The 228,942-nt window shown below is 66.5% G+C and carries 200 protein-coding genes and 4 tRNA genes (2 of these 204 cut by a window edge); 113 read left to right on the top strand and 91 right to left on the bottom strand.

The features are described from left to right. Window positions 1–698: the 3' portion of a type IV pilus twitching motility protein PilT gene (locus GV068_RS01270; RefSeq protein WP_159695630.1), read on the top strand. The gene continues 424 nt to the left of window position 1, outside the view; the window shows 698 of its 1,122 coding nt (coding positions 425–1,122); its start codon lies beyond the left edge, outside the window; the stop codon is at window positions 696–698. Between the two features lie 18 nt (window positions 699–716). On the opposite strand, the gene GV068_RS01265 is transcribed toward GV068_RS01270, so the two are convergent. Further along, the gene (locus tag GV068_RS01265) at window positions 717–1,106 is read right to left on the bottom strand and encodes a 4-oxalocrotonate tautomerase family protein (RefSeq protein WP_159695629.1); all 390 of its coding nucleotides are present in this window, start codon (window positions 1,104–1,106) and stop codon (window positions 717–719) included. Between the two features lie 166 nt (window positions 1,107–1,272). On the opposite strand from GV068_RS01265, the gene GV068_RS01260 reads away from it, so the two are divergent. Further along, window positions 1,273–2,142, top strand: a complete 870-nt coding sequence (locus GV068_RS01260) for a PhzF family phenazine biosynthesis protein (protein ID WP_159695628.1) — start codon at window positions 1,273–1,275, stop codon at window positions 2,140–2,142. An 18-nt stretch (window positions 2,143–2,160) separates the two neighbouring features. Here the strand turns inward: GV068_RS01260 and GV068_RS01255 are convergent, their stop codons facing one another. After that, a complete protein-coding gene (locus tag GV068_RS01255) occupies window positions 2,161–3,042 on the bottom strand; it encodes a LysR family transcriptional regulator (protein ID WP_159695627.1) in 882 nt (293 codons plus the stop codon). A gap of 246 nt (window positions 3,043–3,288) precedes the next feature. On the opposite strand from GV068_RS01255, the gene GV068_RS01250 reads away from it, so the two are divergent. Continuing rightward, complete coding sequence (locus GV068_RS01250) at window positions 3,289–4,185, top strand: EamA family transporter (RefSeq protein WP_159695626.1); 897 nt, start codon at window positions 3,289–3,291, stop codon at window positions 4,183–4,185. A 16-nt stretch (window positions 4,186–4,201) separates the two neighbouring features. On the opposite strand, the gene GV068_RS01245 is transcribed toward GV068_RS01250, so the two are convergent. Next, the gene (locus GV068_RS01245) at window positions 4,202–5,581 is read right to left on the bottom strand and encodes a serine hydrolase (protein ID WP_159695625.1); all 1,380 of its coding nucleotides are present in this window, start codon (window positions 5,579–5,581) and stop codon (window positions 4,202–4,204) included. 158 nt (window positions 5,582–5,739) lie between these two features. Between GV068_RS01245 and GV068_RS01240 the strand changes: the two genes are divergently transcribed. After that, a complete protein-coding gene (locus GV068_RS01240; RefSeq protein ID WP_159695624.1) occupies window positions 5,740–6,504 on the top strand; it encodes a hypothetical protein in 765 nt (254 codons plus the stop codon). A gap of 242 nt (window positions 6,505–6,746) precedes the next feature. After that, window positions 6,747–7,151: a hypothetical protein gene (locus tag GV068_RS01235; RefSeq protein WP_159695623.1), complete on the top strand. Its 405-nt coding sequence runs from the start codon at window positions 6,747–6,749 to the stop codon at window positions 7,149–7,151. Between the two features lie 2 nt (window positions 7,152–7,153). Here the strand turns inward: GV068_RS01235 and GV068_RS01230 are convergent, their stop codons facing one another. Together GV068_RS01230 and GV068_RS01225 are read right to left on the bottom strand one after the other, a co-directional pair. Further along, window positions 7,154–8,413 carry a cytochrome c gene (locus GV068_RS01230; protein ID WP_159695622.1) on the bottom strand — a complete coding sequence of 420 codons (1,260 nt, stop codon included), beginning with the start codon at window positions 8,411–8,413 and terminating at the stop codon, window positions 7,154–7,156. Beyond that, window positions 8,410–9,132: a c-type cytochrome gene (locus tag GV068_RS01225; protein ID WP_159695621.1), complete on the bottom strand. Its 723-nt coding sequence runs from the start codon at window positions 9,130–9,132 to the stop codon at window positions 8,410–8,412. Before GV068_RS01225 ends, GV068_RS01230 begins: the two co-directional genes overlap by 4 nt. A 102-nt stretch (window positions 9,133–9,234) precedes the next feature. Here GV068_RS01225 and GV068_RS01220 point away from each other — a divergent pair, with 102 nt between their 5' ends. Further along, window positions 9,235–9,975, top strand: a complete 741-nt coding sequence (locus GV068_RS01220; RefSeq protein WP_159695620.1) for a class I SAM-dependent methyltransferase — start codon at window positions 9,235–9,237, stop codon at window positions 9,973–9,975. Here GV068_RS01220 and GV068_RS01215 read toward each other — a convergent pair. Then, window positions 9,947–10,588 (bottom strand): 3'-5' exonuclease, encoded by a 642-nt coding sequence (locus GV068_RS01215; protein WP_159695619.1) that lies wholly within the window; start codon window positions 10,586–10,588, stop codon window positions 9,947–9,949. The two genes, GV068_RS01220 and GV068_RS01215, sit on opposite strands and share 29 nt — an antisense overlap. Window positions 10,589–10,592: 4 nt before the next feature. Further along, complete coding sequence (locus GV068_RS01210) at window positions 10,593–11,114, bottom strand: ProQ/FINO family protein (RefSeq protein WP_159695618.1); 522 nt, start codon at window positions 11,112–11,114, stop codon at window positions 10,593–10,595. Window positions 11,115–11,715: 601 nt separating this feature from the next. Between GV068_RS01210 and rpoD the strand changes: the two genes are divergently transcribed. The 5 genes from rpoD (at window position 11,716) to GV068_RS01185 (ending at window position 20,202) form a co-directional block, all read left to right on the top strand. Beyond that, a complete protein-coding gene (gene rpoD, locus GV068_RS01205) occupies window positions 11,716–14,376 on the top strand; it encodes an RNA polymerase sigma factor RpoD (RefSeq protein WP_159695617.1) in 2,661 nt (886 codons plus the stop codon). A gap of 183 nt (window positions 14,377–14,559) precedes the next feature. Next, on the top strand, window positions 14,560–15,336 hold the full coding sequence (locus GV068_RS01200) for a transporter (protein ID WP_159695616.1): 777 nt from the start codon (window positions 14,560–14,562) through the stop codon (window positions 15,334–15,336). A 12-nt stretch (window positions 15,337–15,348) separates the two neighbouring features. Then, complete coding sequence (locus GV068_RS25375; protein WP_159695615.1) at window positions 15,349–16,941, top strand: methyl-accepting chemotaxis protein; 1,593 nt, start codon at window positions 15,349–15,351, stop codon at window positions 16,939–16,941. A gap of 67 nt (window positions 16,942–17,008) precedes the next feature. Beyond that, a complete protein-coding gene (locus GV068_RS01190) occupies window positions 17,009–17,797 on the top strand; it encodes a transporter (RefSeq protein ID WP_159695614.1) in 789 nt (262 codons plus the stop codon). 194 nt (window positions 17,798–17,991) lie between these two features. Further along, window positions 17,992–20,202, top strand: coding sequence for a glycoside hydrolase family 10 protein (locus GV068_RS01185; protein WP_159695613.1), 2,211 nt, complete (start codon window positions 17,992–17,994; stop codon window positions 20,200–20,202). A 55-nt stretch (window positions 20,203–20,257) separates the two neighbouring features. On the opposite strand, the gene ppc is transcribed toward GV068_RS01185, so the two are convergent. Further along, complete coding sequence (gene ppc, locus GV068_RS01180) at window positions 20,258–23,065, bottom strand: phosphoenolpyruvate carboxylase (RefSeq protein ID WP_159695612.1); 2,808 nt, start codon at window positions 23,063–23,065, stop codon at window positions 20,258–20,260. Window positions 23,066–23,183: 118 nt separating this feature from the next. Between ppc and hemC the strand changes: the two genes are divergently transcribed. The 5 genes from hemC to ppa all read left to right on the top strand — a co-directional run bounded on the left by hemC (window position 23,184) and on the right by ppa (window position 27,981). Then, window positions 23,184–24,224, top strand: coding sequence for a hydroxymethylbilane synthase (gene hemC, locus GV068_RS01175; RefSeq protein WP_159704418.1), 1,041 nt, complete (start codon window positions 23,184–23,186; stop codon window positions 24,222–24,224). Then, window positions 24,217–24,984, top strand: coding sequence for a uroporphyrinogen-III synthase (locus GV068_RS01170; RefSeq protein WP_159695611.1), 768 nt, complete (start codon window positions 24,217–24,219; stop codon window positions 24,982–24,984). The genes hemC and GV068_RS01170 overlap by 8 nt, the downstream gene beginning before the upstream one ends. Before the next feature lie 2 nt (window positions 24,985–24,986). Continuing rightward, complete coding sequence (locus GV068_RS01165) at window positions 24,987–26,114, top strand: uroporphyrinogen-III C-methyltransferase (protein ID WP_159695610.1); 1,128 nt, start codon at window positions 24,987–24,989, stop codon at window positions 26,112–26,114. 1 nt (window position 26,115) lies between these two features. Further along, window positions 26,116–27,312: a heme biosynthesis protein HemY gene (locus tag GV068_RS01160; RefSeq protein WP_159695609.1), complete on the top strand. Its 1,197-nt coding sequence runs from the start codon at window positions 26,116–26,118 to the stop codon at window positions 27,310–27,312. A 129-nt stretch (window positions 27,313–27,441) separates the two neighbouring features. Beyond that, window positions 27,442–27,981, top strand: a complete 540-nt coding sequence (ppa, locus tag GV068_RS01155; protein WP_159695608.1) for an inorganic diphosphatase — start codon at window positions 27,442–27,444, stop codon at window positions 27,979–27,981. A gap of 122 nt (window positions 27,982–28,103) precedes the next feature. Here the strand turns inward: ppa and GV068_RS01150 are convergent, their stop codons facing one another. From GV068_RS01150 to GV068_RS01105, 10 genes are all read right to left on the bottom strand, one after another. Beyond that, window positions 28,104–29,534, bottom strand: a complete 1,431-nt coding sequence (locus GV068_RS01150) for a PA domain-containing protein (protein WP_159695607.1) — start codon at window positions 29,532–29,534, stop codon at window positions 28,104–28,106. Further along, on the bottom strand, window positions 29,521–29,928 hold the full coding sequence (locus tag GV068_RS01145) for a post-PEP-CTERM-1 domain-containing protein (protein WP_159695606.1): 408 nt from the start codon (window positions 29,926–29,928) through the stop codon (window positions 29,521–29,523). The genes GV068_RS01150 and GV068_RS01145 overlap by 14 nt, the downstream gene beginning before the upstream one ends. Window positions 29,929–29,949: 21 nt before the next feature. Further along, window positions 29,950–30,612, bottom strand: a complete 663-nt coding sequence (locus GV068_RS01140; RefSeq protein ID WP_159695605.1) for a choice-of-anchor J family PEP-CTERM protein — start codon at window positions 30,610–30,612, stop codon at window positions 29,950–29,952. 234 nt (window positions 30,613–30,846) lie between these two features. Continuing rightward, on the bottom strand, window positions 30,847–31,926 hold the full coding sequence (locus GV068_RS01135; RefSeq protein ID WP_201303227.1) for a branched-chain amino acid ABC transporter permease: 1,080 nt from the start codon (window positions 31,924–31,926) through the stop codon (window positions 30,847–30,849). A 5-nt stretch (window positions 31,927–31,931) separates the two neighbouring features. Then, window positions 31,932–32,954, bottom strand: coding sequence for a branched-chain amino acid ABC transporter permease (locus tag GV068_RS01130; RefSeq protein ID WP_159695604.1), 1,023 nt, complete (start codon window positions 32,952–32,954; stop codon window positions 31,932–31,934). An 8-nt stretch (window positions 32,955–32,962) separates the two neighbouring features. After that, window positions 32,963–33,700, bottom strand: coding sequence for an ABC transporter ATP-binding protein (locus GV068_RS01125; protein WP_159704412.1), 738 nt, complete (start codon window positions 33,698–33,700; stop codon window positions 32,963–32,965). After that, entirely contained in the window at window positions 33,693–34,472 is a 780-nt protein-coding gene (locus GV068_RS01120) for an ABC transporter ATP-binding protein (RefSeq protein WP_159695603.1), read from the bottom strand. The genes GV068_RS01125 and GV068_RS01120 overlap by 8 nt, the downstream gene beginning before the upstream one ends. Before the next feature lies 1 nt (window position 34,473). Next, complete coding sequence (locus GV068_RS01115; RefSeq protein ID WP_159695602.1) at window positions 34,474–35,676, bottom strand: substrate-binding domain-containing protein; 1,203 nt, start codon at window positions 35,674–35,676, stop codon at window positions 34,474–34,476. Window positions 35,677–35,693: 17 nt separating this feature from the next. Beyond that, window positions 35,694–36,566 carry an alpha/beta fold hydrolase gene (locus GV068_RS01110; RefSeq protein WP_159695601.1) on the bottom strand — a complete coding sequence of 291 codons (873 nt, stop codon included), beginning with the start codon at window positions 36,564–36,566 and terminating at the stop codon, window positions 35,694–35,696. Window positions 36,567–36,677: 111 nt separating this feature from the next. After that, window positions 36,678–39,044: a TonB-dependent receptor gene (locus GV068_RS01105; RefSeq protein WP_159695600.1), complete on the bottom strand. Its 2,367-nt coding sequence runs from the start codon at window positions 39,042–39,044 to the stop codon at window positions 36,678–36,680. Between the two features lie 274 nt (window positions 39,045–39,318). On the opposite strand from GV068_RS01105, the gene GV068_RS01100 reads away from it, so the two are divergent. Next, on the top strand, window positions 39,319–40,239 hold the full coding sequence (locus GV068_RS01100; protein WP_159695599.1) for a LysR family transcriptional regulator: 921 nt from the start codon (window positions 39,319–39,321) through the stop codon (window positions 40,237–40,239). A gap of 175 nt (window positions 40,240–40,414) precedes the next feature. Here GV068_RS01100 and GV068_RS01095 read toward each other — a convergent pair whose 3' ends face one another. The 3 genes from GV068_RS01095 to GV068_RS24865 all read right to left on the bottom strand — a co-directional run bounded on the left by GV068_RS01095 (window position 40,415) and on the right by GV068_RS24865 (window position 42,103). Further along, window positions 40,415–40,981 carry a DUF6438 domain-containing protein gene (locus GV068_RS01095; protein ID WP_159695598.1) on the bottom strand — a complete coding sequence of 189 codons (567 nt, stop codon included), beginning with the start codon at window positions 40,979–40,981 and terminating at the stop codon, window positions 40,415–40,417. Continuing rightward, complete coding sequence (locus GV068_RS01090; protein WP_159695597.1) at window positions 40,978–41,850, bottom strand: DUF3626 domain-containing protein; 873 nt, start codon at window positions 41,848–41,850, stop codon at window positions 40,978–40,980. The genes GV068_RS01095 and GV068_RS01090 overlap by 4 nt, the downstream gene beginning before the upstream one ends. An 85-nt stretch (window positions 41,851–41,935) precedes the next feature. Next, on the bottom strand, window positions 41,936–42,103 hold the full coding sequence (locus GV068_RS24865; RefSeq protein ID WP_201303226.1) for a hypothetical protein: 168 nt from the start codon (window positions 42,101–42,103) through the stop codon (window positions 41,936–41,938). A 110-nt stretch (window positions 42,104–42,213) separates the two neighbouring features. Between GV068_RS24865 and GV068_RS01085 the strand changes: the two genes are divergently transcribed. Beyond that, window positions 42,214–42,732, top strand: coding sequence for a GNAT family N-acetyltransferase (locus GV068_RS01085; protein ID WP_159695596.1), 519 nt, complete (start codon window positions 42,214–42,216; stop codon window positions 42,730–42,732). On the opposite strand, the gene GV068_RS01080 is transcribed toward GV068_RS01085, so the two are convergent. After that, the gene (locus GV068_RS01080) at window positions 42,729–43,796 is read right to left on the bottom strand and encodes a serine hydrolase (protein WP_159695595.1); all 1,068 of its coding nucleotides are present in this window, start codon (window positions 43,794–43,796) and stop codon (window positions 42,729–42,731) included. The genes GV068_RS01085 and GV068_RS01080 overlap by 4 nt on opposite strands. Window positions 43,797–43,878: 82 nt before the next feature. Further along, entirely contained in the window at window positions 43,879–45,018 is a 1,140-nt protein-coding gene (locus GV068_RS01075) for a GNAT family N-acetyltransferase (RefSeq protein ID WP_159695594.1), read from the bottom strand. Between the two features lie 51 nt (window positions 45,019–45,069). Here GV068_RS01075 and GV068_RS01070 point away from each other — a divergent pair, with 51 nt between their 5' ends. From GV068_RS01070 to GV068_RS01055, 4 genes are all read left to right on the top strand, one after another. Then, complete coding sequence (locus GV068_RS01070) at window positions 45,070–47,118, top strand: NAD(+) synthase (protein WP_159695593.1); 2,049 nt, start codon at window positions 45,070–45,072, stop codon at window positions 47,116–47,118. Window positions 47,119–47,139: 21 nt separating this feature from the next. Further along, the gene (locus GV068_RS01065) at window positions 47,140–47,478 is read left to right on the top strand and encodes a P-II family nitrogen regulator (protein WP_159695592.1); all 339 of its coding nucleotides are present in this window, start codon (window positions 47,140–47,142) and stop codon (window positions 47,476–47,478) included. Between the two features lie 179 nt (window positions 47,479–47,657). Further along, window positions 47,658–49,136: an ATPase domain-containing protein gene (locus GV068_RS01060; protein ID WP_159695591.1), complete on the top strand. Its 1,479-nt coding sequence runs from the start codon at window positions 47,658–47,660 to the stop codon at window positions 49,134–49,136. After that, the gene (locus GV068_RS01055) at window positions 49,133–50,788 is read left to right on the top strand and encodes an ATP-binding protein (RefSeq protein ID WP_159695590.1); all 1,656 of its coding nucleotides are present in this window, start codon (window positions 49,133–49,135) and stop codon (window positions 50,786–50,788) included. The genes GV068_RS01060 and GV068_RS01055 overlap by 4 nt, the downstream gene beginning before the upstream one ends. On the opposite strand, the gene GV068_RS01050 is transcribed toward GV068_RS01055, so the two are convergent. The 4 genes from GV068_RS01050 to trxB form a co-directional block, all read right to left on the bottom strand. Beyond that, a complete protein-coding gene (locus tag GV068_RS01050; protein ID WP_159695589.1) occupies window positions 50,785–51,390 on the bottom strand; it encodes a trimeric intracellular cation channel family protein in 606 nt (201 codons plus the stop codon). The two genes, GV068_RS01055 and GV068_RS01050, sit on opposite strands and share 4 nt — an antisense overlap. 107 nt (window positions 51,391–51,497) lie before the next feature. Next, window positions 51,498–53,663, bottom strand: coding sequence for an ATP-binding protein (locus GV068_RS01045; protein ID WP_159704409.1), 2,166 nt, complete (start codon window positions 53,661–53,663; stop codon window positions 51,498–51,500). Between the two features lie 124 nt (window positions 53,664–53,787). After that, a complete protein-coding gene (locus GV068_RS01040; protein WP_159695588.1) occupies window positions 53,788–54,456 on the bottom strand; it encodes a Smr/MutS family protein in 669 nt (222 codons plus the stop codon). 14 nt (window positions 54,457–54,470) lie between these two features. Further along, complete coding sequence (trxB, locus tag GV068_RS01035; protein WP_159695587.1) at window positions 54,471–55,436, bottom strand: thioredoxin-disulfide reductase; 966 nt, start codon at window positions 55,434–55,436, stop codon at window positions 54,471–54,473. Window positions 55,437–55,664: 228 nt separating this feature from the next. On the opposite strand from trxB, the gene GV068_RS01030 reads away from it, so the two are divergent. Beyond that, window positions 55,665–58,154, top strand: a complete 2,490-nt coding sequence (locus GV068_RS01030; RefSeq protein ID WP_159695586.1) for a DNA translocase FtsK — start codon at window positions 55,665–55,667, stop codon at window positions 58,152–58,154. Between the two features lie 85 nt (window positions 58,155–58,239). After that, entirely contained in the window at window positions 58,240–58,869 is a 630-nt protein-coding gene (lolA, locus tag GV068_RS01025; RefSeq protein WP_159695585.1) for an outer membrane lipoprotein chaperone LolA, read from the top strand. Between the two features lie 68 nt (window positions 58,870–58,937). Here the strand turns inward: lolA and GV068_RS01020 are convergent, their stop codons facing one another. Beyond that, window positions 58,938–59,486, bottom strand: a complete 549-nt coding sequence (locus GV068_RS01020; protein WP_159695584.1) for a hypothetical protein — start codon at window positions 59,484–59,486, stop codon at window positions 58,938–58,940. A gap of 147 nt (window positions 59,487–59,633) precedes the next feature. On the opposite strand from GV068_RS01020, the gene GV068_RS01015 reads away from it, so the two are divergent. The 5 genes from GV068_RS01015 (at window position 59,634) to GV068_RS00995 (ending at window position 63,368) form a co-directional block, all read left to right on the top strand. After that, a complete protein-coding gene (locus GV068_RS01015; protein WP_159695583.1) occupies window positions 59,634–60,947 on the top strand; it encodes a replication-associated recombination protein A in 1,314 nt (437 codons plus the stop codon). 207 nt (window positions 60,948–61,154) lie between these two features. Next, window positions 61,155–61,352, top strand: coding sequence for a hypothetical protein (locus GV068_RS01010; protein ID WP_159695582.1), 198 nt, complete (start codon window positions 61,155–61,157; stop codon window positions 61,350–61,352). 130 nt (window positions 61,353–61,482) lie between these two features. Further along, window positions 61,483–62,778 carry a serine--tRNA ligase gene (gene serS, locus GV068_RS01005; protein ID WP_159695581.1) on the top strand — a complete coding sequence of 432 codons (1,296 nt, stop codon included), beginning with the start codon at window positions 61,483–61,485 and terminating at the stop codon, window positions 62,776–62,778. A 99-nt stretch (window positions 62,779–62,877) separates the two neighbouring features. Beyond that, window positions 62,878–62,967: transfer RNA gene (locus tag GV068_RS01000), tRNA-Ser, on the top strand. Between the two features lie 311 nt (window positions 62,968–63,278). Further along, window positions 63,279–63,368, top strand: a tRNA-Ser gene (locus tag GV068_RS00995). Between the two features lie 193 nt (window positions 63,369–63,561). Here GV068_RS00995 and GV068_RS00990 read toward each other — a convergent pair. Genes GV068_RS00990 through GV068_RS00975 form a run of 4 tightly spaced genes read right to left on the bottom strand, consistent with a single transcriptional unit; the run spans window position 63,562 to window position 68,132 of the window. Continuing rightward, window positions 63,562–64,725 (bottom strand): HlyD family efflux transporter periplasmic adaptor subunit, encoded by a 1,164-nt coding sequence (locus GV068_RS00990; protein WP_159695580.1) that lies wholly within the window; start codon window positions 64,723–64,725, stop codon window positions 63,562–63,564. Beyond that, window positions 64,722–66,164: an efflux transporter outer membrane subunit gene (locus GV068_RS00985; protein ID WP_159695579.1), complete on the bottom strand. Its 1,443-nt coding sequence runs from the start codon at window positions 66,162–66,164 to the stop codon at window positions 64,722–64,724. Before GV068_RS00985 ends, GV068_RS00990 begins: the two co-directional genes overlap by 4 nt. A gap of 10 nt (window positions 66,165–66,174) precedes the next feature. Beyond that, window positions 66,175–67,659: an MDR family MFS transporter gene (locus GV068_RS00980; protein ID WP_159704406.1), complete on the bottom strand. Its 1,485-nt coding sequence runs from the start codon at window positions 67,657–67,659 to the stop codon at window positions 66,175–66,177. Between the two features lie 29 nt (window positions 67,660–67,688). Then, window positions 67,689–68,132, bottom strand: coding sequence for a MarR family winged helix-turn-helix transcriptional regulator (locus GV068_RS00975; protein WP_159695578.1), 444 nt, complete (start codon window positions 68,130–68,132; stop codon window positions 67,689–67,691). 255 nt (window positions 68,133–68,387) lie between these two features. On the opposite strand from GV068_RS00975, the gene GV068_RS00970 reads away from it, so the two are divergent. Beyond that, on the top strand, window positions 68,388–71,489 hold the full coding sequence (locus GV068_RS00970) for an amidohydrolase family protein (RefSeq protein ID WP_159695577.1): 3,102 nt from the start codon (window positions 68,388–68,390) through the stop codon (window positions 71,487–71,489). 9 nt (window positions 71,490–71,498) lie between these two features. Here GV068_RS00970 and GV068_RS00965 read toward each other — a convergent pair whose 3' ends face one another. After that, complete coding sequence (locus GV068_RS00965) at window positions 71,499–74,237, bottom strand: Tat pathway signal sequence domain protein (RefSeq protein ID WP_159695576.1); 2,739 nt, start codon at window positions 74,235–74,237, stop codon at window positions 71,499–71,501. 181 nt (window positions 74,238–74,418) lie between these two features. Here GV068_RS00965 and GV068_RS00960 point away from each other — a divergent pair, with 181 nt between their 5' ends. Then, window positions 74,419–76,245 (top strand): glycoside hydrolase family 2 protein, encoded by a 1,827-nt coding sequence (locus tag GV068_RS00960; RefSeq protein WP_159695575.1) that lies wholly within the window; start codon window positions 74,419–74,421, stop codon window positions 76,243–76,245. A 63-nt stretch (window positions 76,246–76,308) separates the two neighbouring features. Here the strand turns inward: GV068_RS00960 and GV068_RS00955 are convergent, their stop codons facing one another. From GV068_RS00955 to GV068_RS00945, 3 genes are all read right to left on the bottom strand, one after another. Then, window positions 76,309–77,118: an NAD(P)-dependent oxidoreductase gene (locus tag GV068_RS00955; protein ID WP_159695574.1), complete on the bottom strand. Its 810-nt coding sequence runs from the start codon at window positions 77,116–77,118 to the stop codon at window positions 76,309–76,311. 72 nt (window positions 77,119–77,190) lie between these two features. Continuing rightward, a complete protein-coding gene (locus tag GV068_RS00950) occupies window positions 77,191–77,781 on the bottom strand; it encodes an NF038129 family PEP-CTERM protein (RefSeq protein ID WP_159695573.1) in 591 nt (196 codons plus the stop codon). A 10-nt stretch (window positions 77,782–77,791) separates the two neighbouring features. Further along, window positions 77,792–79,444, bottom strand: coding sequence for a right-handed parallel beta-helix repeat-containing protein (locus tag GV068_RS00945; RefSeq protein WP_159695572.1), 1,653 nt, complete (start codon window positions 79,442–79,444; stop codon window positions 77,792–77,794). Window positions 79,445–79,727: 283 nt separating this feature from the next. Here GV068_RS00945 and GV068_RS00940 point away from each other — a divergent pair, with 283 nt between their 5' ends. The 3 genes from GV068_RS00940 to GV068_RS00930 all read left to right on the top strand — a co-directional run bounded on the left by GV068_RS00940 (window position 79,728) and on the right by GV068_RS00930 (window position 84,914). Then, complete coding sequence (locus GV068_RS00940; RefSeq protein WP_159695571.1) at window positions 79,728–80,450, top strand: GntR family transcriptional regulator; 723 nt, start codon at window positions 79,728–79,730, stop codon at window positions 80,448–80,450. A 253-nt stretch (window positions 80,451–80,703) separates the two neighbouring features. Then, on the top strand, window positions 80,704–83,859 hold the full coding sequence (locus GV068_RS00935; protein ID WP_159695570.1) for a TonB-dependent receptor: 3,156 nt from the start codon (window positions 80,704–80,706) through the stop codon (window positions 83,857–83,859). 71 nt (window positions 83,860–83,930) lie between these two features. Then, the gene (locus tag GV068_RS00930) at window positions 83,931–84,914 is read left to right on the top strand and encodes a family 43 glycosylhydrolase (RefSeq protein ID WP_229463579.1); all 984 of its coding nucleotides are present in this window, start codon (window positions 83,931–83,933) and stop codon (window positions 84,912–84,914) included. On the opposite strand, the gene GV068_RS00925 is transcribed toward GV068_RS00930, so the two are convergent. Further along, window positions 84,915–86,582 carry a sodium/solute symporter gene (locus GV068_RS00925; RefSeq protein WP_159695568.1) on the bottom strand — a complete coding sequence of 556 codons (1,668 nt, stop codon included), beginning with the start codon at window positions 86,580–86,582 and terminating at the stop codon, window positions 84,915–84,917. 255 nt (window positions 86,583–86,837) lie between these two features. On the opposite strand from GV068_RS00925, the gene GV068_RS00920 reads away from it, so the two are divergent. Both GV068_RS00920 and GV068_RS00915 read left to right on the top strand, forming a co-directional pair. Beyond that, complete coding sequence (locus GV068_RS00920) at window positions 86,838–90,665, top strand: beta-galactosidase (RefSeq protein WP_229463577.1); 3,828 nt, start codon at window positions 86,838–86,840, stop codon at window positions 90,663–90,665. A gap of 98 nt (window positions 90,666–90,763) precedes the next feature. Then, a complete protein-coding gene (locus tag GV068_RS00915; protein ID WP_159695567.1) occupies window positions 90,764–91,519 on the top strand; it encodes a hypothetical protein in 756 nt (251 codons plus the stop codon). 8 nt (window positions 91,520–91,527) lie between these two features. Here the strand turns inward: GV068_RS00915 and GV068_RS00910 are convergent, their stop codons facing one another. The 7 genes from GV068_RS00910 to GV068_RS00880 form a co-directional block, all read right to left on the bottom strand. Then, entirely contained in the window at window positions 91,528–91,947 is a 420-nt protein-coding gene (locus GV068_RS00910; protein WP_159695566.1) for a hypothetical protein, read from the bottom strand. A 256-nt stretch (window positions 91,948–92,203) separates the two neighbouring features. After that, a complete protein-coding gene (locus GV068_RS00905) occupies window positions 92,204–93,592 on the bottom strand; it encodes an FGGY-family carbohydrate kinase (protein ID WP_159695565.1) in 1,389 nt (462 codons plus the stop codon). Between the two features lie 15 nt (window positions 93,593–93,607). Continuing rightward, on the bottom strand, window positions 93,608–94,642 hold the full coding sequence (locus GV068_RS00900; RefSeq protein ID WP_229463575.1) for an ABC transporter permease: 1,035 nt from the start codon (window positions 94,640–94,642) through the stop codon (window positions 93,608–93,610). Further along, entirely contained in the window at window positions 94,639–95,631 is a 993-nt protein-coding gene (locus GV068_RS00895) for an ABC transporter permease (protein ID WP_159695564.1), read from the bottom strand. Before GV068_RS00895 ends, GV068_RS00900 begins: the two co-directional genes overlap by 4 nt. After that, on the bottom strand, window positions 95,628–97,169 hold the full coding sequence (locus GV068_RS00890; protein ID WP_159695563.1) for a sugar ABC transporter ATP-binding protein: 1,542 nt from the start codon (window positions 97,167–97,169) through the stop codon (window positions 95,628–95,630). The genes GV068_RS00895 and GV068_RS00890 overlap by 4 nt, the downstream gene beginning before the upstream one ends. A 72-nt stretch (window positions 97,170–97,241) precedes the next feature. After that, a complete protein-coding gene (rhaS, locus tag GV068_RS00885) occupies window positions 97,242–98,255 on the bottom strand; it encodes a rhamnose ABC transporter substrate-binding protein (RefSeq protein ID WP_201303225.1) in 1,014 nt (337 codons plus the stop codon). Continuing rightward, entirely contained in the window at window positions 98,252–99,112 is an 861-nt protein-coding gene (locus GV068_RS00880; protein ID WP_159695562.1) for a DeoR/GlpR family DNA-binding transcription regulator, read from the bottom strand. The genes rhaS and GV068_RS00880 overlap by 4 nt, the downstream gene beginning before the upstream one ends. An 81-nt stretch (window positions 99,113–99,193) precedes the next feature. Here GV068_RS00880 and GV068_RS00875 point away from each other — a divergent pair, with 81 nt between their 5' ends. From GV068_RS00875 to GV068_RS00855, 5 genes are read left to right on the top strand one after another with little or no spacing between them, the layout of a single operon-like run. After that, a complete protein-coding gene (locus tag GV068_RS00875) occupies window positions 99,194–99,457 on the top strand; it encodes a hypothetical protein (protein WP_159695561.1) in 264 nt (87 codons plus the stop codon). After that, the gene (locus tag GV068_RS00870) at window positions 99,457–101,565 is read left to right on the top strand and encodes a bifunctional rhamnulose-1-phosphate aldolase/short-chain dehydrogenase (RefSeq protein ID WP_159695560.1); all 2,109 of its coding nucleotides are present in this window, start codon (window positions 99,457–99,459) and stop codon (window positions 101,563–101,565) included. Before GV068_RS00875 ends, GV068_RS00870 begins: the two co-directional genes overlap by 1 nt. Before the next feature lie 60 nt (window positions 101,566–101,625). Then, entirely contained in the window at window positions 101,626–102,921 is a 1,296-nt protein-coding gene (rhaI, locus tag GV068_RS00865) for an L-rhamnose catabolism isomerase (RefSeq protein ID WP_159695559.1), read from the top strand. 11 nt (window positions 102,922–102,932) lie between these two features. After that, window positions 102,933–104,378, top strand: a complete 1,446-nt coding sequence (locus tag GV068_RS00860; protein WP_159695558.1) for a glycoside hydrolase family 28 protein — start codon at window positions 102,933–102,935, stop codon at window positions 104,376–104,378. Beyond that, window positions 104,375–104,692 (top strand): L-rhamnose mutarotase, encoded by a 318-nt coding sequence (locus tag GV068_RS00855; RefSeq protein WP_159695557.1) that lies wholly within the window; start codon window positions 104,375–104,377, stop codon window positions 104,690–104,692. Before GV068_RS00860 ends, GV068_RS00855 begins: the two co-directional genes overlap by 4 nt. Window positions 104,693–104,798: 106 nt before the next feature. Here GV068_RS00855 and GV068_RS00850 read toward each other — a convergent pair whose 3' ends face one another. Then, a complete protein-coding gene (locus tag GV068_RS00850) occupies window positions 104,799–105,716 on the bottom strand; it encodes an alpha/beta hydrolase (protein ID WP_229463572.1) in 918 nt (305 codons plus the stop codon). A gap of 38 nt (window positions 105,717–105,754) precedes the next feature. Here GV068_RS00850 and GV068_RS00845 point away from each other — a divergent pair, with 38 nt between their 5' ends. Further along, window positions 105,755–106,384, top strand: a complete 630-nt coding sequence (locus GV068_RS00845) for a DUF1080 domain-containing protein (protein WP_159695555.1) — start codon at window positions 105,755–105,757, stop codon at window positions 106,382–106,384. 5 nt (window positions 106,385–106,389) lie between these two features. Here GV068_RS00845 and GV068_RS00840 read toward each other — a convergent pair whose 3' ends face one another. Next, window positions 106,390–107,727 carry a hypothetical protein gene (locus GV068_RS00840; RefSeq protein WP_159695554.1) on the bottom strand — a complete coding sequence of 446 codons (1,338 nt, stop codon included), beginning with the start codon at window positions 107,725–107,727 and terminating at the stop codon, window positions 106,390–106,392. A gap of 154 nt (window positions 107,728–107,881) precedes the next feature. Between GV068_RS00840 and GV068_RS00835 the strand changes: the two genes are divergently transcribed. From GV068_RS00835 to GV068_RS00825, 3 genes are read left to right on the top strand one after another with little or no spacing between them, the layout of a single operon-like run. Then, the gene (locus tag GV068_RS00835) at window positions 107,882–109,546 is read left to right on the top strand and encodes a rhamnogalacturonan acetylesterase (protein WP_229463570.1); all 1,665 of its coding nucleotides are present in this window, start codon (window positions 107,882–107,884) and stop codon (window positions 109,544–109,546) included. 8 nt (window positions 109,547–109,554) lie between these two features. Next, entirely contained in the window at window positions 109,555–110,217 is a 663-nt protein-coding gene (locus GV068_RS00830; protein ID WP_159695553.1) for a DUF6250 domain-containing protein, read from the top strand. Between the two features lie 13 nt (window positions 110,218–110,230). Continuing rightward, window positions 110,231–111,655, top strand: a complete 1,425-nt coding sequence (locus GV068_RS00825) for a glycoside hydrolase family 105 protein (protein WP_229463568.1) — start codon at window positions 110,231–110,233, stop codon at window positions 111,653–111,655. Between the two features lie 29 nt (window positions 111,656–111,684). Here GV068_RS00825 and GV068_RS00820 read toward each other — a convergent pair whose 3' ends face one another. From GV068_RS00820 to GV068_RS00800, 5 genes are read right to left on the bottom strand one after another with little or no spacing between them, the layout of a single operon-like run. Beyond that, window positions 111,685–112,641 (bottom strand): glycoside hydrolase family 43 protein, encoded by a 957-nt coding sequence (locus tag GV068_RS00820; protein ID WP_159695551.1) that lies wholly within the window; start codon window positions 112,639–112,641, stop codon window positions 111,685–111,687. Next, window positions 112,638–113,888: a rhamnogalacturonan acetylesterase gene (locus GV068_RS00815; RefSeq protein WP_159695550.1), complete on the bottom strand. Its 1,251-nt coding sequence runs from the start codon at window positions 113,886–113,888 to the stop codon at window positions 112,638–112,640. The genes GV068_RS00820 and GV068_RS00815 overlap by 4 nt, the downstream gene beginning before the upstream one ends. 10 nt (window positions 113,889–113,898) lie before the next feature. After that, a complete protein-coding gene (locus GV068_RS00810) occupies window positions 113,899–116,586 on the bottom strand; it encodes a Tat pathway signal sequence domain protein (protein WP_159695549.1) in 2,688 nt (895 codons plus the stop codon). A 3-nt stretch (window positions 116,587–116,589) separates the two neighbouring features. Then, the gene (locus GV068_RS00805; RefSeq protein WP_159695548.1) at window positions 116,590–117,810 is read right to left on the bottom strand and encodes a DUF4861 family protein; all 1,221 of its coding nucleotides are present in this window, start codon (window positions 117,808–117,810) and stop codon (window positions 116,590–116,592) included. A gap of 10 nt (window positions 117,811–117,820) precedes the next feature. Beyond that, window positions 117,821–119,695 (bottom strand): rhamnogalacturonan lyase, encoded by a 1,875-nt coding sequence (locus tag GV068_RS00800; protein WP_159695547.1) that lies wholly within the window; start codon window positions 119,693–119,695, stop codon window positions 117,821–117,823. Between the two features lie 160 nt (window positions 119,696–119,855). Here GV068_RS00800 and lldD point away from each other — a divergent pair, with 160 nt between their 5' ends. Continuing rightward, window positions 119,856–120,986 carry an FMN-dependent L-lactate dehydrogenase LldD gene (gene lldD, locus GV068_RS00795; RefSeq protein ID WP_159695546.1) on the top strand — a complete coding sequence of 377 codons (1,131 nt, stop codon included), beginning with the start codon at window positions 119,856–119,858 and terminating at the stop codon, window positions 120,984–120,986. Here the strand turns inward: lldD and GV068_RS00790 are convergent. Both GV068_RS00790 and GV068_RS00785 read right to left on the bottom strand, forming a co-directional pair. Further along, window positions 120,975–122,297, bottom strand: coding sequence for a DUF3422 family protein (locus GV068_RS00790; RefSeq protein ID WP_267874521.1), 1,323 nt, complete (start codon window positions 122,295–122,297; stop codon window positions 120,975–120,977). The genes lldD and GV068_RS00790 overlap by 12 nt on opposite strands. An 86-nt stretch (window positions 122,298–122,383) precedes the next feature. After that, window positions 122,384–122,842 (bottom strand): nuclear transport factor 2 family protein, encoded by a 459-nt coding sequence (locus GV068_RS00785; RefSeq protein WP_159695545.1) that lies wholly within the window; start codon window positions 122,840–122,842, stop codon window positions 122,384–122,386. A gap of 167 nt (window positions 122,843–123,009) precedes the next feature. On the opposite strand from GV068_RS00785, the gene GV068_RS00780 reads away from it, so the two are divergent. Further along, a complete protein-coding gene (locus tag GV068_RS00780; protein WP_159695544.1) occupies window positions 123,010–123,720 on the top strand; it encodes a YjjG family noncanonical pyrimidine nucleotidase in 711 nt (236 codons plus the stop codon). Window positions 123,721–123,805: 85 nt separating this feature from the next. Next, window positions 123,806–125,260: a glycoside hydrolase family 30 beta sandwich domain-containing protein gene (locus GV068_RS00775; protein ID WP_229463566.1), complete on the top strand. Its 1,455-nt coding sequence runs from the start codon at window positions 123,806–123,808 to the stop codon at window positions 125,258–125,260. 55 nt (window positions 125,261–125,315) lie between these two features. On the opposite strand, the gene GV068_RS00770 is transcribed toward GV068_RS00775, so the two are convergent. Continuing rightward, window positions 125,316–126,251, bottom strand: coding sequence for a class I SAM-dependent methyltransferase (locus GV068_RS00770; RefSeq protein ID WP_159695543.1), 936 nt, complete (start codon window positions 126,249–126,251; stop codon window positions 125,316–125,318). A gap of 160 nt (window positions 126,252–126,411) precedes the next feature. Here GV068_RS00770 and GV068_RS00765 point away from each other — a divergent pair, with 160 nt between their 5' ends. From GV068_RS00765 to GV068_RS00735, 7 genes are all read left to right on the top strand, one after another. Then, on the top strand, window positions 126,412–126,600 hold the full coding sequence (locus tag GV068_RS00765; RefSeq protein WP_159695542.1) for a hypothetical protein: 189 nt from the start codon (window positions 126,412–126,414) through the stop codon (window positions 126,598–126,600). A gap of 26 nt (window positions 126,601–126,626) precedes the next feature. Continuing rightward, complete coding sequence (locus GV068_RS00760) at window positions 126,627–127,505, top strand: neutral zinc metallopeptidase (RefSeq protein ID WP_159695541.1); 879 nt, start codon at window positions 126,627–126,629, stop codon at window positions 127,503–127,505. A 181-nt stretch (window positions 127,506–127,686) separates the two neighbouring features. Then, window positions 127,687–128,871, top strand: a complete 1,185-nt coding sequence (locus GV068_RS00755; RefSeq protein ID WP_159695540.1) for a zinc-dependent alcohol dehydrogenase — start codon at window positions 127,687–127,689, stop codon at window positions 128,869–128,871. A gap of 9 nt (window positions 128,872–128,880) precedes the next feature. Then, window positions 128,881–129,519: a hypothetical protein gene (locus tag GV068_RS00750; RefSeq protein ID WP_159695539.1), complete on the top strand. Its 639-nt coding sequence runs from the start codon at window positions 128,881–128,883 to the stop codon at window positions 129,517–129,519. Between the two features lie 121 nt (window positions 129,520–129,640). Continuing rightward, the gene (locus tag GV068_RS00745; protein WP_159695538.1) at window positions 129,641–131,437 is read left to right on the top strand and encodes a M4 family metallopeptidase; all 1,797 of its coding nucleotides are present in this window, start codon (window positions 129,641–129,643) and stop codon (window positions 131,435–131,437) included. Window positions 131,438–131,620: 183 nt separating this feature from the next. Beyond that, entirely contained in the window at window positions 131,621–132,232 is a 612-nt protein-coding gene (locus tag GV068_RS00740; RefSeq protein ID WP_159695537.1) for a hypothetical protein, read from the top strand. 41 nt (window positions 132,233–132,273) lie between these two features. Beyond that, entirely contained in the window at window positions 132,274–133,080 is an 807-nt protein-coding gene (locus GV068_RS00735; RefSeq protein WP_159695536.1) for a hypothetical protein, read from the top strand. A gap of 118 nt (window positions 133,081–133,198) precedes the next feature. Here the strand turns inward: GV068_RS00735 and GV068_RS00730 are convergent, their stop codons facing one another. Together GV068_RS00730 and GV068_RS00725 are read right to left on the bottom strand one after the other, a co-directional pair. After that, complete coding sequence (locus tag GV068_RS00730; RefSeq protein ID WP_159695535.1) at window positions 133,199–133,909, bottom strand: M23 family metallopeptidase; 711 nt, start codon at window positions 133,907–133,909, stop codon at window positions 133,199–133,201. Between the two features lie 29 nt (window positions 133,910–133,938). Next, complete coding sequence (locus GV068_RS00725) at window positions 133,939–134,925, bottom strand: L,D-transpeptidase (protein ID WP_159695534.1); 987 nt, start codon at window positions 134,923–134,925, stop codon at window positions 133,939–133,941. A gap of 114 nt (window positions 134,926–135,039) precedes the next feature. Between GV068_RS00725 and GV068_RS00720 the strand changes: the two genes are divergently transcribed. Then, entirely contained in the window at window positions 135,040–135,336 is a 297-nt protein-coding gene (locus GV068_RS00720) for a 2Fe-2S iron-sulfur cluster-binding protein (protein ID WP_159695533.1), read from the top strand. On the opposite strand, the gene GV068_RS00715 is transcribed toward GV068_RS00720, so the two are convergent. Beyond that, window positions 135,333–136,226: an alpha/beta hydrolase gene (locus tag GV068_RS00715; protein ID WP_159695532.1), complete on the bottom strand. Its 894-nt coding sequence runs from the start codon at window positions 136,224–136,226 to the stop codon at window positions 135,333–135,335. The two genes, GV068_RS00720 and GV068_RS00715, sit on opposite strands and share 4 nt — an antisense overlap. A 128-nt stretch (window positions 136,227–136,354) precedes the next feature. On the opposite strand from GV068_RS00715, the gene GV068_RS00710 reads away from it, so the two are divergent. Both GV068_RS00710 and GV068_RS00705 read left to right on the top strand, forming a co-directional pair. Next, complete coding sequence (locus tag GV068_RS00710; protein ID WP_159695531.1) at window positions 136,355–136,537, top strand: hypothetical protein; 183 nt, start codon at window positions 136,355–136,357, stop codon at window positions 136,535–136,537. Window positions 136,538–136,643: 106 nt separating this feature from the next. Beyond that, window positions 136,644–136,793, top strand: a complete 150-nt coding sequence (locus GV068_RS00705; protein WP_159695530.1) for a hypothetical protein — start codon at window positions 136,644–136,646, stop codon at window positions 136,791–136,793. 9 nt (window positions 136,794–136,802) lie between these two features. On the opposite strand, the gene GV068_RS00700 is transcribed toward GV068_RS00705, so the two are convergent. Together GV068_RS00700 and GV068_RS24860 are read right to left on the bottom strand one after the other, a co-directional pair. Further along, window positions 136,803–137,216, bottom strand: a complete 414-nt coding sequence (locus tag GV068_RS00700; RefSeq protein ID WP_159695529.1) for a hypothetical protein — start codon at window positions 137,214–137,216, stop codon at window positions 136,803–136,805. A gap of 163 nt (window positions 137,217–137,379) precedes the next feature. Further along, a complete protein-coding gene (locus GV068_RS24860) occupies window positions 137,380–137,553 on the bottom strand; it encodes a hypothetical protein (RefSeq protein ID WP_201303224.1) in 174 nt (57 codons plus the stop codon). 173 nt (window positions 137,554–137,726) lie between these two features. Between GV068_RS24860 and GV068_RS24855 the strand changes: the two genes are divergently transcribed. After that, window positions 137,727–137,867 (top strand): hypothetical protein, encoded by a 141-nt coding sequence (locus GV068_RS24855; protein ID WP_201303223.1) that lies wholly within the window; start codon window positions 137,727–137,729, stop codon window positions 137,865–137,867. Between the two features lie 66 nt (window positions 137,868–137,933). Beyond that, a complete protein-coding gene (locus tag GV068_RS00695; protein WP_159695528.1) occupies window positions 137,934–138,308 on the top strand; it encodes a hypothetical protein in 375 nt (124 codons plus the stop codon). A 119-nt stretch (window positions 138,309–138,427) separates the two neighbouring features. Here GV068_RS00695 and GV068_RS00690 read toward each other — a convergent pair whose 3' ends face one another. From GV068_RS00690 to GV068_RS00680, 3 genes are all read right to left on the bottom strand, one after another. Next, window positions 138,428–138,652: a hypothetical protein gene (locus GV068_RS00690; RefSeq protein WP_229463564.1), complete on the bottom strand. Its 225-nt coding sequence runs from the start codon at window positions 138,650–138,652 to the stop codon at window positions 138,428–138,430. A 123-nt stretch (window positions 138,653–138,775) separates the two neighbouring features. Further along, window positions 138,776–141,652, bottom strand: coding sequence for an EAL domain-containing protein (locus tag GV068_RS00685; RefSeq protein ID WP_159695526.1), 2,877 nt, complete (start codon window positions 141,650–141,652; stop codon window positions 138,776–138,778). A 130-nt stretch (window positions 141,653–141,782) separates the two neighbouring features. Further along, window positions 141,783–142,556: a fused MFS/spermidine synthase gene (locus GV068_RS00680; RefSeq protein ID WP_159695525.1), complete on the bottom strand. Its 774-nt coding sequence runs from the start codon at window positions 142,554–142,556 to the stop codon at window positions 141,783–141,785. A 95-nt stretch (window positions 142,557–142,651) separates the two neighbouring features. Between GV068_RS00680 and GV068_RS00675 the strand changes: the two genes are divergently transcribed. The 10 genes from GV068_RS00675 (at window position 142,652) to GV068_RS00630 (ending at window position 154,025) form a co-directional block, all read left to right on the top strand. After that, complete coding sequence (locus GV068_RS00675) at window positions 142,652–142,927, top strand: hypothetical protein (protein WP_159695524.1); 276 nt, start codon at window positions 142,652–142,654, stop codon at window positions 142,925–142,927. A gap of 14 nt (window positions 142,928–142,941) precedes the next feature. Continuing rightward, window positions 142,942–144,114 carry a diguanylate cyclase gene (locus tag GV068_RS00670; protein ID WP_159695523.1) on the top strand — a complete coding sequence of 391 codons (1,173 nt, stop codon included), beginning with the start codon at window positions 142,942–142,944 and terminating at the stop codon, window positions 144,112–144,114. Window positions 144,115–144,220: 106 nt separating this feature from the next. Further along, on the top strand, window positions 144,221–145,957 hold the full coding sequence (locus tag GV068_RS00665; protein WP_159695522.1) for a S41 family peptidase: 1,737 nt from the start codon (window positions 144,221–144,223) through the stop codon (window positions 145,955–145,957). A 56-nt stretch (window positions 145,958–146,013) separates the two neighbouring features. After that, the gene (locus tag GV068_RS00660; protein ID WP_159695521.1) at window positions 146,014–146,817 is read left to right on the top strand and encodes a DUF4349 domain-containing protein; all 804 of its coding nucleotides are present in this window, start codon (window positions 146,014–146,016) and stop codon (window positions 146,815–146,817) included. Next, window positions 146,807–147,199: a hypothetical protein gene (locus tag GV068_RS00655; RefSeq protein WP_159695520.1), complete on the top strand. Its 393-nt coding sequence runs from the start codon at window positions 146,807–146,809 to the stop codon at window positions 147,197–147,199. Before GV068_RS00660 ends, GV068_RS00655 begins: the two co-directional genes overlap by 11 nt. Window positions 147,200–147,392: 193 nt before the next feature. Then, a complete protein-coding gene (locus GV068_RS00650; protein WP_201303222.1) occupies window positions 147,393–148,391 on the top strand; it encodes a hypothetical protein in 999 nt (332 codons plus the stop codon). An 80-nt stretch (window positions 148,392–148,471) separates the two neighbouring features. After that, window positions 148,472–149,266 carry an ABC transporter substrate-binding protein gene (locus tag GV068_RS00645; protein ID WP_159695519.1) on the top strand — a complete coding sequence of 265 codons (795 nt, stop codon included), beginning with the start codon at window positions 148,472–148,474 and terminating at the stop codon, window positions 149,264–149,266. Window positions 149,267–149,282: 16 nt separating this feature from the next. Further along, window positions 149,283–152,342: a response regulator gene (locus tag GV068_RS00640; protein WP_159695518.1), complete on the top strand. Its 3,060-nt coding sequence runs from the start codon at window positions 149,283–149,285 to the stop codon at window positions 152,340–152,342. Further along, the gene (locus GV068_RS00635; protein WP_159695517.1) at window positions 152,339–153,472 is read left to right on the top strand and encodes a two-component system response regulator; all 1,134 of its coding nucleotides are present in this window, start codon (window positions 152,339–152,341) and stop codon (window positions 153,470–153,472) included. The genes GV068_RS00640 and GV068_RS00635 overlap by 4 nt, the downstream gene beginning before the upstream one ends. Window positions 153,473–153,548: 76 nt before the next feature. Then, complete coding sequence (locus tag GV068_RS00630; RefSeq protein ID WP_159695516.1) at window positions 153,549–154,025, top strand: hypothetical protein; 477 nt, start codon at window positions 153,549–153,551, stop codon at window positions 154,023–154,025. A gap of 36 nt (window positions 154,026–154,061) precedes the next feature. Here GV068_RS00630 and GV068_RS00625 read toward each other — a convergent pair whose 3' ends face one another. From GV068_RS00625 to GV068_RS00600, 6 genes are all read right to left on the bottom strand, one after another. Then, a complete protein-coding gene (locus GV068_RS00625) occupies window positions 154,062–154,349 on the bottom strand; it encodes a hypothetical protein (protein ID WP_036211798.1) in 288 nt (95 codons plus the stop codon). A 177-nt stretch (window positions 154,350–154,526) separates the two neighbouring features. Then, window positions 154,527–155,171 (bottom strand): ABC transporter ATP-binding protein, encoded by a 645-nt coding sequence (locus GV068_RS00620; RefSeq protein ID WP_159695515.1) that lies wholly within the window; start codon window positions 155,169–155,171, stop codon window positions 154,527–154,529. Window positions 155,172–155,183: 12 nt separating this feature from the next. After that, window positions 155,184–155,975: a phosphonate ABC transporter, permease protein PhnE gene (phnE, locus tag GV068_RS00615; protein ID WP_159695514.1), complete on the bottom strand. Its 792-nt coding sequence runs from the start codon at window positions 155,973–155,975 to the stop codon at window positions 155,184–155,186. Then, window positions 155,972–156,796 carry an ABC transporter permease gene (locus GV068_RS00610; RefSeq protein WP_159695513.1) on the bottom strand — a complete coding sequence of 275 codons (825 nt, stop codon included), beginning with the start codon at window positions 156,794–156,796 and terminating at the stop codon, window positions 155,972–155,974. The genes phnE and GV068_RS00610 overlap by 4 nt, the downstream gene beginning before the upstream one ends. After that, complete coding sequence (locus GV068_RS00605; protein WP_159695512.1) at window positions 156,796–157,614, bottom strand: phosphonate ABC transporter ATP-binding protein; 819 nt, start codon at window positions 157,612–157,614, stop codon at window positions 156,796–156,798. The genes GV068_RS00610 and GV068_RS00605 overlap by 1 nt, the downstream gene beginning before the upstream one ends. Window positions 157,615–157,627: 13 nt before the next feature. After that, complete coding sequence (locus GV068_RS00600; protein WP_159695511.1) at window positions 157,628–158,518, bottom strand: putative selenate ABC transporter substrate-binding protein; 891 nt, start codon at window positions 158,516–158,518, stop codon at window positions 157,628–157,630. Window positions 158,519–158,723: 205 nt separating this feature from the next. Here GV068_RS00600 and egtD point away from each other — a divergent pair, with 205 nt between their 5' ends. The 6 genes from egtD to GV068_RS25320 all read left to right on the top strand — a co-directional run bounded on the left by egtD (window position 158,724) and on the right by GV068_RS25320 (window position 163,925). Further along, the gene (gene egtD, locus GV068_RS00595; protein ID WP_229463561.1) at window positions 158,724–159,695 is read left to right on the top strand and encodes an L-histidine N(alpha)-methyltransferase; all 972 of its coding nucleotides are present in this window, start codon (window positions 158,724–158,726) and stop codon (window positions 159,693–159,695) included. Then, a complete protein-coding gene (gene egtB / locus GV068_RS00590; RefSeq protein ID WP_159695509.1) occupies window positions 159,695–160,918 on the top strand; it encodes an ergothioneine biosynthesis protein EgtB in 1,224 nt (407 codons plus the stop codon). The genes egtD and egtB overlap by 1 nt, the downstream gene beginning before the upstream one ends. After that, a complete protein-coding gene (locus GV068_RS00585) occupies window positions 160,915–161,850 on the top strand; it encodes a YihY/virulence factor BrkB family protein (protein WP_159695508.1) in 936 nt (311 codons plus the stop codon). The genes egtB and GV068_RS00585 overlap by 4 nt, the downstream gene beginning before the upstream one ends. A 126-nt stretch (window positions 161,851–161,976) precedes the next feature. Continuing rightward, the gene (locus tag GV068_RS00580; RefSeq protein ID WP_159695507.1) at window positions 161,977–162,153 is read left to right on the top strand and encodes a hypothetical protein; all 177 of its coding nucleotides are present in this window, start codon (window positions 161,977–161,979) and stop codon (window positions 162,151–162,153) included. Window positions 162,154–162,321: 168 nt separating this feature from the next. Beyond that, window positions 162,322–162,663: a hypothetical protein gene (locus GV068_RS00575; RefSeq protein WP_159695506.1), complete on the top strand. Its 342-nt coding sequence runs from the start codon at window positions 162,322–162,324 to the stop codon at window positions 162,661–162,663. A 62-nt stretch (window positions 162,664–162,725) separates the two neighbouring features. After that, entirely contained in the window at window positions 162,726–163,925 is a 1,200-nt protein-coding gene (locus GV068_RS25320) for a glycosyltransferase (RefSeq protein WP_159695505.1), read from the top strand. On the opposite strand, the gene selD is transcribed toward GV068_RS25320, so the two are convergent. The 4 genes from selD to GV068_RS00550 all read right to left on the bottom strand — a co-directional run bounded on the left by selD (window position 163,912) and on the right by GV068_RS00550 (window position 169,446). Then, a complete protein-coding gene (selD, locus tag GV068_RS00565) occupies window positions 163,912–164,967 on the bottom strand; it encodes a selenide, water dikinase SelD (protein ID WP_159695504.1) in 1,056 nt (351 codons plus the stop codon). The two genes, GV068_RS25320 and selD, sit on opposite strands and share 14 nt — an antisense overlap. 24 nt (window positions 164,968–164,991) lie before the next feature. Then, window positions 164,992–165,954, bottom strand: coding sequence for a selenoneine biosynthesis selenosugar synthase SenB (gene senB, locus GV068_RS00560; RefSeq protein ID WP_159695503.1), 963 nt, complete (start codon window positions 165,952–165,954; stop codon window positions 164,992–164,994). 153 nt (window positions 165,955–166,107) lie between these two features. Further along, complete coding sequence (locus tag GV068_RS00555; protein WP_159695502.1) at window positions 166,108–167,751, bottom strand: DEAD/DEAH box helicase; 1,644 nt, start codon at window positions 167,749–167,751, stop codon at window positions 166,108–166,110. A gap of 381 nt (window positions 167,752–168,132) precedes the next feature. Continuing rightward, window positions 168,133–169,446: a transglycosylase SLT domain-containing protein gene (locus GV068_RS00550; protein ID WP_159695501.1), complete on the bottom strand. Its 1,314-nt coding sequence runs from the start codon at window positions 169,444–169,446 to the stop codon at window positions 168,133–168,135. A 321-nt stretch (window positions 169,447–169,767) separates the two neighbouring features. Here GV068_RS00550 and GV068_RS00545 point away from each other — a divergent pair, with 321 nt between their 5' ends. Together GV068_RS00545 and GV068_RS00540 are read left to right on the top strand one after the other, a co-directional pair. Beyond that, complete coding sequence (locus tag GV068_RS00545; protein ID WP_159695500.1) at window positions 169,768–170,337, top strand: DUF1415 domain-containing protein; 570 nt, start codon at window positions 169,768–169,770, stop codon at window positions 170,335–170,337. Continuing rightward, window positions 170,318–170,530, top strand: coding sequence for a DUF1289 domain-containing protein (locus tag GV068_RS00540; protein ID WP_229463559.1), 213 nt, complete (start codon window positions 170,318–170,320; stop codon window positions 170,528–170,530). The genes GV068_RS00545 and GV068_RS00540 overlap by 20 nt, the downstream gene beginning before the upstream one ends. 42 nt (window positions 170,531–170,572) lie before the next feature. On the opposite strand, the gene GV068_RS00535 is transcribed toward GV068_RS00540, so the two are convergent. Beyond that, window positions 170,573–171,079: a DUF1993 family protein gene (locus GV068_RS00535; RefSeq protein ID WP_159695499.1), complete on the bottom strand. Its 507-nt coding sequence runs from the start codon at window positions 171,077–171,079 to the stop codon at window positions 170,573–170,575. A 179-nt stretch (window positions 171,080–171,258) separates the two neighbouring features. Between GV068_RS00535 and GV068_RS00530 the strand changes: the two genes are divergently transcribed. Both GV068_RS00530 and GV068_RS00525 read left to right on the top strand, forming a co-directional pair. Continuing rightward, on the top strand, window positions 171,259–174,453 hold the full coding sequence (locus GV068_RS00530; RefSeq protein WP_159695498.1) for an EAL domain-containing protein: 3,195 nt from the start codon (window positions 171,259–171,261) through the stop codon (window positions 174,451–174,453). Further along, window positions 174,419–176,731 (top strand): molybdopterin cofactor-binding domain-containing protein, encoded by a 2,313-nt coding sequence (locus tag GV068_RS00525; RefSeq protein ID WP_373888432.1) that lies wholly within the window; start codon window positions 174,419–174,421, stop codon window positions 176,729–176,731. The genes GV068_RS00530 and GV068_RS00525 overlap by 35 nt, the downstream gene beginning before the upstream one ends. On the opposite strand, the gene GV068_RS00520 is transcribed toward GV068_RS00525, so the two are convergent. Then, window positions 176,728–177,147 carry a thioredoxin family protein gene (locus GV068_RS00520; RefSeq protein ID WP_159695496.1) on the bottom strand — a complete coding sequence of 140 codons (420 nt, stop codon included), beginning with the start codon at window positions 177,145–177,147 and terminating at the stop codon, window positions 176,728–176,730. The genes GV068_RS00525 and GV068_RS00520 overlap by 4 nt on opposite strands. 83 nt (window positions 177,148–177,230) lie before the next feature. Between GV068_RS00520 and tsaB the strand changes: the two genes are divergently transcribed. Genes tsaB through GV068_RS00500 form a run of 4 tightly spaced genes read left to right on the top strand, consistent with a single transcriptional unit; the run spans window position 177,231 to window position 180,211 of the window. After that, a complete protein-coding gene (tsaB, locus tag GV068_RS00515; RefSeq protein ID WP_159695495.1) occupies window positions 177,231–177,947 on the top strand; it encodes a tRNA (adenosine(37)-N6)-threonylcarbamoyltransferase complex dimerization subunit type 1 TsaB in 717 nt (238 codons plus the stop codon). Next, window positions 177,944–178,414: a ribosomal protein S18-alanine N-acetyltransferase gene (gene rimI, locus GV068_RS00510; protein ID WP_159695494.1), complete on the top strand. Its 471-nt coding sequence runs from the start codon at window positions 177,944–177,946 to the stop codon at window positions 178,412–178,414. Before tsaB ends, rimI begins: the two co-directional genes overlap by 4 nt. Beyond that, window positions 178,411–179,271 carry a uracil-DNA glycosylase family protein gene (locus GV068_RS00505; RefSeq protein WP_159695493.1) on the top strand — a complete coding sequence of 287 codons (861 nt, stop codon included), beginning with the start codon at window positions 178,411–178,413 and terminating at the stop codon, window positions 179,269–179,271. Before rimI ends, GV068_RS00505 begins: the two co-directional genes overlap by 4 nt. Further along, window positions 179,255–180,211 carry a DUF1853 family protein gene (locus GV068_RS00500; protein ID WP_159695492.1) on the top strand — a complete coding sequence of 319 codons (957 nt, stop codon included), beginning with the start codon at window positions 179,255–179,257 and terminating at the stop codon, window positions 180,209–180,211. Before GV068_RS00505 ends, GV068_RS00500 begins: the two co-directional genes overlap by 17 nt. A 44-nt stretch (window positions 180,212–180,255) precedes the next feature. On the opposite strand, the gene lplT is transcribed toward GV068_RS00500, so the two are convergent. Continuing rightward, window positions 180,256–181,506, bottom strand: a complete 1,251-nt coding sequence (gene lplT, locus GV068_RS00495) for a lysophospholipid transporter LplT (RefSeq protein WP_159695491.1) — start codon at window positions 181,504–181,506, stop codon at window positions 180,256–180,258. A 137-nt stretch (window positions 181,507–181,643) separates the two neighbouring features. Here lplT and alr point away from each other — a divergent pair, with 137 nt between their 5' ends. The 18 genes from alr to GV068_RS00405 all read left to right on the top strand — a co-directional run bounded on the left by alr (window position 181,644) and on the right by GV068_RS00405 (window position 200,405). Beyond that, window positions 181,644–182,750: an alanine racemase gene (alr, locus tag GV068_RS00490; RefSeq protein ID WP_159695490.1), complete on the top strand. Its 1,107-nt coding sequence runs from the start codon at window positions 181,644–181,646 to the stop codon at window positions 182,748–182,750. Then, the gene (radA, locus tag GV068_RS00485; protein ID WP_159695489.1) at window positions 182,743–184,119 is read left to right on the top strand and encodes a DNA repair protein RadA; all 1,377 of its coding nucleotides are present in this window, start codon (window positions 182,743–182,745) and stop codon (window positions 184,117–184,119) included. Before alr ends, radA begins: the two co-directional genes overlap by 8 nt. 57 nt (window positions 184,120–184,176) lie before the next feature. Continuing rightward, a complete protein-coding gene (locus tag GV068_RS00480) occupies window positions 184,177–184,497 on the top strand; it encodes a PilZ domain-containing protein (RefSeq protein WP_159695488.1) in 321 nt (106 codons plus the stop codon). Between the two features lie 27 nt (window positions 184,498–184,524). Further along, window positions 184,525–184,962: a hypothetical protein gene (locus tag GV068_RS00475; protein WP_159695487.1), complete on the top strand. Its 438-nt coding sequence runs from the start codon at window positions 184,525–184,527 to the stop codon at window positions 184,960–184,962. A gap of 55 nt (window positions 184,963–185,017) precedes the next feature. Further along, a complete protein-coding gene (gene pstS / locus GV068_RS00470; protein WP_159695486.1) occupies window positions 185,018–186,049 on the top strand; it encodes a phosphate ABC transporter substrate-binding protein PstS in 1,032 nt (343 codons plus the stop codon). A gap of 68 nt (window positions 186,050–186,117) precedes the next feature. Next, complete coding sequence (gene pstC, locus GV068_RS00465; protein WP_159695485.1) at window positions 186,118–187,137, top strand: phosphate ABC transporter permease subunit PstC; 1,020 nt, start codon at window positions 186,118–186,120, stop codon at window positions 187,135–187,137. Beyond that, window positions 187,137–187,997, top strand: a complete 861-nt coding sequence (gene pstA / locus GV068_RS00460) for a phosphate ABC transporter permease PstA (RefSeq protein ID WP_159704382.1) — start codon at window positions 187,137–187,139, stop codon at window positions 187,995–187,997. The genes pstC and pstA overlap by 1 nt, the downstream gene beginning before the upstream one ends. 18 nt (window positions 187,998–188,015) lie before the next feature. Continuing rightward, window positions 188,016–188,810: a phosphate ABC transporter ATP-binding protein PstB gene (gene pstB / locus GV068_RS00455; protein WP_159695484.1), complete on the top strand. Its 795-nt coding sequence runs from the start codon at window positions 188,016–188,018 to the stop codon at window positions 188,808–188,810. Between the two features lie 58 nt (window positions 188,811–188,868). Continuing rightward, window positions 188,869–189,570, top strand: coding sequence for a phosphate signaling complex protein PhoU (phoU, locus tag GV068_RS00450; RefSeq protein ID WP_159695483.1), 702 nt, complete (start codon window positions 188,869–188,871; stop codon window positions 189,568–189,570). A 2-nt stretch (window positions 189,571–189,572) separates the two neighbouring features. Continuing rightward, entirely contained in the window at window positions 189,573–190,259 is a 687-nt protein-coding gene (locus GV068_RS00445; protein ID WP_159695482.1) for a response regulator, read from the top strand. 13 nt (window positions 190,260–190,272) lie between these two features. Beyond that, complete coding sequence (gene phoR, locus GV068_RS00440) at window positions 190,273–191,565, top strand: phosphate regulon sensor histidine kinase PhoR (RefSeq protein ID WP_159695481.1); 1,293 nt, start codon at window positions 190,273–190,275, stop codon at window positions 191,563–191,565. 466 nt (window positions 191,566–192,031) lie between these two features. Beyond that, window positions 192,032–192,952: a hypothetical protein gene (locus tag GV068_RS00435; protein ID WP_159695480.1), complete on the top strand. Its 921-nt coding sequence runs from the start codon at window positions 192,032–192,034 to the stop codon at window positions 192,950–192,952. Between the two features lie 213 nt (window positions 192,953–193,165). Continuing rightward, window positions 193,166–194,083 (top strand): patatin-like phospholipase family protein, encoded by a 918-nt coding sequence (locus GV068_RS00430; protein ID WP_159695479.1) that lies wholly within the window; start codon window positions 193,166–193,168, stop codon window positions 194,081–194,083. 12 nt (window positions 194,084–194,095) lie between these two features. After that, complete coding sequence (locus GV068_RS00425) at window positions 194,096–194,506, top strand: heme-binding protein (RefSeq protein ID WP_159695478.1); 411 nt, start codon at window positions 194,096–194,098, stop codon at window positions 194,504–194,506. A 328-nt stretch (window positions 194,507–194,834) separates the two neighbouring features. Continuing rightward, on the top strand, window positions 194,835–195,998 hold the full coding sequence (gene carA / locus GV068_RS00420) for a glutamine-hydrolyzing carbamoyl-phosphate synthase small subunit (protein ID WP_159695477.1): 1,164 nt from the start codon (window positions 194,835–194,837) through the stop codon (window positions 195,996–195,998). Beyond that, window positions 195,999–199,229, top strand: a complete 3,231-nt coding sequence (gene carB, locus GV068_RS00415; protein ID WP_159695476.1) for a carbamoyl-phosphate synthase large subunit — start codon at window positions 195,999–196,001, stop codon at window positions 199,227–199,229. Between the two features lie 226 nt (window positions 199,230–199,455). Continuing rightward, window positions 199,456–199,935, top strand: a complete 480-nt coding sequence (greA, locus tag GV068_RS00410; RefSeq protein ID WP_159695475.1) for a transcription elongation factor GreA — start codon at window positions 199,456–199,458, stop codon at window positions 199,933–199,935. Next, window positions 199,935–200,405 (top strand): DUF4149 domain-containing protein, encoded by a 471-nt coding sequence (locus tag GV068_RS00405; protein ID WP_159695474.1) that lies wholly within the window; start codon window positions 199,935–199,937, stop codon window positions 200,403–200,405. Before greA ends, GV068_RS00405 begins: the two co-directional genes overlap by 1 nt. 57 nt (window positions 200,406–200,462) lie before the next feature. On the opposite strand, the gene yhbY is transcribed toward GV068_RS00405, so the two are convergent. Beyond that, entirely contained in the window at window positions 200,463–200,933 is a 471-nt protein-coding gene (yhbY, locus tag GV068_RS00400) for a ribosome assembly RNA-binding protein YhbY (RefSeq protein WP_159695473.1), read from the bottom strand. 44 nt (window positions 200,934–200,977) lie between these two features. On the opposite strand from yhbY, the gene GV068_RS00395 reads away from it, so the two are divergent. From GV068_RS00395 to GV068_RS00345, 11 genes are all read left to right on the top strand, one after another. Then, the gene (locus tag GV068_RS00395; protein ID WP_159695472.1) at window positions 200,978–201,625 is read left to right on the top strand and encodes an RlmE family RNA methyltransferase; all 648 of its coding nucleotides are present in this window, start codon (window positions 200,978–200,980) and stop codon (window positions 201,623–201,625) included. Window positions 201,626–201,841: 216 nt separating this feature from the next. Beyond that, on the top strand, window positions 201,842–203,725 hold the full coding sequence (gene ftsH / locus GV068_RS00390) for an ATP-dependent zinc metalloprotease FtsH (protein WP_159695471.1): 1,884 nt from the start codon (window positions 201,842–201,844) through the stop codon (window positions 203,723–203,725). 74 nt (window positions 203,726–203,799) lie between these two features. Next, complete coding sequence (folP, locus tag GV068_RS00385) at window positions 203,800–204,651, top strand: dihydropteroate synthase (RefSeq protein ID WP_159695470.1); 852 nt, start codon at window positions 203,800–203,802, stop codon at window positions 204,649–204,651. A 69-nt stretch (window positions 204,652–204,720) separates the two neighbouring features. Then, a complete protein-coding gene (gene glmM / locus GV068_RS00380; RefSeq protein ID WP_159695469.1) occupies window positions 204,721–206,061 on the top strand; it encodes a phosphoglucosamine mutase in 1,341 nt (446 codons plus the stop codon). Between the two features lie 61 nt (window positions 206,062–206,122). Next, window positions 206,123–206,199 (top strand) — tRNA-Pro (locus GV068_RS00375). A 70-nt stretch (window positions 206,200–206,269) separates the two neighbouring features. Then, window positions 206,270–206,346 (top strand) — tRNA-Arg (locus GV068_RS00370). Window positions 206,347–206,395: 49 nt separating this feature from the next. Next, entirely contained in the window at window positions 206,396–206,740 is a 345-nt protein-coding gene (locus GV068_RS00365; protein ID WP_159695468.1) for a DUF5710 domain-containing protein, read from the top strand. 98 nt (window positions 206,741–206,838) lie between these two features. Further along, entirely contained in the window at window positions 206,839–207,813 is a 975-nt protein-coding gene (locus tag GV068_RS00360; protein WP_229463545.1) for an MBL fold metallo-hydrolase, read from the top strand. A 133-nt stretch (window positions 207,814–207,946) separates the two neighbouring features. Then, entirely contained in the window at window positions 207,947–209,773 is a 1,827-nt protein-coding gene (locus tag GV068_RS00355) for an energy transducer TonB (RefSeq protein ID WP_159695467.1), read from the top strand. A 107-nt stretch (window positions 209,774–209,880) separates the two neighbouring features. Continuing rightward, window positions 209,881–211,008 carry a polysaccharide biosynthesis/export family protein gene (locus GV068_RS00350; RefSeq protein ID WP_159695466.1) on the top strand — a complete coding sequence of 376 codons (1,128 nt, stop codon included), beginning with the start codon at window positions 209,881–209,883 and terminating at the stop codon, window positions 211,006–211,008. 40 nt (window positions 211,009–211,048) lie between these two features. Further along, window positions 211,049–213,325 carry a polysaccharide biosynthesis tyrosine autokinase gene (locus GV068_RS00345; RefSeq protein WP_159695465.1) on the top strand — a complete coding sequence of 759 codons (2,277 nt, stop codon included), beginning with the start codon at window positions 211,049–211,051 and terminating at the stop codon, window positions 213,323–213,325. Between the two features lie 692 nt (window positions 213,326–214,017). On the opposite strand, the gene GV068_RS00340 is transcribed toward GV068_RS00345, so the two are convergent. From GV068_RS00340 to GV068_RS00270, 15 genes are all read right to left on the bottom strand, one after another. Continuing rightward, entirely contained in the window at window positions 214,018–215,208 is a 1,191-nt protein-coding gene (locus tag GV068_RS00340) for an acyltransferase (RefSeq protein WP_159695464.1), read from the bottom strand. Between the two features lie 25 nt (window positions 215,209–215,233). Then, entirely contained in the window at window positions 215,234–215,824 is a 591-nt protein-coding gene (locus GV068_RS00335; RefSeq protein ID WP_159695463.1) for a hypothetical protein, read from the bottom strand. A gap of 15 nt (window positions 215,825–215,839) precedes the next feature. Next, window positions 215,840–216,430 carry a sugar transferase gene (locus GV068_RS00330; protein WP_159695462.1) on the bottom strand — a complete coding sequence of 197 codons (591 nt, stop codon included), beginning with the start codon at window positions 216,428–216,430 and terminating at the stop codon, window positions 215,840–215,842. Next, entirely contained in the window at window positions 216,427–217,635 is a 1,209-nt protein-coding gene (locus GV068_RS00325; RefSeq protein WP_159695461.1) for a DegT/DnrJ/EryC1/StrS aminotransferase family protein, read from the bottom strand. Before GV068_RS00325 ends, GV068_RS00330 begins: the two co-directional genes overlap by 4 nt. Continuing rightward, window positions 217,628–218,875, bottom strand: coding sequence for a glycosyltransferase family 4 protein (locus tag GV068_RS00320; protein ID WP_159695460.1), 1,248 nt, complete (start codon window positions 218,873–218,875; stop codon window positions 217,628–217,630). The genes GV068_RS00325 and GV068_RS00320 overlap by 8 nt, the downstream gene beginning before the upstream one ends. A gap of 10 nt (window positions 218,876–218,885) precedes the next feature. Further along, window positions 218,886–219,665, bottom strand: coding sequence for a hypothetical protein (locus GV068_RS00315; RefSeq protein ID WP_229463542.1), 780 nt, complete (start codon window positions 219,663–219,665; stop codon window positions 218,886–218,888). Between the two features lie 5 nt (window positions 219,666–219,670). Further along, a complete protein-coding gene (locus GV068_RS00310) occupies window positions 219,671–220,321 on the bottom strand; it encodes a hypothetical protein (protein WP_229463540.1) in 651 nt (216 codons plus the stop codon). Between the two features lie 123 nt (window positions 220,322–220,444). After that, window positions 220,445–221,581 carry a glycosyltransferase family 4 protein gene (locus GV068_RS00305; protein ID WP_229463538.1) on the bottom strand — a complete coding sequence of 379 codons (1,137 nt, stop codon included), beginning with the start codon at window positions 221,579–221,581 and terminating at the stop codon, window positions 220,445–220,447. Then, a complete protein-coding gene (locus tag GV068_RS00300; RefSeq protein ID WP_201303221.1) occupies window positions 221,544–222,830 on the bottom strand; it encodes an O-antigen ligase family protein in 1,287 nt (428 codons plus the stop codon). Before GV068_RS00300 ends, GV068_RS00305 begins: the two co-directional genes overlap by 38 nt. Beyond that, the gene (locus tag GV068_RS00295) at window positions 222,827–224,110 is read right to left on the bottom strand and encodes a lipopolysaccharide biosynthesis protein (RefSeq protein ID WP_159695456.1); all 1,284 of its coding nucleotides are present in this window, start codon (window positions 224,108–224,110) and stop codon (window positions 222,827–222,829) included. The genes GV068_RS00300 and GV068_RS00295 overlap by 4 nt, the downstream gene beginning before the upstream one ends. An 11-nt stretch (window positions 224,111–224,121) precedes the next feature. Then, window positions 224,122–225,249 carry a DegT/DnrJ/EryC1/StrS aminotransferase family protein gene (locus GV068_RS00290; RefSeq protein ID WP_159695455.1) on the bottom strand — a complete coding sequence of 376 codons (1,128 nt, stop codon included), beginning with the start codon at window positions 225,247–225,249 and terminating at the stop codon, window positions 224,122–224,124. Between the two features lie 11 nt (window positions 225,250–225,260). Next, window positions 225,261–225,875 (bottom strand): acyltransferase, encoded by a 615-nt coding sequence (locus GV068_RS00285; RefSeq protein ID WP_159695454.1) that lies wholly within the window; start codon window positions 225,873–225,875, stop codon window positions 225,261–225,263. A 2-nt stretch (window positions 225,876–225,877) separates the two neighbouring features. Beyond that, complete coding sequence (locus GV068_RS00280) at window positions 225,878–226,939, bottom strand: Gfo/Idh/MocA family protein (protein ID WP_159695453.1); 1,062 nt, start codon at window positions 226,937–226,939, stop codon at window positions 225,878–225,880. A 45-nt stretch (window positions 226,940–226,984) separates the two neighbouring features. Beyond that, the gene (locus GV068_RS00275) at window positions 226,985–228,313 is read right to left on the bottom strand and encodes a nucleotide sugar dehydrogenase (RefSeq protein ID WP_159695452.1); all 1,329 of its coding nucleotides are present in this window, start codon (window positions 228,311–228,313) and stop codon (window positions 226,985–226,987) included. 37 nt (window positions 228,314–228,350) lie between these two features. After that, on the bottom strand, window positions 228,351–228,942 hold the 3' end of the coding sequence (locus tag GV068_RS00270) for a nucleoside-diphosphate sugar epimerase/dehydratase (protein ID WP_229464493.1). 1,244 nt of this gene lie beyond the right edge of the window; only the last 592 of its 1,836 coding nucleotides appear in the window; its start codon lies beyond the right edge, outside the window — the gene reads right to left on this strand; it ends in the stop codon at window positions 228,351–228,353.

Here is a 228,942-nt window from a genome sequence, read left to right as displayed (position 1 = left end):
TCGCGCGCCTGGCCAGCGGCCTGGTCCTGATCATCGGCGACACCTGCCAGGGCAAGTCGACCACGATCGCCTCGATGATCGACGAGATCAACAAGCAGCGCTCGGGCCACATCATCACCATCGAAGACCCGGTCGAGACCCTGATCCCGCAGCGCAAGTGCATCATCACCCAGCGCGAAGTGGGCGAGGACGCCGACGTCGAGAGCTATTACCTGGGCGCGCTGGACGCCCTGCGCGAGCGTCCGGACGTGATCGTGATCGGCGAGATCCGCGACGCCGAGACGGCCCAGGAAGCCCTGGCGCTGGCCGAATCCGGCCCGCTGGTGCTGGCCACCCTGCACGCGCGCTCCACCGAACTGGGCCTGCAGAAGATGCTGCGCCTGCTCGGCAATTCGGAAGCTCAGGCGCAGGCCCTGGCGCACGCGCTGCGCGGCGTCCTGTGCCAGGCGCTGCTGCCCTCGGTCGAGGGCAACCGCTACCACCTGGCCACCGAATGCCTGACCCCCAGCGCGGCCATCATGCGCATGCTGGAAGCGGGCGACGTCGGCGCCATCCGCACCCACATGAACGCCGGCCGCGATCCGGGCTGCCACACCATGAATGCCTCGCTGGAGCAGCTGCTGGCGGCGCACAAGGTCCGGGTCGAGGATGCGCGCAACGCGACCACCGACCGGGTCGGTTTCGCCGACATGGTGTAACTACCGCCGCCGCAGCAGCTAGCGGTGGTAGCGGTATTCCTGCGTGAGGCCGCCGTAGCCGTAGCTGGCGGCCCGCGCATCGATCACGTGGATGTAGCTTTCCTCGTGCAGGTCTCCCAATAGCCGGGCGAAGCCGGCGTATACCTCGCGGATGTAGGCTGCCTTTTCGTCCTTGGTATTGGTCTCGTCCGTGATCCGGATGTCCATGTAGAAGCTGCTCTTGCCGTGTTCGCTGAGCGGCGCGCCTGCGACCAGCCAGCAGTCCGGGTCGACGTAGTCGATCACGATCGCGGTCAATTCCCGCTTTTTCTTGAGAATGCGCGAGGTGGCGTCGAGCAGCAGCTCGGCGATCGCATGGGTGCGTTCCCGGTCGGGGCGGCCGGATACTTTGACAGTCAGGATGGGCATGGCGGTCTCCTTGGTTTGTGAGACTACTTTAGACCTTCAGCTCACCCCGCGCCAATCATGAATGCGGCGGCGCCATCAGGATTCCTGAATGCCGGCGCGCAAAGGTGATTGGACCGGCGCCAGGTGCGCCCCGTACAGTGCCAGCTCATTCTTATCAGGAGGAGTCATGGCACGTACCGTCAACATCGTCAACGCATTCGTGGATGGCGACCAGGGGGGCAATCCGGCCGGCGTCGTGCTCGATGCCGATACGCTGTCCGTCAGCGAGAAGCTGCGCATCGCCCAGCTGGTCGGCCTGTCCGAAACCGCCTTCGTCTCGCGTTCGGAGGTGGCCGGCATCAAGCTGGAGTTCTTCACCCCGAACCGCCAGATCGCGCACTGCGGCCACGCCACTATCGCCACCTTCTCGCTGCTGGCGCAGCGCGGCCTGGTCGCGGGGGCGGAGAGCTCGAAGGAGACCATCGACGGCATCCGCAGGATCGTGCTGCGCGGCGAAACCGCCTTCATGGAACAGCTGGCGCCCACCTACACCGACGAGGCGGGCTTCGCGCCGGGCGTTAGCGGCAACCGCATCCTGGCCAGCCTGGGCCTCACCCCAGGACGTGTCGTGGCGTCGCCCTGCGTGGTCGACACCGGCAACCGCTTCGTGCTGGTGCACGTGCGCTCTGAGCAGCAACTGGCCGAGCTGGCGCCCGACATGGACGAGATCGCAGCAGTCAGCGCGGCGCTGGGCGCCATCGGCTATTACGTGTTCGCGACGCTTGACGGTGAATTCGACGCCACCGCGCGCATGTTCGGCCCGCATTACGGCATCGAGGAAGAAGCCGCGACGGGCATGGCGGCGGGGCCCCTGGCCTGCTACCTGTACGACCGCGCGGGCGTGCGGCGGCCGACATTGCTGATCCGGCAGGGCGCCTACATGGCCACGCCGTCGCCTTCGCGGATTACCGTGGAGCTGAATCTGGAGCAGGGGCGGATCACGGGCCTGTACGCGGGCGGCAGGGCGCAGCTGGCCAGCACAATTACGGTCATGTGAGGCGCGGTGATGTAAAACCTAGTCCTGCCAGGCGCGCCGGACCGCCCGTTGCGCCACGCGTAGCAGGCCCGGCTTGGCCGGCGACTCGGCGGTGACAAAATGCATGCCGGCGTCCACCACGACGCCGTCCAGTGCGCGTACGTCGCCCTTGGCGTGGGCTTCCAGCATGTCGCGGCGCACCAGGGACAGGCCGGCTTCTTGCCCGACCATCGTCAGCAGCAGCGCTTCGTCGTCGGTGCGCAGGGCGGGCGTGAAGGGAAGACCGTGCCCTGCGAACAGCGCCTTGGTGAGCTTGTGGAAGGAGCAGTCGCTCGACGTGCCGATCCAGGGCAGGGCGAGCGCGGCCGCCAGGGCGTCTGGCTCGGCCTCGATCCGCTCGCGCCATGCGGCCGGATAGCCGACCACGAACTCCACCGGCCGCAGCAGCATGGCGTCCACCGCCAGTCCGTCCAGCCTTCCTTCGACGAAGCCGGCATCGAACACGCCGTCCTCGATGTTCTTCAGCACCGCGCCCGACGTGGCCTGCACCAGCGAGATGGCGACGTGCGGCGCCGCTTCGCGCATGTGGCGCAAGAAAGCGGGCAGGCGAAGGAAGGCCGGCTCGTTGACGGTGCCGATCACCAGTTCGCCAGCGATCTCTCCGTTCAGGGTATTGGCTTCGTCGCGGATCGCCTCGACCGCGTGCAGGGCGCGCTTGGCATGCTCGAACACCGCTTCGCCGGCACTGGTGAGCGTCATGCCGCGCGCGTGGCGCTCGAACAGGCGCACCCGCAGTTCTTCTTCCAATCCTTTGATGTGGGCGCTGATCGCCGGCTGGCTCAGGTGCAGCAGCTCGGCGGCCCGCGCGACAGTGCCGCAGCGGGCGATGGTGACCAATGACTTGAGCTGGTGGATATCCATGGCGCTGCCTTCGGTTGATTGTCGTGCCGAAGATTCTACACAGGCTGCGCGCATTTTTCCGGCCGGGCCCCTCAGCAATCCTGAACCCCAGGCGGGAAAAGTGATTGGACCTGCGACGGGCGGATTCGTACAGTGGCGCAGTAGTACTTCGATCCTATGCGTTCATGCATAGGATGCTTGCCGCCATGCGCATTCCCATTGTGGTATTGCATAGGTATCGTGGCGTATTCACCTGGAACGAACATCATGGCTCTCAAACACATCCTGCTCGGCATCCTCGTCACCGCGATCTGGGGCGCGAACTTTTCCGTGATCCGGCTCGGCCTGGCCGATGTCGACCCCTTCGCCCTGGCCTGCGCGCGCTTCGCCATGAGCGCTTTCCCGCTGATCCTCCTGGTGCCGCGCCCCAGCACGCGGCTGCGCTACGTGGCCGGTTACGGCGCGCTGTTCGGCGGCGGACTGTGGGGACTGGTCAACCTGGGCATCCATGCGGGCGTGCCGGCCGGACTGGCTTCGCTGCTGCTGCAGCTGAGCGCCTTCTTCACCATCGTGCTGGCCAGCCTGGTGCTGGGCGAACGCATCGGCCGGCAGCAGTGGATCGGGATGGCGATGGCTGGGACCGGCCTGGCGATCATTCTGTTTTCCAGCGACGCCGCCGGCAGTGCGTTAGGCATGGTGCTGATCCTGCTCGCCGCCTTCGCCTGGGCCGTCTGCAACGTGATCGTGAAGCAGGCGCGTCCGGCGGACATGTTCGCCTTTCTGGTATGGGCCTGCGGCTTTGCGACCTTGGCGCTGGTGGTGCTGACCCTGTGTGCGAAAGGCCTGGCGCCGTTCACCAGCCTGGCGACCTCGCTGGGGCCGAAGTCCCTGTTCTCGATCGCCTTCCAGGCCTGGGTCACGACCCTGTTCGGCTACTGGGTCTGGAACTCGCTGATGAAGACCTACCCGGTGAGCCAGGTCGCGCCGCTGTCCCTGCTGGTGCCGGTGGCCGGCTTGCTGACCTCGCACCTGGTCTACGGCGAGACCATCGGCGGCGCCAAGCTGCTGGCCGCCCTGTGCATTCTTTCCGGGATCGCAATCATGTTCTTCGGCGCGCGGCTCGGCGCCTGGTTCCAGCGCGGGCGGTCGGCCACCCAGCGCTAGCGCAAGGGAGGCGCCGTCACTTGGGGCCGAAGGCGCGCAGCTTGCCGTCCCGGTCGATGTCGAAGCCCCAGGTCTGGGCACGCTTGCCGTGGCGTGCGCGGTAGGTACGGCCTATGCCGCCGTCCTTCGGGCTGTCGCTCAGGAGCACGAATTCCTCGACAGCCGGTAATGAACTGACGAAGGGCAGCAAAAAGGATTTGAATGCGAGGACGAAGTCCTTGCGCGCTTGCTCGCCGAAGTTGCTGTCGTCGACCTTGCCGGCCGCCGCATCGGCGAGTACCTGGCGCAGCGTCGCGCTCAACTCGGGTCGCTCATCCTCGATCCCTTTCGGCATCACCACCGGCGGGGGCGGGTAGAACAGCTCGGAAATGCCCTGCGCCAGGTAGGGATAGAGTTTCTGTCCGTTGGTCAGGACGATGAAGGTCGTGCGTTCCCTGGTGAAGCGCAGGATGTCCGACAGCGCGGGCCCGCCGGAATGCCCGACCGCGGCGCGGCCGTTGACTTCCCGGACCGCCCAGCCTACCGCGAAGCTGTTCATGTCGCCGTTGGCCAGCCGGGCCGGCGTCCACATGGCGTCGAGGCTGTCCTCGCGCAGCAGCTTGCCCCGGTCGATCGCAACCGCCAGGGCGGCAAGGTCGTCCACCGACGCGAGCAATCCTCCCGCATCGTAGCTGAGCGGCGCGAAATGAAAGCGGAATTCGCGCTGGCGTCCTTCGTTCCAGTCGTAGATGCTGGCGCGCTTCGGCACGACATCCACGCTGCGCATGTTCGGATCGCCGCTGCTGTAGTCGAAATCGGCGCGCAGTTTGAGCGGCGCGGTGACGTAGCGCTTGAGCGCCTGCGGATAGGGCATGCCCGCGGCGACTTCGATCACCTTCGCCAGGACCGTGTAGCCGGCGATGCCGTAGCGTGAGGACGCGCCCGGGGCATGGCTAAGGGGTAGGGCCGCCGCGGCGGCGACGTAGTCGTCGAGCGAAGCGTTCGGCCCCGCGTTGACATTGTCCGGAATGCCGGAGGAGTGGTCCGCCAGGTGGCGCAGCGTGATCGGCTGCCAGGCTTGCGGCGCATTGGGCAGGTACTTGCCGACGCTGTCGTCGAGCGACAGCCGGCCGGCTTCCTGCAGGCGCATCAGGAGCAGTCCCGTGAACGGCTTGGTCGACGAGGCCAACTGGAACGCGGTGTCCGGCGTCGCCTTCTGCCGCCATTCGAGGTTGGCGAAGCCATAGGCCTGGCGTTTGATGATCTTCCCGTCGCGGACGATCGCGACCGCGGCGCCGGCCACATGGTTGAGCGCCATGTGCTTGCGCATGTAATCGTCGACCTGGTCGGCGCGCGAAGGGATGCTTGCCATGCAGAGCAGGGCGAGGGAAGCGAGGGAGGAGAGGAATCGTTTCATGGCGTCCTGTGCGTGACCGGTGATCTTATGCGTAAACACGGTCTCCCGGATGACCGGCGGGGCCGATTCCCCCACGCGTGGGGCCATGCATATCCATTTTAAGTTGCCATGCTGACAGGCCAGGGCGATACTCGGCAGCGTATCCCTGAGGAGAGACCATGCACATCATTCGCCGTACCCTGCTGGCGCTGTTCGCCGCCGGCCTGAGCCTGTCCGCCCACGCCGCCGTCCAGAACATCGACGTCGGCACGCCGCTGGCGCGCTTTGCGCTGCTCAAGCCCGGCACCCACCACTACCTGCGCTTCATGCGCACGCCCGCCGGCGCCAGCCAGCCGATCGACATCTGGACCCGCGAGATCCGCTTCGAGGAACGCGAGGGTAAGCAGCTGATGCGCATTGTGCAGCGCTGGGACGGCGTATTGCCGACACCCTCGGTGCGCACCTACGACTCCTGGTTCGAAGCCGGGAGCTTCCGTCCACTGAGCCATGAGCGCATCAGCGAGCGCGATGGCAAGCGCGTGGTCGAGGGCTTTGTGTTCGCACCGGACAAGATCACCGGCATGCGCGAGCTCGCGGACAACACCCAAAAGGATCTGGCGGTGGCCTCGGCCGAGCCGACCTACAACTTCGAGACCGACATCGAATTCCTGCAAGCGCTGCCGCTGGCCGAGGGCCTGGATGCACGCATCAATTTCTACCACCCGGGCGGCTCGATGGCGCCGCAACGCTACAGCTTCCGCGTCACCGGTTCCGCGAACATCGCCGGGCCGGCAGGACCGGTGGACTGCTGGGTGGTCAAGACCGACTATAACCGGCCGGGCAGCGACTCGACCTTCTGGTTCGCCAAGGGCAGCCAGCTGATGCTGCGCCAGGAAAGCCCGCTGCCGGACGGGCGCGTGATGGTGAAGACCCTGATTGATTAGTGCGGCAGCGAACGGCTCAGGAGAAAAGTGGGCGGTATAGTCGGGCGCACGACGTTTTGAAAAAGGATACAGCCTTGCGAACGATTACCCTGCTTGTCACGATTGCGCTGCTGAGCGCATGTTCAAAGACACCAGCGCCTGGACCGTCCAGCGATAAACCCGCCGAGGCGAAGCCGCTGGCCGCCGCCCCCGCTCCGACCGAGGTCGCGCCCACCTCACCGACCGCCCTGAGTGCGGAAGGCGTGGGCAAGCTCCGCTTCGGGATGAAGCTGGCCGAAGCCGAGCAGGCCGCCGGCGCGAAGGCCGAGCTGCCGACGCCCTTCGATCCCGCTTGCAGCATGGTCCGCTTCCCGACCATGCCGAAGCTGCGCTTCATGGTCGAGAACGGCGTCCTTACCCGGGCCGATGCCGAAGCCGGTGTCGAGAATGCCGTGGGCGTGGCGGTCGGCGACACGCTGGAGCAGGTACGCGCGACGCACCCGCAAGCGGTCGTCGGCCCCCACAAGTACGATGAGAACGGCCATTACATCACCCTCCCCAGCGCCGATGGCCGTGCCGCCCTCATCCTCGAGGAATCCGGCGGCAAGGTCACGAAGATACGCGCGGGACGCCAGCCCGCCGTGGCCTACGTGGAAACCTGCGGCTAGGCTCAGTCCAGCGGCACGCTGCGGTAGCGGTTGACATCCGGTGTCCCGACCGGCGGCGCCGCATTGCCCCAGCTGGCGCGGATGTAGGTCAGCACCGCAGCCACCTGCGCGTCGTTCAGCTCGTGGCTGAAGGGCGGCATGCCGTAGGGCCGCGGATTGCCCGCGGTGCCGGGCGGGAAGCCGCCGTTGAGCACGATGCGGATCGCGTTCACGGCCGGCGTCAAGGTGACTGCGCGGTTGCCGGCCAGCGGCGGATAGGCCGGTGCCTTGCCCTTGCCCTCAAGCCCGTGGCAGTCCACGCAGTAAGAACCGTACAAGCGGCGTCCTTCGGCCAGCAACTGTTCGCTCGCGGGCTCGCCCTTGTCCTGCGCCGGCGTGACGTTCGAGGGCAGCGACTTCAGGTAGGTTGCCATCGCCCCCAGGTCCGCTTGCGTCAGGTGCTGCAGGCTGCGCGCCACCACTTCGGCCATCGGCCCGGTGGCGCTGCCGCGCGGCGAAATGCCGGTCTGCAGCAGCGCGACGATGTGCTCCTTGTCCCAGTCCTTCATTCCCGCTTCGCCGCTCGCGGTGAGCGAAGGGGCGTACCAGCCGATGGTCGGAATCAGGCCGCCCGACAGGGTCTCGCCCGATGCTCCCAGCCGATTGCGGGTGCTGTGGCATGCGCTGCAGTGTCCCAGGCCTTCGACCAGGTAGGCGCCGCGGTTCCACTCAAGGCCGCGCGCTGGCTGCGGCGTGAAGGTGGCGGGCTTGAAGTAGAGCAGGCGCCAGCCGGCCAGCATGGCCTGCTGGTCGTAGGGGAAGTCCAGTTCGTGCGCCTTGTTCGGCTGGTGCTGCGGCGCCAGGCTGCGGAAGTAGGCGTACAGCGCGTCGGAGTCCGGACGCGACACCTTGGTGTAGTTCGTGTACGGGAAGGCCGGGTAGAGCAGGCGGCCATCGCGCGCCTTCCCGTTATGCAGGGCGTTCCAGAAGTCGTCGGCGGACCAAAGGCCGATGCCGGTTTCCTTATCCGGCGTCAGGTTGGGACCGTAGAGGCGGCCGAAGGGCGTGTCGAGTGCGCGTCCACCGGCGTATTGCGGAGCGCCGCGCGCGGTGTGGCAGGCCACGCAGTCGCCGGCGCGCGCGAGGTAGGCGCCGCGCGCGATGTTCTCGGGCGTGGAGGCCCAGGCGGCGGGCGAGGTCGATGCGACGTAGTCTTCGCGCGGCCAGGCGATGGCCACCAGGGCGACAGCAACGGCGGCAAGGAGCAGGGCGATCTTCTTCATGGTGCTTCCTGTGCGCTGCCGCAGGCGAGGGGCAGGGGCCGCGCCACCGACGCGGCGGGGCGCGGATCGCTTGGTACCGGCTGGGCCGCGAGCCAGCTCGAGACGGCGTTGACGTCCTCGAGCGACAAGCGGGCCGTGATCTCGGCCATGCAGTCCGGCGCATGGGCGCGGCGCGCCTTGTTGCGCCAGGCGCCAAACTGCGCGTTGACGTAGTCGCGCGGCAGGCCGAGCAGGCCCGGGATGGCCGGTTCGACGCCGGTCAGGCGCTGGCCATGGCAGGCCACACAGGCCGGGACCTTGCGCACGCTGTCGCCGTTCATCACGAGCTGGCGGCCGCGCTCCAGCACCTGGGGCGCGACAGCCGGGCTTTCGGCGGCGTGCGCGCTGGGCGGCTGGGCCGCGAAATGGCCGGCGATCTCGCGCAGGTAGGGATCGGGCAGGTGCTCGACCAGGTAGGTCATCAAGGGGTACTGGCGCCGGCCTTCGCGGAAGTTCAGCAGCTGGTTGTACAGATAGCCGGCCGGCTTGCCGGCGATGCGCGGGAAGTAGCTGTCGTTGACCGGGTTGCCGCGCGCATCGACGCGCGCGTGGCAGGAAGTGCAGGCGACCAGGCGCTGGGCCAGGGTGTCAGGAACGCTTTGCGGCGCGGCGTGCGCCGCACCGGCGGAGAACAGCAGGACTGCGAACAGCGTACGGCACCGTAATGTAAAACCAGTCATGAGTGAACCCGGCAGTAGCAATGCGAGAATGATAACGCGGATCAAGCTTCGAGGGTTTGCCCCCTTGCTATAATCCCATCCTTTGGACCGCTGGGGCGCAGGATGGGCGTAAGTTATACGGAAGGTGTATTCAGGGACCGCAATCCCATCAAGCGCTGGCTGCAGCAGCAGCGCCTGCACAGCGCCATCGGCTTCGCCCAGAAGGCGCGCGAAGACGTGCGCTGCGTGCTCGATTTCGGCGCCGGCAGCGGTGAACTGTGCAAGTACCTCGTCCACGAATACCCCAACGCGACCATCATCTGCTACGAGCCCTGCTCGGACCTGCTCGAAGAGGCGAAGATCGAGCTCAAGGACCTGCCGCGGGTCGCGTTCCACGCCTCGTTCGACACCATCCCGCAAGCCCAGGTGGACGTGCTGTTCTGCCTGGAGGTGTTCGAGCACATCCCGCTGTCGATGCGTGCGAAGTCGCTCGGCGAAGTGGCGGCGCTGCTGAAGGAAGACGGCGAAGCCGTGTTCGGGGTCCCGGTCGAAGTCGGCCTGCCGGCCCTGTACAAGGGCATGTTCCGCATGAGCCGGCGCTATGGGGCCTACGACGCCAGGCCGAAGCACGTCCTGATGGCGACGCTCGGCATGCCGCCTAAGGACCGCCCGATCGGCTACCTGCCGCCCGACGTCGAGGTCCACAACGAGCACATGGGCTTCGACCACCGCGTATTCCGCCAGGCGCTGGGCGAAGCGTTCGCCTTGAAGAAGGCGAGCGCCAGCCCGTTCCCGCTGCTGGGAACGGCGCTGTGCCCGGAAGCCTATTTCGTGGTCAGGAAGCGCGCCGCGGCGGGGCGCTAGCCTCGTCGAGCGGCGGGTTGGCGCGCCAATAGCGGTACAGGCGCAGCGCCACGTGGGCGTCGTCGGCCGCGTACAGCACCTGCTTTTCGCTCAGCTGGGGCAGCGCCCAGTTGGTGGTGGTGATGCGGCGCGACTTCTGCAGGCGCTGGCCGAAGAAGCGCGCCACTGCGGTCTTGGCGCCTAGCGTGTTGCGCTCGCCGCGGCGGCGCATGGCGGTGGCCAGATCGAGTACGTTGCGTGCTTCGACGCCGAGCTTGGCGCGCAGGCGCTTCAGATCGTCGCCCAGCCCGAAACCAACCTTGAGGATCTGCTCCGATTCAAGCACCGGCTTGAGCACGCCCAGCGCGGTCTGGGCGCTGGCCGCGCTGCCGATCTGGAACAGGTAAGCCAGTTCGTCGGTGGCGAGCTGCACCAGGTGCGGCCCGGTCGAGACTTCGCCCTTGGCGAAGGTAGGCTTGGATTCGGTGTCGAAGCCGATCACGTCGGCCTGCGACAGGGCTGCCAGGGCGGCGGCCGCCTCGCTTGGGGTGCGCACGATGCGCACGTCCGTCAGGCGGATGCCGTCGTAGGGCGGCAGCAGTTCTTCGGGGTCGACGACGCCGGTTGCAGTCATCGACTCAGTTGCGCGAGAACTTGGCGGCGAGGGCGTTCAGCTTTTCCTGGCGCTGGCGGTTCGCCTCTTCGGCCGCGGCGGCATCGCGCTCGGCCTTCTTGCGCTCGGCTTCCTTCTTGAAGCGCTGCTGCAGCTGTTCTTTCGCGTGCAGGCGATGGGTGTCGGTCACTTCGGCGCCGGCGGTGCCGTCCAGGTCGTAGCGGACCTTGGCTTTTTCCATGGCGCGCAGGTAGCGCATCGAGCCGGTATGGATGCCGAGGGCGGCGCGCATGGTCTTGCGGTCCAGGCCGGGCATACGGGCCAGCAGCTGCTTGTCGATGCCGATCGCCAGCGGCAGGCAGTCGCGGAAGGCGGGGAACTCTTGCTGGAGCTGCTTGAGCAGGGCGCGTGCGGACGGCGCCGGCGACGCTGGTGCGGCAGCTGCAGCGGGGGCCTCGGCTGCCTGGGCGTTGGTGCTCGTGGACGGCGAATCCGGCGTTTCAGGAGCGTTGTTGTCGACGGTCTCGGCAGCGGTAGTGGTATTCATTGACTTCATTGTAAGAACGGGAAAACGAAGGATAGCACGGCGCCCGGACGCCAGTGCGGGCCGTATTGTACTTGTTTCATTATTCTTGAGAATCCGGCAAACGAATTAACCCAAGAAATTAAATCAGAGATGGCGGGGCGCCGCAGGCGTGCGGGCATGAAATCGTGTATGATCCGCCCCTTGCCTTGCGCACGGCTTGCGCCGTCGCAGACCAGCCGGGAGATGGGCGCAGAGGCCGAGGTCATATTCAGGGTGGTAATATCCCTTATCGGATATTTCAATTATCACCAATTCTTGCAATGCGGCATAATATCGCCTTCCTTCTGTTCTTCCCTTGAACATGAGATGCAAGCCCGTTTCACCCGACGGGCTTTTTTTCGTTCCGACATGCACACCGTGATTTTGAACATTGTCCATTCCTCCTTAGCTTGCCGCCACCCCTCGGGGATTGTGGGCGGCCCCGGGGAATGCGTGCTTGAAGTCCGCGTGTCCGCCCCCAGGTAGGGCCACTTCCGCTTCCCGCAAACCAGACCCGCCCGCGGGTCCGTTAGAACATTGAATCGCTGGCGCGCCATGCGCCGCGACTGGAGAGAGCTTCACTATGAAAAACACCGCCAAGACACTGACACTGACCGCCAAAAAAGCGCCCGCCAAGGCTACGGCACAGCTGGCAGTGCCGAAAACCGCGACCTCCTACTTCCTCGAAACGGAAGCGGCGGCCAAGGTGACGGTGGTGAAGACCCGTTCGCGCCTGGCATCGGCCAAGGCCGCTCACGAAGCCGGCGCCGCCAACGAAGACGCGATCGACACCCCGGACGTGGCCGAGGTGGTGGAAGCGGCAGCGCCGGCGCCGGTTGAAGCAGCGCTTGAAGCGGCCCCTGCCGCCGAACCGGCCGCCTTCGAGGACTACACCGCCGCCGTGCCGAACGCCGCCGCGACCGTGGTCGTGAAGAAGCGCGGTTCGAAGCTGGCCGCCCTGAAAGCCGTCGCCGAGGCGCCGGAGCTCGAAGCCGCACCGGTCGCCGCCGTCGCCGAAGCGGCGCCCGCCGTCGAAGAAGCCGCGGCCGCCGCGCCGAAGGCCGTGCGCGCCCGCACCCGCCGCACCGACGCCAACGCCCTGCCGGCACCAAGCGCGCCGACCGCCGTGGGCGCCGTCAACGCCACCACCGATGCCGCCGCGCTGGCCGCGATCGACACCTCGGGCTACCTGCTGCCGCAGGTGAAGGTCCCGGGCCGCCGCGGCCGCAAGCCGAGCGAGTTCGTACCGGAGAACGACGAAGTCGCGGCGCTGAACACCATCGAGCGCGCCGAAATGAAGGCGGCCTCGAAGCTGCGCGAGCGCAAGGCCAAGGGCCTGGCGGGCATGATGGGCGGCGAAGCCGGCGCCGGCTTCTCGGAAGCGGAACTGGAAAAGCGTCGCCAGCAGATCAAGAACCTGATCAACATGGGCAAGGAGCGCGGCTACCTGACTCACGCCCAGATCAACGACCAGCTGCCCGAAAATATCGTCGATCCGGAAGCGATCGAAGGCATCATCGCGACCTTCAACGACATGGGCATCGCCATCTACGAGCGCGCCCCGGAAGCCGAGATGATGCTGCTGTCGGATAACGTGCCGACCGCCACCAGCGACGACGAAGTGGAAGCGGCCGCCGCGACCGCGCTGTCGACCGTCGACTCTGACTTCGGCCGCACCACCGACCCGGTCCGCATGTACATGCGCGAAATGGGCGCGGTGTCGCTGCTGACGCGCGAAGGCGAGATCGAAATCGCCAAGCGCATCGAGGACGGCCTGAAGGACATGGTGCAGGCGATTTCGGCCTGTCCGACCACGATCTCGGAAATCATCGCGCTGTCGCACAAGATCGCGTCCGACGAGATGAAGATCGACGACGTGGTGGATGGCTTCGTCGACCTCAACGAAGCGGCCGTGCCGGTGGCGGCCCCGGCCCGTGCCGGCGACGACGAGGAAGAGGAAGAGATCGAGGAAGAAGAGGAAGAGGGCGCCGCCGGCGGCGGTGCGGCCGGCTATTCGACCGAGCAGCTGGCGCAGCTGCGCAAGAGCGCGCTCGAGAAGTTCGCCCTGATCGAAAAGCAGTTCGACCGCATGGGCCATGCCTTCAAGACCAGCGGCTACGGTTCCGACTCCTACGAAGAAGCGCAGGCGATCATCTCGAACGAGCTGCTCGGCATCCGCTTCACCGCCAAGATCGTGGAAAAGCTGTGCGACACTCTGCGCGGCCAGATGGACGAAGTGCGTTCGATCGAGCGCGCCGTGCTGGACATCTGCGTGAACCGCTGCGGCATGCCGCGCGCCCACTTCATCAAGGTCTTCCCGGGCAACGAGACCGACCTGCAATGGGGTGATCGCGAAGTCGACTGCGCCTATCCGTACAGCGCCGTCCTGAGCCGGAATCTGCCGGCGATCAAGGAACTACAGCAGCGCATGATCGACCTGCAGGCGCGCGTGGCGCTGCCGCTGGCCGACCTGCGCCGCATCAACAAGCAGATGGCGGCGGGCGAGAAGCGTGCGCGCCAGGCCAAGCGCGAAATGACCGTGGCCAACCTGCGCCTGGTGATCTCGATCGCCAAGAAATACATCAACCGCGGCTTGCAGTTCCTCGACCTGATCCAGGAAGGCAACATCGGCCTGCTGAAGGCGGTGGACAAGTTCGAATACCGCCGCGGCTACAAGTTCTCGACTTACGCGACCTGGTGGATCCGCCAGGCCATCACGCGCTCGATCGCGGACATGGCCCGTACCATTCGCGTGCCGGTGCACATGATCGAAACGATCAACAAGATGAACCGCATCTCGCGTCAGATCATGCAGGAAACCGGCAGCGAGCCGGACCTGCCGACCCTGGCGGCCAAGATGGAAATGCCGGAGAACAAGGTTCGCGAGATCATGAAGATCGCGAAAGAGCCGATTTCGATGGAAACCCCGATGGGCGAGGACGGCGATTCGCAGCTGGGCGACTTCATCGAGGACAACACCACGCTGGCGCCGCTGGACGCCGCGCTGCACGCCTCGATGCGCAACGTGATCAAGGAAGTGCTGGACTCGCTGACTCCGCGCGAAGCCAAGGTGCTGCGCATGCGCTACGGCGTCGAGATGTCGAACGACCACACGCTGGAAGAAGTGGGCAAGCAGTTCGACGTGACCCGCGAGCGTATTCGCCAGATCGAAGCCAAGGCGATGAGCAAGCTGCGCCAGCCTTCGCGTTCGGACAAACTGAAGACTTTCCTGCACAACCAGTAATTTTTACCAGTTGGTCAAAAATGCCGCCGGGTTTTGCCCGTGCGGCATTTTTTTTGCCCGTTGCGGCTCCCTTGCAACGCTTTGTTAATACCTTGTACAGACGATGTCTCACATATATTGACGCACGCTCAGCAAACAGAAGAATATGCTTCACGGCAATTTTTCGCAGTTTATTGGAGTCTCATGAAGCCTGTTGTCACCCTTGCAGCATTCGCTCTCTGCGCCACCCCTGCAGTCCACGCCCAGGACACGATCGCCACCGATCGTCCTGATTTCGTCGAATCGAGCAATGTCGTCGGCAAGGCCCGGCTTCAGGTGGAAACCAGTCTGCTGCTCGAGCGCGACCACAGCGGTCCGCTGCGTGCCCGTACGGTCGCCACGCCGACCCTGCTGCGCTACGGCGTCGGCGAAACGATCGAACTGCGCGTCGAGACCGACGGCCGCATCGACCAACGCCTGACCGAAGGCGGCCTGCGCGCCAAGGACAGCGGCTACGCCGACACCTCGCTCGGCCTGAAGTGGCACGTGATGGACGATAGCGGCAGCCTGCCGTCGGTGGGCGTGCTGCTCCATGCGGACCTCGACAGCGGCTCGCGCGCCTTCCGCGGCCAGGGCGTGCGTCCCTCGCTGCGCGTGGTCGGAGAATGGGAGCTGCCGGCAGATTATTCGCTCGGCGTGATGCCGGGGGTAGGCGTCGAACGCGACGACAGCGGCCGCTACCGCTACGGCATCCTCGGCGTCGTGCTCGGCAAGTCCTTCAACGAGCGCCTGCGCGGCTTCGTGGAGGTGGCGCTGCCGCAGATCGCCAAAGGCGCCCACGGCGGCACCCAGGCGACCTTCGACATCGGCGGCGCTTACCTGCTGTCCGATACCGTGCAAGTGGACGCGATGTTCTCGCGTGGCCTGAACAGCCGTACTCCCGACACCGCCTTCACCCTTGGCTTCTCCTTCAAACTCTGATCCGGGTCCACCATGAAACTGAGCATCAAGCACCAGCTGCGCCTGTCCTATATCGTGACCCTGCTGTTTTGCGGCGTGGTCGGCCTGATCGGCTACCTCTCCGTGCAATCGCTCGACCGCTCGATGGACGCGATCAGCGTCAACGGCTCGGCACTGCGTCACCAGATGGAGGCCGACATGATGCACGACGCCCTGCGTGCCGACGTGTTGTCGGCGCTGATGGCGGCCAGTCCAGAAGAACACGCCGCCGCCAAGAAAGACGCCGACGAACACGCGGCCAGCTTCAAGGACGCCATCGCGCAACTGGACCGCGCGGTCACGGATGCCGCCATCAAGGCGGGGATGGCCAAAGTGCGCCCGGATGTCGAGGCCTACCTGGCCAGCGCCGCGCGCATGGTCGCGCTCGCGAGTAGCGACCAGGCCGCCGCGCGCCAGGCCTTCGGCGGCTTCATGGACGCCTTCCGCAAGCTGGAGGGCGGCATGGAAAGCGTGAGTGAACTGATCGAAAAGGATTCCGATGCGTCGCGCGCCGAAGGCGACGCCGTGGTGGACGCGGCGCGCCTGGAGATCATGCTGGTGGCGCTGGCGGCGATGCTGGCTACGGTCGCGATGGGCTACCTCATCATCCGCGCCATCGTCCGTCCGCTGGACGAGGCGATCGCGTTTGCCGACCGCATCGCCGACGGCGAACTGGGCGGCGCCGCGCAAGGCCTGCTCGACAGCGACCGCACCGAGACCGCGCGCCTGCGCCGCGCGCTGGAAGCGATGCGCGCCAACCTGCACCGCATCGTCAGCGAGGTGCGCGACGGCACCGATTCGATCGGCACCGCCTCGCAGGAAATCGCGGCCGGCAACCTCGACCTATCGCGCCGCACCGAGACCCAGGCCAGCTCGCTGGAAGAAACGGCGTCCTCGATGGAAGAACTGACCACCACCGTGCGCCAGAACGCCGACAACGCGCGCCAGGCCAGCCAATTGGCGGCATCGGCCAGCGAAGTGGCGGTGCGCGGCGGCGCGGTGGTGTCGCAGGTGGTGCACACCATGGGCGCGATCGACGCGGCCTCGCAGAAGATCGGCGACATCATCGGCGTCATCGAAGGCATCGCGTTCCAGACCAATATCCTGGCGCTGAACGCGGCGGTCGAAGCGGCGCGCGCCGGCGAGCAGGGCCGCGGCTTCGCGGTCGTCGCCAGCGAGGTGCGCGCCCTGGCGCAGCGCTCGAACGCGGCGGCCAAGGAGATCAAGGTGCTGATCGACAGCACCGCCGACACCGTGGGCGAGGGCAGCCGCCTGGTCGGCCAGGCCGGCGGCACCATGGACGAAGTGGTCGCGAGCGTGCAGCGCGTCAGCGACATCATGGCCGAGATCAGCGCCGCCAGCCGCGAACAGGATGCCGGCATCGCCCAGGTGAACCAGGCCGTCACCGAGATCGACGCGGCCACGCAGCAGAACGCCGCGCTGGTGGAGCAGGCCGCAGCGGCGGCGGAGTCGCTGGAAGCGCAGGCGGCCAAGCTGACCAGCCTGGTGGGCGTGTTCAAGCTGGGCGAGCAGGGCGCAGGGCAGCGCGCAGCTGTGCCAAGCTCTCCGCGGCTGGCGCTGGCCTAGCCAAGCGTGCGGCCTCGCGCTCGTGTTTGCGTTATCTTTTAGATAATAATTCAAACACGAGTACGCCATGAAGCACACCCTCATTTTCTCTGCCCTTACCCTTGCCTGCGCCGCGGGCGCCCACGCCCAGGATCAGGACCGGGACAACATCGAAGCGGACCGCCCCGATTTCGTCGAATCCAGCAAGGTGGTCGGCAAGGGGCGGGTGCAGCTCGAAACCAGCCTTCTCTGGGAGCGCGAGCGCGCAGAAGAAGGGCGCGAGCGCACGCTGTCGACGCCGACCCTGCTGCGCATCGGCGTCGCCGAGACGCTCGAGCTGCGGGTCGAAACCGAGGGCCGCATGATCCGCCACACGACGGAGGACGGCCGGCGCATGACCGAAGCCGGCTACGGCGACACCTCGGTAGGGGTGAGCTGGCATGCGCTGGACGCCGAAGGCAGCCGTCCATCGGTCGGCGTGCACCTGGCGGCGGAACTCGACAGCGGCTCGCGCGCCTTCCGCGGCGAGGGCGTGCGGCCGTCGCTGCGCGTGGCCGGCGAGTGGGAACTGCCGAACGAGGTGACGCTCGGCGTCATGCCAGGCATCGGCATCGACCGCGACGAGGGTGGACGCTACCGCTACGGCATTTTCGGCATCGTGGCGGAAAAGGAGTTCGGCGAGCGCCTGCGCGGCCTGGTCGAGGTGGCGCTGCCGCGCATCGCGCGTGGCAAACACGGTGGCACCGAAGCCAGCTTCGACATCGGCGCCGCCTACCTTCTCTCGAAAGACGTACAGGTTGACGCCATGTTGTCGCGCGGTTTGAACAGCCGCAGCCCTGATGTCGCCTTCACCATCGGCCTGTCGATCCGGCGCTGAGCCGTCCGCCTCTATGGCGGGCTGTTCAGTTATGCATCCGGGTTATGCCGCCCAACCCGAAATTCATTGGTTGTCAAAATTGCTCGCGCGTACGCTGTTTTGCGGATGGCAACACACTGGCGCGTGGAGAGGCGCCGGGGACCGCCACCAGCGCTCCTCTGGTGCGTTGACCTCAACCTGCAAAAAAAGACAACATGAAAAAACTTTTGCTTGCAGCGGCAGCCGCAATGCTCGTCGCTTCCTATTCCTGCGCCAACGCCCAAACCGAGGTGCAGCAAACTGCGCCGAAACGTGAGCTGCGCGGCGTGTGGATCAGTACCCACATCAGCCTCGACTGGCCGAACCGCACCCAGACCCCGGCGCAGCAGCAGGCGGCGCTCAAGGCGATCCTGGACCACAACAAGGCGACCGGCATGAACGCCGCCTTCCTGCAGGTGCGCAGCCAGGCCGACGCCCTGTACCCGAGCCAGCTCGAACCCTGGTCCTACTACCTGACCAACCAGCAGGGCAGCGCGCCTAACCCGGCCTGGGATCCGCTGCAGTTCGCGATCGACGAAACGCGCAAGCGCGGCATGGAATTCCACGCCTGGATCAACCCCTACCGCGCGGTGGCCACCGCCTCGAACCAGAACAACACCGCGATGTACGCGCCGAACCACGTGTCGCGCGCGCATCCTGAGTGGATGCTAACGGTGGGCACCGTGAAGATCCTGAATCCGGGCCTGCCGGCGGTGCGCGACCACGTCGTGGGCGTCATCATGGACATCGTCAACCGCTACGACATCGACGGCCTGCACTTCGACGACTACTTCTACCCTAGCGGCACCACGGGCGACGACGATGCCTACAACGCCGATCCGCGCGGCTTCCCGAACACCACCGCGGGCCGCGCCGACTGGCGCCGCGACAACATCAACATCCTGATCCAGCGTGTTAACGACAGCATCCGCGCCGTGAAGCCGTGGGTGAAATTCGGCGTCTCGCCCTCCGGCATCTACCGCAGCAGCACCGACCCGGCGGTCGGCTCGCCCACGTCCGCCGGCGCCTCGCAGCACTACAGCACCATGTTCGCCGACACCCGCAAGTGGATCCAGCAGGGCTGGGTCGACTACCTGGCGCCGCAGGTCTACTGGTACATGGGCCAGGCCGGCTCGGACTATTCGCTGCTGGTCCCCTGGTGGAACGACAACGCCTACGAGCGCCACATGTACATCGGCCTGGCCGACTACAAGATGCGCGACACGGCGGGATGGAGCAACCCGAACGAGATCAACAACCAGATCGCGCTCAACCGCTCGAAGGCGCACATCTCGGGCCAGATCCACTTCCGCCACCAGTTCCTGCAGAACGACCCGCTGGGCTACCGCACCTCCTTGAAGAACAGCACCTACGCGCGTCCGGCCCTGCTGCCCGTGATGGCGTGGAAGGGCACGCAGGCGCCTGGTGCACCGGCACAGCTGGCTGCCAGCGCGGGCGACAACAATGCCGTCAACCTCGCCTGGGCGAGCGCGGCGGACAGCGCGGACGAATTCGAGAAGACCCGCAAGTACGCCATCTACCGCTCGAAGCAGCGCGAGATGGACCTGGAGAACCCGGCCAACCTGCTGGGCGTGACCGATACGGCCGCTACCACCAGCTTCGCCGACACCAAGGCGGGCGGCCAGTATTACTACTACACCGTGACGGCGCTGAACCGCCTGAGCGTGGAGAGCGCGCGCGCCAATACCGTCAGCAACGATTTCGAGCTGCCGGCCGTGCGCACCCGCGAGGTCTCGGTAACGCTGGCCAACGGCACGGCCTCGATCACTCCGGCGGATCTGGACGGCGGCACCAGCGACAACTGGGGCGTGGAGTCGCTCAGCGCTTCGCGCACCAGCTTCTCGTGCTCGGACATCGGTGCGCAGAAGGTCGTTCTGAGCGCCCTCGACAAGGGCGGCAACAGCGCTAGCGCGGAAGGCATCGTGAATGTGCTGGGCCACGTGCCGCAGCCGTCGATCGCCGTCACGCCAGGTGCGGGCGAAGCGTCCGGCCTGCCGGCGAATACCATCGCGCTGGGTTACGGTCCGCAGAGCGTGCAGCTGAGTGCAAGCGATGCGGCGGGCAGCTCCACCTTTACCTGGAGCCCGGCGGGTGGCTTGTCCACGGCGAGCGGTCCGGTGACCATGTTTGCGCCGACTGGCGTAGGTTCATTCAGCTTCACGGCGCAGGCCGCGAGCCCGGAAAGCTGCTTCGCGCAGGCCAGCACGACGGTCAAGGTGATCGACGCACGCTGCGGCAACGACAAGGTGCTGGTGTGCCACAAGACGGGCAGCAACAGCAATCCGTCGAACCAGGTCTGCGTGTCGCCAAACGCGGTGCCGGCGCACCTGAAGAAGGGGAGTGTGCTGGGAGCCTGCCAGGGATGACATGTAGGGTGGGCGGCTCCCCCGCCCACCATCATCCGAACACCGGCTGGTCGAGTCAGCCGGTGTTTCTCAAGCCCGCAGCCACTCCATTGATCGACAGGTGAATCCCGCGATGCACCCGCGGGTCCACGTTGTCGCCCAGCTTGCGGCGGCGGTCGATCAGTTCCACCTGCAGGTGGTTCAGCGGATCCAGATAGGCAAAGCGGTTCTGGATCGAGCGCGCCAGCAGCGGGTTGCCCGCCAGCCGTTCGCTCACCTCCGTTACGGCTTCCAGGCAGCGCAGCGTTTCGCCATGCTCCGCCGTGATGCGGCGGAAGATCCGCTCGCGCAATTCCGCGTCCGCCACCAGTCCCGCATAGCGCGAAGCGATCGCCAGGTCGGTCTTGGCCAGCACCATGTCCATGTTCGACAGCAGGGTCGCGAAGAAGGGCCAGCCGTGGTACATCTCGCGCAGCAGCGCGAGGCGCTCGGCGCGGTCGCCGTCGGCCAGCCAGCCGCTCACCGCGGTGCCGAAGCCGTACCAGCCCGGCAGCAGCAGGCGGCACTGGCCCCAGGAGAAGCCCCAGGGAATCGCGCGCAAATCTTCGATGCGGCGGGTCGACTTGCGCGAGGCTGGACGTGAACCGAGGTTCAGTTCCGCGATCTCGGCGATCGGCGTAGCACTGAAGAAGTAGTCGGTGAAGCCTGGGGTTTCGTAGACCAGGTTGCGGTAGGCCCGGTAGGCGCGCTCGGACAGCTCGGCCATCACGGCTTCGAAGCGCGCCAGGCGGCCGTTGCTGATTTCGTCAGCGGCGCGCGGGCTCAGGCTCGCTTCCAGCGTCGCCGCCACCAGCAGCTCCAGGTTGCGGCGGCCGATCTCCGGGTTGGAGAACTTGGAGGAGATGATCTCGCCCTGTTCGGTCAGGCGGATCTGGCCGTTGACGGTGCCCGGCGGCTGGGCGCGGATCGCGTCGTAGCTCGGGCCGCCGCCGCGGCCGACGGTGCCGCCGCGGCCATGGAACAGGCGCAGCTTGACGCCTTTGGCGGCGAACACGTCGACCAGCTTCAGCTCGGCCTGGTACAGCTCCCAGTTCGAGGTGAGGAAACCGCCGTCCTTGTTCGAGTCCGAATAGCCGAGCATGACTTCCTGCAGCCGGCCCTGCCGTTCGATGACCCCGGCCACTAGCGGGATCGACATCCATTCGTCCATGATGCCGCTGGCGCGCTGCAGGTCGGGGATGGTCTCGAACAGCGGGATCACCATCACGTCGCAGGAGCCGCTCGACACCCGCAGCAGGCCGGTTTCCTTCTGCAGCAGCAGGACTTCCAGCAGGTCCGACACGGTCTCGGTGTGCGAGATGATGTAGTTGCGGATCGCGCGGTTGCCGTAGCGCTGGCGGATCTCGCGCGCGGCGCGCAGGATCGCCAGTTCCGAATTGGTCTCGTCCGAATAGCTCTCGTAGGGCGAGTACAGGGGGCGCGGCTGCGCCAGTTCGCTCAGCAGCAGTTGCACCTTGCGCTCTTCGCTCAGGGCGGCGTAATCGGCTTCGCTGCCGGCGCGCGCGAACAGTTCGGCCAGCACGCGCTCGTGCACGTCCGAGCTCTGGCGCATGTCGAGCGAAGCCAGGTGGAAGCCGAAGATGCGCGCGGCGCGCTTGAGGCCTGCCAGGCGCGGTTCGACCAGCACGGCGCCATGGTTGGCGCGCAGCGAATCGGCCAGCACTTCGAGGTCGGCCGCGAACAGGCCGGCGTCGAGGTAGGGCGGGGCTTCGCCGACTTCCTTGCGCAGGATGTGGTCGACGCCCAGCTCGCGTGCGGTGGCGGCCAGGCGCGCGTAGATACCGATCAGGGCGCGGCGGTAAGGCTCGTCGCTGCGGTGGGGCGAGGCGTCGATCGAAGCGTCGGCCAGCGCCTGCATCTGCGGCGTCACCGGCACCAGCAGCGTCGACGTGGACAGCTCGGCGCCGAGCGCGTGCACTTCTTCCAGGTAGAAGTCGAGGATGGTGGTCGACTGGCGCACCAGCGCGTGGCGCATGGTGTCGGCGTTGACGTTCGGGTTGCCGTCGCGGTCGCCGCCGATCCAGCTGCCCATCTGCAGGAACTGGGCGTCGTCGAGCTGCCGCGCTTCGCCCTGATAGCACGATGCGATCTCGTCCTCGATGTCGTCGTACAGGCCCGGCACCTCGCGCAGGAAGGTGATGCGGTAGTAGGACAGGGCGTTGTCGATCTCGTCGGCCACGGTCAGCTTCGAGTAGCGCAGCATGCGCGTTTGCCACAGGGTCGCCACGCGCGCCTGCAGCAGCTGGGTGTTGCGCTTGAGTTCCTTGGGCGTCAGTCCCAGGTCGCGCTCGGCCAGCAGGCGGGCGATATCGTGCTCGGCGTCGAGGATGCTCTTGCGCTGGACTTCGGTCGGGTGGGCGGTGAGCACCGGCGCGATCAGGGCCTCCTTGAAGAAGTCTTCGACCACGTCCTGCGGCACGCCGGCGTCGCGCAGATTGCCGAGGGCATGGGCCACGCTGCCCTGGCGCGGCGCGGCGCCGCGCATCAGGTGCGCGCGGCGGCGGCGGATGTGGTGCTGGTCCTCGGCGATGTTGGCCAGGTGCGAGAAGTAGGAGAAGGCGCGTACCACCGAAATGGTCTGGTCGCGCGTGAGCTTGTGCAGCAGCGTCGTCAATTCTTCGCCGGCCTGCGGGTCGGCGTCGCGGCGGAAACGCACGGCGGTCTGGCGCACGGTTTCGACGACTTCGAACACGGCGTCGCCTTCCTGTTCGCGCAGCACGTCGCCGAGCAGGCGGCCGAGCAGGCGGATGTCTTCTTTCAGCGGCGCGTCCTTATCAGGAGCGCTCGGTACGGCAGGGTTGTCTAGTGCAGCAGGATTATCCATATCGACCACAAGTTAATTGTTAGTGCCATGGCGGTTCGCCATTGTCTGCAAGAGGGCCCATGCTAAAATTTGTGATCTTATGCAAGGGCCGAACACCGGCATCGTCCTGGTGGGCCCGATGACTGTGAAAGAATCCGTGTTGAATAGTACTGAAACGGCGCCGGGAGCGCCCGCGCAACTGACGCCTCAAAAGCTCATTATTGCATCCCGCGAGAGCCGCCTCGCCATGTGGCAAGCGGAACATGTGCGTGAGCGCCTCGCCGCATTATATCCGCAGTGCAGCGTCGAAATTCTCGGAATGACAACACGGGGCGACCAGATCCTCGACCGCACGCTGTCGAAAGTCGGCGGCAAGGGCCTGTTCGTCAAGGAACTGGAAGTGGCGATGGCCGAAGGCCGCGCCGACCTGGCCGTGCACTCGCTCAAGGACGTGCCGATGGAGCTGCCGGAAGGCTTCGAGCTGGCCGCCGTGCTCGAACGCGAAGACCCGCGCGACGCCTTCGTCTCGAACGACTACGCCAGCCTGGCCGACCTGCCGGCAGGCAGCATCGTCGGCACCAGCAGCCTGCGCCGCCAGGCCCTGATCGCGGCGCGCTACCCGCAGCTCGTGATCAAGCCGCTGCGCGGCAACCTCGACACCCGCCTGGGCAAGCTCGACCGCGGCGAGTACGCGGCCATCATCCTGGCCGCTGCCGGCCTGAAGCGCCTCGGCCTGCCCCAGCGCATCCGTGCGCTGCTCGAACCGGAAGACAGCCTGCCGGCCGCCGGGCAGGGCGCGATGGCGATCGAAATCGTTTCCAGCGCGCGCAGCGACGGTGTCGACCTGCGCGCATTGCTGGCGCCGCTGAACCACGACGCCACCTCGCGTGCCGTGGCGGCCGAGCGCAAGGTCTCGAAAATCTTCGGCGGCAGCTGCCAGATTCCGCTGGCGGCCTTTGCCACGGTGACCGGCACCACCATGCGCCTGCGCGCCATGGTGGCGACGCCGGACGGCCAGCGTACCGCCCGGGCCGAAGTGGCCGGTTCCTGGGAGCATCCGGAATTCCTGGGCGAACAGGTGTCGATCCTGCTGGACGACCAGGATGCGCGCGGCATTCTCGAGGCGATCAAGCAGGAAGCCGCACTCGAACCTGGTTCGCCGACCAGCCAGGATGCCTGAGCGGGCAGTCGTCATCACCCGGCCACGCGCCCAGGCGGAAAGCCTGGCGCAGGCCGTCACGGCGCTGGGGCGCCGCGCCGTCGTCTTGCCGCTGCTCGAGATCGCACCGCTCGACGATACCAGCGCGCTGCAGGCCGCACTGGCCGAGTTGCCGTCCTATGCGCTGGTCGCCTTCGTGTCGCCGAACGCGATCGACGCCGCCTTTGCCCACCTGCCGGGCTGGCCGCCCGGGGTGCCGATCGGCGTGGTCGGAGAGGGTAGCCGCGCGGCCCTGGCGCGCCACGGCGTCACCGTTGACAAGGCCACCATCCATTGCCCGCCGAACGCGGCCGCCAGCGACTCGGAGCACCTGCTGGCCAGCCTCGACCTTACTGCCTTCGCGGGCCGGCGGGTGCTGATCGTGCGCGGCGAAAGCGGACGCGAACTGATGGCCGATACCCTGCGCGCGTCCGGCGCCCTGGTCGACACCGTAGCCGCCTACCGTCGTAGTGTGCCCCAGTTGACGCCGGCGCTTGCCGCCGAGCTATGCGCCTTGCTGGCACAGCCGAACGACTGGATAATCACGAGTTCGGAAGCGCTGCGCGGGCTGGCGGCGCTGGTGCGGCAGCTGGACCCCGTGGACGGGTTCGGGCGGCTCAAGGCGCAACATCTGATCGTTCCCCACGCCCGCATTGCCGAGACGGCGCGCGGCCTGGGATGCGAACTGGTCACCCTGACCGGTTCGGGCGACGCAAGCTTACTTGCTGGATTACAATCTTAAGTATGAACGAACAACCACCCCATCCAGAACCGATCCCGGCGGCCAACGTCACCGTCCAGAAGGCGCCCCTGCGCCCGTCGAACGGGCAGGGCCTGCTGCAGGCGCTGCAGCGTCCGCTGCCGGCGGCGGTGGCGATCCTGGCACTGCTGCTGGCGGTGCAGACCTGGACCTCGCACAGCCGCATCAATACCCTGCGCCGCGACATGGCGCAGAGCCTGCAGAAGGGCAACGCCGTCAATGCCGAGACCGCGGCGCTGGCGCGCGAGGTGTCGGACACGGCCAAGGAACTGCAAATCAAGGTCGGCGTGCTGGAAAGCCGGCAGTCCGAGGCCCAGACCCAGCAGCTGGCCCTGGAACAGCTTTACCAGGACCTGTCCAAGAACCGCGACGAATGGGCATTGACCGAGATCGAGCAGGTCTTGACCACCGCCAGCCAACAGCTGCAGCTGGCCGGCAACGTGCAGGGCGCCCTGATCGCGCTGCAGAACGCCGACCGCTCGCTGGGCCGCTCGGACAAGCCGCAATTCCTGAACATCCGCCGCGCGATCGGCGCCGACATCGAACGCCTCAAGGCGATGCCGGCGGTCGACCTGGCCGGCGTGGCGCTGCGCCTGGACAACGTGATCGCCCATGTCGACACGCTGCCGATGCTGTCCGACGAGAAGCCCCTGCTGCCGGCCGCGCCGGTGCGCAGCACCCGGAAGAATGCCCCTAAAGCCGCCGCCGAGCCTGCTCCAGAGACCTTGAGCCTGGGCCAGCGCATGACCCAGACCTGGCGCAACTGGAGCCAGGAGATGTGGGACGACGTGCGCCAGCTGGTGCGCGTGCGCAGCGTCGACACACCGGAAGCGTTGATGCTGTCGCCGACCGAATCCTTCTTCGTGCGCGAGAACCTCAAGCTGCGCCTGCTCAACGCGCGCCTGGCGCTGCTGTCGCGTAACGAAGCGACCTTCCGCGACGACCTCGCCAGCAGCCAGGAAATCCTGCTCAAGTATTTCGACACGCGCGCCCGCGCCACCCAGTCGGCGCAGAGCGCGCTGCGCCAGGTCCAGGCGAACAACCTGACGATCGAAATGCCGACCCTGTCCGAGAGCCTGAACGCAGTGCGCAACTACAAGGCGAAGCAATAAGATGCGGCTCCTTCTCTGGTTAGTCGCCTTGATGGCCGCGGCGATCGGCGTCGCCGTGACGGCCCGCTTCAACCCGGGCAACGTGGTGCTGTTCTACCCGCCGCACCGGCTCGACATGTCGCTCAACCTGTTCGTGGTCTTGCTGGTGCTGCTGTTCATGGTCATGTACGGCCTGGTGCGGGCGCTGAAATCGACCCTGAAGATGCCCGAGCGCGTGGCGGCCTACCGCCAGCGCAAGCGCGAGCGTGAAGGCAACAAGGGTTTGCGCGACGCCCTCAAGGCCTTGTTCGAAGGCCGCTTCGGCCACGCCGAAAAGGCTGCCATGCGCGCCGCCGAGCTGCCCGAGAACGCCGGCCTGGCGGCCCTGATCGGCGCGCGCGCCGCGCACCGCATGCGCGAACCCAGCCGGCGCGACGCCTGGCTGGCCGGCATCGTGCACGACAATGCGCTCAAGACCGCACGCCTGATGACGGTGACCGAACTGCTGGTCGATGACCACCAGCCGGAAGCGGCGCTGGAAGCCGTGGCCGAACTGAACGCCAGCGGCCAGCGCCACATCCACGCGCTGCAATGGTCGATGAAGGCGCACCAGCAAGCCCGCAACTGGCCGGAAGTGCTGCGCCTGGTGCGCATCCTGGACAAGCGCAAGGCCCTGCACCCGGCCTTGTCGAACCGCCTGCGCGAACTGGCCTACGAGGCGCTGCTGGGCGAAGAGGGCCATGACGCCGAATCGCTGCGCCGCGTCTGGGCCGGGGTGCCGACGGCCGACCGCAGCGTGCCCTTCATCGCGGCGCGCGCGGCAAACGCCTTCAATGCCTGCGGCCTTCACGACGAGGCCCGCGTCATCGCCGAGGAGGCGCTCAAGGCCAACTGGGACGAGTGCGTGGTGCGCGCCTATCGCGAGGCCGCCGGTCCGGCCGGCTCGCCTTCCTTGCTGGCCCAGATCGAGCACTGCGAGACCTGGCTCAAGGAGCGTCCGCTGGACGCCGAGCTGGCGCTGACCCTGGGCTCTCTCTGCCTCAAGCAGAAGCTCTGGGGCAAGGCCCAGCGCTACCTGGAGCAGGCGCTGTCGGACGCCACCGAGGCGTCGATGGTGCGCGAAGCCCACCTGAAGCTGGCCCAAATGCACGAGGCGCTGGGGCAGGAGCAGGAAGCGGCGAATCACTATCGGCAGTGCGCGCTGGCCAGTATCCTCTGACGCACACCTGCCAAGGGGCGGCGGCCTGCCGCCCCTTGACACCTTTCCTGGCTCTCTCGACGCGACACCGCCATGGCGGTTTCGCTATAATGTCAAACTTTCACTGAATCCCAGCAACCAAGGAATACCATGAGCCTGAATAACGTCCCAGCCGGCAAAGACGTGCCGAACGACTTCAACGTCATCATCGAGATCCCGATGAACGCCGACCCGGTCAAGTACGAGGTCGACAAGGACAGCGGCGCGATCTTCGTCGACCGTTTCATGGGTACCGCCATGCACTATCCGTGCAACTACGGCTACGTGCCGCAGACCATCGCCGACGACGGCGATCCATGCGACGTGCTCGTGATCACCCCGTTCCCGCTGCCGCCGGGCGTGGTGGTGCGTTGCCGCGCGCTGGGCGTGCTGAAGATGACCGATGACGGTGGCGGCGACGCCAAGGTCATCGCGGTGCCGGTCGAGAAGGTGCTGCCGATGTACAAGAAGATCCAGTCGCTGGAAGACCTGGAAGAACTGCGCCTGAAGCAGATCCAGCACTTCTTCGAGCACTACAAGGACCTCGAGCCGGGCAAGTGGGTCAAGATCGAAGGCTGGGCCGATGCGGAAGCCGCCAAGGCCGAGATCACCAACGGCGTCGAAGCGTTCAAGCGCAAGGGCCAGGAATAATCAGGTAAAGCCAGCCTGGCGAAAGAGCCGGGCCTGTGCGAAAAGCCGGCTTCCCTCGTGGGGACGCCGGCTTTTTTCTTGGGCAGGCGGATCGCGCCTGCCCGGTGAGCGCTGCGTTGGTCTTACCAGCCGATGTCGCGCAGCAGCGGGAAGGTCAGGTCGCGCGGCGGCTTGACGACGTGCAGCAGGTCGGAGTTAATCGACGGCTCCATCAGCTGATTCGGCTTGGCTTCGGTGGTGTAGTGCGACACCGAAGAGCCCGGCGCATTGATGCTCGGCGTGTACATCAGGATGCGGCGCCGTTCGTCGGTTCCCGCCAGCCGGGTGCGGTCGAGGCCGAGGGTGGCGGTGACGCCCGACTTGGTACGCGAACGCTGCTGGAGCGAGGCCTTGATGGTATTGCCGTCCGCCAGCGTGATCCGCACCGATGGGATGGTGATGCTTGGATCGTTGCCGCTCAGGCCGACGACGTCGCCCGGCACGTTATCGACGACCACCATGCCGATGGCGCCGGCGGCCTGGACGTTGCGCGCCTTGGTGACGAAGTCGCAGGTGCCGCGGTCCACCAGGGCGATGTTGTTGCGCACCGCAGTCGCATTGTTGGCGCCGAGCGGCGTGCAGGCCAGGCCGGTGCCATTCGCCTGTTCCACGACCGGCATCAGCTGGCCGCTGACCGCCCGCGATCCGAGCGGCGGCCCGAAGGACGCGTCGCCCACGTAATAGTTGCCTGCTGCGCCGCCGGCATTGGCCCCGCCGATGTTCAGGTTCGAGCGTGGCCCCAGCACCCGCGGCACGGCCGCATTCACGTTCGGACCGTCCCAGGACAGGCCGCGCCAGGTGATGGCCGAAGCGGCGCGCTGGGCGTCGGTCATCGCCACCCACGGGGTATTGGTACGGTTGTCGACTAGGTGGAAGTCCCACACCGAGGGGATGCCGAAGAACAGCTGGCCGGTTTCGTCATCGGTGAAGGTCTGGAAGCCGAGGCCGTGCGCCATCTCGTGCAGTAGCACGGTGACGAGGTCGATCTGGTTGCCGAAGCGCCTGTCCAGCCCCAGGTAGAAGCCCGAGCCGGGCAGGCAGTCCGGGAACAGGCCGAGGCGCGAATTGAAGCGCGCGATGATGTGCGGGTCGGCCGGCGCGGTCAGGTCGGTGCCGGCCAGCTTGCTGGCCAGCGCAGATGGGTACCAGGTATTGGCGCGCGGCGCGTTGGGGAAGTCGGTCCAGATCTCGTAGGCGCCGGCCGAGCCGAGCACGGCGCCGTTGGCGGTGCAGGCCAGCGGAACGAAGGCCGCCCCGATGCGAATGGGGACGCTGCTGTCGAGCGTCCTGCCCCAGATGTTGGCGGCGTGCTGGAAGGCGATCAGGCGCTGTTGGCCGAGGGTGGTGCCGGTATTGCCGCCAACGGGCGTGGCAGGGGTCGGGTCGTTGAAGCCTTCTCCGGGCGCATTCTGGTTGACGATGGTGATGGTGGCGGCAGCCTGGACTGCACTGGCGCCGGCAAGCGCGAAGGCCAGCGCGGCGGCGACCCGGCACAGGGACTTAATGGTTTTCATGGCGATGCTCCTTGGGCTTGGCGGCTGGCTCGGCGCCACCCTCGAGCGCACTTATGGCGGCGCCCTGGTCGTGGACGCACTGTTCGGCGAGCTTGCCTTCACCGTCGCGATTGACGACCGAATACACCATGTAGCGTTCGCCCAGGCGTACTGAGCGGCGGCCGCCGGGGCCGGTAACCATGGACGGCTGGGGCAGCGCCCTGGCTGCCGCCGACATCGGAGGCTGCAGTGCGCGGATTTCTGCAGGGGTTGGCGTGCGCAGCTGGCCGGTCTGGGCGTCGCGAACGACGACCATTCCTTGACCCTGGGCGGGCGCGGCGGGGGCCTCTTGCGCGGTCGCCGGCACGCAGAGGGCGGCGAGCGGCAGCAAGAGCATCAACTTGAGGCTGGACATGGCATTCTCCTGGCGTAGGGCTTACTTGCGCAGCCGGCGGGCACTGGCGGCAACCGTGCCGAGACCCAGCAGCAGCATCAGGTAGGTCGAGGGCTCGGGCACGGCGGTGACGACCCGCACGCTGTCGAGGCCGATGTAATCGAGCGTGGCGGCGTCGCCCAGGTAGCGGAAGGCAAAGCGGCCGGCGCCGGGGGCGTCGAAGCTGGCGCTCAGTTGCTGCCACTGGGTCGGGAAGGCGCCTTCTCCGCCGACCGTGGTGAGCAGGGTGTCGAAGGCGTCCAGGCCGGTGCCGGTGCTGCCCGAGGCGAAGCGCACTTCGAGCAGGTCGGAGAAGCCGGCCGTGCCTGCGCTGTTGACGTAGAAGGAGAGCGAGGTGAGGCCACCCAGCGCAAGCGTCGGAGTGATCAGCCAGTTGTCGACCACGCCCATGCCGCCGGCGGCGCCGAGGAAGTTCGCCGCGGCATAGGAATTGGCCGGACCCGAGTAGGCGCGGAAGACGCTGGGATTGCCCTGGAACCAGCCGGTGCCGGGCGGCATGCTCTGGTTGAGCTGGGTCCAGCCGGACAGGCCGCCGACATTGTTGAAGCCTTCGTTGAGAACTTCGATCGCTGCGTGGCTGGTCAATGGCGTCCATGCGGCCATCGTCACCAGCGCCGTGCCGCAGAGCGAGGCAAGTCGTTTCATGATTCCCCTTTCATACCGAGCCAGATGGATGGTGGACCGCTCGCGCTGGCTGACGTCGAGGCCATCGTTGTTTTTATGGCATGAGCAGGGAGATAAGGAACATTGAGCTTTATTCAATGCGGGAGGGCCAAGGCGCGGCCCGGCTCAAGGGCAGGGAGGGAACTAAAGCGAAACGGCCTCCGCGATGGGAGGCCGTGCTGTACTAAGGAAACTTGAGTCAGGCTGTACGACGGATCACTTCTGCCGCGCCAAAAAACCACGCATCCTCAGCTTGCCGACAATCCCGATCGGGAAGAAATAGATCGAGAGAATGAACAGCACTCCCAGCCACAGCATCCAGCGGTCCGGATGCAGCAGGGCGGCCAGCATCGGCACGCCTTCGAGCGCGCTGGAGCCGGCGCCCATCAGTTCCTTGAGGTAGTTCTGGGCGATGATGAACAGGGCCGCGCCCACCACTGCGCCGTACATCGTGCCCATGCCGCCGATGACGACGATCAGGAGGATGTCGGTCATGACCTCGAAGCCGAGCGAGGTCTTGGGCCCCACGTAGCGCAGCCACAGGGCCATCAGCGCGCCGGCCAGGGCCGCCACCAGCGCCGCCAGGCAGTTGGCCCAGATGCGGTAGACCATGGTGCGGTAACCCAGCGCCTCGGCGCGGAACTCGTTTTCGCGGATCGCCTGCAGCACCCGACCGAAGGGCGAATTCACCAGGCGCAGCAGGAACAGGAACAGCAGCAGGCAGCCAAAGAACACCAGGTAGTAGGTGAGCAGCTTGCCGTCGATCGAGCGCCCGAAGACTTCGTTCTCGATCAGCGTGAAGCCTGGGGTCAGCACTTCGGGCACGCTGAAGGTGATGCCGTCCTCGCCGCCGGTGAAGTCGGACAGCTGTGACGCCAGCACGGCGAACGAGGAAGCCACCGCCAGCGTGATCATGGCGTAGAAGATGGCGCGCACGCGCAGGGCGAACAGGCCGACCACCAGGGCCAGCGCCAGCGCCACCAGCAGGGCGATGCCGAGGCCGCCCAGGGCTGCTGCCCAAGTCGGCTCGTCGACGCGCGACAGGCCGAGGCCGATGCCATAAGCGCCGATGCCGTAGAACATGGTGTGGGCAAATGAAACGATGCCCGTGTAGCCCAGCAGCAGGTCGTAGGAAGCCACCAGCACGATGTAGACGCAGATCGTGGCGGCGGTATTGAGCGGGCGGGCGCCGCTGGTCAGGAAAGGCGCGAAGGCCAGGCCGAACAGGATCAGCAGCAGCACTGCGGTGAGGGCGCGGCTGCGCGGCATGTCGCCGGAAAGGAGTCGGTGCAGCATCGGGTTCAACCTCGCATCTTGGAGTACAGGCCGGCCGGGCGCCACAGCAGGATCGCGATCATCAGGATGATGTTCGAGACCAGTGCGATCTTCGGCGCCAGGAAGCCGGCATAGTTCGCCACCAGGGCCATCAGGAGGGCGCCGATGAAGCAGCCGCCCACGGAACCGAGGCCGCCGATGATGATGACGATGAAGATCATGACCATGATCTCGCCGCCCATCGCCGCGTTCAGGGTTTCCTTGTACAGGCCCCACAGCACGCCCCCCAGGCCGGCCAGCGCCGAGCCGGCCGCGAACACGGTCACGAACAGGCGTTTGATGCGGTAGCCGAGGCTTTCCACCATCTCGCCGTTCTCGACGCCGGCCCGGATGAGGAGGCCGATCTTGGTGCGGTTCAGGGTCAGGAACATGCCCACGAAGACCACCAGGCCGACCACCACCGCCACCAGGCGGTATTTCTCGATCGCCGCGTCACCCAGGAAGATGGCGCCGCGCAGCGCCGTCGGCAGCGGCAGGGCGATGGTTTCGGCGCCCCAGATCACGTGGATCAGCTGTTCGGCCACGATCATGCCGCCCATCGTGATCAGGATCTGCTTCAGGTGCTGGCCGTAGACCGGCATGATGATCACGCGCTCGAAGGCCCAGCCCATGACGGCCGTGACCAGCATGGCGACCGTGATGGCCAGCGCCAACACGCCGAGGTTGACCAGCAGCGAGTCCATCTCGAGCCAGCCCTGCATCGGCAGCAGCACCATGGTGGCGGAGAAGGCCCCGACCGACACGAAGGCGCCATGGCCGAAATTCAGCACGCTCATCAGGCCGAACACGAGGGTCAGGCCGCTCGCCATGATGAAGATCATCATGCCCATCGCCAGGCCGGCAACGGTCAGGGTGACCCAGGTAGGGAAGCTGCCGACCAGGGGCAGCATGGCCAGCATCAAGGCCGGCACCAGCAGCAGCGGCGCGATGTCGCGCGGCGCGCTGGGTAATGGCGTGTCCTTGGCGGCAATAGGGAGGGTTGCGCTCATCGTGATTCCTATTGATGTGAGTCGAGCGACAGGCCGAGCAGGCGCTGCTGCAGGTCTTCGTCGCCGGCCAGCTGGGCCATCGAACCTGCGTGCACGACGCGGCCGTCGTCCATCACGCTGACGGTGTCGCCGAGCGAACGCACGAAGTTGAAGTTCTGCTCGACCAGCAGGATGGTGGTGCTGGTGTCCTTGAGTTCGCGGAAGGCGGCCATCAGGCTCTGGATGATGGCGGGCGCCAGGCCCTTGGTCGGCTCGTCCACCAGCAGGAGCTTGCGTGGTTCGACGATCGCGCGCGCGATCGCCACCATCTGCTTCTGGCCGCCCGAGAGGTTCCCCGCCGGGTAGTTCCAGAATTTCTTCAGGGCCGGGAAGAAGCCGCAGATCCAGTCCACGCGGGCCTCGTCGAGCGGACCGTTGCGCGCGGCCAGGTAAAGATTCTCGCGCACGGTCAGGTCCGAGAATACGGCCATGCTTTCCGGGACGTAGGCGATCCCGAGGCGGGCGATGTCGGGCGTGGCCATCTTGCTGATGTCGCGGCCCTCGAACAGGACGGAGCCGGCGCTGGCCTTCCACAGGCCCATGATGGTGCGCAGCGTGGTGGTCTTGCCGGCGCCGTTGCGGCCCAGCAGGATGGACAGGCCGCCGCGCGGGACTACCAGGTCCACGCCCTGCAGGATGTGGTACTGGCCGATGTGGGTGTGCACGCCCTTCAGCGTGAGCAGGGGCTCGGCCGACGCGTCAAGCATGTGCTGGTTCGGGTGTTCCAAGATAGGCTTCCTGTACGATCTTCGATTGCATGACTTCCGCGGGTTTGCCGTCCGCGACCAGGGTGCCGTTGTGCAGCACGATGATGCGGTCGGCCAGGGCGCGCACCACGTCCATCTTGTGCTCGACCAGCAGCACGGTTTTATTGCGCTCGGATTTCACCGCGTGGATCAGGTCGAGCACCACCGGCACTTCGTCTACGCTCATGCCGGCCGTCGGTTCGTCGAACATCATGATGCTCGGTTCCAGGGCCAGCAGGATCGCGACTTCCAGCTTGCGCTGGTCGCCGTGCGACAGGGTGCCGACCAGGGTGTCGCGGCGTCCGATCAATGCCACGCGCTCCAGGTAGTGCTCGGCGCGCTCGATCAGTTCCCCGTGGCTCGACCAGATCGACAGGAAGTTCAGTCCCAGGCCGGCGCGGCTCTGCACCGCCAGGCGCACGTTCTCGATCACCGTCAGGTGCGGGAACAGATTGGTCAGCTGGAAGGCGCGGCCGATCCCGAGCCGGGTGCGGCGCGCCGCCCCGGCCTTGGTCACGTCCTGGCCGTTCACGAACACGCTGCCCGAGGTCGCCGGCAACTGGCCCGACACCAGGTTGAAGTAGGTGGTCTTCCCGGCGCCGTTCGGACCGACGATGACGGTCAGGGTGCCGGGATGGAAGTCCGCCGTGACCGCGTTCACCGCGACGTGGCCGCCGAAGCGGATCGTCAGGTCGCGGGTGGACAGGGACGGCTGCGAAGCTGTAGAAGTCATGTCAGCGCTTGTTCTTCACCGGCAGCGGCATTTCGGTGGCCGGGATCTCGCGCACCAGTTCCAGCAGGTCCCACTCGTTCTTCTGGTCCTTCTTGATGCGGAAGTGGTACATCGGCTGGATCGCCTGGTGATCTTCCTTGCGGAAGCTCATGGTGCCTTTCGGGGTCTCGAAGCTCATGCCTTCCATCGCCGCCACCATCTCGTCGCCGTTCTTCGCGTTCGGCGCCTTCGACAGGGCGGTGAAGACGGCGCTGGCCGCGGCCATGCCGCCGGCGGTGAACATATCGGGCGGCATCTTGTAGCGCTTCTGGTGTTCGGCCACGAACCAGTCGTTCATCTTGTTCTTCGGGAAGCCGTGGTAGTAGTAGATCGTGCCTTCGGTGCCGGCATAGCTCTTCCAGGTCTTCATCACCGGGAGGATGTTGCCGCCCGGGGCCAGGGCGATGCCGTAGCGCTCCGGCTTCATGTCGGCGATCTTGTTGAGCGGGTTCGGCCCGGCCCAGACGATGGCCAGCACGCGCGGCTGCGGCTTGTCCTTCAGTGCGTTGAACAGGCGCTGGGTCGGAGCAGTGAAGTCGGTGGTGGCGGCCGGCGCGTATTCCTCGTGCACGGTAGAAGCCTTGCTGCCGGTGGCCTTCAGGGCGTCCTTGCCGGCTTCGATGGCGTCGCGCCCAAAAGCGTTGTCCTGGGCCAGGAAGCCGATGCTGCCGCTCTTGAGGGTGCTGGCGGCGGCCAGCGCGTCCTGCATGGAGCTGCGCGCGGTGCGGAAGATGTACTTGTTCCACTTTTCCTGGGTGATGGCGTCGGCCACGGCCGGCTCGACGATCAGCACCTTCTTGTATTCCTTCGCCACCGGCAGCATGGCGATCGCCGAGCCGGAGGAGGTGGTGCCGACCGCGAGGTCGACCTTGTCGTCGCCGTAGGCTTCGGCCAGCAGGGTGCGGCCGAGATCGGGCTTGGACTGGTCGTCCTTGACGATCACCTTGATCTTGCGGCCATTGATGGCCATGGTGCCCTTGGTGAGGTACTCGAGGCCCATCATGAATCCCAGCTCGGTCTCCTTGGCATAGGCTTCCAGCGGGCCGGTCTTGCCGGCGATGAGGGCGATCTTCAGGTCCTTGCCCTGTGCGTACACGCTTGGGGCGGCGCCGGCCGCGAAGGCTGCGACGATTGCCACTGCCAGGGGTTTGATCAGGTGCTGCATGTCAGTCTCCTTGTTCTTTACGGTTGCTTGGCCAGGAAGGCGCGGATTGCGTCCAGCGCCTCCGGCTCGGTGAGCATGGGCGCGTGGCCGATGTTCGGCACTTCAGCGTACTGCATTTCCGGGGCTGCCTTGCGCATCCACTGGGCCTGTTCGGGTTCGACCAGGTCGGACAGTGCGCCGCGCACCAGCAGGGTGGGGCGGCGCCGCGCCAGCCGGCGGAAGGCCATGCGCGCCGCCAGCGAGGTGGGTCGCAGTTTACCCGTCTGTATCGCGGTCGCGATATTCGGATCGTAACGCAGCGCCAGCTGCCCGTCATCCTTCTGTTCGAATGCGCGCCGCGCCCATTTGCCCCATTCCTCGCTGGAGTTGTCGGGGAAGGCGCAGGCATTGATGTCGCGCAGGTAGGCAGCGGCGTCGTCCCAGCTGCCGAGCGCATTGCAGCGGCCCGCGTAGCCGGCGATGCGCTGCAGGCCGCGTACCGACAGCACCGGGCCGACGTCGTTCAGGACGGCGGCGGCGATCAGGTCGAGCCGGCGCGCCGCCAGGGTCATGGTAATCAGGCCGCCCATCGAGGTGCCCACGAAAATGGCGCGCGCCAGGCCCAGGTCGTCCATCAGCTTGATGATGTCGCCGGCGTAGACCACCGGGTTATAGTTGGCTGGGTTCGGATCACGCGCCGAGTGGCCGCGGCCGCGCACGTCGACCGCGATCACGCGCCGGCCCATCGCGGCCAGCTCGGGCGCGAGTTCGTCGAAGTCGGCCGAATTGCGCGTCAGGCCGTGGATGCAGATGACCGGCAGCCGGGCCTGTCCGGTGTTCCCCGGATAGTCGCGCGCATACAGTTGCAAGCCGTCGGCGCTTGCAAAGCGGATTTCAGAGTAAGTGGACATGTGCCCCGTTCGATAATCTTAAAACTGCCACGGTGTGGTGCCGGGGGCCGGGAACGCCCGTGGGCGTTCCCGGCGGGCGCTACCCGAGCGCCCCCTGCTGCATGCGACCCGTCAGAACTTGACGTTGACGGTCGCGCGCACGGTGCGCGGGTCGCCGTAGAAGGCAGTGACGGTGTTGAAGAAGCCCGAGAAGTTGTAGCCCGCGGTCTTGTAGCGCTTATCGGTCAGGTTGCGGCCGTGCAGGCCGACCTGGACCTTGCGGTCGCTGCTGGTCCACACCAGGCTCGCATCCCACAGGCCGTAGCCGCTCTGCGCCAGCATCAGGTTGCCCGGGATGGTTGCGTCGAGGCTGGCCACACCGGTCGGACGGGCGATCTCGGTCTGGTACACCTTGCTCTTGTACGAGACGCTGTTCATCAGGTTCATGGTGCCCGAACGGCCCCACACCGTCATCGGCCACTCGTAGTTGGCGGCGAGGTTGGCCGAGTTCTTCGGCGTGTTCTGGAACTCGACGCTGCCCGCGATGTTGGCCAGGCTGGCGCCGTTCGCCACGATCCACTCCTTGTACTCGGCGTCGATGTGGCTGTACATCGCGCTGATGTTGAAGCTGTTGGTCAGGTAGGCGACGGCTTCCAGTTCCAGGCCCTTGATCTTGGCCTTGCCGGCGTTGGTCAGGCTGCCGGCGAAGCCGTTGACCTGGCCGTTGGCGCCGAAGGTCGGGATCGAACCCGGGATCTGGACGTTCTTGTAGTCGGTGTAGAACACCGCCGCGTTGGTCTGCAGACGGCCGCCGTTCATGCTCGACTTCACGCCCATCTCGATGCTGCTGACTTCCTCGGGATTGACGCCCTGGCGCTTCTGCAGCGACACGGCGCTGTTCGGGCCGCCGGTAGCCAGCAGGTCCATGCGCGGGTCGAACATGCCGCCCTTGAAGCCCTTCGACCAGGTGGTGTACAGGTTGTGCTCGGGCGCGAACTTCCAGCCGAAGCCCAGTTTCGGGGTGAACTTCTTGTCCTCGCGGTGCAGCGCGTCCTTGCCGAGGTCGGTGTTCGGCGCGCCGGCCGGGACCGCGCCCGGGTTACCCAGGCGCGGCGAGCTGGCCAGGCCGAGGTAGGTACGCTTGAAGATCTCCGCCTGGCGCTCGTCCACGGTGTAGCGGCCGCCCACGCTGACGTTGAAGGTATCGGTCAGGCTGTAGCTGGCGTCGGCGAACACGGCCCAGGTCTTGGAGTCGATGTCGTCGTGGGTCAGCAGCGACAGGCCGCCCAGCGCGTTGTACAGCACGTCGAAGTCGTTGTACGCGTTGGTCTTCATGTAGAACACGCCGGCCACGCCCTGCAGCTTGCTGCCGGTGTAGGTCAGCTGGAATTCCTGGCTTTTCTGGTTGTCCTTGTAGAAGGACGGCGCTTCCCACAGCGGCTGCTCGAGCGAATCGAAGTCGATCGGGGCGTAGGATTTCGACTTGCGGTAGGCGGTGATCGATTTCACCGACAGGGTCGGATCGATCGTGTATTCGGCCAGCAGCGAGCTGCCCTCGGTGGTCACCTGCTGCTTGTGGCCCAGCACCGAGTACAGGTTGGCGCGGGTGTCGTATTCACCCTCGGCCGGACGGATGTTGCCCGGCGCCGGACCCAGGGTCAGGCGCTGGCCCTGGCGCGCTTCGGAATCGTCGCGGGTCTTGTCCGTGGCGAAGCGGATGAACCAGTCGGGAGTCGGGGTGAACTCGAGGCTCACGCGGCCCGCCAGCACGTCCTTGTTGTAGTTCTCGCGGCCGTTCAGGATGTTGCGGCCGAAACCGTCGCGGTTGAAGGTGCCGATGGTGGCGCCGATGCGCAGGGTATCCGAGATCGGGGCGCTGCCCTTCAGGACCAGGTCTTTCTCGTTGTAGTTGCCGACGGTGAGCTTGGCGTCGAAGGTCGGCTTGGCGGCCAGCTTGCGGGTCACGTACTTGACCGCGCCGCCGATCGTGTTGCGGCCGTACAGGGTGCCCTGCGGGCCGCGCAGCACTTCGATGCGCTCGAGGTCATAGATGTCGGTGAGGGCGCCCTGCGGACGCGCCAGGTAGATGTCGTCGAGGTAGATGCCGACGCCCTGCTCGTAGCCGGCCACCGGATCCTGCTGGCCGATGCCGCGGATGAAGGCGGTCAGCGTGGTGTTGGTGCCGCGCGAAGCTTTCAGGGTGGTGTTCGGGGTGACGTCCGCAATGGCGGTGAGGTCGGGCAGGGCGCGCTTTTCCAGTTCGGCGCCCGAGAAGGCGGTGACGGCGCCCGGTACGTCCTGGATCAGTTCGGCGCGGCGGCGGGCGGTCACGACCACCTTGCTGATGTCTTCCGTCGAGGCGGCGCCGTTGGTGGCGGCGCTATCGGTGCTTTCCTGCGCATGGACCGCGCCCATCGGCGCGCCGTAGATCGCCAGCAGCACGGCGGTGGACATGGCGGAACGGTTAAACATCTTCAGGTTCTTCTTGGTAAGACGCATTCTTGTCTCCTAATTTTTTGATAGCGGCATGCGTTCAGGTTTTTCGCATGGTCGGAAGTGTGCCTCGGTTGGGTTTGGTTAGATAGTCAACAATCGCCCACCCCTTTGTGCAAAAATGCACAGCCCGCTGCACCAGCGTTGTGCGTGTCTTGACGGGGACGGCGCCGGGCTCCGCACCATTTGTGCGCTGCCGCATAGAAAAAGCCTTAAATCATTGCAGGGGCAATGTGCACTGGTGCACAATATGTAATCTTGATATCGAACAAGTAGCCAGATGAACACGCTGCCCGAGTGGACCGACCTGCGTTTCTTCCTCGAGCTGGCGCGCGCCGGTACCCTGTCGGGCGCCTCGCGCCGGCTGGAAGTGGAGCACACCACCGTGGCGCGCCGCATCGATCGCCTCGAGGCCCAGCTCGGCTCGACCCTGTTCGACCGCTCGCGCGAAGGCTATGAACTGACCGAGGTCGGGCAGGCGCTGCTGCCGCACGCCGAGGCGATGGAAGGGGCGGCGCTGGCCGCGGCCGAGCAGATCGGCGGGGCGGAAGTCGCCGCGCACGGCGTGGTGCGGCTGGGGGTGCCGGAAGTGTTCGGGGTGCGCGTGGTAGCGCCACTGCTGGCCGAGCTGCTGGCCCAGCATCCGGACCTGTCGATCGACCTGCTGAACCTGCCGCGCTTCGCCAACCTGGCCAACCGCGAGGCCGACCTGGGCGTCATGCTCGATCCGCCCACCACCGGCCGCTACATGGTCACGCGCCTGGCCTCCTTCCACTTCTACCTGTACGCGTCGCCCGGCTACCTGGCGCGCCATCCGCCGATCCGCAGCCAGGCCGATCTGGGCCGGCACGACTTCGTCGACTACGTGCAGGACCGCCTGGCCAGCCGCGAGCTGTCCTACCTGAACGAACTGGGCTTCACGCCGCGGCGCCGCATGTGCTGTTCGGGCATGACCGCGCAGCTGGAAGCCGCCTCGCTCGGCATGGGGCTGATGATGGCGCCCCCGTATGCGGTGCCGGACGACGGCCGGCTGGTGCGGGTGCTGCCCGGCTTCCAGGCCGAGCGCTCGTTCTGGCTGGCCGCGCCCACCGACCTGTACCGCCTGCGCCGCGTGAAAGTGGTGTGGAACCTGCTGCGCGAATGCGCCGAAAGCCATCCGGACCTGTTCGTCGCCGAGGGTGCAGGCTTGTCGGCGGCCTAGCCTGGGCGTATCCTCGCCAGTCTCGACCATCACCCGAAAACCCATGCGCAACCGGATCAGCGAAGACATCAGCTTCCGCAAGCTCGAGATCCTGCTCGCCTTCACGGAAGGCGGCAGCGCGAATGCGGCCGCGGGACCCGGCCTGTCGTTGTTCCGGCCTTGCGAATTAGCCGGCTTATCGCGCCGGCGCGGATTGTTCTCCGTTCTGCCGGCTGGCCTGCTTTCTTTGCTCGAGCAGAGTGCTCGTTCCCGTGATGGGGTCGATCGCCTTGATCAGCGTATTGATACGTTCCGTCGGCACGGTCGGGCCCACGCAGCCGGTATACAGTTCGACGCTCTTGTTGCGATATCCGCGGCCCCGCGTCAGGCCAACCGTGATGGTGGACATGTCGGTGGCAAGGAAGGTACAGCCATCGACCTCTTCCCGGTAGCGGTCGCGCATGTCGTCCAGCCGCGCGGTGCGCAGCGCTTTCGCGATCTGCGCCAGGCCACGCTGGCCGATCCGGGATTCGTGGGCGCCACCTGAAAACTCGAAGGTCGGGCCGGAATGACGCACCCGACCGTCAGAGAAAATCTTCACCTCGAAGACCGGGCAGTTGAACAGGCAGGCCGATTGCTCTACGGTGAGTGCGTCGAAGTCCGTCAACTGCCGCGGTGCCTTGCGCCCGCGCTGGCCGCCATCCGGGCAGGCGGACAGCAGCAAGGCCGCGGCGACAACGATTGATGTGCGCCATGCTCTCATCGACACGTTCCAGCCATGTCGAAGGCCGACAGGTCGCCGAACCTGGCGAGGATGTGCCAGACCTTCTTCAGCTGCTGCGGATCGTGGCGCCCGCTGGCGGCCGCATGTCCGAGGCATGCCGGATCGAGCCAGCCCTCGCGCCCCAGCTGCGCGCCGAGATCGACGATCTCCTGGCCGCGGTAGTCGGCATGCCGGCGCAGGATCTCCAGCGGCAGGCGGAAACCGGGATGCCATTCGAGCGCACAGGGCAGGCGCCGGGCGAGCAACTCGACCTGCGTGCCGCGGTAGCAGGGATCCAGCACCAGGGCCTCGACATCGTCCGCCAGGCGCAAGGGGCCATGCACCTGCGCTTCGATGTAGTCGTCAAGCCGGTCGCGGTCGTCGGCGCGTGCGCGTGCGGACAGGTCGCAGCGGTCATGCACGCCGAAGTGCAGCGGCGCGAACACGCTGTCCGGATAGCAGAAGCTGCTGCGCTCCAGGATCTCGGGACGCAGCCGGAAATGGGCGGAGCCGAAACGGGGCGAGGCGCCGGTGGCCCGATTCAGGTGGTTCAGGGCGCCGTACTTGGGCCTTTGCTCCGGTCTAGCGTCATCATAAGCGCCGGCGAACATGCGGCTCTCCCAGCGCCAGCGATCACCGCCAGGGTGGGCGGTCAAACCGCCATTGCTGGTGCCGGTCTCGAACTGCGAGCGGTAAATGCCTTGCGCGGCCAGTACCTGGAGGATCGGCAGGCCGCCGTACAGGCGGTCCGGATGGAAGTTCAGCGTAATGCGCAGGCTGGGGTCGAGCGACCCGCCCGTGCTCGCGCGGCGCACATGGGCGAGGGCGCGTGCCTCGCAAGAGTCGGGTGCTGGCGTCCAGGAAGGCATCGGTCGTGGGTTCGGTAGTGAAGCGGCGGATCAATCTGGCTATACTGCTTGCTGCCGATCCTACCATTGCCACGGCCTTGATGGTTCAGACACCCACGCCATGCAGGAAGCCTCGGACGAAATCGCTGATGCCGCCGCCGAACCACAGGCAGAGCGCGGCCGCCAGCATCAGGTTGCGGTTGGACTTGCGGTAGCCGAGGACGAGGAGTACGAGGCCTGTGAATTCGAGGATATAGCCGATGGTTTCGCTCATGTCAGTGCTGCGCTATATGGTGATGGGAGCGAGGATTCTAGCGGCTCGCAGCCCCTGAAAGTACACACATTTACACAGTTCACCCCCGATCCTGAAGGAGATCCACCCCCGTGCAAACCGTCCTGCGCCCCTTCGTACCCAGTGATCGCGACGCCGTGAACCGCGTGGCGCAGGCGGCCTTTGCGCAGTACGAACACCATTACCAGGACTGGCCGTCCTTCAACGAGGGGATCGGGCGCATGGCCGACCTGTCCGAAGTGGCGGAACTCCTGGTGGCCGAGGTCGACGGAGACATCGCCGGGGCGGTGGTGCATGTCGGTCCCGGCAGCCCGCGCAGCGCGATCTTCCCGCAAGAGTGGTCGGTAATCCGCATGCTGGTGGTCGCGCCCGGCTACCGCGGCCACGGTGTCGGACGCCAACTGGTCGCCGCCTGCCTGCGCGCGGCCATGCGCGACGGCGCGCCGGCGATCGGCCTGCACACCAGTCCCATCATGGCCTCGGCGCTGCGCATGTACACCGGGATCGGCTTCACACGCGACTGCGATCTCGACCCGATCCGCGGCGTGCCCTATGGCCGTTACATGCTGCCGCAGGCGGGTTTCCAGGCCGCGCTGGAGCGGCTCTCCTAGCGCCCGGCCTGTACGGCGGAGATCAGCTCCTTGCTCAGCACCTCGTTGTCGCCGCCGAATTTGTCGCCGTTGTGCAGAGTGACGGCCACGATGCCTGAGTCGACATCCATCTCGAGCTGGCTGTAGAAGTTGAAGATGTAGCCGCCGTGCCCGACCAGGTGCTTGCCGTTCACCTGGCGCACCCAGGTTCCGAGCCCGTAGCCCGTCTCTTTCCCGTTCGGCAGGACGTAGCTCGCGTTCATGCGCTTCACGCCGGCAGGCGACACGATCTTCCCGGCCTCCAGCGCGAGCATGAAAGCAGCCAGGTCGTCGACCGTGCTGACCAGGCCCCCGGCGGCGCTCAGGTTGCTCGACGCAAGGATGAATGCCGGCGCCGGTCCGCCGCGGTAGCCTGTCACCAGGCCCGGAATCACCCGCTTGTCGCTGCCTTCGCGCGTGTGCGCGAGTCCCAGCGGCTTGCTGATGCGACGCTCGAGGAAAGCGAAATACTCGTCGCCCGACACCTTTTCGATCACCATGCCGAGCAGGTTGTAGCCGGTATTGTTATAGCTGAATTTGGTCCCCGGCGCGTCGTCGAGCGGGCGGCTGCGTACCGGCTCGATCAGTTCTTCCAGCGTATGTTCGAGGCGCGCGGTGGTGCGCCAATAGCCCGAGTCCATCGACAGGTTGGGGATGCCGCTGGTATGGCTCAAGAGGTGCTCGATCGTGACCTTGTCCCACTGGGGCGGCGCGTCTGCTAGGTAACGCTTGACGGGCGCATCCAGGGCAATCTTGCCTTCGTCGACCAGCAGCATGATGGCGGTTGCCGTGAACAGCTTGGTGGTCGAGCCGATGCGGAACACATGCTCGGGCTCTAGCTTCACGCCCAGTTCGACATTCGCCATACCGTAGGCCTTGCGCAGTATTGGGCGGCCATCCTTGACGACCAGGGCGGCGACGCCCGGCAGCTCCGGCTTGAAACGGGCGGCGATGATGCGGTCGAGCGACTGCGCCAGCGGCTCCGGCGCATCCGGCGCCGCCATCACGGCAAGGGGGAAATACAGCATCAAGGCCAGTCGCTTCATGGGCGCATCCGTCGTTATCGATGAGAGACAGCGACGATAGCACGCACAGTGGCGCCGAAAATGCATGCATTTTCACATTCGCTCAGCGCCCTGCGCGGAAGGGATTGCGCTCGTTCAGTTCGTCCATGTAGTCATCGATCCCGCCCTTTTCGCGCTCAAGGAAGCGCTCGATCGCATCGGCGAAGGAGGGATGCGCCAGCCAGTGCGCCGACCAGGTGCGGATCGGCAGGAAGCCGCGCGCCATCTTGTGTTCTCCCTGGGCTCCGCCCTCGAAGGCCTGAATGCCCTGTTCGATGCAGAACTCCAGCGGCTGGTAATAGGCCGCCTCGAAATGCAGACAGGGCACGTGTTCCAGCTCGCCCCAGTAGCGCCCGAACAGCGTGGTCTCGTTGTGGATCACCAGCGAGGCAGCGATGTCCCGGCCCTCGCGCGAAGCGATCACCAGCAGGATGTTGTCCGGCATGGCCGCGCCGATGCGGCGGAAAAAATCCAGGTTCAGGTAGGGCGTCGAGTAATGCGCCTTGTAGGTATGACGGTAGCAGCGGTTGAACAGCACCCAGTCCGCGTCCGTGGCGTCGCGCCCGCGCACGCGCCGGAGTAGCACGCCGGCCTCGCGCACTTTCCTCCGCTCGGCGCGGATGTTCTTGCGCTTCTTCTGCTCCAGCGTGGCCAGGAAATCTTCAAACGTGGCGTAGCCCCCGTTCAGCCAGTGGAACTGGACGCCGCTGCGCAGCATGAAGCCGGCGTCCTCCAGCTGGCGCGCCTGCTCCTCGGGCGGGAACAGGATGTGGGTGGACGAGACCTCGGTCGCGCCCTGGGTGGCCACCAGCACGTCGACCAGCGCCGCGCGCGCTGCGTCGTCGAGCGCCATCAGGCGCGGCCCGGCCACCGGCGTGAACGGAATCGCGGACAGGAGCTTCGGGTAGTACTCGAGGCCATGCCGGTGGTAAGCATCGGCCCAGGCCCAGTCGAACACGTACTCGCCGTAGGAGTGCCCCTTGACGTAGAGGGGCAGGGCGGCCGCCAGCCGTTCGCCGTCGAACAGGGCGATGTACTGCGGCTGCCAGCCGGACTCCGGAGCCGCGCTGCCGGATTCGTGCAGCGCGTGCAGGAAAGCGTAGGACAGGAAGGGATTCGGATTGTCCTGCGCCGCGACCAGTGTGTCCCACTGCTCCTGGCCGATCTCGGACAAGGAAGAAACGATATGCGTGCGATAATTCAAAATGACGTCCCTAACGAATTGATGAGCGACGACTTTGCGAGAGTCTCACCAATGAACAAGCAATTCTTCAATCTCTACACGCACCACTTTGCCCGCGTCGCGGTGGCGATCCCGCGCGTGCGCATCGCCGACCCCGGCTTCAACGTCGAACAGACGCTCACCCTGGCGCGCCAGGCCGCCGACGAAGGCGCCGTGCTGGTTGCCTTCCCTGAGCTGGGCCTGTCCGCCTACAGCTGCGACGACCTGTTTCACCAGCGCGCGCTGCTCGACGCCTGCCTCGATGGCCTGGCGAAGATCATCGAGGCCTCCAAAGCCCTGCCGGTGGCGCTGGTCGTCGGGCTGCCGTTGAAGGTCAACCACATGCTCTTCAATTGCGCCGCCGTGGTCGCGGGTGGCCGCGTGCTGGGCGTGGTGCCCAAGAGTTTCCTGCCTAATTATGGCGAGTTTTACGAATCCCGGCAGTTCAGTGCGGCGGATTGCGCGGCGGTCGACCAGATCGACCTGTTCGGCGCCACCGTGCCCTTCGGGCCCGAGCTGCTGTTCGAGATCGAGAACCTGCCACTGCTGCGCTTCCACGTCGAGATCTGCGAAGACGTCTGGGTGCCGATTCCGCCGTCCTCGTTTGCTGCGATGGCCGGCGCCACGGTGCTGGTCAACCTGTCGGCCTCGAACGTCGTGGTGGGCAAGAGCGGCTACCGCCACCAGCTGGTCAGCCAGCAGTCGGCGCGCTGCCTCGCGGCCTATCTGTACACCTCGGCCGGCCGCGGCGAATCGACCAACGACATGGCCTGGGACGGCCAGTCGCTGATCTACGAAAAGGGCGAGCTGCTGGCCGAGTCGGCGCGCTTCAGCGACGATTCGCACGTCATCTATGCCGACGTCGATCTCGACCGCCTGTCGAACGAGCGCATGCACGCGACCACCTTCGCGCAGTCGGTGCGCCGCCATGCGGACGAGGTGGCGAAATTCCGCCTCGTGCAGTTCAGTCTGGACCTGCCGCTCGAGCGCGACATGCCCTTGGCGCGCACGGTCGAACGCTTCCCCTACGTGCCGGCCGACCAGGCGCGGCGCGACGAGCGCTGCACCGAGGTCTACAACATCCAGGTCCAGGCCCTGATCCAGCGTTTATCCAGCACCGGTATCAAGAAGGTCGTGATCGGCGTCTCCGGCGGCCTCGATTCGACCCATGCGCTGCTGGTCTGCGCTAAGGCCATGGACCGTCTCGGCCTGCCGCGCACCAACATTCTTGCCTATACGATGCCCGGCTTCGCCACCAGCGAACGCACGCTCCAGCAGGCCAACGACCTGATGGCGGTGGTCGGCTGCAACGCCCAGCTGATCGACATCCGCCCGAGCTGCATCCAGATGCTCAAGGACCTCGGCCACCCCTATAGCGAAGGCAAGGCGGAGTACGACATCACCTTCGAGAACGTGCAGGCGGGCGAGCGCACCAACCACCTGTTCCGGCTGGCGAACTTCCACAATGCGATCGTGATCGGCACCGGCGACCTGTCCGAGCTGGCGCTGGGCTGGTGTACCTATGGCGTGGGCGACCACATGTCGCACTACAACGTCAACGCCAGCGTGCCGAAGACCCTGATTTCCTACCTGGTGCGCTGGGTGGCCGAAACCGGCGCCGTGGTGGAAAATGGCGCGGAGGTGCTGCTCAAGATCCTCGACACCGAGATCAGCCCCGAGCTGGTGCCGGGTGGCGACAAGGCTGGCCAACCGGCCCAGATCACCGAGAACACCATCGGGCCCTACGAGCTGCAGGACTTCAACCTGTACTACACGCTGCGCTATGGTTTCAAGCCGAGCAAGGTAGCCTTCCTTTCCTGGAGCGCCTGGCACGACCGCGAGCAGGGCCGGTGGCCGAATGCGGCCAGCGTGCGCAACCAGTACGAGCTCGCTGCGATCAAGAAGAACCTGGGCATCTTCCTGTGGCGCTTCTTCAAGACCAGCCAGTTCAAGCGCACCTGCGTGCCGAACGGGCCGAAGGTCGGCAACGGCGGCTCGCTGTCCCCGCGCGGCGACTGGCGTGCGCCGTCGGATTCCGAAGCCACGGTGTGGATGGACGATCTCAACAATATTCCTGACTAACCTGTTTAGAGAGACAAGAAAATGAAACAGATTACCTGCGTGATCAAACCCTTCAAGCTCGACGAAGTGCGCGAGGCGCTGGCCGACGTCAACGTCACCGGCCTGACCGTGACCGAAGTAAAAGGCTTCGGCCGCCAGAAGGGCCACACCGAGCTGTACCGCGGCGCCGAATACGTGGTCGACTTCCTGCCGAAGGTAAAGATCGAGGTGGTGGTGGACGACGCCATGGCCGAGCAGGTGGTCGACGCCATCATCAAGGCGGCCCGCACCGGCAAGATCGGCGACGGCAAGATCTTCGTCCAGAACGTGGAACAGGTGATCCGCATCCGTACCGGCGAGACCGGCCCCGACGCCGTCTAAGGCGCCGTCTCCAGGTCGCGGCAGGGCCCCGCGACGCTTTCCAAGCTCATCCGTTGTAGGTCTATTCTTGCTTGAAGACTAGCCGGCGTCCCAAATCGGACGACGGCTGAGCCAGTTATTATACGTTTAATAATGTCAAAATGATATTAAACGTGTTGTAGCTCTCAAGAAAGAAGAACATGAGCGACCTGGAAAAAATCCATACCGGCATCCCCGAGCTTGACATGGTCCTGCGCGGCGGATTGCCCAAGCAACGCATCCACCTGATCGAAGGCCGGCCCGGTTCCGGCAAGACCACGCTTGGCCTGCGCTTCCTGATCGATGGTGCGGAAAAGGGCGAGAAGTGCCTGTACGTCTCGCTGTCCGAAACGGTGGAAGAACTGCGCGCCACCGCATTCAGCCATCTCTGGTCGCTGGACGGCGTCGTGCTGCGCGAAGTCGTGCCCTCCGAAGTCGAGCCGGGTCGCCAGCAAAGCGTCCTGTTTCCATCCGAAGTGGAACTCGGCCAGACCATCGCAGCGATTACCGAGGCGGTGCGGGAAGCCGCGCCTGCGCGCGTCGTGATCGATTCGATGTCCGAATTGCGCATGGTGGCCGACGACCCGATGCGCTATCGCCGCCAGATCGTGGCGCTCAAGCGCTTCCTGCTCCAGCAGCCGAACTGCACCACGCTGCTGATGGACGATCTGACCGACGAACCTCGCCAATACGACCTGCAGGGGACGGTGCACGGCGTGATCACGCTGGAACAGCGCGAACGCGAGTTCGGCGCCGCCCGCCGGCGCATGCGGGTGGTCAAGATGCGTGGCGCCGAGTTCCAGAGCGGCTGGCACGATTTCGCCATCACCGAGCGCGAAGTCTTCGTGTTCCCCAGCCTGATCGCCGATGAACACAAGGGCGAGCGCACGCGCGACACGATCACGAGCAACATCCCGGCGCTCGACACGATGCTCGGCGGCGGACTGGCGCGCGGCACCGCGGTCATGATCCTGGGCCCGACCGGCGTCGGCAAGTCCTCGCTGGCGCTGCAATACGCGAACGTGGCCGCCGAACGCAATGAGCACGTCGCCTACTTTGCCTTCGACGAAACCCGGGAAACCCTGCTGGACCGGGCCAACGGCCTGTCGATGCGCGCCGCCGACGCCATCAATGACGGCACCATTTATTGGGAACGCATCAATCCCTCGCGCATCTCGCCGGGTGAATTCATCTGGAAGGTGCGGCGCCAGGTCGAGGACCAGAAGGCGGCCGTGGTCATCATCGACAGCCTGAACTCCTACCTCGAGACCATGCACGAGGAAAAGGCGCTGATGCTGCAGATGCACGAGCTGCTGAGCTATCTGTCGAACCAGGGCGTGCTGTCGATCCTGATCGTCGGCCAGCGCGGCCTGCTGCAGGACGTGAGCGATCCGCTTGACGTCGCCTTCATCAGCGACACCGTGATCCTGATGCGCTACTTCGAAGCGGAAGGCGACGTGCGCAAGGCGATCTCGATCGTCAAGAAGCGCCCCGGGCGCCACGAAACCAGCATCCGCGAGTTTTCCCTGACCAGCAACGGTGTCGCCGTCGGTCCGCAACTGGAAGGACTCGAGGGCGTGCTGACCGGTGTGCCACGGCTCACGCCGGATGGCCCCGAGACGCCGCCGGCCGCGCCATGACTGATCCGCGCAAACCTGGCGCCGAGGTCGTCGTCGCGATCTGTGCGCCATTCGGCTACGACGAAGCGGCCCTGTCCGAACTGCTGAGCGAGTGGGGAGCGCAGGCGCGCCCCTGTACCGATGGCGCCCAGCTCGCGGCGGCGGCTGCCGACCCTGGCGTGTGGGTGCTGCTGCTGACCGACGATGCGCTGGAGACGCACGCCACGCCCCTGGCCGCGGCCCTGCAGGCCCAGCCAGCGTGGTCGGACCTGCCGCTGATCGTGCTCAGCGCGCAAGCGGGCAGCGCCGGCGCGCACATGCAGTGGGCTTTCCTGCGCCAGTTCGCCAATATCACGGTGCTGGGCCGGCCGGGTTCCTCCTATGTGCTGCGTTCCGCCTTCGACGCGGCGTGCCGGGCGCGCGCCTGGCAATTCACGGTGCGCGAGCAGATGCACACCCTGACGGCGGCGGCCGGCCTGCTGGAGCAGCGGGTCCTGGAGCGCACCGCCGAACTGTATGCCGAGGTGGAGACCCGCAAGCGCGTCGAAAGCGCCCTGAACGAATCGCGCAAGCTGGAAGCGATCGGGCGCCTCACGGGCGGCGTGGCGCACGATTTCAACAACCTGCTGCAGGTGATCCAGGGATCGACGTCGCTGCTGCCGCTGGTCGAGCCGGGCAGCGAGCGCTACCAGCGTGCCCTGCACGCCATCCAGCGCGCCGCCTCGCGCGGCGCCAAGCTGACGCACCAGCTGCTCGCCTTCGGGCGGCGCCAGGCCCTGGCCGACGGCGCAATCGACGTCGCGCGCCAGCTGCACGAGATGCAGGACCTGCTGCAGCAGTCGGTGCGCGAGCGGATCCCGCTCACGCTGGAAGTCGAACCCGGCCTGTGGCTGGCCGAGGCCGACCCGACCCAGCTCGAAGTGGCGCTGCTCAATCTTGCGGTCAACGCAAAGGACGCGATGCCGGAGGGCGGCACGCTGCACATCGACGCGCGCAACCTGGTGCTGCCGTCGCCAGACGCGCCGGGCGTGGAGCTCAGCGGCGACTTCGTCTGGCTGCGGGTGGCCGACAGCGGCAGCGGCATGCCGCCCGAGGTGGCGCGCCAGGCTTTCGATCCCTTCTTCACCACCAAGCCGGTCGGCGCCGGCACCGGCCTGGGCCTGAGCCAGGTGTACGGATTCGCGCGCCAGTCGGGCGGCACGGCCTGGATCGATACCTCGCCCGAGGGCACGGCCGTGTCGATCCTGCTGCCGCGCAGCACCGCCGACGCGGTCGCGGAGCGCGACGACGGTGCGCTGGAGGCGCCGCTGGTGGCAGGCATGCGCGTGCTGTACGTCGAGGACGACTCCGAAGTGGCCGAGGCCACCATCGAGCTGCTCGACAACCTCGGTTGCGAGGCGACCCTGGCGCGCGACGCGGCGCAGGCCCTGCAACACACCATCGGGGATTTCGATCTGGTGTTTTCCGATGTGGTCATGCCCGGTCCGATGGACGGCATCGGCCTGGCGCGCCAGGTGCGTGCACTGTACCCGCACATGCCCGTGCTGCTGGCCAGCGGCTACGTGGTGGCGCCGGAGCGCCTGCAGGGGATGCACATCAGCGTGCTGGCGAAGCCCTACACGCAGGAAGAGCTGCGCCGGGCGCTGACACGCCTGCTGGCGCAGCGGGCCTAGCGGCCCATGCGCAGATCGAACTTCCAGGTGATCAGGCGCAGCCCGCTGATGAAGAGGGCGCTCGACCACAGCGCGAAGTCGTGCTCCAGACCGTACATGCCCATCAGGAGGAACAGCCAGTTACCGAGGAAGGCGCAGATCGCATAGGGCTTCCCGTCGCGGAAGACCATCGGCACCTCGTTGCAGACGATGTCGCGCAAGACGCCGCCGAAGATTCCGGTGATTACTCCCATCATCGAGGCGATAAAAAGCGGCATGTTGGCGTCCAGCGCGGCCGAGGTGCCGGCGATCGAGAACAGTCCCAGGCCGACGGCATCGGCGATCACGATCAGGCGTTCGGAGACGATCTGGCGCAGGGTACGGATCAGGGGCGAAGCGACCAGGGCCAGCACGAAGATCAGGATCGCGTACTCCTGGTGGATCACCCAGAACAGCGGACGGCGGTCGAGCAGGATGTCGCGCAGGGTACCGCCGCCGAAGGCCGCGATGAAGGCAACCGTGAACACGCCCACCAGGTCCATGCGTTTGCGCCGCGCTTCGATGAAGCCTGAGAAGGCGCCGACCAGGATCGCCATGATTTCGATGAACTTGATGAGGGTCATGCGGTAATGAAGAGCGGAGGTGTTGCTAGACTACCATGCCGCTCTGCATTTACGGAATGTCCGCCGCTCGTTTGGTAAGGTGCACGGCGAAGCCATGCACCTTGCGTTCAGCGTTGATCCAGCAGCGGCAGCCTTACCGCGAACACGACCTCGCTGCCGTTATGGCGATACGCGATCTCGCCATGATGCTCGCGCACGATCTGCTGCGCGATGTACAGCCCTAAGCCCATGCCCGTACGGTTGCGGGGGTTGTGCAGGGACGCGCGCTTGAAGGGATTGAACAGGGTGGCCACGAGTTCCGGCGGGATCGGCTCGCCCGCATTGAAGACCTCGACCACGGCCTCCTTGCCGTCCACGCGCACGCACACGCGCACCGGCTTGCCGATTTCTCCATGGTGGCGCGCGTTGCTCAGCAAATTCGACAGCACCTGTCCCATCCGCCCGCTGTCGGCACTCACCACGGCCGGCTCGTCGCACGCCAGCTGGAAGGGGATGGTGGGATAGGCCAGGCGGGCTTCGTCGATCAGGTCTTCCACCAGCGCCGTCAGGTTGACCGGCTCGAGCGCCACGCCCAGGCCAAGGCCGCCGTCGATGCGGCTCATGTCGAGCACCTGGGTGATCATGCGCTGCATGCGGCTGGTCGAGGACTGGATGCGCTTGCCGAGCGTCGGCTGGGCGCTGCCTTTTTCCAGCACCATGCCGGCCATGTTGATCGAGTGGAGCGGGTCGCGCAGGTCGTGGCCGAGCATCGCCAGCAGCTGGGCGCGCGTGGCTTCGGTCTGGGTGCGGCGCGAGGTCATCACACGCACCAGCTCCGCGAGGGTCAGGCGCGAGTTGGCCAGGATGGTTGCTTCCCACGGATGCGCATGCCCGCGCACCGTCTCGTACCAGGCGTCGAAGGAGCCGCGCGGCGTCAGGCGCGCGCCCAAGGGGCCGATGGCGGTGGTCTTTTCGGGGCGGCCACCCCAGGCGACCTGCTCGATCTGTTCGACGCGCAGCAGCACGCACCAGCCGTTCGCAGGCGCGTCGAAGGGCAGGGCCAGCATGCCCACCCACTTGCCGAGCCGCTCGCGGATCGCTTCCGGCCAGTCGTCCAGCTTTTCGCGCGCCACCAGATCGTGCGCCCCTTCGGGCAGCGAGGCAATGATGGCCTCGGCCAGGTCGGCGGGCACGTCGCCACGCACCTGTACCTTGTTGTAGTAGCTGGTGAGCTGGGCCTGGGCTTCGGTGGCGCCCAGGATCGCATCGGAAAAGCGGCCGAAGGTCTCGAGCGGGTCGTCTTCGAGCAGCAGGTCCTCGACCAGCTTGGTGCGGGTCGAGGCCGAGCGTTCGATCATGCCCGTTTCCAGGCGCGACTCGATGCTGTGGATGGTCGAGGCCATAACCTGGGCCAGCACGTCGGCCGCCATCCGGATCGAGTAGGGCACCAGCCGGCGCGCCATGTGGTGGCAGGCGATCAGGCCCCACAGGCGGCCGTTGATCACGATCGACACGCTCATCGAGGCGCCCACGCCCATGTTCTTCAGGTATTCGATGTGGATCGGCGAGACGCTGCGCAGGACGCCATGGCTCATGTCGAGCGGCAGCGCATCGGGCGCGCCCAGCAGCGGCACCATGGTGTCGTTGACGTCGATGATCGAGCGCAGGGTGTTCAGGACGTACAGGCGGCGCGCCTGCGCCGGGATGTCGGAGGCCGGGTAGCGCTGGCCGAGGTAGGGCACGATGTCGGCGCGCCGGCTCTCGGCCACCACGTCGCCGCTGTCGTCCGGGCGGAAGCGGTAGGCCATCACGCGATCGAAGCCGGTGAATTCGCGGATCTGGTCGACGGCGCTGGACAGCAGGCCTTCGATGGTTTTCTGGCGGCGCAGGCGGTCGATCGAGGTGTGCGCCCGGACCGCGAACTGGGCCACCTGGTCGGCCGCGACGATGCGCTGCTCGAACTCGGCCACGACCCGGCGGAAGGCGGCATGCACGATGCAGTCGAAGTCGGCGCCGCCGATGGACACCGGGACCATCGAGGGGGTGACGTCAGGGTCGCCCGGTCCGACGTAGTCGAGCAGGAGTTCGAGTGCGGCGGGCGGCAGGGCCAGCGCGGCGTAGGGGGCGCCGAGTTCGAGTGCGAGGCCGAGCATCGCGGGAGCGTTCGCGCTCCAGCCTTCAAGTGCGCCGTCGAGGGTGAAGAAGAGCAGGGCGCCGTGCGGCTGGACCGATCCGGGGATGTGGATGGGCTCGTCCGCGCAGTTCAGCAAATCGACCTGGCGGCCGTGCTCCATTGGAATCACGGTGTTTCCCTGCACGCGCCACCCTTTCTCGTCGATTCCGGCAAATACCGGCGCTACGCATTTTACATGGAAGGCCTATTTCCCGATGCAACAATAACAGTTGCGTGTGTAACAATCAGTCGACGAGTGCGGGACGCAGCAGCACGATGAGGGCGCCGTGGCCACCATCTTTCTTGCCCGCAACGCAGAAGGCGACGACTTCGCTTTTCTGCACCAGCCAGCTGTGGACGATCCCGCGCAGCACCGGTTCGCCCTTCGGCGAGCCGTAGCCGATCCCGTGCACGATGCGCACGCAGCGCACCCCGCGGCGGTTGGCGCGGTGCAGGAAGTCGGTGACGGCGTCGCGCGCCTGGTCCCGGTTCATGCCGTGCAGGTCGAGTTCGTCCTGCACCGGCCAGTGGCGCTTGCGCAGCTTTTTCACTACGTCTGGACCGACGCCCGGCTGGGCGTAGCTGAGGGAGGGATCTTCGTCGAGCAGGCCGTCGACATCGAACAGGTCCGACAGCGACTCGCGCAGGACGGCCTCGACCTCTTCTTCCTCGGTAAGGGGCGTGCGGTCCTTGAACACGCGGTCGGACGCCACGTACACCGGGCGGTAGACGTAGCGGTCGGATTCGGGAATCTTGGTCACGCCGTCCATGGCGCCGCGAAATTCCACGGCGCGTTCGCGCGCGATCCGCTCGCGTTTTTCGCGCTCGGCTTGTTCGATGGCGCGCACGCGCTCGTCTTCCTTGAGCTTGTCGCGCAAGCCCTTCAACTCGGCAAAGTCCTTCATGCCCGCCATCGTACTGCTACTCCTTATTGAGGATCGTCTTCCAGCGCTTCCAGGTAGCGCTGCGCGTCGAGCGCGGCCATGCAGCCGGTGCCCGAACTGGTGATAGCCTGGCGATAGATGTGATCCTGCACGTCGCCGGCCGCGAACACACCCGGCACGCTGGTGGCGGTCGCCATGCCCTCGGTGCCCGAACGGGTCAGGATGTAGCCATTCTTCATCTCGAGCTGGCCTTCGAAGATGCCGGTGTTCGGCTTGTGGCCGATTGCCACGAACAGGCCGTGCACGCTCAGGTCCTTGGTTTCGCCGCTGCCGGTCGACTTGATGCGCAGGCCGGTCACGCCGCCGTCGTCGCCCAGGACTTCGTCCAGGGTGTGGTTCAATTCCAACACGATCTTGCCTTCGCTAACCTTGTGCATCAGGCGGTCGACCAGGATCGGCTCGGCGCGGAACTTGTCGCGGCGGTGCACCACGGTGACCTTGGAGGCGATGCCGGCCAGGTACAGGGCTTCCTCGACCGCGGTGTTGCCGCCGCCGATGACCGCGACTTCCTGGTTGCGGTAGAAGAAACCGTCGCAGGTGGCGCAGGCCGACACGCCCTTGCCCATGAAGGCCTGTTCCGACGGCAGGCCGAGGTACTGGGCCGAGGCGCCGGTGGCGATGATCAGGGCGTCGCAGGTGTATTCATTGCTGTCGCCGACTAGGCGGATCGGTTTTTCGTTCAGGTAGGTCGTGTGGATGTGGTCGAACACGATGTCGGTATTGAAACGCTCCGCATGCTGCAGCAGGCGCTGCATCAGTTCCGGACCCTGCACGCCCAGCGGATCGCCCGGCCAGTTCTCGACGTCGGTCGTGGTCATCAGCTGGCCGCCCTGTTCGACGCCGGTCACCAGCATCGGTTTCAGGTTGGCGCGCGCGGCGTAGACGGCAGCGCTGTAGCCGGCAGGACCGGAACCGAGAATCAGGACTTTGGCGTGTTTGGAAGTAGTCATGGAAGGCTTCGTAAAGAGATGAACAGACGGAAACTGGGGACGGTTCGCACGGGAATCAAGACCAGGAATACAACATGCGTGCAACAGTAGATTATAGACGATGATGCACGGGAGCATGAATCATAGGCCAGCCCAGCCGTATATGGCTTAGAATGGGCGGATTGTCGATAGCGAGCACTTCTGTTTCGCCTTCCTTGTCACCAGTTTCAAATTCGGCAGCACCGAGCAATGAGCAAGAACAGCCAAGCCAGTACGTCAGGATACACCCGCACTGCGCAGTCTACCCGCGCCCGCCAGCCCTTGCCCGGCCGGCTTTCGCGCCTTCTTTCGGAAGCGCGCTGGATCGCCATGGCCGTCGCTTTCCTGTATTTCGTGCTTATTTTATTAAGTTATAACAAGGGCGATCCGGGCTGGTCGCACGCCAACGCCGTCCCCAAGATCGCCAACCTGGGCGGCAAGGCCGGCGCCTGGCTGTCCGACCTGCTGCTGTTCATCTTCGGCTTCTCGGCCTGGTGGTGGGGCGTGATCTTCCTGCGCGGCGTCTGGAAGGGCTGGCGCCGCCTGAGCGACAAGCTCGCGCCCGGCGAGGAGGAAGCGGCCCATACCGGCGAGATGTACGTGCGCTGGACCGGCTTCGCCATCATGTTCGCGGGCAGCCTGGGTCTGGAATACCTGCGCATGTGGTCCTGGAACGTCGAGCTGCCGCGCGCCGCCGGCGGGGTGCTGGGCCAGCTGATCGGCCATTCGGCCCACGTCGCCTTCGGCTTCACCGGCGCGACCCTGCTGCTCCTGCTGCTGTTCGGCCTGGGCTTCTCGCTGTTCTTCCAGGTGTCCTGGCTGGCCGTGGCCGAGCGCATCGGCGAGTCGGTCGAGAACACCATCGACTGGTTCCGCCTGCGCATGGAGGACCACGAAGACCGCAAGCAGGGCGAAGCCGCGGCCGTCAAGCGCGACGAGCTGGTGGTGAACGAACGCCAGAAATACACCGAAAAGCATCCGGCCCCGCCGCCGATCGTGAAGGCCGAGCCGATGCTGGAGCCGCGCGCCGAGCCGCCGCATCGGGCTGATCCCGAGCCTAGCATCCTGCCGCCGTCGACCCCAGGCTCGCTCGCCATGCCGCCTGCGCAGGCCGCGGTACCGTCGATCAAGATCGAGCCGCAGATCACCAGCGTGCCGAAGTCCGAGCGCGCCCAGAAGGAAATGCAGACCCCGCTGTTCCACGAGCTGGCGGGCGAGGGCGGCCTGCCGCCGCTGGCCCTGCTGGACGAGGCGCCGCCGGCGCAGGAGATGGTGTCGGTCGAGACCCTGGAGTTCACCAGCCGCCTGATCGAGAAGAAGCTGTCCGACTTCGGCGTCGAAGCCAAGGTCGTGGCGGCCTATCCGGGCCCGGTCGTGACCCGCTACGAAATCGAGCCGGCCACCGGCGTCAAGGGCAGCCAGATCGTCAACCTGGCGCGCGACCTGGCGCGTTCGCTGTCCCTGACCTCGATCCGCGTGGTCGAGACCATCCCGGGCAAGAACTACATGGCGCTCGAGCTGCCGAATCCAAAGCGCCAGATCGTGCGCCTGTCCGAGATCGTCGGCTCCAAGGTGTATGGCGACAGCGCATCGGCGCTGACGGTCGCCCTGGGCAAGGACATCGCCGGCAAGCCGGTCTGCGCCGACCTGGCCAAGATGCCGCACCTGCTGGTGGCGGGTACCACCGGCTCGGGTAAATCGGTGGGTATCAACGCGACCATCCTGTCGCTGCTGTACAAGTCGGATCCGGCCGACGTGCGCCTGATCCTGATCGACCCGAAGATGCTGGAGATGTCGGTCTATGAAGGCATCCCGCACCTGCTGGCGCCGGTCGTGACCGACATGCGCCAGGCCGGCCACGCCCTGAACTGGGCAGTGAACGAGATGGAGCGCCGCTACAAGCTGATGTCCAAGCTCGGCGTGCGTAACCTGGCCGGCTACAACGGCAAGATCGCGGAGGCTGCCAAGCGCGAAGAGCACATCCCGAACCCGTTCTCGATCATGCCGGACAATCCCGAGCCGCTCGAGAAGCTGCCGACCATCGTCATCATCATCGACGAGCTGGCCGACCTGATGATGGTCGTCGGTAAGAAGGTGGAAGAGCTGATCGCCCGCATCGCTCAGAAGGCGCGCGCAGCGGGCATCCACCTGATCCTGGCGACCCAGCGTCCGTCGGTGGACGTCATCACGGGCCTGATCAAGGCGAACATCCCGACCCGCATCGCCTTCCAGGTCTCGTCCAAGATCGACTCGCGCACCATTCTCGACCAGATGGGCGCCGAGACCCTGCTGGGCATGGGCGACATGCTCTACATGCCGCCGGGGACCGGCCTGCCGATCCGCGTGCACGGCGCCTTCGTGTCGGACGACGAAGTGCATCGAGTTGTAAAACATCTCCAGTCGCTCGGTGAACCGAACTATATTGAAGGCATTCTCGAAGGCGGCACGCTGGAAGAGGGCAATGCCGACGGCATCCCGGCGGGCGAGGGCGGCGGCGAGGCCGATGCGCTCTACGACCAGGCGGTGGCCGTGGTGCTCAAGAACCGCAAGGCCTCGATCTCGCTGGTCCAGCGCCACCTGCGCATCGGCTACAACCGCGCGGCGCGCCTGATCGAGCAGATGGAACAGAACGGTATGGTGTCGCCGATGCAGTCGAACGGCAACCGCGACATCCTCGTTCCTGCCACCACCGCTGAATAAACCGTCGCCTTCCGTAGGGTGGGCGGGTCTTCCCCGCCCACGCGGTCGACGTGCGGCGGCGAGGACCACAACAAGAGGAATAGACATGAAATTCACGACCCAAGCTATCGCAGCACTGTTCACCACCGTCGCCCTGTCGAGCGCCGCCCACGCCGGCGCCCTCGACCAGTTCAAGACCTTCGTCGCCGGCACCAAGTCCGCCAAAGGCGAGTTCACCCAGCAGCAGCTCACCAAGTCCAAGAGCGGCAAGACCGCCCCGGTATCGAGCGGCAGCTTCGTGTTCGCCCGTCCCGGCAAGTTCATCTGGACCTACCAGAAGCCCTACGACCAGCTGCTGCAGGCCGACGGCGACACCCTCTACATCTACGACAAGGACCTGAACCAGGTCACCACCCGCAAGCTGGGCAACGCGCTGGGCTCCTCGCCGGCCGCCATCCTGTTCGGCAGTAACGACCTGGAAAAGAACTTCACCCTGACGGAGGCCGGCGAGCGCGATGGCGCCGAATGGCTGACTGCCGTACCGAAGACCAAGGACACCACCTTCGAGCAGATCGGCATCGGCCTGAAGGGCGGCGTACCGGTGGCGATGGAACTGAAGGACCAGTTCGGCCAGGTCTCGCTCCTGAAGTTCACCAGCTTCCAGCGCAACCCGGCGCTGGGCGCCCAGCAGTTCAAGTTCGAGGTCCCGAAGGGCGCTGACGTCGTCAACCAATAAGACAAGCGCCTCGGCATCGGCATCCCGGTATCCGGCTGGGGCCTGCTCAAGCGATAGAGCCTTACGTCTCAGTAGATCCTGGTGCGCAGGTCGATGTGCTTGATCGGCTCCAGGGTCAGGAAGGTGGCGCCCGTCGGCGCCGCCTGCAGCGTGACCCAGATCGTGTGTTCTTCATAGAAGTAAGAGCGGTTCGCGCCGAATACCGAAGCGCGGAAGCGCCCGTTCCAGTCGATCCGGACCGCGTCCCCCAGCTTGCCCTCGAACAGGGGAGAGGCCAGCCAGGCCGGCCATTTGGTCCTCAACATGCTCTCCCATGGATGGAACAGGGATACGGCAAAGCCGTCGCCGGTGCGCCAGGCCTTGAGGTTGTCCGGCCGGGCGGGACGGTCGTGGGCCCAGGCCGGATCCTCCATGCTGCGCACCAGGTGGCGCGGCTCGAAGCCCTCGTCTTCCAGCGCCGCCACCTCGTGGCGGATCGTCGCCTCGCCGCTCAAGAGCGGCAGCGCATGGACCCGGGGCAGGGCCAGCCGCGTCCCGGCATCCGCGGCGGCGCGCGAGGCCTTGGTCCACCTGGACCAGACGTCCTGGATCATCAGGACGGGTGCGGCTTTCTTCATGGGACGGCTCCGGCATGGCAGTACGCCGGATTATACGGCTGGCCTGCCCCGTGCGGCCTGCCGCCCTACGGCGCATCGGCTACACTAGGCGCATGCACAAGCATTCACAACATTCCGCATTCCCCTTGACCGTCCCAGGAGCGCGTCATGGATGACCTGTTCAAGACCGAACCCGCGCCGCCGCTGGCCGAAGCGCTGCGCCCGCGCACCATTGACGAAGTCATCGGCCAGAGCCATCTGCTCGGCCCCGGCAAGCCGCTGAACCTCGTGTTCAAGTCCGGCAAGCCGCATTCGATGATCCTGTGGGGCCCGCCCGGCGTCGGCAAGACCACGCTGGCGCGCCTGACGGCCTACGCCTTCGACTGCGAGTTCATCGCGCTGTCGGCCGTGCTCTCGGGTGTGAAGGACATCCGCGCCGCCGTCGAACAAGCGGAGCAGTACCTGGCGCGCGGCAAGCACACCATCCTGTTCATCGACGAGATCCACCGCTTCAACAAGTCGCAGCAGGATGCGCTGCTGCCCTTCGTCGAGTCGGGCCTGGTGACGCTGATCGGCGCCACCACCGAGAACCCGTCCTTCGAGGTCAACTCGGCGCTGCTGTCGCGTTCCCAGGTCTACGTGCTCAAGGCCTTGAACGACGAGGAGATGCGCCAGCTTCTCAAGCGCGCCCAGGAGCGCGTGCTGCAGCACCTGACGTTCGAGGACGTCGCGGTCGACACCCTGGTCGGCTATGCCGATGGCGACGCGCGGCGCTTCCTCAACCTGTTAGAACAGACCAAGACCTCGGCCGATACCTCGGGCGTCACCACCATCACCCGGGAATTCGTCGAGAACGCCCTGACCTTGAACGCGCGCCGCTTCGACAAGGGCGGCGACAACTTCTACGACCAGATCTCGGCCCTGCACAAGTCGGTGCGCGGCTCGCATCCGGACGCGGCGCTGTACTGGCTGTGCCGCATGCTCGACGGCGGCGCCGACGCCAAGTACCTGTCGCGCCGCATCGTACGCATGGCCTGGGAAGACATCGGCCTGGCCGATCCGCGCGCGCTGCAGATCGCCAACGACGCCGCCACGACCTATGAACGCCTCGGTTCGCCCGAAGGCGAGCTGGCGCTGGGCCAGGCGGTCATCTACCTGGCGATCGCGGCCAAGAGCAATGCCGGCTACAACGCCTTCAACGCGGCCATGGCCTTCGTGAAGAAGGACAAGTCGCGCGAGGTGCCGGTCCACCTGCGTAATGCACCGACCAAGCTGATGAAGGAACTCGGCTACGGCCACGAGTACCGCTACGCCCACGACGAGCCGCATGCGTATGCGGCGGGCGAAACCTACCTCCCCGAGGGGATGCGCGAGCCGGGCTGGTACCAGCCGGTGCCGCGCGGCGTCGAGTCGAAAGTGGCCGAGAAACTGGCCTTCCTGCGCGGCCTGGACGAGGACGCACGCAAGGACGGGAACGGCTGATTCGCCTGTGTGGGCGCGGCTTGGCGTCGGTATTTGACGCTTCGTCGCGCATTGCGCACGCTTCGCACTGCTTTTCTACGGCCAGTCCGCGCCTGACGCATTCCAGCCCCCGATTTTCGCGCTTCATCGCATGTCGATGGCGGTGCTTAGGTCCGATCGGTAAAGTTCAACCATACCGAATCACATCTGACCTGAAGGAGCACTACCATGAACATCCGTAAAAACTTCGAAGCCATCTTCATCGCCGCCGCCGCCCTGGGCCTGGTTGCCAGCTACGCCACCGCCGCCGCCCGTACCGTCGAAGTCGCGCAGCCTGTGTCGGTCACCGTGATCGATCCGACCGTGCACGTGGTCGTCGTCAAGGCGCCGCGCCTGTCCGTCGCAGAAAAAGCCGGCCTGAAGTAATGCGGGGCAGGGCTGCGAGGGCCCGAGTACGACGGTAGATCAAACCCCTACCGAATCTCGCGAGGATTTCGGAGAAAACAGCGGTCGGCTTGGTACAATTGTGTTTTCGACATACGCAAGCGTCCCCGACATGATTGACATCCAACTTCTCCGCAAAGACATCGACACCGTCGCCGCGCGCCTGGCGACCCGCAAGTTCCAGCTCGACGTGGCCGCGTTCAGCGCCCTCGAAGCCGAACGCAAAGCGATCCAGACGCGTACCGAGGAACTGCAGGGCAAGCGCAACTCGCTGTCCAAGCAGATCGGCATGATGAAGGGTAAGGGCGAGGACACCACGGCCGTGATGGCGGAAGTGGCCGGCCTGGGCGACGAGCTGAAGGCCAACGAAGTCAAGCTGGCCGACGTGCAGGACAAGATGGCGCGCTTCATGGAAGCGGTGCCGAACCTGCCGCACGAAAGCACGCCGCAAGGGACCGATGAGTCGGGCAACGTCGAAGTGCGCAAGGTGGGTACGCCGCGCAGCTTCGATTTCGAGGTCAAGGACCACGTCGACATCGGCGAAAAGCTGGGCCTGGACTTCGACACCGCGACCAAGCTGACCGGTTCGCGTTTCTCGATGATGAAGGGCGGCATGGCGCGCCTGCACCGCGCGCTGGCGCAGTACATGCTCGACACCCACACCGGCAAGCACGGCTACACCGAGTGCTACACCCCGTACATGGTCAACGCCGATTCGCTGCGCGGCACCGGCCAGCTGCCGAAGTTCGAAGCCGACCTGTTCTCGGTGAAGAAGGGCGGCGCCGAAGGCGAGGGCGAGAACTTCTACCTGATTCCGACCTCGGAGGTCTCGCTGACCAACGTGGTGCGCGACGAGATCGTGGCGCTGGACGAACTGCCGCTCAAGATGACCGCGCATACCCCATGCTTCCGCTCGGAAGCCGGCAGCTACGGCCGCGACACCCGCGGCATGATCCGCCAGCACCAGTTCGACAAGGTCGAGCTCGTGCAGGTGGTGCAGCCGGAGGCGTCGTATGCGGCGCTGGAAGAGATGGTCGGCCAGGCCGAGTTCATCCTGACCTCGCTGGGCCTGCCATACCGCGTCATGCAGCTGTGCACCGGCGACATGGGCTTCTCGGCCGCCAAGACCTACGACCTCGAAGTCTGGCTGCCGGCGCAGAACACCTACCGCGAGATCTCCTCGCTGTCGAACTGCGAAGCCTTCCAGGCGCGCCGCATGGGCGCCCGTTTCCGCAATGCGGCCGGCAAGACCGAACTGCTGCACACCCTGAATGGTTCCGGCCTGGCCGTGGGCCGCACGCTGGTGGCGGTGCTGGAGAATTACCAGCAGGCGGACGGCAGCGTGATCATTCCGGAAGTGCTGCGCTCCTATATGGGTGGTCTGGAGCGTTTGGCACCCGGCGCCTGAAGCGCGATGGAAGAGCAAGTTTTAAATAGCTCTTCCGTTTTTGCAAGAGCGCCGCTATAATGCTGTCTCTCGCTTACAAGCGACCGCAGCACCGATTCAGGAGAGGTGGCAGAGTGGTCGAATGTACCTGACTCGAAATCAGGCGTACGGGTGACCGTACCGTGGGTTCGAATCCCACCCTCTCCGCCAAGAAAATGAAAAGGGCCCCGCATGGGGCCCTTTTCATTTTCTTGGCGGAGAGGAGGGAGCTCCTGAGGAGCTCCCGCGTGGGATTCGAAGCCTCGCGCATGCTTGCGCGAGGGCGGCCCGCGGAACGTGGGCGAATCCCACCCGTGAGTAGCCGCGCTTGCCTTTGTTTTTGACGTTGAAGTCGGCAAGAAATATTCTTTCAAAAATGATGCTTCAATGAAATATTATTTCGCGCCAATTGTCTCTTCCCGAAACGCCGTACAGCCGCTATAATTCGGCCTCGCTTACGGCGACCACGCAACACCGATTCAGGAGAGGTGGCAGAGTGGTCGAATGTACCTGACTCGAAATCAGGCGTACGGGTGACCGTACCGTGGGTTCGAATCCCACCCTCTCCGCCACAAAAATGAAAAGGGCCCCGCACGGGGCCCTTTTCATTTTTGTGGCGGAGAGGAGGGAGCTCCTGAGGAGCTCCCGCGTGGGATTCGAAGCCTCGCGCATGCTTGCGCGAGGGCGGCTCGCGGAACGTGGGCGAATCCCACCCTCTCCGCCAGTAGTAATGAAAAGGGCCCCACATCGGGGCCCTTTTCATTTTCAGTGCATGTTCTTCGCTACGATTTCATCTGTCGCCAGCTTGGCCTGCTGCAGCGGCTGGCTCAATGCGTTAGTCGCATAAGCCGGCGCAGTCGGCGCCACCGCCCCCAGCACGCCGCCTTCCTTCCTGCTGATATCGATGTCCACCGTGGTCGACAAGCCCACGCGCAGCGGATGCGCCTGCAGCTCGTTCGGATCGAGCGATATCCGCACCGGCACACGCTGCACCACCTTGATCCAGTTGCCGGTCGCGTTCTGCGCCGGCAGCAGCGAGAAGGCGCTGCCGGTGCCGGCGCCCATTCCCACCACCTTGCCGTGATAGACCACCTTGTCGCCGTAGATATCGGCTTCGATCGTGGCCGGCTGGCCGATGCGGATGTCGCGCAGTTCGGACTCCTTGAAGTTGGCGTCGATCCAGAGCTGGTTCAGCGGCACCACTGAGAGCAGCGGCGTGCCCGGGGCGATGCGGCTGCCGACCTGCACACTGCGCTTGGCGACATAGCCCGTCACCGGCGCGGCGACGGTCGTGCGGCGCGTTGCCAGCCAGGCCGCCATGTAATCCGCCTTCGCCGCCAGCACGTTCGGATGCTCGCCTGGCGCCACGCCACTCACGCCAGCACGCGCCGCCGCCAGCTGTTTTTCCGCGACCACCAGTGCGGCGCGTGCATCCGCCACCGCCTGGCGCGCATGCGCAAGGTCTTCTCCCGAGACGATGTTGTCGCCGGCCAGTGGCAGGCGCCGCGCCAGGTCGTCCTGCGCTGTCTTCAGGGTCACGCGGCGCTGTTCGAGCGTGGCCTGGTACTGCTCGACACCGGTGTAGCGCTCGCGCTGCTGGCGCACGGCCGCGCCGAGGCGCGCTTCGGCCTGGGCCAGCGCGACTTCGGCGTCAAGCGGATCGAGGCGCACCAGTTCGGTCCCGGCCTCGACCAGCTGGGTCTCGTCGCCGCGGATCTCGACCACGCTGCCCGCGACCTGCGAAGACACGTTTACCAGGTTGCCGCCGACGTAGGCATTGTCGGTCTCGATGCGCTTGGACGCCACCAGCACGTGGTAGGCGCCATAGCCGACGCCGGCCAGCAGGAAGGCGCCGGTGATGGCGACCAGGACGGCGCGGCGCTTGGGCGAATTCTGGGAGTTCGGGGTGCTTGGGGTGTCGGTGCTCATGGCTTGCTCGCGATCGGGTTGTTCGTAGTCGGGGCGGCGTGGTAGCCGCCGCCCAGGGCCTTGGTCAGCGCCACCTGCGTCTGCAGCTGCGCGTCGACCAGCTGCAGGGCGACGTCGCGCTGGCGCAGCACGGCCTGGCGCGCCTGCAGCACGGTGGCGCGGTTGGCCAGGCCGCGCTTCAGGCGTGCTTCAGCGCTGGCAGCCAGCTCGCTGCTGGCGCGCGATGCCGCGGCGTGCGCCTCGGCTTCCTTTGCGATGCCTTGCAGCGTGGCGGCTTCGCGGGCGACTTCGGCCACCGCGTCCAGTACCGCCTTGTTGTACTCGGCCAGCAGCTCGTCGCGCTCGCTGCGCGCCATGCCCAGCTGCGCGTTCAGTCGCCCGCCGTCGAACAGCGGCAGGTCGAGGGTGGCGCCAAGCAGCAGCGTCCGGCTAGGGTAGCGCAGCAGCTTGCCGAGCGAAATGGCATCGAGGCCGAGGGCGCCGGCCAGGTTGATGTCGGGCCGGAAGGCCGCTTCGGCCGAGGCCACCCGTCCCAGCTGGGCCTCGACGCGCCAGCGCGCGGCCTGCAGGTCGGGACGGCGCGCCAGCAGTTCCAGGCCGAGCTCGCGCGGTACGGAGTCGCTCGGCGGCGTCACGCGTACCCGCGTCAGCTTCACCAGGGCGTCGGGATCACCGCCGATGAGTGCGCGCAGGGCTTCGCGTTCACGTTCGGCGTCGGTATCGAGATGCTGCGCCTGTTCCCCCAGGGTCGCCAGATCCAGCTCGGCGCTGCGCAGCTCGTCGCTGGTTGCCAGGCCTTGCGCCATGCGCGCACGGCGCCCGGCGACCAGGTCGCGCTGGACGGCGATCAGCTCATTGGTATTGTCCTGGCGCGCCCACAGCATCTGCAGGCGCAGGTAGCTTTGCGCAACCGATGCTGCCAGCACCTGCGCTGCCTGCGCCGCTTCGGCGCGGCGCGCGTCTGCTTCGCCCAGGGCCGCCGCGATCAGGCTGCGGTGACGTTCCCACCAGTCGAAGTCATAACTGGCGCGCAGCTGGACCGAGGCATCGTTGTAGAAGGCGCCGCCGATCGGCGGCGGGAAGAAGCCGTTGGAGGAATAGCGCTGACGGTTGAAGCCCGTTTCAAGCCCGACCTGGGCGCCGCCGGCCGCGCGTTCCGCCGCGACGGCGGCGCCGGCGCTGGCGACCCGCGCCTTGGCCACTGTAAGGTTCGGGCTATCGCGTAAGGCGGTCGCCACCAGGGCGTCGAGTTGCGGGTCGCGATACGCGCGCCACCACTGCTCTGCGGGCCAGTCGTGGGCGGGAAGGGCGATGGAGGCAGCGTACTGGGCGCGCGCGAAGTCGGGGCCGCGGCTGCGCGCGCCGTCGCTCGGTACGTGCAGGCAGCCCGACAGGGCAAGGGCCGCTGCCGCGATGGGAAGGAGTCGTGGTAGTCGCAAGGTGATTCTTTCAGTCGAGGGCGGCGTGGTCCACCGGCGCCGGCGCGCTTGAAGCCTTGGGCGGGCGGATCAGGAGCAGCATGGGGATCACGGCCAGGGTCAGCATCATCATCAGCCAGTAGTCGTCGACGTAGGCGATCATCGAGGCCTGGCGCGTAATCTCGTGGTCGATCATGGCCATGCTGTAGCCGGCGTTCGGGTCGAGCAGTGCCGGGTTGGCGTTGTTCACGTGCGCCGCCAGCGAGGCGTGCACGGTCTGGGTGTTGCGGATCAGGAGCGCCTGCACCAGCGCGATGCCGATGCTCGAGCCGATGTTGCGCACCAGGCTGTAGAGCGCCGTGCCTTCGGCGCGCATCTGCGGCGACAGGGTGGCGAAGGTGGCCGCCGACAACGGCACGAACACCAGGCCCAGGCCGATGCCCTGGATCACGCCGGGCCAGACGATGTCGGACTGCGACAGCACCAGGGTGTACTGGGTCATCTGCCACAGCGAGAAGGCGGTGATCGCAAAACCGGTGCCGAGCAGGATGCGGAAATCGACCTTGCCGGTCAGACGCCCAACCACCAGCATGGCCAGCATGGTGCCCAGCCCCGACGGCGCCGTCACCAGGCCGGCCAGCGCGGCCGGATAGCCCATCAGGCCCTGCAGCATGGTCGGCATCAGGGCGCGGGTGGCGAACAGCACGACGCCGACGATGAAGATCAGCAGCAGGCCGGTGACGTAGTTGGCGTTTCTCAAGAGGCGGAAGTCGACGAACGACTGGCCGGGCGGGCGCGTCAAGGTATGGCCAATGAAGTAGGACAGCGCCAGCGCTGCCAGCACCAGCTCGAACCAGGTCTCGCCCGATGCGAACCAGTCGTTCTGCTCGCCGCGGTCGAGCAGCATCTGCAGCGCGCCGATGGCGACCGACAGGGTGACGAAGCCGAAGGTATCGAAGCGCACCCGCCGCGCGGCCTCGGTCGGGCGGATGTAGCGCCAGATGCCCCAGAAGGCGAGGGCGCCGATCGGCACGTTGATGAAGAAGACCCAGCGCCAGCTGAAGCTGTCGGTCAGCCAGCCGCCCAGGCTGGGGCCGAGGATGGGACCGATCATCACGCCCATGCCCCACACCGCCATCGCGGAACCGTGCTTCTCGCGCGGGTTGATGTCGAGGAGCGTGGATTGCGAAAGCGGCACCAGGGCCGCGCCGAACACGCCCTGCAGCATGCGTGCGACCACGATCTCGGTGAGCGAGGTGGAGATCCCGCACAGCACCGAGGCGATGACGAAGCCCGCCACCGAGGCCAGGAACACGTTCTTCAGGCCGAAGCGGTCGACCAGCCAGCCATTGAGCGGCGTGGCGATCGCCGCCGCCACGATGAAGGAAGTGAGCACCCAGGTGATCTGGTCCGTTGACGCGGAGAGTGCGCCCTGCATGTGCGGCAGCGCCACGTTGGCGATGGTGCCGTCGAGCGCCTGGATGATGGTGGCCAGCATGATCGAGATCGTGATCATGGTCCGGTTCACCGCTGGAGCAGCTGCCGTCACGGCGTCTCCTCGAGGCGCTTGCGCAGGGACTCCAGCAGGCGCGTGGCGGCCGCCAGTTCCTGCGGATCGAAGTCGCCGAGCAGGCCGGCGCGCACCGCGCCGGCTTCGCGCTGCACCTCCGCATAGACCTTGTTGCCGGCCTCGGTCAGCATGACCAGCTTCACACGGCGGTCGGTGGGCGAGGCGGTGCGCACGACCAGGCCGTCGCGCTCGAGGCGGTCCAGCATCGCCACCATCGAGGAGCCTTCGACTTCGACCAGGCTGGCCAGCGTGCGCTGCGACATCGGCTCCTCGGACTTGGCGACCATGGCGATGGTCATCCAGCCGGCCTGGCCGATGCCCAAGTGCTTGAGGCGCTTGTCGAGTTGCTGGCGCCAGGCGCGGGCGGTGTAGTGGAGCGCTTTCGAAAAGCTTTCCTCGAGTGTTGGTTGAGTACTCATGTTTAGCTAGCTAATCGTTAGGTATCGAACTATTTTAATATGAGCAAGGAAACTCGGCAAGGGCCGAATTGTTTTCGCCAAGTGCGCTTAGGTTCCGTCCCTATTGTTGAGCACAATCAGAGGCGCTTCGCTTTGCAGCGCATCCGTTTCCGACCGAACTCATCTGTCAGCCTTTCGTCAGATGCCCGGTCGAGGATCGATCTGTCATGTACGCACCATATTGGTGCATTTTGGCAATCCATCCAGGAGGAAACCATGGCTACCTGCAGCTCCCTGCGCAGTTCCCGCCTTCCTTGCCGCAGCGCGCTCGCGCTCGCTGTCGGCGCCGCCCTGCTGTCCGCCTGCCAGTGGCCGGGCGGTGGCCGCGTCGATGAACTCAACAATTTGCACGGTCCGACGCACGACCTGACAGTCGAGCTGCGCGAGGGCACCAACATGGCGGCCGCGCCCTCACCAAGCGGACGCCACATCGTGTTCTCGGCCCAGGGCGCGCTGTGGATCATCCCGGCCGGCGGCGGTGACGCCCGACGCATCACCGACTGGCGCGTCGAACCGACCGCGCCGGTGTGGTCGCCCGACGGCAAACGCATCGCCTTCCAGAACTACACGCCGGAAGGGAACTTCCACATCTGGACCATCTCGCCGGACGGGCGGGACATCAAGGAGCTCACCACCGGACCCTACGACGACCGCGAACCGGCCTGGCTGCCCGATGGCAGCGGCCTGGTGTTCTCGTCCGACCGCAGCGGCGACGGCCAGTACAAGATCTGGCGCGTGGGCTTGAGCGGCGGCGTGCCGGTGCAGCTCACCACGGGGCCCGGCGCCGAGAGCAATCCGGTGGTGTCGCCCGACGGCACGCGCCTGGCCTATGTCGACGGCGCCAACGTCGTCACTGCACCGATCGGCGGCGGGGCGCCCACCGTGGTCGCCCCCGGCGCCGCGCCGGCCTGGACCCCGGACGGCAGCGCGCTGGTCTACCAGGATGCGGCGCGCCAGCTGGTGGTGGGCGGCGCGCCAGTGACCACCAACGAGGACATCTTCCCGTTCCCGGTACGGTACTTGCCCGACGGGCGCTTCCTGTACACGGCCGATGGCCACATCCGCGTGCGCGACGCCGCTGGCGCCAACCCGGCCGACGTGGTGTTCCGCGCGGAGCTGAAGCTGCGCCGCCCGCTGCTGGGCGTGCAGGGCAAGGACCGCGGTTTCGACTGGTTCGGGCCGCGTCACGTGAAGGGCATCAGCGCCCCGGCGCTGTCGCCGGACGGGCGCAGCATCGCCTTCGTCGCGCTGAACGACGTCTGGGCCATGCGCATCGGCGAAGACCCGGTGCGGCTCACCAACGACGCGGACCGCGACGCCAACCCGCAATGGACCGCGGACGGCCGCTCGGTCTTCTTCTCGTCCGAACGCGGCAACGCCGGCCAGCTGGCGATCGACCAGGTCGAGGTCGCGACGCGGGCCCGCACCCGGCTGGCCGCGATTCCGGGCCGCTCGATGGTGACGCCGAAGATTTCGCCGGACGGCGGCCGCATCGCCTACACCACCTTGTCGGGCCAGCTCGAGATCTGGAACCGCGCCACCAATACGCCGGAGGTGATCCTGGCTTCCGTCAGCACCCAGGTCAGCACGCCGCAATGGACGCCGGACGGCACCCGCATCCTCCTGGTCGACAACGAGCGCATCAACAACCGCTTTCGCGAGGGCTATAACAAGCTGCGCGTGATCGACCTGGCCTCGCGCACCGGCACCTTCCACGCGGTGGCGCCGGCGCCGCGCCAGATCGCCGAGCGCGACGAGGGCGCGGCGGTGCTGTCGCCGGACGGCACCAAGGTGGCCTTCATCATGGACTCGCGCCTGTACCTGATTCCCGTCGACGCCAGCGGCGCGCCGACCGGGCCGGCGCGGCGCGTCAGCGAGGACATCGCCGACCTGCCGTCCTGGGGCGGCGACTCGCGCACCATCCTGTACAAATCGGCCGAGCGGGTGCGCACCGTGCGCGTCGATGGCGGCGCCACGCGCGAGATTCCCATCAAGCTGGAATGGCAGCAGGCGGTGCCGCTTGGCCGCGCCCTGATCCACGCGGGCAGCTTGTGGGACGGCATCGGGACCAGCCTGCGCCACGACGTCGACATCCTGGTCGACGGCAACCGCATCGTCTCGGTCGCGCCGCACAGTACTCACCCGGCCGGGGTGCGCGAGGTCGACGCCAGTGGTCTCACCGTCATGCCGGGCCTGATCGAGACCCACCTGCATCCGCTGACCCTGTACCAGGGCGGCCAGTTCGGCCAGATCGCCCAGCTGATGCTGTCCTACGGGATCACCACGGCGCAGTCGGTCGCCGGCCCGCTGCACCAGAGCATCGAGCTGCGCGAAGCCCTGGAGGCCGGCAACCTGCTCGGGCCGCGCCTGTTCGTCTCGCCGCCGCTGTGGGAAGGCAACCGCCTGTTCTACCACTTCGCGCGCACCCTGCGTACCCCCGGCATCGCCGAACTCGAGATCGCCAAGGCCAAGCGCTTCGACGTCGACTACCTGAAGAGTTATGTGCGGGCGCCGATCCCAGTCATGGAGCGCATCGCGCAAGGGGCGCTCGACCTGCGCATCCCGAGCGGCACCCACATGGTGCAGCCGGGCGCGGCGACAGGCCTGGCCGGCACCACCCACCTGTCGGCGACCCAGCGCATGGGCTACGGCTGGTCGAAGTCCTTCGCGCGCGCGATCACCTACCAGGACGCGGCCGACGTCTACGGCAAGGGCGACTTCCGCCTGATCGATACCCTGTTCTCGGCCGGCGCGCTGGCAGGCCTCGACCCGGGCATCGTGCTCGATCCGCGCTTCATCCTGGTGCCGCCCAACTTCGTGCCCGGCCTGCAGAATGCGCTGCCGCCGACGCCGGCGCAGCTGGCGGCCATCATCAACGACGCCACCCAGCAGGCCAAGGTGCGCGCGGCCGGCGCCCTGGTCGCCAACGGGACCGACTCGCCGCTGGTGGTGCCGGGCATCTCGCTGCACCTGAACATGCGCGGGGCCGCGCTGGTGCAGGGCAACCTTGCGGCGCTGTACTCGGTCACGCGCGACGCCGCGCGCATGGCCCTGTTGGGCAAGGACCTGGGCACGGTGGAGCCGGGCAAGCTGGCCGACCTGATCGCCGTCGGCGGCGACCCGCTGCTCGACCTGCGCGCCGCGGCCGACGTGCGCTTCGTAGTGAAGAACGGCCGGGTGATCACGCTGCCCGAGATCCTGGCGCCGGCGCAGACTCCCGAGCAGCGGCGGGCGCGCGAGCAGGCGCTGGCGGCCCAGGAGAAGCTATGCCGCGAGGAGCCGCAGCACTGCAGCGAAGGAGGCGGCCACGCGCACTGAAGCGCGTGATTAGCGCACCAGGCCGGCGGCGCGCGCTGCTTCCTCGAGCGTGTCGCCGCCCAGCGCCATGTGCTGGATCGCGGCCAGGCCCCACTGGGCCGAGGCATTGGTGCTGATCCCGGTCAGCTCGTCCAATGGACGCAGCACGGCCGGGCCTTCAATGCGGCGCACGGTGTTGCGCGGGTTGCCGGACTGGAGCCAGTCCGAGGCGAAGAACTCGCGCCAGGCCCGCAAAGACAGCGCGCGGTCGCGTTCGTGGTAGGCCGCGTACGCGGTCATGCGCGAATTGGTGTCGCTCATGCCGCGCCCGCCGGGATCGCGTCCCAGCAGCGCCACGATGTCCTGGGAGGGCGCATTGTAGGTGCGGCAGTACTGCAGCCAGGTCTTGCGGTAGGCCGGCACATCGACCAGGGTGAGCAGCTCGGAATTCATCTCGACCACCCCGAACACCCCGTTCAGGTTGGAGAACGAGGCCTTGTCGCCGGGACCCTGGAAGCGGCCGGTCCGGTGGTCGTAAGGCGCGCCGGCGGCGAACCACCCATGCTTGAGCGCGGCGATGCTCTGCATGCCGGCCACGATCTTGTCGCGCCAGCGGGTATCGCCCGTGCGCTCCCATTCCGCCAGCCAGGCCGAGATCAGCGAGCCCCAGACCGTGCCGAAGGAGGCGCCGACGAAAGCGTCCGGTTGTGCGCCATTGACCTGCAGCTTGCGCGCGATGTCGACCTTGTGCAGGTCGTGGTCGGAGTCGAGCAGTTCGCGCATCAGGTCGCCGACGCGCTCGTCCGCTGTCAGGAAGTAGTAGATGCGGCGGTAGGCGGCGTTCGACACGCGCGGCTGCTTTGACGAGTCCGACCAGTGCTGCACCGCGTGGCGCGTGCCGAAGCCCTTGAAGCGGCCCAGGTGGTAAACGTCGACTTCGCCCGTGTGGCGCGTCATCGCTTCGGCGAAGCGGAACAGGTCGGCGCGGCCGGTTCGCAGGTAGCTGTACCACAGCCACAGGTCGCTCGAGAGTTCCGAGTTGTCCCAGGCGTAGCCGCCGATATCGTAGCGCCACATGTGGCGGTCGCTGTCATAGGTGTGCATCACGTCGCCGAAGGACCAGAAGCCGTACCAGCGGTGCTGCTCGGCCTCGCGCAGGTACTGGTCCAGCTGCAGGGACAGGCGATCCTCGATCAGCCGCCGCGCCGCGCTGGAGGTGTCAGCCGGGTCCCAGTCGCCGAACACGCCGCACTGGTGGATGCGCTGCGGTGACAGCACCGGACGCGCCGGACGCGCGACCTGTTCGGCCATGTCCGACAGCGCCTGGTGCGAAGGCGTCGCGCCCAGCACCCACAGCTGCAGTTCGGAAGTGCGCGCGATGCCGGGCGCCGAATCCCAGCCCGCTTCGTAGTCTTCGTAGGTGATGTTCAGGCCGGCGATCTGCTTCTCGTGAGTGTCCATGCCGTCCTCGCCGCGGTAGGAACGCAGGTCCATGGCAGCCGCCGAGGGCGACCACATCCAGGCGGTCACCTCGGCCATCGGGCTCGCGGCCTTGCGCACGTCCAGCTGCACCGGCGCGCGCTGCCAGAAGTCTTTCAGGCCCAGGGCCACGCCGCCGGAAGCGCCGCCGGCGTACAGCAAGCCCTTCGCGCGGTGGCCCGCGTTTGCGTCGATCCAGGCCCGGCCCGAGCCCAGGCGCTTGTGCAGGGTGAAGCCGTCGGGCGAAACCTGCGACAGCGAGAAGTCGCCCCATTCGGGGACCCATTGCAGGCCCTCCTGGACCGCCTTCGCCATGCCGGCCAACGGCGGCAGCGCCTTGCCCGCGACCTGCGCATCCTTGTAGGCCTGCCCCGGATCGCGCCGCAAGCCTGTCACCGGACGCACCGCTTCGCCCCAGACGCCGACGCCTTCGCCGGCGAAGCGCACGTGGCGATCGATGCTCTGGTCGGTCATCGGCACCTGGGCGGTGACGCCCAGGCCGGCGATAAAGTCCTTGTCCGGCGCGCCGTCGTAGACAAAGGAATGCACGATGCGCACGCTGTCGGAGCCTGAATAGAAATACAGGCGCACCGAGAAGGGCAGCCAGTCGCGGGCGCCGTCGCTGTGCATGCCGTCGAACTTGACGACGGCGCGCACCGGGCCGGCCTGTTCCACCGTCATCTTCGTGAGCTTGCCGGTGAAGCGCTGGCGCGACACGCTGCCGCCGTCTTCCGGCTGCGGGCCGTCCTGGCGCAGCGCCACCAGTTTCAGGTCCTGCATCGTCACCCGGCCGGCGCGGCGCGCGCTGCGCACCAGGACTTCGCCCGAGGACGGCAGCGTCCATGCCAGTTCGCCGGCGCTGACGATCACGCCGTCCGCCGCCTGCTTCACCGATATCGCGCCGCGTGCCGGCCGGCCAGAGCGCAGCTCCCAGCTCTCGGCCACGGCGCCGCCGGCGATGGCGTGCGCGGTCCATTTCAGAGACCCGTCGGGCCAGTAGGCGAGCGGCCAGGACTGCATCGGCGGTGCGTCCGCGCCGAGGGTGAAATCCAGCTGCTTGTTGGCCGGCAGGCGCAGGGTCCCGCGTGGCCAGGGCACGCCCAGGGTCGCGCCTTCGAAGCGCGCCGGAGCTGCTCCGCCCAGCCAGCGCAGGGCGGTGCCGGCGACCGGCGCGGGTCTCGCTGTCGTGTTCGCGGTGGCCGCACCGGACAGGCCGGGCAGGGAAGCGAACAGGGGAAGGGCGCTGGCCGAGCGCAGGAAGCGCCTGCGCGATGCGGTAGTGACGATCATGTTCTCCTGCCTTTGCTCTCGAGGGGGATGGGCTGATATATCAGTCGGTCGAGGGCGATACTAGCGGAGACAGGGATGGCGGTCGATATGCAGTCGTCAATCGATCAGCAGCTTGAGCGCACCCGCATGGCGGTGCCACCTATACTCATTGGAGAATACTAATATATCAGCCTTCCCGCCCATGAAAACACTCGCTGCATTCTGGATCCTCGTCGCCACCCTGTTCGCGCCTGTCCTGGCGCAGGACCTGCGTCCGCCTTTCCTGCTGACGGGGGCGCTGAGCCGCGACAGCCAGGACCTGTCGGGCCAGTGGACCTATTCAAAGGATTTGTACCGCACCGGCCTCACCGACATCAACGGCTGGGTCGCCAAGTCGCGCATGCAGCGCTACCGCGACATCGACGTGGCGGCCAGCGAAGCCAAGGGCGGCGCCGACTTCTTCGAATTCGACCTGGACCGCGGCCCCACCATCAACGTCCCGGGCGCATGGAATGCGGCAGCGGCCGAGTTGCGCTACTACGATGGACTGATCTGGTTCCAGCGCAAGTTCAGGGCAGAGGCCCCGGCCGGTAAGCGCGCCTTCCTGCGTTTCGAAGCGGTCAACTACCGCGCCTATGTCTACCTGAACGGCAAGGAGGTGGGGCGCCACGAAGGGGGCTTCACGCCCTTCGTGCTGGAAGTGACGGAGGCGCTGCGCGCCGGCGAGAACCGCCTGGTGGTGGGCGTCGATTCGACCCACGACGCGCAATCGATCCCGACTTTCATCACCGACTGGGACCTGTACGGCGGCATCACGCGCCCCGTACGCCTGATCACGACGCCGGCCACTTTCATCGACGACGCCCACATCGGCCTGCGCCCGGACGGCCGCATCACGGGCGAAGTGCGTCTGCAGGGGCCGCAGGCGGCCAACCAGGCGGTCAGCGTGGCGATTGGTGCACTTGGCACCGCGCGCGCCGTCACCGGCGCCGACGGCCGCGCCGTGTTCGACCTGGCCGCACCCAAGGGTCTGGAACGCTGGTCGCCCGACAAGCCCACCCTGTACGACATCCGCTTCAGCGTCGCCGGCGACACGCTGCGCGATCGCGTGGGCTTTCGCACCATCGCGGTCAAGGGCAACCAGATCCTCCTGAACGGCAAGCCGCTGTGGCTGCGCGGGATCTCGCTGCACGAAGAGGAGTTCGGCCCCAACCCGGCGCGCAACATGTCCGAGCAGGCTTCGCGCGCGCTGCTGCACGAGATCAAGCACGGCCTGAACGGAAACTACGTGCGCCTGTCGCACTACCCGCATTCGGAGACGACGGTGCGCCTGGCCGACGAGATGGGCCTGCTGGTGTGGAGCGAGATTCCGGTCTACTGGACGGTCGACTGGGACAACCCGGCCGTGCTGCGCAAGGCGCTGGCGATGCAGGCCGAAACCATCTACCGCGACCGCAACCGCGCCGCCGTGATCCTGTGGAGCGTCGGGAACGAGACCCCGGTGTCGCCCTCGCGCACGCGCTTTCATTCCGCCATGGCGGACAACGTGCGCCAGCTCGATCCGAGCCGTCTGATCAGTGCGGCCCTGCTGGTCAAGCATGACGGCGAAGGATCGAGTATCCAGGACCCGCTGGTCGACAAGCTCGACGTGCTGGCAGTGAATACCTACGCCGGGTGGTACGGCTCCGATACGCTCGACGCCGTCGCAAAGCTCAAGTGGAAGGTACCGGCGGACCGGCCCCTGATCCTGTCCGAATTCGGCGCCGACGCGCTGGCCGGCTACCGCAACGACGGCATGAAGAAATTCACCGAGGAGTACCAGGCCGAGTACTACCGCAAGACCCTGGCGATGGCGGAGAACATCCCGACCCTGCGCGGCATGTCGCCCTGGATCCTGAAGGACTTCCGCTCGCCGCGGCGCGAACACCCGGTGTTTCAGAACGGCTGGAACCGCAAGGGCATCCTGTCCGAGACCGGGATGCGCAAGCAGGCCTTCGGCGTGCTGGCCGACTACTACGGCAACAAATAAGCCCGTACCCTGGCGCCGTCCATGACCGGCAGGCTTGCCGGCGTCACCGGCGAGCGGAGACCGTCATGACGGGTACTTCGGGCCGGTGGTGACGAACACGCCGCCCTGCAGGAAGGTCGTCAGGTCGCTCGGGTCGGGATACGCGAATTGCTCGGACGGCTTGTCGGGGAACTGGGCCGAGCTGTCCTTTGCCAGGAAGGCCAGGTGGCGCGAGTGGTGGTCGTCCCACCAGCGGCCTGGATTGTCCGACACGCCGAAGGCGATGGTGTGCCCGACGCGCGGCGTCAGCAGCGAGCGGCGCAGCAGTTCAAGCAGGTCGTCCAGGCTGAGCCAGGTGACCATCTGGCGGTGCGTGGCGGGTTCTGGGAAGCAGAAGCCGATGCGCAGGCAGACGGTCTCGATGCCGAAACGGTCCCAGTAGTAGCGCGACAGGTTCTCGCCCCAGACCTTCGACAGGCCGTAGTAGCCGTCGGCACGCGTCGGCATGGCGGCGTCGACCCGCTCGCTGGTCTGGTACATGCCCATCGTGTGGTTACTGCTGGCGAAGACCACGCGCCGGATGCCCAGCTTGTGCACGGCTTCGTAGAGGTTGACCATGCCGAGGATGTTGGCCTGCATGATGGGTGCGAACTCGACCTCGGTCGAGACACCACCGAAGTGCAGGATCGCGTCCACCCCTTCGCACATGCGCATGACCTGCTCGCGGTCGGCCAGGTCGCACTGCACCACCTCTTCGCCGGGACCGGCGGGACCGATATCCGCCACGTCGGCGAGGCGGACGACGTCGGCGAAGGCGTGCAGGTGTTCGCGCAGGCGGCGGCCAAGATTGCCACCGGCGCCGGTGAAGAGGATGCGTTTGAATGGTTTGGTCATGATCATCGAAGACAAGGTGGAACGAAGGCACGGCGCCCATCGCGGGGCGCCGTGCCGGGAATACAGGAAGCGCTAGCGGCGCCGCACCCGGCGCGCCATCAGCAGCACGCCGGCGCCGAGCAGCCACAAGGTTGGCGCTTCCGGCAAGGGCTGGTCGCCGACACGGGCGAAGGCCGGATCGGCGAACACGTCGACCGGTCGGCCCGGCTGCAGTGCGAAGCGCAGGATGTCGCCGCTCGTGCCTTCCAGGTAGTTCAGGCTGGCGTCGAGCAGGGCGACCGACAGCGTGGTGCCGGTATCGGGGCCCGGCGCAAGGTCGAAGTCGACGGCGAAGCGCAGCACGCCGCCGAAGTCGGCCCACAGGCCGGCTTCGCTCCAGGCGCCGCTGTTGTCCAGCACCAGGCCGCCGGACGCGTCCCCGCTCGCGCTGCCGAGCGTGAAGTCCGGTCCGGTGAAGGCGCCTTCCAGCAGCGACACCCGGGCCTGGGCCGCGGCCGCGTCGCCCAGGCCCAGGAACAGGAAGTCGAGGTAGCCGCTACGGCCAGCCAGGGCGGTGGTGTCGATGCGGACGTAGTGCAGGGGCCCGGCGATCGCGGATCCGGCGCCCAGGGCGAGCAGGCAGGCCAGGGCGCCGCGCAGCAGGAGATGTTTGAAGGGATGCATGCGTGGCTCCTCAGAGTGCGCCGGCGAACAGCTTCGACACGTAGTCGATCGCCGTGCGGGACGGGTTGACGAAGACCGTGGTCACGGTGGCGCTGGCGCCGGGCGCGAGGTCGGACACGGGCAGGGTGAGGGTCGGCGATCCGCCCTGTACGCCGCTGGCGTTGTCGAGCGTGACGCCCGCGCTCAGGCCGTCCAGGCGGAACAGCAGGATGCCGCTGGCCGGGGCGTTCGCCATGTTGGTGAAAGTGACCGTGCCCCGCATCTTGCCGGTCGCGCGGTCGAGGGTGAGGCCGGAGCGGGCGATCTTCATGCTGGCGCTGACGTCCCTGTACAGCGGCACCGGCGCGCTGCCTTCGAAGGCGCCCAGGTCCGGCGCCGCGCCCTGGTAGGGCAGGCCAACCTGCACGCCCTTGTCCAGCAGATCGCTGCCGCCCGCCAGGCGCAGGAAGGGCAGCACGGGCAGGCTGCCGTCCGGCAGGCGCGGCGCATCCCAGCCGTCCAGGGCGGTGCTCTGGAAGTCGGCGGCGGTCACGGACACAGGCAGGTTCCAGCTGTTGTTGGCCACGTCGGCGCCATCGATGCTGGTGGCCACGGTGCCGCTGTAGGCCAGGTTGTTGCGCAGGACGCCCAGGTTGACCGCCGAATTGGTGGCGTCCACCCCCAGCATGTTGAAGCCGGCGCGGTTTGCCACCGCCGTGTTGTTGTAGAACAGGCTGGCCACGGGGTGGTGGTTGGCGTAGAAGCCCCAGGTCTTGTTGTTGAAGGAGACGTTGTTGCGTGTGATGTGCACTGGCGCGTTGGCGAAGTAGGTTCCGCCGAAGCCGCCGATCTTGAAGCCGTTGCCGTTGCCGGCCGGGAGCGAGGTGGTGGTGCCGGGCAGGTAGCCGTGGCGCCAGGCCCAGGAGTTTTCGATGACGACCACCGATTCGGCATTGATGGTGTCGTAGCCGTCGTCGGTATTGGCCCAGGCGCGGCAGCCGCGAATCACGTTGCCGGGGCGGTTGGCGCGGATGTGCACCCCGAAGCCGTCGGCGTTCTGGCCCGGGCCGCTCTTGCTGTAGGGGTCGTAGTTGTGGTGCGAGTCGACGTTCAGCACCAGGTTGTTGCTGCCGTTCGAGATGAACAGGCCCGGGCCCATGTGGTGGTGGGTGTCGATGGTCTCGAAGGTGTTGAAGCTGCCGCTGTTCCAGACGCCCCAGGACTCGTTGTTGAGCAGGTTGCCCGGCTGCTGGGGCGCGCCCATCACCTCGAAGCCCTTCAGGTGCAGGTAGCTGGCGGTGACGTTGAAGGCCTTGACCCGGCAGTTGTCCTTCATCTGCGAGAAGTCGAAGCTCGGCCGCTCGCCCGGATAGGCCCAGTAGCGGATCGGGTTGGCCGCCGTGCCGCTCTTGTTCAGGGTGATGACGTTGACCGTGTCGGTCATGCTGGCGCAGGCGTTCAGGCCGCCGGTGTAGACGTAGGCCCCGCCGCGGAAGTACACGGTGTCGCCGGCCACGGCGCCCTGCTGGGCGCGGGCGAAGGTCTTCCATGGCGCGGCCAGGGTGCCGGCGGCGCCGTCGTCGCCGTTCGGTGCGACATAGTAGGTGGCGGCGGCGCTCCAGCCTGACGCCGTGATCAGTGCGGCCGCGAGCGCGAACCGGGTGTGACGCTGTCGAATCCTCATCCTGCCTCCGTAAGAGTTTTTATTGGGGATGGTCCGCCGGTGCTGTCGGTGCGGCCGGGACGGGATGCGCCGGGCCGATGGAGCGCCATTACCGGCTTATTCGAATCGGGTGTCAATGCGCGCCGCGCGAACGCTCACGATGTTGAGTAAATAGGAGAGGGCCCGGACAGGCGGGATAAAATGCGGAAAAATAGCGCCACTAGGCTATTAGTATGCTAGTACCTGCGCGCTCCAGACCGCGCCTGTGCAGGCGTTTTCCGACTTGAGAATGGATGCCCCAGCAATGAGCTTCGCCGACCTTCCGTTTCGCCTCGACCGTTCGCGCAACGCGACCGCGCAGGTGTTCGAGCACCTGCGCGAGCTGATCGTCAGCCTGGCCATCAAGCCGGGAACGGTGCTGGCGCGTCCCCAGCTGTGCGATTACTTCGGGCTTTCGCTCAGTCCCGTGCGCGAGGCGCTGCTGCGCCTGGAAGAGGAGCACCTGGTCGACATCTATCCCCAGCATCAGACCCGGGTGCGCTGCATCGACCTGGCGCAGGCCAGGCAGGCGCATTTCCTGCGCCTGTCGGTGGAACTCGAGTTGGCTTACGTGCTGGCGAAAGATCCCCATCCGGCCCTGGCGCGCGAGCTGCTCGGCCTGATCGAGCGCCAGCGCATCGCCCTGGCGGCTGGTGACCTGGCCAGCTTCACGACGGTCGACCTGGAATTCCACCGCCGCATGTACGAGGAAGCGGCGGTGCCCGACCTGTGGTCGATGATGCGCAGCCGTAGCGGCAACCTGGATCGTCTGCGCCGCCTGCACCTGCCCCTCAACGGCAAGGCGCAGTCGATCCTCGACCAGCACGCGCAAATCGTGCACGCCATCGGACGTGGCGATGTGGCCGCGGCGCAGCAGCACGTGCGCACCCACCTGTCCGGCACCCTGAACGCGATCGACGCGCTGCGCAGCCGCTATCCCGAGCTGCTCCTGCCGGCCGACTACCAGGCCGCGTCCATCGCCGCCTGATCGCTGCACGCCATTCTGTCCTGCACCCGCCGGCAACGCCCCGCCAGGAGCGCGTGGGCGCAATCCTTGCACGGTTCCGGTGCATTTCAGCGACAAAACCGCCAAACGATCAGCCGCTTGATCGTTTGCGCACTGGTTTCGATCAGCTTCGTGATTCTTTCGATGCTCGATGGAATGCCGCATCTTTACGAACATAGAATTGATTTCAAGGCCACGCAGCACACCAAACAACAGAGCCCATGGAGACAATTCGATGAATCGAGCAACGATTGGCACGCAAGTGCTGCATCCGACCCGCTGCGCCCGCGCAGTCGCCGCAGTGGTCGCCCTCCTTGCCGCACACGCCGTGCAGGCCCAGGAAAACACGCAAGCACCGGCAACGCCGGCCAGCGCTTCCCAGCCCACCGCCACCGGTGATGCGCCCGCTCCGGCCGTGGTCCGCATCGCCGGCACCCGCCAATCGGTGGCCTCCGCCATCAACCGCAAGAAGAACGCCGGTACGGTGTCGGATTCGATCGTGGCCGAGGACATCGGGCAGTTCCCGGACAAGAACGTGGGCGAGGCGCTGTCGCGCGTCACCGGCGTGCAGCTGTCGCGCGATTTCGGCGAAGGCTCGACCGTCGCGATCCGCGGCGTGGAACCGGACCTGAACCGCATCGAGATCAACGGCATGTCGGTGCTCGGCACCAGCGGCGGCGCCGGCCGCGGCGCGGAGCTGCGCGAGCTGGCCTCGGAGCTGATCGGCTCGATCGACGTCTTCAAGGGCATCACCGCCGACATGACCGAAGGCGGCGTGGGCGGCACCGTGCAGATCAAGACGCGCAAGCCGCTCGACTTCAAGAAGCGCACCATCGGCACCAGTCTCGCGGCCGAGCACTCGACCTCGCGCGGCGGCGTACAGCCGCGTCCGAGCCTCTACATGGCCGACAAGTTCCTGGACGGCAGGCTGGGCCTGATGGCCAACTTCGTCTACGACAAGGTCCTGACCCAGAACGACTATGCGCGCAATACCTCGTGGCGCTTCCTGCAGGACTGGGACGGCTCGGCCGAGAAAACCGTCACCAGCACCGATCCGGCGGTCGCCGCGGTCAACAGCGCCGCCGCCTGCGCCACCTCGGGCCTGAATACGGCCCAGCAGACCGCCTGCCGCAGCCAGTGGTTCGACTACTCGCCGGGCATCGCACGCTACGGCATCTGGACCCGCGACCACAAGCGCTCCTCGGGCGAACTGACCGCGCAGTATGCCTTCACCAAGGAATTCAACGCCTGGGTCAGCTACCAGGCCAACACCCAGCGCCAGCGCCTGAACGACCGCAACTTCGGCACCGACTTCGGCGCCACCTCGCGCCTGGCGACGCCGAACCGCGCGCCAGTCTACAACGCCGCTACCGGCGTGCCGACCACCGCCGGCACCTGCACCACGCCGACCGGCGCCACCCCGGGCATGGTGGTACAGAACCACCACGTGACCGAATACACCGTCGGCTCCTGCCTGTATGTGGCGGGGCAGGGCGGCCAGGGCGCCTTCAGCACCTCGGCGCGCGACTTCCAGCTCGACATCGATTCGCGCTACGCCACCTCGGGCTTCAACTTCAAGCGCGACCGCCTGGAAGTGGAAGGCCTGTTCGGCGCCTCGAAATCGAATTACAGCAGCGACAGCAACAGCATCGTGCTGACCCAGAACGCGCCCGGCCTGAAAGTGGCGCTGGGCCCGGACAGCATCCCGCGCTTCACCTTCCCGGCCGCTTACAGCCCGGACAATCCGAGCTCCTACGTCCAGGCCCAGCTCCAGTACCGTCCGAGCGAAACCGACAACAAGGAAAACCAGGCCAAGATCGACCTCAAGTACCGCCTCGATACGCCGTTCTTTACCAAGGTCTGGTTCGGCGCCCAGGCGCGCAAGGCCTCGTCCGAGCAGTACAACGGCGGCGGCTACCTGGCCAGCAACGGCGCCAACCTGAATTCGACCGCGGACGACATCAACGTGCGCGGCGCCAACGTCAACCAGACCGCGGTCTACGATCCGCTGTACACCGGGTCGGCCCAGCGTCCCAACGATGCCCAGAGCTTCATCAACTCGAGCTTCAGCACCCGCTACCTGAACGCCGCCCAGATGGCAGCCCTGGTCAGCGCCGTGCAGGGCCGCTCGCCGGGCACCTTCTTCGACGGCTACGACAAGGTGTCGGGCCTGCCTTCGAGCTGGATGACCCCGGTGTATGCGAATGCGGTGCCGTTCTTCGACACCTCGAACTTCAACCATGCCTACCTGCGCAGCGCGCCGGGCAGCGACGGCAACACCTACCCGCAGATCCCGGCCTTCGCGATCGACGAACGGATCGCCGCGACCTACCTGCGCCTGGACTACGCCACCCAGCTGTTCGGCTACGAGGTGGACGGCAACGTCGGTGTGCGCTACACCCGCACCCGCGACCGCTCCGCGGGCCTGGCGCGCTACTCGGTGCGCACGGCCACCGCGCCCGGATCGTCGACCTTTACCGACATCGTGATCAGCAACGCCGTGTCGACCGTCGAGAACACCTACAACGACGTGCTCCCGAGCTTCAACGGCTCCATCTGGCTCATCGACAACAAGCTGGTCACCCGCGTCGGCTGGGCCAAGGCGATGGCGCGTCCGCGCATGGACTTCCTGGCGCCGAACGCTACCTGTATCCGCAACAGCGGCAGCGCGCAGTTCGGCGGCGACGGCACCGACGATTGCACCGCCGGCAATCCGGACCTGAAGCCTTACCGCTCGACCAACACCGACTTGAGCTTCGAGTACTATCCGGGCCAGGACAGCCAGCTGTCGCTCGCCCTGTTCAAGAAGGACATCTCGAGCTACGTGATGGAACGCGTGCTGACCAAGGGCGTGGACCTGTTCAAGGACGGCAACCTGTGGGACGTGACCCAGGCCGTCAACGGCAAGGGCGCCACCACCAAGGGCGTCGAGATCGCCGGCCGCACCGCGCTGACCTTCCTGCCGGGCTGGCTGAGCGGCTTCGGTGTCGACGCCAACTACACCCGCATGAGCTACAAGTATGCGGCGGGTACCGAGCGTCTGAACATCCTCGACAACACGGTGCTGCCGTATCCGGGCATGTCGAAGAACGCGTACAACCTGTCGCTGTGGTATGACCAGGGCCCGATCAACGCGCGCCTGGCCTACAGCTACCGCGACCGCTTCTTCACCGGTAACAACGACGTCTCGGGCAACCCGATCTTCGAAGCCAAGACCGGATTCCTGGACGCGAAGATCCAGTACCGTTACAGCGAAAACATCACCATCGCCGTGGAAGGCAAGAACCTGACCGACGAGGTGAAGCGCACCGACGCGGGCGACAGCTTCCGCCTCAACGAACTGGCATGGTCGGGACGCCGTTACTTCGTGACGCTCTCGCTCAAGATCTGATCCTGTCGTAACGATTTCTCGTTCCGATTGCCGGTCATCGCCAGATGACCGGCTTTTTTATTGGGAGTCCCATGTTCAGTCAATCCCTGGCTGCCGGCTTGCTGGCGCTGTTGTGTATCCCGAGCTCCGCCAATCCGCTAGTGCGCCAGCGCGCCGATCCCCACGTGACGCTGCATGCGGACGGCTGGTACTACTTCACGGCCACCGTACCGGAGTATGACCGCATCGAACTGCGGCGCGCGCGCAGCCTGGACGCGCTGGGCGCCGCCCAGGCGAAGGTGGCCTGGCGCAAGCACGCCAGCGGCGAGATGGGCGCGCACATCTGGGCGCCCGAGCTGCACCGCATCGACGGCAAGTGGTACCTGTATTTCAGCGCCGGCCGTGCCGACAGGGTGTGGGAGATCCGGCTGTACGTGCTGGAAAACGCGTCCGACAATCCGCTGGAAGGGGAGTGGGTGGAGAAGGGCCAGCTGCGCACCGGCTGGGAGAGCTTCGCGCTCGACCCGACCACCTTCGTGCACCGCGGCCAACGCTACCTGGCCTGGACCCAGCGTGGGCTGGATGGCGGCAAGGCCACCAATATCTACCTGGCGCGAATGGACGGGCCGCTGGCGATCCGCCAGCCGGCGGTGCTGTTGACGCGGCCGGAATACGCCTGGGAGAAGATCGGGCACGAGGTCAACGAAGCGCCCGCCGTGCTGGTAAAGAGCGGCAGGGTGCTGCTGACCTATTCGGCAAGTGCGACCGACGCCAACTACGCGCTGGGGATGCTCAGCGCGCCGGAGGATGCGGACCTGCTGGATCCGCGTGCATGGACCAAGTCACCGGTTCCGGTCCTGCGCAGCAGCGCCGCCACAGGGCAGTACGGACCCGGCCACAACAGCTTCACCACCAGCCCGGACGGCAAGACCGACATCCTGGTCTACCACGCGCGCAATTACCGCGACATCGTCGGCGAGCCGCTGCGCGACCCCAACCGCCATACGCGCGCCCAGCCGATCCGCTGGCGCGCCGACGGCATGCCGGACTTCGGCGAGCCGGTCGCCGACCCTTGATCACCACCAGGCGGCGTAGATGATCACCAGGATCAGGCACACCACGGCCGAGCCGAAGGCGAAACCGCGCTCGACCCGGAACAGGCTGCGATCGACCTGCACCACAGTCGATGCCGGCTGCCGGCCCAGCAGGCTGATAACGGCCATCCCTAGCACGACCAGCAGGAACACGATCAGCATCCGGTCGACGAAGGGGATCTCATAGACGCCGCTGCCGTTGTTCACGGCGAAGCCGATCGGCGCCAGGAAAGACAGGTCGGCGGCCTCCGGCAGGAACTTCAGGGCCACCGACAGTCCCACGCTGGCAATCGCCGCGAACATGGCTGCGGCGCCGTTGGTACGCCGCCAGAAGAAGCCGAGCAGGAACATGGCGAGGATGCCGGGCGAGACGAAGCCGGTGTATTCCTGGATGTACTGGAAGCCGCCTTTCTTGTCGATGCCCATCAGCGGCGCGATCAGCACGGCAATCGCCATGGCGGCGACCACGCTCAAGCGGCCGATCCACACCATATGGCGCTCGCTGGCCTCGGGGTGGAACCTGGGCCGGTAGATGTCGAGCGTGAAGATGGTGGCGATGCTGTTGGCCTTGCCGGCCAGGGACGCCACCACCGCCGCGGTCAGGGCGGCGAAGGCGACGCCCTTCAGGCCCTCGGGCAGCAGCGTGAGCAGGGTCGGGTAGGCGCGGTCGGGATTCAGTTCGCCGCCGGGGCGCAGGGCGCCGCCCAGCATGCCGCCCTGGTCGAGTGCATAGGCTGCGATGCCCGGCAGGACCACGATCACCGGCATCAGGAGCTTGAGGAAGGCGGCGAACAGCAGGCCCTTGCGCGCGGTCGGCAGGCTGGCGCCCAGCGCGCGCTGGGTGATGTACTGGTTGCAGCCGAAGTAGCTCAGGTTGACGATCCACATGCCGCCGATCAGGGTGGACAGGCCCGGCAGGTCCATGTAGTTCGGGTTGTCGCGCGCGAGCACCATGTCGAAGTGGCCGCCGGCGCGCCGGAACAGTTCGCGTGCGCCGACCATGGCGCCTTCGCCGCCGCCCAGGCGGGCCACCAGGTCGAGCGCGATCCAGGTGGTCACCAGGCCGCCGATCACCAGGCAGAACACCTGGATCACGTCGGTATAGCCGATCACCTTCATGCCGCCCAGCGTGATGATGGTGGCGAACAGCGCCAGGAACAGCATGCAGGGCAGCACCCCGATGCCGACCATGCTGTCGATCGCGAGCGCGCCGAGGTAGAGGATGGCGGTCAGGTTGACCACGATGTACAGGGCCAGCCAGAACACCGCCATGACGGTGGCCACGCCGCGGCCGTAGCGCTGCTCCAGGAACTGGGGCATGGTGTAGATGCGGTTCTTCAGGTACACCGGCATGAAGAACACCGCCACGATGATCAGGGTGGCGGCCGCCATCAGTTCGTAGACCGCGATCGCCATGCCGATCCGGAAGCCCGAGCCGCTCATGCCGATGAACTGTTCGGCCGAGATGTTGGAGGCGATCAGCGAAGCGCCGATGGCCCACCAGGTGAGCGAGCCTTCGGCCAGGAAGTAGTCGTGCGACTCCTTGCCGGAGCGGTTGTGGCGGCGCCTATAGATCCACAGGCCGAAGCCGGCGACAATGACGAAGTAGATGAGGAAGACGGCGGTGTCGAGGGAGGAGAAGGAAGTCATCGGGTACGGTGTCTCGTGTTGGAACGACGTGGGCGCGTTCCTTGTTGTCCGGCCATCTTTGCATAGCCGGCTTCGCGTGCGCGAAGCCAGGCGAAATACTCATCGGTTTGATCGCTTTGCCCGGCCGGCCAACGGCTTTGCTCATGCCGCTGATTCTTTCGCCGCCAGGATGAGCGCTGCGCCGCGGAGCACCTACAATGGCCGGGGTACCACGGCACGCAGACGGCCGGGCCAACGCATACCAAAGGAGACAGCTTGCCGACCACCTCCCGATCCAGGCTTCCGGTCCTGGCAGCGCGCCTTGCCGCGCCCGCATTCGCCCTCGCCGCGGCCCTGGCCGCTAACGCTGCGGCCCAGGAACTCGGTATTCCACAGGGCTCCGGGCAGCAGGCCCGTGCCGCAAGCGCCCGGGCCGCAAGCGCCCAGGCGATCCTGATGCCCGCGCTGACCGCCGGTGCGGCCCGAGCCCTCAGCGTGCTGTCCTCGCAGGATGGCGCCAACTTCACTTCGCTCGCTTCCGAAACCTGGACGCCGCTCTCCGGCAGCCTGGCCGATCCGGCCCTGGTGCGGCACGCCGACGGGCGCTACCTGCTGGCCTACGCCAGCGGCGCCGGCAGCGTCGGCCTCGCCACATCGACGGACCTGCGCCGCTGGGACGCCTTGCGCGAAATACGCGTCGTCCCAAACGCCGGCCAGGTCGGCCGGCCCAACTGGGTACGCGGCGCCGATGGGCAACTGCACCTGGTGCTGACCGTGGCGGGCGGCGCGCATGTCCTCACGCCGGACGACAGGCTCGCGGCCTGGCCGGCGCCGGCGCCGATGCGCGGCCTCGAGAACGGTTATGCCGACACCGTGGTCGCCGCTGACGGCAAGGGCTATGTTGCGGTGGCGCGTGAAGAGCGCAGCGCAGGGCTGGTGCTGGCGCGTGCGGACAGCATCCGCGGACCATGGCGCGTCGATGCCCAGGCGCTGCCATCCGGCGTGGACGCGGGTGCGCGGCCGGCGGGGCTGGTCCGGCTGGGCGCGGCCCTGCGCCTCTACCTGCGCAGCGAGAACGGCGCGCGCGCGTGGTACGCGGACAGCGAGGACGGTGGCCGCGGCTGGAGCGAGGCGCGCCGGCTGACCGGAACCGCCGCGATGGCGTCCAGTTTCGGCGTCACGGGGGAGCCGGCGCAGGCGCTTGCCGCCGCCACTGCTGCCAAGGGCCGCCCGAAGGCGGTCGAATGGGACCAGTACTCGCTGAAGGTCGACGGCAAGCGCGTGGTGGTCTGGTCGGGCGAGATCCACCCGTTCCGGCTGCCCAATCCTGCCCTGTGGCGCGACGTGATCCAGAAAATGAAGGCGCTCGGCTTCAACGGCGTGGCCTTCTACTTCGACTGGGGCTACCATTCGCCCGCGCCGGGCGTCTACGACTTTTCCGGCGTGCGCAATGTCGAGCGCGCGCTGCAGATCGCGCAGGAGGAGGGCATGTACGTGATCGCGCGCACCGGCCCCTACGTCAACGCCGAGCTGACCGGCGGCGGCTATCCCGGCTGGATGTTCCGCAGCCGCGCCGAGGCGCGTACCGACGATCCGGTCTATCTGGCGGCGGTGGACGAGTGGATGACCCAGATTAACGCGATCATCGCACGCCACCAGGTGACAGACGGCGGCGGCAACGTGATCGCCTACCAGCTCGAGAACGAGCTGGGCAAGGTCGAGCCCAAGCACGTGCGCCAGATGGAGCACCTGGCGCGCAAGGCGCGCGCCGACGGCATCAGGGTGCCGTTCTTCCACAACGCCGCCGGGCGCTTGCCCGACTGGACGCCGAAGGACTCGAGCGCGGCCTGGGCCAATCCCGGGCCGACCGAGCTGTATGCCTTCGACGGCTACCCGGGCGGCAGCTGCGACGTGTTCGCCACCCCCGCAGGCGCCAACAAGGCGCCGGACTGGGGCATCTACGCCCAAGGGAGCGGCAAGGTCGGCGCGCTGTCTTCGCCCGACACGCCCGGCTTCGCGGCGGAGCTGGGCGGCGGCTGGTTCGACTACTGGGGCTCGAACGGCACCTATGCCTGCACCGCCGAGCGCCAGGGCAAGGGCTACCAGCGGGTCTTCTACGGCACCAACCTGATCAACCGCATCACGATCCACAATATCTACATGACCTTCGGCGGCACGTCCTGGGGCTGGCTTGCCGGCCCGGTCGTGTACACCTCCTACGACTACGGCGCCGCGATCTCCGAAGACCGCGGCCTGCGTCCCAAGGCCTATGCGCTCAAGCAGCAGGGCATGTTCGTGCAGGCGGCCGAGCAGGTGCTGGCCGAGATGGACAAGGGGCCGGAACTGGCGCCGGCCGGCGGCAAGGTGAAGGTCTACCATAACCTTAACCGGCGCCTGGGCACCCACGTGATCTTCGCGGCCCACAACCCGGCGGACGGCAAGGGCGAGGAAGCCTTCAGTGTGAAGCTGGCCACCCGCGACGGCGACTACACCATCGCCTCGACCCTGCGCGGCCAGGATGCGCGCATGCTGCTCGCTGCCTACGACATGGAGCGCCAGCACCTGGTGTACTCGACTTCGGAACTGCAGACGCACTTCCGGAACGGCGAGCGCGACATCGTGCTGCTGCACGGCCGCGACGGCATCGAAGGCGAAACCGTGCTGCGCTACGCCGGCGCGCCCAGCGTGGAAGTGCTGGCGGGGCAGGTGAAGTGGCGCTGGGATGCGGCCAGGGGCGACCTGGTGCTGAACTACGTGCACGACGGCCTGGCGCGCGTGCGCATCTCCGGCGGCGGACGCGCGCCAATGCTGCTCCTGCTGGCGGACGAAGCCACCAGTCTGCGCTTCTGGACCCAGGACACGGGCATGGGACGCGCGCTGCAGCTCACGCCGGCGCTGGTGCGTTCAGCGACCATCGCGGACGGCAAACTGGCCCTGCGTGGCGACACCAGCGAAGACAGCGCCATTGAGATCTGGGGCCCGGCGTTTGAAAGCGCCAGCTTCAACGGCCAGGACCTGGCCTTGACCCGCCAGCCGGACGGCAGCGTGCGCGCCGCGACGCTCAAGGGACCGGAGGCCGTGCGCCTGCCGGACCTGACGCGCCTGGCGTGGATGCGCCGCATGGACAGCCTCGAATCCGCGCCCGGCTTCGACGACAGCGCCTGGCTGCAGGCTGATCGTCGCCCCTCAGTGGCCCAGACCTGGACCATGCCGGAGCGCGGCCAGCCGACCCTGGCCATGAGCGACTATGGCTTCCACCACGGCGACGTCTGGTACCGCGGGCGCTTCACCGCCAGCGACCCCAAGGCCAACCAGCTGGAACTGTTCTACGGCGCCGGCGGCGCAGGCCTGATCCAGGTCTGGATCGACGGCCGCTTTGTCGGCCAGCACGAACTCGACGTGGGACGCTCCTTCCCCGAGACCACCGACAGCATCCGGCTCTCGCTCGGCGCGCTGCGGCCCGGCGAACACGTGGTATCCGTCATGGTGCGTAACAACGCGCACAACTGGAACCTGATGGCGGACGACTTCCACCGCGAGGCGCGCGGCCTGATCTCGGCCTCGCTCACCAAACGGGGCGGCCAGCGCTTCGCGATGCCGATCGCCTGGCGCATCCAGGGCCGGCAGGGCGGCGAGGAACTGGTCGACCGCCTGCGCGGACCGATGAACAACGGCGGCCTGTACGGCGAGCGCCAGGGATGGAACCTGCCTAAAAGCCCGGCGCAGGGCTGGAAGGTGGCGCGCAGTACGGACGCGCCGCCCGCGCCCGGCACCTACTGGCTGCGCACCAGCTTCAGGCTCGACCTGCCGCGCGAGCACGATGTTCAGCTGGGACTGGCCTTCGGCGACGCTAGCAAACCGCGTTCGGAGCGCGAGAACCGCGCGCTGATCTTCGTGAACGGCTGGAACATGGGTCAGTTCATCGCCCACGTCGGCCCGCAGCGGACCTTTGTGATCCCGCCCGGGATCCTGAACCCGAACGGCGAGAATACGGTGGCGCTGGCGGTGACCACCGACGGCCGCGCAGGGAACGCGCTGGAGCCGGTCCGGCTGGTCAAGTTGCGCGCGGTGCGCGGCGGGGTGGCGCTGGAGATGATGCAGTAGGTATTTACAATTTGTTGCCAAAATGAATTGGCAGATTAACGATGTTTGATATTCTGTACGGGCTGCTCCTGCAACCGTCAGTCACTCATTCGTCAATCATGCGCCTCCTGATCCTGCTTCTCGCCTTCCTGTCCGGCCTCGCCCAGGCCGGCATCCGTGCCGTCTACGAACAGGACGCCGACCCCGGCAAACTGGTCTTCGAGATCGCCGACAACGGCGATTTCCGCGCCGGGGCGCCGGACGGCCGCCAGTACCGCCTGGTGATTGGGGGCGAGGCCTACCAGGTCGCCGAGTTCGAGGGGCGGCCGGTGGTCGCGCGCCTCGGGGACATCGAAGAGGTCCTGCGCGCCAATGCGAATGGTGTCGGGCGCGGCATCATGCGCTCGCTAACCGCGCTCGCGGCCGCCACGCCGCAGCGCATCGTCCACAATGGCCCGATCGAGGTCAACGGCTGGCGCGGCGAGGTCTACAACGTGCGCGGCGCCGAGTGGGAGTTCGACCGCTTCGGCCCGATCCGCGACCCGCAAGGAGCCCCTTACTACGTGGTCAGCCGCGAACCGGCCCTGCGCCAGATCGGCCCGGCCGTACGGACCTTCACCATCGGCGAGCTGGCCTTCGGACGTCACCTGCTGGCAGAGAGCGCGGCGCGGGTGCTGGTCGACACCATGGATTACCTGGCGGCGCGCGGCACCCTGATCGAAAGCAGCGAGAACGGGCTGCAGCTGATGCAGGCCGAGCAGGCCGCGATCGACCCGGCGCGCCTGGCGCTGCCGGCCGCGCCGCTGTCGCGCGAGGCGCTTGCGACGCTAGTCCGCGAAGGACGCAGTCCGTTCCAGGCCATCGTCGCGCCCTGAGCCGTCGTTCAGCGCGACGCCATGCGCGAGGAAAGCACGACGCGTTGCGCAAAGCGGCGATCGGGCAGGTAGCTCATTTCCATGTCGTCGCCGCTCGAGCCGCGGTTGAAGTCCATCGTCACGTTGCCGTCGCCGGATGCGAAGCGGTAGGGGGCGACCGGGATCAGGCGCAAGGGCGGCTGGTCATCAATGGTGGCATCGATGTAGTTGGACGCCGTACGCACGCGCAGGTACCAGCCATTCGACATTTCGTAGGCACCGGAAATCTTTTCGGCCTGGTGGTGCTTGATGCGCTGCGGCTTGGCCGGTGCGGTCACCTGCACCGAACTGATCGGCGCGGAGTCGGCCGGGGGATAGGCGATGTTCTGGGCGCCCACGCTGGATGCGAGCAGCAGCGCGGCGGGCAATAGGAGGGTATGGGGACGCATGATCGTTCCTTCACAAAGCGACGAGAGGCCTTCGGAACAGGCGTCGCGCAGTGTGCGCGGTGTCGACCGTTGGAGTGCCGCGATGGCGTCGGTGCGCATCGCGGTGCCTTCAGTCTAGGGCGGTCTCTTCCAGCTGCAAGGGCCCGGATGCGGGCATCACGAAACTGTCTCAATTGACGCAAACGCAGAACGCGGCGAAATGATTCGATTTTCGCCGGGTACTGCTTCCAGCTGCATCATGTCAGGAAGTCTGCGACTAGCCCGCCGCCGCCACTGGTTCCAAGAGCGCTGCGCGCCATGCTGCACGGTAAGCGTCGAATCCGGCGAGCGCGCGCGGGGCCTTCGCCAGCGTGGCGCCCGGCGGCGTGGCATCACGGTAACGCAGCAGCCAGCCGCCGCAGGTGGTGCCGCTGCCGTCGTCGGAGTAGCTCAAGGCCTGCTGTGGACGAAGGCCGGCCAGCAGCGGGCCGAACCAGGGGTTGGCGGTGAAGCTGCCCTCGACCGTGATCGGTCCGCGCGCGCCGAGCGCATCGAGGCAGTAGTCGGTCATCAGGACGCAGTACAGGGTGGCGAGGGCGAAGCGCTCGCCGGCGTCGACCGGGGCCGGGCCGTCGATGCGTCCGGCTCTGCCCGCGAACGGGCCGCCGCTTTCGGCGAAGCAGGGGATGGCCATGGTCCCGCGCGCTACCAGCTGCTCGAGCTGCAGGTAGGAGCAGGCGGCCGGCTGGTCTCCCGCCAGCACGGCGAACTCGCGCCCGCCCATGAAGCGCATGCAGGCCACCGGCTGGCCCAGCGCACTGGTATTGGCGAGCATGTCCGCGTCTTCGCGCAGGCCGTCGAGGCCCGTGCCGAAGGCGGCCGCGATCATCCAGGTGCCGGTCGAGAGCACCGTGCGCGGCGCACCAAGCGTGTCGCGGCCCAGGTAGCGCACCAGCGAGGCATTGCTGTCGTGGATGCCGCACAGGACTTCGCAGTCTGATGACAGGCCGGTGGCTTCCGCCACGTCCTTGCGCAACGTACCGATCGCAGCCCACGGCGGGCTCAGTGGCGGCAGCTTGTCTTCCCAGCCCATGCGCGCGACCAGCGGCGAATAGTCCTGGTGCACCGGGTCCCACAGATCAGTGTGGCAGCCGAGCGAAGTCGCTTCGCCGGCGGCAACGCCGCACAAGCGCCAGGCCCAGTACTGCGGGTACATCAGGATGTGGCGCGCACGCGCGAACGCTTCCGGATGCTTGTGCTGCAGCCAGGCCAGCTGGCGGCCCAGGTTCAGGCCCAGCGGCAGCAGCGGCGAATAGGTGTGGGTATAAGCCGGGCGCAGGGCCGCGTAGTCCAGGCCGGGAAGGGCCGCTTCGTAGTCGAGCACCGGCAGCACCAGGCCGTCGTCGTCGACCAGGGCGGCGGTGGCGCCATGCGTGACCGGGACGATGGCGGACACGTCGGCCTGCTGCGCGAAGCCGCGGCAGGTCGCCAGCATCCACTGCCAGATGCCCTCGGTATCGTGGTGCGGGTAGGGGCCGTCCTGGAGGATCGCGTTGGGGCGGCGCGCTTCGGCGAGCTGGCGGCCGGCCGCATCGACCAGGGCCAGCTTGACGTTGGTCTTGCCGATGTCGAGAACGATGAGGGCGTCGCCCGCTGTGGCTTGCATGTCCGGTCCCCGCAATCAGTGACGGGCCGGCTTGCCGCGCAGGAGGCGCGACAGGGCGATGGTGGCCAGCAGCAGCACGCCGACCACGATGGTCATGTAGATGCCGGGGACGTTGGCCAGGGCCAGGCCGTAGGTGACGGCGCCCATGGTCAGCACCGCCAGCATTACGCCGCCGATGGTGCCGGCGCCGCCCGCGATGCTCACGCCCCCGAGGATCACCATGGTGATGATTTCGAGCTCCCAGCCGGTGGCGATGTTCGGGCGCGTGCTGCCGATGCGCCCGGTCAGCAGGAAGGCCGCAAGGCCGGCCATGGCGCCGGTGAGCATGAACAGGCCCAGGCGGTAGCGGTCCACCGCGATGCCGGAAAAGCGCGCCGCCTCCGGGTTGTTGCCGATCGCGTAGATGCGCCGTCCCGTCGACGTGGTGTGCAGCAGCACGGCGAACAGCAGGGCGAAGCCGAGCAGGATCACGAAGCTGCGCGGCACCATGCCGAAGAACACGCCCTGGCCCCAGTCGGCCATCAGCTCCGGGTAATTGGTGAAGGCCTTGTCGCCCAGGACCACGCTGGCCAGGCCCCGGTACAGCGAGACGGTGCCGATGGTGACCACGATCGAGGGCAGCATGAAGCGGGTGACCAGGAAGCCGTTCAGCCAGCCGCACAGCAGGCCGGTGCCGAGCGCCACGAACAGCAGGCTCGCCGCCGGTGCGCCCGCCTGGTGCGCCAGGCCCATCGCCACCGAGGACAGCGCCAGGGTGCCCGCCACCGAGATGTCGATCTCGCGGCAGATGATGAGCAGGGCCATCGGCAGCGCGATCAGGGCCTTCTCGCTGAAGTTGGCAGTGCCGTCCAGCAGGTTGTACGGATCGAGGAAGTGCGGCAGCGTGACGCCGCCAGCCACGAACACGGCCAGCAGCAGCAGCGCCAGCAGGCTTTCCCAGCGACCCGCCAGGTGGCGCAGGGCCGGCTTTTCCTTGTCCAGGATGGTGTAGCGGGACGTGGTCGCGGCGTCGGCTGCGGCCTCGGTCTGGGCAATGGTGGTCGCGTTCACGCGGCGCTCCTCAGGTTCTCAAGCTTGTGCAGCGGCAGGATCTGGCGGCTGCGGTGGCGGTTGCCGCGGGCATTGAGCAGCACGGCGACCAGGATCACGGCGCCGGTCAGGGCGCTCTGCCAGAAGGGCGACACCTGCAGCACCGGCAGCGCATTGCCGATCACCGACAGGAACAGCGCGCCCAGCATGGCGCCGAGGACCGAACCGACGCCGCCGGCGATGCTGACGCCGCCGATCACGCAGGCCGCGATCACGGTAAATTCGAAGCCGTAGGCGATCTCGGTATAGGCGACCGCGTAGCGGGCCACCCACAGGTAGCCGCCCAGGCCGGCGACCAGTCCCGACAGGCCGTAGGTCCAGAACAGACGTTTCGCGGTCGGAATGCCGATGTAGGCGGCGCAGTGCGGCGCATTGCCGATGGCGTACAGGTCGCGGCCGAAGCGGGTGTAGCGGGCCACGAACGCCATCGCCAGCAGCGCCCCGAGGGCGATCCACACCAGGTGCGGCAGGCCGAGCAAGCGGGTGAGCGGGAAGGCGACGAAGCCGGCCGGCATCTGGTGCGCCGAGACCCAGGCGCCGCCGGACAGTACGAACACCAGCCCGCGGTAGACGCTCATGGTGCCGAGCGTGACCACGATCGGCGGCAGCTGCAGATAGCCGATCAGCCAGCCGTTGACCAGGCCGAGCGCCAGGCCGCTGAGGGTGGCCGCCAGCATGACGAACACCAGCGGCAGCGCCGGGTTGGCGGCGGCCAGCATCGCGGCCACCATGCCCGACAGGGCCAGCGTCGACGCCACCGACAGGTCGATGCCGCGCGTGACGATCACCAGCATCTGGGTCAGGGCCAGCATCACCAGCAGGGTGCTGTCGGTGAGCAGGTTGGCGAGCGATTGCATGCTCAGGAACACGGGCGCGCGCAGGCCGACCAGCAGCACCAGCACCACCACCATCAGGGCCAGCAGGGGTTCGCGTTGTTTAAGCATGTTCATGCGGCCTCCAGTTCCACGCCGGATGCGGCCGCGACCACGGTCTCGGGCGTCGCATCAATACGCGCGAACTCGCGCACCACCCGGCCCTGGCGCATCACGACCACGCGGTCGGACAGGCCCAGCACTTCGGGGAGTTCGGAGGACACCAGGATCACGGACAGCCCGCGCGCCACCAGTTCGCTGATGAAGCGGTGCACCGCGGCCTTGGAGCCGATGTCGATGCCCTTGGTCGGCTCGTCGAGGATGATCACTTTCGGATCCGTGGCCAGCCATTTACCCAGCACCACCTTCTGCTGGTTGCCGCCCGAGAGTTCGGCGACCTGCTGCTTGAGGTGGTGGGCCTTGAGTTCGAGCTGCTCGGCGAAGCGGCGCGCCAGCTGCGCTTCGGCGCGGGCGCGGGTGAAGAAGCCGAATTTGGAGAGGATCGGGAGGCTGATGTTGTACTGGATCGGCAGCGACAGGTGGGCGCCGTGCTGCTGGCGGTCTTCCGGCACGTAGGCCAGGCCGTGCGCGATGGCGTCGCGCGGCGCGCGGAAGGCGCATGCGCGGCCTTCCAGTTTCACGCTGCCGCGCACGTTGGCGGTGAGGCCGAACAGGGCCTGCATCACTTCCGAGCGCCCGGCGCCCACCAGGCCGTAGAAGCCGAGGATCTCGCCGCGGCGCAGGCTGAAGCTGACGTCCTGGAATTCGGTCGGGTGGCACAGGCCCTGGACTTCCAGCAGCGGCGCCCCGATCTCGACTTCGGCCTTGGGGTAGGCCTGGTGCACGGCGCGGCCCACCATCAGGGCCACCAGTTCCGGCTCGCGGATGTCGGCCAGGCGGCCCTCGGCCACGAACTGGCCGTCGCGCAGCACGGTGTAGCAGTCGGCTACCTGGTAGATCTCGTCGAACTTGTGCGAGATGAAGATGACGGCGGTGCCGGCGGCCTTGAGCTGGTCGATGATGCGGTACAGCTCGCGGATCTCGCGCTGCGACAGGGCGGCGGTCGGCTCGTCCATGACCACCACGCGCGCATCCTGCGACAGGGCGCGCGCGATTTCCACGAAGTGGCGCTGGGCCACCGACAGGTCGCGCACGCGGGCGCGAACCGGCAGCGCCACTTCCAGGCGCGCGAACAGGCGCTCGGCTTCCGCCTCGATGGTGGCCCAGTCGATCCGCCTGGCGGCGCCGCGGGTCGGGTGGCGCCCGACATAGATGTTCTCCGCGACCGACAGCTCGTCGAACATCACGGTCTCCTGGTGCACCGCCGTGATCCCGGCCGCCATCGCTTCCTGCGGGCTGTTGAAGGACACCTCTTTCCCGTCGAGCAGGATGCTGCCGGCGTCCGCACGGTGGATGCCGGTCAGGGTCTTGACCAGGGTCGATTTGCCGGCGCCGTTCTCGCCGATCAAAGCCATGACTTCGCCCGGGCGGATGCTCAGGCGCACGCCGTTCAGGGCGTGGACGCCGTTGAAGCGCTTGGTGATGCCGCTCAGCTCGAGGACCGGGGCGTCATGCGCGTCGCGCAGGGGAGGGCTTGTCAGTTGGGTCACTGGCATAGGGGTGTCGCAAAATGGTGGAAGGCGCCGCGCGGACGGATCACGCGCGGCGGTGGAGCCGGTTCAGCACATTCAGAACAGTTTTGCGAACTTCTCGACGTTCTCGGCGTTGTAGGTGAACGGCGGGCCGAGGGCCGCTTCGCCGTTGGCGTCCAGGGTCACGCTGCCGAGGCGGCCGACCGAGACGCTGGCGCCGGTCTCGGATTTCGCCTTGCCCTTCACGAATTCGTTGGCGGCATAGGTGGCGGCGTAACCGAGGTCGATCGGGTTCCAGATCGCGAACTCGCGCACGGCGCCGCTCTTGACGTGTCCGGCCATCTCGGACGGCAGGCCCAGGCCGGTGACGAACACCTTGCCGACCAGGCCTTCGTCCGCGACCGCCTTGCTGGCGGCGACGATGCCGACCGTGGTCGGGGCGATGATGGCTTTCAGGTTCGGGTGGCTGCGCAGCAGGCCGATGGCTTCGCGGTAGCTCTTGTCCGACTGGTCGTCGCCGTAGACGGTGGCCACCAGTTTCAGGTCCTTGTATTCGGGCTTCTCGAGCGTCTTCTTCATGACGCCGATCCAGGTGTTCTGGTTGGTCGCCTGGGCCGAAGCCGACAGGATTGCCAGTTCACCCTTGCCGCCGATTTCCTTGGCCGCCATCTGGATCTGCTTCTCGCCGATCAGCTCCGCGTTGGACGGGTTCAGCTGCATCTGGCGGCCGCCGGCCGCCACGCCGCTGTCGAAGGAGATCACCTTGATCCCGCGCTGCATCGCCTTCTTGGTGATCGGCACCAGCGCGTTCGGGTCGTTGGCCGAGATCACGATGGCGTCGACCTTCTGGCTGATCAGGGAGTTGATGATCTCGATCTGGCCTTCGGCGCTGGGAGTGGTGGGGCCGGTATAGATCACCTCGACGCCGCCGATCTGGCTCGCTGCTTCCCTGGCGCCGGTGTGGGCGGCGTCGAAGAAACCGTTGCCCAGGCTTTTCACGACCATCGCGATCTTGACCGGATGATTGGCTCCGGCTTCGGTTTTCTTCTCACCGCAGCCGGCGAGGATGCCGACGGCGGCGGCCGCGAGCAGGATGTTTTTGATCTTCAATGCGAAAGCTCCATCAGGGCGGCGGACTGCAGGTCGTATTGCGGGCTGTAGCGCGGCGCGCTCAGGGCGGAGGGTTCGCCGTCCGGTTCGACGGTAACCACCTTCACGCCGTACTGCTCAAGCAGTTGCACGGCCTTGTCGGTGGCATTGGTATCGGTGATCACGGTGGACACGCGGTCCAGGCCGCACAGGATCAGGCCGGCCTTGCGCGCGAACTTCGAGCTGTCGGCCAGCACCACCAGTTCCTCGGCCTGGCTGATCAGGCGCTTCTCGGCCTGGATCAGGAGCGGATCGGCTTCCATCAGTCCCAGCAGCGAGAGGCCGTAGACGCTCATGAACATCTTGGTGGCGTAGTGGTGCTGGGTGATGTCGTTGTCGAAGGGCGAGAGGATAACGTTCTGCTCGCGGTAGACGCGGCCGCCCGGCACGATGATCTCGTTCTCGCTCGATACCAGCAGGCGCTCGGCCATCAGGAAGGAGTTGGTGAGGATCTTCAGGTGCTTATCGGTGAGGAACTCGGCCATCATGAAGGTGGTCGTGCCGCCGTTGATGATGATCGTTTCGCCGTCGGTGCACATGCCGGCGGCATGGCGGGCGATGGCGCGCTTGCGCGCCGCATAGCACTGAATGTTGTTCTGGAAGGTTTCGCTGGTGAGCGAGAACTGGCGCGTCTTCGGCAGCAGGTTCTCGGCGCCGCCGCGGGTGCGGGTGAGCAGGTTGCGACCAGCCAGCCAACTGATGTCGCGACGGACCGTCGCAGGGGATGCGTTGAGCCATTCGACAAGCTGCTGGACCGTTGCCGTCTGGTGCTCGGCAAGCAGCTTCAGCAAACGCTTGCGGCGTTTGTGATTCACCATGTTGTCTCCTCCGAAAGCCGTCTGTTTTGGTGCGGCGTGATATCCGTCGTCCCTGTGGGATCGCGGTATGTAGGAAAAGTATTGAGCAATCGCTACCGTAGCGTCAATCACAAAATGATCAATACGGTGATTATTTGCCTTCGCTGCAACGCACAAACGCGCAAATCGATCAACTCGGTGATTGATTGCGACTTGGTCAGCAAGTTGATTGATTCTGCGTTGACACCCTTTGTCCCGCTGCTTTCTACTGTCTCCCGGTGCCGCATCACAGCGTGCAAGCAGGACATGGAAGAGACGCATCGGCCGCTTGGGTCGATGACAAAACAATCAATAGGAGATATTTGATGGGCGCTATGAGCGAAACGAAACAGCGTGAACCGATCACCTCGCGCTGGGACGACAGTGCAGCTGCGAACATGAGCGAGCCGGAACTGCTGCTGTACCGTTCCAACCTGCTGGGTTCGGACCTGCGCATTACCAATTTCGGCGGCGGCAATACCTCGGCCAAGGTCACGATGACGGACCCGCTCTCCGGCCAGCAGGTCGAGGTGCTGTGGGTGAAGGGCTCGGGCGGCGACCTGGGTTCGATCAAGCTCGATGGCTTCTCGACCCTGTACATGGACAAGCTGCAGGCCCTGAAAGGGCGCTATCGCGGCCTCGAGCACGAGGACGAGATGGTCGGCTACCTGCCGCATTGCACCTTCAACCTGAACCCGCGCGCCGCCAGTATCGACACCCCGCTGCACGCCTACATCGACCGCAAGCACGTCGACCACATGCACCCGGATTCTTGCATCGCGATCGCCGCCTGCAAGAACAGCAAGGAACTGACCGCCAAGATCTTTGAAGGTGAGCTGGGCTGGCTGCCGTGGCAGCGTCCCGGCTACGACCTGGGCCTGAAACTGGAAGCCGTCTCGCGCGAGAACCCGCAGCTCAAGGGCATCATCCTGGAAGGCCACGGCCTGTTCACCTGGGGCGACACCTCGAAATCCTGCTACGAAACCACGCTGGCGATCATCAAGCGCGCCGAGGACTGGCTGGCGCAGAACATCCAGCAGCCGGTGTTCGGCGGCGAGGCGACCCAGGCGCTGGCGGCCGAGGAGCGTGCAGCCGTGGCGGCGCGCCTGATGCCTCTCCTGCGCGGCAAGATCAGCCAGGAAGAATTCAAGCTGGGCCACTTCGACGACAGCGAAGCCGTGCTGGAATTCGTTTGCAGCGCCGACCTCAAGCCCCTGGCGGCCCTCGGCACCTCCTGCCCGGACCACTTCCTGCGCACCAAGATCCGTCCGCTGGTGCTGGACTTCGACCCGGCGGCCCCGGACTTCGAGCGCCTGGTCGCGGGCCTGGACCAGGCCCTGGTCGACTACCGCGCCGACTACACCGCCTATTACGAGCGCTGCAAGCGCGCCACCAGCCCGAAAATCCGCGATGCCAACCCGATTATTTACCTGATCCCGGGCGTGGGCATGCTTTCCTTCGCCAAGGACAAGGCCACGGCAAGGATCGCCGGCGAGTTCTACGTCAACGCGATCAACGTGATGCGCGGCGCGAACGGCGTCGACAGCTATGTCGGCTTGCCGGAACAGGAAGCCTTCGACATCGAATACTGGCTGCTCGAGGAAGCCAAGCTGCAGCGCATGCCCAAGCCGAAAAGCCTGGCGGGCCGCATCGCCCTGGTGACCGGCGGCGCCGGCGGCATCGGCCAGGCGGTCGCCCGCCAGCTGCTGCAGGAAGGCGCTTGCGTGATGGTGACCGACATCGACAACGAAGCGCTGGCCTCGGCCCAGGCAGCCCTGTCCAAGGCGGCCGGTAAAGACAACGTCGCGGTCGTGCGCGGCAACATCACCAGCGAAGAAGAAGTCGCCCAGGTGCTGGCGGAGACCGCGCTGCGCTTCGGTGGCGTCGACCTCCTGGTGTCGAACGCCGGCATCGCCTCCGCCGCACCGCTGGACGAGACCACCCTCGACATCTGGAAGCGCAACCAGGACATCCTGGTCACCGGCTACTTCCTGGTCAGCCGCAGCGCCTTCCAGATGATGAAGCAGCAGAAGCTGGGCGGCAGCATGGTCTTCGTGGGCAGCAAGAACGGCCTGGTGGCGTCCGCCGGCGCCTCGGCCTACTGCACCGCCAAGGCGGCCGAGCTGCACCTGGCCCGCTGCGTCGCGCTGGAAGGCGCCGAGCACGGCATCCGCGTCAACGTCGTCAACCCGGACGCGGTCATCAAGGGTTCGCGCATCTGGGACGGCAAGTGGAAGGAAGAGCGCGCCGCCTCCAACAAGATCGATACCGACGACATCGAGGAGTTCTACCGCAAGCGCAGCATGCTGAAACTGAGCGTGCTGCCGGAAGATATCGCCGAAGCGGTCTACTTCTTCGCCAGCGACAAGTCGGCCAAGAGCACCGGCAACATCCTCAATGTGGACGCCGGCAACGCCGGGGCATTCACCCGCTAAAATAGAAGGCTGCGGAGCAAGGGGCTGCCCCTTGCTACCGCGGTATGAAGGAGACAAAGCATGAAAAGCGTGATCGACGCGGGCCTGGTGCAAGACCAGAATGCCAAACTGGACGCCGGCCTGCAGGCCGACTATGACGCGCTGGGCGGGGTGCTCGCGCGCCGCGGCCTGGACATCGACAAACTGACCGCGCTGGCGGCGACTTTCGAAGTGGCGGTCCCAAGCTGGGGCGCCGGTACCGGCGGCACGCGCTTTGCGCGCTTCCCGGGCCGCGGCGAGCCGCGCAACGTCTTCGAGAAGCTGGAAGACTGCGGCGTGATCAACCAGCTGACCCGCGCCACCCCGGCCGTGTCGCTGCACTTCCCGTGGGACAAACCGACCGACGCCAGCGAGCTGCGCGGCTTTGCCCAGGAGCTGGGTCTCGGCTTCGACGCCGTCAACTCGAACACCTTCCAGGACCAGGCGGGCCAGGAACACACGTATAAATACGGCAGCCTGACCGCCAACAACGCCCAGGCGCGCGCCCAGGCCGTGGCCCACAACATCGAATGCATCGAGCTGGGCCAGGCGCTTGGTTCGCAGGCACTCACCGTGTGGGTCGGCGACGGCGCCAACTTCCCGGGCCAGAGCAACCTGCGCGGCGCGCTGGAACGCTACCTGGAGAGCATGCGCCAGATCTATGCGGCGCTGCCGGCTGACTGGAACATCTTTATCGAGCACAAGCTGTTCGAACCGGCCTTCTATGCCACCACCATCGCCGACTGGGGCACCAGCTTCGCTTGCGCCACCGAGCTGGGTCCCAAGGCCAAGTGCCTGGTCGACCTCGGCCACCATGCACCGAATACCAATATCGAGATGATCGTGGCGCGCCTGGCGCAGTTCGGCAAGCTCGGCGGCTTCCACTTCAACGACAGCAAGTACGGTGACGACGACCTCGATTCGGGCTCGATCAATCCGTTCCAGCTGTTCCTGGTCTTCAACGAGCTGGCCGATGCGGCCCTGCGCGAAGGCCCCGGCTTCAAACCGGCCTACATGCTGGACCAGTCGCACAACGTGACCGATCCGATCGAAAGCCTGATGAGCAGCGCGGTCGAGGTGCAGCGTTCCTTCGTGCAGTCGGCCCTGGTCGACCGCGCCGAACTGGCCTCGCTGCAGGAGCAGAACGACGTGCTGCAGGCGGCCCAGTGCCTCAAGCGCGCCTTCCGCACCGACGTCAGCCCGATCCTGGCGATGGCGCGCGTGCGCGCCGGCGGCGCCGCCGATCCGGTGGCCTGCTACCGCGCCAGCGGCTACCGCGACCGCGTCGCCAGTGCGCGTCCGGCCAAGGCGGGCGCCAGCAGCAGCGGCATCGTCTGATCCAGGCTCCCATGCAAGGAGCCTCCCGCAGGCTGCTGCTGGCCGGCCTGGCGCTGTGCGCGCTGGCGCCGGCTGTCGCAGCCGCTTCCTCCATTGTCGATGCCGCCCGCTTCGGCGCGCGCGGCGACGGCACGACCCTGAATACCTCAGCCATCCAGGCGGCCATCGACGCTGCGGCAAAGGAGGGCGGCACGGTCGTGTTCCCGCCCGGGACCTACCTCACCGGGTCGATCTTCGTGAAGTCCGGCGTCACCCTGCGCCTGGACAAGGGCGTGACCCTGCTCGGTTCGCGCGACATCGCGCACTACCCGGTGCTGCCGACCCGGATCGCCGGCATCGAGATGCGCTGGCCGGCGGCCCTGGTCAATATCGTGGGGCAGAAGGGCGCGGCCATCGTCGGCGAAGGTACGATCGACGGCGACGGCAAGGTGTTCTGGGACAGCTACTGGAACCTGCGCCGCACCTATGAACCGCGCGGCCTGCGCTGGGCCTCGGACTACGACGCCGGGCGTCCGCGCCTGGTGCAAGTGTTCGAGTCCAGCGAGGTCAGGATCGGCGGCGGGCTCTTGATGCGCCGTTCCGGATTCTGGACCCTGCACATCTGCTATTCCAGTGACATCGTCGTCGACGGGGTCGTCATCCGCAACAACGAGGATGGCCACGGCCCCTCGACCGACGGCATCGACATCGATTCCTCGCGCCGCATCCTGGTGGCGAACGCCGATATCGCCGTCAACGACGACGCGCTGGTGATGAAGGCCGGGCGCGATTCGGACGGGCTGCGGGTGGCGCGGCCGACCGAGGATGTGATCGTGCGCGACGTGGTGGTGCGCGCGGGCGCGGCCGGTTTCACCTTCGGCAGCGAGACCTCGGGCGGTTTCCGCAACATCGAGGCCTACAACATCCGGGTCGAGAGCAAGGTTCCGGTCGGGATCCTGTTCAAGTCGGCGCATACGCGCGGCGGCTGGGGCGAGAACCTGCGCCTGCACGATTTCACCATGGAGGGCGTACCGGTCGTGATGCGCGCCACTATGAACTGGAACCCGGCCTACAGCTATGCCAGCATTCCGGCGGAGATCGACAATCCGCCGGCGCACTGGAAGGTGCTGGCAACCAGGGTGCCGCCTGAGCAGGGCCGGGCCAGGTTCCGCGAGGTGCGGATCTGGAACGTCACCGCGCGCGGCGCCACCACGGCCTTCGAGGTCGACGGCTATCCCGAGGAGCCGATGCGCGCCTTCCGCTTCGATGCGCTCGACATCGAGGCGAAGCAGGGCGGACACATCGAGGACGCGGCCGGCTGGCAGTTCACCAACACCACGCTGCGCCTGGGCGCCCCGATCGCGGTCGGCCGCGCCAGCAGCGTGACCGGGCTGGCGCCTGGCAGTTTCGCCATCGGCGCAGCGCGTGTGAAGAAGGACCCATCGAAGAAGAGCTACGAGGAGCAGGACAAGACATGAGCACCACCCGCGCATTCCGCATGAAACTCAAACCGGGCAACGAAGAGGAATACCGCCGCCGGCATGACGAGATCTGGCCGGAGCTGTCTTCGCTCCTGAGTGGGGCCGGTGTTTACGATTATTCGATTTTCCTGGACGAGGCGACGCTGGATCTGTTTGCGGTCATGAAGCTGCGCCCTGGACACCAGCTCGGGCCGCTGCCGGAGCATCCGGTGATGCGCAGGTGGTGGGATTACATGGCGGACCTGATGGAGGTCGAGCCGGGGAACCGGCCGAAGGAGTGGCCGCTCACGCAGGTGTTTCACCTGGCCTGAAGTTTTTCTATCCGTAGGGTGGGCAGGTTTCCTGCCCACGCGGCCAGCAGACGCAGATTATTGACGCTAGTCGACCGCGTGGGCGGCAAAGCCGCCCACGCTACGATCATTTCGACTTGTCGAGCAACCCGCGCGCCTTCAGCCATTCTTCGGCGCGGCGCGGCCAATACGACGCCGTCCCCAGTCCATCCCGCATCCCCATCCCATGCGCTCCCTGCTCGAACAGATACATCTCCGCCGGCACCTTGTGACGAGTAAGGGCCTGGTAGAACAGGATGCTGTTCTCGACCGGCACCGCCTGGTCGGCCTGGGTATGGATCAGGAGGGTGGGCGGCGTCTGCGCCGTCACCTGGCGATCGACCGACATCAGCTCCACGTCCGCCGGCTTCGGCGACGCCCCCAGCAAGGCCTTGCGCGAGCCGGCGTGCACGGCCGCGCCTTCCATGGCGATCACCGGGTACATCAGCATCAGGAAGTCGGGCCGCGCACTCACTTTGTCGAGCTCCGCACCGGTACGCCCAAGAGGATGGTCGAACAGCGTGCCGGCGGTGGCGGCGACGTGGCCGCCCGCCGAACTGCCCATCACGCCCACGCGATCGGGCCGCACGCCGAAGCGCGCCGCCTGCGAACGCACCAGGCGCACCGCGCGCAGCACGTCCTGCAGCGGCGCCGGATGGCCAAACTCCTGCTGGCGGTAGGTGAGCACGAAGCTGGTGATGCCCAAGGTAGAGAGCCAGTGCGCGTATTGCTCGCCTTCGCGCCGGGTCGACTGGCGCACATAGCCGCCGCCCGGGGCGATGATCACGGCGGTGCCGTTGGGACGGTCCACCGCGGCCGGATATACGGTCAGCGCCGGTTCGGTGATGTTGGTGGTGCGGCCATCGTCGTCGACGCGGTTCGGGCCGAGTTCGGGCTTGGCAGCGGGCACGCCTTCCGGCCACAATGGCAGTACCAGCGGGCCGGCGGCGAAGGCCGGCAAGGTCCCGGCGGCGGCCAGAATCACGCCGGCGGCGAGCTGCGTCATCGTGCGTCTCCTGTTTTCATTCATTGGATAGTCCTCATATGGTAAAGCTTTCTCTTCCTGGCAGTATTCTCGCAGTCTTCCTGGGCGGCTGCGCCGCCACGGGTGTGCAGCCCTTCGACAGCACCGGCGAGCTCGAATTGGTGACCACCCCAAGCGCCGAACTGTCGGCGGTTTGGACCCGCAGCGCCGATGGCGTCATCCACGTGTCGGGCAACCCGTCCGGCTACATCGCGACCCGCGCCAGCTACACCAATTACCGCATGCACGTCGAGTGGCGCTGGCCGGGCAAGCCGGGCAACGGCGGCGTGCTGCTGCATGTGGCGTCCGGACCGAAGGATCGCGTATGGCCGCTGAGCGTGCAGGTGCAGACCAAGCACGGCGCCGTCGGCGATGTGCTGCCGATGGCCGGCGCCAGTTTCGCCGAGCCCTTGACCACGGCACCCGGCGCTAACCCGGCGATCAAGGGGCATATCGGCGCCGACAGCGAGCGTCCGGCCGGCGAGTGGAACAGCGCCGACATCCTGGCGCGCGATGGCCTGATCGAGGTGACGGTGAACGGCGTGCTGCAGAACCGCGTCAGCGCGGCCATGCCGGGCGCCGGGCGCATCGCTTTCCAGCTCGAGGGCGCGCCCTACGAGCTGCGCAAGGTCTCGATCACGCCGCTCTAGCCGAATCAGCGGCGCTTGAGCCAGGCGTCCGGCACCGGCACCACCACGATATTCATCGAGCGGCCGTCTTCCGCCAGCATGGCCGACTGAATCTGGATCTTGGTGCCGTCCGCATTGAAGGTCGGGTGCGGGTGGTCGGCGGCCGTGGTCTTGTGGCCGGTGGTGAGCATGATCATCTCGCGCGTCTTGCGGTCGATCAGGTAGACGCTGCGGCTGAAATCGTCGCCCACGGCGAAGCGGCCGTCGCTGGAACCGTGCACGTGCCACAGGCCGCTGCCGGACGGCGTCTGGCCCACAATCTGCATCTGGCGGGTGCGCAGGTTGACGATCGCCAGGCCGGTCGGCTTCTCGCGGGTGCCGGTCTGGCCCCAGCCGTCGTCCTGGCCCGGGTTGGCGCCGCCGACATCGGTGGCGGGGGCATCGACCGCCTTGGCCGCGCCCGGGATGGCGCGGTGGCCCATGATCGCCATCGCCACTTCGTCCTTCGTGATCACCGCCTCGTGCGTCACCCATTCGTAGGGCGCTTCCGGATACAGCGGGCGCAGGCCGCTGCCATCGGCGTTCACGGTCCAGGTGCGTTGCGGCGACTTGCCGCCGGTCTCCCAGCAGAACACGATCTCGCCCGGATTCCACAGGTTGGCCTGGATGTGGCCGACCTGGAAGGGCACCGAGACCACGTGTTTGATCTCGCCGGTGCGCACGTTCAGGCGCGCGATGCCTTGCGGGCCGGCGCCCATCTTGCGCGGGCCGAAGGCCGGTTCGATCTTGGTGCCCGGGGCCAGGTGTTTCGCTGCCTGGCCGGGGCCGACCTTGAAGTACACCCATTCCTCGTCGGCGTCGAGCGCCAGGTCGCCGCCGGCTTCCAGCTCGGCGGGCAGGGTCGAGGCGATGCGCTGGTAGGCGCCGGCCGCCTGCATGCGCCCGGCGGCGCTGTCGGCGAACACGCGCGCCAGGTCGACTTCGACGATCTGCAGGCCGGGCTGCGCCTGGCGCATGAAGTACAGCTTCATCGACTTGCGGGCCAGGTTCAGCATGCCGGTGTAGCCGCCTTCAGTGACCTGCACCAGGTCGCCGGTCTCCTCGTTCACCGCCACCGCTTCGCTGCCGGCCAGGCGCGAGCGGAACATCAGCCACTTGCCGTCGGCGGTCCACTGCGGGTGGGTCGGATAGATCTTGGAATCGCCGTGCGGTTTGCTGGTCAGGAAGGTCAGCATGGTGCCGGTGACCGGATCCTTGACTACCTTGCGTTCGGAGGGAAAGCGCTTGCCGATCTGGGCGGAGGCATCGACGCTCAGCAGGAAAGCGGCGCACAGGCAGAACGCCGTGGTGAAACGGGATGGCATGGTGGTGTCTCCATATTGTGATGTTGTCCGCTCATTCTCCCAGCATGAGTTGCTCAGATCTGATCATGATGGTGATTCTTTCTGCGTCTTTACTGCCGGGTTCAGCGGTGGCGCATAGAATCCGGGTAAAGCTAAAATATTACGGAGACCCGTCATGTCCCTCCCAGGCATCTTGATCCGTGCCGGCGCCATGCTGCTGCTGGCCAGCGGAATCGCCCTGGCCCAGAGCCCGCCGCCCGCCGTCAATACCGACCCGGCGCGCGCGCAGGTCGTGCTGCCCGAGCCGGCCAATCCCGGGCTCCCTTCGATCATCCTGATCGGCGATTCCACCGTGCGCAATGGCCACGACGACGGCCAGGGCAAAGGCATGGAAGGCCAGTGGGGATGGGGCAATCCGCTCGCCGCTTACTTCGACCCGGCCAGGGTGAATGTCGTGAACCGCGCGGTCGGCGGCCTCTCCAGCCGCACCTATGTCACCTCCGGCCACTGGGAACGTACGCTGGCCTTCGTGAAGCCGGGCGACATCGTGCTCATGCAGTTCGGTCACAACGACGCTTCCCCGATCAACGATGACAAGCGGGCGCGCGGCACCATCCGCGGCATCGGTGAGGAAGCGCTTGACATCGACAACCTCCTGACGGGCAAGCGCGAGACAGTGCACAGCTACGGCTGGTACCTGCGCAAGTACATTACCGAGATCCGCGCGAAGGGCGCGACGCCGGTGGTGGTGTCGCTCATCCCGCGCAAGGCCTGGAATGAAGAAGGGCCGGACGTCGGCAAGGTCCGCCGCAACAAGGCCGACTACGCCGGCTGGGCCGCGGAAGTGGCGCGTCTGGAGAAGACCGGCTTCATCGACCTGAACGAACTGGCGGCGCGGCGTTACGACGAGATGGGCCGCGAGGCCGTGATGAAGCTGTTTCCGCAGACCGTGCCGGACGAGCGTATCCACACCAATTGGGCCGGCGCCGCGCTCAACGCGCAGATCGTCGTCGCCGGTTTGAAGACACTGGGCGACCCGCGCATGGCTTCCTTCCTGAAGCCGGTCGAGGATGTCCGTCCGGTGGTTGACGCGCGCTCAGTGCGCGAGGAAGCACCGCTCGACCCGGCGCTGCCGACCCTGTTCCTGGTGGGCGATTCGACGGTCAAGAGCGGTGGCCAGAATGGCGCGATCGGCTGGGGTGAGCGCATCGCGCCATACTTCGATACCCCTCGAATCAACGTCGTGAACGCCGCCATCGGCGGGCGCAGCAGCCGCACCTTTTATACCGAGGGCCGCTGGGAGCGTGTGCTCGGCCAGCTCAAGCGCGGCGACTTCGTCGTGATCCAGTTCGGCCACAACGACGGCGGCCGCATCGGCGACCCGGCCAACAAGAACCGCGCTTCGGCGCCGGGCATCGGCCCGGAGACGGTCGAGGATAGCCGTCCGGACGGGACGAAAGAACAGGTGCACAGCTTTGGCTGGTACATGGCGAAATACGTGGCGGACGCGAAAGCGAAGGGCGCCACGGTCGTCATCGCTTCGCCGATTCCGCACCGCGACAAGTGGCGGCAGGAGCGTGACTTCGCCAACTTCGCCGAGTGGGGCAAGCAGGTCGCCCAGGCGGGGAGTGTCCATTTCATGGACCTGACCATGCTGGTCTCCGACGGCTACCGCGCCGTCGGGCCGGCGAAAGTCGACACCTTCTTCTCGGACGCCCGCACCCACACCAATAGCGACGGCGCCGAATTCAACGCCCAGCGCGTGGTCGCCGGCCTCAAGGCGTTGCCGGGCAATCCGCTGCGCCCCTACTTTTCCGAGAAGGCGGCGGGCGTCCAGTGAAGAGCGTCTTGAGCGTCATCCTGCTGCTGGCCGCCGGCGGCGCCCAGGCCGCGTGCGAGGACTGGGGCAGGCGCGGCGCGCTGCTGTACCAGGACGATTTCGACGGGCCGCTCACGGGCTACGTCAGCGAATATGCGAAGAAGCCCGGCAACTTCGTCGGTACCCGCGACGGCCGCCTGGTGCTCGACGTCGACTCCGGCGCCACCGTCTGGCTGGACAGGCCGCTCTCCGGGAACATCCTGATCGCCTACACGCGGCGGGTGGTGATCGAGGGCGGCCCGAACGACCGCCTGTCGGACCTGAACCACTTCTGGATGGCGCGCAACGCCACCGGCAAGACCCGCTCCGGCAAGTTCGAGGACTACGATGACCTCGACATGTACTATGCCGGCATGGGTGGCAACGGCAATACGACCACCCGCCTGCGCCGCTACGGCGGCGGCCAGCGCGTGCTGGTCGGCGAGCGCCTCGGGCCCGAGTGGCTGCTCGAACCGAACCGCGACTACCAAGTCGAGATCGCGGTCTACAAGGGCTGCACGCGCATGCGCGTCGACGGCCGCGAGGTGTTTTCGTACCGCGACCCCCACCCCTATACCCAAGGCTACTTTGGATTGCGCACGACCTGGTCGCGCCAGACCATCGACAAGCTCACCATCCATGAGATCAACTAGAAGGAGACACCCCTTGAAGAATTCCCCCATGCCGCGCCGCACCCTGATGGCGGTCCTGATGGCCGCCACCTTCCCGCTGGCGCTGAACGTCGCCGCGCAGGACGCGCCGCCGCCGCAGGAAAAAGGCCCGGCTCCGGCCGACGCCATGCTGCACGCGCTGGACGTGAAGTACCCGACCCGCTACCAGCCGATGGACACGAACGAGGTCAAGGCCGTGCTGGACCGTGTGTTCGCCTACCTGGACCGGACCACGCCGGCGGAAATCATCCACAAAAGCGACGGCTCGGCGATCACCGACCTGACCAAGGCGGATCCGGACGCGGTGCTCAAACCGGGCGACTTCCGCCTGACCAGCTACGAATGGGGCGTGACCTACACCGGCATGCTGGCCGCGGGCCAGGCCACGGGCGACCAGCGCTACCTCGACTACGTGCAGAAACGCCATGCGCTGCTGTCGCAACTGACCAAAACCTACCTGCCGGTCGTGAAGGCGGACGCCGCGAACGCGCACGCGCCGATCAAGAGTTTCCTGAACCCGCACGCGCTGGACGACGCCGGCGCCCTGTGCCACAGCTTCCTCAAGGCCCAGCTGGCCGGGTCGAAGGTCGATTACAGCCAGATGGTCGGCATCTGCGGCGATTTCGTGACCAAGCACGAGTACCGCCTCAAGGACGGCACCCTGGCGCGCGGCGGCCCGGATGGCAAGGGCGGCCGCAAGATGCGTCCGCTGCCGGACACGCTGTGGCTGGACGACATGTTCATGGGTGTGCCGACCATGGCCTACCTGGGCAAGACGACCGGAGACCGCAAGCACTACGACGATGCGGTGCGCCAGGTGCTGCAGTTCTCGAAGCGCATGTTCAACCCCAAGCTGGGCATCTACATGCACGGCTACGTCGAAGGCATGCGCGACCACCCGGAATTCCACTGGGCGCGCGCCAATGGCTGGGCCGTGATGGCGATGGTCGAGGTGCTCGAGGTGCTGCCGAAGGACCACAAGGGCTACAAGGCCGTGCTGGCCCAGCTGCAGGCGCACATCAAGGGCCTGGCCTCCTACCAAACCCGCGACGGCTTCTGGCACCAGCTGATCGACCGTAACGACACCTACCAGGAGACCTCGGCCACCGCCATCTACACCTATGCGATCGCGCGCGCCGTGAACCGCGGCTACGTGGATGCGCAGATGTACGGACCGATGGCGAACTATGCCTGGAATGCGGTGGCGAGCAAGGTGCTGGCCAACGGCCAGATCGAAGGCATCTGCGTGGGCACCGGCATGGCTTTCGATCCGGCCTTCTACGCGTATCGCCCCACCAGCGTGAAGGCGGCGCACGGCTACGGTCCGGCGCTGCTGGCCGGCGCCGAGATCATCGAAATGAACAAGAAGTTTAAATTCGGCCTGAACGACAGTGGCCTGATGTACCAGGGAGCCCGCTGATCCGTGGGGTGGGCGGCTTCGCCGCCCACCTACCTGAGCCGTTCCACAAGCGCCGAGGGCACGGCAAACGCAGTCCCATGCCGCACCCGCTGCTTCGTCCCGGCGCCCGGAAAGCGCAGCTTCGCCGTCACGTCTTCCCAATTGACCATGTCGCGCGTGCGCATCGCGCCGTAGTGGCCGGCGGTGTAGGCGTCGTAGTACACGATCACCTCGTCCCCGACCTGCAGCACGCTTGGCCCTTCGCTCCACAACCCTGAGGGCGTAATCGGCGCACCGAGCGCACCGAAGGGACCGTCGAAGCGGGCTGCCGGCGCCACCCGCAGGTGCTTCTTCGGCGGATGGCGGGTCTCGTCCTTCACTAGCAGCCAGTCGCGCCCGAAGGCGTGGGTGAGCGTCGCGTCGATCACCGAAAAACCGGGATCGTAGTACAGCCGGGTCGGCGTGAAGCTGTTGAAGTCCTGCGCCGTGGTGGCATAGATGCGGTGGTTGTACTTTTCTTCGCTCTGGCCATCGGTCTCGGGGAAGCGTCCCGGAATGGTCGAGGACCACAGGATCAGGTAGTGGCCGCGCTGCCTGTCGTAGAAGATCTCGGGCGCCCAGGCATTCAGCGCGCCCGGCTCGTGCGCCATCACCGGCAGCGCGCGCTGGGGCGACCAGTGCAGCAGGTCGGGGGAGGAGGCGTAGCCGATGCCCTGGTCGTTCCAGCCGCTGGTCCACACCATGTGGAACAGGCCGTCCGGCCCGCGCACCAGGCTGGGGTCGCGCATCAGCTTCGACTTGCCGACGCTAGGCACCAGGAAGCTGGCGCCACCGCGCAGCGCCTCCCACTGATAACCGTCACTGCTGGCGGCCAGGTGCAGGCCATCCCCGCCATTGCCGGTGAAGTAGGCGAATAAGTAAGCCTGCTTCTCTCCTGTACTGACCAGCGGCAGGCAGCCCGAAAGCACGGCGCCTGCCAGCGTCGTCAGCGCGGCGCGGCGTTTCATTGGCCTGCGGGGCGTTCGGCCCGGGTTGGGCTCGGCGGCACGGCGAATGCGGCGACCGGATCGGGATGGGCCGGGTCGAAGGCGAAATCGTCGACCACATGGCTGGCCACCGGCAGTTTCGCCAGGCGCATGCCCAGCACCACGGTCTTGGCCAGCTCGTAACTGCCGTAGGGGTTGTGGTGGGTGTTGTCGAGTCGTCCCGGCTCCGGCAAGGCGAAGGCGGCTTTCGAGCCCTCGACGCCGAGCGCCGCGTACAGGGTCTTGCTCATCGCGTTCAGGTCAATGAAGGGAGCGCCCAGTTCCTGCGCCGACTGGCGCGCCGCTTCGGCGTAGTCGGTGAGGGTGGGCACCACATTGCCGGCTGCGTCGAAGCGGCGACGCTCGACCGAGGAGACGATCACGGGCAGGCCGCCGCGTGCGCGGATCATCTCGACGTGGGTCTTGATCTCGGCCTTGTAGGTGGTGAAAGGACCACCCTTGCCGGTGGCGATCTGCTTCTGGTCGTTATGCCCGTACTGCATCAGGACCGTGTCGCCCGGCTTCAGTTGCGTCAGGATCTTGTCGATGCGGCGCTTGGCCAGCGAGTCGCGGTAGGTTTCGCCCGACTGCGCGTAGTTGGCGACCGCGATCGAGGGCTTGAAGAAGCGCGGCAGCATCTGGCCCCAGCTGTTGTAGGGCTCCCCCGGCTGGTCGCTGACGGTGGAGTCGCCGAGCAGGAACAGGGTCGGCACCTGCGCCGGGACGATCGTCAGGGTGCGCACTGCCGGATGGGCGCCGTTCAGTTCCAGGGTCAGGCGCTTGTCCCAAGCCCAGGCTTCGGCCACCGTCTCGCGCGGGACATTAATGTTCACCTGGCCGGGAGCGATGCCGGCCAGCGCCGGAATTTGCGGCGTGCGCACGTTCACGATGAAGCTGCGTTCCATTTGCTCACCGGCCGCCGTCTGCACGTTCTCCAGCATCAGGCGGCGCAGCTCGGACTTGATCGTGGTGCTGGCCGGCCGGGCGTCGTCGCCGAGGCTAACCGTTACGCGGTAGTTCCCTTCCGGGAGGTCGACGGAAAAGTAGCTGCCTGGGGCTGCGCCCGGCTCGAAACCATAGCCGCGCGCTGCATCGTAGAGGGTCCCGGGCGCCACCTGCGTATAGCCACCTGGCGCCGCATCGTTGAAGGCGAAGCGCAGCGCGTCGTTTGCCGGCGGCTGCGCGGCGCAGCCCGCCAGTAGCAGGGCTGCGAGGAGGGTCGGTTTCATGCTCATGCTTTCATGGGTTCGGCAGCGCATCGCCGATCAGGGCCAGGTTCTGGATCGCGGCCAGGCCCCATTGCGCGGTGTCGTTGGTGGTGACGAAAGGGACCTCCATCACCGGGTTGAGCACCGCCGGGCCGGCCACGCGGGTCGGCGCGAAGGCCGGATACGGCCGCTTCACGCTGGCGAATTCCCTCCAGGCGCGGCGGGCCAGTTCGGGATCCTTGCGCTTCCAGGCCGCGTAGGCGGTCATGCGCGAGTTGCCGAGATAGAGGGCGTCGGTCCCGCCATGGCTCTTGCCCAGGCGGCGGCGCTGCTCCTCGGCGGGCGCGTTGTACAGTTCGCAGTACTCGAGCCAGGCCTTCTCGAAAGCCTTGTCGCCGGTGAGGGCGATCAGCTCGTCGAAGGTTTCGACGGCGCCGAACACGGCGTTCAGGTGCGAGGCGCTGACGTCGCTGCCGATCATGTTAAACAGGTGGCCGGTGTTCGGATCGTAGCCCATGCGGTCGCCGTTGAAGAAGCCGTGCGGCATGGCGGCGATATCGCGCATGCCGGTCAGGATCTTGTCGCGGTATTTGGGGCTGCCGCTGCGCTCCCATTCGGTGAGCCAGTTCGCCACCAGCGAGGCCCAGTCGGTGCCGAAGCTGGCGCGCGCCGGATACGGGCCTTTCGGCGGCTGGGCCGGCAGCTTGCGCACCGGGTCGACCTCATCCAAGCGCTGGTCGGCATCCAGGATCTCGCGCAGGACGTCGCCGATGCGCTCGTCCGCCGTCAGGAAGTAATACATGCGACGGTACGCGGCGGTGCTGATGCGCACCTGCTTGGCGCTGCAGCCCCAGTGCTGCACGTTGTGGCGCGTGCCCAGGCCGGCGAAGCGCCCCAGGTGGTAGGTGTCGACCTCGCTCGTATGGCGCACCATGGCCTCGCCCATACGGAAGATGTCGGCGCGGCCGGTGCGCAGGAAGGAGTACCACAGCCACAGGTCCGGCGACAGCTCCGAATTGTCCCAGGCGTAGCCGCCGACGTCGTAGCGCCATTCGTGGCGGTCCGGGTCGTAGGTGTGGCGGATGTCGCCGTAATCCCAGAAACCGTACCAGCGGCGCTGGTCGACTTCCCTTCGATAGAAGTCGAAGCGTCCGTCGAGCTGGTCTTCGATGGCGGCGCGCGCCGGCGTCGAGCGGTCGGGCAGGGACCACAGGTTGCCGAAGGCGCGCGTGGCCAGGATGTGGGCGGGCGATGCAGCCAGCTGGGGCGGGGTCTGTACCAGCGCGGCCATCTGCACCAGGCGCTCGCGCGCCGGCGTGGCTGCCAGGGCCCAGAGCGTGATCTCGCTGCTGCGCGCCACGCCGACCGGCGTACCGAAGCCCTTTTCGTAGTCCTCATAGGTGACGTCGAGCGCCTGCAGCTCTTCGGCGTGGCTGTCCATGCCCATGCCGTCGTGGTAGAAGCGCAGGTCCATCGCCGGCGCGTCCGGTGACCACATCCACAGGGTGACCTGGGCCGCATCAAGATGGGCGTTGCGCACGTCGAGCTGGGTCGGGTGGCGCTGCCAGAAGTCGCGCAGGCCGAAGGCGACGCCGCCTTTGGCGCCGCCGATGTAGCCCAGGCCCGGCGCGCGCCGGCCCCAGGCCGCCTCGATCCAGCCATGACCGGCCTTGGTGCGCTTGCGGATGCGGAAGCTGTCGGCGGAGAGCTGGGTGAGCGAGTAGTCGCCCCAGGCCGGAACGTACTGCAGGTTCTTGCGCACCCGCTCGGCGATCTCCGGCGCGGCGCTGCCGGCCAGCTGCGCCTTGCGCACGGCTTCCCCCGGATCGCGACGCAGACCGGTGAGGTTGCGCACACCTTCCGCCCACAGCCCGCCGTCCTCGCCGCCGAAGCGGATGTGGCGGTCGTGCGGCTCGTCGCGTAGCGGCACGCTGAAGCGCAGGCCGATGCCGCGCACGAAGTCCTTGTGTTCGTCGCCGTCGAAGACGAAGGTGTGCATGATGCGCACCGATTCGGCGCCCGCATAGAAATACAGGCGCACGACGAAGGGCAGCCAGCTGCGGCTGCCGTCCATGGCGCGGTGGCGTCCCTCGATCTTCAGCACGCTGCGCACCGGCCCGCGCTGCTCCACGATGACCTGTGCGATCTCGCTCTGGTACGCGCTTTGGCGGGTGCTGCCCTCGGGCTGGTCGTCGCTGAGGGCGACCAGGTGGCCGCCGCGCGCGATCTCGCTGCCGCCGCGCCGGATGCTGGCGATGATCTCGGCGCCCTTGCGCGGCACCACGCACTCGATCACACCGGTGCCGACCACGAACGCGCCGTCGCGCTCGGCGACGGTCACCGACGTCTTGACGCGCGCCGGATTGCCCGGTTTGACGACCAGGCGCTCCGGCATGCTGTCATGGGCCGGCAACGCGTGCGCAGTCCACTTCAGCGAGCCGTCCGGCCAATACGCCGTGGCCCAGCTCTGGCAGGGAATCTCGGCGCCGTTGGCGCCTGACAGGACAAACGCCTGATCCTTGCGCAGCGCGCCGCGCGGCCAGGGCACGCCGACCGTGGCGCCGGTGCACAGCTGGGGCAGGCCTTCGAGCCAGGCCAGTGGCGCGGCGGGCGCCGCGGCCTTGGCCGGCTGGGCCGAGACGGGACGCTGGAAGGCCAGCGGCAGCGCGGCCGCCAGCGCTCCGGTCTTGATGAAGTTGCGGCGGGACAGAGGGGCCATGGCTCAGCGCCCCGCCGACAGCTTGACTTCAACCGGAGCCCGCAGGCGCGCCGCTTCGAGCGCGACCTGGCGCTGCCAGTCGGCCTGGGTGGCGAAGGGGCTGCCGCGGGTCCAGGCCGCGCCCACGTAGTAACGCAGCGGCTGGCCGGAAGTGACCGGGGCCGTGACCAGCGCATTGCGCTCGTCCGCGGCGAAAGCGGAGGCGGTCGGCACGATCAGGGCCACGCCGAAGTCGCCGAAGCTGCGCTGGGTGACCCACTGCACCAGGCTGCCGTCTTTCGCGTTCTCCGCGAAATCGACCTTCACTTCCTGGCCCTTGTCGCTAGGTTGCTTGTTCAGCCCCACGGCCGCCGTCAGCTGCGCCGGCCCGCTGAAGCTGAAGGTGCTGTCGATGCGGTCGAACCAGCGGCCCGCGTCCACCGTGAAGCGCTTCACTTCCGCGACCCTGACGCCCGCCGCATCCCAGCCGTCGTAGCTCAGCTCGAACACGGTGCGTACCGGGCCGTTGGCGAGGATCTTCCAGGTCTTGAAGTTGGCGCCCACATAAAGCTGCTTGCCGTCCCAGATGCCGGTGCCGCCCGCGCCGCGGGTCGGGCCGACGTTGTACATGTCGATGCCTTCGCCCTCGTCCACATGGTAGTGGTCGTGGCCGATGTTGTACCAGCGGTCGACGATCGGGTAGGGCACGCGCTTGAACCAGATGTCCATGCCGCTCGTGACCAGGACTTCCTTGTCGCTGCCGGCGGGCGCCGGCGCGGCGAGGGCCGGGCCGTAGGTGCGGTGCGCCAGGCGGTCGTTTTCCCATGCGAAGTCGTCGAGGCGCTCCTGCACGAAACGGGCGTAGGTCCTGGCCGGGAAGGGCTTGACGGTCGCCTTGGCCTTTTCGATGGTGAAGCGGGCGGTCTTTTCGCCGGCCTTGAAGTCGTACTGGAACAGCAGCTCGCCGTAGGCGACCCCGCTCATGCCCGGATCTTTCGCCATCGGCGACAGGTTGGTCACCTGGTAGGGCAGGACGCGGCCCTTGGCGTCCTTGACGATCAGCTGCTGGTTCAAGGCTTTCGGCAGGGCTTCGGCCACCCTGGCCCAGGGGATGGCGATGGTCTCCGACGGACGGGCGATGTCGAGCGTGTGGCTGGCGCTGACGCTCAGGCGTTCTGCGGCGCCGGCCGCGACCGAGAACAGGGCGCCGGCGGCGAGGGCGGTAAGGGAGAGGCGTGGGGTCATGGCGATTCGTTCAACGGAGTTGGAGAGGCGCCTGGGGCGGCGGGGTCATGCCTTCGCCCAGGAAGAAGCTCGGGTGCGGCGGCTGGTTGTAGGCGGCGTTCTGGTTCGCGACCTGGGCGCGGTATTGCGTATCGTGCATCAGGGTCGGCAGGCGGTGGCGGGTCGGCACGGTAGTGCTGAACACCAGCAGGGCGTCGTCCGAGATGGTGCGCCAGACGACTTCCTCGCGCCAGTCGCCAAACAGGTCGGCCGACAGCACCGGGTTGGCTTTGGTGCCGTTGTTCGAGCCAGCGCGGTGTTCAGCGCCGTCGAGCAGCAGGTCGAGCCGCTGTCCTGACGGATTCCATTTCTCGATTTTGGTGCCGTCGAGCGATTCGCGCAGCAGGTCACCGTCCCACCACAGGCCGAAGTTGTAGGCGCGCGGGCGCACCGCCGAGATCTGCTGGCCGGTCGTCGCATTCACCAGGCCGCCGGCCGGGTTGTTGATGCCGCCCACCGCGGCCCAGCATTCGTTGCCCGGATGAGCAGCATCGATGTCCATGCAGATGCCGCGGCCGACGTCGATCGTGCTCTCGATCTTCCACAGGACCTGGCCGGTGGCGGCGTCGTGCATCTCGGCGCCGGCGCCCTGGTAGCACTTGGGCGACTCGTGCACCATGAAGACCTGCAGGCCGGCGCGGCCGGGAGCATGCTTGCCGACGTGGAGCGCGTCCCCGTGGCACAGATTGGTGGAGTACAGCAGGCTGCCGTCGCTCTTGATGGTGGCGGCGCCGTAGACGATGTCGTCGCGGCCGTCGCCGTCGGCGTCGGCCGTGGCCATCCAGTGCGCGCCCTGGCCGGCGGAGGCGCTGTTGCCGGGCGTGTCGCTGTCGAAGACCCAGCGGCGCGTGAGTTTGCCGTCGCGCCAGTCCCAGGCCGCGAGCACGGCGCGCGTGTAGTAGCCGCGCGCGAACACGGCGCTCGGGCGGGCGCCGTCGAGGTAGGCGACGCCGGCCAGGAAGCGGTCGACGCGGTTGCCGTAGGCGTCGCCCCAGGTAGCGGCTTCGCCGCGCGGCGGTGTGTACTCGGTGGTGGCCAGTGCCGCGCCGCTGCGGCCGTCGAACACGGTCAGGTATTCGGGGCCCGTGAGAATGAAGCCGTCTCCGTTGCGGTAATCGGCCTTGGCGTCGCCGATGACCTTGCCCTTGCCGTCGACGCTGCCGTCGGCGGTCTTCATCATCACCTCGGCGCGGCCGTCGCCGTCGAAATCGTAGGCCAGATAGGTGGTGTAGTGGGCGCCGGCGCGGATGTTCTTGCCGAGGTCGATGCGCCACAGCAGGGTGCCGTCGAGACGGTAGGCATCGACCAGGGTCGCGCCGGTGTAGCCTTTGTGGGAGTTGTCGTGGGCGTTGGTCGGCTGCCACTTCACCAGCAGCTCGTAGCTGCCGTCGCCATCGAGGTCGGCGGCCGAGCCGTCGTTCACCACGTAGCTGTAGGCTTCCCCGTCCGGATTGACGCCATCGGCCGGTTTGCGCAGCGGGACGCGCAGGAAGCCTTCCAGCCAGGTGGCGACGGCGCGCTCGCCGGCCTTGGCTTCGACGCCGTTCAGCACGGGGCGCACGCTGTATTGCGCGTCGAGCGGGGCCTTGGCATCGAGGTAGTTGGTGGCTAACAGCGGCTTGTCGTTCAGCTTCACGCCGTTGCGATACAGGTTGAAGGCGAGCGTGGGGGATTCGTTACCCAGCTGGCGCCAGCTGACGAACACGCCCTCGGCGCTGCGGATCGCGACCACGCCGCGGTCCAGTTTTTCGGCCTGGCGCGCCGGTGCGGCCGCCGCCCCCTGGATGGCCAGCAGGCCGGCAAGCGCCAACAGCGCGGCCGTCTTCGTCTTTACGCTCGATGCCATGGTAGTCCTTGCTCCTGATATGCTCATCCGAGTATCGATTTTCCAGCGCGAGGGTGTCAACGGGCGGCCCCGCTGGAGTTTCATATAATCAAGCGCTTGATTATTCATTGCGCCACAAGCCAGCGTAAACTCCGTGGATTGACTTCAGCCGTTCCAGACCATGATCATTTCTTCCGCCACCGACTTCCGCGAAGCCGCCCGCCGCCGCCTGCCGCCCTTCCTGTTCCACTACCTGGATGGCGGCGCCGGCGCCGAGCAGACCCTTCGCAGCAACGTCGACGACCTGCAGGCCGTCAAACTGCGCCAGCGCGTGCTGCGCGGTTCCGAGCAGCTGGACCTCGGTGTCGACTGGTTCGGCGAGCACTACGCGCTGCCGATCGCGCTGGCGCCGGTCGGCCTGACCGGCATGTATGCGCGGCGCGGCGAAGTGCAGGCGGTGCGCGCGGCCTGCCGCGGCAACATCCCCTTCATCCAGTCGACAGTCTCGGTTTGCCCCCTGGCGGAAGTGGCGGCCCAGGCCTCGCATCCGATCTGGTTCCAGCTCTACGTGCTGAAGGACCGCGGCTTCATGCGCGACGTGATGCGGCGCGCCTGGGACCTGGGCTCGCGCAACCTCGTGTTCACGGTCGACATGCCGGTGCCGGGCGCGCGCTACCGCGACGCCCACAGCGGCATGAGCGGCGCCAACGGCCCGCTGCGGCGCGTGCTGCAGGCCATGCTGCATCCGCGCTGGGCGCTCGACGTGGGCGTGTTCGGGCGCCCGCACGACCTCGGGAACATCTCGGCCTACCGCGGCAGCGCCACCGGCCTGGCCGACTACATCGGCTGGCTCGGCGCGAATTTCGATCCCGGCATCGCCTGGGCCGACTTGCAGTGGATCCGCGACGAGTGGAAGGGCAAGCTGATCTTGAAAGGCATTCTCGATCCGGAAGATGCGCGCGACGCGCTGGCATTCGGGGCCGACGGCATCGTGGTGTCGAACCACGGCGGGCGCCAGCTGGACGGGGCGCCATCCTCGGCCCAGGCGCTCCCGGGCATTGCCGCGGAAGTGAAGGGCAAGATGACCATCTTCGCCGACGGCGGCGTGCGCACCGGCACCGACGTATTCCGCATGCTGGCCCTGGGCGCCGACGGGGTCCTGATCGGGCGCGCCTTCGTCTATGCGCTGGCCACGCAGGGCCAGGCCGGCGTGGAGCGCCTCTTGGCCATCATGGAAAAGGACCTGCGCACCAACATGGTTTTGACCGGCGTGCAGTCAGTGGGCGAGATCGGACCGCACTTACTGGCGTGACCGGCCGATGCGGTGGTGCACCCGCCGCTGCGCCAGCCACACGCCCAGCGCCACCACCGGCACCAGGACGCCCAGCGCCAGGTCCGGGTTGATCGGCAGGCCGGCCGCCTTGGCCGCCTTGCCCGCGTAGCCGAGCAGGCCGACCAGGTAGTAGGAGATCGCGGCCACCGACAGGCCCTCGACCGCCAGCTGCAGGCGCAGCTGCTGGGCCGCGCGCGCGTTCATCGATTCGAGGATGCGGCGGTTCTGCAGTTCCTGCACGATGCCGACGCGCGTGCGCAGCAGGTCGTTGGTGTCGGCGATGCGGCGCGCCAGCGCGTCCTGGCGCGCGCTGACCGCGGCGCAGGTCTGCATCGCCGGCGCCAGTCGCCGTTCCATGAATTCTTCCACCGTCGGCGTGCCCTCGATGCGGGTCTCGCGCAGTTCCTCGATGCGCGCCTTGACGATGCCGAAATAGGCCTTCGAGGCCGAGAAGCGGTAGCCGTTGTCGAGCACCAGCTTTTCCAGGCGCGCCGCCAGCCGGGTGATCTGCTCGAGCAGGCGCTGCTCGTCCTGCGCGCCGGTCTCCGGCGCCATGTCGGTGGCGACCATGGTGCTCGCCAGGCTGGAAAGCTCGGCCTCGATGCGGTCCAGCTCCATGCCGACCGTGCGCGCGGCGGGCAGCCCGAGCAGGGCCATCATGCGGTAGGTCTCGATCTCGAGCACCCGCTGCACCAGGCGGCCGCCCTGCAGGTGGCGCATGCCCAGGTCGCGGATCACGAAGCGGCTGAAGCCGTCGGACTGGATCGCGAAGTCGGTCCACAGCTCGGCGCCCTGCATCACCGAGGAACCGGCCAGCTGGTTGCGCTCGAACACCGCCGGCAGGCGGGTGCAATCGGCCTCGCCCTTGACCAGGGCCACGTGGGCCGCCGCCATCACGCTGCCGGCCAACTGTGCGAGCCAGGCGGCCGGCAGGAAGGACAGCGGCATGTGGGCGAAGGCGTCGTGCACCGCCAGTTCCGCGGCGAGCGGCGCGGTCACGGTGTAGGTGGCGAACTCGGTATGGCATTCCCACTTGAGGCGAAAGCTGCCGAAGTCGTGGTAGAAGTGATTGCTGCCGGGGCCCGGCGCGGCCACGCCGAAATGCCCGCACAGCTCGCCCAGCAGGCGGTGCTGAGAATGCTGGGCCGGCGGGCCGGATTCGCCGCCGTGGCATACCGCCAGGTGGGTGATGGCCTCGGGGCCGTCGAGCCGCATGAAGGGCCGTGAATGGAGTTCGGCCGCGAGCGGCACGCGCGACGGGTGGTTCAGCGTTAGGTTGAAGTCTCTCACGCGGCTCTCTCTCGGGCGAAGGCTGTATTGACGAGTATGCCACGAGCCGCCGAAGCACGTGCGAAGACGCAATTATTCAACCAGCCTTAGTGCCCGTAACTGAGCACGCGCAGCAGCTTCCACTGGCCGCCGTCACGTTCCCACACCATCGAGAAGCGGTAGACGCTGCATTCTTCCGGCGCGCTGCCGGGCGGCTTGTTGCAGAAGCGGTGCTTCCCGATATGCATGGCGTGGTTGGGACCGGCGGGGTAGACCTCGACGGTTTCGAGCATCGCCTCGCGCCGGATGCGGTTGGGCTTCCTGAAGTTCTCTTCAAAAATGGCGATGTTGTCGGCGTAGCCGGTGACGCCGCTGCGGTCGTGGTAGAACTCGAGGCGCGGGCTGAAGCCGGCCTTCATCGGGCCGATGTCACGGTCGTTCAGGCCGCCGAACAGGCGCGCGTCGGCGGCCGTAATCTCGGCGGTCAGCTGCGTGTTTGCCGGTTCGGCGCCATGGGCGGCAGCGTTGGCTGCCAGCAGGGCGAGCAGGGCAAGGGTCTTGATCATCGCTTCTCCTTTGTAAAGGCCGCACTATGCCTGCGGCGGCGGACCGGATGCATCCACCTTCCGACGAACGGCAGCGCCGCTGGGTCGAACGGGCGAATCCGCCCGTCAGCTGTTGCGCCTGCCCCATGCTAAGATGGACGACTACGTATGGCAGCATCGGATCAACAGTGAAACACCGATTATTCCTCTTCGACCTGGACGACACGCTGCTCGACTTCCGGGCCTCCGAACAACTCTCCTTCGTGCGCACCATGCGCGCACTCGGCATGCAAGCCGAGCCCGACGGCCTGTTCCAGCAATACCAGGCGATCAACCTGGCCCTGTGGCGCGCCTTCGAGGCGGGCACGGTGAGCAAGGACGTGCTGAAGGTCGAGCGCTTCCGCCAGACCTTCGCGCAGCAGCGCCTGGACCTCGATCCGGAAGCTGCCAGCCGCCTGTACCTGGATTCCCTGTCCGAGACCGTGGTGCTGGTGGATGGCGCCCAGCGCCTGTGCGCCGCCCTGAGCGCGATCGGCGAAGTCGGCATCATCACCAATGGCGTGCACCACATCCAGCACAAGCGCATCGCCAGCTCGGGCCTGGGCGAGCACATCGGCTTCATCGCGACCTCGGAAGCCTGCGGCCACGCCAAGCCGGACAGCCGCTTCTTCGACTACACGGTGGGCATGGCGCGCAGCTTCAGCAAACACGAGACCATCATCGTTGGCGACCGCCTGGACGCCGACATCCTCGGCGCCAACCGCTTCGGCATCGACAGCTGCTGGTTCAACCCGGGCCGCCTGGCCAACGACGGCCTGGCGCTGCCGAGCTGCGAGGTCGCCAGCCTGGACGCAGTGCTGCCGGCCTTGCAGGAACTGGCTGCCACGCCATCCAGGTAAACGATTAACTTTACTTTTGACATCGGCGAATCGTCGATGCTATATTGCTCAGATCGTATTGGTAACGTTTCCAACAGGAGAGCAGATGAAGACGAGACGACAGGCGATCCAGATGCTGTGCGCCGCCAGCCTGGCGCCCGCGCTGATGGGGCATGGTGCGGCAGCGGCTCCGGCCAACACCTGGCAGGTGGTGACCACCGCCAAGGATGGGGGCAGCCGCTTCGCCACGCAGGCGCTGCCGCAAGCGCAGCCTTCCGGCCAGCCGCTGGAAACCGAGGTCGCCGTCTTCGTCGACAGCAGCAAGCGCTTCCAAAAGGTGTTCGGCTTCGGCGGCGCCATCACCGACGCCGTGGCCGAGGTTTACGCCAAGCTGACCCCGGCCGCGCAGAAGGACTTCCTGACCGCCTACTTCGACCCACGCCAGGGCCTGGGCTACAACGTGGTCCGCACCACCATCCACAGCTCGGACTTCAGCAGCGGCAGCTATACCTATGTGAAGGACGGCGACCGTTCGCTGGCTTCCTTCAGCATCGCGCACGACATGGAGCACCGGGTGCCGCTGTTGCGCCAGGCGCTGGCGGCCAGTAAAGCCCACGGCAGCCAGTTGCGCGTGTTCGCCAGCCCGTGGAGCGCCCCGGCCTGGATGAAGACCAACAACAACATGCTGCGCGGCGGCAGCCTGAACCCGGGCGACCGCGATCTCTGGGCCCAGTACTACGTCAAGTTCGTGCAGGCCTACGAAAAGGCGGGCATCCCGATCTGGGGCCTGTCGGTGCAGAACGAGCCGATGGCGACCCAGCGCTGGGAATCGATGATCTACACCGCCGAGGAAGAGACCCGCTTCCTGGGCGACCACCTGGGGCCGGCCCTGAAAAAGGCGGGCCTGGGCGACAAGAAGATCGTGGTCTGGGACCACAACCGCGACCTGCTGCCACAGCGCGCCGCCCACATCCTGTCCGACCCCAAGGCACGGCCCTACGTCTGGGGCGTGGGCTTCCACTGGTACGAGACCTGGACCAAGGGCGAGCCGATGCACGCCAACGTCGCCGCCGTGCATGAAGCCTATCCGGAAATCAACCTGCTGCTGACCGAAGCGACGGTGGAGAAATTCGACCCGGCCAAGCTGCAGCTGTGGGCCAACGGCGAGCGCTATGGCGGCGAGATCATCGCCGACCTGAACGCCGGCGCGGTCGGCTGGATCGACTGGAACATGCTGCTCGACAGCCGCGGCGGGCCAAATCACGTGGGCAACTACTGCTTCGCGCCGCTGCACGCCAGCGACGATGGCCAACTGGTGTACACGCCGAGCTATGCCTACCTGGGGCACTTCACCCGCTACATCAAGCCGGGCGCCCAGCGCGTGAGCGCGGCCAGCAGCCGCAGCGTGCTGGCCACCACTGCCTTCCGCAATACGGACGGCAGCCTGGCGATCGTGGTGATGAACAAGACCGACCAGGCACAGAAGTACCGCCTGATCGTGGACCGCAAGGAAGTGAGCGTCGACATCCCCGCCCACGCGATCCAGACCGTTCTGCGCTGAATCAATTAATGTTGAGCACGCATGAATACCGGCCGGTATTCATGCGCTGGCTTCATCAGCGCTTGATCGCGTGCAGCCACACCGCCGCGATCCGTTCCACCTCCTCGTAACCCGGTTCTCCCAGCTGGCCGCCGAAGATGTCCGGATCCAGCTCCTCGTAGCTCCAGTGGTCGCACTGCGTCTCCAGGTCCGGGCGGACGGCTTCCAGGAAGTCGTCGACCGGGCCCGCGATCGCCACTCCCGTGTACAGCATCAGGTGGCCGCCTCGGCGCAGCCGGCCCAGGCTTTCCTTGACGATCCGCACCGACAGCTCGGCGCCGCGCATGTCGCCGCCGTGGCGATAGGCCAGCTCGCTGGGGTCCAGCACATAGGGCGGGTTCGAGACCACCAGGTCGAAATCCCCCTCCAGGCCGTCGAACAGGTCGCTGCGGCAAGCCTGCAGGTTGTCCAGGCCGGCAAGGCGCGTGTTCACCACGGTGAGCGCCAGGGCGCGGGTATTGATGTCGGCCCCGATCACTTCCGCATGCGGGAACGCGCGCGCGATCGCGAGCGCGCCGGCGCCGCCGCCGCAGCCGATGTCGACCGCCCGCGTCGGTCCCGCCGCCAGCCAGGGGAAGGCGCGTTCCATGGTGCCCACAAAACGGTAGGTATCGGGACCGAAGAACACCGCGTCGTCCTCCTCGGTTGGGTAGGCCGAGTGGAACACCAGCATCTCGCCCAGGGTCGAAGCACGCAGGGTCGAGCGCAGCAGGGCGCCGTCCTGTTCCACGATGCCCGCTTCGCGCATCAGGCCCAGCAGCTCGGCGTCGATGTCAGCGGGCGCGAACGGCCGGCTCCAGCCGAAGATCCCGCGCAGGTCGGCAGCACGCTCGTTGCCCGGACGGCGGTTGATGCGTCGGTGGGTGGACGGGGTGACCGTGATGAAACGGTAGTCGTGCGCGCGCAGGTAGCGGCCGACGGCGAGCAGGGCATTGGCGTGGGGGCTTGTCATGCCTTGAAGCGTCGCATGGGACGGCCTAAAACGCTGTGCGCCAGCTAACACGAACGCTGGCTTGATTGGTGGAAATTTCCTCTGCAATGTGAATACGCGAACAGTCCGAACCCAGGCCGCCGCCCATACTCGCTTCTACTGGGGCATTGGAGACGGGAACATGGCGAACAGGGAAGAGATCGAAAGACCGGCAGGCCGGGTCGAACGCGAAGTGGAACGCGAGCGCCGCGAGCGCGCATTGCACGACGACGCGCGCGCCGGGCTGGCGCCGCTCGAAGAGGAATTCCGGCTGAAGGATGCGCGCGAGCGCGCCGACACCAGCAACCTGAAGCGGCACCCGAGCCGCTGACCGGACCGCAAAACGAGGAGACGCACATGAAATGGGAAGGTGACCGACAGAGTGACAATGTGGACGACCGCCGCGGCATGGGCGGTGGTGGCGGCTTTGGCATCGGCGGCAAGACCGTGGGCATCGGCACACTCGTCATCGCGCTGATCGGCAGCGTGTTTTTCGGCATCGATCCGAGCGTGATCCTCGGCGGCGGTGGCGGACCGGTGGCGGTCCAGCAGGGACCGCAAGGGCAACAAGCCCCGCGCCAGACCCCCGCGAACGACCGCGAAACACAGTTCGTCAAGACCACGCTGGCCTATACCGAGGACGTCTGGACCCAGGTCTTCAGCGCCCAGGGCGCGCAATACCAGCCCACCGTCCTGACCCTGTTCGAAGGGGCGACCCAGACCGCCTGCGGCACCGGGCGCAGCGCTACCGGCCCGTTCTATTGCCCGGCCGACCGCCGGGTCTACATCGACCTGGATTTCTTCCGCCTGATGGAGCAGCGCTTCAAGGTGGCGGGCGAATTCGCCCAGGCCTACGTGATTGCGCACGAGGTGGGCCACCACGTGCAGAACCTGCTGGGCATTTCGGACCAGGTCCACAACGCCCAGCAGCGCGCCGGCGAGCGCGAAGGCAACGCGCTGTCGGTGCGGCTCGAGCTGCAGGCCGACTGCTTCGCCGGCCTCTGGGCCAACCGCACAAACCAGCGCGAGCAGATCCTCGAGAAGGGCGACGTCGAGACCGCGCTGGCCGCCGCCACCGCGATCGGTGATGACGCCCTGCAGCGCCAGTCGCAGGGCACGGTGGTGCCGGATTCATTTACCCACGGCAGCTCGGCGCAGCGCGTGCGCTGGTTTACCCGCGGCCTCGAGACCGGCAGCGTGGAGCAGTGCAATACCTTCGAGGCGCGCCAGCTGTAAGGTCCTCTTGTAGGAGAACTTCCCGTTGATCCTCATGGGCGGGGCAAACCCGGCAAAATTGCCCCGTTCGTTTCCGTGCGCGTATCGCCATCCCGAAAAAATTAGCATAACGTCACTCCACGCTTCTGCTCGCCACGTGGCGGGCAGCCTGCACTGTCGTTAACTTTATCGAGGAGGAGTTATGCTGGCAATGAACTACCGCGGGCCCTACCGCGTCCGCGCCGATCACAAGCCCGACCCCGTCATCGAGCACCCGGGCGACGCCATCGTGCGCGTCACCCGGTCCTGCATCTGCGGCTCGGACCTGCACCTGTACCATGGCCTGGTCCCCGACACCCGTGTCGGCCACACCTTCGGCCACGAGTTCATCGGCGTGGTGGAGGATGTCGGCTCCGGTGTCCAGAACCTAAAGGTCGGCCAGAAGGTCCTGGTGCCGTTCAACCTGTTCTGCGGATCCTGCTTCTTCTGCGACCGCGAACTGTACGGCAATTGCCACAACACGAATCCGCAGGCGACCGCAGTGGGCGGCATCTACGGCTACTCGCACACGGCGGGCGGCTACGATGGCGGCCAGGCCGAGCTGGTGCGCGTGCCGATGGCCGACGTCGGCCCGATGGTGATCCCCGACGACATCCACGACGACGACGCCGTGCTGCTCACCGACGCGGTGCCAACCGGCTACCAGGCCGCGGAGATGGGCGACATCAAGGAAGGCGACACGGTGGTGGTGTTCGGCGCCGGCCCGGTCGGCATTTTCGCCGCCAAGTCGGCCTGGCTGATGGGGGCAGGGCGCGTGATCGTCGTCGACCACATCGAATACCGCCTCGAGTTCGTCAAGCGCTATGCCCAGTGCGAGGTGATCAATTTCAAGGAAGTGCCGGACATGGCCCTGCACATCAAGAAGATGACCGACTGGCTGGGCGCCGACGTCTGCATCGACTGCGTCGGCTGCGAAGCCTCGGGTAGCGCCATGCAGACCATCACCGGCCGCTGGACGATGATGCAGGCGGGCGCCGCCACCGTGCTGCACTGGTGCATCAACTCGGTGCGCAAGGGCGGCAATGTGTCGATCGTCGGCGTCTACGGCCCGACCTTCAATGCGGTCCCGATCGGCAATGCCCTGAACAAGGGCCTGACCCTGCGCATGAACCAGGCCAGCGTCAAGCGCCACCTGCCGCGCCTGATCGAGCACATCCGCGCGGGACGCCTGAATCCGAAGGAGATCATCACCCACCGGGTGCCGCTGGAAGAGGTGTCGGACGCCTATCACATCTTCTCGGGCAAGCTCGATAATTGCATCAAGACCATCCTGATCCCGCCGAACGCGAACCAGGTGAAAGCGGTCGCGGCCAGCGCACTGCATTAAGGAGCGAACATGGAACCACGCAGCGATATCCAGCAACACGATCATCACCACGCGCACGGCCACGACCACGACCACGGCCACCTGCAGCAGCACCCGAGCCAGGGCCAGCTCGCGCCGCGCCGTCCCTCGCGCCAGGAACTGCAGCACATCAACGGCTGGGGCGCCGACCTCGACCGCAAGGACCGTCCCGCGGTGCCGATGGAGCGAACGCCGCCGCGCTTCATCCACCAGCCCGAAGGCGAGCTGCCGCAGCAGCCCGAACGGGTGGAAGTGCTGGTCTCGCCGGAACGCCCGGGCATCACCCAGATCTTCGGCACCGTACAGCCGCCTTCGGGCCTGTCGGGCATGATCCGGCGCCTGGCCTTCAAGTCCACCGAGAACGACCTGCGCCACTGGCTGCTTCTGCTGCTGGCCGACCGCGTCAACGTGGTCGAAGGCGTGGCCGACGACCTGGCGCACGGCCGCGTCCCGAACGTGCTGGGCGAAATGGGCATCAAGGCCGAGATCAAGCACAACCCGGCCGGGCTGGCCAAGAAAGCACTGATCACCACCGCGGTGGTCGGCGCCGCCTGGTATCTGCTCAAGAACCGCGACCGTGACGATGATCGTTATGAAGATGATCGTTACGGCAAGCGCTACTACCGTTAAGTCCCCGCAGTCCCGCTGGAGCGCAAAATCTTGCGCTCCAGCAAATCCTTTCTGCTGAGCTCGTCCAAACTGTCCGATGCGTGGTCCCTTCCTGGGCCGCGTCCCCACGGACGGAGACGAGATGAACCCGCACACCACTTTCCCGGCAGCGCTCCTCGGCGCCGCCTTGCTGCTGGCGCTGCCGCAGCCTTCCATCGCGGCGCCGACGATGAGCCCGCCCACGACGCTGAGCCGCAGCGCGAAATCCTCGGTGCTGGCGCAGCTGGTGGCGGCGCGCCAGGCCAAGGGGCTGGACAATGACCACCATTACCGCATCACGTCCCAGCATCCGGGCGCCAATGGCACCCAGATCCTGCGCGCCGCCCACACCTGGAAAGGCCTGCGGGTCTTCGGCTCCGATTCCGTCGTGGTGCTCGACAAGTCGGCCAAGGTGCTGTCCGAATCGGCTTCGGAGCGCCGCCAGCACCTTGGCGCCGGCAGCTCGAACCGGCTGGGCGCGCTGACCGCGAGCTTCAGCGTGCAGCCGCAGATCAACGGCAAGGCCGCGATCGCCGCGGCGCTGGCCTCGCTGGCCCCGACCCTGGGGCAGAGTGCGGTCAACGTGGTCAAGCCCACGGCCGAACTCCTGATCTACCCGGTGATGCGCATGCAGCGGGTGGTCGGCGCCGGCGCCAAGGAAGAGGCGGAACTGAACGCCCTCGACGTGCAGGAAGTGGTCGAGCGCTATGAGCTGGCCTACCTGGTGCGCACCCGCATGCGCCTGGGCGAGCAGCCGGTCTATTACGACACCATCGTCAGTGCCCGCGACGGCGCCGTGCTCGACCAGTGGAACGTGCTGCAGACTGTGGTCGGCGTGGGCAAGAGCCAGTACAACGGCGAAGTCCCGGTCAGCACCACGCTGGCGAACGGCAGCTACCAGATGCTGGACCCGGAACGCGGCAAGGGCGGCACCTTCGGCGCGATGGCAGTCACCAACGCCAACAACGGCAGCAGCGCCGGCAAGGTCTACACCAATGCGACCAATGTCTGGGGCGACGGCAAACAGTTCATCGAGGGCACCAGCACCCTAGGGGCGAATGGCCAGACCGCCGCCGTGAACGCGATGTGGGGCCTGATGAACACCTACGACGCGCATAAGAACGTGCTGGGCTGGCTGGCGCTGGACGGCAAGGACACCGCCACCTATATCGCCGCCCACGTCAACCGCGGCTACGACAACGCCTATTACAGCGACACCTGCCGCTGCATGTTCATCGGCGACGGCACCTATTTCACCAGCCTGGGCGCGATCGACGTGGTCGGCCACGAAATGGGCCACGGCATCACCGCCGCTACCTCAGACCTGATCTACTCGGGCGAATCGGGAGGTTTGAACGAATCGAGCTCGGACATCTCGGGCGAAGTGGTGGAGGCTTATGCGCGCGCCGGGGGCAAGGGCGACAAGTTCCCGGAAGAGGGCAACGACTGGCAGCTGGGCACCGAGATCAGCAAGAACGCCACGCCGCTGCGCTGGATGTACCGCCCCAGCAAGGACGGCAGCAGCCCGGACGCCTGGAGTACCTCGCTACGGCGCCTCGACGTGCACTACAGCAGCGGGCCGAACAACCGCATGTTCTATTTCCTGTCTCGCGGTTCAAAGGCCGACAGCGCCGGGGATTACTTCAGCAAGTACCTGGTCAAGCAGCCCACGGCAATGACCGGCATCGGCCTTGATAAGGCCTTCCGCATCTGGTTCCATGCCAACACGACCAAGTTCAACTCCAGCACCAACTATGCGAACGCGCGCGCCAAGATGATCGAGGCGGCGGAGGAGCTGTACGGCAAGGACAGCAAGGAATCCATCGCCGTACAGCGCGCCTACGCCGCGATCAACGTCGGGCCGGATGTGGACGAGCCGGGCGCGATCGCGACGCCATAACTTTCATCATAAATCGCATTGAACTATCAAGGCCGCCATCAGGTGGCCTTTTTATTGGCGCATAGTTCATACAATCTAGATGGACCTCCGTAGGTGCTTATCTTTTAACTAATACCATGATATTTTTAGTTGTAACGTATGCTAAGTGATAGACTTAAAGAAACGTTATGAGTTGGAGTGAAAATGCGACCTATCTTTGCGATTGTTTATCAGTCAGGCTATCCCACAGAAGCTTTCCGAGAGTTTTCAGATGCGTTACGGCGCGAAAATCTGACTATCCACCTAGAAGAACGCCAACCGCTAGGGCCTATGGCGGGAGTTATGTGGATGATGATAACTGGAGCATTTGTCTATATTGGAAAGTCCTATTTCGACGGATTTCTTAAAGAAATTGGTAAAGAACACTATCAGCTCCTGAAGGCGAGATTGGCGGAACTTACAACTAAGACGATGGATATCCCTAGGATCGAGCCGGTTCTTGTCGGTACCGCAGGCAAGGTTGAAGAAGATGATCCATATACAATGGCATTTTCTATATATGTTGAGATGCGCGACGGCAGTCAAATAAAACTCTTGTTGCCAAAGAATGATGGGAGTATCGATTATTCTCAAAGAACTGGAGTTTTCTTGGATTTTGTTAAGCGATGTTACGAGGATGGTGATGCGGTACTGAACGAGGCTGGCATCCAACCATCAAAACGCCCTGGCATTAATCCAATCACCGTTGCCTTCAATTCCAAGTCTGGAAAGATCGAATTTCAAGATCCGCGTCCAAAACACCTGCGTGATAAGTGAGTGTTTTGTTTCTTCAGGCGTATTCAAACAATAGGTAGAGTATGGATGACTTGATTACAACGATGAAGGCTCAGTTATACGAGCGGGTTGCAAGCCCATTAACTGTTTCATTCATTTTGTCATGGTGCTTGTGGAACTTCCGGTTGATAACAATTCTGCTGTCCAGTCTGGAGCCCGAAGCCAAATTTAAAATTATCGACACGGTCCTGTATCCTGACGCTTGGAGCTTTTGGCTGCACCGACTTGTGGGACCAATCGCCACCTGTCTTCTATATGTGTTTGTATATCCGTATCCTGAGCGATTGGCATTTTTTTGGACAAAGAAGAAGCAGAGGGCATTGAAGGATATACAAGTCTCGCTCGATAGCGACGTGCCGTTGAGCCCGGAGCAATCCCGTGATTTGCGTTTGAAATGTAAGAAAACTGTCGAGGATACTCAATCAATAATTGACGAGCACATCGGGCAAGTCACAGCATTGAACCGTGAACTTGCACAGTTACGTGCGCAAATCACTACGCAGAATTCGCAAATCCACCAGCTGGAACGAGCTAGCGGTGAGATAAACCTAAATGTAACCCTTGCACAAGTTCTCGGCACAATTAAACATGCACCGAACGTGCGGGATGAAATAAGAAGAATTAGTGGTGTTGAATCTTTAGGGCTAGACGACACGCTGAATGATCTGTCGCAACTAGGCTGTATTCGCCAGTTCGATAGTGTGAATGAACGTGGACATGGCGTGCATGGATGGGCGATTACCCAACTCGGTCTAAAAGCATTAGATGTTTACTTAAGTAAACAAAATGACACCGAGCTTGCTTTGTCGGTTCCAAATAACTGTCAGTGAAGTCGCTAACGCTATAAGGCAGCGAGCGCGGTCATTCTACGAAGCATCCGTGAAAGCAGCCGTACGTAAATCCGCCTTGGCATGCTCGCACGGAAATTAGAAAGTTTCCTACTTCTTACTACGGGCCGGCGTCCACCAGCAGCGGATACGGATTAAGCGGCGTCCCTTTCCACCACTGCTTTTCAGGCGTCAGCTCGAACACGGCGAAGTGCAGGTGCGGCGCGTTCGGATCGGCATTGCCGGTCACGCCCACATAGCCGAGCAGGTCGCCGCGCTTGAGCTCCATGCCCTCCTTGACGCCGTCGGCGTAGCGGTCCAGGTGCGCGTAGTAATACGCGTACTTCTCGTTCGGATCGAACTGATAGAGCGTGGTGCCGCCAGGTTTACTGGTGAACAGCTTGGCCACCTTGCCGTCCGCCGCCGCCAGCACCGGCGTGCCTTTCGGCGCCATGATGTCGAGGGCTTCGTGGTGGCGCTGGTTGCCGCGCGGCTGGTCGAAGGTATCACTGAGATTGGCCAGCTTGATGCCCTGCACCGGCACCGCCAGCTTTCCATGCACGGCGGTGGCAGCGGCGTCTGCCGGCGCCTGCGGTGTGCCTGGCGCGACCGCCGCCATCGACGGGCGCAGCGGCAGGTCGACGTCGCTCAGGTCGGCCTGCACCGTCGGCGGGCCCGGCAGCTGGGGCTCGATCTGCGCCGCCGGCACGCCGACCGGCGGCGCGGTGCTGGCCACCACGGGCGCCGGTTCGTCGGGTACGGCGCGCAACACCACGAACAGCCCGCCGGCGCCGACCAGCACGCCGAGCAGGAAGGTCATCAGCCATCTCATGTCATCCTCCGTCAGGGTTTATACAGGGTTCAGCTCTCCAGTACGACTTCCAGGCCGGCGCTGACCGCAGCCGCCACTTCGGCGGCGCTCCAGTTGGTCAGGCGGATGCAGCCGTGCGACTCGGTCTTGCCGACGTGGGCCGGGACCGGCGTGCCGTGGATGCCGTAGTGCTCCTTGGACAGGTCGATCCAGACCACGCCCACCGGATTGTTCGGGCCCGCCGCGATCTTCGCCTTCTTGTCGCCCGGCTCGGCATCCCAGAACAGCTTCGGGTTGTAGTTGTAGGTCGGATTGGCGTGCACGCTGTTGATCTTCCAGGTGCCGATCGGGAGCGGGTCGTTGGCGCTGCCGGTCGACACCGGATACTGGGCCAGCAGGGCGCCGGCGGCGTCGAACAGCTGCAGCACCTTCGGGCCGTCCTTGACCACGAGCTTGGCCGCCTTCGGCAGCGGCTGCTTGCCATGCACATTCGGCACCACGATCTGCTCGCCGGCGCGGGCCAGGTCCTTGCCCTGGTTGAGGCGCTGGATCAGGGCCGGGCTGGCGTGGAACTTCTCGCCCAGTCCTTCGCTCACATTCGCATAGCCGAGTTCGGGCAGCTTGGCCTTTTCCATCATGTCTTCCGGCACCGGACGGAAGGGGCCGGCCACGTCGGCTTCGACCAGGGTGTAGGTCACCAGGTGCGGGCTGTTGTCGGTGTTCAGGGCGTTCCAGGTAGCCTCGTCCAGCTTGCCGGTGACAGGCAGCTTGCGCGACGCCTGGAAGGCGCTCAGGGCCTGGCGCATGTTGGAGCCGTAGGCGCCGTCGATTTCGCCTGGCGAGAAGTAGTTGCGGTCCAGCAGAACCTGGGCGCGCAGGTTGCGTTCGAATTCGGCTTGTTTAGCGGTGGCCGGGTTGACCGGTGCGCCGGCCTGGGCTGGCTGCTGCGCGGGTACCGCAGCGGCCTGCTGTGCCTGGGCCAGGGGAAGGGCGCCCAGCAGGGCGGCGACGAGGATGGAGGCGTGCGATTTGGTCATTTTGGTTTCCTGCAATGCTTACTTTTGGAAACCTCAGCTTAGTTTCGCGCCGGGCATGGGTCTGTGCGTGAACGAACTCAAGCAACCGGCGTCAGCGGCGCTACAATCGCGTCCATGAGCGTTCACACCATCGTGCTGCTGCCTGGCGCCATCGGCTTCGAGGCGGACGGGCAAACCAGCATTCTCCACGCGGCGGAAAGCGCCGGCATCGAGCTGCCCAGTTCCTGCCGCAATGGCACCTGCCGCACCTGCATCTGCCGTGTGCGCAGCGGCGAAGCCCGGCATCTGATCGAGTGGCCGAGCCTGTCCTTCGACGAAAAGCGCGAAGGCTGGATCCTGCCCTGCGTGGCGGTCGCCGAAAGCAGGCTCGAGCTCGAGGCGCCGCTGGCGCGTCGGGTCGTATTCGACTAGCGCGCGGCGCGTCCGAGCGCCTGCTCGATGACGCCCAGCACCTGCGGCCAGGCTGGCGAGCTGGCCGCCACCTCGTCGTAGTGGCTGGCGCCCGGCAGGATCACCACCGTGGCCGCATCGCCGGCCTTGCGCGACCGCGCCGCGTAGTCGTGCGCCACGCGCGGCGGCGAGATCGTGTCCAGCTCGCCAGTGACGAGCCAGGTGCGGCTGCCGTTCGGCATCAGTTCCGCCGCGTTGGTGTCGACGAACACGTCGGGACGGCCGGGGCTCGGCGTACCGGCCAGTTCCGCGGTGTCGCGGCCGCAGCTGGACTTGATCAGGGCCGCTTCGTTGCGCAGGTCGGCCAGGCCGCCGAGGCTGACGACGGCCGGTATCGGCAGCGGATTGGCGCGGTGCAGTGGGCTGCTTGCCGCAATCCGGCCGCGTCCCGCCATCCATTGCACCAGTTGCCCGCCCGCGGAGTGGCCGACGGCCACCATCTGCTTGAGATCGAGCGGGTAGCGCGCAGCCTGGGCAGCCAAGAGGTCGAGGGCCGCATGCATGTCCTGGTAGGTGCCGGGATAGCCGCCGCCCGGCTCGTCGCTGCGGCGATACTCGACGTTCCACACCGCGATGCCGCGCTCGGCCAGCGCGCCGGCCATGTTGCGCAGCTGGGTGATGCCGCCGAACTGGCTGGTCCAGCAGCCGCCATGCACCAGCACCGCGACCGGGAACGGACCTTTACCTGTGGGCAGGAACAGTTCGGCAAATTGCGAAGGCGCTTCGCCGTAGGGAATGCGGGCGGTCGGCGCCGGGCCGCTCAGGGCCAGGTACTCGGCTAGTTTCATGGGAGTGGCAGCGTGGACGCTGCCCGCGAACAGGGCGGCCAGCAGGAGGGGACGGAATTTCATGTTCGGCCAAGGAATGGTTGAGCAGCCACTATAGCCGAGGATAGGGCTGCGCGCACGATTGAAAACCCGGCAATGGCATCCATGCTAGGCTCCATCCAAAGCCAACCACGTTGACAAGGAGGAGTACGATGAGCCAATCGAAATCAGGCGGCAGCCAGACCAACAAGCAGTCGGACAACATGTCGGAGGAAGACCTGGCCAAGCAGCGCGCAGGCAAGAGCGAGAAGAGCAGCCACGACCACATGTCGCGCCAGAAGGCCGGCAAGGGCGAGGGCGCCGGTGGCGGCGCCAAGCAGAAGGCGCAGCGCTGATCGACGCCCGCACACGCCGCCGCACGGCGGCGTGTGCCCACATCATCCCGAGAGCTTGACCATGACCATGCTTGCTCAAGAAAACAAGCTGCACGGATCACCCCCCGTGCATGCCCACAGTACCCCTGATCCGGACGTCCCCGATCAGAAACCGACGCCCGACCCGCGCCCGCCGGTGCCGGACGACGTGCCCGACCCGGTCAACGCACCGGTCGAGGAACCGCGTTACCCCGAGCCGCCGATCCGCGCGGACTGAAGCGATCGTTCAAGCCGGACGGGCGCGGGCGTGCAGCCTGTAGCCCGCCGGACTGGACATGTAGAGCCAGCCGAACAGCACGCTGAAGACCAGGAAAATGCCGACGTTGAGCCATCCGGATTCCGGCGCGAAGGCGTAGGTCAACTGGCGGAACAGGGAAACCAGGAAGCAGATCGACAGCGCCACCAGGTTCCCGATCAGCACGTAGTGGATCTCGGCGATCTGCGGCGCGTTGCTCGCTGCCCAGTTCATCACACCCCATCCCAGCAGCATGGCGCCGGTCAGCATGGCGAAGTACATGCCCGATCCTTCCACCAATTCCGAGCGGTACATGTCCATCAGCGTGTTCGGCGCGACCACCAGGATAATGCCGTATAGGGTCGCAACGACCGCTGCGCTTCTCAAGATGATGCGATGGTTCATGATCTTCCCCCTGTGCGTGAAGACCGTCCGCATCCATGCGCGGACGTGCCGCAACCCGGGCGGGCTGCCCATTCAGCATAGGATGGAAACGCGTCAGTGCAAGCTGAACCGACGGGAGAGGCGTGCAACCGGCCGCGGCGGACCGGCCTGTCGGGTCGGGACTTCAGGAAAGCGGCTTGTCCTGCTTGCCGCCTGAAGGCGGCAGCGGCGGGATCTCGCGAATCATCTCTTCGGTTTCCAGTTCTCCAGGCGACTTCTCGCCGCTGCCGATATCCGATTCGTGCAAGACGTTCGGGCCTTTGGCCGCGGGATCGACCTGGCGGGTCGGCTGATTCATGGTGTGCTCCAGTTGGTTTGTCGATGGGACGATCCTAACAAAGCCGTGCTCCCGTCGGCGCGCGGGACGCCGCGCAACAGTTCCGGCCCGACGGAGTAGCGGGCCGATCCATGTCATATCCATGACACGTTGGCCTGCCTATAATCGATGGAGACAAGCAGCGGGAGGAGACCATGGGCCACACCTTGTACAACACGATCTACCTGGGCCGCAGCCGGCTCAGCCTCTCCCGCCGGGCCCGCCTGGCACTGGTGCTGGGCGTCGCGGCGGGCGCCGGACTCGGCTGGCTGGCCCTGCGCGCCTTGCGGGGATAGGCGCTAAGGCTTGCCCTCGGCGGGCGCCTTCGGTACCATGACGCGCCCTGACCGAGAGAAACAAGAATGAAGAACGAACAACTGACGACGGACGAATACGACGCGCTGGAACTGGTACGCCGCGGCGTCAAGCGCGACAACCCAGGCGCCTGCGTGGGTCGCAACCTCAAGCGCCTGTCGGGAATCAAGATGATGGAGACCACCCGTGACGGGCGGATCGTGCTGACGGAGAAAGGTCAGCAGGTGCTGTTCCTGCGCCGCTGCATTGCATCGCTGACGGCGCTGGCGGACGATCCGCAGGCGGCGCTGGATGCCGACGTGCTGCGTTTCCTGAGCCTCAAATCGCACATCGCGCCAATCGACGGCGGCGGCTACGCGCTCACGGACAAGGGCCGCGAGTCGCTCGAGGACATCGCGCGCCAGCAGCAGGCGCGCAAATAAGCGCCTGGCCGAACCTGGAGCGTCTAACAAAACCCCTGGGGCAAGGCGCATCGTCGAAGACAGTACGCCAGTACGGCGAGACGATGCAACGCCGACCCAGGGGGAATTGTTAGGCGCTCTTAGTTCGCGCGGCGGCGGTTCGGGTAAACAAGCACCCGCACCGCCACTTCCGCCGGCACGTTCATCGTCGCCAGGAATTCGGCTGCACGCTGCAGGCCGAGCGTGGGGATCGATGCCACGGCCTGATTGATCAGGTCGCGCGTGCGGATGTCGGTGCGCTGCCGGCGGACGCTGTTGGAGTCGGCGGCGCTGGAAACCGAGGCGAGCTCACCGGTGTCGTTCATTATCATAAAATATCCGTATGTCCGGGGTTGCTAAAGAGACACGGCTATTTTAAGGCCAACAATATTGAAAAGGCCACAACTAAATAGCTTTAAAACTATTTTTCTACGGAAATTTGCGCTAGATCAGGCAGGAATGGCGTCCGGCGCCACATCCGGGGCCAATTCCACCACAGCGGGGCGCGGCGGCGGCAGCGCGCGACGCTGTAGCAGCAGCTGTTCGAACTCCTCGGCCGGCAGCGGCTTGCTGAAGAAATAGCCCTGCATTTCATCGCAGCCATGGCTGCGCAGGTAGTCCAGCTGCTCGGCCGTTTCCACGCCTTCCGCGATCACGGCCAGCTTCAGGTTGTGGGCCAGCGCGATGATCGAGGTGACGATCGCGGCGTCGTTGGCGTCGTGGGTGATGTCGGCAACGAAGGAACGGTCGATCTTCAGCACGTCGATCGGGAAGCGCGACAGGTAAGACAGGCTCGAATAGCCGGTGCCGAAATCGTCGATCGACAGGTTCACGCCCAGCGACTTCATGCGGTGCAGCAGCTCCACCGCCGGCGTCACATCGCTCATGAACAGGCTTTCGGTCAGTTCGATTTCCAGGCAGTCCGGATCCAGCATGGTATCAAGCAGCACCGCTTCCAGGCCGGGGATCAGGTCGACGGCGCCGAACTGGCGCGCCGACAGGTTGACCGCGACCCGCAGGCGGCCCAGGCCCGCATCCTGCCAGGCCTTGTTCTGGGCGCAGGCGGTGCGCAGCACCCAGGCGCCGATCTGGACGATCAGGCCAGTTTCCTCGGCAATCGCGATGAAGCGGCCCGGCGGCACCATGCCCAGCTCCGGATGGCGCCAGCGGATCAGGGCTTCCATGCCGACGATCTGGCCGGTCTTGAGGTCGACCTGCGGCTGGTAGTGCAGCACGAATTCGTTGCGTTCGAGGGCATTGCGCAGCGCACTTTCGATGCGTACGCGTTCCATCGACTCCTCGTTCATGGCCGGCGTGTAGAACTGGAAGTTGTTGCGCCCCATCTTCTTGGCGCTGTACATCGCGATGTCGGCGTGCTCGATCAGGCTGTCCGCCGGCGTGCCTTCGCTCGGGTAGACCGCCACGCCGATCGAGCAGGTGACGAAGAATTCCTTGGTGCCGAGCATGACCGGCTGGGCCACCGAATCCATTACGCGCTGCACGATTTCCGGCGCGAGCGGCTCGTCGTGGTGCTCGGACAGGATCACCACGAATTCGTCGCCCGACAGGCGCGCCACGGTGTCGGTATCGCGCAGCGAGCCGGTCAGGCGCGCCGCCACCGTCATCAGGAGCACGTCGCCGGCCTTGTGGCCCATCGAATCGTTGACGAACTTGAAGCGATCGAGGTCGATCAGCATCACCCACATCGGGCGGCCGCTGCGGTTGGCGTAGGCGATCGCCTGGCTCAGGCGGTCCTGCAGCAGCGAGCGGTTGGGCAGGCCGGTCAGCACGTCGTGCTGGGCCACGTGGTGCACGCGCTGCTCGGTCAGCTTGCGCTCGGTGATGTCGCTGCCGGTGCCGCGATAGCCGATCAGCCCGCCATGTTCGTCGAACACGGGCTGGCCGTTGACGCAGAACCAGCGGGTGTCGCCGTGGGCGTCCTGCACCTGGTACTCAAGATTGGCGAAGGGCTCGTGGGCCTTGACTTGGGCGATGTGGGCGCGTCCGACCTCGGTGTCGAGCAGGCCCGGCGCGTGCTCCCAGCGGGTCTTGCCAAGCACGGTCTCGACCGCCAGGCCGGCCTTTTCGGTAAAGCCGCCGGTGACCATGGTGAAGCGCAGGTCGCGGTCCTGCTCCCAGTACCAGTCGGAGGACATCGAGACCAGCTGGCGGAAGCGCTGCTCGCTCTGCTGCAGGGCGCGCTCGGCGCGCTCGCGTGCGGCCATGTCTTCGACCAGGCGGCGGTTGGTGCGGCGCAGGTCGGCGGTGCGCTGGCGCACGAGCTGCTGGACTTTGCGGGCGCGCTGGCCGGACGCCTGCACGAAGGCCGTACCCAGCAGGGTCATCAGGATGCCGCCGACCAGCAGGGCGGTCGAGGCCATGTGGTCTTGCAGGAAGGGCCGCGGCGCGCTGGCCACTTCGATGCGCCAGGGCTTGCCGGCAATGTGCAGCAGCTTGCTGCTGTAGCCGGTGTGGCCGGGCGACATGAAGCCGGCCAGCCAGCTGAGATCCGGTTTGCCGGTGTCGCCGGTGGAGAACATCAGGCGGCCGGGCCCGGCGAATTCGCCGGCGTACACCGACACGAAGATGTCGCTGGCGTTCTCGCGCGGATCGAGCAGGCCCGTGGCAGCGAGCGAGGCGCGCACCAGTTCCGGGCCGCGGATCACGACGGCGGTGTCGCCCGCCAGCTGGCCCTGGCGGTCCAGCACCGGCATGATCAGCTCGAAGGCGGGCTGCTGCTGGTCGTCCTGGGCCAGCTGGAACAGTTCGGTGGCGGCGGCGCGGCCCTCGCCGCGGGCGAGCGCAAGCGCGCTCATGACCTGCACGTTTTCGGTGATGTTCAGGCCGAAGGCGCGTTCATTGCCGGCCATTGGCTCGATGTAGTCGACGATGTGGTAACGGGAGCGCTGCGGCGCCGTGACCAGGCCCTCGGGCTGCAGCTCGGTGAACACGGTGCCCGGGCGCACCCGCTGCAGTTCGCGTTCGACGGCCGCGCGCTGCTCATGCGGCACCGAGCGGTGGAAATTAAAGGCCTGGATGTAGCGGTGGCGCTGCAGCAGCGCCGCCGTGAAATCACGGAACTGCTCGCGGCTGACCGGCTCGCCGCGCGCGAACAGCTGGTTGGTCACGGTCAGTACTTCGACCGCTTGGTCGATCCCCTGGCGCACCGCCGCCACGCGCTCGTCGGCGCGCTGGGCGAACTCGAGCCCCATATTGTCGTACTCGAGGTGGCTCACCCCCAGGAACAGGGCGCCGGACGCAGCCAGGCCGCCCCCGAGCGTGAGGGCCGCCGCAAGAGTCAGCGACAGGGGGAGGCGGCGCGGCATGGATGGGTCCAGAATTCCATAAAGAAGGCTTGCCAGCAGGCATCAATACGGGAAGTGTGTCACATCCGGGTGCAATTCGGCAAACAAAATATGGCGTTTCGGTTACTCCTCATGCACGCCGGATGGGCGCTCATGGCGCCCGCCGCGCCAGCCAGGCCACCACGCAGCGGGCCAGCAAGTGGTTCAGCAGGCCGGCGCCAAGGCCACGGTTGTGCAGGCTATCTCGCAGGAAACGCAGAGGGCGGCCGGGTCCGGCGCCGAGCTGGGAAGGGCGCTGCGCGAACACGATCTGGTTGTTGCCGGCGCTGCCCGACAGCCAGCAAAGATGGCCGTCGAAGGCCGTGTCCAGGCGTTGCAGCGCGGTCACATAGTCGGGATCATAAGTGAAGATGTTGACGGCCAGGACGCCGCCGGGACGCAGCAGGCGCCGGCAGTCGGCATAGAACCCGGCGCTCGACAGGGCAGGGGGCAGGCCGCTGGCGTCGAAGCCGTCCACCAGCAGCACGTCGGCGCTGGCCGCGGGCGCCTGCGCCAGCCAGGCCGCCGCATCGCAATGCAGCACGCGCAGGCGCGCACCGTCCGGCGGGACCTGGAATTGCTCGCGCAGCGCGATCACATCGGCGCGCACTTCCAGCACCGTGATGCGGGCGTTGGGAAAATGGCGGTGGCAGAACTTGGCCAGCGAGCCGCCGCCGAGCCCGACCATGACGATGTGGCGCGGCCGCGGCGCGAGCAAGGCGAAGCACATCATGGCGCGCGAATAGGACAGGATCAGCGCTTCCGGCCGCGATAGCCGCATCTCGCTCTGGATGTCGCCGGGCGTGAATTCGAGCGTGCGGCGGTCGCCCCGGGTGGTGACGATCGGAGCCGGGAGTGGGGAGGGAGACTCGGGCGACGCGGACATGGCCTCCAGTATAGGTCAGCCGGGGTGGCTCGCGGGTTGGCTTGTTCTAAGGCATGGCTTTCTGATAAGCTGATCATTCGACAAAGGAAACCTGCATGTTCCTGGACCATCCTTCGATTACCGCCACCAACGCCCAAACCGAACCCGACCGGATCGAGCGCCTGCAGCGCGTGTACGGTTACGCGATGGCCCTGGCCGACGCCGCCGGCGACACCGGTTTCGTCGACAAGCTGACCCAGCTGCATGACCACAAGGGCACCTTGATCGTGTTCTGGCACTCGGCCCCGTCGGCCGAAGAGCAGGACTATTTCAGCCGCGCGTGGGCCAGCAAGGTCGGCGACGGCACCAACCTGGTCGAACACGAGTACTGAACAATCTTGACATCATGACGAACCTGGACGCGACCACGATGGTGCTGGTGCTGGCCCTGGGCAACCTGGCCCTGTGCGCGGTACTCACCTTTTTCGACCATGGGCCGGTGCGGCCCGCGGCCTTGTCCGCCTGGGCGCTGTCGAAGCAGGTCCAGGCCGGCGCCTGGACCCTCCTGGTGCTGGGCGGCCTGGGCGTGGTGCCGGAACCGCTGGCGCTGCCGGGCGGCTATGCGCTGCTGTTCGCCGGCGTCGCCGTCGAGGCCGGCGCTGCCTGGGAAGAAGCGGGCCGCCACGGCTGGCGTCGCCCCACGCTGCTGGCCGGTGGCCTGGCGATCCTGGCCTTCCTCGTCTGCTACCTGATCGACGAGCAGGGCCTGCGCAGCCTGGCCGCCTCGCTGCTGCTCGGCGCCCTCTACCTGAACGTGGCCGCCGCGCTCGGCGCCGGCTGGCGCCAGGCCAGCCTGCTGCAGCGCTTCCTGGCCCTGCTCACCGCCGCCCTGGCGCTGGTGGTGGCCGCGCGCGGCCTGTCGGTCCTGCTACTGCCGGGCGGCTGGCGCTGGCTCTCCAGCGACCTGCTGCGCCAGCTGTCCAGCGTCGCCCTCTACGTCCTGATGCTGGCCAACGGCTTCGGCATGCTGCTGCTTGGTCGCGAACGCGCCGGACGCGAGCTGGCGCGCCTGGAAGTAGTGGACCCGCTCACCGACGTGCCGAACCGACGCGGTTTCTTCAATTCCCTGGCGCCGTGGATGGCGCTGGCGCGCCGACCGGGCCTGCCGACCGCGCTGGTGGTGCTCGACCTCGACCAGTTCAAGCGCGTCAACGACGGCTACGGCCACCCGGCCGGCGACGCCGTGCTGCGCCACGTGGTGGAGCTGTGCAAGCGCCAGCTGCGCGATTCCGACCTGGTCGGGCGCCTGGTGGGGGTCGAGTTCGCCATCCTGCTGCCGCGCACCAACCTCGACGAGGCGACCCTGGTGGCCGAGCGCATCCGCGCTGCGATCGCCAGCTCGCCGGTCAAGAGCGAGCGCGCCATGATCGCCATGACGGCCAGCTTCGGCGTCACCGTCATTCGCCCCGAGGACAGCACCGTGACCCTGTTCCAGCGTGCCGACGACGCCCTGCGCGCGGCCAAGGACGCGGGACGCAACCGCGTCAGCCAGGCGGTGCCGGCGCCGGTCGAGGCCTGAGTCTCCCATCTGGAGGAGAGCGCAGCCTGCCAACGTGACAATCTGCGTATTTCAGCGCCTGTCGTTCTGGTAATTTTGATCATCGATCGGAACGAAAGGTGGCCGCATGCTGAAACACGTCATTCGCAGCGCTCTGGTACTTTGCATGCTGACCGCCGGGGTGGCTCAGGCCCAGGCCCAGGTCGCCGCTCCCGCCGTCGACGCGAAACTCGGCTTCGATGCTGGTTCCCACATCAGCCTCCAGGCGCTGAGTCCCATCCAGGTCGAGAACCTCGCCATCGCCGCCAAGGTATGGGGATTCCTGAAATATCATCACCCGGCGGTGCGGAGCGGCCAGCATCAGTGGGACTTCGAACTGTTCAGGGTGCTGCCGGAGCTGCTTGCGGCAAAGGACCGTGGGGGCGCTGATGCCGTCCTGCAGCGCTGGATCGCCAGGCTCGGCCCGGTTGCGGACTGCAATCCTTGTGCGAGCCTGAACCAGCAGGATTACCAGTCGCTCCCGAGCCTCGGCTGGCTGAACGACACACGTCTGTTGAGCGGTGCGCTGCGAAACGATTTGAACAGGATTTATCGGCAGCGCAGCGGCGCCCCGACCCAGCACTACGTCGCCATCCATCCGCAGCTCGGCAAGCCGGTGTTCGACAGCGAGGCCGAATACAAGGGCATCGCTTTCCCGGATGCCGGATATCAGCTGCTCTCCCTGTTCCGCTTCTGGAATATCGTGGAGTACTGGTCGCCCTACCGCGACCAGGTCGGCGAGGACTGGAACAAAGTGCTGCGCCAATCGATCGCGCCGGTGGCGCTGGCAAAGGATCGTGCCGGCTATGAGCGGGCGATGCTCGCGCTCATGGCGCGGGTCAACGATACGCATACCAACCTGTGGAGCTCGCTCCATGTGCAACCGCCGGTTGGCACGTGCAGGCTTCCCGTGCTGCTTCGCTTCATCGAGGGACGTGCGGCGGTCCTCGCGTACGGGGACGAAGAGGCCGGGGCCGCAAGCGGACTGCAACGCGGCGACCTCATCGAATCCATGGACGGGGTGCCGGTCACCAGGCTGATCGACTCCTGGCGCCCGTTCTACGCGGCTTCCAACGAGGCGGCGCGGCTGCGCGACATCGGCGCCGGGATGACCAAGGGGTCTTGCGGCCCATCGACGCTCACGGTGCGGCGGGACGGCGAGCTCAAGGAAATGGTCGTTCCCCGGGTCCGGTCCGGCAACAAGCGCATCACGCACGACCGGCCGGGCGACACCTTCCAGCTCATCGGCGACGACATCGCCTATATCAAGCTGTCGTCCATCAAGCGCGACGACCTTGCGGGCTACATGGAACGCGCCGCCAAGACGAAAGGCCTGGTCATCGATATCCGGAATTACCCATCGGACTTCGTGCCTTGGATCCTCGGGCCGTACTTCATCGACAAGCCGACCAGATTCGCCCGTTTCACCCACGCAGATCCGGTCAACCCCGGCGCGTTCAAATGGATGCCTGAAGTCGAGCTGCCGCTGCATCCCACCGGTTACTCAGGCAAGGTCATGGTGTTGGTCGACGAAATGTCGCAAAGCCGTTCCGAATATACGGCGATGGCGCTGCGTGTCGGACCTCGGGCCAAGGTGATCGGCAGTACCACGGCAGGCGCCGATGGCGACGGAACCTGGATTCCCTTGCCCGGTGGTCTGCGCTCCCTGCTCAGCGGTACCGGGGTGTTCTACCCCGACAAGCGGCCCACGCAGCGCATCGGCATCGTTCCCGACATCGAAGTCAAGCCGACGATTGCCGGTATCCGCGCGGGCCGGGACGAAGTGCTGGACGCCGCAATCGCCGAAATACGCCGCTCCGATTGAAAAATTGCGTCGGGCCGTCAGGACCGATATCCGCCACAGTCGTTTGGAGAGATGCGATGCGCCGATGGGTGTTCCTGCTGGTCTTGTCAATCGTGCTCGCCGGCTGTTCCGGCAGGCAGAACGTAGCGCCAGCGAACGCGCCCGCACTGGCTGAAGTACGCGTCGACCACAAGCGCGCCGCCTGGATTGCCTACGAACATGCGATCGCGCTGGAACTCCCCTCAGGGCAGACACGGCAGGTGTCCGAAGCCGTTCAGCATGCCTGTGCGGCGCTGCCCGAACGTGCTTGCACCTTGCTGGAAGCGAGCATTCGCGCCGGTGACGAGGCGGGCGCCACCATCCGGATGCGTGTCAGTCCCGATGGCGTCAACAAGGTCCTGAGCGCATTGGATGGGCGTGGCACGGTGGTGGAGCAGTCGAGCAAAGGCCAGGACCTGGCCGAGCCGATCGAGAACGGTGAGCGCAAGATGGCAATGCTGACCGGATACCGCGACCAGCTCCAGACCCTGGCCCGCCAGCGCGCACTCGACGCAGAGGCACTGATCAAGCTGCATCGCGAGCTCGCCGAGGTGCAAAGCCAGATCGACAGCGCAGCGAACTCCCAGGCGCAGCTACGCAGGAGAGTGGATACCGAACTGCTGACGGTAGACCTGCACGAACGTGTGAAGGCGAGGCAGGGCGACAAGGTCAGGCAGGCTGCAGAAGATTTCGGAGGCGACTTGCTGCAGGGCGTGGCGATGCTGATCACCTTCGTGGCATCGACGATTCCGTTCGTATTGGCCGGTACCCTTGCATATGTCGTGTGGCGAAAGGTGCGCAAAGGTCGCCGCAAGGCTGCGAACGGGCCCGATGAACCCTGAAGCGGCGGCGCCGTGCAAGAAGAACGTCCGTCAACGCATCAATCAGACCGCTATGTGGCCAAGCTTAAAACCCGCTGTTGCCTTGCTCTTGATCTCGCTGTCGTTGAGCCTTGTGTCGAGCTGGGTGCCCGCACGAGTGATCGACATCGTTCCCGGTTCCGAAGACTGTCAGACAGGTTGCCTGGCCGCTGCCGCAGGCTGGCCAGTGGCTTATATCGTCGACGGTCACGGTCTCTCGCCGGGAGGTTCGGCTGATCTGATCGGCATGTTGCTGGGTCTGGACCGGCTGGATGGTCCACGCGCCCTTGGTAACTGGCTGTTCTGGTTAGTCATGGCCTGGGTCGTTCGCGCGGGTCTCGCCGCTTGGCGCGGGCGCGCGTGATAGCACTCAGTATCCTCATTCAATGGGCGTTTTGGACCTTGATATTTGTTCTGTTTCGAGAAGCCTTCCTTAAGAAGAGACGGTGACAGTCCCAATAAATTCCAGAAATCGTTTGTGTCACGCCCAGGTCCGCACGTCACATTCCCGTCACATCCCGGACGTATCCTGCCGCAACCCCGCTGCAGGATCACCCATGATTCCCGACTCTCCCGATACCCCACGCTACGCCGCCGTCGAACTCGGCTCCGACAGCTTCCGCCTGCACGTCGGCCGCATCGACCACGGCGAACTGGTGCTGGAAGCGACCCTGAGCGAACGGGTCGCGCTGGCCGCTTCCTTCGAGGACGACGGCAGCCTGTGCGAAGCGGCAATGCGGCGCGCACTCAGCTGCCTGCGCGAGTTCGCCGATACCCTGGACGCCTGGCGCCCCCAGGCGGTACGGGTCGTGGAGACGGCCGCGCTGCGCATGGCGCGCAATGCGCCAGTCTTCCTTCCGGCCGCCGAACGCGCGCTGCGCCGCCCGATCGAACTGGTCGCGGGCGGCGAGACCGGGCGCCTGGTCTACCTGGGCGTGGCCAGCACCCTGGATGGCGCCGACGCGCCCCCCGATGCACCGCGCCTCGTGGTCGACATTGGCGCCGCCTCGACCGAGCTGGTGCTGGGCCGCGGCGCCACCGTCGAGCGGGTCGAATCCTTCCCCGTCGGCGCGGCGCGCCAGAGCCTGAGCTTCTTCGCCGATGGCCGGATCGATGCCGCCGGCTTCGACGCCGCGGTGCGCTCGGGGCGCAGCCGCTTCGCGGACTCCGTGCTGGCCGGGCGCGGCTGGGCGCTGGCCCATGGCGCCTGCGGCACCGTGCGCGCCCTGAGCGAGATCGCGCATGAGGACGGGATCGAAGGAGGGCGCCTGACACGGGCCTGCCTGGCCGCGCTGCGCGAGCGTTTCCTGGAGGCCGGCCACGTCGCGCGGGTGCGCCTGGCCTGGCCGGCGGCGGCGCGCGCCCCGCACCTGGCGGGCGGACTGGCCCTGCTCACGGCGCTGGTCGAGGAGTGCGGCTTGCGCGAGGTGGCCCCGGTCCATGCCGGGCTGCGCGTGGGCGCGCTGTGGGACCTGCACCGGCGCGCCGCCCTGGCCGCGGCGCCGCTCCCCCCGCTGGGCCGTCGCCTTGGCGAGGAATGTCGTTTTCCACGCTAAACACCTGTTTTTACTGTTGTTTGGAAACATCTGGTGGCATACTTCCATTGTTCGTTCAACCATGTTTGCCACTGTTTTCCATGCGCCGCTTTCTCTTGTTCGCGTTGGCCGCCTGTTGCGCGGCGGCCCAGGCCGCGCCGGGTGAGCACGTCACCCTGTGCTTCGAGCGCCAGGAAGTACGCCCGTGGCGGACGCTCGACGGCGGCGGCCTGAACTTCGAACTGCTGTCCGAGGTCGCCAAGCGCACCGGAGTGGTGTTCGACTTCCAGAGCATGCCCTGGAAGCGCTGCCTGGAACAGCTCAAGGCCAACCAGGTCGGCGGCGCCTTTGCCGTCAGCTTCAACCGCGACCGCATGGCGCTCGGCGCCTACCCCGGCGTGGCCGGGACCGAACCCGAGCCGCGCGCCGACGCCTCCAAACGCATGCACGTCGATACCTATGTGCTGGCGCGCCGGCGCGGCAGCCGCCTGGACTGGGACGGCAAGTCTTTCCGCAACCTCGACGGGCGCATCGGCTTCCAGCTTGGCTATTCGGTCGGCGACTTTCTGCGCGCCCAGGGCGTGCAGACCGATGACGGCAGCCAGCGCTCGGACGAACTGGCACAGAAGCTGATCGCAGGCCGCCTGGCCGGCGCCGCGCTCGGCGGGGGTGACGCCCAGCGCCTGATGCGCGGACCCTACGGCAAGCGGCTCGAGCTGCTGCCGGTGCCGCTGGTTGAGAAACCCTACTTCCTGGTGCTGTCGAGCGCCCTGGTCGCAAGCCAGCCGCAGCTTGCCGCACGCCTGTGGGATGCGGTTGAGGCGGTGCGCAACAGCCCGGCCTACCGCAAGCGCGAGCAGCAAGCGATCGGAGGCCGCTCTGGAGCCGCCCATTAACCGCCGGCGGGGCCGTATGCGCGTGATGCCGCGCCGCCTGGTCGAGAACTGGCGCCAGAACATCGTGTTCCGGCTCGGCGCCGGCATCGTGCTCGCGGTCGCGCTGTCGACCGGCGTGTTTACCACCTATACCCTGCATACGCTGCGGCTGGATGCCGACGCGCGGCTGCAGGAGCGCATCGAACGCCAGGCCAAGGTGCTGGAGCAGGCGCTGGCGCGTCCGCTGTTCGACATCAACAGCGGCGCCGTCAACTCGGTGGTGGAGGCGCTCGGCGCGACCCCCGAGGTGCAGACGCTGCGCGTGCTGGCGCCCGACGGCAGCCTGATCGCGGCGCTCGGCAACCGCGACGACGCCCAGGCCGACCTGCGCCTGCGCCGCCGCATCACCCACAACGACGGCACCCGCACTTATTCGGTCGGCGTGATCGAACTGGCCTTCTCGCGCGAGCAGATCGACCAGGACCTGCGCAACCAGATCGTGCACACGGCCGCCGCCAATATCCTGCTCACGCTGGCCATCGTTGGCTGCGTGTTCCTGGTCGGGCGCCGCATGTCGCAGCCTTTCGCCGACATCCAGGACGCGCTCGAAAAGCTGGCGCGCGGCGAGACCGACATCCGCCTGTCCGGCATCGGGCGGCGCGACCAGGTCGGGCGCCTGTCGTCCGCGGTGCGCAGTTTCCGCGACACCCTGAACCGGCTGCGCCAGGCCGAGCAGGTCACCAATGGCCTGCTGCGCGAGAAAAGCCGTATCGAGCAGCAGCTGCGCGAATTGAACGAAGACCTGGAACAGAAGATCGCTGCCCGCACCGAGGAACTGACGCAGTCGAACCTGCGCGCCGAGGCGGCCAACGTGGCCAAGTCCGAGTTCCTGGCCAATATGAGCCACGAGATCCGTACCCCGATGAGCGCGATCATCGGCATGGCCTACCTGGCGCTGCGCACCGACCTCAATCCCAAGCAGCAGGACTACGTCGGCAAGATCCACCGCGCGGCGCTGTCGCTGCTCGGGATCATCAACGACATCCTCGACTTTTCCAAGATCGAGGCCGGCAAGCTCGATGTCGAGCAGGTGCCGTTCTGCCTCGATGAAGTGCTCGGCAACGTGGCCAGCGTGACCAGCCAGCGCGCCGCCGACAAGCGCCTGGAATACCTGTTCCACGTACCGCACGCGGTGCCGCGCAAACTCGTGGGCGACCCGCTGCGCCTGGGGCAGGTGCTGATCAACCTGGTCAACAACGCCGTCAAGTTCACGCCGGCGGGCGAGCTGCAGCTCTCCTGCATTCCGCTGAAGGGCGCCGAGCCGGGCCGCGTCAAGCTGCGCTTCGCGGTGCGCGACACCGGCATCGGCATCGGCGAAGAGCAGCAGGCCAAGCTGTTCCGCGCCTTCAGCCAGGCCAACGGTTCGACCACGCGCGAATACGGCGGCACCGGCCTGGGCCTGTCGATTTCGCAGCAGCTGGTGGGCCTGATGGGCGGACGCATTGCGGTCGACAGCGCGCCCGGCGCCGGCTCGACCTTCCACTTCGACCTCGACTTCGCACTGTCGGGCGAACCCGAATCGACCCTGGTGGCGCCGTCCGAGCTGACCGGCGCGCGGGTGCTGGTGGTGGACGACAGCGCGCTGGCGCGCGCGATCCTGCGCGAGGCCCTGGCGGCGCTGCCGCTGCGGGTCGAATGCGCGTCCGACGCGCGCCACGCCGAAGGCGCGATCATTGCGGCCGATGCCGCTGGCATGCCCTACCGCCTGGTGCTGACCGACTGCACCATGCCGCGCATGGACGGCATCGAGCTGGTGCGCCGCATCACCGCCAACAAGGACCTGTGCGCGCCGCCGCTGACCGTGCTGGTGACCGCTTTCGGGCGCGAGGACGTGCAGGCCAGCGCCGAAGAAGCGGGCGTCAACGGCTTCCTGTTCAAGCCCTTCGTGCAGTCGGCCCTGTCGAATACGCTGGCCGGCCTGTTCAGCGCCGCCCCGAGCGGCGTGGCCGGCGCGGGCGTCGTGCGCACGGCCCAGCATGGCGCGCGCGTGCTGGTGGTGGAAGACAATCTGGTCAATCAGCAGATCGCGCGCGAGCTGCTGGAAGCGCAGGGCGTGGACGTGGACGTCGCCTCGACCGGCCAGCAGGCCCTCGAGAAACTCGCGGCTGCCGGCCCGGACGGTTACCGCCTGGTGCTGATGGACCTCGAGATGCCGCAGCTCGACGGCCACGAAGCCACGGTGGCGCTGCGCAAGGACCCGCGCTTCGACGAGCTGCCGATCATCGCGATGACGGCGCATGCGCTGTCCGAGATCCGCGAACGCTGCCTGAACGAAGGCATGCAGGACTACATTACCAAGCCGGTCGATCCCGAGAAGCTGTACGCCACCCTGGCGCGCTGGATGGGCAAGGCGATGCCGGCACGCGCCGCGCTGCCGGCGCCGGACCTGGCGCCGCTGCCGGGACTGGCGGGGATCGACTCCGCCTTCGGCCTGCGCAACGTTGGCGGCAACAGCGGGCTCTATGTCGAGCTGCTGGACCGCTTCCGCGCATCGCAGCGCGACGCCGGCTGCAGCATCCGCAGCGACCTCGATGGCGGGCGCCTGCGCGACGTCGCCAGCCGCGCGCACTCGCTGCGGGGCGTGGCCGGCAACATCGGCGCGCGCGAAGTCATGTCGCTGGCCCAGGAGATCGAAGAAGAAGCGGCCCGCGCCGCGCCGGGGCAGGCCGCGACGGACCTGGCGGCCCTCGAGCGCAGCGTCGGCTCGCTCGAACGGGCGCTGGCCGACCTGATGGATTCGCTCGACACCTATTTCGCCAACGCCCCGGAAGTGCCGGCCGCCGCGCCGGCGCCAAGCGGCCAGCCCGACGCGCATGACGCGGCCCAGGCCGTGGCCCAGCTGGAAAGCCTGCTGGCCGAGTTCTCGGGCGAAGCCACCGATTATTTCGACACCGTGCGCGCTCCGCTGGGCCGTCTGCTCGGCCCGGGCGCGCTGGCGCGCCTCGAGGCGCACCTGTCGCGTTACGAATTCGAAGAAGCACGCCTCGTGCTGGCCCAGGCCAACGGCGCTTCTTCCTCCATTGCGGAACACATATGAGTGCAGCCCTGAAGGACAAGCAGCAGTATCGGCCGACGATCCTGATCGTCGACGACACGCCGGACAACATCATGCTGCTGTCGCGCCTGTTGAAGGACAAGTATCACACCAAGGTGGCCACCAACGGCAGCACCGCGCTGCAGGTCGCGGCCGCCACGCCGGACCTGGACCTGATCCTGCTCGACGTGATGATGCCGGGGATGGACGGCTACGAGACCTGCCGCCAGCTCAAGGCCAATCCGGCCACCGCCGAGATCCCGGTGATCTTCCTGACCGCGAAGAACCAGATCGAGGACGAGGCCATGGGCCTGTCGGTGGGCGCGGTGGATTACCTCGGCAAACCCATCAGCCCGCCGATCCTGTTCGCGCGCGTTTCGACCCACCTGACCCTGCGCGCGGCGAGGAAGCTCCTGCAGGAGCACAACCAGAACCTCGAGCGTATGGTCCAGCAGCGCACCGCCCAGCTGCTCCTGATGCAGGAAGCGCTGATCCTGGCGATGGCCTCGATGGCCGAGATGCGCGACGGGAAGGTGTATGCGAAGAGCGCCAACCACCTGCGCCGCACCCAGCAATACATGCGCATGCTGGCGATGAGGCTGCGCAGCCACCCGCGCTTCGCCGCCAGCCTGACCGACGAGAACATCGAGCTGATGTACAAGTCGGCGCCGCTGCACGACATCGGCAAGGTCGCGATTCCCGACTACATCCTGCAGAAGCAGGGCAAGCTCGACCCCGAGGAATTCGAGGTCATGAAGCTGCACGCGGCCTACGGACGCGACACCATCATGCTGGCCGAGAAGCACCTGGGCGGCTCCAACAGCTTCCTGATGTTCGCGCGCGAGATCGCCCATTCGCACCAGGAGAAGTGGGACGGCAGCGGCTATCCGGAAAGCCTGAGCGGCGACGAGATCCCGGTCTCGGCGCGCCTGATGGCGGTGGCCGACGTGTACGACGCGCTGATTTCGCGCCGCGTGTACAAGCCGCCGTTCACGCACGACCAGTCGCTCGAGATCATGCGCCAGGGCCGCGGCACCCACTTCGACCCGGACGTGCTCGACGCCTTCTTCGCGCTGCAGGAAGAATTCGCGCGCATCGCGCAGGAGTTCGCCGACGAGGAAGAGAACGCGTAGTTCCCTTGATCTGCGTATTGGCACTCGTGGCGCATATCGACTATATTGTTTAGTTCGTTGAACAATGGAGTCTGTAATGCCCAGGAAGTCGGCTGCCGTCACGGCGGCAGCAAAGGGAGCCGCACGCGCGAAAGCCATGCCCGCAAAGGCCGCGAAGTCCGCGGCAAAACCGGCGCTCAAGGCCGCACGGCCGCAGCCTGCTAGGGCGCCGGCCAGAACGAGCGTCAAGACCGCAGTCAAGACGGCCGCCAGATCGCTGGCTGCGCCCGCAGTGAAGCGCTCCGCGCGCAAGGCGCCGGCCGCCCCGCCGCGCGACACGGGCGCGGCCGCGCGCCCGGTGCTGGTGCGTGACAGCTTCACCATGCCCGAGCAGGAATACGCCGTGCTTGCCGACGTCAAGCAGGCCTGCCTGCGCGCCGGCATCGACGTCAAGAAAAGCGAACTGCTGCGCATCGGCGTGGCCCTGCTGGGCCAGGTCGACATCGCTACCCTCAAGTCGGTGCTGGCGGCGCTGCCCCAGCTCAAGACCGGCCGGCCTCCCGCCGCGCCCTAGCGCGTCCTGCGCCGGCGCCGCGTATGGCCGACGGCGCTAATGGATCGAGGCGCTGGTCAGCTCCTTCAGTTCGCGGATCGGGATGTTCGATTTTTCGTGCATGCGCAGCAGGATCGTGGCGCCGACGTTCAGCTTGCGGTGGCGGATCTTGCTGATGATCGGCGGCTGCACCTCGAGCACGCGGCACAGCTCCGCATCATTCTTGAGTTGCATGCGCTCGATCAGGGTGTCGAGCAGTTTGTTGGGCACGAAGCTCGACGGTTCCAGGGCACGGGCCCGGTGCATCGCGGCGAGCATTTCCTGTTTTTTCTGTCGTACGCTCATGTTGCTTCTCCGAATTTGTAAACATGGATTCGGGACAGATCGACTTGTTCTGGAAATACGCCCTGCCTGTTCTGACGAGGTTTTGGTGGCGGGTCGTTGTGATATTACTACGATTGCGCCACGCACGATTTACGAATTGAGCGTAACAATCCGTAAATCGTTCTTTCCTCGCGGAATTTACGCTAATTTCAATCCGGAACGAGTCAGGAGCAGCACTTGGTCGGCCATGGCGGCCGCGGCGTGGGAGTGGGTTACCATGATGGCGCCGGCGCCGCTGGCGCGGGTCTCGCGCCGCAAGAGGGCGAGGATGCTCTCGGCGGTTTCGGGATCGAGGTTGCCGGTCGGCTCATCCGCCAGCAGCAGGGCGGGGCGATGCACCAGCGCGCGTGCGATCGCGACGCGCTGCAGCTCGCCGCCGGAGAGCTGGCGCGGGAAGTCGCCGCCACGCCCATCCAGGCCGACGGCTGCCAGCATCTCGTCGGCGCGGGCGCTGGATTCGCGATTGAGCAGCAGCGGCAGCGCCACGTTTTGGCGCAGGGTGAGGTGCGGCAGCACGTGAAAGGCCTGGAAGATGAAGCCCATGCGGGTGCGGCGCAGGCGGGTGGCGGCATCGTCGTCCAGCGCGGACATCGGCGTGCCGTCCACGATCACCTGCCCGGTGTCGGGCGCATCCAGGCCGGCGATGATGTTCAGCAGGGTCGACTTGCCGACGCCGGACTCGCCCATGATCGCCACGAACTCGCCGGCGCGGAAGCTGTGCGACAGCTGCGACAGCACGGTGCGGCCGCCATACGACTTGCTCAGCTGGTCGAGTACGAGCATGGATTCCCTTGATTAGCGTGTGAGTGCGCGGCGCAGCGCGAAACTGGCCGCATCCACCGCCGCCACCAGCAGCAGCATCGCGATCACCACGGTGGCGGCGCTCTGCATCTGGAACAGCGACAGGTGGTACTTCAGCATCTGGCCCAGGCCGCCGGCGCCGACGACGCCCAGCACCGCGGCGGCGCGGATGTTGTTCTCCCAGCGGTACAGGGTGTAGGACAGCATCTGCGGCAGGGCCTGCGGCAGGGTAGCGTACAGGAAGGCGGCGAGCGGCGCGGCGCCGTTGGTGCGCAGGCTGGTTTCCGGCAGCGGCTCGACGTTCTCGAGGGCGTCGGCAAACAGGCGTCCCAGCACGCCGCTGGTGTGCGCGGCCAGCGCCAGGGTGCCGGCGAAGGGACCGAGGCCGGCCGCGACCAGCAGCAGCGCCGCCCACACCAGTTCGGGAATGGAGCGCAGGATGTTCAGCAGCACCCGGACGGCGCCGCGCGGCGCCTGGCCCAGGCGCCCCGCCGCGGGCAGCGCCAGCACCAGGCCGCCGATTACGGCCAGCAGGGTGCCGACCAGCGACATGGCCAGCGTCTCCCACAGCGCGCCCAGGGTCTTGGTGAGAAAAGGAGAACTCGTCTCGGGCGGAGAGAAGCCGGCCAGGAATTCCGCGGCCGAACTCAGCGCTTCCGGCGTGAAGAAAGCGGACCACTGCAAGGGAAGCGAGGCGAAGCTGGCCACCACCAGGGCGGCGAGGAGCGCGAGCAGCACCAGGGTGCCGAACGCGCGCGGCGGGGGCGGCAGCAGCTGCGGCTTCATCCGAGCCTCCGGCGCAGCAGTTTCGAGACCAGGTCAGCCAGCGCCACCAGCAGCACGAACATGATCAGCATGGTCGACACTTCGCCGCCCGCCATCATCTTGGTCGATTCTTCCATGCGCTGGCCCAGGCCGCCGGCGCCGACGAAACCCATCACCGCCGAGCCGCGGATCGCGCACTCCCAGCGATAGACGGTATAGGACACCAGCTCGGCCGCCGACTCGGGCAGGGCGCCGTACAGCAGGGCGGGCAGGCGCCCGCTGCCGTTGGCCAGCAGGACGTCGGTGGCGTGGGCGTCGGATGACTCGAGGATCTCGGCATACACCTTGGCCAGCATGCCGCAATAGGTCAGGGCGATCGCCAGCACGCCGGCGGTCGGGCCCAGGCCGACGATGCGCACGAACAGCAGCGCCCACACCAGTTCCGGCACGCTGCGCAGCAGCACCAGCACCCAGCGCAGCAGCTGGCGCAACAGCATCGCACCAAAGCGCATGCGCCCCGTGCCGAGGCGCGAGATCGACAGGCGTTCGGTGATCACCATGGTGGCGGGAATCGCGCCCAGCAGCGCCAGCGTCAAGCCGGCGGTGGCGATGGCCACGGTCTGCCAGGTCTCGCGCAGCACCATCGCGAGGAACTCGGCGCCATAGGCTGGACGCAGGAAGTCGGACAGGAACACGCCGGCCGCCGCCAGGCTCTGCGGGTCGAACAGGATCCAGGGCTTGAATTCGCTGGCCGTGAGCATCGGCCACAGGAGCAACAGGCACACGAACGTGGCGGTGACGCGGCCGCGCCAGGCCGGGTCCGGATGCCTTGCCGCCGCCATCAGAAGCAGGCGCCCACGGCGATGCGCTCGGGCGCTTCGTGCGGATGCTGCGGGTGCGGCTGCACGCTCTCGTTTTCGTAGAGCGCGGCGATCATGGCGTCCGTGACCTGCTCGCGCGGCGCGTCGAACACGATGCGCCCGGCGCGCAGGCCGACCAGGCGCGGGAAGTGGGCGCGCGCCATCTCGACCTGGTGCAGGCTGCAGACCAAGGTGGCCTTGCGCTCGGCCGCTTCCTGCTGCAGCGTCGCCAGGGTGTGCTGGGCCAGCGCCGGGTCGAGCGCGGAGATCGGCTCGTCCACCAGCAAGGCTTCGGCACGCGATAACAACAGGCGCGCCAGGCCGCAGCGCTGGCGCTCGCCGCCGGACAGGCGGTCCACGCGCGCATACAGCTTGTCGCCCAGGCCGAAGCGCGCCAGGGCCGCGTGCGCGGCGTCCGGATCGCTCGGGCGCACCAGCGAAGCAAAAGCCTGCCACAGATTCATGTGCGGCAGGCGCGCCGCCAGCACCGCCGTGACCACGCGCTGGCGCGGCGGCAGCGGCGGCGTCTGTGGCGCCAGGAACAGGCGCGCACGCAGGCGGTGGCGCTCGGCCTGGGACAAGGTCCACGGGTCGTTCCCGAAGATGGAAAATTGGCCCTGCGCCGGACGGTGGGCGCAGGCGAGGGTGGCGAGCAGGGTGGTCTTGCCGGCGCCCGAAGGACCGATCAGGGCCAGCTGTTCGCCGGGTGCGATGACCAGGTCGAGGTCGACCAGGGCGGGCGCCACGTGCTGTGCCGCCGCCAGGTGCCGTACCGTCAGTTTCTCGAGCTTGAAGGTCATCGCAGCCCTGTGCTTACTTCAGCAGGCCGGCATTGCGGGCGGCCGCTTCGATCGCCCCGTAGTTCGAGGTCTTGGTCGGGATGAACTTGGTGGCGCGCTGCAGTTCCAGGATCTGCTTGCCTTCCGGGGTCGACTCGTCCAGCGCCAGGAAGGCGTCGGTGATCTTCTTCTGCAGCGCCGGGTTCATGTCGCTGCGCACGGTCCAGTTGTAGTCGTAGTAGCCCGGGGTGGTGTAGAACACGCGCACGACCTTCGGATCGACCTTCTTGGCTTCCACCAGCTTGTCCCACACCGAGATGTTCAGTGCGCCGGCATCGACCTTGCCGCCCGCGACCGCGGCCACGGTGGCGTCGTGCGCGCCCGAGAAGGCGATGCGCTTCAGGTCGGTGTCCGGGTTGATCTTCGCGCCCAGCAGGAAGGAGCGCGGCATCAGGTGGCCCGAGGTCGAGGATTCCGAGCCGAAGGACAGGGTCTTGCCCTTCAGGTCTTCGAGCTTGGTGATCGACGGGTTGGTGGTGATGAAGACCGAGCGGAATTTTTCGTCTTCCGCGCGCTGCACCAGCGGGGTCACCTGACCCTTGCTGCGCACGTTGGCTTGCACGAAGGTGAAGCCGCCGAACCAGACCATGTCGATCTTGCGGTTGATCAGGCCTTCGACCGAGGCCGCGTAGTCGGTCACCGGGGTGAACTCGACCTTCAGGCCGGTGGCCTTGGCCAGGTAGTCGCCCAGCGGCTTGAACTTGCGTTGCAGTTCGGTCGGCGCTTCGTCCGGGATGGCCGAGACGCGCAGCACGCCCGGCGTATTCTGGGCATAGGCGCCGCCGGCGGCCGCGAACATCAGGCCGGCGGTGGCGGTGGCTGCGAACATGGTTTTCAGGATGCGCGAAGGCGAGAACGAGGTCATGGCGGCTTTCTTATTTGTTTTTAACTGCGTTATTAATAGTTGGAAACAACTGAACCGGGGTAGTAACGCCCGCACGGCAGGCGGAAACGGCGCATGGGGGAATTCCGCTATCATGGCCAAAACTGCAACTCGGGTTCGCGATCCAAGGTTTGACATCCTATGCCGGGGCGCATGGTGCGCCGCGGCGGCACGAATGATAACGCTTATGCACATCTCCTGCACGGAAGACCGCCCGCGCGCGGCCAACGCCCATGTGGCGGACGAGCTGCACGCCGGGCTGAACGCGCCCGACGCCTGGATCTCGCCCAAGTTCCTGTACGACGCCCTCGGTTCGAAACTATTCGAAGCGATCTGCGAATTGCCGGAATACTATCCAACCCGGACCGAGGCGGCCATCTTCGCGCGCCATGGGGCCGAGATCGCCCGCGTGGCAGGCCTTGGGAGCACCCTGGTCGACCTGGGCGCGGGCAACTGCGCCAAAGCAGCCTCGCTGTTCCCGCTGCTCCAGCCGGCCCAGTACGTGGCGGTCGACATCTCGACCGAGTTCCTGTGCGACGCCCTCGAGCGCCTGCGCCAGCGCTTCCCGCAGATCGACATGGAAGCGCTCGGCATGGACTTTTCCAGCCGCTTCGAACTGCCGCCGCAGGTGCATGCCGCGCGCCGCCTGTTCTTCTACCCGGGCTCCTCGATCGGCAACTTCACGCCGGACGAAGCGCACGGCTTCCTGCGCCGCCTGCGCGCCCAGTGTGGGGACGATGGCGGCGTGCTGATCGGCGTCGACCTGGCCAAGGACAAGGCCACGCTGGACGCCGCCTACGACGACGCGCTCGGCGTCACCGCCGCCTTCAACCTGAACGTGCTGCGCCACGTGAACCACCTGGTCGGCGCCGACTTCGACATCCGCGCCTGGCGCCACCACGGCTTCTACAATGCCGCGCGCGGCCGCGTCGAGATGCACCTGGAGGCGGTGCGCCGCCAGGAAGTGCACTGGAACTGCGGCGGGCAAGCCTGCGCGCGCGTGTTCGAGCCGGGCGACTGCATCCACACCGAGAACAGCTACAAGTACCAGCAGGCCGATGCGATCGCCCTGCTGGAACGTTCCGGGTTCGAGGCCACGCGCGTGTGGACCGACCCGCAGCGCTGGTTCGCGGTGATCCACGCACAGGCGATTCACTGATGGGCATCGGGCAGCGCGAAGACATCCTGCACGCGTACCAAAGGGTGCGCGGGCGCTCGCTCGAGATCGCCGCGCCGCTCTCGAGCGAGGATTGCTGCGCGCAGTCGATGCCGGACGCCAGCCCGATCAAGTGGCACCTGGCGCACACCACCTGGTTCTTCGAGACCTTCATCCTCGAAGCCCATGAAGCGGGATTCGTGCCTTTCCACCCGGCCTTCCGGGTGCTGTTCAACTCCTACTACAACGGCATCGGCGCCAAGCATCCGCGCGCCCAGCGCGGCCTGCTCACCCGGCCTTCGCTGGACGAGGTACGCGCCTACCGCCTGGACGTCGACCGGCGCGTGGCGCACCTGCTAGCAAGCGGCGCCGCACCAGGCATTGCGGCCCTGGTCGAACTCGGCCTGCAGCACGAGCAGCAGCACCAGGAACTGATGCTCACCGATTTGAAACACCTGCTGGCGCAGAACCCGCTGTATCCGGCCTATACCGTGCAGCCGATGGAAGAGGGCGAGCCGGCGGCGCCGCTGGGCTGGATCGACTTCGACGGCGGCCTGGCCGAAATCGGCTACGGCGGCAACGGCTTCTGCTTCGACAACGAGCTGCCGCGCCACCGCACCTACCTCGATCCATTCCGGCTGGCCTCGCGCCTGGTCACCAACGGCGAATACCGCACCTTCATCGAGGCTGGCGGCTATCGCGACCCTTCGCTGTGGCTGGCCGAAGGCTGGGACCGCGTGTGCGCGGGCGAGATCACCCAACCCCTGTACTGGATCGAAGAGGACGACGGTTGGCACGAATTCACCCTGCACGGCGTGCAGCCGCTCGACCCGGCGCGCCCAGTCACCCACGTCTCGATGTACGAGGCCGACGCCTATGCGCGCTGGTGCGGCGCGCGCCTGCCGACCGAGGCGGAATGGGAATTCGCCGCGCGCCAGGCCTTGCTCGGCGGCGGGGCCCTGCATCCGGAAGCGGCCAACGGCGATGGCCTGCTGCAGATGTTCGGCGCCTGCTGGCAGTGGACCGCCAGCAGCTACGCGCCTTACCCCGGCTACGCGCCGGCCGCCGGCGCCATCGGCGAGTACAACGGCAAGTTCATGGTCAACCAGTACGTGCTGCGCGGTTCGTCCTGCGCCACCCCGGATGGCCATGCGCGCGCCAGCTACCGTAACTTCTTCCCGGCCGGAGCACGCTGGCAGTTCACCGGGATCAGGCTGGCGCGATGACCCGGCGCAGGAGCTGGCGCGAGCGCCTCCTGGACCAGCGCGCCAATGCCTGGATCCTTGCGCACCCGCTGGCCTTCAGCCTGCAGGTGGTGAAAGGATTCCGCGCCAACCAGGGCTTGCTGCTCGCGGGCGCCGTGGCCTACTACGCGCTGCTGTCGATCGTGCCCTTCCTGATGCTGGTGGTGGTGGCGCTGTCGCACTTCATCGACCAGGCCGAGCTGCTCGAGACCCTGCAGCGCTACCTTGGCCTGCTGGTGCCGGGGCAGGTGGGGCCGCTGGTCGAGGAGGTCGCACACTTCCTCGAGAACCGCGACCTGATCACCTGGCTGCTGGGCGCGACCATGCTGTTTTTCAGTTCGCTCGCCTTCACGGTGCTGGAAAACGCGATGAGCGTAATCTTCATCCACCGCGTGGCAGTGCGGCGCCGCCACTTCCTGGTGTCGGCCGTGCTCCCTTACTGCTACATCCTGGCGCTGGGCCTGGGCGTCATGATCGTGACCCTGGTGGCCGGCACGCTGGAAGTGATGGGCCAGGAAAGCGTGTGGCTGTTCGGCTACGAATGGTCGCTGGGCGGCGTATCCGGCGTGCTGCTCTACCTGCTCGGCCTGTTCGGCGAAATCCTGGTGCTGACCTCGATCTACCTGGTGATGCCGGTCGGGCGCCTGTCGCTATGGCATGCGTTGGTCGGCGGCATCAGCGCCGCGCTGCTGTGGGAAATCGCACGCCACGTGCTGGTCTGGTACTTCTCGACCCTGTCGCAGGTGAACGTCGTGTACGGGTCGATGACCACCGCGATCGTGGTGATGTTCAGCCTCGAGATCGCCGCCACCTTGCTCTTGCTCGGCGCCCAGGTGATCGCCGAATACGAACGCGTGGGGCATGGCCAGGTGGACCGCCCGCCACAGGAATTGCAGACAGAGCCACCGGCCTGAGCGCGAGCATCGTGCGCTTGCGCTTGGTCAATTCCCCCACGTGAGGCAGTGGCACAGTGTGTTCTTGCACGCCTGAGCTTGGCCTCCGTCAATCGGGTGCGCGGAACAACTCTCTGGGAGACTGCCATGAGCGAAGTCGTTGCCATCGTCCTTCCCCTGCCGGTCGCCGTCGCGCTGGTGTTCGTGCTGATGCTGCTGCTGGCCCTGAGCGCGGTCGCGCTGTCGCTGCGGCCTCAACCTATCCGCATGGCGAGCGAGCGCGCAGAAGACCTCGAAGCCGACGTACCAGGCGAGCCACACTAATACGCCCCCTGGGCAAGACGGCTCGGGCAAAGCGGGAAGCTTGCGCAGTGTAGTTCTTTTTGGAAATATGAATTGGCGGAGCGCAACTTGCGCCGCCACCCTCGACGCTAGAGTGAGACATGGCCGCAATCGTGCAGCCATTCATCTCTTGCCAACGAGGAGTCCACTATGCGCCGTCCCAAGTCGTCGATCATCGCCACCATCGCCCTTGCTGTCGCCGTCCTTGCGCCGTCCGCCCAGGCCGGCCAGCCTGAACCCGCCAGCGCGCAGCAGAAGTCCGAGATCGCGGGCGATTACCAGCTGAGCGATGGCCGCCGACTGCAGATCGACTTCGACGGTGTCGATGTCTTCGTGCAGCTGGACAAGCGTCCGCGCCAGCAGCTGCACGGGACGAGCGACGGCCAATTCAGCACCTTCGATGGCGCGATCGCGGTACGCCACAAGGGCGCAGCGGATGCGCCAAGCGTCGACGTGATGCTGCGTGGCCAGGCTGTCAGCGTGTTGCGCTGAACCCGGGCCGATCGCCCCAAACCCATGCCCGGCAATGCTAGCCTTCGGCTACACTGCCGGGCATGGCTCACTTCTACCTCTGCTGGGAACTCGGCGGCGGGCTCGGACATGCCGGCCGCCTCAAGTCGATCGCGCAGCCGCTGCGCGCACGCGGCCACACCGTCACCCTGGTCCTGCGCGACCTGGTGCTGACGCGCAGCCTGCTCAAGGACCTCGACATCGCGACCCTGCAGGCGCCGGTCTGGCTGCACCGTACCGCCGGCCTGCCGCCTGACCAGGCCAGCCTGGCCGAGATCCTGCTCGCCTGCGGCTACCTGGATGCCGAAGCGCTCGCCGGGCTGTGCGCAGGCTGGCGCGGGCTGTTCCGCCAGGGCCGGCCGGATCTGATCATCGCCGACTATGCGCCGACCGCGATCCTGGCGGCGCGCAGCCTCGGCTTGCCCACCGCTGCGCTCGGCCCCGGCTTCAGCATGCCGCCCGCTGATGCGCCGCTGCCGCCGCTGCGCGGCTGGGAGGCGCCGCCGACTGCACGCCTGCAAGCCACCGAAAGCCGTCTGCTCGCCAGCGCCAACAGCGTGCTGGCCGCGCACGGCGCGACGCCGCTCGCGCATGCCGCCGAACTGCTGCTGGGGGAGCATCCGCTGCTGTGCACCTGGCCGGAACTGGACCACTACGGCCGCAGCGGCGGCGGTCCCTGGCTGGGACCGAACCTGCCGCAGGCGGCTGGCGGCAGGGCGCACTGGCCCGCAGGCGAGGGCGCGCGCGTGTTCGCCTACCTGCGCCACAGCATCCCGGAATCCACCGAGGCCTTGCAGGCGCTGGTGCGCCGCGGCTGCCGGGTGCTGTGCTACATGCCCGAGGTGGCGGCCGGCGCACGGAAGCCGGTGGATAGCCCGCTTCTCGCCTACGCGCCGGCGCCGGTGGCGCTGCCCGAGGCCCTGGCGCAATGCGAAATGGTGGTGAGCCATGCCGGCGAGGCGCTGGTGGCGCAGGCGCTGCTGGCGGGACGGCCGCTCCTGATGCTGCCGCATGCGGCGGAGAGCTTCCTGATGGCGCGCCGCGTGGAGCAGCTGGGGGCGGGAATCAATGCGATGGGACGGCCGCGTCCGCGCAACTGGGACGCGCTGGTGGCGAATGTGCTGGAGGAGCCGGGCTGGCGCGCGGCGGCCGCGGCCTTCGCGCGGCGTTATGCGGATTTCAATCCGGCGCGCCAGCTTGAAGACCTGGCGGACCGTTTCGAGGCGATGCTCAGGCCACGCTGACGCGCGGCGCGCCTGCTTCCATGCGGCCGATCACCGCGGCGTCGCCGAAGCCTTCGCGCGCAAACAGCGCCAGCACCTCCTCGACGCTGCCCGGATCGCACGACACCAAGAGGCCGCCCGAAGTCTGCGGGTCGGTCAGCAGCGCGCGCTGGGACGGGGTGATGGCGGCGCCCAGGTCGACGTCCTTGCCGTAGGCATCCCAGTTGCGGCCTGATGCGCCGGTGAAGAAGCCATCCTGCGCCAGCTGCAGTACGCCGGGCAGCAGCGGCACCTTGTCCATCTCGAGCGTGGCCGCCAGTTTGGCGCCGCGCGCCAGTTCCAGCAGGTGGCCGAGCAGGCCGAAGCCGGTGACGTCGGTCAGCGCATGCACGCCAGGCATCTCGGCCAGCAGGCGGCCCGGTTTGTTCAGCTTGGTGGTGTTGGCGATCATCGCGGCATAGCCGTCGGCGTCCAGCACATCCTTCTTCAGCGCGGCCGACAGCACGCCCACGCCCAGCGGCTTGCCCAGCACCAGCACGTCGCCGGCGCGCGCGTCGGCATTGCGCTTGACCTTGGACGGATGCACCAGTCCCATCACCACCAGGCCGTAGATCGGCTCGACCGAGTCGATGGTGTGGCCGCCGGCGATCGGGATACCGGCGTCGGCGCACACCGATTCGCCGCCGCGGATGATCTGGCCGATGGTCTCCAGCGGCAGTTTGTTGACCGGCATGCCGACCAGGGCCAGCGCCATGATCGGCGTGCCGCCCATCGCGTACACGTCGGAGATCGCATTCGTCGCGGCGATGCGGCCGAAGTCGAAGGGATCGTCGACGATCGGCATGAAGAAGTCGGTGGTGGCGATCAGGGCCTGCTCGTCATTGAGCTTGTAGACGGCCGCGTCGTCGGCGGTCTCGATGCCGACCATCAGTTCCTTCGGCACCGGGAATCCGGTGGATTTGTTCAGGATTTCGGCCAGCACGCCCGGCGCGATCTTGCAGCCGCAGCCGCCGCCGTGCGAGAACGAAGTCAGTTTGATGGGTTGTTCTGGCAGGGTGCTCATCGATGTCTTTCCTAGGGGTGCGGATCAAAGTAGCAGATTATCCACCAAGTCGCGCAGGGCCGCTTGCTCGGCGTTCGGGGCGAACAGGGCTGCGCGCGCCGCGCATTGGCGCCGCAGCAGAGCGTCGAAGGGGGCGTCGTTCAGCAGGCGATCGACCAGGCGCGCCAGGGCCGCGGCGTCGCCCGGGGCGAAGTAGCCGGCGTAGTCCTCGCCCAGCATGCCGCGGTTGCCGTTGATATCGGAAGCCAGCACCGGCACGCCGCTGGTCACGGCCTCGATGATCACGTTGGCGCCGCCTTCCATGCTTGATGCGATCACCATTGCGCGGCAGCGTTTGAGGCGCTGGCGCGCCTTCGCGTGGGGCAGGGCGCCGAGCCACCGGTAGCGCGGATTGGCCGCCTGGGCGTCGACGGCAGCCTGGCCCAGTGCGGGGTCGAGCGCGCCGCCGATGTGCAGCAGGCGCACCGCCGGGTGGGTCACCAGGCCGGCGGCGCGGATGAAGGTCAGCGGGTCCTTTTCCGCGCGCAGGTGGCCGATCATGCAGATGTCGGCAAAGCGCGCGGCCTCGGCGTGTATGTGCGGACGCAGGCTCGGGGCTGACTGGAAGATCACGCGCGCCTTGGCGCGCAGTGGTGCCGGCAGCAGCGCCAAGCCGGCCGGTTGCAGCAGCACCAGCGATGTGGCGTGAAGCAGCGAGGACTGCGCATCCGGATCGGACGCTATGTCGCGATACAGGTCGGTCCCGGTCATGACCAGCACCGATGGCCGCTCCGGGAAGGAGGTGCTGAAGGCCGCCAGCGCCGCCGCCGAGCGGCGTGCGTGCAGCGCAATCAGCAGGTCAGGCGCGGGATCCGCCGGCGTCCAGCCGCCTGCCACCGCCACTGCATGCGCGCCGCGCAGGCAGCGCATCCAGCGGCTCGCGGTCTGCCAGTTGCCGTTGTTATCACGCTCGCTGGCGGGGCTGACGATGAGGATGTGCTTGCGCACGGCTGGGACTCCAGAAGACGGGAGGGCGATTATACGCTGCGCCGCATGTGTATCTCGGACGCGCAAATTGGCCAAACCCTGCCAGGATCACTATGTGGTACGGACGAAAAAAATGGCTGCCCGAGAGCAGCCATTTTCATTGGAGCTTAGCGATCAGTAATCGCCGAAAGTGCGTCGGGCGCCGTCGGCCGAGCGCGGATGCGCCGACTTGGCATAGCCGCCTTCACGACGTGCGCCTTCCGGGCGGTTGCCACGGTAGCCGCCTTCGCGCGGAGCACCGCTTGGCGCGCCTTCACGCGGGGCTGCGCTGCGGTAGCCGCCTTCACGCTGCGGACGGTCGCCGTAGCTAGTGCGCGGTGCGCCTTCGCGCGGAGCGTAGCCTTCGCGCGGGCCGCGGTCGGCGTAACGGCTTTCGGCAGGGCGGGTATCCGCAGGACGTGCGTAGCTGCCTTCACGCGGGGCGCGGTCACCATAGCCGCCTTCACGTGGGGCGCCATAGCCCGGCTTGCTGAAGCTGCGCTGGCCCGGCTTGGCGCTGCGGCCATCGCCCGGCTTCCAGCCCGGACGGCTAGCCGAACGGGTCGGGGCGGCGCGCTTCGGTTCGAAACCTTCCACCACGTCGACTGGAATCAGCTGCTTGGTGAAACGCTCGATACGCTTCACGTTCATGCCTTCGGCATGGTTCACCAGCGAGATCGCCAGACCATTGCGGCCTGCACGGCCGGTACGGCCGATGCGGTGCACGTAGTCCTCAGGGAACTTCGGCAGATCGTAGTTCACCACGTGGGTGATGGTCGGCACGTCGATACCGCGGGCGGCAACGTCGGTCGCCACCAGCACGCGCACCTGGCCGCGGCGCATGCTGTCCAGGGTACGGTTGCGCGCGCCCTGGTGCATGTCGCCGTGCAGGGCGGCGGCCGCGAAACCGGCGATGTTCAGGCGGTCGGCGATCATGTCGGCGTCGCGCTTGGTGGCGGTGAACACCACGGCCTGGTCGAGCGACTCGTCGCGCAGCAGGTGGTCGAGCAGGCGGTTCTTGTGCGACAGGTCGTCGACGAAGTGCACCTTCTGCACGATGTTCTCGTGGCGGTTGGTCGCGCTCATGATCTGGATCGTCTGCGGATCCTTGGTGATGCGGCGCGCCATATTGCCCACCACGCCGTCCAGGGTCGCCGAGAACAGCATGGTCTGGCGGGTGGCCGGGGTGGCGGCGACGATCTTCTCGATGTCTTCGATGAAACCCATGTCCAGCATGCGGTCGGCTTCGTCCAGCACCAGGATCTCGAGCTCGGAGAAGTTGATCTTGCCCGACTCCATGTGGTCGATCAGGCGGCCCGGGGTCGCCACCAGGATTTCAGGGTTCTTCGACAGCAGCTGCATCTGCTTCGGGTAAGGCATGCCGCCCAGGATCGACACGGCGCGGATACGGCGCATGTCGGTCGTGTATTGTTCGGTCGCGGTGGTCACCTGCAGGGCCAGCTCGCGGGTCGGGGTCAGGACCAGCATCTTCGGCTGGGCCGGGGTAAAGCGGACGCGTTCGCCACGAGCGCGCGCCGACTGCGCCTGCTGGGCAGGCGTACGGGTTGCCTGGGTCGGCTCGGCGCCGGCCAGCTTGTGCAGCGACGGCAGCATGAAGGCCGCGGTCTTGCCCGAGCCGGTCTGCGAGGAGACCAGCAGGTCGCGGCCGGCGATGCCGGCAGGGATCGCCTGCTCCTGCACCGGGGTCGGCTTGGTGTAACCGGCGGCGGCAACTGCCTTGACGAGCGACGCGTGTAAACCTAGTGCTTCAAAACTCATGTGTACTTTTACTTTCGGAATAAATCATGATCGCGCGTGTCGAAATGACGAGCGCAAAATAGCAACGCGAACCAACACTACGAAATGACTCAGAACTGAAAAGAAATTTCGGCACAAAAGCTTTGCGCCGGGACGGTGTCTGGATGCTGACACGCAGGGCGGGAGGGCTTTTTTGAAAGGGCGATCACTGTCGCCAAGGCTTGCGATGCTGCTAGTGGTACTGCTTCGGTGAACTGCTGCGTCCTGTCTGTTCGGACTGCTTATTGCAGCGCACAAACGACATCATACATCAGAACAGGAAAGTCTGCACGCGGCCGCACGGATATGCGGCCGGAGCCAAAGATGGTTTAAGGCCACCCTAAGGCGGCCTTATCAGATTGATCAGCGCTGCTTGCGCTTGGACGAGGTGTTGCGGGCGATGCGGTTCTTCGACGGCGTGGCCGCCTTGGCCTTGTAGCGCGAGGTCGATGCCTTCACGCGCGGGCTGCGCTCGGCTTCGAAGGCCACCACCGCGTTGTCGATGATGTTTTCGGCGATGTCGCCGGCGTTCGAGGCCGAGACTTTCGGCACCAGGATGGTCGAACCGGCCGTGACGGTCGATTTCGCCGGGATGTTGTTGGCCTGGCGGATGACTTCCGGGGTGGTGCCGAACTTCGATGCCAGTGCGGCGATACTGGTGCGGGCGCTGGTGATCTTGTGGGTGGTCCAGGTCGACAGCTCGCGGCCCCATTGCGCCAGGTTCAGCTGGAACTTCTCGGCGTTTGCCTTCGGCAGCAGGATCTTGGTCTTCTCGCCACCGGTGATGACCGGCTTCTTGAACTGCGGATTGAGCGCCTTGAATTCGTCGAGCGACATTTCGGCCAGCTGGGCGGCGACGGCGACGTCGATATCGCTGGTCTTGTCGACGGCGGTGAAGTAGGGCTGGTTGTCGATCGCCGGCAGGGCCACGTTGTACTGGGCCGGGTTGGCGACGATGTTCTTGACCGCCTGCAGCTTTGGCACGTAGTTGCGGGTTTCCGGCGGCATCAGCTCGGCCAGGCTTTCGAAGTCGGTCGGCTTGCCCAGCGCCTGGTTCTTCTTGACGATGCGCTGCACATTGCCTTCGCCCCAGTTGTAGGCGGCCAGGGCCAGCTGCCAGTCGCCGAACATCGTGTACAGGCGCTGCAGGTAGGTCAGGGCGGCGTCGGTCGAGGCCAGCACGCCGCGGCGCTCGTCCTTGAACATGTTCTGCTTCAGGTCGTAGTCCTTGCCGGTGCCCGGCACGAACTGCCACAGGCCGGCCGCATCGGCGGTGGAGAGGGCCTGCGGGTTGAAGGCGGATTCGATCACCGGCAGCAGGGCCAGCTCGGTCGGCATGCCGCGCTTTTCCAGTTCCTGGACGATATGGAAGAGGTAGGGCGAAGCACGGCCCGAGATGCGCTTGAGGCTGTCGGGACGGGCGCTATAGGCCTGGGTGTGGCGGCTCACCAGGCTGTTGTCGAGGTCGGGAATGGCATAACCGCTGCGGATGCGGCCCCAGACGTCGGTTTCCTTGTATTCGTCGGCCTTGGTCGGGCCGGAGGCCAGCGGCGCCACGGCGCGGGCGTTCAGCGCGGTGGCGGGCGAGGGCGCATTGTCCATCGCGTGGGTGAGCGGGGAGGTGGCCAGGAGTGCCAGCGCGGCAGTCGCTACGGTCTTGCGGATCATGTCGTGCATCGCTTTCCAATGTTGCGTTCGAGAACGAACGTACTGGTCAAGAGGGCAGTGTACGTAGTCATGCTTGAGTCAGTCAAGGCATCGTTACAAATTTCTTTCCGGCGTTCATTTGTGTAAATTGACATCATGAAAACGGATATTGCCGGGAAATGCCTACGCGTTCGCGGAAGAATGATGCAGATGCGCGACCGTACGGGGAACCGCCCATGCTCATCGATTTATTCCTTAGCCTAGCGCCCGAGGGGTGTCCATCTATGAGGACACGCAAAGTCTGCGTACAATCCGGCTTCTGCCTCCGGCGTTTTTATTGATTTGTCATCCATGAGTACTGCAAACCCGCATGCCGACGACGACGCGATCGTCGCCGCCACCCGCAACTGGCTGGAAAAGGCCGTGATCGGCCTGAACCTGTGCCCCTTCGCCAAGTCGGTGTACGTGAAGGAGCAGGTGCGCTATGTCGTGTCGCCCGCGACCACCCCGGAAGCGCTGCTGGAGCAGCTCATGGACGAGCTGCAGCACCTGTCGGACACCCCGGCGGAAGAGGTCGACACGACCCTGTTGATCCATCCCTTCGTGCTGAACGACTTCGAGGATTACAACGAGTTCCTGGACGTGGCCGATGCGGCGGTCGAGGACATGCAGCTGGACGGCGAGCTGCAGGTGGCGAGTTTCCACCCGGACTACCAGTTCGCGGACACCGACGTCAACGACATCGCCAACTACACCAACCGCGCGCCTTACCCGATCCTGCACCTGCTGCGCGAGGACAGCATCGATCGCGCGGTCGAGGCCTTCCCGGAGGCGGCCGAGATTTTCGAGAAAAATATCGATACCATGGAAAAGCTCGGCCACGACGGCTGGGACAAGCTCGATGTCGGACCAGCACGCTGATATGGGCGGCGCACTGCCGCCGCGCCCGGACACGCCCTGCGTGGCCGTCTGCTCCACCACCTTCGACGAGGTCTGCCGCGGCTGCGGCCGCACCGTGGCGGAAGTGGCGAACTGGGTGTCGATGAACGCCGACGAAAAGGAGCGCGTGTGGGTGCGCATCCTGGCGCAGGGCTACCCGCGCCGGAATACCTGATGCCTGCCGGGGTGGCCGGCCATGCGCCACCCCTTATATATATTACAGACCCAGGAAGTCCCGCTTCCCGATCGGCACGCCGTTGTGGCGCAGGATTGCGTACGCGGTAGTCACGTGGAAGAAGAAGTTTGGCAGCACGAAGCTCGTCAGGTAGTCGTCGCCGCGCTCGAAGTGGCGCGCGCGTTCGCCGGCGCCGTGGGTGATGGCGCGCTCGCCGGCCGCGTCGAAAGCCTCGCGCGGCAAGGTCTCGATGAAGCCCAGGGTCTTGGTGATGCGCTGCTGGAGTTCGGCAAAGCTCTGTTCATTGTCCTCGTAGCGCGGCACTTCCTGGCCGGCCAGGCGCGCGCTCGCGCCTTTCGCGAAATCGGTGGCGATCAGGACCTGGCCCACCAGCGGAAACATGTCCGGGTACAGGCGTGCCTGCAGCAGGGCGTTCGGATCGATCTTGTGCTGCTGGGCGTGCGCCTCGGCTTTTTCCAGCACCGCGCCCAATGCGCGCAGCATTTTCTGGAACACGGGGACCGATGCGGAATACATGGACAGGCTCATAGTTTCTCCTCTGAAAGATTCAATCATATCAAGTCTTGTCGCGTCCTGCCGACATCTGTACAGACAGCAACCCTGCTCCCTATGCAATTTGCTGACTCTTGGTCAGTGACCATGCATAATTGGACATGTCAATTGCCATAAGTTAATCCTGCCGCGCGGCGGGCCCAGGCCGAACCCCGATGTCCCAGCCCCGTTCTTCACTCAGCCATGCCCTTCGCGCCTTCCCCGCCCGGTTGCGCCAGCTGTATGGCCGTTCGATTTACGGCGCGCTGCTGCTGGTCGTGTTCGCCGGCCTGGCGCTGCCGGCGGCGGTCGGCGGCTACTTCCTGCTCGGGGTGCAGGAGCGCGAATCGACCGCCCACACCCTGAACGACGCGCTGCAGCGCAACGCCGACCTGCTCGCGCTGGGCATTTCGGAATCATTATGGGACATGAACCAGGAAGCGGCGCGCGCCCTGGTCGATTCCTTCATGCGCGACCCGGCCGTGGTGCACGTCGCGGTGCGCGACGTGTCGCAGAACGAAATCATCAACCGCCGCGCGCTGCTGCCGCCGGGCACGCGCGCCTACCGTGCCGAGCGCGACATCGCGGTGCGCGGCCAGAAGATCGGCCACGTGGCGATCGAGATGGGCGACTATGACTACCAGCAGGACCTGCGCGCCAAGCAGCGCAATTACGCCTTGGTGCTGGCGGTCCAGCTGGTGGTGTCGCTGCTCCTGATCGCGCTCCTGATCAAGCGCCGCCTGCTGTCGCCGCTGCGAACGCTCACCGGCTTCTCGGACCGGCTGGCGCGCGGCGACTTCGACACACCCCTGGCCTTGCCCGCCAGCGACGAGCTGGGGCGACTCGGCGGCCAGATGGAGCAAATGCGCATGGCGATCGGCCAGCTGTTCGCCGACATCGGCCGCCGCGAAGAGCAGTTCCGCACCATCGTGACCCAGGTGCCGGGCGCCGTCTTCCGCGCCCGTCCTGGCGGCCATATCGACTTCGTCAGCGACGCCATCGAGGATATCTCGGGCTACCCGGCCGAGCGCTTCATGCTGGCCACCACCGACGACTGGGCCGACATCATCCATCCGGAGGACCGCCGCATGCACCGCCATGTGGCGCGCGAAGCGCTGCTGGCCGGCAGCCCCTACGAAATCGAATACCGCATCGTCGACGCCGGCGGCATCGAGCGCTGGGTGCTGGAGATCGGCCAGCCGCAGGGCGAATTCGGCAGCGAGGAATTCCGCGTCGACGGCATCATCTACGACATCAGCGAACGCAAGCACGACGAGATGCGCATCGAGGCCCTGCTTACCGAACAGGGCGCGATCCTGGACAACGTCATGTTCGGGGTGCTGTTCGTGCGCGAGCGCCGCATCGTCTCGGCCAACCGCCGCGGCGAAGAATTGTTCGGCTACGCCGAGGGCGAGATGGTGGGCTGCTCGACCGAGATCCTGTTCCCGGGGCGCGCCGAGTACGAGCGCCTGTGGCTGGAAAAATACCCGAAGATCGCCAGCGGCCCGGACACCGGCGAGGAAATCCAGTTCCGCCGCCGCGACGGCAGCGTGTTCTGGCTGCTGGTGAGCGGCTGCGCGCTGGACGCGGCGCGCCCGAACGAGGGCAGCATCTGGGTGTTCGCCGACATCACCGAGCGCAAACTGGCCGAGGAAAAGCTGCGCCTGTCCGCCACGGTGCTCGAGCACATCGCCGACGGCGTCATGGTGCTCGACGTGGCCGGCCGGATCGTCGCCACCAACCCGGCCTTCACCCAGATCACCGGCTACACCGAGCGCGAAGCCCTCGGCCAGCAATCGAGCCTGACGCGCGCCAGCCGCCATGACGACGCGTTTTACCAGCAGCTGTGGGGCGACCTGGCCGCCACCGGCTTCTGGCGCGGCGAAACCTGGCAGACCCGCAAGAACGGCGAGGTCTACCTCGAGTGGCTCACCGCGTCGGCGGTGCGCAACGACGACGACGAGGTGACGCACTACGTCTGCGTGTTCAGCGACATCACCAAGGTCAAGGAATCGCAGGACAAGCTCGACCACCTGGCCCACCACGACCCGCTGACCGCACTGCCCAACCGCCTGCTGTTCCACGACCGCCTGCAGCACGCGATGGCGCGCGCCGGGCGCGAAGACCAGCAGCTGGCGGTGCTGTTCATCGACCTGGACCGCTTCAAGAACGTCAACGACACCCTCGGCCACCACGTCGGCGACGAGCTGCTCAAGCAGGTGGCGGGCGCCTTGGGCCGCTGCCTGCGCGAGGGCGACACGCTGGCGCGCCTGGGCGGCGACGAATTCATCGTGCTGCTGGAGGACATCGACGGCGCCTTCGGGGCGATCCAGGTGGCCGAGAAGCTCATGCACCTGTTCGAGCAGCCGCTCACCGTGGCCGGCCACGAACTGTTCGTCACCGGCAGCGTCGGCATCAGCCTGTTCCCGCAGGATGCGCAAGACCTGAACATGTTGGTGCGCAATGCCGACGTCGCGATGTACCAGGCCAAGGCGCGCGGCCGCAACGGCTACCAGTTCTATGCGCCCTCGATGAGCAGCGAAGGCGTCGAGCGCCTGCGCCTGGAGACCCTGCTGCGGCGCGCGATCGAGCGCAAGGAGATCTTCCTGCACTACCAGCCGCAGGTCGAGATCGACAACGGCCGCCTGCTCGGGGTCGAGGCCCTGGTGCGCTGGCACAGCCCGGAACTGGGCATGGTGCCGCCGGTGCGCTTCATCCCGGTGGCCGAAGACACGGGCTTCATCAGCCAGCTGGGCCAGTGGGTGCTGGCCGAGGCCTGCCGCCAGATGCGCGCCTGGGAAGAAGCCGGCCTGCACGTGCCGAAGATGGCGGTCAACCTGTCGCTGCGCCAGTTCGAGCGCGGCTCGATCGCGCCGACCGTGGCCGCGGCGCTGATCGACGCGGGCCTCGAGGCCGGCCGCCTGCAGCTGGAAGTGACCGAGTCCGTCATCATGAACACCAGCGACGCGCTGGAGCACATCAACGACCTGCGCGCAGTGGGCGTGGGCCTGGCGATCGACGACTTCGGCACCGGCTATTCCTCGCTGGCCTATCTGAGCCAGCTGCCGGTCCAGACCCTCAAGATCGACCGCAGCTTCATCCAGGACATCTCGACCGATGCCAATGACGAGGCGATCGCGGTGGCCATCATCCAGCTCGGCAAGAGCCTGGGCCTGGCGGTGGTGGCGGAAGGCGTGGAGAACGAGAAGCAGGCCGAGTTCCTGCTGCGCCACGGCTGCCGCCTGGCCCAGGGCTACCTCTACGGCCGGCCGGCGGCCCCAGGCGATATACTGGCGCACTGGGGACCCGAACAGGAACAAGACCACAATGAATCGAATGAGGCTGGTGCATCCGAAGCAAGCGAAGCCTGAAGAAGCGAGTCCGGCAAAGAGCGGCGTCTCGCGCCGCAATTTCCTGTTGGGAGGCGTGCTCGCCGGCGGCGCCCTGATGGTGGGCTGGGGCGTGCAACCGCCGCGCCAGCGCCTGCATACCGCCAACCCCCTCGCCCTCGACGGCGATGCCATGGCGCTGAACGGCTGGATCGCCATCGCGCCGGATGGCACGGTCTCGGTGGTGGTGCCGCGTAGCGAAATGGGGCAGGGCGTGCACACCGCGCTGCCGATGCTGGTGGCCGAGGAGCTCGACGTGCCGCTCGCCAGCGTACGCATCGCCCAGGCCCCGATCGACAAGATCTTCGCCAACCTCACCGTGCTGCGCGAGAACCTGCCCTTCCACCCCGACGACACCGGCAATACGCGCCAGGGCGCTCAGTGGCTGATGGCCAAGCTGGGGCGCGAACTGGGCATCATGTTCACCGGCGGCTCCACCAGCGTGAAGGATGCCTGGATGCCGATGCGCGAAGCGGGTGCGGTGGCGCGCGCCATGCTGCTCAAGGCCGCGGCCGAGCAGTGGAAACAGCCCGAGGCACGTCTGCGCACCGAGGACGGCTTCGTCGTGCACCCAGGCGGAAGCCGCATCGGCTACGGCGCGCTGGCCGCCGTGGCGGCGCGGGTCGGCGCCGGCATCGAGGCCGGCGACGTGCGCCTGAAGGAGCCGCGCGAGTTTCGCCTGATCGGCAAGCCCCTGGCGCGCCTCGACAGCCGTGCCAAGGTCGACGGCAGCGCCATGTTCGGCATCGACGCGCGGCCGCCCGGCATGCTCTACGCGGCCGTCAAGATGGCGCCCATGGTGGGCGCGATGCTGGTGGATTACGAGAAGGCGGCGGCGTCGCGGCCGGGCGTGATCAAGCTGGTGCAGACCCCCGGCCTGGGCGACGAATACAGCGGCATCGGCGCCGGCGTCGCCGTGCTGGCGACCAGCTGGTGGCAGGCCAGGGAGGCGCTCGAGGTCCTGCGGATCAGGTGGGTAGTCGAGACCACCGAAAAGCTCTCCACCGAGAGCGTGTTCGAGGAGTTCGCACGCGCGCTCGACGGCGAAAGCGGCTACGTGTACCACGAGACCGGGACCCAGGACGTGCGCGGCGCGGCCTTGACGGTGTCGGCCGAGTACCGCGCGCCCTTCCTGGCGCATGCGCCGATGGAACCGGTCAACTGCACCGCCCAGGTGGTGGACGGCAAGGTGCGCCTGTGGGCCTCGACCCAGGTGCCGAGCATCGCGGTGGACGTGGCCGCGCGCGTGGCCGGCGTCGACCGCGAAGACGTGAGCATCGAAGTGATGCTGCTGGGCGGCGGCTTCGGGCGCCGGCTCGAGGTCGACATGGTGTCGCAGGCGGTGGCGGTGGCGATGGCGGCGGACGGCCGCCCGGTGCAGCTGATCTGGACCCGCGAGCAGGACATCAAAAACGACGTCTACCGCCCGGCGGCGCTGGCGCGTTTTCGCGCCCACCTCGACGCCCAGGGGAACATCCTGGCCTGGGATAACAAATCGGCCGGCGGCGCCATCGGCCACCAGTACTTCCAGCGCAACCTCGGCTTGCCCGGCCTGGGGCCGGACAAGACCGCCGCCGAAGGCGAGTACGACATGCAGTATGCGATCGCCAACCAGCGCATCGCCCACGTGATCGTGGACAGCCCGGTACCGCTCGGGTACTGGCGCTCGGTCGGGCATTCGCATAATGCCTTCTTCAAGGAGGCGTTTCTGGACGAAGTGGCGCATGCGGCGAAACGCGACGGCGTGGAGTATCGCCGCGCGCTGCTCAAGGAGCACCCGCGCGCGCTGGCGGTGCTGGACGCCGCGATCGCGCGCGCCGGCCAGCCGGAAGCGGGGCGGGCGCACGGCGTGGCGCTGCACCGCTCCTTCGGCAGCACGGTGGCCCAGGTGGCCGAGGTGTCGGTCGAGGGCACGCAGATCCGCGTGCACCGGGTGGTATGCGCGATCGACTGCGGGCTGGTGGTGAACCCGAACATCGTGGCGCAGCAGGTGGAATCCGGGGTGCTGTTCGGCCTGTCGGCCGCGCTCTACGGCGAGATCACGCACAAGGGCGCGCGCGTGCAGCAGTCGAATTTCGGCGACTATCAGGTAGTGCGCATGAACGAGGCGCCGCACGTGGAGACCATCATCATGCCGAGCGCCGCCCACCCGGAAGGCGTGGGCGAGCCGGCCGTGCCGCCGGTCGCGCCGGCGGTGGCATCGGCCGTGTTCAAGCTCACCGGGCAGCGGCTGCGCAGCCTGCCCTTGCGATTGAGTTAAACCTCGAGCAGGACCCGCAGGTTGCAGTCGCGCTGCCAGGCGCGCCGCTCCTCGCTGGACGCGGCCAGGTGCGCCAGTTCGTCCGGCGTGGCGGCGGCCTGCGCCTGCACCAGACGGTCGGCAACTAGGCCGTCGGGCAGCATAGTGCCGAAGAAGGCGACGGTATCGCCGCGCTGCACCAGCAGGGTAGGGAAGTTGTCGACGTCGAGGTCGCCCACGACGTCGGCCTGGTCTTCGATATCGATCCAGACGAAGGTCTTGTCGGGGTGGCGCGTGGCCAGCTCTTCGAAGGTGGCGCGGTAGGACGAGCAGGTGCCGCACCAGGCGGCGCACAGGCAGGCGACGATCAGGGAGTCGCCTTGGATGGCGGCGCCGATGGCGGCGCGGTTGTCGGAATCCAGGGTCAGGCTTTGCATGAGCCGGATTGTACCGTGTGTTTCCGCCGCGTGTGCCATGCTACGCCGTGGCCGCGCCGCTGCCGAGCAGGTAAAATACCGGCATGTCCAAGATTCTCGCCATCGAAACCTCGTCCGAGCTCGCCTCCTGCGCGCTGCTGGACGGGGATCGCGTCATCGCCCGTTCCACTTCCGGCGTACGCACCCATTCGCAATCGGTCCTGCCCATGGTGCAGGAACTGCTGGGCGAAGCCGGCATCCGGCTCGCCGACTGCGACGCGATCGCCTTCGGCGCCGGTCCCGGCTCCTTCACCGGCGTGCGCACCGCCTGCGGCGTGGCCCAGGGCCTCGCCTTCGGCGCCGGCTTGCCGGTGCTGCCGCTGGTGACGCTCGAGGCGATGGCGGAAAGCTGCCGCGCACGCACGGGCGCTACCGAGGTGCTGGCGGTGCTGGATGCGCGCATGGGCGAGGTGTACTGGGCGCAGTATCGTTACGACGCCGCGCGCGGCGCCTGGATCGAGCTCGCCGCGCCGGCGCTGTGCGCGCCGCAAGACCTGGCGCCGCTGCCGGCCGAAGGCCTGGCCGCCTGCGGCAACGGCTTCTCGGCGTATCCGGAGGCGTTTGCCGGCAAGCCCTTCGCCGCAGGAGCCCTGGACGACATCCTGCCGCACGCGCGCGAACTGGCGCTGCTGGGCGCCCCGGCCCTGGCCGCCGGCCAGGCCGTGCCGGCTGCGCAGGCGCAGCCGGTCTACCTGCGCAACAAGGTCGCCTATACCAGCGCCGAGCGCCAGGCCATCAATGCCGCGAAGGGCGCCGCATGACGGTCATGCATGACGTCACGCGCCTGAGCTTTGCGCCGATGGGCCCTGCCGACGTGGACGAAGTGTACGCGCTCGAATGCAGCGTGTTCCCGCATCCCTGGAGCCGCGGCAATTTCAGCGATTCGCTGGCCAGCGGCTACGACGCCTGGACCGCGCGCGACGAGACCGGCGCGCTGGCCGGCTACTATCTCTTGATGTACGCGGTGGACGAGGCCCATCTGCTCGACGTCGCGGTGGCAGCCGGCCGCCAGCGCCAGGGCCTGGGGCGCCACCTGCTGGACCGCATTGGCGAGCGCGCCCGCGAGCAGGGGATGGCCTCGATCCTGCTGGAAGTGCGCCCGTCCAACGAGCGCGCGCTGGACGTCTACCGCCGCTACGGCTACCGTGAGATCGGCCGCCGCAAGGCGTATTATCCGGCCCACGGCGGGCAGCGCGAGGACGCCATCGTGATGAGGATCGACCTGTGAACAGACTGAGTGAGCGCGACGCGGCCTTCCTGGCCGAGATGGGCATCGGCCCGCTCTGGAGCCTGCGTAGCCAGCCGCAGCCCGAGCCGCTTGCCGAGGCCGAGCCCATGCCGGAAACCGTCGTCGCCGAAGCTGCGCCGCAAGCCGCGCCGCAGCCCCTGGCCCCGCCGCCGATGCCGCGCCAGGTTGCGGAAGCGCCGGTGCGTCCCGCGTGGACGCCGCCCGCGCGCGAAGACAGCGCCTGGGGCGATGCGGCCGAACGCGAGCGCGTCGACGTCTCCACCTTGGACTGGCCGTCCCTGCGCCAGGCCATCGCCAGTTGCAAGCACTGCAGCGCCTGCAGCGAAGGCCGTCAACCGGTGATGGGCAGCGGCGCACGCCAGGCGCGCTGGCTGGTCGCCGCCGGCACCGCCAGCGCGCTGGATGAAAAGGCGGGCCAGCCGCTGACCGGCGATCCGGGCAAGCTGCTCGACAATATGCTGGCGGCGGTCGGCATGTCGCGCGAGAGCGATGTGTACGTCACTACCCTGGTCAAGTGCCGTCCTGCGAATGCAAACGGCGGCGACCGCGCGCCTACTGTTGAAGAAGCGGCGGCCTGCCGTCCCTTCCTGGAGCGCGAACGCGAACTGACGGGCGCCGGCCTGGTGCTGACCCTGGGCCAGGTCGCGGCCAACGGCCTGCTCGGCAAGCCGCTGGCCGAACCATTGGCGGGCACGCGCGGTGCGACCCACGCGCTGGGCGAGGTGCCGCTGGTGGCGACACTGCATCCGGGCGAACTGCTGCGCCGCGGCGGCGACAAGGCGCTGGCCTGGGCCGACCTGTGCCGGGCGCGAGCCACAAGTGGACACGCCGGCTGAGAGCTACCAGCAAGGCTTTCACCGCCGCTGGGGCCACCTGCGGCGCGCGCGGGTACGGGCGCTGGCCTGGCTGCTCGACGCACCCGACCTGCTCGATGCCGATGATCCCCAGTGGGCCGGCCGCATCGCGACGCTCGGGCCGGTAACGCCGGAGGTCGCCGACTGGCTCAAACGCCTCGACTTCGACCCCGCACCGCTCGACGCTGCCCTCGGCGGCAAGATCTACACCCGCCTCGGCCTGTATGCCGAAAAACTCCTGGCCTTCTATTTCCAGGAGCACGGCCGGCTGGTCGCGCACGGCCTGCAGGTGCGTGCCAGTCCCAACGACACCATCGGCGAGTTCGATTTCCTATTGGAGGACGGCCCGATTGCTGTCGAGCACATCGAGTTCGCCACCAAGTTCTATCTGCTGGACGGGGAGGGCGGGCAGCAATTCGACGCCCTGGTCGGCCCCAACCTGGCCGACAGCCTGGGCCTCAAGATGCGCAAGGTCTTCGAGCGCCAGCTCAGCCTGGGCGCGCATCCGGCCGCCCAAAGCCTGCTGCCGCGTCCTGTGTCGAAGGCGCGGGCGCTGGTCAAAGGCTGGCTGTTTTATCCCTCCGGCAGCTGGCCCGAGATGCGCGGCATCGCCGCCGGCCACTGCCGCGGTTTCTGGTGCGCGCTGGACGAGATCGACACCTTGGCGGGGGAAGACTTCCTGATGCTGCCGCGCCTGCAGTGGCTGGCGCCGTTCCGCGCCGCTTCCGCCACCTGGATCCTGACCCGCGCCCAGCTGCACGCCGAGCTGTCGGCCCAGTTCGAGACTTCGTCGACACCGGTGCTGGTGTCCAGTGTGCGCTACGTGCCGGGGCAGATGATCGAGGAGATCGAGCGCGGCTTCATCGTGCCGAACGACTGGCGCGAACGGGCGGCCGCACGGCGGATGGTCAAGGCGGTGTGATACGTATCACACGAGCTTTGTGGCTCTGTGATACGTAGAATGAATCAGTGTTTTTCTTCGCCGATCAGCGCCAGCGAGTCGTGCTCGCGCTGGTTGGCCGCGTGGCGGCGTCCGATGAAGAACATGAGGGCGGCCAGCGACATGCCGAACACGACGATGATGATGTCCAGGTCCAGGTTCAGCGTGATCATGATCGCGTACAGCGCCAGCATGGTCAGGATCGACAGGTTTTCGTTGAAATTCTGGACCGCGATCGAATGGCCAGCGCTCATCAATACGTGGCCGCGGTGCTGCAGCAGGGCGTTCATCGGCACCACGAAGAAGCCTGCCAGGAAGCCGATCAGGGCCAGCAGCGGGAAGGCCAGGGTCACCGAGGTCACGAAAATCATGATGCAGACCACCAGGCCCATGACGATCCCGAGCGGGATCACGGTCAGCGACTTGCGCAGCGGGATGATACGCGCCGCCATCGCCGCGCCCAGGGCCACGCCGATCGCGAACACGCCGATCAGGTTGCTGGCCTTGTCGAGCGGCATGTGCAGCGAGCGCTCGGCCCACTCCAGCACGATGAACTGCAGGGTCGCGCCGGCGCCCCAGAACAGGGTGGTCACGGCCAGCGAAATCTGGCCCAGCTTGTCACGCCACAGGGTGGCCGAGCAGTTGGCGAAATCGGAGATCAGCTTGGCCGGGTTGCGCTCCTGGTGCTCGTAGCGGGCGCCGGTGTCCGGGATGCGCAGGTTGAATACGGAGGCCAGCACGTAGATCACGACCACCACGCCCATCGCCGCATGGGCGCCGGTATCGATGCCCGGCACGCCCAGGCTGAGGAGGAAGGCAGAGCCGCGTTCGCCCGCCAGGGTCCCGCCCAGTACGGTGCCGAGGATGATCGACATCACCGTCAGGCCCTCGATCCAGCCGTTGGCGGGGACGAGCTTCTCGGGCGGCAGCAGTTCGGTCAGGATGCCGTACTTGGCAGGGGAATAGACGGCCGCGCCGAAACCGACGACGGCATAGGCCATGAGCGGATGCACGCCGAAGAACATCAGGGCGCAGCCCGAAATCTTGATCAGGTTCGCAATGAACATCACGCGGCCCTTGGGCAGCGAATCGGCGAACGCGCCCACGAAGGCGGCCAGTAGCACGTAGAAGAGGACGAATGACAGCTTCAGCAGGGGTGTCAGCGAAGCCGGGGCGTTCATCGACGTCAGCAGACCGATCGCAACAAAGAGAAGCGCATTGTCCGCCAGCGACGAGAAGAACTGCGCCGCCATGATGGTATAAAAGCCACGATTCATTCGAAAAGAGTAAAAACTGGTTCGAGTTGCTTTATACCATGAATGCCCCTCCCACCAAAAGAAAACCCGCCATGTCAAAAGCGTGGCTGCGCCCGCTCCGGTAAAATAGACCCTTTCCGTCAAAGCCGGTTTTTGCCATGCCACGCCCGCTTTCCGCCACCATCCACCTCGATTCGATGCAGCATAATTTGTCGCAGGCCCGCTCGTGCGCGCCGCTGGCGAAGATCTGGGCCGTGGTCAAGGCCAACGCCTATGGCCATGGCCTGGAGCGCGGCATGCGCGGCTTCGCCCAGGCCGACGGCCTGGCCCTGGTCGAGACCGAGAACGCGCTGCGCCTGCGCGAAGCGGGCTGGATCAAGCCGATCCTGCTGCTGGAGGGCTTCTTCGACGCGTCCGACGTGCCGCTGCTGGCCGAGCACAATATCAACAGCGCGGTGCACAATATCGAGCAGGTGAAGATGCTGGAATACACCCAGCTGTACCGCCCGATCGACGTGCACCTGAAGATGAATACCGGGATGAACCGCCTAGGCTTCACGCCGGACGAGTATGCGGCCGCCTTCAAGCGCCTGCGCGCGATTCCGGGAGTGCGCAACATCACCCACATGACCCATTTTGCCAACGCCGACGAACTGGAGCACCCGCGCCTGACCATCGCCGAGCAGGTGCGCCGCTTCCAGTACGGCGCAGGCGACTTGCCGGGCGAGCGCAGCCTGTCGAATTCCGGCGGCGTGCTGCACCAGGCGGAGCTGGGCGGGCTGCTCTCGAACGACTGGGTCCGCCCCGGCGTCATGCTCTACGGCGGCACCCCGGGCGGGCGCTCGGCGGCGGACTATGGCCTGCGCCCGACCATGACCCTGCGTTCGGAAATCATCGGCATCCAGCAGCTCGAGCCAGGGGACACGGTCGGCTATGGCAGCCGTTTCGAAGCGCCGGGGCCGATGACGGTCGGGGTGGTGGCCTGCGGTTATGCCGACGGCTACCCGCGCCACGCGCCGCACGGCACGCCGGTCATCGTCGACGGCGTGCGGTCGACGCTCGTGGGCCGGGTCTCGATGGACATGATGACGGTCGACCTGACGCCGATCCGTAATGCGCGCATCGGCAGCAAGGTGACCTTGTGGGGCGATGGCCTGCCGATCGACGAGGTGGCCCAGGCCGCCGGCACGATCGGCTATGAATTGATGTGCGCGCTCGCCCCGCGGGTGCGCGTGACTGAAGGAAGAATGGGAAGCGATGGCTAAGGCACGAACCTCTTTTGTCTGCAGCGAGTGTGGCGCGGTCGCCAGCCGCTGGTCCGGCCAGTGCCCGGATTGCAAGGCCTGGAACACGATGGTCGAGACTGTGGCCGACACCCCTGGCGTGAACCGCATGTCCCAGACCCAGCACAAGAGCCTGGCGCAGACCGCGCCGGTCCTGTCGCTGAAGGACATCGACGCGCTCGACGTGCCGCGCTTCGGCACCGGCATCGAGGAATTCGACCGCGTGCTGGGCGGCGGCCTGGTGGCGGGCGGCGTGGTGCTGATCGGCGGCGACCCTGGCATCGGCAAGTCGACCCTGCTGCTGCAGGCGCTGGCCAACCTGGCCGCCACCCGCAACACCCTGTACGTGAGCGGCGAGGAATCCGGCGCCCAGATCGCGCTGCGCGCGCGCCGGCTCTCGGTCGATTCGGCCGAGCTGAAACTGCAGGCCGAGATCCAGCTCGAAAAAATCCTCGGCACCCTGGCTGACCTCAAGCCCGAAGTGGCGGTGATCGATTCGATCCAGACCCTGTATTCGGATGCGCTCACCTCGGCGCCGGGCTCGGTGGCCCAGGTGCGCGAATGCGCGGCCCAGCTGACCCGCGTGGCCAAGCAGACCGGGGTGACCATCATCCTGGTCGGCCACGTCACGAAAGAGGGCGCGCTGGCCGGCCCGCGCGTGCTCGAGCACATCGTCGACACCGTGCTCTACTTCGAGGGCGATACCCAGTCGAGCTTCCGCCTGGTGCGGGCGATCAAGAACCGCTTCGGCGCCGTCAACGAGCTGGGCGTGTTCGCCATGACGGAGAAGGGCCTGAAAGGGGTGTCGAACCCATCGGCCCTGTTCCTGTCGCAGCACGACAGCCAGGTGCCGGGTTCCTGCGTGATGGTGACCCAGGAGGGCACGCGGCCGCTGCTGGTCGAGATCCAGGCCCTGGTCGACGCTAGCCACTTGCCGAACGCGCGCCGGCTGTCGGTCGGCCTGGAACAGAACCGCCTGGCGATGCTGCTGGCGGTGCTGCACCGCCACGCCGGCATCGCGGCTTTCGACCAGGACGTGTTCATCAACGCGGTGGGCGGGGTGAAGATCACCGAACCGGCAGCCGACCTGGCCGTCCTGCTGGCGATTAACTCCTCGATGCGCAACAAGCCGCTGCCGCGCGGGCTGGTGGTGTTCGGCGAAGTCGGCCTGGCCGGCGAGATCCGTCCGGCGCCGCGCGGCCAGGAGCGCCTGCGCGAGGCCGCCAAGCTCGGCTTCTCGGTCGCCGTGATCCCGAAGGCCAACGTGCCGAAGCAGAAAATCGAGGGCATGACCATCGTGGCGGTGGAGCGCATCGACGAAGCGTTCACCAAGCTGCGCGAACTGGACTGAATGCGTGATTGAACTCTTATAATGCCGCCTGGCTCATCAGTTACTTAATGGTTTAACGTGTTTACAGAACAAAGAAAATCCGAACGCAAGGTCTTGCGCGTGCGTGCACGCGTCGCCGCGGAAGGCGAGGCACCGGTCAGCGGCCGTACCAGCGACCTCGGCGCCAACGGCGTCAGCATCAACCTGGCCGATCCGCTGCTGGTCGGGCAGACCTGCCAGGTCAGCTTCGACCTGCTGGTCGACGGCAAGCAGGTCCCGATCAGCGCGCGCGCCAAGGCGCTGTATTGCATCTTCAGCAGCGGCGAATTCAAGGTCGGCTTCCAGTTCCTGAACCTGGAACTGGCGGCGATGACGGCGGTGGCGCGCTTCCTGCGCTGAACCTTCTCCGTCGCTCCGGCGGCACCAATGCAAAACGGCGAGCGCCCTCTGGGCCTCGCCGTTTTGTCGCTTTATGACATGGTCCGGAGCTCCGGACCGACACTATTCGTGATAGTGATCGTACAACCCATCTCGGCTACCCTGCACTTCCTGCCAGATCTCGAAGGCGACGAGTCCTGCCAGGCCGCTGAGTATCGCAAACACCATGACACTCCACATACAGTCGAACGCTTTTCAGCATCCCCTCCCTATGAAAACGACACTTCCAGATTAGCAGAGGGCGCCGTATTTACAAGGGGTGAGTGGGGCGGGGCTGTGAATATTTTTGCATCGGTCCGGGCCGCTTTGATGCCGAACGCCGCACGGGCGGCGAAGCGCGTGCCATGGGCGCGCGAACTGCGTCAATATACCGCCGCCGCGCCGAATTATTACATCTGTCATGAACTTGTCATATTCGGCCAGTAGACTTCGCAGCGTCAATGAAACGGGACCGTGTCCCGGGCCTCTTAAAGGATCCATCATGCGCGTGAAGCACCTGTTCGTCTCCATCGCCATCGCCGGCCTCGCCGCCAGCGCGCAGGCCGCCACCATCACCGGCGCCGGCGCCACTTTCCCGTATCCGGTGTACGCCAAGTGGGCCGAGCTGTACCAGAAGGCCTCGGGCACCGGCCTGAACTACCAGTCGGTGGGCTCGGGCGCGGGCATCAAGCAGATCAAGGCGAAAACCGTCGACTTCGGCGCTTCGGACATGCCGCTGCCGGCTGCTGAGCTGAACGCCGCCGGCCTGTTCCAGTTCCCGGCCATCATGGGCGGCGTGGTGCCGATCGTGAACCTGCCGGGCACCGCCCCGGGTCAGATCAAGCTGACCGGCGCCGTCGTGGCCGACATCTACCTGGGCAAGATCACCAAGTGGAACGCGCCGCAGATCGCCGCGCTGAACCCGGGCGTCAAGCTCCCGGCGGACGACATCACCGTGGTGCGCCGCGCCGACAGCTCGGGCACTTCCTTCCTCTGGACCGACTACCTGTCGCAGGTCAGCCCGGAATTCAAATCGAAGATCGGCGCCGGCACCGCGGTGAAGTGGGCGGTCGGCGTGGGTGGCAAGGGCAACGAAGGCGTGGCCGCCAACGTGCAGCGCATCAAGGGCGCGATCGGCTACGTCGAGTGGGCCTACGCCAAGAAGAACCGCATGCAGCACACCCAGCTGCAGAACAAGGACGGCGTCTTCCTGCAGCCGGACGACGAAGCCTTCAAGGCGGCAGCGAGCGGCGCCAACTGGACCGGCACGCCGGGCTTCGCGGTGGTGCTGACCAACCAGCCGGGCAAGGCCAGCTGGCCGATCACCGGCGTGTCCTACATCCTGATGCACAAGAGCCAGGCTGACGCCGCAAAAGGCAAGGAAGTGCTGAAGTTCTTCGACTGGGCCTACAAGAACGGCGACCCGGCCGCCGTCGAACTGGACTACGTGCCGATGCCGGACACGGTCACCAAGCTGGTGCAGGATGCCTGGCGCGCCAACCTGAAGGACGCCGCCGGCAAGGCGCTCTGGTAAGACCTCGACAGCACAGGATGGGCCGCTCTGGCGGCCCATCCGTTTGCCAGAAAGATTGACGAAAAATTATGAGCGTACAACCCTCCGTTGCGCTGGACGCCCAGGCCGAACAGGCCGAAGTCGACGCCCGCCAGTGGGCCGCCCTGCGCAATACCATGCGTAACCAGCGGATCCAGGACTTCTTCTTCCACAAGATCACGCTGCTGTTCGCGGCATCGGTGCTGCTGGTCCTGATCGGCATCATCGTCTCGCTGGCGATCGGCGCGGCGCCGGCCCTGAAGGAATTCGGCGCCGCCTTCATCACCCGCGTGGAATGGGATCCGGTGGGCGACCAGTTCGGCGCCATGATCGCGATCTGGGGCACGCTCGCCACCTCCATCATCGCGCTCGCGGTGGCCTTCCCGATCAGCTTCGGCATCGCCCTGTTCCTGACCGAGATCTGCCCGGTGTGGCTGCGCCGCCCGATGGGCACCGCGGTCGAGCTGCTGGCAGGCGTCCCCTCGATCATCTACGGCATGTGGGGCCTGTTCGTGTTCGCGCCCCTGTTCGCCGACCACGTGCAGCCGCTGCTGAAATCGACCATCGGCCAGCTGCCGGTGATCGGCCAGCTGTTCCAGGGTCCGACCATGGGCATCGGCATCCTCACCGCGGGCCTGATCCTGGCAGTGATGATCATTCCCTTCATCGCCTCGGTGATGCGCGACGTGTTCGAGATCGTGCCGACCGTACTGAAGGAATCCGCGTATGGCCTCGGCTGCACCAAGTGGGAAGTGGTGCGCAAGGTGGTGCTGCCTTATACCCGCAACGGCGTGGTGGGGGGCGTCATGCTGGGCCTGGGCCGCGCCCTGGGCGAAACCATGGCGGTGACCTTCGTGATCGGTAACGCCCACGACCTGTCCTGGTCGCTGTTCTCGGCCGGTAACTCGATCTCCTCGACCCTGGCCAACGAATTCGCCGAAGCCGCGTCGCCCCTGCACGTGTCCTCGCTGTTCGCGCTGGCGCTGATCCTGTTCGCCATCACCTTCATCGTGCTGTCGGCAGCCAAACTGATGCTGGTCGGGATGTCCCGTAAAGAAGGTAGCAAGTGATGAACACCACCGTGAAGAACCCCGTCTACCGCAAGCGCCTGCTGGCGCACCGCGTCGGCATCGCGCTGTCGGTGCTGGCCATGGGCATCGGCCTGGCCTTCCTGGCCTGGATCCTGGCGACCCTCCTGATCAACGGCCTCGGCGCCGTCTCCGGCGCGCTGTTCTCGGCCGATACTCCGGCGCCCGGCAGCGCAGGCGGCGGGCTGCGCAACGCCATCCTGGGGAGCCTGATGATGGTCGGCCTGTCGACCCTGGTCAGCACCCCGGTCGGCATCCTGGCCGGCATTTACCTGGCCGAGTACGGCGAGAACAACCGCTTCGCCCAGGTGACGCGTTTTGTGACCGACATCATGCTGTCGGCCCCGTCGATCGTGATCGGCCTGTTCGTGTACGCGCTCTACGTCGCCAAGGTGCAGCACTTCTCTGGCTATGCCGGTTCGATCGCGCTGTCCCTGATCGCGATTCCGGTGGTGGTGCGCACCACCGACAACATGCTGCGCCTGGTGCCCAACAGCCTGCTGGAAGCCGCCTACGCCCTCGGTGCGCCGCACTGGAAGGTGGCGATGACGGTGCGCCTGCGCGCCGTGAAGGCCGGCGTCGTCACCGGCGTGCTGCTGGCGGTGGCGCGCGTGTCGGGAGAGACCGCGCCGCTGCTGTTCACCGCGCTGAACAACCAGTTCTTCAGCAGCGACATGAACGCCCCGATGGCCAACCTGCCGGTGGTGATCTACCAGTTCGCCATGAGCCCTTACGACGACTGGCGCTCGCTGGCCTGGGGCGGGGCGCTGCTGGTCACCTTTACCGTGCTGTTCCTGAACATCGTGTCGCGCACCATGTTCAGCCAGAAGACTCCGCGTTAATCCATTCCTTATCAAGCGATGAACCACACCATGCACAACCAGGCGCCGACCGCCGCCAAAGCCAAGACGATCGAGATCTCGGGCCTGAATTTCTTCTACGGGAAGACGCAGAGCCTGAAGAACGTCTCGCTCGATATCCACGACAAGCAGGTGACGGCCTTCATCGGCCCGTCGGGCTGCGGCAAGTCGACCCTGCTGCGCACCCTGAACCGCATGTACGACCTGTACCCGGGGCAGCGCGCGGAAGGCTCCATCATGTACCGCGGCCGTAACATCCTCGAGCCGGGCGTCGACGTCAACATGCTGCGTGCGAAGGTCGGCATGGTGTTCCAGAAGCCGACTCCGTTCCCGATGTCCATCTACGACAACATCGCCTTCGGCGTGCGCCTGTATGAGAACCTGTCGAAGGGCGAGATGGACGAGCGCGTGGAGTGGGCCCTCAAGAAGGCGGCGCTGTGGGAAGAAGCCAAGGACAAGCTGAATAAGAGCGGCCTGTCGCTGTCCGGCGGCCAGCAGCAGCGCCTGTGCATCGCGCGCGGCGTGGCGGTGAAGCCCGACGTGCTGCTGCTGGACGAGCCGACGTCGGCACTGGACCCGATCTCCACCGCCAAGATCGAAGAACTGATCAGCGAGCTGAAACAGGACTATACGATTACCATCGTGACCCACAACATGCAGCAGGCGGCCCGCTGTTCCGACTACACTGCCTACATGTACCTTGGCGAGCTGGTGGAATTCGGCGAGACCGACCAGATCTTCATGAATCCGGGCCGTAAAGAAACCCAGGATTACATCACCGGTCGTTTTGGTTGATGGGACCTCGGGCCCTGTGACGATAACAATACAATAGCAAAGTATTAGGAGAGTTTTTATGACTGGCGAGCATTCATCCAAGCAGTATGACCAGGAGCTGGAAGCGATTCGTTCCAAGGTCCTGCTGATGGGCGGCATGGTGGAAACCGCATTCGACGAAGCGCTCGAATGCTTCCGCGTGGACGACGCGGCGCGCGCCGACCGCGTGATGGCCGACGACCAGGCGGTCAACCAGCTCGAGGTGCAGCTCGACGACGCCTGCAGCCACCTGATCGTGCGCCGCCAGCCCACCGCGAACGACCTGCGCACCGTGATGGCGACCATCAAGGTCATCACCGACCTGGAACGCATCGGCGACGAGGCCTCCAAGATCGCCCGCACCGCCAAGGGCCTGCACGCGCGCGGCAGCACCCCGTTCGCCCACTACGACATGGTGCGCACCATCGCGCGCGCTACCTCGGACCTGCTGCACAACGCCCTGGACGCCTTTGCCCGCCTGGACGGCAAGCAGGCGCTGGAACTGATCGCGGCCGACGAAGTGGTCGACCACGAATTCCGCACCATCCTGCGCAACCTGATCACCTTCATGATGGAAGACCCGCGCACGATCTCCTCCGCACTGGATACGCTGTGGGTGGCCAAGGCGATCGAGCGCATCGGCGACCACGCCAAGAACATCGCCGAATACGTGATCTACGTGGTCGAAGGCCGCGACATCCGCCACAGCAAGCCGGTGGTCACCGAACAGGCGGCGCAGTAAGCATGGCGGACCTCACGAGCGTCCTGGTAGTCGAAGACGAGCCCGCGATCGTCGAACTGGTGAAGTATTCGCTGCGCGAAGCAGGTTGGGATATCCGCACCGCCGATACGGTCGCAAACGCCTGGGACAGCATCACGCGAGGCAAGCCCGACCTGGTGCTGCTGGACTGGATGCTGCCCGACCAGAGCGGCCTGCGCCTGCTGTCGCGCCTGCGCGGCGACCGCGACTTCCAGGAGATCCCGGTGATCATGCTGACCGCGAAGAGCATGGAAGAAGACAAGATCGCCGGCCTGAACACGGGCGCCGACGACTACGTCACCAAGCCGTTCTCGCCGCGCGAACTGCTGGCGCGTTCGCGCGCGCTGCTGCGCCGTAAAAGTCCGCACCTGGCCGAAGCGCCGCTGCGCGCCGGCAGCGTGGTGCTGGACCCGAACAGCTGCACGGTGTCGGTCGAGAACCAGCAGATCGAGATCGGCAATGCCGAATACAAGCTGCTGAAGTTCCTGATGGCGCACCGCGAACGCGTGTTCTCGCGCGCCCAGTTGCTCGACAAGGTGTGGGGCGACCACGCCGTGATCGAGGAACGCACGGTGGACGTGCACGTGCTGCGGCTGCGCAAGGCATTGAAAAGCGCCGATGGCCTGATCCGCACGGTGCGCAGCGTCGGCTACATGCTGTCCGAGAAGTGAACCGATGCGCTCAATGAGTCCGAAAATACTGTTCTGGGTGCCGGCCGTCCTGCGCCTGGGCCTGCTGTTCGTTGCGGCCGGCATCGTCTGGTGGATGGCGGGCAGGGTGGCCGGCCTCGCCTTCGCGCTGGCGGCGGTCGTGGTCGCGCTGTTCGTCCAGCTGCGTTACCTGCACGAGCTGGGCGAGTGGCTGAACGACCCGCACTCGAGCCGCCTGCCGGACGGGTGGGGCGCCTGGACCGACGTGTTCGCACGCCTGTACCGCCTGCGGCGCGAGGACGAACGCCACCAGGCCGAGATGGCCGAATGGCTGGCGCGCTTCCGCGAAGCGATGGGGCTGCTGCCGGAAGGCGTGGCGATCATGGACGACGTGCTGTTCCTGGAATGGTGCAACGAGGCGGCCGAGCGCCACCTGGGCCTGACCATGGCACGCGACAAGGGCCTGCGCGTGACCAACCTGGTGCGCCATCCCGAATTCATCGACTATGTCATCCTGGGCCGCTACGAGCAGCCGCTGACCCTGTCCTTCCGTGGCAGGAAGCTCGAGTGCCGCATCATCCCGTTCGAGAACCGGCGCCAGATCCTGGTCACCCACGACGCTACCGATACCGAGCGCATCGAGGCGATGCGGCGCGACTTCATCGCCAACGCCTCGCACGAACTGCGCACGCCGCTGACGGTGATCGTCGGCTTCCTCGAGATCGCCATGTCCGACCCCGGCCTGGACGTGGCCACCCGCACCGCGCACCTGGAACTGATGACTGAGCAGGCACACCGCATGCAGCGCCTGATCGGCGACATGCTGACGCTGTCGCGCTTGGAGTCCGACGAATTCCCGCTGAAACGCGAGCGCGTCGACATGAAGGCCATGACCGAATCGGTGGCCGCGGAGGCGAGGGCGCTGTCGGGCGGCCGCCACCAGGTCGAAGTGGAGGTCGACGGCCCCGACGTGATGGGCAGCCTGGAAGAACTGCGCAGCGCTTTCGCCAACCTGGCCTCGAATGCGGTACGCTATTCGCCGAACGGCGGCACCATCCGCCTGTCCTGGACCCGCGGTCCCGACGACCTGCGCTTCGCGGTCACGGATTGCGGCATCGGCATCGAACCGATCCACATCGCGCGCCTGACCGAACGCTTCTACCGCGTTGACAAGAGCCGCTCGCGCGAAACGCAGGGCACTGGCCTGGGCCTGGCGATCGTCAAACACGTCCTCCTGCGCCACGGCGGCCGCCTGGTGATCACGTCCGTTCCGGGCCAGGGCAGCACCTTCACCGCGGTCCTGCCCAACACCTCCCTCCCGGGTTAAGCCCAATTGGGGTCAGAGTCGAATTATTCGGAAAGATTGTTAACTTTCAAAGTAATTGGACTCGACCCTTGCCCTTCTTTCTGCCGGGCTCTTGCACAACAATTGGGGTCAGAGTCGAATTATCGGGAAACTTTTGAAGTTGCTCGGTAATTCGACTCTGACCCTAATTTCGCGCTAACGCATATCCGGTGACTGGTGACACATTGCGGCAGACTACAGTGCCACTCACCAGTTTTTAAACACTGACCATTTCAGGGAAGTACGCTTTGCTCAAGCAGAGCTAAGCCATGACTGAGAGATTTGCGATCAGGCAAGAAATGTTGGGTGAGCGAGCGTAGATTGCCAACGACGCACTTGCGTCCTTGTTCAGCTTCTCGCTCACGCCATGTCTCGACGGAGGGCGCTGTCGCGCCGGCAGGCTGACTTCGGACCCCAGGGCGAACTTCATGTTTTCCGGAGCCTGTGGATGCGTCCAACTTACTACAAGCCTTCTGGCCGGACACCCTTGCTGATCGTTCCAGCGTTCCTGGGTTCGCTCGTCCTGGCGATCATGGGTGCATTTGCCTATGCATGGGTCAACGCCCCAATGCACTGGAGTCTGTCAATAATCACCGTTTGGATGTTCGCCGGCTGGCTCGCGTGTGTTGCCAAAATAGCCTGTCGACTGGCGAAAGTGCGTAATCCCGAACTAATGAAAGAAATTGGCCGCGCCATTGGCCTGATAGGCTGGTCGGCGCAATGGATATTCTGGATCGTACTCGTATCTCGTCCAGGTGTGTCCGACATGCCGGCGGGCCCGATGCTGGTTACGCTTGCCAATCTCGTTAGCGAGTCCGGGACGATCGTCGAGGGATTCATGGAGGCGTTGGACGCTGGCGAGTGGTATGAAGATCCGGATGCCGCGTTGCTGAGAAGTATAGGGTGGATTCTGGAGCCAGTGATTCTGGCGATGGGGGCATCGGGGGCAGGACGCAAGCAAGCTGGCAAGCCATTCTGCGAAGCGTCGAATCGCTGGGCCAGAACTGCCCGACTTCGTTGTCGCCTTGCTGCCGAACAGGTGATGCGGGCGCCGGCTCGACTGCTCGCAGATCCAGAAAAATTGCTCGCCGCTATGTCCTCCAAGCTCGGTCGCTACCGGTATGCATCGGTAACGCTTTACAGGATGCACAAGGGGCTCTTTGTGTCCATCGACCTGGTCGATACCATGGAGGATGGCCGACGGCACTTCAGGTTAAAGCGAAACCGGGTCAAGTATCTGTCGATTTCTCGGAAGGCTGCCCACGGCTTCCTCCAGCTTGAACGTCAACGCATAGGCAAGGATGCGAGCAAGTGCAAGCAACATGTGAGCGAGCGCCTTCTGACCTGGATCGAGGATGCGATCGAGTGAGTAATTAGGGTCAGAGTCAAATTGCCGAGCAACTTTGAGGAATTTCTCAACAATTCGACTCTGACCCTAATTAGTTGGTGCGCAATTGCTCAACAATTCGACTCTGACCCTAATTAGAAGTCGTTCAATTATGAAATGTTCCAGTTAATTCGACTCTGACCCTCATTGCTGTGGTCGGGGTACAATCGTGCCTCGTTCTTTTTGGCACGCCTTATGTTCTCTCGTCGTAGCTCCCTGATCGCCTGCGCCGCGCTGTTCCTCACTGCCTGCGGCAGCACCCCGACTCCGCCTCCCGCCACTCCGGTCGCCCAGCAGGCGACGCCGCCGGCGCCGCCGCGCAAGGTGAAAATCGGCCTCGCCCTCGGCGGCGGCGCGGCGCGTGGTTTTGCCCATATCGGTGTTATCAAGGCGCTGGAAGCGCAGGGCATCGTGCCCGAGATCGTGGTCGGGACCAGCGCCGGGTCCGTCGTCGGTTCCCTTTACGCATCCGGCATGAATGGCTTTACCCTGCAGAAGACGGCGCTGGCGATGGACGAGGCGACCATCTCGGACTGGGCGCTGCCGCTGTTCGGCAAGTCCACCGGCGTGCTGAAAGGGGAGGCGCTGCAGAATTACGTGAACAAGGCCGTCGGCGGCGTGCCGATGGAGCGCCTGAAGATCCGTTTCGGCGCTGTCGCCACCGATCTGAAGACCGGCCAGCCGATCCTCTTCAACAAGGGTAATACCGGCATGGCCGTGCGCGCCTCGTCGAGCGTGCCGAGCGTGTTCCAGCCGGTGAAGATCGGCGCCAATACCTATGTCGACGGCGGCCTGGTGGCCCCGGTGCCGGTAAAGTTCACCAAGGACATGGGCGCTGAATTCATTATCGCGGTGAACATCTCGAGCGCGACCGAAGGAGCGGCCACCGCCAGTTCGCTCGACGTGCTGATGCAGACCTTCAGCATCATGGGCCAGCGACTGAATCACTTCGAACTGAAGGAAGCGGATGTCGTCATCACCCCGGCCCTCGGCAACATGGGCAGCGCGGACTTCAACAACCGCAACCTGGCGATCCTCGCCGGCGAGCAGGCGGCAGCTGCCGTCATGCCCCAGATTAAGGCCAAGCTCAAGGCCAAGCAGCAAGCACAATAACCAGGACATCACATGAAAACCAAGCCCTACCTCACCCTCGAAGACGCCAAGACGATCGCCGCGGCGGCCGAAGCAGAAGCGCTGCGCAACAACTGGGCCGTGTCCTTTGCCATCGTCGATGATGGCGGCCACCTGCTGTGGTACCAGCGCCTCGACGGCGCCGCCGCCACGTCGGCCTATATTGCGCCGGCCAAGGCCAAGACCGCCGCGCTCGGCCGCCGCGAGTCGAAGGTGTATGAAGACGTCATCAACAACGGCCGCGTGTCCTTCCTGTCGGCGCCGGAACTCGAGGGCATGCTGGAAGGCGGCGTGCCGGTGATCGTCGATGGCCACGTCATCGGCGCGGTCGGCGTGTCGGGCGTGAAGTCGAACGAGGATGCCCAGATCGCCAAGGCCGGCATCGCGGCCCTGACCGGCGCCTGAACGCCGGGCTGGTCACCAAGCCGTCACGAGAAGGCACCTGCGGGTGCCTTTTCTTTTATTTCGCAGAAGCAGCAAAACCGCGTTTTGCGCGCCCCTTTCCCGCCAGTTTGGGCAAAATAATGGCCATTTCCTCAAAATGCTGCATTGCCGAATAGGGGCAGTTCGCGCTATAATTTGGAAGTTTAACCATTCACACATTTGCCGTAGCGACTACCCACCATCCCTCATTCAACTAGATGTCCAGCTACCGGCACGAGCACTTCCGCCCGGGTTTGTTGGATGTCGGTCTGACGTGGCGCAGCTACGGTAACTTTATTGGGAGTTACCCTTGCCGCCATTTTTTTCTGGCCCAGCCGTCCCGGCCATCCTGGCCCTCGCAGACGGAACGATTTTCAAAGGCTATTCCATTGGTGCCGCCGGCCACACGACCGGTGAAGTGGTCTTCAATACCGCGATTACGGGCTACCAGGAAATCCTCACCGACCCCAGCTATTCGCGTCAGATCGTTACCCTGACGTACCCACACATCGGCAACTACGGCGTCAACCCGGCCGACGTCGAGGCCTCCAAGGTCCACGCCGCCGGCCTGATCATCCGTGACCTGCCGCTGCTGGCATCGAATTTCCGTTCCACCCAGTCGCTCTCGGACTACCTGAAGCAGGAAAACGTGGTGGCCATCGCCGGCATCGACACCCGCAAGCTGACCCGCATCCTGCGCGAGAAGGGCGCACAGGCCGGCGCCATCCTGACCGGCATCCAGGGCAAGGAACCGCTCGAAGCGCAGGCGCTGGAACTGGCGCGCTCCTTCCCGGGCCTGGCCGGCATGGACCTGGCCAAGGTGGTCTCGGTCAAGGAACCCTACGTCTTCACCGAAACCGAGTGGAAGCTGGGCGAAGGCTTCGGCAAGCAAGAGAATCCCCAATACCACGTGGTCGCCTTCGACTACGGCGTCAAGCGCAACATCCTGCGCATGCTCGCCGAGCGCGGCTGCAAGGTGACGGTGCTCCCGGCCCAGGCCACCGCGCAAGACGCGCTTGCGCTGAACCCGGACGGCATCTTCCTGGCCAACGGCCCGGGTGACCCGGAACCCTGCGACTACGCCATCAAGGCCAGCAGCGAGCTGATCGAGAAGGGCATCCCGACCTTCGGCATCTGCCTCGGCCACCAGATCATGGCGCTGGCTTCCGGCGCCAAGACCATGAAGATGAAGTTCGGCCACCACGGCGCCAACCACCCGGTGCAGGACCTCGATTCGAAGAAGGTCCTGATCACCTCGCAGAACCACGGTTTCGCGGTCGACCCGGAAACCCTGCCTGCCAACTGCCGCGTGACCCACGTCTCGCTGTTCGACGGCTCGCTGCAGGGATTCGAGCGTACCGACAAGCCGGCCTTCTGCTTCCAGGGCCACCCGGAAGCCTCGCCCGGCCCGACCGACGTCGCCTACCTGTTTGACCGCTTCATCAACTTGATGCAAGCCGCGGAGAAGAAATAAATGCCAAAACGTAGTGATATCAAAAGCATCCTGATCATCGGCGCGGGTCCGATCGTCATCGGCCAGGCGGTCGAGTTCGACTATTCGGGCGCCCAGGCCTGCAAGGCCCTGCGTGAGGAAGGCTACAAGGTCATCCTGGTCAATTCGAACCCGGCGACCATCATGACCGACCCGGAAACGGCAGACGTCACCTACATCGAGCCGATCACCTGGAAGGTCGTCGAACGCATCATCGACAAGGAACGCCCGGACGCGATTCTGCCGACCATGGGCGGCCAGACCGCGCTGAACTGCGCGCTCGACCTGCACCACAACGGCGTGCTGGAAAAGTACAAGGTCGAGCTGATCGGCGCGACCCCGGAAGCCATCGACAAGGCCGAGGACCGCTCCAAGTTCAAGGATGCGATGACCAAGATCGGCCTCGGTTCGGCGCGCTCGGGCGTGGCGCATTCGATGGACGAAGCGCGCGCCGTGCAGCGCGAGCTGGGCTTCCCGACCATCATCCGTCCGTCCTTCACCATGGGCGGCAGCGGCGGCGGCATCGCCTATAACGAGGAAGAGTTCGAACAGATCTGCAAGCGCGGCCTGGAAGCCTCGCCGACCAACGAACTCCTCATCGAAGAATCGCTGCTCGGCTGGAAAGAGTACGAGATGGAAGTCGTCCGCGACAAGAAGGACAACTGCATCATCATCTGCTCGATCGAAAACCTGGATCCGATGGGCGTCCACACCGGCGACTCGATCACCGTCGCGCCGGCGCAGACGCTGACCGACAAGGAATACCAGATCATGCGCAACGCGTCGATCAACGTGCTGCGCGAGATCGGCGTCGACACCGGCGGCTCGAACGTGCAGTTCGCGATCAACCCGAAGGACGGCCGCATGATCGTCATCGAGATGAATCCGCGTGTGTCGCGTTCCTCGGCGCTGGCCTCGAAAGCCACCGGTTTCCCGATCGCGAAAGTGGCGGCCAAGCTGGCGGTCGGCTTCACGCTGGACGAGCTGCGCAACGAGATCACCGGCGGCGCGACCCCGGCATCGTTCGAGCCGTCGATCGACTACGTCGTCACCAAGATCCCGCGCTTCACCTTCGAGAAATTCCCGACCGCGGACAAGCACCTGACCACCCAGATGAAATCGGTGGGCGAGGTGATGGCCATGGGCCGCACCTTCCAGGAATCCTTCCAGAAGGCGCTGCGCGGCCTGGAAGTGGGCGTGGACGGCCTGAACGAAAAGACGCGCGACCGCGAGAAGATCGAAGAAGAACTCGGCGAGCCGGGTCCGGAGCGCATCTGGTACGTGGGTGACGCGTTCGCCCAGGGCTTCACCCTGGACGAAGTGCACAACCTCACCAAGATCGACCCGTGGTTCCTGGTGCAGATCAAGGAGATCGTCGACATCGAGCTGTGGCTGGATCACCAGAAGCTGGACAGCATCGACAAGCCGACCCTGTACAAACTGAAGCAAAAGGGCTTCTCGGACCGCCGCCTGGCCTTCCTGATGCAGACCACGCCGCAGGCCGTGCGCGAGCGCCGCCATGCGCTGGGCATTCGCCCGGTGTACAAGCGCGTCGACACCTGCGCCGCGGAGTTCGCGACGAATACCGCCTACATGTACTCGACCTATGATGAGGAGTGCGAGTCCAACCCGACCGACAAGAAGAAGATCATGGTGCTGGGCGGTGGCCCCAACCGCATCGGCCAGGGCATCGAATTCGACTACTGCTGCGTGCACGCGGCACTCGCCATGCGCGACGACGGCTACGAGACCATCATGGTCAACTGCAACCCGGAGACCGTGTCGACCGACTACGATACCTCGGACCGTCTGTACTTCGAATCGCTGACCCTGGAAGACGTGCTGGAAATCGTCGACCTGGAAAAGCCGGAAGGCGTGATCGTGCAGTACGGCGGCCAGACGCCGCTCAAGCTCGCGCTGGACCTGGAAGCCAACGGCGTGCCGATCATCGGCACCTCGCCGGACATGATCGACGCGGCCGAAGACCGCGAACGCTTCCAGCAGCTGCTGCAGAAGCTCGGCCTGCGCCAGCCGCCGAACCGCACCGCGCGCACCGAAGCCGACGCGCTGGCGCTGGCCGAGGAAATCGGCTACCCGCTGGTGGTGCGTCCGTCCTACGTGCTGGGCGGCCGCGCGATGGAAATCGTCCACGAGCAGCGCGACCTGGAGCGCTACATGCGCGAAGCGGTCAAGGTCTCGCACGATTCGCCGGTGCTGCTGGACCGCTTCCTGAACGACGCCATCGAAGTCGACGTCGACTGCATCTCGGACGGCGAAGCCACCTTTATCGGCGGCGTGATGGAGCACATCGAACAGGCTGGCGTGCACTCGGGCGACTCGGCCTGCTCGCTGCCGCCGTATTCGCTGTCGCAAGAAACCATCGCTGAGCTCAAGCACCAGACCTCGCTGATGGCCAAGGCCCTGAACGTGGTCGGCCTGATGAACGTGCAGTTCGCGATCCAGCAGTCGGAAGTCGACGGCAAAACCGTGGACACCGTGTTCGTGCTGGAAGTGAACCCGCGCGCTTCGCGTACCGTGCCGTTCGTGTCGAAAGCGACCGGCCTGCAGCTGGCCAAGATCGCGGCGCGCTGCATGGTGGGCCAGACCCTGGCCCAGCAGGGCGTCACGCAAGAGGTGACCCCGCCGTTCTACAGCGTCAAGGAAGTCGTGTTCCCGTTCGTGAAGTTCCCGGGCGTCGACACCATCCTGGGACCGGAAATGAAGTCGACCGGCGAAGTGATGGGCGTGGGTGAGACCTTCGGCGAAGCCTTCGTGAAGTCGCAGCTGGCGGCCGGCATCATCCTGCCGACCAAGGGCACCGTGTTCCTGTCGGTGAAGGGTGCGGACAAGCCGCGCGCCGTCGGCGTGGCGCGCGAACTGGTGGCGCTGGGCTTCTCGCTGGTCGCCACCAAGGGCACCGCCGCCGTCATCGAAGCGGCCGGCCTGCCGGTACGCCCGGTGAACAAGGTGCTGGAGGGCCGTCCGCACGTGGTCGACATGATCAAGAACCGCGAAATCGTCATGGTCGTCAACACCGTGGAAGAGAAGCGTTCCGCGATCACCGATTCGCGCACCATCCGAACCTCGGCCCTGCAGTCGCGCGTGGTCACCTACACGACCATCGCCGGCGCGGAAGCCGCGATCGAGGGCATGCGCCACCTGGACGAGCTGCGTGTCTATGATTTACAAGGTCTTCATAAAACCTTAAACTAAGCAGCAAGTAGTACCTCTGAACCACAGAGCTCGCGTGGCCAAGCGCCGCGCGCCTCTGTGGTTTTCACTTGGTAAGTGCACCTTAAAAAACCGTCGCGAGCGGCAGCAATGGTGGCCAAGAAGCGCAGCTGTACGAGAGTACAGTGAGCATCGCAGGGCGCCAGTGCAACGCGCAGCAGGTTTTTCAAGGTGCACATCGTCCAATCACGAAACAACGTAAAGCGACATGAACACTACCGTACCACTGACCAAATACGGCGCCGAACTCCTGAAGGAAGAGCTGCACCAGCTCAAGACCAAGGAGCGCCGTAATGTGATCGACGCGATCGCCGAAGCGCGCTCGCACGGCGACCTGTCCGAAAATGCCGAATACGATGCAGCGAAAGAGCGCCAGGCCTTCGTCGAAGGCCGCATCGCGGAACTCGAGGGCAAGCTGAGCGCCGCCCAGATCATCGACCCGGCCACGCTGGACGCGGAAGGCCGCGTCGTGTTCGCCTCAACCGTCGACCTGGAAGACCTGGATAGCGGCCAGAAGGTGAGCTACCAGATCGTGGGCCTCGACGAAGCCGACCTGAAGCTGAACAAGGTCTCGGTCACATCGCCGATCGCCCGCGCCCTGATCGGTAAATACGCCGGCGACGTGGTCGAAGTGCAGGCGCCGTCGGGTCCGCGCGAATACGAAATCCTCGAAGTCCGCTACGTCTGATGCAGGCCAGCCTTCCGCGCTCCGCATCCCGCCTGGCAGCCGCGCGGCTGCTGGTGGCGGTGCTGTGGGCGGGGGCGCTGTGGGCGCTCGGCTATATCGCGGCGCCGGCGGTGTTCGCGGCGGTACCGAGCCTTGTTGCTGGCGACGTCGTAGCAGGGCTCCTGCACCGGCTCGGCTGGGTGTCGATCGGATGCGCAGCGCTGATGTTCGTCCTGGTGCGGGTGTCCGGCGACCTCGAGCCCGGCCGACGCCGTTCCCTGAACCTCCTGGTGCTGGCCATGCTGGCCTGCGCGCTCGTGATGTGGGCGGGATTGCAGCCGGCCATGGCGCAGATGCGCGAGTTGGCGGGGCCAGGCGGGGTGAGGGCGTCGCCGTACTGGACGCAGTTCGCCGTCATGCACGGGGTGTCGCAGCTGTTCCACGTGGTGGAGAGCATCCTGGCGGCAGTCCTGGTCCTCAAGAGCCGCTGAGCCTGGCGACAGGCGAAAAAAAACCGGGTCGCCCCGGTTTTGTTTGGCCCACGCCGATCACTTGTTCAGTGCATTCTTCTTGCTGGACGTCTGGCGCGGCTTGGCGCGCTTGATGTTGCCGCCCGCGGTGACGCGTTCGTTCCCCTTCAGCATGACCTTGGTGACGCTCGGCTTCTTGGTGCCGCTGGCGCTGGCCTTGACGATGGTAACTTCGCGCATGCCCTTGCCGGTCTTACCGCTGCGTTCCTTGACGGCTTCCTTCTTCGGACGGTAGAGCACCAGCAGCTTGCCGATGTGCTGGACAGGGGCCGCGTCGAGTTCCACGCAGATCTGTTCATACATCTCGACACGGGCTTCGCGGTCGTCGCCGAACACGCGGACCTTGATCAGGCCGTGCGCGTCCAGGCTCGCGGCGATTTCTTTCATGACCGATTCGGTCAGGCCGGATTCGCCGATCATGACGACTGGGTTGAGTCCGTGGGCCTCGGCGCGCAGTGCGCTGCGCTCGGCCGGAGTGAGTTTAAGCATAATAATTTTTTTGGAAGTACCTTTAAAAGCAGTATTCTACGCGAATGGCCAAGAACAAATTAAACAAAAACTGGTTGCACGACCATATTAACGACCCGTACGTCAAACTGGCCCAGAAAGAAGGCTTTCGCGCCCGCGCCGCCTACAAGCTCAAGGAAATCGACGAGAGCGAAAAACTGATCAAGCCGGGCCAGGTCATCGTCGACCTCGGCTGCACCCCCGGCAGCTGGGCCCAGTACACCCGCCGCAAGCTGGCCGGCGCTGATGGCGGCGGCATCAATGGCACCATCATCGGCCTCGACATGCTGCCCATGGAACCGATCGCGGACGTCCAGTACATCCAGGGCGATTTTCGCGAGGAAGAAGTCCTCGGCCAGCTCGACGGGCTGCTGCAGGGCCGCAAGGCCGACCTGGTCCTGTCCGACATGGCGCCCAATCTGTCCGGTATTCCGACCGCGGATGCGGCGCGAATGGAACACTTGATCGACTTGGCCATTGAGTTTTCTCAAATGCACATGAAACCGAGCGGGGCATTGCTCGTGAAGTGCTTTAAAGATATGGGATTTACTCAGATACTGGAAAAATTCCGGGACGAATTCAAAACGGTCAAACAGGTCAAACCCAAGGCAAGCCGGGACAAATCGTCTGAAATTTTCCTGCTTGGACGCGGTCTGAAGAATCCAGTAGCGTGAATTCCGCATTTCGGGACCGTTTTGCCCTTGATATTCGGCGCGGCAACCACACATCAGCCGCGTGAGGCTGGCTGCGCAAACGGTTGCGCACCGGCCCGTACTTAGAAAAATGGCATTTCGGCACTATTGCTTACGTTGCGTGGCGGCGTCGGCTTATTGCGGTTAAAATCGTCATACTGAAATCGGTAGAGATGCAATCGCATCGGAGGAGTTTTCGTGAATAATATGTTTTCCAAATCCGCCATCTGGGTGGTCGTTGCGCTGCTGTTGTTCATGCTGTTCAAGCAGTTCGACAACCACAGCGTCGCCGGCGGCAGCAAGACCATCGCTTATTCCGAGCTTCTCGACGAGGTGAAGGCACGTCGCATCAAGGACGTCGTGATCGAGGGTTCGAATATTACCGCGACCCGCCAGGACGACAGCAAGGTGCGCGCCACCGCGACCATCCTCGACCGTGGCCTGATCGGCGACCTGCGCGACAACGGCGTGCGCTTCGACGTGAAGCCGCCGGAAGAACCTTCGTTCCTGCAGCAGGTCTTCATTTCGTGGTTCCCGATGCTCTTGCTCATCGGCGTGTGGGTGTTCTTCATGCGCCAGATGCAGGGCGGCGGCAAGGGAGGCGCTTTCTCCTTCGGCAAGTCGAAGGCGCGCATGCTCGATGAAACCAACAATACTGTCACCTTCGCCGACGTCGCCGGTTGCGATGAAGCGAAAGAAGAAGTCTCGGAAATCGTCGACTTCCTGAAAGACCCGACCAAGTTCCAGAAACTGGGCGGCCGCATTCCGCGCGGCGTGCTGATGGTCGGTCCTCCGGGTACCGGTAAGACCCTGCTGGCGCGCGCCATCGCCGGCGAAGCGAAAGTGCCGTTCTTCTCGATCTCCGGTTCGGACTTCGTCGAGATGTTCGTCGGCGTGGGTGCGTCCCGCGTGCGCGACATGTTCGAGAACGCCAAGAAGCATTCGCCCTGCATCATCTTCATCGATGAGATCGACGCCGTCGGCCGTCACCGCGGCGCCGGCATGGGCGGCGGCAACGACGAGCGCGAACAGACCCTGAACCAGCTGCTGGTCGAGATGGACGGCTTCGAAGCCTCCTCGGGCGTCATCGTGATCGCCGCGACCAACCGCGCCGACGTGCTGGACAAGGCGCTGCTGCGTCCGGGCCGTTTCGACCGCCAGGTGATGGTGGGCCTGCCGGACATCCGCGGCCGCGAACAGATCCTGAACGTGCATATGCGCAAGGTTCCGATCGGTACCGACGTCAAGGCCGACATCCTGGCGCGCGGCACCCCGGGCTTCTCGGGCGCCGATCTCGCCAACCTGGTCAACGAAGCAGCGCTGTTCGCCGCGCGCCGCAGCAAGCGCCTGGTCGAGATGATCGACTTCGAAGACGCCAAGGACAAGATTTACATGGGTCCGGAGCGCAAGTCGATGGTCATGCGCGAGGAAGAGCGCCGCAACACGGCCTACCACGAGTCGGGCCACGCGGTGGTCGCCAAGCTGCTGCCGAAGGCCGACCCGGTGCACAAGGTCACGATCATGCCGCGCGGCTACGCCCTCGGCCTGACCTGGCAGCTGCCTGAGCACGACAACCTGTCCGGCTACAAAGACAAGATGCTGGAAGAAATCTCGATCCTGTTCGGCGGCCGTATCGCCGAAGAGATCTTCGTCGGCCAGATGTCGACCGGCGCCTCGAACGACTTCGCCCGCGCCACCAAGCTGGCCCGTTCGATGGTGACCCGCTTCGGCATGTCCGAGAGCATGGGCGTGATGGTCTACGAAGACAGCGAGAACGAAGGCTTCTTCGGCGGCGCCACCAAGACCATCTCGGAAGCGACGCAGCAGAAGGTCGACGCCGAGATCCGCAACATCCTCGACACGCAGTACGCCCTGGCGCGCCGCCTGCTCGAAGAAAACCGCGACAAGGTCGAAATGATGACCAAGGCGCTGCTCGACTGGGAAACCATCGACGCCGAGCAGATCAACGACATCATGGCCGGCCGCGAGCCGCGCCAGTCGAAGACCAGCATCCTGACCAAGCGCACCCCGCCGGGCGACAACGGTCCGGGCGGCGTGGCACCGACCACCGCCCCGGCATGATCGCCTGATCCACCAAGCAAAAGGCATCCCTCACGGATGCCTTTTGCTCGTTAACGCTCCCCAGTTTTTACGCCATGCTCAAGAACCTGCAATGCGGCCAGTACAGCTTCGCGCTGGAAGGGCCAGACTCGACCCATCCCATTGTGATGGGTATCCTGAACGTTACTCCCGATTCCTTCTCCGACGGTGGCCGCTACCAGGGCCTCGAGTTCGCCCTGTCGCATGCCGAAGAGATGATTCGCGACGGCGCCGGCATGATCGACGTCGGTGGCGAATCGACCCGCCCGGGCTCGCCCAGCGTTCCGGTCGCCGAAGAGCTGGCGCGCGTGATCCCCACGCTGTATGCGCTGCGCACCCTCGACGCCGCGCTGTCGGTCGACACCTGCAAGCCGGAAGTCATGCGTGAGGCGATCATCGCCGGCGCCGACATGATCAACGACATCAACGGCTTTCGCGCTCCCGGCGCCATCGAGGCGGTGCGCGACAGCGATTGCGGGCTGTGCGTAATGCACATGCAGGCCACGCCGCAGACCATGCAGCAGGCGCCCAACTACACCGACGTGGTCGGGGAGGTGATCGCCTTCCTGAACGAACGGGTGGACACCCTGGTGCGCGCAGGCATTGCGCGCGAACGGATCTGCGTCGACCCGGGCTTCGGCTTCGGCAAGACGGTCGAGCACAATTACGCGCTGCTGCGCCAGCTTGGCCGCATCCGCATGGAAGTCGGCCTGCCGGTGCTGGCCGGGCTGTCGCGCAAATCCATGATTGGCGCCGTCACCGGAAAACCGGTGGAAGAGCGCGTTGCCGGCAGCGTCGGCGGGGCATTGGCTGCGGTGGCGCATGGCGCTAGAATTGTACGGGTGCACGATGTGGCAGAGACCGTCGACGCACTGAAGGTATGGCATGCGGGCACGAACGAATCGTGACGACGTGAAATAATTACACCAGATAAAATACCCACCGACGTTTAATCACGGAAAGAAAAGAGAAGAATAATGGCACGGAAATATTTCGGTACGGATGGTATTCGCGGCCTGGTAGGGGAAGCGCCGATTACGCCCGACTTCGTCATGCGCCTCGGCTATGCCGCCGGCACGGTGCTGGCCAAGGGCGGGAAATCGAGCAGCGGCCGTCCGGTCGTCCTGATCGGCAAGGACACCCGCATCTCGGGCTACATGCTGGAAGCCGCGCTGGAAGCGGGCTTCTCGGCCGCCGGCGTCGACGTGATGCTGGCCGGCCCGATGCCGACCCCAGCCATTGCCTACCTGACCCGCGCGCTGCGCCTGCAGGCCGGCGTCGTGATCTCGGCCTCGCATAATCCCTTCCAGGACAATGGCATCAAATTCTTCTCGCAGCACGGCACCAAGCTGCCGGACGCGGTGGAACTGGAAATCGAAGAAGCCATCGACTTGCCGATGGGCTGCGTGCCCTCGGACAAGCTGGGCCGCGCGAGCCGCCTGCGCGACGCCCAGGGCCGCTACATCGAATTCTGCAAGAGCACCTTCCCCAACGAACTGGACCTGCGTGGCCTGAAGATCGTGGTCGACAGCGCCCACGGCGCCGCCTACAACATCGCGCCGCACGTGTTCCACGAACTCGGCGCGGAAGTGGTCTCGATCGGCGCCCAGCCGGACGGCTTCAACATCAACGCCGGCGTCGGCGCCACCGCGCCCAAAGCGCTGTCGGAAGCCGTGGTGGCCAACAAGGCCGACCTCGGCATCGCGCTCGATGGCGACGCCGACCGCCTGATCATGGTCGACGGAGCAGGGCGCGTCTACAACGGCGACGAACTGTTGTACCTGATGGTGCGCGACCGCATGTCGACCGGCCCGGTGGCGGGCGCCGTCGGCACCCTGATGACCAATATGGCACTGGAAGTCGCGTTCAAGCAGATGGGTGTGGGCTTCGCGCGCGCCAAGGTCGGCGACCGCTATGTGCTGGAAGTGATGCAGGAGCGCGGCTGGCTGTTCGGCGGCGAAAGCTCGGGCCACCTGCTGGCCCTGGACAAGCACACCACCGGTGACGGCATCGTCTCGGCCCTGCAGGTGCTGTCGGCCCTGAGGCGCAGCAACAAGTCGCTGGCCGAGTGCTGCAGCGAGCTCAAGCTGTATCCGCAGACCCTGATCAACAAGCGCGTGACGCCAGGCTTCGACTGGACCAAGGATGGGGCCCTGGTGGCCGAGAAGGAGGCGGTCGAGCGCGAGCTGGGCGATTCCGGCCGTGTGCTGATCCGTGCTTCGGGCACCGAACCGTTGATCCGTGTGATGGTCGAGGCCAAGGAAGCCGACATCGCCGAAAGCATGGCGCGCCGCATCGCGGACAAGCTGGCGGCCTGAGAGCGCAGAAGGCGCGTCGATTTGACGCGCCCCGGCTGCGGGAGTATCATCAGCCCCACATCGGAGTGTAGCGCAGCCCGGTAGCGCACCTGGTTTGGGACCAGGGGGTCCAAGGTTCGAATCCTTGTACTCCGACCAAAACTCCTCCGCGGGCTGTCGTTCGACAGCCCGTTTCATTTCCGGCGCATCGCATGAGGCGCTGTCTGAACTGCCCATAGCTCAGTTGGATAGAGCATCAGCCTTCTAAGCTGAGGGTCGCTGGTTCGAACCCAGCTGGGCAGGCCAACCCGTGCTGGAACGCGATGGCCCATTCTTGACCAAACTCTAGGACCGCATGCTTTTCCTGACTGTTCCCTATGCCGAGAAGGATGAGGCGAAAGCGCTGGGCGCCCGCTGGAATCCCACCAAACGCCGCTGGTACGTGCCTGACGGCGTCGCGACCGACGCCTTTGCCAAGTGGGCCGGGCAGGGCGGCGACGCCGGGGCGGCCTCGTCTGGCGCCTCCGGAAAGGGCCGCGTCGACAGCTACCAGGGCAAGACGGTGACCGGCACCAACTACATCGCGATCGAGCACGACTGCAATCCATTTGAAAGCTGCCCGCAATGCAGCGCCGCGCTGGCCGGCACCGAATGGCACAAGGCACGTCAGCACCTGGCTGGGATCGTCGGCAAACTGTAGTCCGATCTCGCAGGCAAGCGGACGCCGTTCGCAGCGCTGCCGTGTTAACGTTCTGGCAGCACGCATCGCCCGGATGCGCGCGTTTCCGGAGAGCGCACATGCCTTACGCACGACTGTTCCAGCCCTGTCTTTGCATCCTGATGGCGATGTCCTGCGCCCTGGTTCCAGCCGCCCGCGCCGCCGACGCGTCCGCCACCACCGCCACCCCGGCACAGGGCGAAGTCTTCACCCTCCAGCTGGCGGCGAACGGCGCGCAGGCACCGGACGCAAGCACCGGCACGGTGCAGTTCATCGGCACGGCAACGGTGATCATCCGCTACCAGGGCTTCACCATCCTGACCGACCCGAATTTCCTGCACAAGGGCGAGCACGTGCACCTCGGCTATGGCCTGACTTCCGAGCGCAAGACCAATCCGGCGATCAAATTCGAAGACCTGCCGCCGATCGACCTGGTGGTGCTCTCGCACTACCACGGCGACCACTTCGACCAGCTGGTCGAGGAAAAGCTGAACCGCGCCACCCCGATCATCACGCCCAAGGAAGCGAGCGAACGGCTCAAGCGCCTGGGCTTCACCCGCACCTATGGCCTGAGCAGCTGGGACAAGGTCGAGGTCAGCAAGGGCGACGCGCGCCTGCGCATCACTGCCACGCCGGGACGCCACGGGCCCGCCGGGGTCGCGGTGCTGCTGCCCAAGGTGATGGGCTCTATCCTCGATTTCGGCGCCAACGCCGCCGCCCCCGACTACCGCATGTACATCAGCGGCGACACCCTGGTGGTCGACGACATCCGCGCCATCCCGCAGCGTTTCCCGAACATCGACCTGGCCCTGCTGCACCTGGGCGGCACCCGCATCCTCGGGGTGCTGAAGGTCACGATGGATGGCAAGGACGGCGTGCGCATGATGCAGATCGTACGGCCGAAGAAGACCGTGCCGATCCACTTCAACGACTACGACGTGTTCAAGTCGCCGCTCGAGGACTTCGCGCGCGAGGTCAAGGCGGCGGGGCTGGACAAGGACGTGGTCTACCTGGCGCACGGCGAGACCTACTCGTTTACCCGCACCCAGAGATAGCCGTCCGGGGAAACCGTCTGATTCAGCCAACGTACTCCGGACTTCGCGCCCGGAGGCAATCGTGCGCGCTCGCAATACTGTCGAGTAAACGCTAAGATGCCAGCCTGACAATTATTGCTTTCCAGCCCACGGCATGTCCAGAGCGCAGCACTCGAGCCCGAACGATCCACTGGTCCAGCGCGACCGGCGCCTCGTCACCGGCATTGCGGTATCCGCGCTCCTGCACGCACTGCTGCTGTCGCTGCAGTTCGGCGTACCCGGCTTCGACCTCGGCGCCAATGGCCCGATCCGGGTGACGCTGGCCCCGCCCGTGCCGGCGCCGACCCCCGCGCCCCAGCCGGCCACCGTGGATGCCCCCGCATTGCCCTTGCCGCCACAGCCGCTTCCAGTACAGTCCGCTGCTCCCGCCAGAGGCCTGCGCCTGGTCGACCCGCGACCGCAAGCTGTCGAACTGGCGCAGGCGGTCCAGCCCAAGCCGGCCGCGCGCCCGGTCCGGCGCAAGAAGCCCAAAGCGCGCCCGCCGGTGTCGGCGCCGGTGATCGCGTCCACCGCGAAGCCGGACGCCGAGTTTGCGGTCGCGCCGCCGCCGGCCGACATCGCACCCGACAAGGTGGCCAGCGTCGTCAGCAGTGAGCCGGACGCGAAGCCAGAGCCGGACGAGGCCGTGGTGGCGGCGCGCGAGGACGAGCAGGCCATGGAAACCGAGCGCCAGCGCCAGGAAGAGGCGGAGCGGATCGCGGCGGCCGAAGCGGAGCAGCGCCGCGAGGCGGAAACCGCGCGCCTGCTGCGCGAAGAACAGGAGCTCATGACTTGGCGCGACCGCGAGGCCCTGGCCAAGCGCGAGGCCGCCCTGATGGCCGAGCAGAAGCAGCGGCTCGAACGGCAGCAGGCCGAGCAGAAGTTCGCCGACGAGCAGCTGGCCGCCCGCGAACTGGCGCAGCAGCAGCTGGTCGAGCGCCAGCAGGCCGAGCAGCGCGCCGCCGAACAGCGCCGGGCCGAGGAACTGGCGGCCGAGCAGGCGCGGCTTGCGCAGCAGGAAGACCGCCGCCGCGCCGACGCCGAGCAGCAGCGCCTGGCGCAGCTGCGCGAACAGGAAGAAGCGCAGGCGCGCCAGGCACAGGCCCAGCGCAACGCGGAACGCCTGGCAAGCGAGCGGCTGGCAGCCGAACGCCTGGCGGCCGAGCGTCTTGCCGCCGAGCGGGCCGCCGCCGAACGTCTCGCAGCTGAACGTCGCGCCGTCGAGGAAAACGCGCGCCGCCTGGCACAGGAACAGGCCGAGGCGCGCCAGCGTGCCGAGGCTGAGGAACAGGCCCACCGCCTGGCAGACGAGCGCGCCCAGTCCGAACGCCGTATTGCCGCCGAGCGCGGCGCCGAGCGGATGCAGGCCCAGGGCTTGCCGGGCGCCGGCAATGCGGGGCAGGGCGGCGCCGGAGCGGGCGCTGGCGCGTCCGGCCGGCCGGGCGCTGGCGACGGTGACGGCGCCCGGCCGGGCGGCAACGTCCCGGGCAGCGCGCTGGCGAGCCGCGCGCGCGAGATGCTGCGCGGCTTGAGCATCCCCAACGTGGCGCCGCCACCGGCGCGGCCCCTTGATCCGCACGCAGGGCGGCGCGCGCTGGCCGACGGCGCCGAACGCGATGTGCCGGTGCGCCTGTACGTCGACAGCGTGCGCCAGAAACTGGAGCGCACCGCGATCCTGGGCGGCGCCCAGTTCTCGCTGCGCGACGTCCGCATCGATCCGCTGGTCAGCCTGTCGCTGCGCAGCGACGGCAGCGTCGACGACGTGACCATCGTCCGCTCCAGCGGCCGGGCCGACATGGACGACATGGTGCGCCGCTTCGTCCAGCTCAATGCCCGCTACTCCGCCTTCCCGCCGAACGTCGCGGCGCGCTTCGACGTCATCGAAATCCGCCGCGTGTGGCGCTTTGCGGACGGTCTGAAGTTACTAGAGGAAATTCGCTGAGCCGCGCCGCACCTGCTGTTTGATCAGCTACAAAGCCAAGCCTGATGGACACCGTACGCTGGACTGAAGCGTTCCAGTAACGCGTCTATTTTTGATAGGCAACAATCATGGCTTCGTCTCGTTCAGTTGCAATCGTCTTTTGCCGGCTGCTGGTTTTCCTCGTCGTCTTCGGTAGCGGCCTGGCGGGCTGCACCACCGGAATCCAGTTCGCAGGCAGCGGCAAGGACGGGGACGGCAAGGCTCCGCCCACCGAATTGATCACCGAGCAGCTGATCGAGAGCGAGCGAAGTGCGCTGGCCGCGCTGTCCCGGCAAGACCTGTCGCCGCTGATCGAACCCAATCCCGCTCCCTACACCATCGGCCAGGGCGACGTGCTGTCGATCGTCGTCTGGGACCACCCCGAGCTCGCCGGCAGCGGCATGACCGCAGCCACCGCCGCCACCGACAGCGGCGCCGCGCCGCCGAATGCGGTGCAGCCCGGCTTCGCCGTCGACCACCAGGGGCGCATCCAGTTCCCCCTGATCGGCCTGCTGCAGGTCGAAGGCCTGACCGAAGAACAGGCCAGGTCGATGCTGACCAAGAAGCTGGCGCGCTACATCGCGCACCCGAGCCTGACCCTGCGGGTCCAGTCCTACCGCAGCAAGCGGGTCTACATCGACGGCGAGGTCAAGGCGCCCGGCCTGCAGGCCATCAACGACATCCCCATGACCCTGGTCGAGGCGCTGAACCGCGCCGGCGGCATGCTGCCCAGCGCGGACCAGAGCCGGATCGTGATCGAACGCGGGCCGAACCGCTACCTGATCAACCTGCGAGACCTGGTGCAGAAGGGCGTCAATCCCGGCACCGTGCTGCTGGCCCACGGCGACGTGGTGCGTGTGCATTCGCGCGACGAGAGCAAGGTCTTCGTGTCCGGCGAGGTGGTCACGCCGCGCGCGCTCACCATGCACAACGGCCGCCTGACCCTGAACGAGGCGCTCGGCGAAAGCGGCGGCGTCAGCCCGCTCAGCGGCGACGCCCGCCAGATCTACGTGGTGCGCAAGACGCCCGACCGTACCCGCGTGTTCCAGCTCGATGCGCGCGTCACCGGCGCACTGGCCATGGCCGAGTCCTTCGAGCTGCGGCCGAAGGACGTGGTGTATGTCGCCGCCTCGCCGCTGGCGAACTGGAACCGCCACCTGAGCCTGCTGTTCCCGGGCGCGCTGACCTCGGCGGTCGGCGTGACCACCCGTCCCTGAACGCCGCCACCGCCTTCGTCACTGAGCGAGGTCTGCCACCATGAGCAATCCTGCCGACGCCCACCCGCTGACCCACATCTCGCACAGCCCGCCGGTGCTGTCGGTGCCCTTCGACCCGCGGCCACCCGAGCCCCTGCCCGAAGAGCCCACGGTCGACCTGAAAGGCTACTTCAACACCCTGTACGACAGCCGCTGGCTGATCGGCAGCATCACCGCCTTCATCACCGTGGTGGCGGTGCTGTACGCGCTGGTGGCAAAGCCGGTGTACGAGGCCAACCTCATGATCCACGTCGAAGAGGAAAGCCCGAACGCCTCCAAGAACATCCTGAGCGAGGCCTCGTCCCTGTTCGAGACCAAGAAGGCGGCGATCGCCGAGATGGAGCTGCTGCGTTCGCGCATGGTCGTCTCGCGCGCGGTCGACAACCTCCAGCTCTACATCGAAGTCCAGCCGAAATACTTCCCGGTGGCCGGCTTTTGGTTCGCCACCCAGAACGCGGGCAACCTGTCCAATCCGGGCCTGTTCGGCTACGGCGGCTACGTATGGGGCGGCGAGAAGGCCGACGTATCCGTGTTCGAGGTGCCGGAATCCTGGCTCAACCGCGAATTCGTCCTCACTGCGCGCGCCGGCAACCGCTACCGCTTCTCCGGCGGCGGCCAGCGCCTGGCCTTCGACGGCACCGTCGGCCAGCGCTACCGGGTGCCGCTGCCGGACGGCCTGCTCGAGATCAAGGTCGACCGCCTGTATGCCAATCCCGGGGCGCGCTTCCGCATCAAGCGCAAGTCGCGCCTGGGCACCATCCAGGCCATCCAGAGCTCGATGGTGATCACCGAGCAGGGCAAACAGTCCGGTGTCATCGAGGTCAAGCTGCAGGGAGAAAGCTCGGCCCGCATCAACAGCCTGCTGAGCGAGATCGGGCGCGAATACATGCGCCAGAACCTGGCGCGCAAGACCGAGGAAGCCGAGAAGTCGCTCGCCTTCCTGAACCAGCAGCTGCCGATCCTCAAGCGCCAGCTGGAGCAGTCCGAGGACCGCTACAACCAGTTCCGCAACGCCCACGGCACCGTCGACCTGCGCGAGGAAGCGCGTATGAGCCTGACCCAGGCCGCGGCAGCGCGCACCCGGCGCATGGAACTGATCCAGAAGAAGACCGAGCTGCTGGCGCGCTTCACCGAAGACCACCCAGTGGTGGCCGCCGTCAACCGCCAGCGCAAGGAAGTCGATGCCGAAATCGAAGCCATCGCCAGCCGTATCCGCACCTTGCCGGTGATGGAACAGGACGAGGCGCGCCTGACGCGCGACATCAAGGTCAACACCGACCTGTACACGGCGCTGTCGAACACCGCGCAGCAGCTGCGCCTGATTTCCGTCGGCCGGGTCAGCAACGTGCGCCTGGTCGACGCGCCGATCGCGCCGGAAAAGCCGATCAAGCCGAACCGGCCGCTGATCGTGGCGATGGCGGTCGTGACCGGGCTGTTCCTCGGCACGCTGTTCGCCTTCACCCGCAAGGCCATGCGCGGCGGTATCGACGATCCGCAGAAAATCGAACGGATGCTGCGCGCACGGGTCGTCTACGCCTCGATCCCGCACAGCGGCAACCAGGACAAGCTGATGCGCAAGTCCAAGCCCGACGGCGTGCTGCCCTTGCTGGCCCAGATCCTGCCCGAAGACCCGGCGGTCGAAAGCCTGCGGAGCTTCCGTGCGGCCCTGCAGTTCTCCATGCCCCACTTCAAAAACAATGTGGTCATGATGGCCGGCCCAACCCGCGACCTCGGCAAGTCCTTCATCGCCGCCAACTTCGCCGCCGTGATGGCCGCCAGCGGCAAGCGCGTGCTCCTGATCGACGCCGACATGCGCAACGGGCACCTGCACCGCTACTTCGGCGTCGACCGCGGCAAGGGCCTGTCGCGCGCGATCGCCGGCGGCGCCACCGTGGACGAGGTCATCCACCACAATGTCCTCGAACGGCTCGACTTCATCCCCACTGGCGAGCTGCCGACGAACCGCGCCGAGTTCCTGCTGCACCTGAACTTCGGCAACCTGCTCGAGACCGTCAGCCCAATGTACGACCTGGTGCTGATCGATCCGCCGCCGCTGCTGGCGGTCGCCGACGCCCTGATCATCGGCGCGCACGCGGGCGCCGTGTTCCTGGTGACGCGCTCCGCCGTCACGACCGAAGGCCAGATCAACGAATCGATCAAGCGCCTGAACCACGCCGGGATCTCGCCGCGCGGAGTGCTGTTCAATGACATGGCGCTCAGGCTGGGAGACTACCGCTCCCAATATGGCGGCGGGCCGCAGCTGGCCTACGTCGCCTGACCGGGGATAACAAGGGGGAAGGGCCCGGCGTGAGGGCCTTGATCCGGTTCACTGGCAATCAAGGGCCGTGGGTATTGTGACCCGCGGTGTCGGATTGCCAGTGTGCGTTCCACAGCGCGGCCTTGAGATCCACCGTGAACTGTCCGCTGTCGATCACGCCGGCGAGGCCCGACACAAGAGCCGCGCCGCCTGTGTCGCCAGCGGACCCACCATAAGCCCGCACCGCGCAACACTGCGCCAAGGTCCGGCATCAGCACATCGCGTTGGAGCACCGTGACGGGTCCGAAATCAGCTCCACGCTCCGGATCTCGGCAGCAGGACGTCGATTGACGATAGCCGGTGCGGATCCGCCTGAGTATCCAGTGCAATGGAGGGCTGACGCGAACCTGCTCGCCATGGCGGCCTCGTGAAATGAGATTCGACCAGCGCGCCCCATCACGTCGGCCTGCATGGCCGCCGCGCCGAACAAACACCGGGCAGGACTTGCGTAACAGCATGGCGCAAGCGCAGTCTGCGTCGGCTGCATACCCCTGAGCTTGATGTAAACATTGCACGGACCAAGGTGGGCCGTGCGATTTTCTCTTTGGCTAGCAAGCGCCAAACCTGGCTCGGTAAGGCCCCTGCTTACGTGGACGGCGCCGAGCGCGCGTAGCGGGACCGGGAGGCAAGCTCCCAGGCTCCGCGCCGGGCGATCAGTCCGGCGACAGCACTACCCGTACCGGTTTCGCGCGCGGCGTGAGCAGCAGTTGCTTGAGGGCGTTCCGGATCCGGATGGTGTGCCGCTCGAACAGCAGGTAGAACACATAGGCTGCCACCACTACCGTGCCGAGTACCGTGAAGTACCACAGGAAATCGGTGGCGAGGTTCGGGTCGAGGCGTTCGCGGCCCAGGAACTGGCGGCCCAGATAGCGCATCAGCTCGATGACCGGGATGTGCAGCACGTAGAGCGAGAACGAGAACTCCGAGAAGAACACGGCTATCCGGTTGGCCCGGACGTAGGCCGGCGCCGTCGCATCCACCTTCTGTTGGAGCGAGGCCTGCAGGAACAGGAAGGGGATGCTGCAGATGATGTCCTGCACAAAGGACCCAGGCACGAGATCGTCGTTGTTGCCGCGCAGGCGGTAAAAGACGAACAGCGCCAGCGTCAGCACCAGCAGCAGGCCGCGCACGAGATTGCCGCAGTCGATGCGCACGCGCGAGAACGCGGCGCCGAGCAGCCAGATGATGAAGTAGAGCGAGATCATGTCGCGTAAGGTCGACAGCAGCAGGATCAGCGCCGCGGCCGCGGCGGCGCGGCGCAGCAGGCCGCTCCCTGCGACCACCAGCAACAGCAGCGGGAACTGGATGTAGTACCAGGTTTCATGGGCGAGGCTCCACAGTGGATAGTTGCCGCCGAAGTCGGGCACGGCGACGGCCTGCAGGCCGAACAGGTTGCCGGCGAAGGACGCCGCCGAGTACTCGTTGGCCGGGTCGAAGTTCATGGGGCCGGTGCTGGCCGCGCCGATAACCAGGCCGACGACCAGGGTCAGCAGCAGGGTGGGAACCAGCACCGTCCACAGGCGCGTGAAGCGGTCGATCGCATAGTGCGCCACGGCTTGCGGTTTGCCGAAGCGGTTCATCAGGCTACCGCCCACCAGCCAGCCGCTGATCAGGAAGAACACGACCACCGCCTGGTGCGCGAAGCCGGTGAAGAAGGCCAGCCCCAGGTAGGCCAGGGTCGGATCTTCGAGCGTACGCAGGCCGGGATAGATTTCGGCGCGCAGGTGCGAGGCCGCCACCTGCAGGGCCGCCAGCCCGCGCAGGGCGGAGATCACGAGGGACTGCACGGGATTCTCGCCCAAAGGCGCTCGTGCTTGCCAGTGTATCGAGGGGAAGGTCAGCATGTGGTTCTCCATGGGTAAATAAGCACTAGCATGTGTCCCAGGAATACGGCTGTGCATTGCCGGACAGCGCCAGCGCAAGCCTGATCATCCAGTAACCGACATGCGCCGATTGCATCAAGAAACCCGATACGAGGAAGAGCGCCACGGCACTGGCGGGAGAGGCCGGGCCGGGCATCACGCCGCGCGGCTCGGCCTGGTACAGGGTGCCGACACTGGCGCAGGCGCCCAGCAGCCAGCCGGTTGCCGTTTCGGTCACCGCGTGTTCGCCCTGGCCGACCAGGACGACGGTCATCACCAGCCCGAGCGCCAGTCCGGCGCCGGCCGCGGCAAGTGCTAAGCCTCGCCCGATGGGCCGGCACAGCAAGTAGCCGAGCACCGGGTAGACCGCGGTGACGCCGAAGGCATGACCGCTGAACGCCTTGAAGCCGAGCGCGCCGATGTCAGTGCCCCAGCCCAGGTAGGCGACCTTGCTGCCGCCGACCAGCGCCATGGCGCCGGCAAACAGGAGCGCCCAGGCCGCCGCGGCGCGCCAGGCCCGGGCGGCGAGCAGCCAGCCGCCGGCCGCCAGGGCCAATGGCAGGGTCAGCTCGAGGTCGCCCAGGTGCAGCAGCCGCATCGCATGCTCCTTCGCTCAGCGCACCAGGGCGGCGAGGGTATGCGCCAGGATCCGCAGGTCGCCCCAGAAGCTGCGTTCCCTGACATAGCGCACGTAGTAGTCGAGCTTGACGGGCAGGACAGCCTCCACGTAGGCGCGCTCGGGGTCGGCGGCGCGCGCCAGGATCGCGTTCTCGTCCTTGTAGCGGATCGCGGCCCAGTCGGTAATGCCGGGGGCCACCGACAGCACCAGGCGCCGCTGTTCAGGTGGATAGCAGTCGACGTAGCGCGGCACTTCGGGACGCGGCCCGACCAGGCTCATGCTGCCCTCGAGCACGTTCCACAGCTGGGGCAGCTCGTCCAGCTTGTAGTGGCGCAGGAAACGGCCGGCGCGCGTCACGCGAGGGTCGGCGCCGACCGTGATCTGGGGGCCGTCGAGCTTGCGCTGCTGCATGGTGCGGAACTTGTAGATCGTGAACAAGCCGCCGCCGCGCCCGACGCGCTGCTGGCGGAACAGCACCGGTCCGGGCGAGTCGATCCGGACCCATAGCGCGATCAGGAGCAGCAGCGGCGCCAGTGCAACCAGCCCGACCGCGGCGCCCAGCAGGTCGAAGGCGCGCTTGCTCATGACAGCAGCTCGTACAGGGCCGCGACCACGCGGTCCTGGTCGGAGTCGAGCATGCGGGTGTACAGCGGCAGCGTGAGCATGCGCTCGAAGCTGGCCTCGGCCACCGGGAAGGCCTCCGGATTCAGGCCGTAGCTGTCGCGCCAGTAGGGCTGGCGGTGCAGGGGGATGAAGTGCACGCTGGTGCCGATGCCGCGTTCCGCCAGCTCGTTGATCAGCTCATCGCGCCCAATGCCGGCGCCATCCGTCAGGCGCACCACGTACAGGTGCCAGGCATGGGTGCTGCCGAGTATTGGATGCACTGGCAGCTGCAGCGGCAGCTCGGCGAGGGCTTCGTCGTAGCGCTGGGCCAGCCAGGTGCGGCGCTGCTGGAAGCGGTCGATCTTGCGCAGCTGTTCGATCCCGATCGCCGAGGCGATGTCGGTCAGGTTGTACTTGAAGCCGGCGGCGATCACTTCATAGAACCAGGCCGGCACACGCGAGGTATAACGGTCGAAGGCGTCGCGGCTGATGCCGTGCAGGCGCATGCAGCGCATGCGCGCGGCCAGCTCCGGATCGCGCGTCACGATCATGCCGCCTTCGCCGGTGGTCATGGTCTTGTTGGCGTAGAAGCTGAAGACGGTGATGTCGCTGCCGAGCGTGCCCACCAGCTTGCCGTCGAGCCGGGTGGGGAAGGCGTGGGCGGCGTCGTCAATGACGCGCAGACCGTGGCGTGCGGCCAGGTCCAGGATGGCGTCCATGTCGCAGGCCAGCCCGGCGTAGTGCACCGGCATGATGGCGCGGGTGCGCGGCGTGATCGCGGCGGCCACCGCGGCGGGCGAGATGTTCAGGGTGCCTGGCTCGACGTCCACGAACACCGGGCGGGCGCCGAGGTAGCGCACCACCTCGGCGGTGGCGGTGAAGGTCATGGTGGGGACAATGACTTCGTCGCCGGGGCCGATGCCGACGCTTTCCAGCGCCAGGTGCAGGCCGGCGGTGGCGGAATTGACCGAGATCGCCTCGACGTCGCCGCCCAGGTAGGCGCGGAAGTCCTGCTCGAAGCGGCGCGTGGTGGGCCCGGTGGTCACCCAGCCCGAACGCAGGCAGACTTCGACCGCGCGGATTTCCTCGTCGCCGATGTCGGGCAGCGCGAAGGGCAGGAAGCGGGGAGGGAGATCGTCCAGCGGGTCGCTGCTGGGCGCCGCTGGCGCCTGTGCCTGTTCAGCCATGGGAAACCTCGTGTGCGAAAGTGGTCAGGAAACGCTGTCCAAGGACGGGATAGGTCAGGTTGGCCAGCGCATAGGCGCGTCCGCGCTCGCCCAGCGCGCGGCGCTCGGAACGGCGCATGGCCAGCAGCGCCGCCAGCCCGCCGGCGACGGCGGCCGGGTCTTCCGGCGCCACCGTCAGGCCACAGCCGGCGTCAAGCACCGGGTCGTTGCCGGCTTCCACAGCGTGCAGCACCGGGCAGCCACCCATCATGTAGTCGATCAGTTTGTTCGGCGCGATGCCGAAGCGGTACAGGGGCTGGCGCTGCCATCCGAGGTAGGCGATGTCGAGCCTGGCCATCAGCGCCGGGATCTGGGCCTTCGGGATCGGCGCCACGAAGTGCAGCCGGGCCAGGCCCAGCTCGCGCGCACGCCGCTCGAGCCGCGCCTTCACCGGGCCATCCCCGACCAGCACGAAGGCCAGGGGCTGGTCCTTGAGGAGGCTGGCGGCCTCTAACAGGGTGTCGAGCGCATTTGCCAGGCCGTGGCTGCCGGTATAGCCGACCACGGACAGGCCCTGGGCGCGCAGGCCGGACAGCAGGGCGTCGAGTTCCTCCGGCAGCGCGCCAGGCGCCGCCAGCCATTCGGCCGGGTCGGTGCCGTTCGGGACCACGTGCAGCTTGTGCGGCGCCATGCCGCGCGCTTCCAGGTGCTCGCGCACCTTGGGCAGGATCGAGACGACCGTGTCGGCGTTGCGGCAGGCGTAGTCCTCGGCTGCCTGCAGCAGCCGGATGAAGGGATGGTGGCGCGAGAACCCGCCCAGCTCCATCGGCGACAGCGGCCACAGGTCGTGCACTTCGTGCAGCAGGCGGGCCCCGGCGAGGCGCGCGATGCGGTGCGCCGGCCAGATGTCGAGCGGGTAGGTGCTGGAGGCGATCACCACCTGGGGCGCCACCTCGCGCGCCAGCGTGGCTGCTTCACGCCACAGGCGCAGCACGAAGGCGCCCATATTGCGCACCCGCGCCAGGCCGTTGCCCTGGTAGGGCGGGGTGGCGAACCAGGTGTAGTCGATGCCGTCGATGTGTTCATCGACCCGGCTGCGTCCCCCCATGTCCGGCTGGCGCGCACGCACGTGGGCGTGGCTGGCGGCGACGATGCGCACCCGGTGCCCGAGCCTGACCCACTCGCGCGCGAGGTAGTAGGGACGGTACTCCATGCCGTGATGGACCGAGCCGGCGTAGTGGTTGATCAGGAGGATGTTCATCGACAGGACCCTAGGCGCGCCATGCCACTTCTTCGACCAGGCGGCGCACGTTGCAGCGCGTGCTCTCGACCCAGTTGGTTTCCCACTGCACCGGATGGGTCAGCAGGCAGATGTGCTGGTACTTTCCCAGCGCCTCGAAGGGCGACAGGGGGTAGTAGTAGACCGGATATTTGCGGTCGCTGATGTAGATGTCGAAGCAGCGCAGCAGCTCGGCGTCATAGGATTCGCATTCGATGCCACAGCGCCGGCGCAGCGCTTCGTCGCGCAGCAGTTCATGGTTGATGACCTTGAGGCGGCGGTTGGCGAAGTCGCCGTGGCTCGCCACCGTGCTGATCGGGATGCCCAGGCCCTCGACGATGCGGGCGACGTTGCGCGCGAACAGCGCGCGGATCTCGGGGAAGCGCTCGCGCACCGCTTCGGCGCTGCGCAGGCGGTGGCGCTTGGCGAAATCAGCCACTTCCTCGTAGTGGTAGCTGGCTTCGCTGCCGGCGGCTTCGATCTCGCGCATGAAGCCGAAGTCCAGGGTGCACAGGCGGAAGTAGTAGCTCGCGCGCACGCCATGGCGCGCTTCGATGTCGAACATCTTGCGCGCGGTGCGCAGGTCGCTGTCGATGTCGTGGCGGTGCACGAAGGTCGGTCCGGCAGGGCAGGAACCACCGCCGCGCACGCGGCGGAAGAAGTCGCGCACCGACAGCTGGGCGTAGCCGGCGTCGGCCACCTCGCGCACCAGGGCCTCGTATTCGCCGAGCCGGCTCGGCATCAGGTAATCCGCATAGACACGATTGAGCATGGCGTTCATTGCAGCGTATAGCTGGCGCGGTAGGGGCGAAAGCCCAGGATGGTCTTGAAATTCCGGAGCCCGGGCTGGGCGCCGAAGAAGGTGTCGTACATGACGTAGCGGACTTCGCGTTCTTCGATCAGGCGGCATATGGCCTCGCTCAGCAGCAAATGCATGATCCCGTCGTTATTACGGATTCCCATCATCTGGGAAAAGGAGGCGAAATTCCCGTAAATGCCCAGGGTGGCATAAGCGACGAGCTTGCCTTCCGGGTGCAATACGCCCCAATACCGGAAATGCTGCTGATCTTCGAAACGTTCCTGCTTGTCGAGATATTTCTGGTCCATCGGCCGGCCCTGGCGCGTATCGAGGCTGGTATTAATCTCGTAAATATCGTCGACATGGACCTTGCGGTCGATATCGCGCACCACATAACCGCGGCTGCGCGCCCGTTTGGCGTGATAGCCGCCCTGGTTCTTGCCCTTGATATGCTCCAGGTAGGCTTCGCGATCCGGGAATTGAGAGAGATCGATCAAGGCCGCGCCGATGGTCTTATGGCCGATGATCTTGAAACGCGGATGCGGTTTCGTATAACTGCGGTAGGTGGCCTTGATATCGTCCGGATCGATACGCTGGGAAAACGTGAGCCGTGCGCGGGGTAATTTCATTACCTCTAGAAACGTATTGTAATGTTGCAGGAACATAAGTGATCCCATATTTCTTTGATAACTAGACAATACGGCTGATGACGCCAGGCCCATTTGAACTAACGTAAGGCCGGGACGTCGAATTCAGTCGGTCGAATGGATGGAACGGGCCGGTAAAGTGGTTTTGCCGAATACGCCCTTGCGCATTGGGCGCGGCGCCAGCAGGTCGGTATAAAAGGCAATCAGTTTGTCGGCCTCGTTTTCCCAGTTGTAGCGTTCCAGGACGGCGCGCCGGCCGTTGGCGCCCATCTCGCGCGCCAGGCGCGGATGACTGGCGAGGTGGTCGATGGCGGCGGCGATCGCAGCCGGGTTGCGCGGGTCGACGCACAGGCCGCAGCCGCTGCCTTCGACGATGTCGCGCCACAGCGGAAAGTCGGAGGCGATCACGGGAATGCCTGCGGCCATGTACTCGAACATCTTGACCGGCAGGGCTTCCTGGTAGCTGGTGGTCGGCAGCAGGGTCACGAGACCGGCGAATGCGCGCGCCATCACTGCGGCGACACCGTCGCGGTCGAGGTGGCCGAGCGCATCGACGCGGCGCCAGCCCGGATAGCCCTGGATTTCGGCTTCCAGTTCCGCTTCGCCGAAGCTGCCGGCAAGCGCCAGGCGCGCCGGGGTGCGCAGCAAGGCGCAGGCCTGGACCAGCTCGCGCACGCCGCGGATCGCGGAAATGCTGCCGACGTAGCAGAAGCTGTCGCGTGCGCCCGCCGTCTCCGTGATCTCGGCCCTCAGGGGCGCTTGGGCGAACTCTTCTGCGCGCGGAAAGTTGTTGACGTCCACGGTCAGCGGATTGAGCGCCGCCAGGCGCGCCCGGATCAGCGGCGTGGCCGCCAGCACGCCGTCGAAACGGCGCAGGGCGCTTCGCTCGAGGGCGGCGTAGGCGCGCGACACCAGGCGTGCGCTGCGCGGCGACAGGTAGGGCTTGTCGAGCAGCTGCGAGGGGACGTCTTCGTGGGCGTCGAACACCACCTTGCGCCCGCCAAAGGCCAGGCGCAGCCCGACCGGGATCAGTTCCGGATCGTGCAGCTGGTAGACGTCGGCGCCGAGCGCCAGCGCGGCGCGGCCGACGCGGCGGGTGCTGCGCAGCATGCGCTCGCGCCGGCCGGATGGACGGCCGACGTCGACGATGCGGACTCCATCGCGGCAGGCGTCGCCAAGGCCGTCGGCCACCACCAGGGCGACTTCATGCCCGTGGCTGGCGAGGCTGCGGCACTGCTTCACGAAAATCCGTGTATCGAAGCGCGGATGTGCTGAGCTCAGGTGCACGATGCGGGCCATGTTTCCTCTCGTAGGCGTAACGCGCGCAGCAGCCGAGGGTGGCGCTGAGCAGCATGTCGGTGAAGTAGTGGGACGTCAGCAGCAGCAGGATGGTGACGCAGGCGAACGCAAAGGCGCACATGAACAGGCCGCGGTCGCGGGCGGCGAAGTATTCGTGGATGAACATCGGCGTGATCGGCAGCACCGCCAGCGCCGCCAGGTAGACCATGCCGAACAGGCCCAGGTCGACCCAGGCCGACAGCACGTTGTGGGAGTAATAGCCGGGCTTGTAGCTGGCGTAGTCGCCGAACAGCGGATGGGCCGACACGGTCTGCCAGGCGTGCACGGTGAGCTGGTGGCGCTTGTTGGCCGATGTCGAGTGCGACAGGTCGAGCAGTTCCAGGATGCGGTTCGAAGGCAGCGACGCCAGGATCTGGTCGAAGTACATCGAGAGCAGGACCGCCACCATGGCGGCCGCCAGGATGAAGTAGAGCTTGTGGCGCGAATAGTAGAACTCGATTACCGGGATCGTGAACAGCAGGGCCGCGAACTCGCTGCGCGCGGTGTTGACGAACAGGGTGGCGGCGCCCAGCGCATGCAGCACCAGGCGCAGCGGCAGGTGGCGGGTGAAGCTGACCACGGCCAGGTAGGTGAACAGGTAGGAGCGCGAGAAACCCTGGTAAGTGGCGAGCGCGTCGGCATCCTTGGCGATGCCCAGCGCGCCCAGGTAGAACACGCCGTCCACTGAGTTGGTGAACGCGATGGTGGACATCGCGGCCAGGCTGAGTATGCCGACGACCCGGAAGCGGCGGCTGTCGAAATCGATAAGGCTGAACTGGATATAGACCAGCACCATGAACAGGATGCCCAGGATGTGGTTGGTCACGATCGTACGGTTGGCGCCGGAGGCGCCATTGACCAGCACCACCGTCAGGAAATAGGCGAAGAACAGGCCGTAGTGGAGATCGACCATGGTCAGCCGGCGCGGGTCGCGCCGCACGCGCGCCAGGTAGATCAGGCACACCGGCATGGCGAAGGCCACGGCGACCGGCGCAAAATAGCCGCCCAGGAAGGCGCCGGTGGTGCCGGTGCCGAGCAGGGTGTGATAGAAGAAGAAGCCGGGGAAGAGCAGGAAGAAGGAGGCGACCAGCACCAGCTGGTCGCGCCGTTCCCAGCCGCGCAGCGCGATGGCTCCCTTGCGTGATTTTTTCATGCGGCCGCCAGCACGTTGCGGGAACACTGCCAGGACATGTGCAAATACACCAGGTATAGGCAGCAGTAGCCGACCACGTAGCACAGCACGTTCTGCTTGACGCTGCCCGGCGCCAGGAAGGCCGCCAGTGTCATGGCGAACAGGGCCACCTGCCACCACAGATCGGCCTGCTGGCGCCCGGCCACGAAGAACACGTAGCTGAGCGGGCTGGCGATGAAGTTGAGCAGGAACAGCGGCGCCATCAACTGGGCCAGTTCCCCCGCGCTGCGCCAGTTGGCGCCGAACACCCAGCCGAACAGCAGGGGCGCGAACAGCAGCAGGACCAGGGAGGGACCGGCGCCGAGCAGGGCCAGCGCCTTGAAGGTGTGGCGGTAGGCGCGTGCGCAGTTGCCGTGTTCCTCGAACTCGCGCACGGACTCGCGCTTGAACACTTCCAGCACGGACGAGGCGACCAGCGAGACCGGCGCCGACAGCACGCGCTGGGTCAGGGCGTACAGGCCGGCGGCCAGGGCGCCGTGGCGCATCCCGATCAGGAACAGGGGCAGCTGGCTGACCGCGCCGTTGAGCAGGTTCGAGGGCAGCGAATAACGCCAGAACTTCTGGTGCCGCAGCAGGTGCGCGCGCTGCTGGGCGTCGAGGCGCCAGCCGATCGGCGCGCTGGGCGGACGCAGGAGCAGGCGCGAGGTGGCGAAGCCGGCCGAGGTGCCGATCAGGTGTCCCAGCACCAGGCCGATGCCGCCCAGGCCGGCCTGCAGCAGGGCCAGCTGGGAAGTGACGATGACGGCGGCGGTAGCGACCTTGGCGCGCGCCGCCTTGCCGAAGGCATTGTGCGAGGTGGCGAAGGCGAGCGTGGTCTGCATGCACGCGGTGAACCAGGTGCCCAGGCCCAGGGTGAGCAGGGCGGTCCAGGACAGGCGGGCGGCGGCGTCGACGCCGGCCAGGCGCGTCCCGGCCGCCAGCAGCGTCAGCAGCAGGGCGGTGACCGTGGTGCTGTAGAACACCACCCGGAAACAGGCGCGCTGTCGCTCCGGCTCGTGGTCGAGGATCATCGCCGCTTCCATGCGCAGAGTGGCGCCGATCGCCGCGACCGCGACGATGCCGAGCCAGACGCTGTAGGCGCCGAGCTCGGCCGGCGTGCACATCCGGGTCAGGATCGGCGCGGCCAGCAGCGGCAGCGCCTGGGCGCCGACGGCCCCGCCCAGCACCGTGGCCACGTTGCGCCAGAACGGCGCCGCGTGGCCCAGGCGCGCCTTCAGGCGCTGTTTCAGACGATTGATCATCGAGGTTCCGCTCAGGCCGCCTTGTCGCCGGGCTGCAGCTGTGCCAGCGCCTGTCCCAGTGCCTGGACCACGCGGTGGGCGCTGGCGCGGTCGAGGTAGGGGCCCATCGGCAGGCTCAGCACTTCCTGGGCCAGGCCGGCGGCCACCGGGCAGCCGCCAGGGCCGGCCCAATGGGCGTAGGCCGGCTGGCGGTCGATCGGGACCGGATAGTGGACCGCGGTCGGGATACCGGCCGCGTGCAGGATTTCCTGCAGGCGCTCGCGCTGGGGAACCCGGACCGTGTACTGGGCGTAGACGCTGCTGCGGTCCGGGCGCAGGGTGACCGGTTCGAGCAGGCCCGCGAGCGAACCGGCGAGCAGGTCGTCGTAGCAGGCGGCGGCGCGCTGGCGCTGCTCGATTTCCCACTCGAAGCGCTCCAGCTTGGCCAGCACGACGGCGCATTGCAGGGTGTCCATGCGTCCGCCGACACCGATGCGGGTGTGCACGTAGCGGCGCGACTGGCCGTGCACGCGGATCTCGCGCATCGCGGTGGCGAGGGCGTCGTCGCTGGTGAACAGGGCGCCGCCGTCGCCGTAGCAGCCGAGCGGCTTGCTGGGGAAGAAGCTAGTGCAGCCGATGGTCGACAGGTTGCCGCTCTTGCGGCCGCGGTAGCCGGCGCCGAAGCTCTGGGCGGCGTCCTCGATCACGGCCAGGCCATGGCGTTCGGCAAGGGCGTTGATCTCGTCCATGTCGGCCGGCTGCCCGTACAGCGACACCGGGATGATGGCGCGGGTGCGCGGCGTGATGCGCTCTTGGACCAGGCGGTGGTCGAGGTTGCAGGTATCCGGCTCGACGTCGACGAACACCGGGGTCGCGCCCAGCAGCACGATGGCCTCGGCGGTGGCGATGAAGGAAAAGGGCGTCGTGATGACTTCGTCGCCGGGCGCCACGCCCAGCGCCATCAGGGCGATCACCAGGGCTTCGGTGCCGGAGGACACTGTGATGCAGTGGCGCGCGCCGGTGTAGGCGGCCAGCCGGCCTTCCAGCTCGGCCACTTCCGGGCCCATGATGTACTGGCCGTGGTCGAGGACCGCCTGGATGCGCGCGTTGATCAGATCGCGGGACGCGAGGTATTGCGACTTGAGGTCGATGAAATCCATGGAGTTCCTCGTTACGGTTGAAGGGCGGTGCGTTCGAGGCGGCAGGCGCCCTCGTGCAGCACGTAGAGATCGCCCGTATGCGGGCAGCGCGCTTCTGCGCTCGCCTCACCCTTGCTGTCGGCGCTTGGGAGAGGCAGGTCGAGGCGTTCGCCGAAGCGGCTGATCCAACCGATCTGGCGCGCCGGCACCCCGGCCACCAGGGCAAAGGCGGGCACGTCGCGGTTGGCGACGGCGCCGGCGGCCACGAAGGCGTATTCGCCCACCGTGACGCCGCAGACGATGGTGGCGTTGGCGCCGATGGTGGCGCCGCGCCGCACCAGGGTGCGCCGGTATTCGTGCTTGCGGGTGACCGCCGCGCGCGGGTTGTAGACGTTGGTGAACACCATGCTCGGACCGCAGAAGACTTCGTCCTCGAGCGTGACGGCGTCGTAGATCGAGACATTGTTCTGGACCTTGACCTGGTTGCCGAGCACCACGTCGTTGCCGACATACACGTTCTGGCCGAGCGAGCAGTCGCTGCCGATGCGCGCGCCGGCGCAGACGTGGGCGAAGTGCCAGACCCGGGTGCCGTCGCCGAGGGCGGCGCCGTGGTCGACGATGGCGCTGGAGTGGATTACGATGGCCATGTTCAATACTCCAGCGGCAGGGCGATGCGCTTGCCGTCGCGCGCCGAGCGGTAGGCGGCGACCAGCACCTCGAGCGACTTCAGGCCTTCGCGCCCGTCGGTTTCCGGCTCGGCTTCGCCGCGCAAGACTTTGATGACGTTGTCGTAGTAGAGCGGATGGCCGAAGCCGTAGACCGAGGTGGTCTGGTAGCTGGCTTCGCGCACCCGTTCGTCGTCCGGGTCGGGCTGGGCGAATTCCCATTGCTGGACTTCGTTGACGGCGACGCCGCCGATGCGCGCCGTGCCGTGCTCGCCGAGAATGGTGATCGAGCCTTCCATGTTGCGCGGATAGGTCAGCATGGTCACGTTCATCGAGCCGAGCGCGCCATTGCGCCAGCGCAGGCTGATCACGCCGGTGTCCTCGACCTCGATGTCGCGCGCCAGGGTGGCGGTATAGGCCTGCAGGCTTTCCACCGGGCCGACGATCCAGTCGATCAGGTCGACGTAGTGGCTGGCCTGATTCATGAAGGCGCCGCCGTCGAACTCCCAGGTGCCGCGCCATTTGGCGCTGTTGTAGTACTCGCTTGGCCTGGTCCAGAACACGTTCAGGTTGACCATGTAGATGCGCCCGAAGCGCTTCTTCTCGACTGCGCTCTTGAGCAGCTGCAGGGTGGCGTTGCGGCGGTTCTGCTTGACCACGAACATGCGCACCCCGGCCGCGTCGGCTGCGGCGACCATGGCCTTGCCGTCCTCCCAGCGCGTGGCCATGGGTTTCTCTGTCACCACGTGGCGTCCGGCGCGCGCGACCTGGATCGCCTGCTGCGGGTGCAGCCCGGACGGGGTGCACAGGACAAAAGCGTCGGCTTCGCACTCGGCCAGCATGCGGTCCAGGCTGCGCCAGCTGCGGGCCCCGGTGGCGGCTGCAGCGGCCTCGAGGGCGCGCGGTTCGACGTCGCAGACGCCGACCAGTTCGCAGCGGTCGTGGTGCTCGCGCATGGCATTCATGTGGTTCTTCGCAATACGGCCGCAGCCGACCAGGGCGAAGCGGATCTTGCGGTCGAGAATGGCAGGGGGGTAGGAACGCATCGTGTTCTCCGGCGGATGTCGGTCGGTCATGCGGTTGGTTGAGAATCAGGCCTTGACGACGTTCGGCAGGCGTTCGGTATAGACGCCGCGGGTGTCGACGATCAGGTTGGCGTACTGGCGCACCAGCTCGTAGTCGAAGGCGCTGTGGGCGGTGGCCAGCAGCACCACGTCGTAGGATGCGATCGCGTTCGGCGTCAGGGGCACGCTGGAGAGCTCGAAGCGGTGTTCGCGCATGCGCGGGAAGACCGGCACGTGGGGGTCGGAATAGGCGACGGTGGCGCCCTTGCGGCGCAGGATCTCCATCAGGGCCACCGAGGGCGATTCGCGCATGTCCTCGACATCTTTCTTGTAGGCGATGCCCAGCACCAGCACCCGGCTGCCCATGATCGAGCGGCCGCGCTCGTTGAGGGCGTCGGCCACCTTGGAGATGACCCAGTGCGGCATGTCGCTGTTGATCTCGCCGGCCAGTTCGATGAAGCGGGTATGCACGCCGTATTCGCGCGCCTTCCAGGTGAGGTAGAAGGGGTCGATCGGGATGCAGTGGCCGCCCAGGCCGGGGCCCGGGTAGTAGGGCGTGAAGCCGAAGGGCTTGGTGGCGGCGGCGCGGATCACCTCGTGGATGTCGATGCCCATGCGGTCGGCGATGATCTTCATCTCGTTGACGAGGCCGATGTTGACGGCGCGGTGGATGTTCTCGAGCAACTTGGTGAGTTCGGCGGCGCGGGTCGAGCTGACCGGCACCACGCGGTCGACCGCGGCGCGGTACAGGGCCAGCCCGGCTTCCAGGCAGCCGGGGGTAGTGCCGCCGCAGACCTTGGGGATGGTGCGGGTCTGGAAATCGGGGTTGCCCGGGTCTTCGCGTTCCGGCGAGAACACCAGGAACAGGTCGCGCCCGACGGAAAAGCCGCGCGACTCCAGGCGCGGCCGCAGTTCTTCCTCTGTGGTGCCGGGGTAGGTGGTGCTTTCCAGCGACACCACCTGGCCTTCGCGCACATAGGGCAGCAGGGCGGTGACGGTGCCCAGCACGTAGGACAGGTCGGGTTCGCGGAAGGCGTTCAGCGGGGTCGGCACGCAGATGATCAGGGCGTCGGCCTCGCCGGCGCGGGTGAAGTCGGCGGTGGCCTCGAAGCCCAGCTCGCGCGCCGAGGCGATGGCGCGGGCATCGATGTGCTTGATGTAGCTCTCCCCGCGGTTCAGGCGCTCGACCTTGTCGGTATCGATGTCGATGCCCAGCACCTTGAAGCCTTGCGCCGCGTAGCACAGGGTCAGCGGCAGGCCGACATAGCCGAGGCCGACGATGCCGATGACGGCGGTGCGGTCCTGCAGCTTGGCCAGCAGCTGCTCCAGGTGAGGGGAGGTGTTCTCGTCGCGCATGTGTTTCCTCGTCGGTCAGTGGCGGTGAATGGGAGATCTAGATCCGGAACGGCACGAATTTCTTGATCAGGCTGGGGGACTGCGACTCCGCAACCAGCGGCGGGACGAGCTCCGGGGTGGTCGGCACGTACTCGGCGACGATGGCCTTGACCATCGATTCGATGGTGCCGCGCTCGTGCGTTTCGCAAGCCATCATCAGGCAGGTGATGCAGGTTTCCAGCACGCTGGGACGCAGCGCGCTTTCCTTCATGCGCATGATGCGCGGGTGCTCGCTGGGGAAGACGGTGCCCTCGGTAAGCAGCTCTTCGTGCAGCTTCTCGCCCGGGAACAGGCCGACGAACTGGATCTCGATGTCGCCGCGCGGGTTCTGCGGCGTGCGCTCGGTGAGGCCGGACATGGCGATCATGGTGCGCGCCAGGTCGACGATCTTGACCGGTTCGCCCATGTCGAGCACGAACACGTCGCCGCCCTTGGCCATGGCGCCGGCCTGGATCACCAGCTGGGCCGCCTCGGCGATCAGCATGAAGTAGCGCGACACCTCCGGGTGGGTGATGGTCATCGGGCCGCCGCGCGCGATCTGGCGCTGGAACAGGGGAATGACGGAGCCGGACGAGCCCAGCACGTTGCCG

Source organism: Massilia sp. 9I (assembly GCF_902506415.1).
In the GTDB taxonomy this organism is placed as follows: domain Bacteria; phylum Pseudomonadota; class Gammaproteobacteria; order Burkholderiales; family Burkholderiaceae_D; genus Telluria.
Note: the sequence above shows the minus strand (reverse complement) of the source record. Positions and strands in the feature narration are given on the sequence as shown.

Coding starts and splice junctions, on each gene's coding strand:
- GV068_RS01265 (WP_159695629.1), bottom strand. CDS start 1,106: ATGCCCATCCTGACTGTCAAAGTATCCGGCCGCCCCGACCGGGAACGC.
- GV068_RS01260 (WP_159695628.1), top strand. CDS start 1,273: ATGGCACGTACCGTCAACATCGTCAACGCATTCGTGGATGGCGACCAG.
- GV068_RS01255 (WP_159695627.1), bottom strand. CDS start 3,042: ATGGATATCCACCAGCTCAAGTCATTGGTCACCATCGCCCGCTGCGGC.
- GV068_RS01250 (WP_159695626.1), top strand. CDS start 3,289: ATGGCTCTCAAACACATCCTGCTCGGCATCCTCGTCACCGCGATCTGG.
- GV068_RS01245 (WP_159695625.1), bottom strand. CDS start 5,581: ATGAAACGATTCCTCTCCTCCCTCGCTTCCCTCGCCCTGCTCTGCATG.
- GV068_RS01240 (WP_159695624.1), top strand. CDS start 5,740: ATGCACATCATTCGCCGTACCCTGCTGGCGCTGTTCGCCGCCGGCCTG.
- GV068_RS01230 (WP_159695622.1), bottom strand. CDS start 8,413: ATGAAGAAGATCGCCCTGCTCCTTGCCGCCGTTGCTGTCGCCCTGGTG.
- GV068_RS01225 (WP_159695621.1), bottom strand. CDS start 9,132: ATGACTGGTTTTACATTACGGTGCCGTACGCTGTTCGCAGTCCTGCTG.
- GV068_RS01220 (WP_159695620.1), top strand. CDS start 9,235: ATGGGCGTAAGTTATACGGAAGGTGTATTCAGGGACCGCAATCCCATC.
- GV068_RS01215 (WP_159695619.1), bottom strand. CDS start 10,588: ATGACTGCAACCGGCGTCGTCGACCCCGAAGAACTGCTGCCGCCCTAC.
- GV068_RS01210 (WP_159695618.1), bottom strand. CDS start 11,114: ATGAATACCACTACCGCTGCCGAGACCGTCGACAACAACGCTCCTGAA.
- rpoD (WP_159695617.1), top strand. CDS start 11,716: ATGAAAAACACCGCCAAGACACTGACACTGACCGCCAAAAAAGCGCCC.
- GV068_RS01200 (WP_159695616.1), top strand. CDS start 14,560: ATGAAGCCTGTTGTCACCCTTGCAGCATTCGCTCTCTGCGCCACCCCT.
- GV068_RS25375 (WP_159695615.1), top strand. CDS start 15,349: ATGAAACTGAGCATCAAGCACCAGCTGCGCCTGTCCTATATCGTGACC.
- GV068_RS01190 (WP_159695614.1), top strand. CDS start 17,009: ATGAAGCACACCCTCATTTTCTCTGCCCTTACCCTTGCCTGCGCCGCG.
- GV068_RS01185 (WP_159695613.1), top strand. CDS start 17,992: ATGAAAAAACTTTTGCTTGCAGCGGCAGCCGCAATGCTCGTCGCTTCC.
- ppc (WP_159695612.1), bottom strand. CDS start 23,065: ATGGATAATCCTGCTGCACTAGACAACCCTGCCGTACCGAGCGCTCCT.
- hemC (WP_159704418.1), top strand. CDS start 23,184: ATGACTGTGAAAGAATCCGTGTTGAATAGTACTGAAACGGCGCCGGGA.
- GV068_RS01170 (WP_159695611.1), top strand. CDS start 24,217: ATGCCTGAGCGGGCAGTCGTCATCACCCGGCCACGCGCCCAGGCGGAA.
- GV068_RS01165 (WP_159695610.1), top strand. CDS start 24,987: ATGAACGAACAACCACCCCATCCAGAACCGATCCCGGCGGCCAACGTC.
- GV068_RS01160 (WP_159695609.1), top strand. CDS start 26,116: ATGCGGCTCCTTCTCTGGTTAGTCGCCTTGATGGCCGCGGCGATCGGC.
- ppa (WP_159695608.1), top strand. CDS start 27,442: ATGAGCCTGAATAACGTCCCAGCCGGCAAAGACGTGCCGAACGACTTC.
- GV068_RS01150 (WP_159695607.1), bottom strand. CDS start 29,534: ATGAAAACCATTAAGTCCCTGTGCCGGGTCGCCGCCGCGCTGGCCTTC.
- GV068_RS01145 (WP_159695606.1), bottom strand. CDS start 29,928: ATGTCCAGCCTCAAGTTGATGCTCTTGCTGCCGCTCGCCGCCCTCTGC.
- GV068_RS01140 (WP_159695605.1), bottom strand. CDS start 30,612: ATGAAACGACTTGCCTCGCTCTGCGGCACGGCGCTGGTGACGATGGCC.
- GV068_RS01135 (WP_201303227.1), bottom strand. CDS start 31,926: ATGCTGCACCGACTCCTTTCCGGCGACATGCCGCGCAGCCGCGCCCTC.
- GV068_RS01130 (WP_159695604.1), bottom strand. CDS start 32,954: ATGAGCGCAACCCTCCCTATTGCCGCCAAGGACACGCCATTACCCAGC.
- GV068_RS01125 (WP_159704412.1), bottom strand. CDS start 33,700: ATGCTTGACGCGTCGGCCGAGCCCCTGCTCACGCTGAAGGGCGTGCAC.
- GV068_RS01120 (WP_159695603.1), bottom strand. CDS start 34,472: ATGACTTCTACAGCTTCGCAGCCGTCCCTGTCCACCCGCGACCTGACG.
- GV068_RS01115 (WP_159695602.1), bottom strand. CDS start 35,676: ATGCAGCACCTGATCAAACCCCTGGCAGTGGCAATCGTCGCAGCCTTC.
- GV068_RS01110 (WP_159695601.1), bottom strand. CDS start 36,566: ATGTCCACTTACTCTGAAATCCGCTTTGCAAGCGCCGACGGCTTGCAA.
- GV068_RS01105 (WP_159695600.1), bottom strand. CDS start 39,044: ATGCGTCTTACCAAGAAGAACCTGAAGATGTTTAACCGTTCCGCCATG.
- GV068_RS01100 (WP_159695599.1), top strand. CDS start 39,319: ATGAACACGCTGCCCGAGTGGACCGACCTGCGTTTCTTCCTCGAGCTG.
- GV068_RS01095 (WP_159695598.1), bottom strand. CDS start 40,981: ATGAGAGCATGGCGCACATCAATCGTTGTCGCCGCGGCCTTGCTGCTG.
- GV068_RS01090 (WP_159695597.1), bottom strand. CDS start 41,850: ATGCCTTCCTGGACGCCAGCACCCGACTCTTGCGAGGCACGCGCCCTC.
- GV068_RS24865 (WP_201303226.1), bottom strand. CDS start 42,103: ATGAGCGAAACCATCGGCTATATCCTCGAATTCACAGGCCTCGTACTC.
- GV068_RS01080 (WP_159695595.1), bottom strand. CDS start 43,796: ATGAAGCGACTGGCCTTGATGCTGTATTTCCCCCTTGCCGTGATGGCG.
- GV068_RS01070 (WP_159695593.1), top strand. CDS start 45,070: ATGAACAAGCAATTCTTCAATCTCTACACGCACCACTTTGCCCGCGTC.
- GV068_RS01065 (WP_159695592.1), top strand. CDS start 47,140: ATGAAACAGATTACCTGCGTGATCAAACCCTTCAAGCTCGACGAAGTG.
- GV068_RS01060 (WP_159695591.1), top strand. CDS start 47,658: ATGAGCGACCTGGAAAAAATCCATACCGGCATCCCCGAGCTTGACATG.
- GV068_RS01055 (WP_159695590.1), top strand. CDS start 49,133: ATGACTGATCCGCGCAAACCTGGCGCCGAGGTCGTCGTCGCGATCTGT.
- GV068_RS01050 (WP_159695589.1), bottom strand. CDS start 51,390: ATGACCCTCATCAAGTTCATCGAAATCATGGCGATCCTGGTCGGCGCC.
- GV068_RS01045 (WP_159704409.1), bottom strand. CDS start 53,663: ATGGAGCACGGCCGCCAGGTCGATTTGCTGAACTGCGCGGACGAGCCC.
- GV068_RS01040 (WP_159695588.1), bottom strand. CDS start 54,456: ATGGCGGGCATGAAGGACTTTGCCGAGTTGAAGGGCTTGCGCGACAAG.
- trxB (WP_159695587.1), bottom strand. CDS start 55,436: ATGACTACTTCCAAACACGCCAAAGTCCTGATTCTCGGTTCCGGTCCT.
- GV068_RS01030 (WP_159695586.1), top strand. CDS start 55,665: ATGAGCAAGAACAGCCAAGCCAGTACGTCAGGATACACCCGCACTGCG.
- lolA (WP_159695585.1), top strand. CDS start 58,240: ATGAAATTCACGACCCAAGCTATCGCAGCACTGTTCACCACCGTCGCC.
- GV068_RS01020 (WP_159695584.1), bottom strand. CDS start 59,486: ATGAAGAAAGCCGCACCCGTCCTGATGATCCAGGACGTCTGGTCCAGG.
- GV068_RS01015 (WP_159695583.1), top strand. CDS start 59,634: ATGGATGACCTGTTCAAGACCGAACCCGCGCCGCCGCTGGCCGAAGCG.
- GV068_RS01010 (WP_159695582.1), top strand. CDS start 61,155: ATGAACATCCGTAAAAACTTCGAAGCCATCTTCATCGCCGCCGCCGCC.
- serS (WP_159695581.1), top strand. CDS start 61,483: ATGATTGACATCCAACTTCTCCGCAAAGACATCGACACCGTCGCCGCG.
- GV068_RS00990 (WP_159695580.1), bottom strand. CDS start 64,725: ATGAGCACCGACACCCCAAGCACCCCGAACTCCCAGAATTCGCCCAAG.
- GV068_RS00980 (WP_159704406.1), bottom strand. CDS start 67,659: ATGATCACGATCTCGATCATGCTGGCCACCATCATCCAGGCGCTCGAC.
- GV068_RS00975 (WP_159695578.1), bottom strand. CDS start 68,132: ATGAGTACTCAACCAACACTCGAGGAAAGCTTTTCGAAAGCGCTCCAC.
- GV068_RS00970 (WP_159695577.1), top strand. CDS start 68,388: ATGGCTACCTGCAGCTCCCTGCGCAGTTCCCGCCTTCCTTGCCGCAGC.
- GV068_RS00965 (WP_159695576.1), bottom strand. CDS start 74,237: ATGATCGTCACTACCGCATCGCGCAGGCGCTTCCTGCGCTCGGCCAGC.
- GV068_RS00960 (WP_159695575.1), top strand. CDS start 74,419: ATGAAAACACTCGCTGCATTCTGGATCCTCGTCGCCACCCTGTTCGCG.
- GV068_RS00955 (WP_159695574.1), bottom strand. CDS start 77,118: ATGACCAAACCATTCAAACGCATCCTCTTCACCGGCGCCGGTGGCAAT.
- GV068_RS00950 (WP_159695573.1), bottom strand. CDS start 77,781: ATGCATCCCTTCAAACATCTCCTGCTGCGCGGCGCCCTGGCCTGCCTG.
- GV068_RS00945 (WP_159695572.1), bottom strand. CDS start 79,444: ATGAGGATTCGACAGCGTCACACCCGGTTCGCGCTCGCGGCCGCACTG.
- GV068_RS00940 (WP_159695571.1), top strand. CDS start 79,728: ATGAGCTTCGCCGACCTTCCGTTTCGCCTCGACCGTTCGCGCAACGCG.
- GV068_RS00935 (WP_159695570.1), top strand. CDS start 80,704: ATGAATCGAGCAACGATTGGCACGCAAGTGCTGCATCCGACCCGCTGC.
- GV068_RS00930 (WP_229463579.1), top strand. CDS start 83,931: ATGTTCAGTCAATCCCTGGCTGCCGGCTTGCTGGCGCTGTTGTGTATC.
- GV068_RS00925 (WP_159695568.1), bottom strand. CDS start 86,582: ATGACTTCCTTCTCCTCCCTCGACACCGCCGTCTTCCTCATCTACTTC.
- GV068_RS00915 (WP_159695567.1), top strand. CDS start 90,764: ATGCGCCTCCTGATCCTGCTTCTCGCCTTCCTGTCCGGCCTCGCCCAG.
- GV068_RS00910 (WP_159695566.1), bottom strand. CDS start 91,947: ATGCGTCCCCATACCCTCCTATTGCCCGCCGCGCTGCTGCTCGCATCC.
- GV068_RS00905 (WP_159695565.1), bottom strand. CDS start 93,592: ATGCAAGCCACAGCGGGCGACGCCCTCATCGTTCTCGACATCGGCAAG.
- GV068_RS00895 (WP_159695564.1), bottom strand. CDS start 95,631: ATGAACATGCTTAAACAACGCGAACCCCTGCTGGCCCTGATGGTGGTG.
- GV068_RS00890 (WP_159695563.1), bottom strand. CDS start 97,169: ATGCCAGTGACCCAACTGACAAGCCCTCCCCTGCGCGACGCGCATGAC.
- GV068_RS00880 (WP_159695562.1), bottom strand. CDS start 99,112: ATGGTGAATCACAAACGCCGCAAGCGTTTGCTGAAGCTGCTTGCCGAG.
- GV068_RS00870 (WP_159695560.1), top strand. CDS start 99,457: ATGGGCGCTATGAGCGAAACGAAACAGCGTGAACCGATCACCTCGCGC.
- rhaI (WP_159695559.1), top strand. CDS start 101,626: ATGAAAAGCGTGATCGACGCGGGCCTGGTGCAAGACCAGAATGCCAAA.
- GV068_RS00860 (WP_159695558.1), top strand. CDS start 102,933: ATGCAAGGAGCCTCCCGCAGGCTGCTGCTGGCCGGCCTGGCGCTGTGC.
- GV068_RS00855 (WP_159695557.1), top strand. CDS start 104,375: ATGAGCACCACCCGCGCATTCCGCATGAAACTCAAACCGGGCAACGAA.
- GV068_RS00850 (WP_229463572.1), bottom strand. CDS start 105,716: ATGACGCAGCTCGCCGCCGGCGTGATTCTGGCCGCCGCCGGGACCTTG.
- GV068_RS00845 (WP_159695555.1), top strand. CDS start 105,755: ATGGTAAAGCTTTCTCTTCCTGGCAGTATTCTCGCAGTCTTCCTGGGC.
- GV068_RS00840 (WP_159695554.1), bottom strand. CDS start 107,727: ATGCCATCCCGTTTCACCACGGCGTTCTGCCTGTGCGCCGCTTTCCTG.
- GV068_RS00835 (WP_229463570.1), top strand. CDS start 107,882: ATGTCCCTCCCAGGCATCTTGATCCGTGCCGGCGCCATGCTGCTGCTG.
- GV068_RS00820 (WP_159695551.1), bottom strand. CDS start 112,641: ATGAAACGCCGCGCCGCGCTGACGACGCTGGCAGGCGCCGTGCTTTCG.
- GV068_RS00815 (WP_159695550.1), bottom strand. CDS start 113,888: ATGAAACCGACCCTCCTCGCAGCCCTGCTACTGGCGGGCTGCGCCGCG.
- GV068_RS00810 (WP_159695549.1), bottom strand. CDS start 116,586: ATGGCCCCTCTGTCCCGCCGCAACTTCATCAAGACCGGAGCGCTGGCG.
- GV068_RS00805 (WP_159695548.1), bottom strand. CDS start 117,810: ATGACCCCACGCCTCTCCCTTACCGCCCTCGCCGCCGGCGCCCTGTTC.
- GV068_RS00800 (WP_159695547.1), bottom strand. CDS start 119,695: ATGGCATCGAGCGTAAAGACGAAGACGGCCGCGCTGTTGGCGCTTGCC.
- lldD (WP_159695546.1), top strand. CDS start 119,856: ATGATCATTTCTTCCGCCACCGACTTCCGCGAAGCCGCCCGCCGCCGC.
- GV068_RS00785 (WP_159695545.1), bottom strand. CDS start 122,842: ATGATCAAGACCCTTGCCCTGCTCGCCCTGCTGGCAGCCAACGCTGCC.
- GV068_RS00775 (WP_229463566.1), top strand. CDS start 123,806: ATGAAGACGAGACGACAGGCGATCCAGATGCTGTGCGCCGCCAGCCTG.
- GV068_RS00770 (WP_159695543.1), bottom strand. CDS start 126,251: ATGACAAGCCCCCACGCCAATGCCCTGCTCGCCGTCGGCCGCTACCTG.
- GV068_RS00765 (WP_159695542.1), top strand. CDS start 126,412: ATGGCGAACAGGGAAGAGATCGAAAGACCGGCAGGCCGGGTCGAACGC.
- GV068_RS00760 (WP_159695541.1), top strand. CDS start 126,627: ATGAAATGGGAAGGTGACCGACAGAGTGACAATGTGGACGACCGCCGC.
- GV068_RS00755 (WP_159695540.1), top strand. CDS start 127,687: ATGCTGGCAATGAACTACCGCGGGCCCTACCGCGTCCGCGCCGATCAC.
- GV068_RS00750 (WP_159695539.1), top strand. CDS start 128,881: ATGGAACCACGCAGCGATATCCAGCAACACGATCATCACCACGCGCAC.
- GV068_RS00745 (WP_159695538.1), top strand. CDS start 129,641: ATGAACCCGCACACCACTTTCCCGGCAGCGCTCCTCGGCGCCGCCTTG.
- GV068_RS00740 (WP_159695537.1), top strand. CDS start 131,621: ATGCGACCTATCTTTGCGATTGTTTATCAGTCAGGCTATCCCACAGAA.
- GV068_RS00735 (WP_159695536.1), top strand. CDS start 132,274: ATGGATGACTTGATTACAACGATGAAGGCTCAGTTATACGAGCGGGTT.
- GV068_RS00730 (WP_159695535.1), bottom strand. CDS start 133,909: ATGAGATGGCTGATGACCTTCCTGCTCGGCGTGCTGGTCGGCGCCGGC.
- GV068_RS00725 (WP_159695534.1), bottom strand. CDS start 134,925: ATGACCAAATCGCACGCCTCCATCCTCGTCGCCGCCCTGCTGGGCGCC.
- GV068_RS00720 (WP_159695533.1), top strand. CDS start 135,040: ATGAGCGTTCACACCATCGTGCTGCTGCCTGGCGCCATCGGCTTCGAG.
- GV068_RS00715 (WP_159695532.1), bottom strand. CDS start 136,226: ATGAAATTCCGTCCCCTCCTGCTGGCCGCCCTGTTCGCGGGCAGCGTC.
- GV068_RS00710 (WP_159695531.1), top strand. CDS start 136,355: ATGAGCCAATCGAAATCAGGCGGCAGCCAGACCAACAAGCAGTCGGAC.
- GV068_RS00700 (WP_159695529.1), bottom strand. CDS start 137,216: ATGAACCATCGCATCATCTTGAGAAGCGCAGCGGTCGTTGCGACCCTA.
- GV068_RS24860 (WP_201303224.1), bottom strand. CDS start 137,553: ATGAATCAGCCGACCCGCCAGGTCGATCCCGCGGCCAAAGGCCCGAAC.
- GV068_RS24855 (WP_201303223.1), top strand. CDS start 137,727: ATGGGCCACACCTTGTACAACACGATCTACCTGGGCCGCAGCCGGCTC.
- GV068_RS00695 (WP_159695528.1), top strand. CDS start 137,934: ATGAAGAACGAACAACTGACGACGGACGAATACGACGCGCTGGAACTG.
- GV068_RS00690 (WP_229463564.1), bottom strand. CDS start 138,652: ATGAACGACACCGGTGAGCTCGCCTCGGTTTCCAGCGCCGCCGACTCC.
- GV068_RS00685 (WP_159695526.1), bottom strand. CDS start 141,652: ATGCCGCGCCGCCTCCCCCTGTCGCTGACTCTTGCGGCGGCCCTCACG.
- GV068_RS00680 (WP_159695525.1), bottom strand. CDS start 142,556: ATGTCCGCGTCGCCCGAGTCTCCCTCCCCACTCCCGGCTCCGATCGTC.
- GV068_RS00675 (WP_159695524.1), top strand. CDS start 142,652: ATGTTCCTGGACCATCCTTCGATTACCGCCACCAACGCCCAAACCGAA.
- GV068_RS00670 (WP_159695523.1), top strand. CDS start 142,942: ATGACGAACCTGGACGCGACCACGATGGTGCTGGTGCTGGCCCTGGGC.
- GV068_RS00665 (WP_159695522.1), top strand. CDS start 144,221: ATGCTGAAACACGTCATTCGCAGCGCTCTGGTACTTTGCATGCTGACC.
- GV068_RS00660 (WP_159695521.1), top strand. CDS start 146,014: ATGCGCCGATGGGTGTTCCTGCTGGTCTTGTCAATCGTGCTCGCCGGC.
- GV068_RS00655 (WP_159695520.1), top strand. CDS start 146,807: ATGAACCCTGAAGCGGCGGCGCCGTGCAAGAAGAACGTCCGTCAACGC.
- GV068_RS00650 (WP_201303222.1), top strand. CDS start 147,393: ATGATTCCCGACTCTCCCGATACCCCACGCTACGCCGCCGTCGAACTC.
- GV068_RS00645 (WP_159695519.1), top strand. CDS start 148,472: ATGCGCCGCTTTCTCTTGTTCGCGTTGGCCGCCTGTTGCGCGGCGGCC.
- GV068_RS00640 (WP_159695518.1), top strand. CDS start 149,283: ATGCGCGTGATGCCGCGCCGCCTGGTCGAGAACTGGCGCCAGAACATC.
- GV068_RS00635 (WP_159695517.1), top strand. CDS start 152,339: ATGAGTGCAGCCCTGAAGGACAAGCAGCAGTATCGGCCGACGATCCTG.
- GV068_RS00630 (WP_159695516.1), top strand. CDS start 153,549: ATGCCCAGGAAGTCGGCTGCCGTCACGGCGGCAGCAAAGGGAGCCGCA.
- GV068_RS00625 (WP_036211798.1), bottom strand. CDS start 154,349: ATGAGCGTACGACAGAAAAAACAGGAAATGCTCGCCGCGATGCACCGG.
- GV068_RS00620 (WP_159695515.1), bottom strand. CDS start 155,171: ATGCTCGTACTCGACCAGCTGAGCAAGTCGTATGGCGGCCGCACCGTG.
- phnE (WP_159695514.1), bottom strand. CDS start 155,975: ATGAAGCCGCAGCTGCTGCCGCCCCCGCCGCGCGCGTTCGGCACCCTG.
- GV068_RS00610 (WP_159695513.1), bottom strand. CDS start 156,796: ATGGCGGCGGCAAGGCATCCGGACCCGGCCTGGCGCGGCCGCGTCACC.
- GV068_RS00605 (WP_159695512.1), bottom strand. CDS start 157,614: ATGACCTTCAAGCTCGAGAAACTGACGGTACGGCACCTGGCGGCGGCA.
- GV068_RS00600 (WP_159695511.1), bottom strand. CDS start 158,518: ATGACCTCGTTCTCGCCTTCGCGCATCCTGAAAACCATGTTCGCAGCC.
- egtD (WP_229463561.1), top strand. CDS start 158,724: ATGCACATCTCCTGCACGGAAGACCGCCCGCGCGCGGCCAACGCCCAT.
- egtB (WP_159695509.1), top strand. CDS start 159,695: ATGGGCATCGGGCAGCGCGAAGACATCCTGCACGCGTACCAAAGGGTG.
- GV068_RS00585 (WP_159695508.1), top strand. CDS start 160,915: ATGACCCGGCGCAGGAGCTGGCGCGAGCGCCTCCTGGACCAGCGCGCC.
- GV068_RS00580 (WP_159695507.1), top strand. CDS start 161,977: ATGAGCGAAGTCGTTGCCATCGTCCTTCCCCTGCCGGTCGCCGTCGCG.
- GV068_RS00575 (WP_159695506.1), top strand. CDS start 162,322: ATGCGCCGTCCCAAGTCGTCGATCATCGCCACCATCGCCCTTGCTGTC.
- GV068_RS25320 (WP_159695505.1), top strand. CDS start 162,726: ATGGCTCACTTCTACCTCTGCTGGGAACTCGGCGGCGGGCTCGGACAT.
- selD (WP_159695504.1), bottom strand. CDS start 164,967: ATGAGCACCCTGCCAGAACAACCCATCAAACTGACTTCGTTCTCGCAC.
- GV068_RS00555 (WP_159695502.1), bottom strand. CDS start 167,751: ATGAGTTTTGAAGCACTAGGTTTACACGCGTCGCTCGTCAAGGCAGTT.
- GV068_RS00550 (WP_159695501.1), bottom strand. CDS start 169,446: ATGCACGACATGATCCGCAAGACCGTAGCGACTGCCGCGCTGGCACTC.
- GV068_RS00545 (WP_159695500.1), top strand. CDS start 169,768: ATGAGTACTGCAAACCCGCATGCCGACGACGACGCGATCGTCGCCGCC.
- GV068_RS00540 (WP_229463559.1), top strand. CDS start 170,318: ATGTCGGACCAGCACGCTGATATGGGCGGCGCACTGCCGCCGCGCCCG.
- GV068_RS00535 (WP_159695499.1), bottom strand. CDS start 171,079: ATGAGCCTGTCCATGTATTCCGCATCGGTCCCCGTGTTCCAGAAAATG.
- GV068_RS00530 (WP_159695498.1), top strand. CDS start 171,259: ATGTCCCAGCCCCGTTCTTCACTCAGCCATGCCCTTCGCGCCTTCCCC.
- GV068_RS00525 (WP_373888432.1), top strand. CDS start 174,419: ATGAGGCTGGTGCATCCGAAGCAAGCGAAGCCTGAAGAAGCGAGTCCG.
- GV068_RS00520 (WP_159695496.1), bottom strand. CDS start 177,147: ATGCAAAGCCTGACCCTGGATTCCGACAACCGCGCCGCCATCGGCGCC.
- tsaB (WP_159695495.1), top strand. CDS start 177,231: ATGTCCAAGATTCTCGCCATCGAAACCTCGTCCGAGCTCGCCTCCTGC.
- rimI (WP_159695494.1), top strand. CDS start 177,944: ATGACGGTCATGCATGACGTCACGCGCCTGAGCTTTGCGCCGATGGGC.
- lplT (WP_159695491.1), bottom strand. CDS start 181,506: ATGAATCGTGGCTTTTATACCATCATGGCGGCGCAGTTCTTCTCGTCG.
- alr (WP_159695490.1), top strand. CDS start 181,644: ATGCCACGCCCGCTTTCCGCCACCATCCACCTCGATTCGATGCAGCAT.
- radA (WP_159695489.1), top strand. CDS start 182,743: ATGGCTAAGGCACGAACCTCTTTTGTCTGCAGCGAGTGTGGCGCGGTC.
- GV068_RS00475 (WP_159695487.1), top strand. CDS start 184,525: ATGCAAAACGGCGAGCGCCCTCTGGGCCTCGCCGTTTTGTCGCTTTAT.
- pstS (WP_159695486.1), top strand. CDS start 185,018: ATGCGCGTGAAGCACCTGTTCGTCTCCATCGCCATCGCCGGCCTCGCC.
- pstC (WP_159695485.1), top strand. CDS start 186,118: ATGAGCGTACAACCCTCCGTTGCGCTGGACGCCCAGGCCGAACAGGCC.
- pstA (WP_159704382.1), top strand. CDS start 187,137: ATGAACACCACCGTGAAGAACCCCGTCTACCGCAAGCGCCTGCTGGCG.
- pstB (WP_159695484.1), top strand. CDS start 188,016: ATGAACCACACCATGCACAACCAGGCGCCGACCGCCGCCAAAGCCAAG.
- phoU (WP_159695483.1), top strand. CDS start 188,869: ATGACTGGCGAGCATTCATCCAAGCAGTATGACCAGGAGCTGGAAGCG.
- GV068_RS00445 (WP_159695482.1), top strand. CDS start 189,573: ATGGCGGACCTCACGAGCGTCCTGGTAGTCGAAGACGAGCCCGCGATC.
- phoR (WP_159695481.1), top strand. CDS start 190,273: ATGAGTCCGAAAATACTGTTCTGGGTGCCGGCCGTCCTGCGCCTGGGC.
- GV068_RS00435 (WP_159695480.1), top strand. CDS start 192,032: ATGCGTCCAACTTACTACAAGCCTTCTGGCCGGACACCCTTGCTGATC.
- GV068_RS00430 (WP_159695479.1), top strand. CDS start 193,166: ATGTTCTCTCGTCGTAGCTCCCTGATCGCCTGCGCCGCGCTGTTCCTC.
- GV068_RS00425 (WP_159695478.1), top strand. CDS start 194,096: ATGAAAACCAAGCCCTACCTCACCCTCGAAGACGCCAAGACGATCGCC.
- carB (WP_159695476.1), top strand. CDS start 195,999: ATGCCAAAACGTAGTGATATCAAAAGCATCCTGATCATCGGCGCGGGT.
- greA (WP_159695475.1), top strand. CDS start 199,456: ATGAACACTACCGTACCACTGACCAAATACGGCGCCGAACTCCTGAAG.
- GV068_RS00405 (WP_159695474.1), top strand. CDS start 199,935: ATGCAGGCCAGCCTTCCGCGCTCCGCATCCCGCCTGGCAGCCGCGCGG.
- yhbY (WP_159695473.1), bottom strand. CDS start 200,933: ATGCTTAAACTCACTCCGGCCGAGCGCAGCGCACTGCGCGCCGAGGCC.
- GV068_RS00395 (WP_159695472.1), top strand. CDS start 200,978: ATGGCCAAGAACAAATTAAACAAAAACTGGTTGCACGACCATATTAAC.
- folP (WP_159695470.1), top strand. CDS start 203,800: ATGCTCAAGAACCTGCAATGCGGCCAGTACAGCTTCGCGCTGGAAGGG.
- glmM (WP_159695469.1), top strand. CDS start 204,721: ATGGCACGGAAATATTTCGGTACGGATGGTATTCGCGGCCTGGTAGGG.
- GV068_RS00365 (WP_159695468.1), top strand. CDS start 206,396: ATGCTTTTCCTGACTGTTCCCTATGCCGAGAAGGATGAGGCGAAAGCG.
- GV068_RS00360 (WP_229463545.1), top strand. CDS start 206,839: ATGCCTTACGCACGACTGTTCCAGCCCTGTCTTTGCATCCTGATGGCG.
- GV068_RS00355 (WP_159695467.1), top strand. CDS start 207,947: ATGTCCAGAGCGCAGCACTCGAGCCCGAACGATCCACTGGTCCAGCGC.
- GV068_RS00350 (WP_159695466.1), top strand. CDS start 209,881: ATGGCTTCGTCTCGTTCAGTTGCAATCGTCTTTTGCCGGCTGCTGGTT.
- GV068_RS00345 (WP_159695465.1), top strand. CDS start 211,049: ATGAGCAATCCTGCCGACGCCCACCCGCTGACCCACATCTCGCACAGC.
- GV068_RS00340 (WP_159695464.1), bottom strand. CDS start 215,208: ATGCTGACCTTCCCCTCGATACACTGGCAAGCACGAGCGCCTTTGGGC.
- GV068_RS00335 (WP_159695463.1), bottom strand. CDS start 215,824: ATGCGGCTGCTGCACCTGGGCGACCTCGAGCTGACCCTGCCATTGGCC.
- GV068_RS00330 (WP_159695462.1), bottom strand. CDS start 216,430: ATGAGCAAGCGCGCCTTCGACCTGCTGGGCGCCGCGGTCGGGCTGGTT.
- GV068_RS00325 (WP_159695461.1), bottom strand. CDS start 217,635: ATGGCTGAACAGGCACAGGCGCCAGCGGCGCCCAGCAGCGACCCGCTG.
- GV068_RS00320 (WP_159695460.1), bottom strand. CDS start 218,875: ATGAACATCCTCCTGATCAACCACTACGCCGGCTCGGTCCATCACGGC.
- GV068_RS00315 (WP_229463542.1), bottom strand. CDS start 219,665: ATGCTCAATCGTGTCTATGCGGATTACCTGATGCCGAGCCGGCTCGGC.
- GV068_RS00310 (WP_229463540.1), bottom strand. CDS start 220,321: ATGAAATTACCCCGCGCACGGCTCACGTTTTCCCAGCGTATCGATCCG.
- GV068_RS00300 (WP_201303221.1), bottom strand. CDS start 222,830: ATGAAAAAATCACGCAAGGGAGCCATCGCGCTGCGCGGCTGGGAACGG.
- GV068_RS00295 (WP_159695456.1), bottom strand. CDS start 224,110: ATGATCAATCGTCTGAAACAGCGCCTGAAGGCGCGCCTGGGCCACGCG.
- GV068_RS00290 (WP_159695455.1), bottom strand. CDS start 225,249: ATGGATTTCATCGACCTCAAGTCGCAATACCTCGCGTCCCGCGATCTG.
- GV068_RS00285 (WP_159695454.1), bottom strand. CDS start 225,875: ATGGCCATCGTAATCCACTCCAGCGCCATCGTCGACCACGGCGCCGCC.
- GV068_RS00280 (WP_159695453.1), bottom strand. CDS start 226,939: ATGCGTTCCTACCCCCCTGCCATTCTCGACCGCAAGATCCGCTTCGCC.
- GV068_RS00275 (WP_159695452.1), bottom strand. CDS start 228,313: ATGCGCGACGAGAACACCTCCCCTCACCTGGAGCAGCTGCTGGCCAAG.